The organism is Paenibacillus sp. ALE2, from assembly GCF_054113385.1.
The window spans coordinates 3,905,926-4,136,611 of sequence record NZ_CM134213.1 but is presented as its reverse complement, the minus strand read 5'-3'; the positions used below and the strand labels follow the sequence as shown (position 1 = coordinate 4,136,611).

Annotated in this window: 229 protein-coding genes, 1 riboswitch and 1 other annotated feature (2 of these 231 running past the window's edge); of the genes, 32 read left to right on the top strand and 197 right to left on the bottom strand. The window is 46.4% G+C overall.

The features are described from left to right. The 9 genes from ACXHJ1_RS18085 to ACXHJ1_RS18045 form a co-directional block, all read right to left on the bottom strand. Positions 1-630, bottom strand: the 5' end (the start) of a protein-coding gene (locus tag ACXHJ1_RS18085; RefSeq protein WP_025365078.1) for an STM4012 family radical SAM protein. 798 nt of this gene lie to the left of the window's left edge; 630 of the gene's 1,428 nt are visible here — the first part of the coding sequence; it begins with the start codon at positions 628-630; the stop codon falls past the left edge of the window. 68 nt (positions 631-698) lie between these two features. After that, on the bottom strand, positions 699-1,481 hold the full coding sequence (locus ACXHJ1_RS18080; RefSeq protein WP_016822113.1) for an STM4013/SEN3800 family hydrolase: 783 nt from the start codon (positions 1,479-1,481) through the stop codon (positions 699-701). Beyond that, positions 1,481-2,815, bottom strand: a complete 1,335-nt coding sequence (locus ACXHJ1_RS18075) for an STM4014 family protein (protein ID WP_457905000.1) — start codon at positions 2,813-2,815, stop codon at positions 1,481-1,483. The genes ACXHJ1_RS18080 and ACXHJ1_RS18075 overlap by 1 nt, the downstream gene beginning before the upstream one ends. 67 nt (positions 2,816-2,882) lie before the next feature. Continuing rightward, positions 2,883-3,725: an STM4015 family protein gene (locus ACXHJ1_RS18070; protein ID WP_457904999.1), complete on the bottom strand. Its 843-nt coding sequence runs from the start codon at positions 3,723-3,725 to the stop codon at positions 2,883-2,885. Positions 3,726-3,948: 223 nt separating this feature from the next. Next, the gene (locus ACXHJ1_RS18065) at positions 3,949-5,415 is read right to left on the bottom strand and encodes an efflux RND transporter periplasmic adaptor subunit (RefSeq protein WP_107733467.1); all 1,467 of its coding nucleotides are present in this window, start codon (positions 5,413-5,415) and stop codon (positions 3,949-3,951) included. A 71-nt stretch (positions 5,416-5,486) separates the two neighbouring features. Continuing rightward, positions 5,487-7,004 carry a DHA2 family efflux MFS transporter permease subunit gene (locus ACXHJ1_RS18060; protein ID WP_016822117.1) on the bottom strand — a complete coding sequence of 506 codons (1,518 nt, stop codon included), beginning with the start codon at positions 7,002-7,004 and terminating at the stop codon, positions 5,487-5,489. A gap of 15 nt (positions 7,005-7,019) precedes the next feature. Further along, on the bottom strand, positions 7,020-7,673 hold the full coding sequence (locus ACXHJ1_RS18055; protein ID WP_013371571.1) for an HlyD family secretion protein: 654 nt from the start codon (positions 7,671-7,673) through the stop codon (positions 7,020-7,022). Positions 7,674-8,032: 359 nt separating this feature from the next. Beyond that, positions 8,033-8,845 carry a hypothetical protein gene (locus ACXHJ1_RS18050; protein WP_017427599.1) on the bottom strand — a complete coding sequence of 271 codons (813 nt, stop codon included), beginning with the start codon at positions 8,843-8,845 and terminating at the stop codon, positions 8,033-8,035. A 20-nt stretch (positions 8,846-8,865) separates the two neighbouring features. Further along, positions 8,866-9,324 (bottom strand): flavodoxin, encoded by a 459-nt coding sequence (locus ACXHJ1_RS18045; RefSeq protein ID WP_016822119.1) that lies wholly within the window; start codon positions 9,322-9,324, stop codon positions 8,866-8,868. A 449-nt stretch (positions 9,325-9,773) separates the two neighbouring features. Between ACXHJ1_RS18045 and ACXHJ1_RS18040 the strand changes: the two genes are divergently transcribed. Both ACXHJ1_RS18040 and ACXHJ1_RS18035 read left to right on the top strand, forming a co-directional pair. Then, complete coding sequence (locus ACXHJ1_RS18040; protein ID WP_457904998.1) at positions 9,774-10,637, top strand: class I SAM-dependent methyltransferase; 864 nt, start codon at positions 9,774-9,776, stop codon at positions 10,635-10,637. 8 nt (positions 10,638-10,645) lie between these two features. After that, complete coding sequence (locus ACXHJ1_RS18035) at positions 10,646-11,392, top strand: RluA family pseudouridine synthase (protein WP_430100683.1); 747 nt, start codon at positions 10,646-10,648, stop codon at positions 11,390-11,392. 94 nt (positions 11,393-11,486) lie between these two features. Here ACXHJ1_RS18035 and ACXHJ1_RS18030 read toward each other — a convergent pair whose 3' ends face one another. The 24 genes from ACXHJ1_RS18030 to ACXHJ1_RS17915 all read right to left on the bottom strand — a co-directional run bounded on the left by ACXHJ1_RS18030 (position 11,487) and on the right by ACXHJ1_RS17915 (position 45,072). Beyond that, positions 11,487-12,989 (bottom strand): DHA2 family efflux MFS transporter permease subunit, encoded by a 1,503-nt coding sequence (locus tag ACXHJ1_RS18030; RefSeq protein ID WP_107733463.1) that lies wholly within the window; start codon positions 12,987-12,989, stop codon positions 11,487-11,489. After that, entirely contained in the window at positions 12,973-13,458 is a 486-nt protein-coding gene (locus ACXHJ1_RS18025; RefSeq protein ID WP_016822122.1) for a MarR family winged helix-turn-helix transcriptional regulator, read from the bottom strand. The genes ACXHJ1_RS18030 and ACXHJ1_RS18025 overlap by 17 nt, the downstream gene beginning before the upstream one ends. Before the next feature lie 260 nt (positions 13,459-13,718). Further along, positions 13,719-14,189: a MarR family winged helix-turn-helix transcriptional regulator gene (locus ACXHJ1_RS18020; protein WP_457904997.1), complete on the bottom strand. Its 471-nt coding sequence runs from the start codon at positions 14,187-14,189 to the stop codon at positions 13,719-13,721. A 275-nt stretch (positions 14,190-14,464) separates the two neighbouring features. Further along, complete coding sequence (gyrA, locus tag ACXHJ1_RS18015; protein ID WP_017427593.1) at positions 14,465-16,927, bottom strand: DNA gyrase subunit A; 2,463 nt, start codon at positions 16,925-16,927, stop codon at positions 14,465-14,467. A gap of 22 nt (positions 16,928-16,949) precedes the next feature. Beyond that, positions 16,950-18,929 carry a DNA topoisomerase IV subunit B gene (parE, locus tag ACXHJ1_RS18010; RefSeq protein WP_013371580.1) on the bottom strand — a complete coding sequence of 660 codons (1,980 nt, stop codon included), beginning with the start codon at positions 18,927-18,929 and terminating at the stop codon, positions 16,950-16,952. A gap of 98 nt (positions 18,930-19,027) precedes the next feature. Then, a complete protein-coding gene (locus ACXHJ1_RS18005; protein WP_107733462.1) occupies positions 19,028-20,017 on the bottom strand; it encodes an ABC transporter permease in 990 nt (329 codons plus the stop codon). Continuing rightward, positions 20,010-21,086: an ABC transporter ATP-binding protein gene (locus ACXHJ1_RS18000; RefSeq protein ID WP_107733461.1), complete on the bottom strand. Its 1,077-nt coding sequence runs from the start codon at positions 21,084-21,086 to the stop codon at positions 20,010-20,012. Before ACXHJ1_RS18000 ends, ACXHJ1_RS18005 begins: the two co-directional genes overlap by 8 nt. Continuing rightward, the gene (locus tag ACXHJ1_RS17995) at positions 21,086-22,033 is read right to left on the bottom strand and encodes a GDSL-type esterase/lipase family protein (RefSeq protein ID WP_016822127.1); all 948 of its coding nucleotides are present in this window, start codon (positions 22,031-22,033) and stop codon (positions 21,086-21,088) included. Before ACXHJ1_RS17995 ends, ACXHJ1_RS18000 begins: the two co-directional genes overlap by 1 nt. A gap of 174 nt (positions 22,034-22,207) precedes the next feature. Further along, positions 22,208-22,888, bottom strand: coding sequence for a TIGR00266 family protein (locus ACXHJ1_RS17990; protein WP_016822128.1), 681 nt, complete (start codon positions 22,886-22,888; stop codon positions 22,208-22,210). 226 nt (positions 22,889-23,114) lie between these two features. Then, positions 23,115-23,852: a CAP domain-containing protein gene (locus ACXHJ1_RS17985; protein WP_457904996.1), complete on the bottom strand. Its 738-nt coding sequence runs from the start codon at positions 23,850-23,852 to the stop codon at positions 23,115-23,117. A 205-nt stretch (positions 23,853-24,057) separates the two neighbouring features. Then, entirely contained in the window at positions 24,058-24,519 is a 462-nt protein-coding gene (locus ACXHJ1_RS17980) for a GNAT family N-acetyltransferase (RefSeq protein ID WP_016822130.1), read from the bottom strand. After that, a complete protein-coding gene (gene purT, locus ACXHJ1_RS17975) occupies positions 24,512-25,696 on the bottom strand; it encodes a formate-dependent phosphoribosylglycinamide formyltransferase (protein WP_019687815.1) in 1,185 nt (394 codons plus the stop codon). The genes ACXHJ1_RS17980 and purT overlap by 8 nt, the downstream gene beginning before the upstream one ends. Positions 25,697-25,825: 129 nt before the next feature. Continuing rightward, complete coding sequence (locus tag ACXHJ1_RS17970; protein WP_017427589.1) at positions 25,826-27,664, bottom strand: ABC transporter ATP-binding protein; 1,839 nt, start codon at positions 27,662-27,664, stop codon at positions 25,826-25,828. After that, complete coding sequence (locus ACXHJ1_RS17965) at positions 27,661-29,436, bottom strand: ABC transporter ATP-binding protein (RefSeq protein WP_457904995.1); 1,776 nt, start codon at positions 29,434-29,436, stop codon at positions 27,661-27,663. Before ACXHJ1_RS17965 ends, ACXHJ1_RS17970 begins: the two co-directional genes overlap by 4 nt. 256 nt (positions 29,437-29,692) lie before the next feature. Further along, positions 29,693-33,361 carry a dynamin family protein gene (locus ACXHJ1_RS17960; RefSeq protein WP_457904994.1) on the bottom strand — a complete coding sequence of 1,223 codons (3,669 nt, stop codon included), beginning with the start codon at positions 33,359-33,361 and terminating at the stop codon, positions 29,693-29,695. 184 nt (positions 33,362-33,545) lie between these two features. Next, the gene (locus ACXHJ1_RS17955; RefSeq protein WP_019687820.1) at positions 33,546-34,091 is read right to left on the bottom strand and encodes a glutathione peroxidase; all 546 of its coding nucleotides are present in this window, start codon (positions 34,089-34,091) and stop codon (positions 33,546-33,548) included. A gap of 177 nt (positions 34,092-34,268) precedes the next feature. Then, a complete protein-coding gene (locus tag ACXHJ1_RS17950) occupies positions 34,269-34,541 on the bottom strand; it encodes a hypothetical protein (RefSeq protein WP_013310628.1) in 273 nt (90 codons plus the stop codon). A gap of 67 nt (positions 34,542-34,608) precedes the next feature. Further along, positions 34,609-35,283, bottom strand: a complete 675-nt coding sequence (gene nth / locus ACXHJ1_RS17945; RefSeq protein WP_025365090.1) for an endonuclease III — start codon at positions 35,281-35,283, stop codon at positions 34,609-34,611. A 213-nt stretch (positions 35,284-35,496) separates the two neighbouring features. After that, positions 35,497-36,147, bottom strand: a complete 651-nt coding sequence (locus tag ACXHJ1_RS17940; RefSeq protein ID WP_457904993.1) for a GerMN domain-containing protein — start codon at positions 36,145-36,147, stop codon at positions 35,497-35,499. Between the two features lie 49 nt (positions 36,148-36,196). After that, positions 36,197-37,696 carry an N-acetylmuramoyl-L-alanine amidase family protein gene (locus ACXHJ1_RS17935; protein WP_017427585.1) on the bottom strand — a complete coding sequence of 500 codons (1,500 nt, stop codon included), beginning with the start codon at positions 37,694-37,696 and terminating at the stop codon, positions 36,197-36,199. Between the two features lie 294 nt (positions 37,697-37,990). Further along, a complete protein-coding gene (locus ACXHJ1_RS17930; protein ID WP_107733456.1) occupies positions 37,991-39,565 on the bottom strand; it encodes an N-acetylmuramoyl-L-alanine amidase in 1,575 nt (524 codons plus the stop codon). A gap of 232 nt (positions 39,566-39,797) precedes the next feature. Then, complete coding sequence (gene leuD, locus ACXHJ1_RS17925; RefSeq protein ID WP_019687822.1) at positions 39,798-40,400, bottom strand: 3-isopropylmalate dehydratase small subunit; 603 nt, start codon at positions 40,398-40,400, stop codon at positions 39,798-39,800. A 21-nt stretch (positions 40,401-40,421) separates the two neighbouring features. Beyond that, the gene (gene leuC, locus ACXHJ1_RS17920; RefSeq protein ID WP_016822141.1) at positions 40,422-41,846 is read right to left on the bottom strand and encodes a 3-isopropylmalate dehydratase large subunit; all 1,425 of its coding nucleotides are present in this window, start codon (positions 41,844-41,846) and stop codon (positions 40,422-40,424) included. Between the two features lie 382 nt (positions 41,847-42,228). Continuing rightward, positions 42,229-45,072, bottom strand: a complete 2,844-nt coding sequence (locus ACXHJ1_RS17915; protein WP_107733455.1) for an alpha-amylase family glycosyl hydrolase — start codon at positions 45,070-45,072, stop codon at positions 42,229-42,231. A 338-nt stretch (positions 45,073-45,410) separates the two neighbouring features. Between ACXHJ1_RS17915 and ACXHJ1_RS17910 the strand changes: the two genes are divergently transcribed. The 7 genes from ACXHJ1_RS17910 (at position 45,411) to hydF (ending at position 53,750) form a co-directional block, all read left to right on the top strand. Next, positions 45,411-45,947, top strand: coding sequence for a hypothetical protein (locus tag ACXHJ1_RS17910; protein ID WP_225164765.1), 537 nt, complete (start codon positions 45,411-45,413; stop codon positions 45,945-45,947). A gap of 129 nt (positions 45,948-46,076) precedes the next feature. After that, positions 46,077-48,239, top strand: coding sequence for a formate dehydrogenase subunit alpha (gene fdhF, locus ACXHJ1_RS17905; protein ID WP_016822143.1), 2,163 nt, complete (start codon positions 46,077-46,079; stop codon positions 48,237-48,239). Continuing rightward, entirely contained in the window at positions 48,236-48,865 is a 630-nt protein-coding gene (locus ACXHJ1_RS17900) for a 4Fe-4S dicluster domain-containing protein (protein WP_457904992.1), read from the top strand. The genes fdhF and ACXHJ1_RS17900 overlap by 4 nt, the downstream gene beginning before the upstream one ends. Before the next feature lie 32 nt (positions 48,866-48,897). Next, a complete protein-coding gene (locus ACXHJ1_RS17895) occupies positions 48,898-50,400 on the top strand; it encodes a [FeFe] hydrogenase, group A (RefSeq protein WP_457904991.1) in 1,503 nt (500 codons plus the stop codon). A 69-nt stretch (positions 50,401-50,469) separates the two neighbouring features. Further along, positions 50,470-51,060: a 4Fe-4S dicluster domain-containing protein gene (locus tag ACXHJ1_RS17890; protein ID WP_016822146.1), complete on the top strand. Its 591-nt coding sequence runs from the start codon at positions 50,470-50,472 to the stop codon at positions 51,058-51,060. 1 nt (position 51,061) lies between these two features. Then, on the top strand, positions 51,062-52,510 hold the full coding sequence (locus ACXHJ1_RS17885; RefSeq protein ID WP_457904990.1) for an aspartate ammonia-lyase: 1,449 nt from the start codon (positions 51,062-51,064) through the stop codon (positions 52,508-52,510). Continuing rightward, the gene (hydF, locus tag ACXHJ1_RS17880) at positions 52,497-53,750 is read left to right on the top strand and encodes a [FeFe] hydrogenase H-cluster maturation GTPase HydF (protein WP_250247572.1); all 1,254 of its coding nucleotides are present in this window, start codon (positions 52,497-52,499) and stop codon (positions 53,748-53,750) included. The genes ACXHJ1_RS17885 and hydF overlap by 14 nt, the downstream gene beginning before the upstream one ends. 99 nt (positions 53,751-53,849) lie before the next feature. Here the strand turns inward: hydF and hydG are convergent, their stop codons facing one another. The 3 genes from hydG to ACXHJ1_RS17865 all read right to left on the bottom strand — a co-directional run bounded on the left by hydG (position 53,850) and on the right by ACXHJ1_RS17865 (position 58,235). Then, positions 53,850-55,262: a [FeFe] hydrogenase H-cluster radical SAM maturase HydG gene (gene hydG, locus ACXHJ1_RS17875; RefSeq protein ID WP_031461643.1), complete on the bottom strand. Its 1,413-nt coding sequence runs from the start codon at positions 55,260-55,262 to the stop codon at positions 53,850-53,852. Positions 55,263-55,311: 49 nt separating this feature from the next. Then, on the bottom strand, positions 55,312-56,331 hold the full coding sequence (hydE, locus tag ACXHJ1_RS17870; protein ID WP_107733451.1) for a [FeFe] hydrogenase H-cluster radical SAM maturase HydE: 1,020 nt from the start codon (positions 56,329-56,331) through the stop codon (positions 55,312-55,314). Positions 56,332-56,618: 287 nt separating this feature from the next. Further along, positions 56,619-58,235 carry an alkaline phosphatase gene (locus ACXHJ1_RS17865; protein ID WP_457904989.1) on the bottom strand — a complete coding sequence of 539 codons (1,617 nt, stop codon included), beginning with the start codon at positions 58,233-58,235 and terminating at the stop codon, positions 56,619-56,621. A 241-nt stretch (positions 58,236-58,476) separates the two neighbouring features. Here ACXHJ1_RS17865 and ACXHJ1_RS17860 point away from each other — a divergent pair, with 241 nt between their 5' ends. Continuing rightward, the gene (locus tag ACXHJ1_RS17860) at positions 58,477-59,394 is read left to right on the top strand and encodes a LysR family transcriptional regulator (protein WP_017427573.1); all 918 of its coding nucleotides are present in this window, start codon (positions 58,477-58,479) and stop codon (positions 59,392-59,394) included. Between the two features lie 336 nt (positions 59,395-59,730). Here the strand turns inward: ACXHJ1_RS17860 and ACXHJ1_RS17855 are convergent, their stop codons facing one another. From ACXHJ1_RS17855 to ACXHJ1_RS17835, 5 genes are all read right to left on the bottom strand, one after another. Beyond that, positions 59,731-59,871, bottom strand: a complete 141-nt coding sequence (locus ACXHJ1_RS17855) for a hypothetical protein (RefSeq protein ID WP_016822153.1) — start codon at positions 59,869-59,871, stop codon at positions 59,731-59,733. Positions 59,872-59,947: 76 nt separating this feature from the next. After that, the gene (locus ACXHJ1_RS17850; protein WP_025365098.1) at positions 59,948-60,748 is read right to left on the bottom strand and encodes a hypothetical protein; all 801 of its coding nucleotides are present in this window, start codon (positions 60,746-60,748) and stop codon (positions 59,948-59,950) included. A 74-nt stretch (positions 60,749-60,822) separates the two neighbouring features. After that, the gene (locus ACXHJ1_RS17845) at positions 60,823-61,242 is read right to left on the bottom strand and encodes a hypothetical protein (protein ID WP_016822155.1); all 420 of its coding nucleotides are present in this window, start codon (positions 61,240-61,242) and stop codon (positions 60,823-60,825) included. Between the two features lie 235 nt (positions 61,243-61,477). Further along, entirely contained in the window at positions 61,478-62,758 is a 1,281-nt protein-coding gene (locus ACXHJ1_RS17840) for an XRE family transcriptional regulator (RefSeq protein WP_457904988.1), read from the bottom strand. Between the two features lie 21 nt (positions 62,759-62,779). Continuing rightward, complete coding sequence (locus ACXHJ1_RS17835) at positions 62,780-63,598, bottom strand: carbon-nitrogen family hydrolase (RefSeq protein ID WP_016822157.1); 819 nt, start codon at positions 63,596-63,598, stop codon at positions 62,780-62,782. Positions 63,599-63,776: 178 nt separating this feature from the next. Here ACXHJ1_RS17835 and ACXHJ1_RS17830 point away from each other — a divergent pair, with 178 nt between their 5' ends. The 8 genes from ACXHJ1_RS17830 (at position 63,777) to ACXHJ1_RS17795 (ending at position 71,705) form a co-directional block, all read left to right on the top strand. Continuing rightward, positions 63,777-64,958, top strand: a complete 1,182-nt coding sequence (locus ACXHJ1_RS17830) for an aminotransferase class I/II-fold pyridoxal phosphate-dependent enzyme (protein ID WP_457904987.1) — start codon at positions 63,777-63,779, stop codon at positions 64,956-64,958. Positions 64,959-65,199: 241 nt separating this feature from the next. Then, entirely contained in the window at positions 65,200-66,405 is a 1,206-nt protein-coding gene (gene proB / locus ACXHJ1_RS17825; RefSeq protein ID WP_016822160.1) for a glutamate 5-kinase, read from the top strand. Between the two features lie 12 nt (positions 66,406-66,417). Next, the gene (locus tag ACXHJ1_RS17820; protein WP_090890214.1) at positions 66,418-67,710 is read left to right on the top strand and encodes a glutamate-5-semialdehyde dehydrogenase; all 1,293 of its coding nucleotides are present in this window, start codon (positions 66,418-66,420) and stop codon (positions 67,708-67,710) included. A 38-nt stretch (positions 67,711-67,748) separates the two neighbouring features. After that, complete coding sequence (gene proC / locus ACXHJ1_RS17815) at positions 67,749-68,615, top strand: pyrroline-5-carboxylate reductase (RefSeq protein WP_404301907.1); 867 nt, start codon at positions 67,749-67,751, stop codon at positions 68,613-68,615. Beyond that, positions 68,612-69,823 (top strand): 2,3-diketo-5-methylthiopentyl-1-phosphate enolase, encoded by a 1,212-nt coding sequence (locus ACXHJ1_RS17810; protein ID WP_457904986.1) that lies wholly within the window; start codon positions 68,612-68,614, stop codon positions 69,821-69,823. Before proC ends, ACXHJ1_RS17810 begins: the two co-directional genes overlap by 4 nt. Beyond that, on the top strand, positions 69,820-70,497 hold the full coding sequence (locus tag ACXHJ1_RS17805) for a 2-hydroxy-3-keto-5-methylthiopentenyl-1-phosphate phosphatase (protein ID WP_016822164.1): 678 nt from the start codon (positions 69,820-69,822) through the stop codon (positions 70,495-70,497). The genes ACXHJ1_RS17810 and ACXHJ1_RS17805 overlap by 4 nt, the downstream gene beginning before the upstream one ends. Further along, a complete protein-coding gene (locus ACXHJ1_RS17800; protein ID WP_016822165.1) occupies positions 70,497-71,153 on the top strand; it encodes a methylthioribulose 1-phosphate dehydratase in 657 nt (218 codons plus the stop codon). Before ACXHJ1_RS17805 ends, ACXHJ1_RS17800 begins: the two co-directional genes overlap by 1 nt. 222 nt (positions 71,154-71,375) lie before the next feature. Then, on the top strand, positions 71,376-71,705 hold the full coding sequence (locus ACXHJ1_RS17795; RefSeq protein ID WP_080942674.1) for a nuclear transport factor 2 family protein: 330 nt from the start codon (positions 71,376-71,378) through the stop codon (positions 71,703-71,705). Positions 71,706-71,722: 17 nt separating this feature from the next. Here the strand turns inward: ACXHJ1_RS17795 and ACXHJ1_RS17790 are convergent, their stop codons facing one another. The 27 genes from ACXHJ1_RS17790 to ACXHJ1_RS17660 all read right to left on the bottom strand — a co-directional run bounded on the left by ACXHJ1_RS17790 (position 71,723) and on the right by ACXHJ1_RS17660 (position 98,118). Then, positions 71,723-72,334, bottom strand: a complete 612-nt coding sequence (locus ACXHJ1_RS17790; RefSeq protein WP_025365106.1) for a flavin reductase family protein — start codon at positions 72,332-72,334, stop codon at positions 71,723-71,725. Positions 72,335-72,495: 161 nt separating this feature from the next. Then, the gene (locus tag ACXHJ1_RS17785) at positions 72,496-73,278 is read right to left on the bottom strand and encodes a hypothetical protein (RefSeq protein WP_016822168.1); all 783 of its coding nucleotides are present in this window, start codon (positions 73,276-73,278) and stop codon (positions 72,496-72,498) included. 1 nt (position 73,279) lies between these two features. Continuing rightward, positions 73,280-74,539 (bottom strand): multi-tm2 domain protein, encoded by a 1,260-nt coding sequence (locus tag ACXHJ1_RS17780; protein ID WP_457904985.1) that lies wholly within the window; start codon positions 74,537-74,539, stop codon positions 73,280-73,282. A gap of 88 nt (positions 74,540-74,627) precedes the next feature. Continuing rightward, a complete protein-coding gene (locus tag ACXHJ1_RS17775) occupies positions 74,628-75,098 on the bottom strand; it encodes a hypothetical protein (protein ID WP_340864927.1) in 471 nt (156 codons plus the stop codon). Next, positions 75,095-75,778 (bottom strand): RNA polymerase sigma factor, encoded by a 684-nt coding sequence (locus tag ACXHJ1_RS17770; RefSeq protein ID WP_457904984.1) that lies wholly within the window; start codon positions 75,776-75,778, stop codon positions 75,095-75,097. Before ACXHJ1_RS17770 ends, ACXHJ1_RS17775 begins: the two co-directional genes overlap by 4 nt. A gap of 116 nt (positions 75,779-75,894) precedes the next feature. Further along, the gene (locus ACXHJ1_RS17765) at positions 75,895-76,623 is read right to left on the bottom strand and encodes a DnaD domain-containing protein (RefSeq protein ID WP_016822172.1); all 729 of its coding nucleotides are present in this window, start codon (positions 76,621-76,623) and stop codon (positions 75,895-75,897) included. A gap of 3 nt (positions 76,624-76,626) precedes the next feature. Beyond that, the gene (asnS, locus tag ACXHJ1_RS17760) at positions 76,627-77,922 is read right to left on the bottom strand and encodes an asparagine--tRNA ligase (protein ID WP_016822173.1); all 1,296 of its coding nucleotides are present in this window, start codon (positions 77,920-77,922) and stop codon (positions 76,627-76,629) included. A gap of 132 nt (positions 77,923-78,054) precedes the next feature. Beyond that, positions 78,055-79,251, bottom strand: a complete 1,197-nt coding sequence (locus ACXHJ1_RS17755; protein WP_013371630.1) for an acetate/propionate family kinase — start codon at positions 79,249-79,251, stop codon at positions 78,055-78,057. Further along, a complete protein-coding gene (locus ACXHJ1_RS17750; protein WP_013371631.1) occupies positions 79,248-80,120 on the bottom strand; it encodes a 3-hydroxyacyl-CoA dehydrogenase family protein in 873 nt (290 codons plus the stop codon). The genes ACXHJ1_RS17755 and ACXHJ1_RS17750 overlap by 4 nt, the downstream gene beginning before the upstream one ends. Before the next feature lie 136 nt (positions 80,121-80,256). After that, positions 80,257-81,759: an AAA family ATPase gene (locus tag ACXHJ1_RS17745; RefSeq protein ID WP_031461654.1), complete on the bottom strand. Its 1,503-nt coding sequence runs from the start codon at positions 81,757-81,759 to the stop codon at positions 80,257-80,259. Beyond that, entirely contained in the window at positions 81,752-82,285 is a 534-nt protein-coding gene (locus tag ACXHJ1_RS17740) for a hypothetical protein (RefSeq protein WP_016822175.1), read from the bottom strand. The genes ACXHJ1_RS17745 and ACXHJ1_RS17740 overlap by 8 nt, the downstream gene beginning before the upstream one ends. A gap of 472 nt (positions 82,286-82,757) precedes the next feature. Beyond that, positions 82,758-83,282, bottom strand: coding sequence for a cell wall elongation regulator TseB-like domain-containing protein (locus ACXHJ1_RS17735; RefSeq protein WP_019687843.1), 525 nt, complete (start codon positions 83,280-83,282; stop codon positions 82,758-82,760). 37 nt (positions 83,283-83,319) lie between these two features. After that, the gene (locus tag ACXHJ1_RS17730) at positions 83,320-84,621 is read right to left on the bottom strand and encodes an amidohydrolase (RefSeq protein ID WP_016822177.1); all 1,302 of its coding nucleotides are present in this window, start codon (positions 84,619-84,621) and stop codon (positions 83,320-83,322) included. Then, entirely contained in the window at positions 84,608-85,261 is a 654-nt protein-coding gene (locus ACXHJ1_RS17725) for a redox-sensing transcriptional repressor Rex (protein WP_016822178.1), read from the bottom strand. Before ACXHJ1_RS17725 ends, ACXHJ1_RS17730 begins: the two co-directional genes overlap by 14 nt. Before the next feature lie 27 nt (positions 85,262-85,288). Then, positions 85,289-88,171, bottom strand: coding sequence for an ATP-dependent DNA helicase DinG (dinG, locus tag ACXHJ1_RS17720; protein WP_457904983.1), 2,883 nt, complete (start codon positions 88,169-88,171; stop codon positions 85,289-85,291). A 157-nt stretch (positions 88,172-88,328) separates the two neighbouring features. Beyond that, positions 88,329-88,961 carry a tetratricopeptide repeat protein gene (locus ACXHJ1_RS17715; protein WP_016822180.1) on the bottom strand — a complete coding sequence of 211 codons (633 nt, stop codon included), beginning with the start codon at positions 88,959-88,961 and terminating at the stop codon, positions 88,329-88,331. A gap of 82 nt (positions 88,962-89,043) precedes the next feature. Continuing rightward, entirely contained in the window at positions 89,044-89,427 is a 384-nt protein-coding gene (gene panD / locus ACXHJ1_RS17710; RefSeq protein ID WP_013371641.1) for an aspartate 1-decarboxylase, read from the bottom strand. Then, the gene (gene panC, locus ACXHJ1_RS17705) at positions 89,420-90,358 is read right to left on the bottom strand and encodes a pantoate--beta-alanine ligase (RefSeq protein ID WP_025365113.1); all 939 of its coding nucleotides are present in this window, start codon (positions 90,356-90,358) and stop codon (positions 89,420-89,422) included. Before panC ends, panD begins: the two co-directional genes overlap by 8 nt. Beyond that, on the bottom strand, positions 90,355-91,263 hold the full coding sequence (gene panB / locus ACXHJ1_RS17700) for a 3-methyl-2-oxobutanoate hydroxymethyltransferase (protein WP_340864930.1): 909 nt from the start codon (positions 91,261-91,263) through the stop codon (positions 90,355-90,357). Before panB ends, panC begins: the two co-directional genes overlap by 4 nt. A 345-nt stretch (positions 91,264-91,608) precedes the next feature. Beyond that, positions 91,609-92,583 (bottom strand): biotin--[acetyl-CoA-carboxylase] ligase, encoded by a 975-nt coding sequence (locus tag ACXHJ1_RS17695; protein WP_457904982.1) that lies wholly within the window; start codon positions 92,581-92,583, stop codon positions 91,609-91,611. Then, positions 92,576-93,898 (bottom strand): CCA tRNA nucleotidyltransferase, encoded by a 1,323-nt coding sequence (locus ACXHJ1_RS17690; RefSeq protein ID WP_457904981.1) that lies wholly within the window; start codon positions 93,896-93,898, stop codon positions 92,576-92,578. Before ACXHJ1_RS17690 ends, ACXHJ1_RS17695 begins: the two co-directional genes overlap by 8 nt. A 54-nt stretch (positions 93,899-93,952) precedes the next feature. After that, positions 93,953-95,116 carry an N-acetyl-alpha-D-glucosaminyl L-malate synthase BshA gene (gene bshA / locus ACXHJ1_RS17685; RefSeq protein WP_016822185.1) on the bottom strand — a complete coding sequence of 388 codons (1,164 nt, stop codon included), beginning with the start codon at positions 95,114-95,116 and terminating at the stop codon, positions 93,953-93,955. 85 nt (positions 95,117-95,201) lie between these two features. Then, positions 95,202-95,894 carry a bacillithiol biosynthesis deacetylase BshB1 gene (gene bshB1, locus ACXHJ1_RS17680; RefSeq protein WP_017427558.1) on the bottom strand — a complete coding sequence of 231 codons (693 nt, stop codon included), beginning with the start codon at positions 95,892-95,894 and terminating at the stop codon, positions 95,202-95,204. After that, entirely contained in the window at positions 95,891-96,328 is a 438-nt protein-coding gene (gene mgsA, locus ACXHJ1_RS17675) for a methylglyoxal synthase (protein ID WP_013371648.1), read from the bottom strand. Before mgsA ends, bshB1 begins: the two co-directional genes overlap by 4 nt. A 56-nt stretch (positions 96,329-96,384) precedes the next feature. Continuing rightward, positions 96,385-97,188, bottom strand: a complete 804-nt coding sequence (gene dapB / locus ACXHJ1_RS17670) for a 4-hydroxy-tetrahydrodipicolinate reductase (RefSeq protein ID WP_126666183.1) — start codon at positions 97,186-97,188, stop codon at positions 96,385-96,387. Between the two features lie 31 nt (positions 97,189-97,219). Next, positions 97,220-97,738 (bottom strand): tetratricopeptide repeat protein, encoded by a 519-nt coding sequence (locus tag ACXHJ1_RS17665; RefSeq protein WP_016822188.1) that lies wholly within the window; start codon positions 97,736-97,738, stop codon positions 97,220-97,222. 50 nt (positions 97,739-97,788) lie between these two features. Continuing rightward, positions 97,789-98,118 carry a nucleotide pyrophosphohydrolase gene (locus tag ACXHJ1_RS17660; protein WP_007430805.1) on the bottom strand — a complete coding sequence of 110 codons (330 nt, stop codon included), beginning with the start codon at positions 98,116-98,118 and terminating at the stop codon, positions 97,789-97,791. Positions 98,119-98,331: 213 nt separating this feature from the next. Between ACXHJ1_RS17660 and ACXHJ1_RS17655 the strand changes: the two genes are divergently transcribed. After that, positions 98,332-99,201: a YitT family protein gene (locus ACXHJ1_RS17655; protein WP_016822189.1), complete on the top strand. Its 870-nt coding sequence runs from the start codon at positions 98,332-98,334 to the stop codon at positions 99,199-99,201. A gap of 76 nt (positions 99,202-99,277) precedes the next feature. Here the strand turns inward: ACXHJ1_RS17655 and ACXHJ1_RS17650 are convergent, their stop codons facing one another. The 30 genes from ACXHJ1_RS17650 to mtrB form a co-directional block, all read right to left on the bottom strand. Beyond that, positions 99,278-100,123 (bottom strand): sporulation protein YpjB, encoded by an 846-nt coding sequence (locus ACXHJ1_RS17650; protein ID WP_457904980.1) that lies wholly within the window; start codon positions 100,121-100,123, stop codon positions 99,278-99,280. A gap of 18 nt (positions 100,124-100,141) precedes the next feature. Further along, positions 100,142-100,750: a GNAT family N-acetyltransferase gene (locus ACXHJ1_RS17645; protein ID WP_457904979.1), complete on the bottom strand. Its 609-nt coding sequence runs from the start codon at positions 100,748-100,750 to the stop codon at positions 100,142-100,144. 129 nt (positions 100,751-100,879) lie between these two features. Then, positions 100,880-101,530: a DUF1405 domain-containing protein gene (locus ACXHJ1_RS17640; protein ID WP_457904978.1), complete on the bottom strand. Its 651-nt coding sequence runs from the start codon at positions 101,528-101,530 to the stop codon at positions 100,880-100,882. Positions 101,531-101,703: 173 nt separating this feature from the next. Next, positions 101,704-101,883, bottom strand: coding sequence for an IDEAL domain-containing protein (locus ACXHJ1_RS17635; protein WP_013371655.1), 180 nt, complete (start codon positions 101,881-101,883; stop codon positions 101,704-101,706). 22 nt (positions 101,884-101,905) lie between these two features. Next, entirely contained in the window at positions 101,906-102,412 is a 507-nt protein-coding gene (locus ACXHJ1_RS17630; protein ID WP_457904977.1) for a gamma carbonic anhydrase family protein, read from the bottom strand. 54 nt (positions 102,413-102,466) lie between these two features. Next, a complete protein-coding gene (locus ACXHJ1_RS17625) occupies positions 102,467-103,576 on the bottom strand; it encodes a hypothetical protein (protein ID WP_016822195.1) in 1,110 nt (369 codons plus the stop codon). A gap of 183 nt (positions 103,577-103,759) precedes the next feature. Beyond that, complete coding sequence (locus ACXHJ1_RS17620; RefSeq protein WP_025365124.1) at positions 103,760-104,344, bottom strand: histidine phosphatase family protein; 585 nt, start codon at positions 104,342-104,344, stop codon at positions 103,760-103,762. Between the two features lie 67 nt (positions 104,345-104,411). Beyond that, on the bottom strand, positions 104,412-105,038 hold the full coding sequence (locus tag ACXHJ1_RS17615; protein ID WP_457904976.1) for an anti-sigma factor: 627 nt from the start codon (positions 105,036-105,038) through the stop codon (positions 104,412-104,414). Continuing rightward, a complete protein-coding gene (locus tag ACXHJ1_RS17610) occupies positions 105,035-105,631 on the bottom strand; it encodes an RNA polymerase sigma factor (RefSeq protein ID WP_013310707.1) in 597 nt (198 codons plus the stop codon). The genes ACXHJ1_RS17615 and ACXHJ1_RS17610 overlap by 4 nt, the downstream gene beginning before the upstream one ends. Before the next feature lie 833 nt (positions 105,632-106,464). Further along, on the bottom strand, positions 106,465-107,553 hold the full coding sequence (locus tag ACXHJ1_RS17605; protein ID WP_019687857.1) for a prephenate dehydrogenase: 1,089 nt from the start codon (positions 107,551-107,553) through the stop codon (positions 106,465-106,467). A gap of 26 nt (positions 107,554-107,579) precedes the next feature. Then, entirely contained in the window at positions 107,580-108,683 is a 1,104-nt protein-coding gene (hisC, locus tag ACXHJ1_RS17600) for a histidinol-phosphate transaminase (RefSeq protein ID WP_457904975.1), read from the bottom strand. 57 nt (positions 108,684-108,740) lie between these two features. Continuing rightward, entirely contained in the window at positions 108,741-109,547 is an 807-nt protein-coding gene (trpA, locus tag ACXHJ1_RS17595) for a tryptophan synthase subunit alpha (RefSeq protein ID WP_457904974.1), read from the bottom strand. Then, on the bottom strand, positions 109,544-110,740 hold the full coding sequence (gene trpB, locus ACXHJ1_RS17590) for a tryptophan synthase subunit beta (RefSeq protein ID WP_457904973.1): 1,197 nt from the start codon (positions 110,738-110,740) through the stop codon (positions 109,544-109,546). The genes trpA and trpB overlap by 4 nt, the downstream gene beginning before the upstream one ends. After that, positions 110,737-111,423 carry a phosphoribosylanthranilate isomerase gene (locus ACXHJ1_RS17585; RefSeq protein ID WP_457904972.1) on the bottom strand — a complete coding sequence of 229 codons (687 nt, stop codon included), beginning with the start codon at positions 111,421-111,423 and terminating at the stop codon, positions 110,737-110,739. The genes trpB and ACXHJ1_RS17585 overlap by 4 nt, the downstream gene beginning before the upstream one ends. Continuing rightward, positions 111,420-112,214, bottom strand: coding sequence for an indole-3-glycerol phosphate synthase TrpC (gene trpC, locus ACXHJ1_RS17580; RefSeq protein WP_025365128.1), 795 nt, complete (start codon positions 112,212-112,214; stop codon positions 111,420-111,422). Before trpC ends, ACXHJ1_RS17585 begins: the two co-directional genes overlap by 4 nt. Continuing rightward, positions 112,204-113,250, bottom strand: a complete 1,047-nt coding sequence (trpD, locus tag ACXHJ1_RS17575) for an anthranilate phosphoribosyltransferase (protein WP_126666179.1) — start codon at positions 113,248-113,250, stop codon at positions 112,204-112,206. The genes trpC and trpD overlap by 11 nt, the downstream gene beginning before the upstream one ends. A 34-nt stretch (positions 113,251-113,284) precedes the next feature. Further along, a complete protein-coding gene (gene trpE / locus ACXHJ1_RS17570) occupies positions 113,285-114,835 on the bottom strand; it encodes an anthranilate synthase component I (protein WP_457904971.1) in 1,551 nt (516 codons plus the stop codon). 384 nt (positions 114,836-115,219) lie between these two features. Beyond that, positions 115,220-115,594 (bottom strand): chorismate mutase, encoded by a 375-nt coding sequence (aroH, locus tag ACXHJ1_RS17565; RefSeq protein ID WP_457904970.1) that lies wholly within the window; start codon positions 115,592-115,594, stop codon positions 115,220-115,222. 2 nt (positions 115,595-115,596) lie between these two features. Continuing rightward, a complete protein-coding gene (gene aroB, locus ACXHJ1_RS17560; protein ID WP_457904969.1) occupies positions 115,597-116,691 on the bottom strand; it encodes a 3-dehydroquinate synthase in 1,095 nt (364 codons plus the stop codon). 1 nt (position 116,692) lies between these two features. Beyond that, the gene (gene aroC, locus ACXHJ1_RS17555; protein WP_019687864.1) at positions 116,693-117,862 is read right to left on the bottom strand and encodes a chorismate synthase; all 1,170 of its coding nucleotides are present in this window, start codon (positions 117,860-117,862) and stop codon (positions 116,693-116,695) included. Positions 117,863-118,094: 232 nt separating this feature from the next. Next, on the bottom strand, positions 118,095-118,895 hold the full coding sequence (locus tag ACXHJ1_RS17550) for a CheR family methyltransferase (RefSeq protein ID WP_013371673.1): 801 nt from the start codon (positions 118,893-118,895) through the stop codon (positions 118,095-118,097). 29 nt (positions 118,896-118,924) lie between these two features. Beyond that, positions 118,925-119,368, bottom strand: coding sequence for a nucleoside-diphosphate kinase (gene ndk / locus ACXHJ1_RS17545; protein WP_013371674.1), 444 nt, complete (start codon positions 119,366-119,368; stop codon positions 118,925-118,927). Positions 119,369-119,478: 110 nt separating this feature from the next. Next, on the bottom strand, positions 119,479-120,453 hold the full coding sequence (locus tag ACXHJ1_RS17540; protein WP_457904968.1) for a polyprenyl synthetase family protein: 975 nt from the start codon (positions 120,451-120,453) through the stop codon (positions 119,479-119,481). Next, positions 120,450-121,316 (bottom strand): menaquinone biosynthetic enzyme MqnA/MqnD family protein, encoded by an 867-nt coding sequence (locus ACXHJ1_RS17535; RefSeq protein ID WP_457904967.1) that lies wholly within the window; start codon positions 121,314-121,316, stop codon positions 120,450-120,452. Before ACXHJ1_RS17535 ends, ACXHJ1_RS17540 begins: the two co-directional genes overlap by 4 nt. Then, the gene (locus ACXHJ1_RS17530; protein ID WP_016822210.1) at positions 121,273-121,932 is read right to left on the bottom strand and encodes a UbiX family flavin prenyltransferase; all 660 of its coding nucleotides are present in this window, start codon (positions 121,930-121,932) and stop codon (positions 121,273-121,275) included. The genes ACXHJ1_RS17535 and ACXHJ1_RS17530 overlap by 44 nt, the downstream gene beginning before the upstream one ends. Further along, the gene (locus ACXHJ1_RS17525) at positions 121,932-122,804 is read right to left on the bottom strand and encodes a UbiA-like polyprenyltransferase (RefSeq protein WP_016822211.1); all 873 of its coding nucleotides are present in this window, start codon (positions 122,802-122,804) and stop codon (positions 121,932-121,934) included. The genes ACXHJ1_RS17530 and ACXHJ1_RS17525 overlap by 1 nt, the downstream gene beginning before the upstream one ends. After that, positions 122,797-123,525, bottom strand: a complete 729-nt coding sequence (locus ACXHJ1_RS17520; protein ID WP_017427546.1) for a demethylmenaquinone methyltransferase — start codon at positions 123,523-123,525, stop codon at positions 122,797-122,799. The genes ACXHJ1_RS17525 and ACXHJ1_RS17520 overlap by 8 nt, the downstream gene beginning before the upstream one ends. Positions 123,526-123,534: 9 nt before the next feature. Then, positions 123,535-124,404, bottom strand: coding sequence for a heptaprenyl diphosphate synthase component 1 (locus tag ACXHJ1_RS17515; RefSeq protein WP_107733424.1), 870 nt, complete (start codon positions 124,402-124,404; stop codon positions 123,535-123,537). Between the two features lie 116 nt (positions 124,405-124,520). Next, on the bottom strand, positions 124,521-125,072 hold the full coding sequence (locus ACXHJ1_RS17510; protein ID WP_017427544.1) for a hypothetical protein: 552 nt from the start codon (positions 125,070-125,072) through the stop codon (positions 124,521-124,523). A gap of 98 nt (positions 125,073-125,170) precedes the next feature. Next, entirely contained in the window at positions 125,171-125,401 is a 231-nt protein-coding gene (gene mtrB / locus ACXHJ1_RS17505) for a trp RNA-binding attenuation protein MtrB (protein WP_025365133.1), read from the bottom strand. A gap of 155 nt (positions 125,402-125,556) precedes the next feature. On the opposite strand from mtrB, the gene ACXHJ1_RS17500 reads away from it, so the two are divergent. After that, entirely contained in the window at positions 125,557-125,730 is a 174-nt protein-coding gene (locus ACXHJ1_RS17500) for a hypothetical protein (RefSeq protein ID WP_016822215.1), read from the top strand. Between the two features lie 71 nt (positions 125,731-125,801). Here ACXHJ1_RS17500 and ACXHJ1_RS17495 read toward each other — a convergent pair whose 3' ends face one another. The 19 genes from ACXHJ1_RS17495 to ACXHJ1_RS17405 form a co-directional block, all read right to left on the bottom strand. Next, a complete protein-coding gene (locus ACXHJ1_RS17495; protein ID WP_014599981.1) occupies positions 125,802-126,074 on the bottom strand; it encodes an HU family DNA-binding protein in 273 nt (90 codons plus the stop codon). Positions 126,075-126,322: 248 nt separating this feature from the next. Further along, positions 126,323-127,309, bottom strand: coding sequence for an ABC transporter permease (locus ACXHJ1_RS17490; protein WP_016822216.1), 987 nt, complete (start codon positions 127,307-127,309; stop codon positions 126,323-126,325). After that, on the bottom strand, positions 127,306-128,823 hold the full coding sequence (locus ACXHJ1_RS17485) for a sugar ABC transporter ATP-binding protein (RefSeq protein WP_457904966.1): 1,518 nt from the start codon (positions 128,821-128,823) through the stop codon (positions 127,306-127,308). The genes ACXHJ1_RS17490 and ACXHJ1_RS17485 overlap by 4 nt, the downstream gene beginning before the upstream one ends. Before the next feature lie 72 nt (positions 128,824-128,895). Further along, positions 128,896-130,011 (bottom strand): sugar ABC transporter substrate-binding protein, encoded by a 1,116-nt coding sequence (locus ACXHJ1_RS17480; RefSeq protein WP_457904965.1) that lies wholly within the window; start codon positions 130,009-130,011, stop codon positions 128,896-128,898. Positions 130,012-130,179: 168 nt separating this feature from the next. Further along, positions 130,180-131,658 (bottom strand): stage IV sporulation protein A, encoded by a 1,479-nt coding sequence (gene spoIVA, locus ACXHJ1_RS17475; protein ID WP_017427540.1) that lies wholly within the window; start codon positions 131,656-131,658, stop codon positions 130,180-130,182. Positions 131,659-132,082: 424 nt separating this feature from the next. Beyond that, the gene (locus ACXHJ1_RS17470) at positions 132,083-132,433 is read right to left on the bottom strand and encodes a 2Fe-2S iron-sulfur cluster-binding protein (protein WP_107733421.1); all 351 of its coding nucleotides are present in this window, start codon (positions 132,431-132,433) and stop codon (positions 132,083-132,085) included. Positions 132,434-132,475: 42 nt separating this feature from the next. After that, the gene (locus ACXHJ1_RS17465; RefSeq protein WP_102999117.1) at positions 132,476-133,126 is read right to left on the bottom strand and encodes a hypothetical protein; all 651 of its coding nucleotides are present in this window, start codon (positions 133,124-133,126) and stop codon (positions 132,476-132,478) included. A gap of 178 nt (positions 133,127-133,304) precedes the next feature. Further along, entirely contained in the window at positions 133,305-133,580 is a 276-nt protein-coding gene (locus tag ACXHJ1_RS17460; protein WP_016822222.1) for a stage VI sporulation protein F, read from the bottom strand. A gap of 166 nt (positions 133,581-133,746) precedes the next feature. Continuing rightward, positions 133,747-134,787, bottom strand: coding sequence for an NAD(P)H-dependent glycerol-3-phosphate dehydrogenase (locus ACXHJ1_RS17455; protein WP_457904964.1), 1,041 nt, complete (start codon positions 134,785-134,787; stop codon positions 133,747-133,749). Further along, complete coding sequence (gene plsY / locus ACXHJ1_RS17450; protein WP_013371697.1) at positions 134,780-135,388, bottom strand: glycerol-3-phosphate 1-O-acyltransferase PlsY; 609 nt, start codon at positions 135,386-135,388, stop codon at positions 134,780-134,782. Before plsY ends, ACXHJ1_RS17455 begins: the two co-directional genes overlap by 8 nt. A gap of 11 nt (positions 135,389-135,399) precedes the next feature. Next, positions 135,400-136,722 (bottom strand): ribosome biogenesis GTPase Der, encoded by a 1,323-nt coding sequence (der, locus tag ACXHJ1_RS17445; RefSeq protein ID WP_013371698.1) that lies wholly within the window; start codon positions 136,720-136,722, stop codon positions 135,400-135,402. A 147-nt stretch (positions 136,723-136,869) separates the two neighbouring features. Then, positions 136,870-138,096, bottom strand: coding sequence for a 30S ribosomal protein S1 (gene rpsA, locus ACXHJ1_RS17440; protein ID WP_013371699.1), 1,227 nt, complete (start codon positions 138,094-138,096; stop codon positions 136,870-136,872). A 118-nt stretch (positions 138,097-138,214) separates the two neighbouring features. Further along, the gene (locus ACXHJ1_RS17435; protein WP_016822224.1) at positions 138,215-138,808 is read right to left on the bottom strand and encodes a lysophospholipid acyltransferase family protein; all 594 of its coding nucleotides are present in this window, start codon (positions 138,806-138,808) and stop codon (positions 138,215-138,217) included. Then, positions 138,805-139,512, bottom strand: coding sequence for a (d)CMP kinase (cmk, locus tag ACXHJ1_RS17430; protein ID WP_457904963.1), 708 nt, complete (start codon positions 139,510-139,512; stop codon positions 138,805-138,807). The genes ACXHJ1_RS17435 and cmk overlap by 4 nt, the downstream gene beginning before the upstream one ends. Positions 139,513-139,641: 129 nt before the next feature. Next, positions 139,642-140,301 (bottom strand): flagellar brake protein, encoded by a 660-nt coding sequence (locus ACXHJ1_RS17425; RefSeq protein ID WP_016822226.1) that lies wholly within the window; start codon positions 140,299-140,301, stop codon positions 139,642-139,644. A 165-nt stretch (positions 140,302-140,466) separates the two neighbouring features. Next, positions 140,467-141,852, bottom strand: a complete 1,386-nt coding sequence (gene ypeB / locus ACXHJ1_RS17420; RefSeq protein ID WP_457904962.1) for a germination protein YpeB — start codon at positions 141,850-141,852, stop codon at positions 140,467-140,469. Between the two features lie 263 nt (positions 141,853-142,115). After that, entirely contained in the window at positions 142,116-142,811 is a 696-nt protein-coding gene (prsW, locus tag ACXHJ1_RS17415) for a glutamic-type intramembrane protease PrsW (RefSeq protein WP_016822228.1), read from the bottom strand. 84 nt (positions 142,812-142,895) lie between these two features. Beyond that, positions 142,896-143,510 (bottom strand): genetic competence negative regulator, encoded by a 615-nt coding sequence (locus ACXHJ1_RS17410; RefSeq protein WP_016822229.1) that lies wholly within the window; start codon positions 143,508-143,510, stop codon positions 142,896-142,898. Positions 143,511-143,706: 196 nt separating this feature from the next. Continuing rightward, on the bottom strand, positions 143,707-144,084 hold the full coding sequence (locus ACXHJ1_RS17405) for a hypothetical protein (protein ID WP_013371707.1): 378 nt from the start codon (positions 144,082-144,084) through the stop codon (positions 143,707-143,709). A 93-nt stretch (positions 144,085-144,177) separates the two neighbouring features. Between ACXHJ1_RS17405 and ACXHJ1_RS17400 the strand changes: the two genes are divergently transcribed. After that, entirely contained in the window at positions 144,178-145,104 is a 927-nt protein-coding gene (locus ACXHJ1_RS17400) for a polysaccharide deacetylase family protein (RefSeq protein ID WP_318300543.1), read from the top strand. Positions 145,105-145,252: 148 nt separating this feature from the next. Here the strand turns inward: ACXHJ1_RS17400 and ACXHJ1_RS17395 are convergent, their stop codons facing one another. Next, the gene (locus ACXHJ1_RS17395) at positions 145,253-145,594 is read right to left on the bottom strand and encodes a hypothetical protein (RefSeq protein WP_017427534.1); all 342 of its coding nucleotides are present in this window, start codon (positions 145,592-145,594) and stop codon (positions 145,253-145,255) included. Next, the gene (locus ACXHJ1_RS17390) at positions 145,591-146,178 is read right to left on the bottom strand and encodes a type II CAAX endopeptidase family protein (protein ID WP_017427533.1); all 588 of its coding nucleotides are present in this window, start codon (positions 146,176-146,178) and stop codon (positions 145,591-145,593) included. The genes ACXHJ1_RS17395 and ACXHJ1_RS17390 overlap by 4 nt, the downstream gene beginning before the upstream one ends. A 186-nt stretch (positions 146,179-146,364) precedes the next feature. Then, positions 146,365-146,615 (top strand) — a binding site (T-box leader). A gap of 263 nt (positions 146,616-146,878) precedes the next feature. On the opposite strand from ACXHJ1_RS17390, the gene serA reads away from it, so the two are divergent. Then, positions 146,879-148,471, top strand: coding sequence for a phosphoglycerate dehydrogenase (serA, locus tag ACXHJ1_RS17385; RefSeq protein ID WP_013371711.1), 1,593 nt, complete (start codon positions 146,879-146,881; stop codon positions 148,469-148,471). Positions 148,472-148,674: 203 nt separating this feature from the next. Here serA and ACXHJ1_RS17380 read toward each other — a convergent pair whose 3' ends face one another. From ACXHJ1_RS17380 to ACXHJ1_RS17355, 6 genes are all read right to left on the bottom strand, one after another. Further along, positions 148,675-150,129: an ATP-binding protein gene (locus ACXHJ1_RS17380; protein WP_016822235.1), complete on the bottom strand. Its 1,455-nt coding sequence runs from the start codon at positions 150,127-150,129 to the stop codon at positions 148,675-148,677. 1 nt (position 150,130) lies between these two features. Then, the gene (locus ACXHJ1_RS17375; RefSeq protein ID WP_013371713.1) at positions 150,131-150,847 is read right to left on the bottom strand and encodes a response regulator transcription factor; all 717 of its coding nucleotides are present in this window, start codon (positions 150,845-150,847) and stop codon (positions 150,131-150,133) included. 109 nt (positions 150,848-150,956) lie between these two features. Then, positions 150,957-151,715 (bottom strand): pseudouridine synthase, encoded by a 759-nt coding sequence (locus ACXHJ1_RS17370; RefSeq protein WP_013371714.1) that lies wholly within the window; start codon positions 151,713-151,715, stop codon positions 150,957-150,959. A gap of 78 nt (positions 151,716-151,793) precedes the next feature. Continuing rightward, positions 151,794-152,324, bottom strand: a complete 531-nt coding sequence (locus ACXHJ1_RS17365; RefSeq protein WP_014599983.1) for a spore maturation protein — start codon at positions 152,322-152,324, stop codon at positions 151,794-151,796. A 7-nt stretch (positions 152,325-152,331) separates the two neighbouring features. Beyond that, entirely contained in the window at positions 152,332-153,075 is a 744-nt protein-coding gene (locus ACXHJ1_RS17360) for a nucleoside recognition domain-containing protein (RefSeq protein ID WP_044785216.1), read from the bottom strand. A gap of 63 nt (positions 153,076-153,138) precedes the next feature. Further along, positions 153,139-154,401 carry a D-alanyl-D-alanine carboxypeptidase family protein gene (locus ACXHJ1_RS17355; RefSeq protein ID WP_457904961.1) on the bottom strand — a complete coding sequence of 421 codons (1,263 nt, stop codon included), beginning with the start codon at positions 154,399-154,401 and terminating at the stop codon, positions 153,139-153,141. 212 nt (positions 154,402-154,613) lie between these two features. Between ACXHJ1_RS17355 and ACXHJ1_RS17350 the strand changes: the two genes are divergently transcribed. Further along, a complete protein-coding gene (locus ACXHJ1_RS17350) occupies positions 154,614-155,336 on the top strand; it encodes a hypothetical protein (RefSeq protein ID WP_044785218.1) in 723 nt (240 codons plus the stop codon). Positions 155,337-155,427: 91 nt separating this feature from the next. Here the strand turns inward: ACXHJ1_RS17350 and ytfJ are convergent, their stop codons facing one another. The 20 genes from ytfJ to ACXHJ1_RS17250 all read right to left on the bottom strand — a co-directional run bounded on the left by ytfJ (position 155,428) and on the right by ACXHJ1_RS17250 (position 174,912). Beyond that, positions 155,428-155,916, bottom strand: a complete 489-nt coding sequence (gene ytfJ, locus ACXHJ1_RS17345; RefSeq protein WP_016822238.1) for a GerW family sporulation protein — start codon at positions 155,914-155,916, stop codon at positions 155,428-155,430. A gap of 99 nt (positions 155,917-156,015) precedes the next feature. Next, entirely contained in the window at positions 156,016-156,729 is a 714-nt protein-coding gene (locus ACXHJ1_RS17340; protein ID WP_102999122.1) for a DUF2953 domain-containing protein, read from the bottom strand. 142 nt (positions 156,730-156,871) lie between these two features. Beyond that, positions 156,872-157,480: an SMC-Scp complex subunit ScpB gene (gene scpB / locus ACXHJ1_RS17335; protein ID WP_457904960.1), complete on the bottom strand. Its 609-nt coding sequence runs from the start codon at positions 157,478-157,480 to the stop codon at positions 156,872-156,874. After that, positions 157,449-158,243: a segregation and condensation protein A gene (locus ACXHJ1_RS17330; protein WP_017427525.1), complete on the bottom strand. Its 795-nt coding sequence runs from the start codon at positions 158,241-158,243 to the stop codon at positions 157,449-157,451. Before ACXHJ1_RS17330 ends, scpB begins: the two co-directional genes overlap by 32 nt. Positions 158,244-158,416: 173 nt before the next feature. Next, a complete protein-coding gene (gene ribH / locus ACXHJ1_RS17325) occupies positions 158,417-158,881 on the bottom strand; it encodes a 6,7-dimethyl-8-ribityllumazine synthase (RefSeq protein WP_017427524.1) in 465 nt (154 codons plus the stop codon). Positions 158,882-158,911: 30 nt separating this feature from the next. Continuing rightward, a complete protein-coding gene (gene ribB, locus ACXHJ1_RS17320) occupies positions 158,912-159,595 on the bottom strand; it encodes a 3,4-dihydroxy-2-butanone-4-phosphate synthase (protein WP_185094028.1) in 684 nt (227 codons plus the stop codon). Positions 159,596-159,669: 74 nt separating this feature from the next. Next, the gene (ribE, locus tag ACXHJ1_RS17315) at positions 159,670-160,335 is read right to left on the bottom strand and encodes a riboflavin synthase (RefSeq protein WP_457904959.1); all 666 of its coding nucleotides are present in this window, start codon (positions 160,333-160,335) and stop codon (positions 159,670-159,672) included. Positions 160,336-160,665: 330 nt separating this feature from the next. Then, a riboswitch (FMN riboswitch) is annotated at positions 160,666-160,838 on the bottom strand. A gap of 68 nt (positions 160,839-160,906) precedes the next feature. Continuing rightward, on the bottom strand, positions 160,907-161,374 hold the full coding sequence (locus ACXHJ1_RS17310; protein ID WP_016822245.1) for an IDEAL domain-containing protein: 468 nt from the start codon (positions 161,372-161,374) through the stop codon (positions 160,907-160,909). 219 nt (positions 161,375-161,593) lie between these two features. Then, positions 161,594-163,882 (bottom strand): thiamine pyrophosphate-dependent enzyme, encoded by a 2,289-nt coding sequence (locus ACXHJ1_RS17305; RefSeq protein WP_457904958.1) that lies wholly within the window; start codon positions 163,880-163,882, stop codon positions 161,594-161,596. Then, complete coding sequence (locus ACXHJ1_RS17300; RefSeq protein ID WP_457904957.1) at positions 163,882-164,895, bottom strand: 2-oxoacid:acceptor oxidoreductase family protein; 1,014 nt, start codon at positions 164,893-164,895, stop codon at positions 163,882-163,884. The genes ACXHJ1_RS17305 and ACXHJ1_RS17300 overlap by 1 nt, the downstream gene beginning before the upstream one ends. 255 nt (positions 164,896-165,150) lie before the next feature. Then, positions 165,151-165,585 carry a peptidylprolyl isomerase gene (locus ACXHJ1_RS17295; RefSeq protein WP_013310775.1) on the bottom strand — a complete coding sequence of 145 codons (435 nt, stop codon included), beginning with the start codon at positions 165,583-165,585 and terminating at the stop codon, positions 165,151-165,153. 162 nt (positions 165,586-165,747) lie between these two features. Then, complete coding sequence (gene lysA, locus ACXHJ1_RS17290; protein WP_016822250.1) at positions 165,748-167,115, bottom strand: diaminopimelate decarboxylase; 1,368 nt, start codon at positions 167,113-167,115, stop codon at positions 165,748-165,750. Positions 167,116-167,225: 110 nt separating this feature from the next. Further along, complete coding sequence (locus tag ACXHJ1_RS17285) at positions 167,226-168,920, bottom strand: spore germination protein (protein ID WP_107733410.1); 1,695 nt, start codon at positions 168,918-168,920, stop codon at positions 167,226-167,228. A gap of 26 nt (positions 168,921-168,946) precedes the next feature. Beyond that, positions 168,947-169,369, bottom strand: coding sequence for a stage V sporulation protein AB (locus tag ACXHJ1_RS17280; RefSeq protein WP_107733409.1), 423 nt, complete (start codon positions 169,367-169,369; stop codon positions 168,947-168,949). After that, the gene (locus ACXHJ1_RS17275) at positions 169,366-170,007 is read right to left on the bottom strand and encodes a stage V sporulation protein AA (protein ID WP_016822253.1); all 642 of its coding nucleotides are present in this window, start codon (positions 170,005-170,007) and stop codon (positions 169,366-169,368) included. The genes ACXHJ1_RS17280 and ACXHJ1_RS17275 overlap by 4 nt, the downstream gene beginning before the upstream one ends. Positions 170,008-170,185: 178 nt before the next feature. Next, entirely contained in the window at positions 170,186-170,941 is a 756-nt protein-coding gene (gene sigF, locus ACXHJ1_RS17270) for an RNA polymerase sporulation sigma factor SigF (protein WP_107733408.1), read from the bottom strand. A gap of 11 nt (positions 170,942-170,952) precedes the next feature. Then, complete coding sequence (gene spoIIAB / locus ACXHJ1_RS17265) at positions 170,953-171,408, bottom strand: anti-sigma F factor (protein WP_013310781.1); 456 nt, start codon at positions 171,406-171,408, stop codon at positions 170,953-170,955. Further along, positions 171,405-171,758, bottom strand: coding sequence for an anti-sigma F factor antagonist (spoIIAA, locus tag ACXHJ1_RS17260; protein WP_016822255.1), 354 nt, complete (start codon positions 171,756-171,758; stop codon positions 171,405-171,407). The genes spoIIAB and spoIIAA overlap by 4 nt, the downstream gene beginning before the upstream one ends. 96 nt (positions 171,759-171,854) lie before the next feature. Continuing rightward, entirely contained in the window at positions 171,855-173,048 is a 1,194-nt protein-coding gene (locus ACXHJ1_RS17255; RefSeq protein WP_457904956.1) for a D-alanyl-D-alanine carboxypeptidase family protein, read from the bottom strand. A 223-nt stretch (positions 173,049-173,271) separates the two neighbouring features. Continuing rightward, the gene (locus ACXHJ1_RS17250; protein ID WP_457904955.1) at positions 173,272-174,912 is read right to left on the bottom strand and encodes a glycosyl hydrolase family 28-related protein; all 1,641 of its coding nucleotides are present in this window, start codon (positions 174,910-174,912) and stop codon (positions 173,272-173,274) included. Positions 174,913-175,113: 201 nt separating this feature from the next. Here ACXHJ1_RS17250 and ACXHJ1_RS17245 point away from each other — a divergent pair, with 201 nt between their 5' ends. Beyond that, the gene (locus tag ACXHJ1_RS17245) at positions 175,114-176,325 is read left to right on the top strand and encodes an O-antigen ligase family protein (protein ID WP_025365148.1); all 1,212 of its coding nucleotides are present in this window, start codon (positions 175,114-175,116) and stop codon (positions 176,323-176,325) included. Between the two features lie 123 nt (positions 176,326-176,448). On the opposite strand, the gene ACXHJ1_RS17240 is transcribed toward ACXHJ1_RS17245, so the two are convergent. From ACXHJ1_RS17240 to ACXHJ1_RS17210, 7 genes are all read right to left on the bottom strand, one after another. Beyond that, positions 176,449-177,273 (bottom strand): purine-nucleoside phosphorylase, encoded by an 825-nt coding sequence (locus ACXHJ1_RS17240; protein ID WP_457904954.1) that lies wholly within the window; start codon positions 177,271-177,273, stop codon positions 176,449-176,451. Between the two features lie 78 nt (positions 177,274-177,351). Further along, entirely contained in the window at positions 177,352-178,290 is a 939-nt protein-coding gene (xerD, locus tag ACXHJ1_RS17235) for a site-specific tyrosine recombinase XerD (protein ID WP_107733405.1), read from the bottom strand. 104 nt (positions 178,291-178,394) lie between these two features. Then, complete coding sequence (locus ACXHJ1_RS17230) at positions 178,395-178,637, bottom strand: YqzK family protein (RefSeq protein WP_017427515.1); 243 nt, start codon at positions 178,635-178,637, stop codon at positions 178,395-178,397. A 167-nt stretch (positions 178,638-178,804) separates the two neighbouring features. Next, a complete protein-coding gene (fur, locus tag ACXHJ1_RS17225; RefSeq protein WP_016822262.1) occupies positions 178,805-179,302 on the bottom strand; it encodes a ferric iron uptake transcriptional regulator in 498 nt (165 codons plus the stop codon). A 101-nt stretch (positions 179,303-179,403) separates the two neighbouring features. Next, on the bottom strand, positions 179,404-180,057 hold the full coding sequence (gene spoIIM / locus ACXHJ1_RS17220; RefSeq protein ID WP_016822263.1) for a stage II sporulation protein M: 654 nt from the start codon (positions 180,055-180,057) through the stop codon (positions 179,404-179,406). Positions 180,058-180,258: 201 nt separating this feature from the next. After that, positions 180,259-181,455: an endonuclease Q family protein gene (locus ACXHJ1_RS17215; protein WP_031461684.1), complete on the bottom strand. Its 1,197-nt coding sequence runs from the start codon at positions 181,453-181,455 to the stop codon at positions 180,259-180,261. A gap of 4 nt (positions 181,456-181,459) precedes the next feature. After that, positions 181,460-182,071, bottom strand: coding sequence for an NUDIX domain-containing protein (locus ACXHJ1_RS17210; RefSeq protein ID WP_016822265.1), 612 nt, complete (start codon positions 182,069-182,071; stop codon positions 181,460-181,462). Between the two features lie 133 nt (positions 182,072-182,204). On the opposite strand from ACXHJ1_RS17210, the gene mciZ reads away from it, so the two are divergent. Then, positions 182,205-182,348 carry a Z-ring formation inhibitor MciZ gene (gene mciZ / locus ACXHJ1_RS17205; protein WP_016822266.1) on the top strand — a complete coding sequence of 48 codons (144 nt, stop codon included), beginning with the start codon at positions 182,205-182,207 and terminating at the stop codon, positions 182,346-182,348. Between the two features lie 68 nt (positions 182,349-182,416). On the opposite strand, the gene ACXHJ1_RS17200 is transcribed toward mciZ, so the two are convergent. Then, positions 182,417-183,550, bottom strand: coding sequence for a tripeptidase T (locus tag ACXHJ1_RS17200; protein WP_457904953.1), 1,134 nt, complete (start codon positions 183,548-183,550; stop codon positions 182,417-182,419). 85 nt (positions 183,551-183,635) lie between these two features. Between ACXHJ1_RS17200 and prli42 the strand changes: the two genes are divergently transcribed. Further along, positions 183,636-183,740 carry a stressosome-associated protein Prli42 gene (prli42, locus tag ACXHJ1_RS17195; protein ID WP_016822268.1) on the top strand — a complete coding sequence of 35 codons (105 nt, stop codon included), beginning with the start codon at positions 183,636-183,638 and terminating at the stop codon, positions 183,738-183,740. A 123-nt stretch (positions 183,741-183,863) separates the two neighbouring features. Here the strand turns inward: prli42 and lipB are convergent, their stop codons facing one another. The 6 genes from lipB to ACXHJ1_RS17165 form a co-directional block, all read right to left on the bottom strand. Next, on the bottom strand, positions 183,864-184,562 hold the full coding sequence (gene lipB, locus ACXHJ1_RS17190) for a lipoyl(octanoyl) transferase LipB (RefSeq protein WP_016822269.1): 699 nt from the start codon (positions 184,560-184,562) through the stop codon (positions 183,864-183,866). Positions 184,563-184,607: 45 nt separating this feature from the next. Beyond that, a complete protein-coding gene (locus ACXHJ1_RS17185; protein ID WP_457904952.1) occupies positions 184,608-186,002 on the bottom strand; it encodes a dihydrolipoamide acetyltransferase family protein in 1,395 nt (464 codons plus the stop codon). An 89-nt stretch (positions 186,003-186,091) separates the two neighbouring features. Further along, the gene (locus ACXHJ1_RS17180) at positions 186,092-187,078 is read right to left on the bottom strand and encodes an alpha-ketoacid dehydrogenase subunit beta (protein ID WP_107733399.1); all 987 of its coding nucleotides are present in this window, start codon (positions 187,076-187,078) and stop codon (positions 186,092-186,094) included. A gap of 2 nt (positions 187,079-187,080) precedes the next feature. Continuing rightward, complete coding sequence (locus ACXHJ1_RS17175) at positions 187,081-188,109, bottom strand: thiamine pyrophosphate-dependent dehydrogenase E1 component subunit alpha (RefSeq protein ID WP_013371751.1); 1,029 nt, start codon at positions 188,107-188,109, stop codon at positions 187,081-187,083. A 140-nt stretch (positions 188,110-188,249) separates the two neighbouring features. Then, positions 188,250-189,671, bottom strand: coding sequence for a dihydrolipoyl dehydrogenase (lpdA, locus tag ACXHJ1_RS17170; protein ID WP_457904951.1), 1,422 nt, complete (start codon positions 189,669-189,671; stop codon positions 188,250-188,252). Positions 189,672-189,792: 121 nt separating this feature from the next. Further along, positions 189,793-190,026 carry a hypothetical protein gene (locus ACXHJ1_RS17165; protein ID WP_017427510.1) on the bottom strand — a complete coding sequence of 78 codons (234 nt, stop codon included), beginning with the start codon at positions 190,024-190,026 and terminating at the stop codon, positions 189,793-189,795. Between the two features lie 207 nt (positions 190,027-190,233). Between ACXHJ1_RS17165 and ACXHJ1_RS17160 the strand changes: the two genes are divergently transcribed. Together ACXHJ1_RS17160 and ACXHJ1_RS17155 are read left to right on the top strand one after the other, a co-directional pair. Further along, positions 190,234-190,830, top strand: a complete 597-nt coding sequence (locus ACXHJ1_RS17160) for a thymidine kinase (protein ID WP_026065459.1) — start codon at positions 190,234-190,236, stop codon at positions 190,828-190,830. Between the two features lie 169 nt (positions 190,831-190,999). Continuing rightward, the gene (locus ACXHJ1_RS17155) at positions 191,000-191,776 is read left to right on the top strand and encodes a sporulation protein (protein ID WP_031461691.1); all 777 of its coding nucleotides are present in this window, start codon (positions 191,000-191,002) and stop codon (positions 191,774-191,776) included. A gap of 121 nt (positions 191,777-191,897) precedes the next feature. On the opposite strand, the gene ACXHJ1_RS17150 is transcribed toward ACXHJ1_RS17155, so the two are convergent. The 33 genes from ACXHJ1_RS17150 to ACXHJ1_RS16990 form a co-directional block, all read right to left on the bottom strand. After that, entirely contained in the window at positions 191,898-192,302 is a 405-nt protein-coding gene (locus ACXHJ1_RS17150; RefSeq protein ID WP_457904950.1) for a hypothetical protein, read from the bottom strand. A gap of 359 nt (positions 192,303-192,661) precedes the next feature. Further along, a complete protein-coding gene (locus tag ACXHJ1_RS17145; protein WP_290402720.1) occupies positions 192,662-193,165 on the bottom strand; it encodes a hypothetical protein in 504 nt (167 codons plus the stop codon). Between the two features lie 169 nt (positions 193,166-193,334). Then, positions 193,335-195,035, bottom strand: coding sequence for a methyl-accepting chemotaxis protein (locus ACXHJ1_RS17140; RefSeq protein WP_016822278.1), 1,701 nt, complete (start codon positions 195,033-195,035; stop codon positions 193,335-193,337). Between the two features lie 249 nt (positions 195,036-195,284). Next, positions 195,285-196,034, bottom strand: coding sequence for a class I SAM-dependent methyltransferase (locus tag ACXHJ1_RS17135; RefSeq protein ID WP_457904949.1), 750 nt, complete (start codon positions 196,032-196,034; stop codon positions 195,285-195,287). A gap of 561 nt (positions 196,035-196,595) precedes the next feature. Beyond that, positions 196,596-197,399, bottom strand: a complete 804-nt coding sequence (gene spo0A / locus ACXHJ1_RS17130) for a sporulation transcription factor Spo0A (protein WP_013371763.1) — start codon at positions 197,397-197,399, stop codon at positions 196,596-196,598. A 216-nt stretch (positions 197,400-197,615) separates the two neighbouring features. After that, positions 197,616-198,776, bottom strand: a complete 1,161-nt coding sequence (gene spoIVB / locus ACXHJ1_RS17125) for a SpoIVB peptidase (RefSeq protein WP_164964871.1) — start codon at positions 198,774-198,776, stop codon at positions 197,616-197,618. Between the two features lie 123 nt (positions 198,777-198,899). Further along, entirely contained in the window at positions 198,900-200,618 is a 1,719-nt protein-coding gene (recN, locus tag ACXHJ1_RS17120) for a DNA repair protein RecN (protein WP_249506764.1), read from the bottom strand. 58 nt (positions 200,619-200,676) lie between these two features. After that, positions 200,677-201,126 carry a transcriptional regulator AhrC/ArgR gene (gene ahrC / locus ACXHJ1_RS17115; protein ID WP_013371768.1) on the bottom strand — a complete coding sequence of 150 codons (450 nt, stop codon included), beginning with the start codon at positions 201,124-201,126 and terminating at the stop codon, positions 200,677-200,679. Between the two features lie 16 nt (positions 201,127-201,142). Beyond that, positions 201,143-201,619, bottom strand: coding sequence for a hypothetical protein (locus ACXHJ1_RS17110; RefSeq protein WP_107733393.1), 477 nt, complete (start codon positions 201,617-201,619; stop codon positions 201,143-201,145). Between the two features lie 154 nt (positions 201,620-201,773). Beyond that, positions 201,774-202,625: a TlyA family RNA methyltransferase gene (locus ACXHJ1_RS17105; protein ID WP_016822283.1), complete on the bottom strand. Its 852-nt coding sequence runs from the start codon at positions 202,623-202,625 to the stop codon at positions 201,774-201,776. Positions 202,626-202,700: 75 nt separating this feature from the next. After that, entirely contained in the window at positions 202,701-204,599 is a 1,899-nt protein-coding gene (dxs, locus tag ACXHJ1_RS17100; protein WP_016822284.1) for a 1-deoxy-D-xylulose-5-phosphate synthase, read from the bottom strand. A gap of 107 nt (positions 204,600-204,706) precedes the next feature. Beyond that, on the bottom strand, positions 204,707-205,630 hold the full coding sequence (locus ACXHJ1_RS17095; protein ID WP_153794810.1) for a polyprenyl synthetase family protein: 924 nt from the start codon (positions 205,628-205,630) through the stop codon (positions 204,707-204,709). Then, positions 205,602-205,862 (bottom strand): exodeoxyribonuclease VII small subunit, encoded by a 261-nt coding sequence (gene xseB / locus ACXHJ1_RS17090; RefSeq protein ID WP_013371773.1) that lies wholly within the window; start codon positions 205,860-205,862, stop codon positions 205,602-205,604. Before xseB ends, ACXHJ1_RS17095 begins: the two co-directional genes overlap by 29 nt. Further along, a complete protein-coding gene (gene xseA, locus ACXHJ1_RS17085) occupies positions 205,852-207,165 on the bottom strand; it encodes an exodeoxyribonuclease VII large subunit (protein ID WP_049800037.1) in 1,314 nt (437 codons plus the stop codon). The genes xseB and xseA overlap by 11 nt, the downstream gene beginning before the upstream one ends. A 66-nt stretch (positions 207,166-207,231) precedes the next feature. Beyond that, positions 207,232-208,089, bottom strand: a complete 858-nt coding sequence (gene folD, locus ACXHJ1_RS17080) for a bifunctional methylenetetrahydrofolate dehydrogenase/methenyltetrahydrofolate cyclohydrolase FolD (protein WP_016822287.1) — start codon at positions 208,087-208,089, stop codon at positions 207,232-207,234. A gap of 37 nt (positions 208,090-208,126) precedes the next feature. Then, entirely contained in the window at positions 208,127-208,576 is a 450-nt protein-coding gene (gene nusB, locus ACXHJ1_RS17075; RefSeq protein ID WP_019687905.1) for a transcription antitermination factor NusB, read from the bottom strand. A 136-nt stretch (positions 208,577-208,712) separates the two neighbouring features. Beyond that, on the bottom strand, positions 208,713-208,946 hold the full coding sequence (locus ACXHJ1_RS17070; protein WP_016822290.1) for a DUF2273 domain-containing protein: 234 nt from the start codon (positions 208,944-208,946) through the stop codon (positions 208,713-208,715). Between the two features lie 15 nt (positions 208,947-208,961). Further along, on the bottom strand, positions 208,962-209,501 hold the full coding sequence (amaP, locus tag ACXHJ1_RS17065) for an alkaline shock response membrane anchor protein AmaP (protein WP_013371778.1): 540 nt from the start codon (positions 209,499-209,501) through the stop codon (positions 208,962-208,964). A gap of 73 nt (positions 209,502-209,574) precedes the next feature. Beyond that, positions 209,575-209,988: an Asp23/Gls24 family envelope stress response protein gene (locus ACXHJ1_RS17060; protein WP_013310820.1), complete on the bottom strand. Its 414-nt coding sequence runs from the start codon at positions 209,986-209,988 to the stop codon at positions 209,575-209,577. Between the two features lie 125 nt (positions 209,989-210,113). Continuing rightward, a complete protein-coding gene (accC, locus tag ACXHJ1_RS17055; RefSeq protein WP_013371779.1) occupies positions 210,114-211,457 on the bottom strand; it encodes an acetyl-CoA carboxylase biotin carboxylase subunit in 1,344 nt (447 codons plus the stop codon). Between the two features lie 60 nt (positions 211,458-211,517). Continuing rightward, a complete protein-coding gene (gene accB / locus ACXHJ1_RS17050; protein WP_016822291.1) occupies positions 211,518-212,009 on the bottom strand; it encodes an acetyl-CoA carboxylase biotin carboxyl carrier protein in 492 nt (163 codons plus the stop codon). Positions 212,010-212,147: 138 nt separating this feature from the next. Then, entirely contained in the window at positions 212,148-212,972 is an 825-nt protein-coding gene (locus ACXHJ1_RS17045; protein WP_290402724.1) for a SpoIIIAH-like family protein, read from the bottom strand. A gap of 62 nt (positions 212,973-213,034) precedes the next feature. After that, positions 213,035-213,676 carry a stage III sporulation protein AG gene (gene spoIIIAG / locus ACXHJ1_RS17040; RefSeq protein ID WP_016822293.1) on the bottom strand — a complete coding sequence of 214 codons (642 nt, stop codon included), beginning with the start codon at positions 213,674-213,676 and terminating at the stop codon, positions 213,035-213,037. A gap of 16 nt (positions 213,677-213,692) precedes the next feature. Further along, complete coding sequence (locus ACXHJ1_RS17035; protein WP_107733390.1) at positions 213,693-214,451, bottom strand: stage III sporulation protein AF; 759 nt, start codon at positions 214,449-214,451, stop codon at positions 213,693-213,695. A 38-nt stretch (positions 214,452-214,489) separates the two neighbouring features. Continuing rightward, complete coding sequence (gene spoIIIAE / locus ACXHJ1_RS17030) at positions 214,490-215,680, bottom strand: stage III sporulation protein AE (protein ID WP_017427498.1); 1,191 nt, start codon at positions 215,678-215,680, stop codon at positions 214,490-214,492. Between the two features lie 12 nt (positions 215,681-215,692). Further along, positions 215,693-216,082, bottom strand: coding sequence for a stage III sporulation protein AD (gene spoIIIAD / locus ACXHJ1_RS17025; protein WP_013371785.1), 390 nt, complete (start codon positions 216,080-216,082; stop codon positions 215,693-215,695). Between the two features lie 8 nt (positions 216,083-216,090). Further along, entirely contained in the window at positions 216,091-216,294 is a 204-nt protein-coding gene (spoIIIAC, locus tag ACXHJ1_RS17020) for a stage III sporulation protein AC (RefSeq protein WP_010345636.1), read from the bottom strand. A gap of 12 nt (positions 216,295-216,306) precedes the next feature. Continuing rightward, entirely contained in the window at positions 216,307-216,825 is a 519-nt protein-coding gene (spoIIIAB, locus tag ACXHJ1_RS17015; protein ID WP_457904948.1) for a stage III sporulation protein SpoIIIAB, read from the bottom strand. Then, positions 216,818-217,813 carry a stage III sporulation protein AA gene (spoIIIAA, locus tag ACXHJ1_RS17010; protein ID WP_457904947.1) on the bottom strand — a complete coding sequence of 332 codons (996 nt, stop codon included), beginning with the start codon at positions 217,811-217,813 and terminating at the stop codon, positions 216,818-216,820. The genes spoIIIAB and spoIIIAA overlap by 8 nt, the downstream gene beginning before the upstream one ends. Positions 217,814-218,203: 390 nt before the next feature. Further along, positions 218,204-219,457 (bottom strand): aspartate kinase, encoded by a 1,254-nt coding sequence (locus ACXHJ1_RS17005; RefSeq protein ID WP_025365165.1) that lies wholly within the window; start codon positions 219,455-219,457, stop codon positions 218,204-218,206. A 196-nt stretch (positions 219,458-219,653) separates the two neighbouring features. After that, entirely contained in the window at positions 219,654-220,211 is a 558-nt protein-coding gene (efp, locus tag ACXHJ1_RS17000; RefSeq protein WP_013371789.1) for an elongation factor P, read from the bottom strand. A 33-nt stretch (positions 220,212-220,244) separates the two neighbouring features. Then, complete coding sequence (locus tag ACXHJ1_RS16995) at positions 220,245-221,318, bottom strand: M24 family metallopeptidase (RefSeq protein ID WP_340866109.1); 1,074 nt, start codon at positions 221,316-221,318, stop codon at positions 220,245-220,247. 74 nt (positions 221,319-221,392) lie between these two features. Further along, positions 221,393-221,983 (bottom strand): YqhR family membrane protein, encoded by a 591-nt coding sequence (locus ACXHJ1_RS16990; protein WP_045244446.1) that lies wholly within the window; start codon positions 221,981-221,983, stop codon positions 221,393-221,395. A gap of 265 nt (positions 221,984-222,248) precedes the next feature. On the opposite strand from ACXHJ1_RS16990, the gene ACXHJ1_RS16985 reads away from it, so the two are divergent. The 3 genes from ACXHJ1_RS16985 (at position 222,249) to ACXHJ1_RS16975 (ending at position 224,839) form a co-directional block, all read left to right on the top strand. After that, the gene (locus tag ACXHJ1_RS16985) at positions 222,249-223,250 is read left to right on the top strand and encodes an ABC transporter substrate-binding protein (protein ID WP_016822300.1); all 1,002 of its coding nucleotides are present in this window, start codon (positions 222,249-222,251) and stop codon (positions 223,248-223,250) included. Positions 223,251-223,518: 268 nt separating this feature from the next. Next, the gene (locus ACXHJ1_RS16980; protein WP_016822301.1) at positions 223,519-224,511 is read left to right on the top strand and encodes a DUF1385 domain-containing protein; all 993 of its coding nucleotides are present in this window, start codon (positions 223,519-223,521) and stop codon (positions 224,509-224,511) included. A gap of 7 nt (positions 224,512-224,518) precedes the next feature. Next, positions 224,519-224,839 carry a hypothetical protein gene (locus tag ACXHJ1_RS16975; RefSeq protein ID WP_263560995.1) on the top strand — a complete coding sequence of 107 codons (321 nt, stop codon included), beginning with the start codon at positions 224,519-224,521 and terminating at the stop codon, positions 224,837-224,839. Between the two features lie 119 nt (positions 224,840-224,958). Here the strand turns inward: ACXHJ1_RS16975 and ACXHJ1_RS16970 are convergent, their stop codons facing one another. The 3 genes from ACXHJ1_RS16970 to mntR form a co-directional block, all read right to left on the bottom strand. After that, on the bottom strand, positions 224,959-225,948 hold the full coding sequence (locus ACXHJ1_RS16970) for a patatin-like phospholipase family protein (RefSeq protein ID WP_016822303.1): 990 nt from the start codon (positions 225,946-225,948) through the stop codon (positions 224,959-224,961). Between the two features lie 95 nt (positions 225,949-226,043). Then, on the bottom strand, positions 226,044-227,786 hold the full coding sequence (locus tag ACXHJ1_RS16965; protein WP_123797349.1) for a family 10 glycosylhydrolase: 1,743 nt from the start codon (positions 227,784-227,786) through the stop codon (positions 226,044-226,046). A 137-nt stretch (positions 227,787-227,923) separates the two neighbouring features. Next, positions 227,924-228,349 (bottom strand): transcriptional regulator MntR, encoded by a 426-nt coding sequence (mntR, locus tag ACXHJ1_RS16960; protein WP_007430946.1) that lies wholly within the window; start codon positions 228,347-228,349, stop codon positions 227,924-227,926. 252 nt (positions 228,350-228,601) lie between these two features. Between mntR and splB the strand changes: the two genes are divergently transcribed. Further along, positions 228,602-229,666, top strand: coding sequence for a spore photoproduct lyase (gene splB / locus ACXHJ1_RS16955; protein WP_457904946.1), 1,065 nt, complete (start codon positions 228,602-228,604; stop codon positions 229,664-229,666). Here splB and ACXHJ1_RS16950 read toward each other — a convergent pair. After that, a complete protein-coding gene (locus ACXHJ1_RS16950) occupies positions 229,659-230,375 on the bottom strand; it encodes a cytochrome c biogenesis CcdA family protein (protein ID WP_025365168.1) in 717 nt (238 codons plus the stop codon). The genes splB and ACXHJ1_RS16950 overlap by 8 nt on opposite strands. 168 nt (positions 230,376-230,543) lie before the next feature. Next, positions 230,544-230,686 carry the 3' end of a methionine--tRNA ligase gene (metG, locus tag ACXHJ1_RS16945; protein ID WP_457904945.1) on the bottom strand. The gene runs 1,876 nt beyond the window's last position, so the window shows 143 of its 2,019 coding nt (coding positions 1,877-2,019); its start codon lies beyond the right edge, outside the window; its stop codon occupies positions 230,544-230,546.

The following is a 230,686-nucleotide window of genomic DNA, read 5'->3' as shown; positions in this document are numbered from 1 at the left end:
ACTTTCTGATTCCACAAAGCTCTGGATTCCCATGCTGACACGATCTGTACCGCGGCGCTTGAGCACTTCCAGCCTATCCTCAGTTACAGTGTCTGGAGAGGTTTCAACTGAAATAGAAGCTCGCTTGGGGTCCAATCCCATAATATTTTCCGCAATGTCAAATAAACGCTCCACCAAAGGAGCCTCCAATAAGGTCGGTGTACCACCGCCAATCGCAAAACGCGAAAAAGGCCGACCCCCCATAATTGGAGCCCATTGCCGAGCTTGTCTTTCTAGCGCATCCACATACTCCTTATGCACATCCTGACGCTTGTCCGGCAAAGTGAACAGGTTACAAAATCCACAGCGAGCTGCGCAAAACGGTATATGCATATACAAAAAATAGCTTTCCAACTCTTCTTTCTCCCACAATTCCTGCAATGGGAGCGGTGTATCGAACGAACGATAGGCCGTTTTATGCGGGTAAGAATACAGATAGGAGCGATAGGGAGCTTCTCGGATCGTACGTGCCCATTCTACAGGAGTATCCGGCCACTGAAATCTAGACGTTACTAAATTAGTGTCCATTCCCGGAGAAGTCTGGGTTGCTGGGCCCATTGGATGCAGGTGATTCAGATTCATGGCTTTCATTTCTGCTCCTTCCTCGCGCTGGATTGGATTGTTGATCATTTACCAGTGCAACTACGTTTCTTTTTGTCCTACAGTATAAATTCGCGGTAAGGCACATTCCACACTACCTCATGCGCCAGGCGATGCCCTTCGTAGCCGTCTTCCCCATAAGCTGTACCATGATCGGAAAAAGCCATGCAAAACGTCTTGCCACGCTTCCGCAAAGCATCAAACAAGCGTCCAAGTTCACCATCCACATACCGCAAAGCTGCTCGTTGAGACTCTACTGAATCTTTTGAAGAGCCCTTTACAAAATAATGATTAGGCCCATGGATGGCTGATACATTCATAAACAAAAACAAACGCTGTGCAGGGTCTGCCTTTTCCAACAGCTTCAAGGCATGATTCACCTGATGCTCTGTTGAACGAGGGTTGGTAACGCCAAAGTTCATGCGCCAGTAGCTCTCTTGAAAATATCCGGGCAGCACCTTGGCCAGCTTGTTCTTCTTCGTAAAAAATATAACGCCGCCGATACAGATGGTCCGATAGCCCTCGTTCTCCAGTCCGGACACAATGTCCGAAGCATCGAACAGCCAGGTATGTGGATGCGTACGCAGTCCCGTATCTTTTGTGTGAAACAGCCTGACATGTGAAGCCTTATCCGTATTGGCCGGAGTCGGTAAAAATCCGCCAAAAAAAGCATGGTGTGCAGCATATGTAAAGCTCCCTGGTGTATGGCGCTTTTCCCATGACCCGGAGCCGCATAAATTCGGACAGTTTTCTTCCTCCAGCTTGGCTACATCATAACGCAGGGTATCCAGCGTAATCATGACAATATCATGAGAGCCAACAATTTGATTCATATCAGTCATTATCTGTCTTTCCTTTCCAAAACTACGCTCCTATTAGCAAGGTGCAACATTTCCCATTCATATGGATTCCAACCCTGATGTTCAACCCGGTACAGTAAATCACCGAACGGATTAACATCCAATACGTAGGGACGACCACCGTGAGCCGGAACAAGCACATCCAGTCCAGCAACCATCGACGCCGGAAAGACCCTCATGGCGGCTTTTGCAGTATGCTGAACCGATTCCACCGTACTTTGTGGTAGTCCGGCTTCCTCCAGCAAGAGTCGCTCATTACGCAAATGTAGATTTGTAATAGGGCTGTAGCTCAAACGTAAAACCGCATGACAAGCCTCTGATTCACACACGAGTTGACGCACATCATAGACACGTCCGTTCAAGGTCGCTTTGGGAATCCAGCGTTCCACATGTACCCCTTCCGAACATAGCCAGTTAAGGATGGCATGAATATCCTGCTTGTCTGTATAACGACGCAATCGTCCGGCATTATAGTACACTCGCTGTCCGTGTATGATCTCTGTTCCAATCGTAGTTACCGCCAGCTCTGCATGCGTTTTGGGATGTACCTGATAAGCCATGACACCAGAAGCGCCTGACCCGCAAAATATTTTCACAAATACGCGGTGAAACCCACTCTCTTTCATAGCTGCATGCAGATCAACAGCATCACGAAAAGCACCGCCTGAAGCTGTAAGCACAGGCGGGACCCTGATGTCTGCCTGGTCTAATACGGCGCTACAACGCCGTTTGTCAAACATCACGGCTACTTCCGCAGGATCGTTCATCCAGCGCGACGAAGGCCAGAGCCGATCTACTTCATGCCGCAGCCAAGCCAGCAGTCGGCAATAGCCCCGGAACCATTGTGCCGGGTGCCAAATGCGACCACGCTGTTCCTGCAAACGGCGCGCTTCTGCCGCTAGTATACCTGTGCCATGTGCCCATTCCGGCCATGGCAACAGAGAATCATCTCCCTCGGCATCCGGGGCGCCCAGAGCAATCAACTCCCGCTCTACCTCAAAGTTTTCGCCCGGTGCATCCAGACGTAGCAGCGGGCCTCTGTCCACCCGACCTTTCAATAATTGATCAATGCTCTCTTGCAATTGGACACTGCCATTCACGCTATCTTGCGCAGCTTGTGCAGCTATCCTGACCATCAGTTCGCTCAGACTTTGCTTCTCTCGAATGGCCCCCAACACATCTGTATAGGAGACCTCCAGAGCTGACGGAAGCATTAATCTGCTTCGTGCTTCCTGCAGCCCCGTAGTTCGACGATTCCCCGAATTACCGAACAAGATAAACGGCTCGTTGACATTAATATCCCACATCTTCATCATAGAGCCGCCTCACTTTTATTCTTTTTAATTTTAAAGTCAATCCGTTTTAGAAATCCATTGGAGCAAATTACTCTGTCAGTGATGGATAGCGCCAATCATCTTCTTCATCTGCTTCTTGTTGATCTTCTACGTTCACAGATAAACCTGAGTTTTTCCAGCGCCCCATCATTTCACTAGACATATAATGATAGCTCAAATCCAGATGTTTCAGTCCTTTTATACTTTCACTAGCCAGCAACGCTTCTGCACCTTGATCAGACAAAGTACCTTGTGAGAGATCCAGCACTTCCAGTTGTCCAATCACAGGGGCATTAGCAGCAGCAATGGCAATTTCATCCTGTATTTCACTGTCTTTGAGTCCCAAGTATGTAAGTTTTGGAAAAGGATTGCTGTCCAAAAACGGTAAAATATCTTCCAGTTTACCGTCAAAACCATAATCCTCGACACCCAAATACAGCTCCAGCTTGCGCAGTTCAGGCAGTTCGGCATTACGGATTTGCTGAAGGACGCTCACAGGTAGACCGCCACAAATAATAACCAATTCTTGAAGATGATTATGGCGAAGGGGTTCCAAGCTCAGATCCTGGCTTCCTTTAATATGTAAGGATTCAAGCTTTGGAAACGCTTCTAACAGCGGGGACAAATTCGTTTGGTTAATCCATGATACCTCACACTCATCATATTCCATATCACCAATAAACAGCTTGCGCACCTTAGGAAATTGATCTTTTAGCCTCACTAACACGGGTATAAAATCATCTGGTGAGTTTTCATAGGCGCCGCCCCAATCTCCAATGATCAGATCCGTAACTTGGGCACTCTCCGGCTTGGCTGCCAGTTCCTCAATAGATTTAGCCATCGTTTGGCCATTCTCATAAGCTTCATAATCTACAACCAATTTCACTTCCATCTCACAATTCCTCCGATCGCTTGTCTGAGATCTCGTAAACTATCTATTTCCAATTTAGTCTATCCTATTCTACCAATGTTCGTCAAAAAAAGTCCCAGATCGACATTAACCCTATGTAAAATGTGCAAATGAAATAAAAACAAGACAGCCCAATTGCGGGCTGCCTTGGAATGTATCCATAATAAATTTCTACTATTATAAAGAACGCAAGTTTAGAACCAGGTTATTGGGTAATTGTAATCGGTGAGTTATCGGACAGTAATGCCAGATTATTCACGATCACATTCTCTTCCTTGCTCAAGCCACTGGTAATGAGTGTTTGTGAGCCTGTCGTTTGAACAGTTTTCACTTCCTTGCGTTTCGCATGGTCGCCGCTTACTACATATACATATTCTTTACCTTGATCCTTTTGAACTGCCGCAGTAGGAACAACAATGCCTTCTTGCGCATTGGCAGCGACAAAGCTGATATCAGCCAACATGCCGGATTTCAGTTTCATGTCTGGATTGGCTACTGAGATTTTTACAGGATAACCTTTTCCGCTTGCATCCAACGGGCTTACATTTTTTACTGTACCTGTTGTTACAATGTTGGAAGCTGCAACACGAACCTGTACCTTGTCACCTGCTTTTACATTGTTGATCTGTTCCGCAGGGACATAAATCAATGTATTGACCGTACTCAGGTTAGCAATGACTAGCGCAGGAGACTGAGCGGATACCATTTCACCCACTTCTGCATTTTTCGTACCCACAATACCGTTGATCGGTGATGTAACAACGGTGTCATCCAATGCATCCTGAGCAATGTTTACATTCAGTTGTGCCTGCTTAAGAGATTGTTGGCTAGACTGGATGCCAGCCGTATTTTGAGATACTTTAAGCTGATTCTGCGCATTGCTGTAGCCGCTGTTAGCATTACTGTAGCTATTTTTTGCTGTATCATAGCTGTTACGGGCTGTAGTTAGAGCCTTTTGAGCAGCTATCAATTGGTCTTTTGCATTAGCCTGCGCATTTTGTGCATTATTATAAGCCGCTTCCGCATTCACAACTGCGGTTTTTGCTTGTTCTAATTGTGCTTGGGTGCTCGCACCAGCATCAAACAGACTTTGTGTACGCGTTACATTCTTTTGTGCATCTGCCAAAGCTTGCTGTGTTTGTTTCACCGTATTGGCTGCCGAGGAAACACCATGTGTCGCTTGTTCTACGGCTGTAGTTGCTTGATTAATAGCCCCCTGAGCCTGATTGATTGCGCTTTGGGATTGGATCACACCGCTCTTGGACTGCACTAAGCCCGAAGTTGCTTGAACCATCGTTGATTCATGGGATGCTTGAGCGGTACTTACGCCAGCTGCTGCGGCTGCTGCTGCGGCGCGAGCTTTTGCAACATTGTTACGCATATCCTTATCGTCAAGCTTGAAGAGGACTTGGCCCTTTTTAACCTCAGAACCAATATCCACAGGCAGCTCAACCACTTTACCACCTACTTTAGGCACAATATTGACGGTTTCCGAAGGTGTTACCGTACCTGTATAAATATTTCCCTGTCCGATAATCCCCTGCTGTGCTTGACTAATTTTAACTGGAACGACCATATCCTGAGCCGCTCCGCTATTACTGGAGCAGCCTGCCAGCACTGCGCCGCCGAGGACTAAAGCCGCTAATGTACTTTCTACTCTCAATATTTTCATGATAATTCCCTTTCTTTCTGTCCGTGGAAATAATGTAAGCCATCCAGTCGATATTTTTGTGTTTCTCTTTATTAAGCTTCCGGCTGTGTCTTTGCTTTCTTCCTCTGAATAAACAAAAAGATGAGTGGAATCGTGCAAAACAGCGGTATAGATGAAATGAGGAACGTATCCCCAATTCCTCTCGATGTAGCATCCAGTGTGATTAAACTACTTATGGATGACATCCATGAGCTACCCAATGTTGCTTGTAGCGTATGAGCCGAGTCCTGCGTAATGGACTCCGAAATTTGCTGGGCATGAGCAGCTGAACGGCTTTGCATAATGGCGGTCAGTACCGCAATCGCCATAGATGCAGCCACAGTACGTACAAGATTGGACGCTGTAGACGCATTGGCTACCTTGCTCGGATGAACAGCATTCATGCCGACCGTGGACAATGGCATCATGCAAATACCAATTCCCAGACCTCGTAATGCCATTACGGTTTCCAACCAGGCATGCGAAGTATCTGGCGTAAGCTGATGAAGATGATAGGTCATAAAGCTGGTTAGTGTAAGGCCTACAAGTCCCAAAGGCACAATGCCGAACTTATCAAACAGCTTCCCGGCGATAGGCATCATGGCCGCCATGGCAATGGCCTGTGGAATGAGGATAATACCAGTATCAATCGGTGACACGCGCTGAATATTTTGCAAAAACAACGGTGTAAGGAACGTTCCTCCGTACATCCCCATCATGACCAGACTGGAGGCGATAACACTAATCGTATATTTTGAATTTTTGAATAATGAAATTTCAATTACAGCATTATCCTTGCCGCTTTCTACATAGATGAGAAAGACAAGTGCCCAGAAAGAAATAAACAGCAGAGATACAATCCCAAAAGAAGTCCAGCCATCACGCTGGCCGTTTGTCAGTGCGTACAAGAGTGTTCCTGCACAGGTTGCCGCTAGTAAAAATCCTGGCAGATCAAACGGTTTCGGCGTTACCTTAGGCGGCTCCTTGATGAGAAGGATGACCATTAAAATGGCAAATAAAGCAACCGGCAGACTGACAATAAACAAGAAGCGCCAGTTAAACCATTCAATTAAGTAGCCACTCAGCGTAGGCCCTACAGCTGGTGCGGCCATTGCGGCGATCCCCCATATACCAAGGGACATCCCGATTTGTTCACGCGGCATGATTTTGTAAATAATCGTCATACTCAGCGGCATAATGACACCGCCGCCCAGACCAGCCAGTACACGCGCTGCAATCAGGGAAGAATCACTCCATGCAAAAATACATATTCCTGTTCCCAGCGAGAACACGCTGAGCGCAAGAATCAAAAACTTTTTGTACCCGATACGCTGCTCCATATATCCGGTAATCGGGACGATTACGCCGGATGCAAGCGTGTAACCTGTAATAACCCACTGAATACGTGTCGTCGTTGACCCTAAATCCGTCGTCAATCGTGGAATGGCGACGTTGATCAGACTGTTGTTCAGAATGGCGACAAAGGCGCCTAAAACGATAGCAAAAAAGGCAAGCCAGCGTTCTTTGGAAGAATCTGTCGAAGGAGCAGCAGCAGTTTCATTGGCAGCCACATGGACCCCTCCTTTTTAAGATGTATGAATTTTCACTTCCACGTTCGTCCCAGGGATAAGCTTCATGTCCTTCGGCTTGTTCACAGCAATTTCTACAGGTACACGTTGAGTCACCTTATTAAAGTTACCACTTGTGTTCACAGCAGGAACGAGCGAAAACACTGCATTGGAAGCTTCGCCCACTTTACGAACCTTACCCTGAATGACCTGATCGCCTGCTGCATCAAGCGTAATGTCAACAAGCTGTCCTGGTTTAATACGGTTAATATCGGTTTCTTCAATATTCGTGGATACATACAGGTTGTTCATATCAACCATAGTCGCTACAGCACTACCCGGTGTTCCAATTTCATGCTCTTTCGAATAAATCTTAATAACAGTTCCGTTAATCGGCGCACGCAGTACAGACTTGCTGATCATGCTTGCATCCAGTCCTGATACATCTTGCTCGGCAATCGGTTCATTGCGTTGCAGCACATCGCCTTCTTCAACATCAATGTGGCTAATCTCACCGGAGATTTGCGGCATTACCTTATACTGATCGGCTTGAATGCGCGCATCGTCACTTTTAACAAAGTGTGTTGCCTGATACCAATAATAGTAGCCAATAGCTCCACCACTCAGAATGAGCAGCACGATGAGAATCGGCAATACAGTTTTCTTACTCACTTGTTCCACCCCTGTTGTCCAAAAAATTTTTATTATTCAACGCTAATATTTTAAAATTGAAATATTAGGCCATTAAACCAAATGTAGAGCATAAATAAACACATGGCAGCGAGCCATGCACAAGACAGGACTTGTTTATGTACGTAAGACAAAGCTGATCCATAGTCCACAAACCGTCTTCATTATATTTAAATATTTTCATATAACTATTGTACATTGAAATATTATAGATATATTTATCTATTCAGGCAATATAAATTTTCAGTTTTTTCAGAATTTTTTTTCACAAAAAAGAACCTTGTTTCCAAGGCTCTTTCATGAAAAGGGATAGTTTACATTTAAAGGTTCACACAATAATCCTAAGAGAAAAGCGTAGATCCAACTGACCGATCCCTACAGTTTTTCGCCTCCCGCTCTTCCTTTTTATCCTTATTCGCTCTGTTCTGCTGAGAAGCTTGCTGCCCCATACATCCCCTGCAACGACAGCGTTCTGCCATACCATGCATATCCTCTCTGGAGTCTTTTAGTAGTCGTACGTAATCCAAAGATTGCTGTAAAGAAGCCGAACCAGGAAGAAAACGAACCTTCTTCCCTTCTAGCAGACAGTATACTTCGATAAGCTGAGGAAGAGCTCCAAATGCATAATAACAAAATACATTTGTTAAATGATGAAATGTACTAATAACGTTAGGGTTGTAGTCCACCATATACTTTTGAATCAGCAATGAATCCGCTTGTTCTGATTGTTGCCAGGCTGCCTGAATAATCAGCGAAATATCGACCTCCAACTCAGGTACCGCTGTACAAAATTGTTCATACAACATCACAGGCACCAATAAGTCATTATTTAAGGCACATATTTTTGACAACTCGCCTGACACTTTATTTTTGACATCCCAGTAATGGAACAAAGATTCAAAACTGTTCGACTGCTTAGGCCACCACTTCTCCAGCACATACTGAACAGGGACTTCTCGCCGTACCTCTACTTCCATTCCAAAGTATTCGTTCAGCGCATGCCCTATCGCATATTGAACCCTTTGCCGCCAATTCCAACCCTCACGCCCTCGTTTTCTCTGTGATTGATGGATTGACTGCGGAGTTCTCCACATCTCTTCAAGCTGATAGTCGTGCAGAAGAGGAAAGCCGCTTAAGCTATCGCTATTGCGCATACCTATCCCTCACTCTCTTCTCAGGACACTCCAATGCCAGCCTGCGCAAATTGTCTTCCGTAAGCTCGGCAATTCTCTTTCTCATCATCGAGTGGATTGAATTCAATCTTCAAACTCTCCTGAATGACTGATGCGCCGCGTTCTTTGACTTTTTCCTCTACCAAGTCCACTGCGCCACAGAATTGTGTATAAGATGTATCTCCACTGCCAAATACAGCAGTCTTTTTACCAGACAGATCAAGCTCGTCTAGTTCCTCGTAAAAATCTAAAAATTCATCAGGAAGCTCACCATCTCCCCATGTATATACACCCAACAGGAATCCGTCATATGCGAGCAATTCTTGCGCGCTGCAATCATACGAAGCCTTCAACTCTGCCTCATGCCCTGCCTGACGAACACCCTCGGCGATCAATTCCGCGATTTCCTCTGTATTACCGGTCATGCTAGCATAAGCAATCATGATTTTACCCAAGTTCATCCCTCACCTTTATTTGAAATATGGGATGCTTTCACTCCCTATTAATCAAATAATATTTGATAATGATTCTCATTGTCAAATAAAAATTTTAAGCATGAAGTGTATTTTGGTAAACATATACGTAAAAAAGTCGCATTATATGCGACTGTTCACTATTAAAAAACTATGGATTGTTGTAAAATATTATGTACGTACAACCAATTCTTCTTTTCATAAATAGAATGAAAATCGGGATAGTTGTACGTACAAGTGGGATTGATTTCATTTTAATATGGAAGCGCTCTAATTACAAGTGTATTCGAAAAAATATTTTTGCTCCTTCTAACTACTTACTTATTCATGGAATCATTCGATTGTTGCTAAGGTTTGTTGTACAATAGACTCCATGTGGGGATTTTGCGCAGCTTGCTGCCTAAATCCCGAATTGACTGCTGAAGGATGGATTGTACATGTATGTAGCACAAGAGTGGAAAGACTATGAAGTAATGGATACAGGCGGTGGTGAAAAGCTGGAACGTTGGGGTAATATTGTCCTGCGTCGTCCCGATCCGCAAATCATATGGCCTTTGCCCCAGGAAACAGCCGAATGGCGTAATGTTCATGGGCATTATCACCGCAGCTCTTCCGGGGGGGGCCAATGGGATATGAAAAAGCCTATCCCCGAGCGTTGGACGATTAGCTATGGACCGCTTAAATTCCACATTAAACCGACCAGCTTTAAGCATACTGGTCTTTTCCCAGAGCAAGCCGCCAACTGGAGCTGGATGATGGATAAAATTAAAGGCGCAGGTAGACCTATTTCCGTATTGAACCTGTTTGCATACACGGGAGGAGCCACTACTGCCGCAGCGTATGCCGGAGCCAGTGTAGTTCACGTGGATGCAGCCAAAGGTATGGTGCAGTGGGCAAAGGAAAACGTTCAATTGTCCGGTCTGGCTGACCGACCGGTACGCTTCATTACAGACGACGTGTTCAAGTTCGTGCAACGGGAACAACGTCGGGGCAACCGTTATGATGCCATTATTATGGACCCTCCTTCTTATGGACGTGGACCTAACGGAGAAACCTGGAAGCTGGAAGAAAGCTTGTATCCGTTTCTCGAATCCTGCATGAGCATCATTTCGGACCAACCCTTGTTTATGCTGATCAACTCCTACACGACAGGTATTTCACCTACTGTATTGCGTAACATGCTGAGCATGACGATGCAACAAAAGTATGGCGGACAAATTAGCGCCGGTGAAATCGGATTGCCGATCACACGCTCTGGATTGAATTTGCCTTGTGGTATTCTCGGACGCTGGGAGGCTTAATTCCTCTTATGAATCAAGATGAACTTACTCGGCAAGAGCATGCACAGCCGAATATTCCCGTCCTATATGAGGACAATCATGTCCTGGCAGTTGTAAAGCCTGTCAATGTTCCGACACAGGAGGATGCCAGCGGCGATCCTGATCTGCTGTCTTTACTCAAGGAAGATCTGAAAATCAGACACAATAAGCCTGGTAACGTCTTTTTGGGTTTAGTGCACAGGCTGGATCGACCTGTAGGTGGAGCCATGATTTTTGCTAAAACGTCCAAAGCAGCTTCTCGTTTGTCAGAATCGGTTCGAAGCCGTCATTTTCACAAGCTGTATACAGCCGTTCTGAATGGCGTTCCTGAGGCCCTCCAAGGCCGTCTAACCCATTACCTGCTTAAGGACAGCCGTACCAACACGGTCAAAACGGTTCGACCCGGCACGGCTGGTGCCAAGGAAGCCATTTTGGAATACCAGGTTGTCGGACAAGCTGCTGGACTCAGTCTTGTGAAAATTAAGCTGCACACCGGACGCTCGCATCAAATTCGTGTACAGATGCAGGCAATCGGCTGTCCCCTCTATGGGGACCAAAAATATGGCGGTAATCTGAGCCGCCCCGGTCAACAACTGGCCCTCTGGTCCTTGCTCGCTGGAGCACCGCATCCGGTCAGCAAGGAAGCAATGAGCTTCCATTCACTGCCTCCTGTCCAATTTCCTTGGAGTGAGTGGCCCTTGTCGCTTTATGATAAAATGATTACTTCGGATAATTGAGTAGACTTACCACAAAGAACCCGCACTGCATGTAAACAAACATGCAATGCGGGTTCTCTTTTTGCACAGAAATCAAATGAAAATGTATCCATGCTTATGATGAGGAAGCCATGGTCTTCCCCTTCTCGCTGTTCACCAGCTGTTGACGGGCACGAGCGTTTTGTGCATTCGTATTTTTGATAAAAAACGCCAATACCAAAGCTGTCACGCTCAATAGTGTTGCAATGATAAATGCCGAGTTAATACCGTAGATCGTAGCTTGATTGCTAGCAGCCAGCATTCCCGCTTTGTCCGTAACGCTTAGTCCTTCGGATGCAACCATCGTGGTCAAACGATTGCTGGTTTGAGTAGACATCACCGTCACTAGAATTGCTGTCCCAATCGAGCCCGAAATCATACGCAGCGTATTGCCCATCGCCGTACCATGAGCATTTAATCGTTGCGGAAGCTGATTCAGTCCGGCCGTTTGGATCGGCATCATCAGCAATGACATCCCAAACATTCGTGCCGTATAATTGATTAACAGTGTCATATAGGTGGTTGATTCGGTTAAACGTGTAAATTCCCAAGTCGTTACAGTCATGATCAACAACCCAATTACAGACAGCCAGCGCGCTCCAATTCGGTCAAAAATAGCCCCCGTCACAGGAGACATGACCCCCATCAGAATCGCTCCTGGTAACATTAGCATACCAGACTGGAGCGGTGTAAATCCGCGAATATTTTGCAAATAAATTGGAAGCAATATCATACCGGCGTACAGAGCCATCGTCACAATAACATTAATGATTGTCGTCAAGCTGTACACATCGTATTTAAAGATACGAAACTCCAGCATAGGCTCATCTACCTTCAGTTGTCGGACAATAAATAAAATAAGCGCAATCGTCCCGACGATGAGTGTAGACAGGACTGGAATACTCCCCCAACCCGATGTTCCAGCATCACTAAAGCCGTATAACAGCCCGCCGAAACCGAGTGTAGACAAAATAACACTGAGAATGTCCAGCTTAGGCTTGGACTGCTCGGTTACATTTTTCAGAAAAATAAATCCGATCACAATCGAAATCACGGAAATCGGCAGGATGATCCAGAACAATACTCGCCAGTCATAATGCTGGACTATATAACCAGATAAGGTTGGTCCAATGGCTGGAGCAAACCCCATCGCAAGCCCCAGTGTTCCCATTGCACGGCCACGACGCTCTATTGGGTAGATGTTCAAGATAACGACCATCATTAATGGCATCATAATCCCTGCACCCGCAGCCTGAATAAGCCGACCGATCAGCAATATACTAAAACTCGGCGCTATTGCACATAACAGCGTGCCGATTGAAAAAATAGTCATTGCACTAATAAACAATTTACGAGTAGAGAAACGGGCAATCAGGAATGCTGTCACCGGGATCAATACCCCGTTCACGAGCATAAAGCCTGTGCTAAGCCACTGAGCTATATTGGCATCTACATTCAGATCACTCATCATTTTCGGTAAAGCCACACTTATCAATGTCTGGTTTAAAATTGCAACAATTGCGCCAATCAACAGAGCGGCCACAATGGGTGCTCTGCGGACATTACCTGGTGGTGTCATTTGAGGACTGCTCAAGTTGATTCATTCCCTTCGGTGTTAATTTCATGATCATTTGTTTATGAACATCCAAGAGCAACTCTAGCTGCTCCTTCGGGATATCCAGAATTGGCAAGACGCGCTCCATCCACATGGAGTCTACCTTTTGCATTATATCTTTTCCTTCTGGCGTAAGCGTCAGTACTAAAGATCTGCGATCATGCTCATGCCGTCCGCGAGCGATATATCCCGCCTTGGTCAAGCGGTCAACCACCCCGCTCATAGAGCTGCTTCCCACATGAGCTATCTCTGCCAGCTCGGATAACCCAATATTGGGGCGTTTATTCAGAATGGCCAAAGCCATGTGCTGAATGGCCGTTAGATCCAAATGCTGCTCCTCGTTCCAGAAAGCATAAAATATCGTCTTGTTAACCTCCCTTACCGATTGAATAATCCGATACACCTCTAGTCTGTCTTCCTCTCTGTCGCTCACTAGAACCATCCTTCTTCCCCATACATATTCATTACCCATATACATAAACTAGTAACTATTTGTATACGAATTGTTATTTATTTATAACTATTATTTTATCATCTCTTATGTAAATGTCAACATTCCCCCAAACACTACCTATACTTGGGACACAAAAAAGCGCGGAAATGATACCAGGATCGGCATCTATCCGCGCATTTCTATTCCCTTAGAAAGCTAATCTGCTGTGTACAGCTACATTCCATGTATCCACTAATTAGCTATTCTGCTCGCTCTATTTGTTCCTTTATTCCCTCATCTTCACTGGCTGATACAGCCGCTTTCGTCTTCGTTGTAATTTTACCCAACAAATAAACCAGCAAATTCTGATTGTGCTGAGATATTCGGTTAAGCGCAGAACCCAGAAAATCGTCGCGAATTTGCAAACCGCGCTCCACTTCTTCTCTGCCTTGATCTGAAATAACAATCCATACAATTCTACGGTCCTTTACGTCTCTGAACCGGGTGACCAGTCGATTCCGCTCCATCCGGTCCAATAGCATCGTAACTGCCGCAGGTGTGGTGGAGAGATATGGGATTAGTTGAGACGGCTTCATACGTCCGTATTCGTTCAGAACCTCCAGCACCGTGAGTTGAGCCTCCGTTAGTGATGGAGCTAGTTGCTGCTCCATATGAACCTTGTAATCCTTAGCCATTCTGGACCAGATTTTTGCAAATTCGGTCGTTTGCATTTTGCCTCACTCCTTTGAATAACAGGGTCAGTAAAAGCATCAAAGTTACCATATGGGCCACCGTCCGGATTGTATTTCATCACATTAAATTTTCGCCATTTCCCCTCAGTTTCCTGCCGTTTTTGGAGCATCAAATGAAAAGGGGAAGGAAGTCTCACTTCGGATTTGGAGACAGGTCAAGGTTCGACAGCATGACGGCAAAAAGGTCCTCATTCGTGCTGGAATGGCACGTGAGGACCCCTCTTTTTCGAGCTAAAAAACGCTTGACTTTACAATTATTCTACTGTCTGCGAACTCTGAGGCTCACTACGCGGCAGCACATTTACAATTTCGTCCTTCTTCTCCACCGGAGCCAGCAGTTTGCCTGTATCCTTGCGATCGGTTAAAGGAGCTTTTTCCGAAAGGAAGGACATCGTCTGTCCCTCTGATGTGATGACAAATAATTGAACAGCTTCACGACAGTAGAAGGCAGCCACAATTCGAGTTCCGTTCGAACGCACCCGCTTGCCTTCCTTGAATTCGAAGGTGCTGATTCCTTTACCGCCTCTTCCCTGAGAAGGATAATCCAGCAGAAGCGTACGCTTACCATAACCGGATTCGGTTAGTACCAGCACCTCTCCTTCGTCTTCTTCTACCCATAGTGCTGCGACAATTTCATCGCCTTCCGCCAGTTGTATACCTTTGACCCCCGCTGAAACGCGGCCCATGGCATTAACCTCTTGCTCCTTGAAGCGTATGCTCATCCCCGCACGGGTAATCAACATAATATCTTTGCTATTGTCGCTTAATGTTACTGATAATATCTCATCGTCGCCAGCCACCTTGCAGGCTGCTACAGCACTGGAACGCTTTGTGGCATATTCTGTAAGTTCCGTTCGTTTGACTTGCCCTTTCTTTGTTACAAACACCAGGCTTTTGCCGATTTCCTCTATATTTTTGATCGGAATAACACTTACGATTCGATCTTCCTTCGATAGCGAAATGACATTGACGATTGGAGTGCCCGGCTCTTTCCACTTATACTCCGGTATCTGATGCACAGGCAGCAAAAAGTATTGTCCACGCTGGGTGAAGACGAGCAGCACATCGAGTGTATTCACGTCAAGGAACTGAGTAATGTAGTCCCCTTCTTTAACTCCGGAATTTGAACGATCCCCGCCAGAACGAGTGAACGACAGCATACTCGTACGTTTCACATAGCCATCTTTCGAGAGAGTTAGCAATACATCCTCTGCCGCAACCATGACCTCCAGATTTACCTTAATCTCTTCTACTTCACCCTGTATTTCCGAACGACGGTCAATGCCGTACTTTTCACGAATTTCCAGCAACTCTTTGCGGATCAGACTGATCAGCTTGCGGTCACTTTCCAGAATAGAACGGTATTGAGTAATTTTCTTCTGAATGTCAGCAAGTTCTTTTTCGAGGGTGGTAATTTCAAGATTCGTAAGACGGTACAATTGCAGAGTCAAAATGGAATCCGCCTGCCGTTCACTAAAGCCAAACATCCATTGCAAATTATTTTGTGCATCCTGACGATTTTTGGAAGCTTTAATAGCCGCAATGACTTCATCCAGAATGTTCAGCGCCTTGACCAAACCTTCCAGTACATGTGCTCGGTCCTCCGCCTTTTCCAGCTCAAACTTAATGCGATTTGTGACAACTTCACGCTGGTGAGCAATATACGCTTCTAAAATGGATTTTAGTCCAAGCTGATGAGGCGCTTTGTTTACGATGGCTACCATATTGAAGTTATAAGCCACCTGGAGATCGGTTTTTTTCAGCAGATATGCCAAAATACCTTCCGCATCTGCTTCCTTCTTCAGCTCGACAACAATACGCAGGCCATTTCGTCCACTCTCGTCACGAACTTCGGCAATCCCTTCTACCTTTTTCTCCAGACGGATGTTCTCCATAGCGGTTACGAGCCTGGATTTAACAACCTGGTATGGAATCTCTGTAATAACCAGTTGCTGCTTGCCTCCACGCAAAGACTGAATTTCCGTTTTGGAACGGATATAAATGCGTCCTTTGCCTGTTCTGTATGCATCCTTGATGCCTTCGCCACCCATAATGAGTCCGCCAGTCGGAAAATCTGGGCCTTTTATAAAGGTCATAATCTCTTCCAGTTCGATCTGCGGCTTTTCCATCACTGCGATGGTGGCGTCAATCACCTCACGCAAGCTATGAGTTGGAATTTCCGTTGCAAACCCCGCTGAAATCCCGCTAGATCCGTTTACCAACAGATTAGGATAACGGGAGGGCAGCACGACGGGTTCCTTTGCCGAGTTATCAAAGTTATCCTTGAACAAAACCGTACGTTTTTCGATATCACGTAGCATTTCCATTGCAATCGGAGACAAACGTGCCTCCGTGTAACGCATAGCTGCCGCAGGATCGTCGTCCTGAGAACCCCAGTTGCCGTGGCCATCCACCAGTACGTGGCTCATTTTCCAAGGCTGCGCCATCCGTACCATCCCATCGTAAATAGATGAATCACCGTGAGGATGGTAATTACCCATAACGTCCCCAACGGTTTTGGCGGATTTGCGATACGCTTTTTCCGGGGTATTACCCGAATCGTACATCGCGTACAGAATCCGGCGTTGTACGGGCTTTAATCCATCCCGTACATCAGGTATCGCCCGATCCTGAATTATATATTTGGAATATCGGCCAAAGCGGTCACCGACCATTTCCTCCAGATAAGCTGGCAAAAATTGCTCCGATAAGCTCATGTCTACACCTCATTTAATAGCACTACTCTACGTATTCCGTGAAATCCACGTTTTCCACGATCCAGCGCTTACGCGGATCCACCTTATCACCCATCAATGTGGACACACGGCGTTCAGCTTTGGCAGCATCCTCAATCTGAACGCGCAACAGGGTGCGTGACTCGGGATTCATTGTCGTTTCCCATAACTGATCAGGGTTCATCTCCCCGAGTCCTTTATAACGTTGAAGCTCGAAATTCCGTCCAAACTCTTTTAAGTAATTATCAAGCTGCTCGTCAGTCCAGGCATAACGAACCGTTTCGAGCTTACCCGACTTGCGGGTTATTTTATACAATGGCGGCTGAGCAATAAATATGCGTCCTGCATCAATGAGTTCTTTCATATACCGATAAAAGAACGTCAACAACAGTACTTGAATGTGCGCGCCATCCGTATCTGCATCGGTCATAATGATGATTTTGGAATAATTGCTGTCTTCCAGCGTGAACTCTGTTCCTACCCCCGCGCCAATCGCTGCCGTAATAGCACGGTACTCATCATTTTTCATAATATCCGCCAACTTTGATTTTTCCGGATTCATCGGCTTGCCCTTTAGTGGCAAAATCGCCTGAATTTTGGAATCCCGTCCCTGTTTGGCCGATCCTCCAGCCGAATCGCCTTCCACGATAAATAACTCATTACGTGTAAAATCTTTAGACTGCGCAGGCGACAGTTTGCCATTCAAATTAGAACTTTCACTACGTTTCTTGCCAGAACGCATTTCGTCCCGAGCCTTACGTGCAGCTTCACGCGCTTTGGATGCTTGAACTGCCTTTCTGATCAAGGTTTGCGCTATCTGTGGATTTTCCTCCAAAAAGCGCTGCATTTGTTCAGACACGATGGCATCCACTGTACTCCGCGCCGAAGCACTACCCAGCTGATCTTTTGTCTGACCGACAAATTCAACCTCGGCCATCTTGACACTGATTACAGCCATCATACCTTCACGTAGATCGTTGCCCTCCAGGTTTTTATCCTTTTCCTTCAACATCGCTGTTTTGCGTGCATAGTCGTTCATGATACGAGTGTAAGCGGTTTTGAAGCCTGTTTCATGCGTACCCCCGCCACGTGTCGGAATGGAGTTAACGAACGAAGCAATCGTCTCTGTGTAGCCGGCATTGTATTGGATGGCAATCTCCACTTCAATGTCTTCTTTCTCGGCATTAAAATGAATGACATCATGCAGTACATCCTTGCCCTCATTCAAAAAAGAAACAAACTGACTTGCTCCACCCTCATAAAAATATTCATCTGACTTTCCGCTGCGTTCGTCTTTAAGCTGAATACGAAGGCCGGAATTCAGAAAAGCAATTTCCTGAAGACGCTCAGCCAGCGTATCATAGTTAAAATGAATTCCTGACTGAAAAACGCGAATATCCGGTTTAAATGTAATTTTCGAACCCGTCTTGTTAGTATTGCCCAGCACTTCAAGGCCTGTGGTCGGTTCACCGACATGCTCCACGCCCTTCTTGTCCTGCCAATATTCAAACCGCTGACGGTGAATCTTGCCGTCCCGGTAGATTTCCACTTCAAGCCATTCCGAAAGAGCGTTCGTTACAGACGCACCTACCCCATGCAGACCCCCGGACTTTTTATATCCCGAACCGCCAAACTTACCTCCGGCGTGCAAAATGGTGAATACAACTTGAGGCGTAGGGATTCCCATTTTGTGCATTCCCGTAGGAATACCGCGCCCGTTGTCTGATACTGTTACAGAACCGTCCTTATGCATTGTGATATCAATGCGAGAGCAAAACTTGGCAAGATGTTCATCCACCGCGTTGTCTACAATTTCCCATACCAAATGATGCAGTCCCGAAGAACTGGTGCTCCCGATGTACATGCCCGGCCGTTTGCGAACTGCCACAAGCCCTTCGAGCACTTGAATGTCGTCCGCGCCATATTCTGAAGCTCCGTTCTGTGTACCGGAAGCTCCCGCAGACAAGTCGATTTTGTCGACCATTCATGCTCCCCCTTTGTCTAATCATAACCGTGTTTTGCCTTATTCTTGATGGTTTTCACCAAAAATGCAAACAGATGTTTTCTTTTACCTTGTCCATTTTAATTCAATATATCCCGTTTCGTAAAGACGGCGAATGAAACAATCAACGCCACAGCCCCCCAAATGCCCAGTACAACTAAAGAAAATGGCAGGGTCATTCCCTCAATCGGGGCAGGGCTTCCAGATAAATAATCGGTTAATCCGAGGTTAACCATAAATAAATATTTGGCGCTTTGCCATGATGAAGCCATGTTGGTCAGTATAGTGCCCGAAATAAGCGCAGCCATCATGACCACAATACTTGCTGCTGTACTACGTACCAGAACAGATACCATAAAGGCTAATGAAGCAACCACAAGACTGACAAACCAAATCAATCCGGCTTGCAGCATCAGGTAATGCCATTGTGGAATGGCATGTACAGCAGACAAATCCACCGTCGATCCAACAATTTGAAAGCCGGTAAATACCGGGACATTAAAACCACGAAAACCAAAAAACAAGCCTGATATGAGATAACTTATGACAAATACGGCCAAAATGATGAGCGAAACGAACATATACAGTGTCAGCAGCTTGCTCAGCAGTATTTTCCACCGCCTGACCGGCCGAGTTAGCAACATTTTTATCGTGCCTGTTGTCCGTTCTCCTGAAACCAGGTCCGAAGCAATAGCCATGATCAACAACGGAACGAACAGATTTATGGAATTATCCATAAACTCTCTGGTAAAAGTGACGCCACTCGGCTCATTAGGATTCACGTCATTTTCCAGATAATATTGCATCTGTTGCACAAAGACGCGGCGGTAGGTCTTCCATTCCTCGGGAACCCTATCGCTGCCGAGCGAGTTTTGGTTATCAGTAATGGCCTGACGCAGTTCCAGACGCCAATCGTTACCGAATTTTTCGCGATTGTTTTCTGCCACTTTCATCTGAGCGTACGTAAAAATCGGCACAAGCACAAGCAAAACAAGTAAAATGACATAAAATCGTTTCTTCTTGATAATTTTCAGGGTTTCATTTTGTACGAGCGGTAAAATATTATTCAAGTATCTCACCTTCCGTCATTTTCAGGAATAGTTGCTCCAGTGTAGGATTGATTTTGGTTACACCTTTAACGGAAATACCGGAAGCTGTCATGTGTGCGACCAGCTCCGCAATATGCTCTTCGTCCATTTCTGTAAAAATAGCTTCGACTCCGCTACCTGCAACAATGCTGTCATCAATTAATTCATCGGCGTTCGTAATGATTTGCACATACGGAGAATTTTGCAATAGGGCAAGGCCCTGATCGCGGGGCTCCAGCTGCCAGACAGCCATGCGCGAGTGAGTCTCAACCAGTTCCCGTACCCCACCAACAGCTAGCACCTTGCCCCGACTTATAATTGCCACACGATCACATAGCAGCTGGATCTCGCTAAGCAAATGGCTGGAAACAAATACAGCCATGCCTTCGGCCGCTAACAAACGGATAAAAGCTCTCATCTCTTTGATTCCCTTGGGGTCTAGTCCGTTCGTCGGCTCATCCAAAATGAGTAGCTTCGGTCTGCCGAGCAAGGCTTGAGCTATACCAAGACGCTGACGCATCCCCAGTGAATATGTACTTACCTTATCATGGATGCGACGATCGAGCCGAACCAACTCAACCACCTCGCGAATGCGCTGTTCATCTACACCAGGCTGCATCCGGGCAAAATGCTCTAAATTTTCCCATCCTGTCAGGTAGCTGTACACCTCTGGATTTTCCACAATAGAACCAACATGCCGTAAAGCCTGCTCAGGGTCACGATTTACATTATGACCGCATACGGTTATTGTCCCTTCAGTAGGCTTAATTAAATCGACCAGCATACGAATAGTCGTCGTTTTTCCAGCTCCATTGGGGCCGAGAAATCCGAAAATTTCACCTGCGCGAACGTCGAATGTTACATCATGAATGATCATTTTGCGTTTAATACGTTTCTTAACATGCTGAACAGAGAGCACGATTTCATTATTGCTGCTGTCTCTGTCTGCGCTACCAACCTGATTGGAGGAGTGAAGACTGGACACTGCATCTGTGGATGTCGAATCTTGGGTCACGCCAGCCTCGGTCTTGTCAGCAGATTGGATGCTCATTACTTGTTCCCTCCCTTTTTCGCTTCTGCAGGTTGGCTATTTGTAGACTGTTGTTTAGGATTTACATGATCGGTATCCTTCGTCGCGGTAACAGCAAACCCTTGTGCGATACGTTCAGCGATGGCCTGATAGCCCTGTCCGTTGGGATGAAAATGATCGGATGATAAATAGACGGGCAAATTTTGCTCGAATAAATCGAAAGTTGGAACCAGCGTCATGTTACTGTTTTGGTTGGTAATTGCCATGGCCGCCATATTCCATTCGGTTACCACAAGATTACCGGGAATTTTCATTTCCTGCAGATCACTGAATGGATTATACAATCCAACATAGACAATTTTAGCATTCGGATTGATTTTTCCTACCTTTGTCAGCACCTTTTGCAAACGTTTGGCTGCATCAGGCAGAGCTTTGCGCAAACCACTGAGTGTAGGTGGCTCTTTGCCGGTTTGAGCCGCCTGCGCGCCCTGAAATAAATCATTACCGCCAATCGAAACTATAATCACATTAGCCTTCTTCAGTACATAAGACACACCAGGCTCATCCAGCTTGGTTAATAGTCCTTGAGTCGTCAGTCCATTAATCCCCAGATTATTTATGAGCTGAGCTTTATGTCCTTCCTGATTATTTAACAAAGTCACCGACCGGCGCACAAAACCACTTCCGGAGTCATCCCCCGTTCCTTTGGCTAGCGAATCGCCAATGGCAGCTACGCGCAACTCTCCCGTCTGAGCAGTAGCCGATGGTGCAGTTTGTGTCTGCGATGAACCGGATTGTACAGGTTGAGTACTTACCAATGGCTCTGGAGCCGTGATACTTCGTACTGCTGCAATAAATCCGTACAATAATAGCAGTGTGGCGGCAATGGAAACGGAACCGACAGACCGCCAAATCCATTTTGATGAATTCACTCGTGTTCCCTCCTGATAGCTTAGTGAAATAAACATAAAGCTTCTCCTGTCATTTTGCAAATAAACCGTTCTGGTTCAGGTGAAAATCGAGGTTTAGTATCCCTTATAAATTTCCATAAACATACTAAAAAAGGATGGAAAACTCCCATCCTTTTATCATACTTTTTGTGCGAATATCCCTTCTTATCATCAGCAGTCAGACGAAAGAAACTATTTGCTATCAGGGATGAAACTTCTAATCCATTGTCCAAAACTACCCGGATTTCGGCTTTGAATCAGTACCGTTCCTTCACCGCGAAAACGACATACAAGAGCTTCCCCACTCGTTACGCTGGACAACCAGCCTTTAGATGCCTTTTCAATTCTATAATCCATATAATCCGGCCATGCCACTAGATGAGCATTATCAATAATACGCTCCTCTCCTGGCGCGATATAAATGGGGTGAATGGCTCCATACGAGGATAGGAATACTGTGCCGCGGCCACTGATTTCTACAATAAAAAAACCTTCACCGGAGAATAAACCTTTCATCAGGTTTTGCATTTTGGTACTAACCTCAATCCCTTCCGTACAGGCCAAAAAACCGTCCTTTTGCACCAACAACCTGTACGTGCCATCCAGTTCCACTGCTTGTACATCACCTATGCTTGCGGGGGCTAGCAGTACTTCAGCGGGTCCCCGGGCTGCTCTCAGCTCTTGAAAAAAGAATTTTTCTCCGCTCAGCATTCTGCCTAAACCACGTAACAGCCCACCGTCTACCGTCCCCTTTATATCTACACTGGAAGACATGGAAACCATCGCTCCCATTTCTGCTTTAATGGTTTCTCCGGGGTTCAACTGCACCTTAAGCATAGCAAAAGCACCTTCATGCACGATTTCGTAGCTCATTTGTTCACCTAGCTTTCCAAAAGTAGTCTGTTATCCATTCAGCTTACTGTCATCATACTATAAGCACGTCCCTTATGTCTTTTCTGGTATAGAGCAATGGTTTATGCCTGAAGTGACATGAGCGACATAAAAAGACCCGCTGAACGTAGTCAGCGGGTCTTTACATTACGTACGTCACTATCTTTTTATAAACAGAAATGACGTTTAGAACGTTTTCTCTATCAACTTAGTTACGTGTGAACTCTTGTACCCAATATCCATTGTAGTAAGCCACACCGATTTGTGTATATTCTGCCTTCAAGATATTTTCACGATGTCCCTGGCTATTCATCCAGGCCTTCATCACTTCTTGTGGTGTTTTTTGTCCCATTGCAATATTCTCACCCGCATACGTATAAGTTACACCGAATTTTTTCATCATATCAAAGGGTGAACCGTAAGTCGGAGATGTATGGGAAAAGTAATTGTTCGTGCTCATGTCCTTCGCCTTCGCTAAGGCTACTTCTGTAAGCTTCGCATTAGATGTGAGGGGCTTCAGACCTTTTTGACTGCGCTCGTTGTTTACAAGCTTTACAACCTCAGCTGCAAATTGAGGCTTGCTGAGTTGTGCATTAGAATCTGTAGACTGACCTGCACCTGAGTTGGTGTTTTGTGTTTGGGTCTGTTGCTTGTTAACAGACTTTGAAGCCTTTTGGTTACCCTGATTCGTCGTTTGCTTGCCAGAAGAAGGATTTGCTGTTTTTGTTTTAGCCTTGTCCTTTTCAGAATAATCCTTAATGACCGTCTTTGTTATTGTCGTCGTCCCGTTGGACATATTGACTGTGTATCCGTTATTTTGAAACCACTGTTGTAATTGAGCAGATAAATCGTCAGCTGGTGAAGCTGATGCCGGAACGATGAATCCTGCGGATAAAATGGCGCTTAGGCTTCCCATCACCAGTGTTTTTTTCAACATATTCTTCATTTCGTCATCTCCTTGTTGTATAAGTGCCTTGGTGTGAACGTCTCAGGTTACAACTTTGTAATCTTTACTCTAGCAGTATATCATGTTTTATAGCATCATCAATGGTATAAAAGTTGGAAAAAAAATAGTCCTGCTCGGCAATGGCGAACAGGACGAAGTTAAAAATAGTGAGGCTTTAAGTATTAGATTGTTTGTTGCAAGCTGATTATCTAAGCTTTTTGCTGAAACGGTAGCCTTGCTTCTCAAAGCCGATTCGGTTGTAGAAAGCACGGGCCTCTACTTGTTTGATGCGGTTATTCGCTCCAGTAATGAATAAATGATAGCATCCTTGCGCACGCCCCCACTCCTCACCACAAGCAACCAACCGCTTGCCAATGCCTTCGCCGCGATACTCCCCGCTCACGACCAGCATGGTGATTTGTACAGCAGGATCAGGATAGGCCAGGCTTTGAGCCGTATGCATGCCGATTACTCCGACTACACGACCATCCATTTCTGCAACCATCATATTCGCTTGACTGTCCTCCTGCGCTGTTCCCATAACTTCTTTCATAACACCACAAGTCATCGGGTATCCGACTTCTCTGAGTAGTCCAGTTACGGCTTCACAATCGCCAAGCTCTACGGAACGAATTGTCAGTACTGGAATCATCACACTGTTAGACATGATTTACCTCCACTTTCAGCATATTGGCAGCTTCTTTGGCTGTCTTCCGTGCTGTTTCCACATCTTCTGCAGCGCTAAGCGCTACAGCCATCCGGCGTCCCGGCTTGGTTTCAGGCTTCCCGAACACTCGCACCTGTGTCCGGGGTAGCAATAGTGCATCATGCAGACCGCTTATTGCGAAATCGCGCGTAGCCACTTCTGCCTTTAAGGTAGCTGAAGCTCCTGGTGTAAGCAGCGTGACGGATGGCACCGGGAATCCGAGAATTGCCCGTACATGAAGCGCAAATTCAGACAAATCCTGCGTAATCATGGTCACCATACCTGTATCATGCGGACGCGGGGATACTTCACTGAATATGACGCTATCAGCCGTTAAAAACAGCTCTACGCCAAACAATCCGTAACCACCCAGTTCATCCGTAATCGTACGGGCAATGTCCTGCGCCTCCGAAAGCTGCTTGTCCGTCATGCCATGAGGCTGCCAGGATTCGACATAATCCCCATCTTTTTGAATGTGGCCAATCGGTGGGCAAAAAGTCGTGCCTGATTCCGATCTGACGGTCAATAAGGTGATTTCACTCTCAAACGGGACAAAAGCTTCAACAATGACACGTGTCGTTTTGGCACGTGCGCCTTCCAGCGCCGTATTCCAGCAGGATTCTGCGTCTTCGAGTGTCCGGCATACAGACTGCCCTTTACCCGATGAACTCATTAAGGGTTTGACCACGCATGGCGTGCCCAGCTCTTGAACCGCCGACCGTAACTGCTCAAAATGATCTGCAAAACGGTAGGCAGCAGTCGGAAGCTGTAATTTCTCGGCAGCCAACCTGCGGATACCCTCACGGTCCATCGTAAGACGAGCGGCCCGTGCCGTTGGTACTACGTGAAATCCCTCTTGCTCTAATTCTTCCAAAGCACCCGTAGCAATAGCTTCGATTTCAGGTACAATTATGTCGGGCTGTTCCTTGCGAATTAGTGCCTTCAACGCCTCAGCATCCTGCATATCCAGACAGTGAGAGCGATGGGCCACCTGCATTGCTGGAGCCAGCTCATAGCGATCTACAGCAATACATTCCACGCCAAGCCGCTGAGCTTCAATAATGACTTCTTTTCCCAATTCGCCGCTACCCAGCAGTAGCATCTTCTTAGCCTTGGCAGAAAAAGGAGCACCCCACATCTTGAACTCTTCCCCCTCTGACGATATTGCTCTGATCTCTTTTCATCTTTATTTTCAGGGTTTAGCTCCAAGAATGCAATAGTGCTCGGCATTTTAATTTACAAAAAACGCGATTTTTTGATCTTTTTTTTACAAAAATCTGAACTGTGCTTCCACCAGCCCCCGATATATTCCATGTTTTTTCATCAATTGTTCATGATTACCACTTTCTTGGATCTCCCCATGGTCCAGTACAACGATATGATCAGCATTCCGGATGGTGGACAAACGGTGAGCGACCATAAAAGAAGTTCTGCCTTCCAATAGAACCTGAAGGGCCTCCTGAATTTTCAACTCCGTTTCTGTATCAATGCTGGCTGTGGCCTCATCCAGAATAAGAATTCGCGGATTAGCCAGTAAGGCACGGGCAAAGGATAAGAGCTGGCGCTGACCCATGGACAGCATCCCCCCACGCTCCTCTACCTCTGTTTCATAGCCATCTGGCAAATGAACAATAAATTCATGAGCATTGACCGCCTTCGCAGCCGCTTCAATCTCCTCATCCGTTGCATCCAAACGGCCAAATCGGATATTATCACGTATCGTTCCCGAAAAAATAAATGTATCCTGAAGCACGATGCTAATCTGGCTGCGTAAGCTCTCCACTGTGACATCTCGCACATCATAACCGTCAATAGTAAGTCGCCCTGACGTAATGTCATAAAAACGGCTGAGCAAATTAATAATTGTACTTTTACCTGATCCAGTATGACCTACAAGCGCTATAGATTGACCTGCCTTGACAGAAAGATTAATACCTTTAAGCGCCTGACGTCCCTTTTCATATTCAAAAATGACTTTATCAAATTGAATATCACCCCGAATAGGCGGCAAGGCTTTTGCTCCTGGTTTGTTTGCAATATTCGGCTGTTCATCCATGAATTCAAAAATTCTTTCTGACGAAGCCATCGCAACCAGTAGCTGATTATACATTTGACCTAGCCGATTAATCGGCTCCCAAAAGTTCCCTACATAGTTGGCAAATGCAACCAGCAAACCCACCGTCAGCTGATCTGTCTGAATTAAATGCGCTCCAAACCAGAACAGCACAAGCGTACCTAATCCTCCGGTAATATCAATAAGTGGGCCAAAGACCTGATTCATGGCAGAAGCCTTATCCCACGATTTTTTACTGGAGCTGTTCATATCGTCGAAATAAGCCATGTTTTCCTGCTCCTGCGTATACGCTTGTGTCACACGAATTCCCTGAATAGATTCATTCAAATGAGAATTGATACGCGAGTTCTTCATGCGTACTTCTTGCCAGGCGCGACGGATGCGTACTCGCAGCTTGGTCGAAATCAAAAACATGATCGGAACAGTCACAATCACTGCCAAACCGAGCTTCCAGTTAATAAGCAGCAAAATGACAATAATTCCGAAAAGCTGTACGCAGTCAATCAGGACGTTCACTGCACCATTCGTAAATAAATCCTGTAGCGAGTTAATGTCATTCGTTACACGTACTAATACAGAACCTGCTGGTCTTTTATCAAAAAAGTTGAAGGAAAGCTTCTGAATATGCTTGAACAAATCTTCACGCAAATCGTAAATAACCCGCTGACCAATAATATTGGTGAATTTAATACGGTACGTGCTGGCTGCCCATTGGATTAAATATAACAAGAGCACGGCACCCGTGATGAGCAACAATAACTTTACGCTAGGTAGTGCAGGCGATGCAGGAGCAATGGCCTTGTCAATAGCCAGACTGATCAAATATGGAACCGTCAGCTTAGTAATCGTGCCTAGAATCATCATGACCAGAAGAATCGGTAGAATCTGACGGGCATAAGGTTTCATGTATGCTAGCAAACGTTTGAATTCCGCCCAGTTAAACGGTTTATCAATAACCTCATCATCTTGATAGACAAAGCGCTCATTGGTCGGCTTCTTTAACGGTTTGGCTTTTTCTACTGGAATATTCATGGTCTCACCTGCCCTTCGGATACACCGTCTGGAGCCTCCGCTATGTAATCGGCGTATTGAATATGATACACATCTTGGTATGGACCTGGAGTAGCAATGAGCTGTTCATGTGTTCCACGTTGGACGATTCGTCCTTCCTCAAGCACCACAATTTCATTGGCATGACGAAGCGAGGAGATTCGGTGAGCTATAATAAACGTTGTGCGTCCACGCATAACCTCTTGAAAACCGGACTGAATTTCATGCTCCGTCTCCATGTCGACCGCACTGGTAGCATCATCCAGAACCAGAATTTTTGGATTTTTGAGTAGTGCGCGTGCGATGGCAATCCGTTGTTTCTGCCCTCCGGACAGTCCCAATCCACGTTCACCGACGACAGTGTCGTAGCCCAGCGGTAATTCAGTGATGAATTCATGCGCCTGAGCCAGCTTGGAAACGCGTATGATGTCATCCATACTGACATGACTTAATCCATATGCAATATTGTTGCGTATGGAGGACGAGAACAGAAACGTCTCCTGAAACACGGAAGAAATTTGAGCACGTAAATCACGAATTTTCAAATGACGTATATCCATACCATCCAGTTTGATGCTGCCTGCATTCACATTATAGGCTCGCATGAGTAGTTGAATTATGGTCGACTTCCCGGACCCTGTTCCTCCTAAAATCCCAATGACCGATCCCGGTGGCGCATCCAGATTGATGTCAACAACAGCAGGTAGCTTATTTCCGTAAGCAAAGGTAACATGTTCAAACGTCACATGTCCCTTCACCTGATCGGCGTTGAGTGTAAGTGCATTAGCTTCATCAGTTACATCTACAGACTGGTTTAGCAACTCCAAAACCCTTTCACCGGAAGCTTTGGACTGCGTATAGTTATTGATATGAAAGCCAATGCTCCAGATGGGACCGATAATATACCAAATTAAGCTAAAGAAGGCGACGAGTTGCCCCAAGGTCATTGACTTCTGTATAACTAGATATCCACCCATCCCCAGGAGAAGAACCACACTGACCGAGGCAATCAGTTCCATCGCGGGGAAAAATCGACTCCATAAGGAAGCAGCCTGAATCTGGTTGCTCTTGTACTGCTCATTACGTACGGAGAATTTTTCAACTTCATAGGATTCGCGAGCAAAAGATTTAACGGTTCGCACACCTGTAATATTTTCTTGTACCGCTGTTGTCAGGGCGCTGAGAGCAATTCGCATTTCCTGAAAGGTGGGATGAATCCGTGATTCAAATTTGAATGTGACGAAGAGTAGCAATGGCATGCTGATCATCGTAAAGAGGGTGAGCTGCCAATTAATATACAGCATCATGATAGAGCCGAATACGACCATCAGTAGCACATTGAGGAGCTGGGCAAAACCAAACCCGATAAAGTTGCGGATCGCCTCCAAATCCCCCGTCAGACGGGACATAAGATCCCCCGTTTTGGCAGTGTCATAATATCTGAAGGATAGAAATTGCAGCTTTTCGTAACAGGCATTGCGAAGTCGATACGCCAAGTAGTTACCTAGCCGTCCACCAAAAAAACCATGTAAAAATTGCATAAACCCTTTGATGATCACGACTCCCAGTACAGTCAGAGCCAGAACTGGAACTTTCTCAAACTCACCGGGAATGATAGCGTTATCAATGAGCCGTTGGAGCAGGTTCGGATACACCAGTCCCAAGGCCGTCGCTATCGCAAGGCATAGAATGGAAAGAAATAGATAATGTCTCCTCTCTCGAAAAAAAACTTGCAGTTGCCTGAGCACTTCCATGTCAAGTCCCTCCATTAGTTGCACGACGTTGTTATATGGCTTAGTGAAGTTTACCATCCGTGTTCCAAGGCGGCAAAGAGGATAATGGGCCGTTTTCAGGCAGGTTCCCAATTGGTAGGTGATTAGACAAATTAAATCGCTTTCTTATCATTGAATATGGCTATTTCCTCAGTTTTCCTTTCTTTTTGAAGTATGCTTAAAACACCGGATTGTCCCGCAACCCGGTGTCCTGACCTTAAAGCAATCGTGAACATATTTATATGGACTCTAAATTCGCGAGCTGACCAGCAAGCTCTTCCCAAACTTGTGGCTCCTCACCGCCCTTAAGTGCATGCTCCATGCCACGAGTAGTCTCCAGCATTTGCTCTCGTAGCTGTGCTTTCTGCCACGTTTGTTCCTCTTGCATCATAGCAATGTAAAAAGAAGACAATCGTTCTCGCTGCTGATCCACAGCTTCCCCGATTAGCTGGCGTAATATGGGCTCCAGTCTAGTTTGTAAATTCGCACGACCCGTCCCTTCGAAAAATAGCTTTGGATTTTTAAAGCTATTCCAATAATCCTTCCACTGAATGGACTCCTGCAAGGAAATACCCATCAGTTCGGGAACAGCCCATTCTCTGAATTCAGGAACTGTACAATCTAATCCATTCAGCTGATGGTTCATATGATGTACGCACTGTTGTATAGCCTTACGCACTAAAGCTTGCCCGGTTTTTTCCAGTCTGAGTGTGGTTGCTAGCAATTCCTGAGACAGCTCCAGTTCGATCAATCGCATCAGTTCACGACCACAAGATGCAAAAGCCGAACGAAGATCACCTACTCCTTCACGCAGAACAGAAGGATGAAACGCTTCTGCCATAAATTCACCCGTTCGGTAGGCTAACCTTTGACGTACATGATACAGCAGTTCATCGGTTTCGTCCGACAACACAGATCCACCATTGCTACCAGTCGAACCAAGGAGCACCTCCTCCAGATCCCTACGGATTCGAGTTAATTGCTCTATTCGGATCTCTCGCTCTTCAGCGCTGTACCGAGCATCAGCAGCATGTTGTTCTATTCGGTTCCGCAGCCGTCCCAGCTCCTGCATAGCAGCTGCAATGGACAAACCTGCCAGCTCTTCGGCTGCAAATGCCGAAAAATCATCTTCAAACGCATCAAACCGTGAAACTGAACGCAGCGAAACCTCTCCCCGCTCGGCTGCTTCCAACGCCAGCATGCTGGAAAGCGGATAAATACGCGGCTTGCGGATTCCGTTCGCTTGAAGTTGTCCCTGTACATGCTGAGTCACAGAATGTAATTCTTCTTCAGAAGAAGCCAAATCAGATGCGTTGACAATAAAAAATGTCTGATCCAGCGCCAGTGTCTCTTTGACTCGGCCCAATTGATTCAAGAACTGTCGGTCCCCTTGTGTAAACGCATGATTATAATATGTCACAAATACAAGGGCGTCTGCATGCTTCATATAATTGAAGGTCACGCCTGTGTGCCGTGCATTCACAGAATCGGCACCTGGCGTATCTACTAGCACGATGCCCTGACGAGTCAAAGCGCAATCATAATAAAGGTCGATATGCTCGACGAAGCATGACTTGCGCTCGGATGCAACAAAATCTCGATATTGCTCTAGATTCACCTCAAGCTCTTTTCCCAGCAAGCTTTCAGCTTCTTCCCATCCAGCTGCTGCAGCCTTCAAAAAACTGTAATGAGGCCTTCCCGCAGGATGAATGCCTTCCGGTGATAACGCATTTACGGCTTCTTGCCAGCCCACGGACGCTGGCTCTCCCAATCCTAATAACCGAAAAGAGTATTTAAGATCTTCCCGTAATGCGTCCACTGATTTCATGTAGACGTCAGCCGTGGCATGGCGTTCATGACTTGTAGGCGCCATAATGCGGTTAATCGCTGCTGTCGTCGGATGCGGCGATACGGGCAACACCGCTTCGCCCAACAAAGCGTTGGCAAAGCTGGACTTCCCGGCGCTGAACGCTCCGAATAGCGCCAATGTAAAGCGCCCGCCCTCCAGTGCAGCGGCACGCGCATGTAAATCCCGAACAGCCGCTTGCATGGCAGGGTACGGGCTTATTAATGCAGCGGCGGCCTTCAATCGTGTCGCTGCTGCATCCAGTCGCGTAAGGCGGCCCCCGGCGGCAGACCGCGCTGTCGTCGTACTTGCTTGTGACTGCACCGATCCGTTGCGCGAGCCAGCAATGTCTGGACGCACGGCACCTGTTGATGCCGTATCTGTCGGGGCAGCAGCGGTGGTCTCAGCCGCAGGAGCAGGCGTGCCCACCCGGGGCAACCCGCCAGGCGCGGAAGCCTGCGGCAGCAAGCTACGCAGCAGGTTGGCGTGCGAAGCTGAGGCTTGCACGCGAGTGCTGTAGCGGCTCGCCGCGTCCGCCTGCGCCAGCAACGCTGTGCGCGCATCCGCGAGAGCCTCGCGGTGGGAGTTGACCCGAGCCGCAAGCTGGGCCAGCAGGCGGTCTACCAGCGCCAACGCCTTACGGCGGCAATCAGCGGTCACCGCAGCGCGTAGGTCCTTGCAATAGTTCAACGTGTACTCAGGAGACAAAGCATTTTCCTTTACTGTCTGCTCTACCAGTTGCCGATCCATTACAGGGCGGATGTCATCCAGCTCCTGCTCCATCGCAGCGGTCCACAAACCTTGGCCTTCTCCCCATGACCTCAGTAACTCACGCACATGAGGCAACAGCTGTCCCTCCACCTGATCAGCCAGCATCTCTGCCAGCCGATCCAAACGGCGCTCCTTTTCTCGCTCTGTCTTGCCTCCGGCAAACCATAACCCTGTTTTAAAGCCCGGCTTACGGCTCTCTAAATATTCGCCAGCCGCTTCACGTAGCACCGCAGGCGTGAGGTGAGCGTGTTCTAATAGATGATCCAGCTCTTGACGCAGCCGTTTATGCTCCTGTTCTGGAAGCATCATCCAGTGTTCATCTTCTTGCTGCAAGGTTTTCTGCTCTATGTCCAGGCGCAAAATGGCTTCTTCTCCACCTGCTTCTTTGAGCAGTACGTTCAGTTCCTCTTCTTCAGCAGCCTGCACTGTCTCCACATGCTGATCTACCAAATGGTGCATAGAGGACACTAAACTATAAGCCAAAAGCTCAGCTTTGCGCTCCAGCAGTTTCGGAATTAAGCACGTCAACTGTTCCCACTGGTTCCAGGGGTGATTTTGCTCCTTCAAGGAAGTAAACAGGATGTCCGTGTAATGTACCTGCCAGGCATGAAAGCTGCTTTCCACCTCATTACGATAACGTGAAAATGATAGCTCCCGCTCTCGGTGCTTATCGATTTGATTGATGATCAAATATAACGGCTTGCCCCAATCCGACAAACTTTTGGCAAAGGACAAATTATTTTCAGATTGGACATGATTGTAGTCCATCACATAAAAAACAATATCAGCCCAATGTAAAGCTGAATGCGTCGCCATCGCGTGTCCGTGGTCTGTGGAATCTACGCCGGGGGTATCCAGCAACACTCCTCCGCCAGATAATATCGGGATATCCTCCCATACTTCAACGGATTCATAGGCCCCACCATTTTTACAATACTCAGCAAGCTCAGATAGGGAAGCTTCCACGATTTCCGGCTCCGGGTTTTCTGCCGATCGGGCTGGATGAATAAGCGCTCTCGAACGTCCATGACGGATGGACACTACATTAGCACTCGTAGGTACCGGTCCAGATGGCAGCACGGTTTTACCGCACAGGCTGTTAATCAAGCTCGATTTACCTGCTGAAAAGTGTCCGCAAAAGGCAATGGTCAGCTCTTGTGCATGCGCTTTTTCCAGCAAATCCCCTACTGCCTTCGCTCCCGTTTCATCCCCCGCTTTACGCAAGGTATCCTGTATCTGTTCTATCGTATTCAACCACTTTTCTGCGTCTCCTGTAATCGTTTGCATCATAAGCTACGGTTTCACTCCTTGTCTTATCTGCACCAAATAGCTATATTGTAGCATTCCTAAGCCACTGTGAGAATCATCACATTAAAAAAACTAAAAAAGCGCTCCCTGCCTGTACCTGGCTTTCGGGAACGCTGTTCTTGTAAATGGAAACCATAAGTTTATTAATAATATCCAAAACAGATCATTACAGTAATGCTTCAATATATTCTTCCATATCCAGAGGGTCAGTCGTTGCTTCAAATCGTTTGATCACTTTCCCGTTCCGATCAATCAGGAATTTCGTGAAATTCCATTTGATCGAATCTCCTGGTAAGTACTCAGGATGACGCTCATGAATTAAAGGAATAAGTATTTTGGCAACCGAATGCGTTTCATCAAAGCCCTCAAAGGGCAACGACGAAGCAAGATATGTAAACAACGGGTGAGCCTGCTCATCACGTACATTCACCTTTTGAAACATAGGGAACGCGACACCATAATTCAGAGTACAAAATGTTTGCACACTTTCATTGGAATCCGGCTCTTGATCGGCAAATTGATTGCATGGAAAACCGAGAATCACCAAGCCTCTATCCTTAAATTGATCATATAGACGCTGCAAATCCTGATATTGAAATGTAAATCCGCACTGGCTGGCCGTATTTACAATCAACACTACTTTATCTTTATAATCACTAAGGACAATCTCCTTGCCGTTCATCGCAATGGCTGAATAATCATAAATGCTCATTTAAGAAACTCCTCTGAAAATGTAATTGAAGATTTCATATTTAAACATGTGAAATTGTCCATATCCAGCGTTTTATGACGTTCTTCAAGGTTTGTGTTAATATGCGCCTACAGGCTGGTTAGACCAGCCGAGCCGCCTACACCGGAACATGCAACGCATGTCGTCCGCAAATTGCACTTAATTAGCTGCAGTCTCAAGCACTGGCAGCAAAATTTCAAATACTTGACCATGCTGTAAAATCGTAATCCCACGGGATTTATCCTTCATTACAACCACTTCTGGCTTTTGTGACATACGCTCCAAGTAATGCTCGGGTACATCACCAGAATGACTAACTGTGATTCCCTCTAGCTCGCGCTCTTCGTTTTCAGCAAACTCTGTTGTTACAATTTGCTCAAAAATATCGGAGAACGCCTCAAAATTGTCTGTATATACCGAAATGCACTTCATTACTCTTCATCCTTTTCTACACATAAATGGTTAAACCCTCTATTACCTTTATAGGTCATTCGGGTCTTTAAGCTCTACGTTTCTTATCTTTTCTGATAAGAGACGTTTTCATACGTTTCTTGCCTTCCCTGCACACATCAAGCAATGGACATACCTGACATTGAGGGTTTTGAGCTTTGCAATGGTAGCGTCCGAAAAAAATGAGTCGGTGATGGGTCACAGACCATTCATCCCTAGGTACCCTTTTCATCAGCTTTTTTTCCACCTCAAGCACTGAATCATCCCAACCTGCAAAGCCGAGCCGTTTGGAAACGCGCTCTACATGCGTATCTACCGCAATAGCTGGTACATCAAAGGCAGTAGATACTACGACATTAGCCGTCTTGCGGCCAACACCAGGTAGCTTGACCAGTTGATCATGCTCCGAAGGTATCTCTCCCCCGTACTGGTCTATCAAAATCCGGCAGAGGTTATGAATATGCTTAGCCTTGTTTCGGTACAAGCCGATTCTACGAATATCCTGCTCCAGTTCCTCAAGAGGAACTGCCAAATAATCCTCAGGTGACTTGTATTTTTGAAACAGGTCTGCCGTTACTTTATTGACCATCTGATCGGAGCATTGAGCAGACAATAACACGGCAATCGTTAATTCAAAAGCATTGTCATGGTTCAGCTCACAATGGGCATCCGGAAACATCGTACCGATGGTGTCCAATATATGACGTGCGGTTGCTGCATTCACGGAAATCCTACCTCCTAGCAAAAAAAACGTCTTGATACGGGATAGCCCGCATCAAGACGGTCACTCTAAATAATCATCCGGAAAGAAACGAATACTATTTGTGCATGACTGCCTGCATAGGCGAGAAATACACTCCTATATTATCATTATCTGTCACAGATTGCACGTGAAAAGTGTGTAAATTCCCAAGAAATTTTCATACAGTCTGATCGATTAGCGACTCATAGGATGCTCCAAATCTACATGTCCCATTAAGGACTCTAGAGATTGACCATCTACAAGCAAATCCAGCGTTTTGACTTCCTTGAATTGGAACATCGTTTGCTTCAAGGCATCGATAGCCAATTCCTCACCGCCAGCTCCCAATCGAGCCTCATCCGGAAGGGAAATATCAAAGGTCAATGCACCGTTATCCAATTTGATCTTATGCACGGTAATTTTCTCGGACCACAACGGAACCAGAGCAGAATCACCGCTCTTTTGTAGAGCTTCAAACGATTTTTGGAATTTTTCCAGCTCGCTTGGATAGGTAATTTCCTTTTTCTGTTCTTTTAAGCCGTTCTCTTGTGTATCCGTGTAGTACACCGTGATCCGCTGTGTTTGACGATCTCCTGACTTTTCCGTGTCTGTCTTGGTCTTTGTAGGCTCCGTCGACGGAGATGCAGGTGTTTGACTCGCTCCATTATTTTCAGCAGACTGAGCTGATGGATCAGGGGTCGTCTGTTCGGGTGTACTATTTTGTGCAGCTGAAGTTTGTGTTTCCTGAGATGGAGTCGCAGGAGCCGATGTTTGCTTAGAGGCACACCCTGCACCTGCAATGGCAAACAGTGCCAGCAGACCTGCAATTACGATTTTTTTGTTCATATGTCTGTCCCCCTCCTTACTTGACGTTGGCAAGCGATTTGTTGAAGATTTATTTTACGTCGAGATACTCTGTGATTCCATCTGCAATCCCTTGAGCTACCCGGTTTTGAAAATCTTCATCAAACAGTGTTGCTTCCTCTTTTGCATTACTCAGATATCCTACTTCAAGCAAAACAGCTGGCATCGTCGTTTCCCGAATTACATGGAAATTCCCATAACGAATGCCTCGGTCTGTCAGACCCGTCGCAGGAGCAAAGTACTTATGCATAACGTTGGCGAACGCTTTGCTTGCACTACGCTGGTAATACGTCTCTGTGCCGTTGGAAGCTGAGCTACCGCTACTGTTAGCATGAATGGACACAAACACGTTGGCTTTAAGATTTTCAGCCACTTTTACGCGCTGTTTAAGCTCCAAAAATGTATCATCGCTACGTGTTAACACAACCTCAAGTTTGGGGTTTTGTTTTAATATGCTTTCTACTTTCAGGGCCATCGCCAGGTTGAAGGTCTTTTCATAATTTTTTCTCGAAATACCAACTGCCCCGGAATCTTTTGCTCCATGTCCAGCATCAATAACAACGACCTTTTTACCATTGCTGTTAACCGGGGATGTCTGTGTGTCATCAGGCTGTGACCCATCCGGTAACGTTGCATCTGGCGTTGTATTCACTGAATCCTTGGAAGCCAGATCGACGATAACACGATTCGATCCATCATTATATGCGGTATAATTCATGGCATGTTTCAAATCAATAACAACGCGCACCGTTGATGGTTCCTTTTGGAATAAAGCATATCGGATACCGGACACATCCGCTTCATTCTCAATGTCCAACGAACCATTTAAGTTGCTATCCAGCTTCTGCTGATCTCCGAAATTGTCTGCAAACGCAGTCGCTGGCAAATCTACCACTACCCGATCGGGGCCTGTCATCGTAAACGCTTTCGGCTTGACGGCACTTGCTGTTGTGATCGTTAAACGGTTTTGGCTGAAACTGACTCCCTGCACCTGTGTCACACCTGAACTGGCATTATTGGTTGGCGCAGTTACACTTCCTGTACCTGTACTGTTATTTCCGGACTTGGGAGGTGTAAATTCCCCGTTTCCAGACCCACTACTGCGGGTATATAATTTTACGGACTTGGAGCTGCTGTCCCATTTTACGTCCAGTCCCATTTGCTCGCCGATAAAACGAAGCGGTACAAGGGCATAATTGGAACGCAGCAGAGGCGAAGCATCCAGACTAATGTCGCTTCCATTGACAGTCGCCGTCTTACTTCCGATTATCATTCGGATCGAGGTACTGTCCTTCTCAATCGTTATGGTTCGCGCCTGCTGCTTCCATGTCACGTCATATCCCAAATTTTCAGAAATTACGCGTAGCGGAACCATCGTACTTCCGCCAATTACTTGTGCCTTAGCACCACTAGGGACACTTAACTGTTGATCGTCGAGATAGATTTGTGTTCCACTCGAAGCCGCATGTCCATAACCCGGAACCGCCCACATGAAGACAAATAATAACAACAAAAAACCAAATTTCTTCATTCGTCACCCTTCCATTCATAATTTTTTTGCCACATGCTCCGGTGCGGCGACCTGATATACGCGCTTATGTAATATCAGACAACCTTATAGACGTTATCTCACACCAAAAGTTGCGAATATATTCCATCATAACAGAAATATACGTGCCAAAGAACTATTTTTGTCGAATTTTGACTAAAAATATGGACCATTCGCTTCCCGTCAAAAGTCACAGTCCGAAAAATGAAAAAAGCTACTTTTCACCCTTATGAATTTCCATCAAAAGGTAAAAATAGCTTATATCACAAGCCTTCTTTAGTTGAGTGTTTCAGTTATTCCTGTGCCTGTTCCAAGGTACTCCTTCAGGCCATCGACAATCCCTTCGGCAATCTTCTGCTGTGTTTCTTCTGTGAACATGGCCGCTTCATTAGACGGATTACTAAGGTAGCCACATTCCAACAGTACAGCAGGCATTTGTGATTTTCTTGTCACCACATGGTTTGCCACCTTAATGCCGTTATCCTTAAACTCAGTTGCTGCTACAAGATGCTTATGCATGATCGTGGCCAGGCTTAAACTTTCCTGACGTGCATAATAGGTTTCAGACCCATTGGCTTTTCCGTTATTGGAGGTCGGCATACTGTTACCATGAATGGAAACAAACACGCTGGCCTGTTGATTATTAGCGAGCTGTGGGCGCTCATCCAGTGTAGGATACGTATCTCCATTGCGAGTCAATACAATTTGAATGTCAGGATCATTTTGGGCAAGCTGCTGGACCTTTAACGCTACAGCCAATGTAAATTCCTTCTCATGTCGTCCAGTCACGCTGCCTGCTCCAGGGTCCTTACCACCATGTCCTGGATCTATTACGACGATTCGCCGTCCTTCGACATTCGTTGGTGCTACCATCTCTGCATTCGTACTACGTTCACGCAACTGAAGGATGATATCGCCTACGCCATTAGTCGAAAGATCGTAATCACGTGTCTGATTCAAAGCAATGACAATACGTGCTCCTCCTTTTGTTCCATCTGCAGGAGCAAATCTGATTTCCTGTACATCCTCACTGTCACTAATTGTCAACGCCCGCGTGCCATCCTTGCGAACCGGGAACGAATGGAGAAGATCTGCCGACAGTGAAGCCTCTGCTAAATCTACAACTATACGGTCAGGTCCCGTCATTTTGGATACTTTAGGAGTTAGATCTTTGTTCAGAGAAATCTTTAGCGTTTCACTCTCAAAAGAAATGTTTTGTACAAGCACCGCATTTGCAGTGGTCTGTTCTACATTTTGCTCCTTGGATGTTGATGGTACGACTTCCGTATGCTTGTCTGCTTCAATTGGAGTTATTGTCGTCGCTGTGGCTGTAGACGTTTTATTTGTGCTTTTTGGACTCTGTGTTGACGTTTGCGACGGTTGTTGGGATTGAGACTGTTTATTCGCTTGTTGAGTTGCAGTCTTCTGACTGAGATTTACGGATTTATTTTCATTATTCCAATCCACCTTTAACCCCATTTGCTCCCCAACAAAACGCAATGGAACCATGGTCGAGCTGCCTCGCAGCACAGGTGGTGCATCCAAACTAACTGTTTTTCCGTTCACATCAGCCGATGTACGGCCTACATACATAGACATATCGGTACTGTTTTTTTGTATTGAAATTTTATAGGCTTGAGGTTCCCACTTAAACTGATATCCAAGCTGCTCCCCAACCACCCTGAGCGGTACCATGACTTTACCATTGACCATTTCAGGCTTGGCATCTGCAGGCGCTTCCACCCTTTTGCCATCCAAAAACAATTCTGCTCCAGCCGCATTCACATGAGGGGAGGACGGCCACAACCAAATCAAAATAGCCGCTAGTATCACCCAACCATATTTCTTCATCCTCATTCCCCTAACTTATATATGTATTTTTTGTGCTACTTACAGACATAGTCCTTCAACCATTTTACATTTACAATACCATGATGAGTTGAACCGTCAACCCCTTATTTACCAATTTATTTTCTAAACATGATAAAAGCCCGCAGGCAAAAGAGTTGCCAGTACGGGCTGTCTGTCTATCAAATAAATCAACTATATTTCTTCATATTGGAGCTAGGCTGGAAATGAACATTTATGCGCCTTGTTTCGCAGCACGTTTTTGCTCATAAGCCAGAATTTCAGACTCATGCTGGAGGGTCAAGCCAATATCATCCAAGCCTTGCAGCAGGAATTGACGGCGATGTTCATCCAGATCAAATTCAATACTCAGGCCGTAATCGTCAGTGATCGTTTTTTCATTCAGGTCTACGTTTAGTTGGTAGTTATCATGCTTCGCCGTGCGCTGGAACAATTCCTCTACTTGCTCTTCAGACAGTTTGATCGGCAAAATACCGTTTTTAAAACAGTTATTATAGAAGATATCTGCAAAAGACGGTGCGATTACACAACGAAACCCATAGTCCATGATTGCCCACGGCGCATGCTCACGGGAGGAGCCGCAACCAAAGTTGGCGCGAGAGATCAGAACAGATGCCCCTGCATAACGAGGCTTGTTCGGTTCAAATTCAGGATTAATATTGCCCGCTTCATCAAACCGCCACTCGTAGAACAAAAACTGCCCAAAGCCTGTGCGCTCGATTCGTTTCAAAAATTGCTTAGGAATAATAGCATCCGTATCCACGTTCACCCGATCCACAGGCGCTACAATTCCTTTTAAAGTTGTGAAAGCTTCCATCGTTAATTCCTCCTCCGTATCCTAGCGGACAACTTCTTCCTGCTTGAATTTCCAATCCCGTACATCGACAAAATGTCCATGAATCGCCGCAGCGGCTGCCATTGCTGGAGATACAAGGTGAGTACGTCCTCCGCGTCCCTGACGACCTTCAAAGTTGCGATTAGAAGTTGACGCACAACGCTGTCCCGGTTGAAGCACATCTGGATTCATCGCAAGACACATGCTGCAACCCGCTTCGCGCCATTCAAATCCTGCTTCTTGAAAAATGACGTCCAGTCCTTCTTCTTCAGCCTGAATCTTCACACGACCCGAACCTGGTACGACGATTGCCGTGACTTTGTCAGAAACCTTGTAGCCTTTAGCTACCTCGGCCGCAGCGCGCAAATCTTCAATCCGGCCGTTGGTACAGGAGCCGATAAACACGTAGTCAATCGCAATATCCGTGATCGGTGTACCTGGCTTCAAATCCATATATTCAAGCGCTTTTTCAGCTGCTTTACGTTCGTTTTCTGTCGGCAATTCTGCCGGAGTCGGTACGGTTGAGGAAATATCTGTTCCCATACCCGGACTGGTGCCCCAGGTTACTTGTGGTATCAAAGCATCGACGTCAAACTCCAGTACGACATCAAACTCGGCGCCTTCATCGGTGACAAGTGCTTTCCACTCAGCAACTGCTTGCTCAAAAGCAGCTCCTTGCGGCACATGCTCGCGTCCACGCAAGTAGTTGAAGGTTGTTTCGTCCGGTGCAATCATACCTGCTCTGGCTCCGCCTTCAATGGACATGTTACACACTGTCATGCGCTCTTCCATGCTCAACTCGCGGATGGACTCACCTGTGTACTCAATAACATAGCCTGTAGCGAAATCTGTACCGTATTTGGCGATGACACCCAAAATCATGTCCTTTGCCGTCACACCAGGTTTGCGACGCCCTACGAAACGAACTTCCATCGTTTTTGCTTTTGCTTGCTGGAGACATTGCGTTGCCAATACGTGCTCTACCTCACTGGTTCCGATACCAAAAGCGAGCGCTCCGAACGCCCCGTGTGTGGAGGTATGGCTATCACCACAAACAATCGTTTTTCCCGGATGAGTCAGACCCAGTTCAGGCCCCATAACGTGAACGACACCTTGATCCACCGTATCCAGATCATATAGTGTGACACCGAAATCGCGGCAATTTTGAGTTAATGTATCAATCTGCTGCTTGGAAATCGGGTCCGTAATGTTGTAACGATCTTTTGTCGGTACATTATGATCCATTGTGGCAAACGTGAGCTCTGGACGACGCACCTTGCGCCCGCTAAGACGTAGTCCTTCAAACGCCTGCGGCGAAGTTACCTCATGTACGAGGTGAAGATCAATGTACAAAATACTCGGCTTGCCCGCTTCCTGATAGATGACATGGTTATCCCAAATTTTCTCGAACATGGTCTTTTTACTCATCAATATTCACCCCTGTGTTTTTCGAACCTAGTGGAGAGAAGCTGTACGGCTCTCTCTTGGATGTCAACAATATACCACGACGTGTCTGATTGGTCTAAGATATGATATCTATAGAAGTGATAGTCTTGACCTATAAGCGTGCTAGAGAAAATATTGAGGCAGGGAGTGAAGTTGGTAGGATAGAAAAATATATCCCTCTAGTTTTCTAACCAACATTTGCCCCGAGAGCTATGTATCTTGGAAGATTAACACACCAAAGGCCGAAGGTTATTTTTCCTTTCGACCTTTGGTATGACTCTATTTTTATATCATTATAGTTTTCTGTTAAACCTTGAGATTCAGTGTTTCTCCATATCGTACAGCGTCAACCTCCGCTGACAGTTTACTTCAAATAGGTTCCCGTTTCTCCAATTCCACCCCTGCCATTCAATACATATACCCTTGCATTTCCTTTACCGGAGCAAGTCAAGGTGATTTTGCCATCCGTAACGGTTTTGGAATCACCGGTCACTGCATCCACATAGATTCCGTTCGGAATCCCGGAAAATGTTGCATTTCCTGAAATGGTGACCAACGCAAAACTGTCAATGCCTTTGGCGCTGTCAGTATATCTTCTCTTAAACGCAAGATTGCCCGTTACATTCTCTGTAGAATACTGGCCTTTTTGCAAGGCAGGAACAGCTCTTCTAATTAAATTTAGCTGTCTGATATGTTTCGCCAGAGGATGGTTGAGTGATTCCGCAAGCGTGCCAGTAGCGTTTGTGTATTTGCCATAATCTTGTACCATAACACTGCCTTCTATGTGATCCCCGTAATAAGCCCGTCCCGTTTTGCTTAGCGGTGCGTTTGGACCCGGATCAATGGCTGCCCCCTTTTGAAATTCAATTTCGGAGCCATAGAAGATGGCGGGTATTCCGCGGAAGGTGAACATCAGATCGAGATTCTCGGCCCAAGTATCTTGTGTGCCCGCAAATCTTTGATTTTCCGGAGCCTGGTCAGGCGCATAGTCATGGGAGTCGACATAGGTCACATTCCACGTAGCATCATTATAGTATTGGTCGCCACTTCTCATATTAAAGGCTTCATGCGCGGTCTTGAATGCCCAATGCATCGGGAAATCAATCACATCCATGCCCGATTTCCTCGAATAGTCAGGTGTATGATAGGTATTGCCGATTAAGAAAGCATTGTTCGAGGTTGGCTGTCCTGCTGTAGTAGAGTTATCCGCCCACTCTTGTTCAACCGACATTTTATTAGAGGCATAGTCATTTTTCCCATCGCCCGGATACGATTTTGAAGCCTTCCAAGTATAGAATGGTGTTGAGATCGCTGGAATTCCGCTGTTCCAAACATCTCTGTACCGGGTGGCTACTTCTCCAAAAACATAGAAATCCGAGCCGCCTCTTGTCTTCCAGGCAGGAATATAGTATTTATTGAAAATATACCGGCTCACATGCTTCACTGTATCGACACGGAAAGCGTCCACACCCATGTCTATATAGTGATTGTAAGTATCAATTAAATATTTGTTAACTGCAGGGTTTTCTGTATTCAAATCCACGCAATCTCCCGCTATCTGACCAGTCTGAACAGTATAGGATTCCCAGGAAAGACTTTTCTCTGTATGGTAAATGTTATTGTTCGTTTCCGTATTCTTCATTAGAGCGAGCCTTGCCTGATACTGCTGATCGGGTGTCATGGAATCATAGTTTGGCGGCAGCTTATCCGTAGTTTTCACCAAGTTGTTACCGGTATCCGGTTTAGCCGGATCTTTCTTAAACATGGGGTACAGATTCTCTTCACCAAAATTGCCGGTATGATTGACGACGATGTCCTGAATGACCTTCAGCCCTTTGGCATGGGCCGCATTGATCAAATCCTGATAAGAAGCTCCCGCCGATTCATACCTTGGGTCTACTTTGGCAAAATTTATAGCATGGTAACCATGATAATCATAACCGCTGGCATTCTGCACAACAGGTGTAATCCAGATGGCACTAAATCCGAGGGCTTTGATATAATCGAGTTTCTGAATCAGCCCCTTAAAATCTCCTCTCCAAGCAGGGTCTGAATCTGGATTACGCGCCTTGGCATCATCCCATGCGTGCACATTGTTGCTTGGATCACCGTCATAGAACCGGGAAGTAATCACGAAGTAAATAGTGTCTTCCCGAAAATCACCTTTGTCTCCAATATTATAAACAAAGCTCTGTTTGGTTTGATTTCCAGCACCGTCTATAACAAGAAATTTTAATGTCGTGGTCTTGGAGATAAGGATGGATGGTCCGGTCAATCCGGCCAATGCGTTACCGAGGATGTAGACTTTTGAGCTTGTGGTCGGTTCCGTACCATCCTCCGTGTAGTATGCCTTGGTCGTTGCCGCCTTGTTATCTTTCAGGTTGAAGGATACAGTCACAGAGGAACCGGAATGCCCGGCAGGCAAATTCGCTGTGATTGTCGGAGCTTGCAAATCGGCATTCAGGTCAATTACATAATCGAAAGAGGATGCATTTCCGGTTTGACCGATTGAATTGACGGCGATGGCCTTGATAGTCAAAGAGGAAGCAACCTGAATTGGAGTGGTATACAAGGTCGAGGAGGTCGTAGGTGTCGAACCGTCTACCGTATAATAAATCTTGTCGCTACTGTTGGTGCTGGAAAGCGTTACCGTTTGAGCCGAATCGTATGTTTTCGGCACGGGAGAGATGGAAACCGCCGGAATTTTTGGAGTTTCCGGGTTGGCATCATACCATACATTATCCGTGTAATACCAACCCTCTTTCACACTGCGAGACAAGTCGGCCGTCTGTTTGCCACTACTGTCATTAAAAATGAGACTTGAGCCTGTCGCCTCGGCAATGGTATAGCTATACCAGTCGTTTCCGTCCGACTTCATCAGAATTCCTGGCCACGCCCCACTAATCGGAACAGTTGACGGATTCAAATTCCAGTAATGGATTCGAATTGTTGAATTCCAGTTTGAAGGCTTCTTAAAGTGAACCGTTAATCCGTTTTGAGTTGCTGTAGGTGTTGCTAAAGGTGCATATGTTGCACTAACGGTAGAAGTAGCAGCCGATGATGGAAGAGCATTCACTGTAGAATTCATATAGGTTGCTGTATAATCGGTATAACTGGCCGAAGCACCACTAGGTAAACCGAAGAAGTTCAAGCAAAGCGACAATATAATCAACCAAGAAATAAAACTCCCTGTTTTTTTTCTTAGCAAGTTAACACCCTCCTGATAAAATTTAGTGGGTAAATCGTGCAACCGGTTGCATAAAAACAAAAAAAAAAGAAAGACACTTATTTGGATAAAATGAATCTATTGATCGCCTCCTCCGTGTTATGTAGGGAAAATAATCATTGTACGCGCTTACAAAACTAGCACTTAGAAAAGCCCATTTAAATACGGCTCAATAATACCCAATGATTTTTCCTTTTTTGATTATATCATCCATACTTTTCCTCGGTCAATGTATTTGCTAGTGTGTAGATTTCCTCGCTCGCTAAATTCCCAGCACACCTATCTCCAATCTAAACTATGTAAAATTTTGGTTAGGTGTAATGAATTTCACATCTTTCCGGGTCAACCTGTTCTACCATAGAAGAGTGATACGCCGTGCTGGGCAGACCATTTTGGTTGGGACGTCTACTTCCTTTTCTAAATTAGCTACAGAGGCTGTCTGGCATGTGCGGCAAGTACGCCTTTATTTTGATTCGAAGCGGAGTGTCCAGATGTTGAATACCGAATTGGAATACCGTGAGCGCATCAGGAAGCTGGCCGTATGTATTGTCAAGCATTACCGAGGAAAAGGACCGGACAACGTTAAGGTTTCTCTCAACTCACCACTCCGAGTTACAGTAGAGATCCAGGGTACTTTGTCTAATCTGTCCGAAATTCTCGTTCATGAAGGCGCTGTGGAAAAGGTCAGTGATTACTGGAACGTCCTTCGTCCTTATCTGGAAAAGGAGTTTATGAGGGAAGCCGAAAAAACACTTGGCAGTCCCTTCACTTACACTTGGGAGGTCTGCCCCTCCGTCCATGGAGACGGACATATTATCATTACTCTTGAACTACAACACATACCCCGGTTGGATTAGCGGGAAGGAGATCATCTCCTCGCTCGCGGATAAGCCAGTACAGGATGCAGCGTGAAGCGGCATTTTTGTATTGGCTTTTTTTCATGTTACGAGTTTCATCTATTTCATATAAAAAGAGGTGCTGCACTCATGGCAGACAAGGTATTAACAGTATGTCCCTACTGCGGAAGCGGTTGTCAGCTTCATTTGCTAGTGGACAAAGGACAGGTAATTGGCGCAGAGCCGGCTAATGGTCGTACAAATGAAGGAACATTGTGTTTGAAAGGACATTATGGGTGGGATTTTCTGAATGATCCACAGATTCTGACTGCACGCTTGCGCAAGCCCATGATTCGCAAAAATGGAGTCATGGAGGAAGTGGAGTGGAATGAAGCCATTCAGTATACTGCCGAACGACTGTCAGCAATTAAGGAAAAGTATGGTCCTGACTCTATCATGGGGACGGGCTCCGCACGCGGTCCGGGAAATGAAGCCAATTATGTTATGCAAAAATTCATGCGGGCAGTCATTGGCACCAACAATATTGATCATTGCGCTCGTGTATGCCACGGCCCTTCTGTAGCAGGTTTGACTTACTCGCTCGGGGACGGGGCTATGTCCAACTCTATTCCTGAAATTGAACACTCTGATCTCATATTCGTATTTGGATACAACGCGCCCGAAACGCATCCAATCGTCGCAAGACGCATCGTAGCAGCCAAGCAACGAGGTGCCAAAATTATTGTATGTGATCCACGCATGACTGAAACTGGACGCATTTCAGATATGTGGCTACCTCTAAAAGGCGGCTCGAACATGGCTTTGGTGAACGCTTTTGGTCATGTGCTAGTGCATGAAGGGCTGTACGACAAAAGATATGTGGAAGCAAACACAGAAGGCTTTGCCGAATACGTAGATAGCATTAAAAAATATACGCCCGAATATGCAGAAGGCATCACAGGTGTCAAGGCGGCTGACATTCGGGCGGCTATGAGGGAATATGCCAAGGCTCCTACCGCTACAATTCTGTACGGAATGGGCGTATGTCAATTTTCACAGGCTGTTGATGTGGTAAAAGGGCTCGCTTCCCTTGCCCTACTGACCGGAAATCTGGGCAAGCCAAATGTAGGTATTGGACCTGTACGTGGACAAAACAATGTTCAGGGCTCCTGCGACATGGGTGCATTACCTAATGTGTATCCTGGTTACCAGGATGTCATTGACACCGCAGTTCGCAAAAAGTTTGAAAAAGCATGGGGTGTTGAGCTACCGCGTAAAAAAGGATATTCACTTACAGAAGTACCGCATCTCATTCTGAAAGAGAACAAGCTGAAGGCTTATTATATTTTCGGCGAAGACCCTGTACAGAGTGATCCGAACGCTGCCGAGCTGCGTGAAGCGCTAGAACAATTGGAATTTGTCGTGGTGCAGGATATTTTCATGAACAAAACGGCGCTGCATGCGGATGTCATCCTCCCTTCTACCTCTTGGGGCGAGCATGACGGGGTGTATTCTTCGGCAGATCGGGGCTTTCAGCGTATCCGTAAGGCCGTCGAGCCGCAAGGTGATGTAAAGCCTGACTGGGCCATCATTAGTGAGGTTGCTACCGCCATGGGCTACCCTATGTCCTATGCGAACACAGAGGAAATTTGGGATGAAATGCGAAGCCTCAGTCCTTTATTCGCTGGTGCCAGCTACCAGAAAATGGAGGAACAAGGCGGCGTGCAATGGCCCTGCCCTACAGAGGATCATCCAGGTACACCGTATTTGTACAAAGGCAATCAATTTTCCACACCTAGTGGTAAAGGACGATTATTCGCCTGCGAATGGCGTCCGCCGCAAGAACAGCCGGATGCAAAATTCCCGCTTGTCTTATCTACAGTCCGTGAGGTAGGCCATTATTCGGTGCGTACGATGACTGGGAATTGCCGTGCATTACGCCAGTTGTCTGATGAGCCTGGATTTATTCAGATTAGCCCAGAAGACGGAGCAGATCTGAATATTCTGGATGGCGAAATTGTTGCCATCTCCTCCCGTCGGGGACGCATCATGGCGCGGGCACAAATTAGCGACCGTGTGCAACAAGGTGCGACCTACATGACCTATCACTGGTGGGTCGGAGCATGTAACGAGTTAACCGCCGATTTTCTCGATCCGGTATCCAAAACTCCAGAATTGAAATACTGCGCCATCCGGTTGGAACGGATTGCCGACCAAGCGCAGGCTGAACGGGATGTGCATGAATCGTACCAAAAGATTCGCAGACAGATGAACGTCCAGGAAGCCGTTCTAGCTGACAAGGTGACAAGATGAGCGGCGTACGAAACACGTTAAACCATTCGACGAGCAGAATGGGTTCAGCCAATAGAACAAGTGCTGTTGCCTCCTCTTTCGTCGTTGCGGATGGCGGGCAATGTATTGGCTGCAAAGCCTGCGAACTGGCGTGCTTTGCCGTTCACGGTCAGGCGAGTGGCATAGGCGCTTCGATCGGAACCGTCAGCGTGCCTGTGGTGCCCAAGGTGTATGTGGTGCGAGCTGGGGATACGTACGTGCCAGTGCAATGCCGGCATTGTGAGAATGCCCCCTGTGCACATGCCTGCCCGGTGCAGGCCATTCGTCAGGAGGACGGCGTAGTCATGATTGATGAGGAACGATGCATCGGCTGCACCTCCTGTGTTTTGGCCTGCCCCTTCGGGGCAATCGAGGTGTCTCCGGTCTATCGAGCCGGGCACGTTATCACGCAGCCCGGCCTGACTCACCGTGCAAATCGAACCGCGCTTCCCCGCACTGCGGCAAGCAAATGCGATTTGTGCGCGGAAACAGAGAACGGACAGCCTGCTTGTGTAGAAGCCTGTCCAAATCATGTGCTACGGCTGGCCAATGGTATATCCGACTCGCCTCCAGAGCCTCGGCGGGAAGTCTTTTTCCCACGCCTGTAAGGTCAAAATCAGCCGCAGAAAGGTAGAAAAACATGTCAACAACAGACAAGATCTCTTCGCCTCCTTGTATGAGGACGTCTGATTCTACAGACCCCGTCATTCATATTGACCCAACGCTCTGCACTGGATGCAGACGCTGTGCGGGTGTTTGTCCGGTAGATGCCATAGAGGGACTGCCTGGAGAACCTCAAACCGTGAACGCAGACCGCTGTGTTATTTGCGGTCAATGTGTGCAAATATGCAGCGTGTACGCCTCAGATTGGGCAGATTCATCTCCACAGGCAGCCGCCATCAGACGACAGGAACGTATACGTGAACGCGATATGCCTGCCGACATCGGCGAACCGCTATTTGCTGCCTATTATAGCTATAACCTGAATAAGGTAGCTGACATGATGAAGAAGCCAGGACAGCTTCGAATCGTGCAGTGCGCCCCAGCCATTCGCGTGTCACTCGCGGAGGAATTTGGTATGCCGTTTGGTACCCTGACGCCCGGCAAAATGGCCGCTGCCCTTCGTCGTCTCGGCTTCGATCGAGTATATGATACGAATTTCGGAGCTGACGTAACCATCATGGAAGAAGGCACTGAGCTGATTCGCCGCGTAACCGAGGGTGGACCGTTACCGATGTTCACATCCTGCTGTCCAGCTTGGGTCCGTTTTGCCGAGATTGAATACCCCGATCTGCTAGACCATCTATCCAGTTGCAAATCGCCAATGCAAATGGTGGGAGCGCTGATCAAGACCTATGGTGCACAGCTGGATGAGGTGGAACCTGCGAATATTTACAGCGTCGCGATCATGCCATGTACCTGCAAACAATTTGAATGCGATCGTCCCGAAATGGAATCCGACGGTTATCGTGATGTGGATGAGGTGCTGACCACGCGTGAGCTGGCATACTGGATCAAGCAGCGCGGCATTGATTTTATGAACCTGCCTGATGAAGAATTTGATGCACCGCTAGGACAATATTCAGGCGCAGGCACTATTTTTGGGGTAACTGGAGGAGTTATGGAAGCTGCCATCCGCACAGGCTATGAGCTGCTGACGAATGAGAAGCTGCCCAAGCTCCAGCTGGATTTTGTCCGTGGCGAGGAAGGCATTCGAGTAGCAGAGGTACAGGTGGGCGAGCTGCAGCTCAAGGTGGCGGTCGTCGCTGGACTCCAGCATGCCTACCAACTCCTGGATCGTGTGCAGGCGGGTGAATGTGATTATCATTTTATTGAGGTCATGGGCTGTCCAGCCGGCTGTATCAGCGGAGGAGGGCAACCCAAGCTCATGTTGGAAAAACAAAAAATCGAGGCTTATCGTGCGCGTAAATCGTCCATCTACGGACATGATGCTGCATCTCAGGTGCGCAAATCGCATGAGAATCCTTTTATCATCAAGCTGTACGATGAATTTCTGGGTGAGCCGCTAGGTCATGTATCGCACCATCTGCTGCACACGACCTTCCAAAAGCGTGGACTCGGCAAGCAGAGCCGTAGCAATGATATGCCCGTCAAAGGGCATAACGATTATTCCATTCATTAGTACGCTCAACACATAAGTATGATCATTAGAAATTATATTTTGCTGTTAGTTAGAGAGGAGTCGAGTTGTATGAATCGCTTTGTTTTAGCTGATCCCGATCAGTGTATCGGCTGTCGCACCTGTGAAATCGCCTGTGTTATCGCACATTCGCCGGAGAACCCCTTTATCTCGCCAGATGACGAGTTTCATTTTCACCCTCGCCTACAGGTGATCAAATCATTCGGAGTCACTGCACCTGTTCAGTGTCGTCACTGTGAGGATGCTCCATGTGCTAATGCCTGTCCGAACGGCTCCATTACGAACGCAGACGGCTGCATTCTTATTAATAGCGAAAGCTGCATTGGCTGTAAAACCTGTATGATCGCCTGCCCTTACGGTGCGATTACCATGGTGCCTCAATACAGAGACGGGCAGCCGGTCGTGCAAGACGGACTGTACACCAATGTGTCGGGTCGTTTGCAACCTAAAGAACGCATGATTGCCAGCAAATGTGATTTGTGCGAAGGTGTGGACGGCGGACCGGCCTGTATTGGAAAATGTCCAACTCAAGCCCTCAAGCTGGTCGAGCCAGATCTGGTTCATGCCCGGGTTGAGGAAAAACGAGCTGCAAGTGCACGTCAGCTGCTGCATATGACACGCATTCCGGCGACGGGTCTATAACATGACTCCGTCTTCTCCTCTGGTCAAAGTTATGCGGACCGAACGGGATGCACTAGGAGACATGGAAATTCCTATGGATGCCTTGTACGGTATTCATACCGCACGTGCGATGAACAATTTTGCAGTCAGCGGCAGGCCCGTGAACAGAAATCTGATTCACGCTCTTGTGTTGGTAAAAAAAACCGCCGCTCAAGTGAATGGTGAGCAGACCCGGTTGTCTGCCCACCGGGTCTCTGCCATTGTAAATGCCTGCGATGAATTACTCGCAGGACGGCATCAAGATATGTTTACCGTGGATGCCATGCAAGGCGGCGCAGGCACCAGTACCCATATGAACGTAAATGAGGTCATTGCTAATTTGGCCATTGTACAGCTAGGGGGGCAGCCAGGACAATATGAGCTTGTACATCCGCTGGATGATGTGAACTGCTGTCAATCTACGAATGATGTATATCCGACGGCGCTACGAATTGCTGCGATACGCCTGCTGCGCCCTTTGTGTGACACGATGTCTTCGTTACAAAATGCTTTACAGCAAAAAGAAATAGAATATGCCGACCTGCTCAAGCTAGGTCGCACACAGCTAATGGATGCCCTGCCTATGATGGCCGGGCAAGGCTTTGGCGCCTACGCAAAAGCTATAGGGCGTGACCGTTGGCGCCTCTATAAAGCCGAAGAGCGGCTACGAGAAATCCCTATTGGAGGCACGGCGATTGGCACAGGTATGAATGCGCCTCGGGCTTACAGCTACCGGATGGTCGAAAAGCTGGCGGATGAGACTGGATTAGGGCTATGCCTTAGCGACCACCCCATGGACCCGATTCAAAATATGGATGTCTTCGTCGAGGTGTCAGGTCTACTTAAATCCGCCGCGGTAAATCTGCTCAAAATATCTAGCGATTTTCGTCTGCTAGCCTCTGGTCCTTTCGGTGGTATCGGTGAATACCTGCTGCCCCCAGTCCAAGCTGGTTCCTCTATTATGCCTGGCAAGGTCAATCCGGTGATGGCAGAAATGGCCGGATTGACAGCGATGCGTGTGATGGCCGAAGATGCGGCTATCACGATGGCTGCTGCCTCTGGACAGCTGGAGCTGAACGCGTTTCTGCCGTTGATTGCCGAATCGCTGCTGGAATCGCTGCATATTCTCACCAATGCCGTTCAACTGTTCGAGGAACGGTGTGTGCGCGGTCTGATCGTACAGGAGGAACGCTGCTCTGCTAATCTGCACAGCTCAGCTGTGATGGCCTCCGCGCTGGTCGCTGAGCTTGGCTATGATGAAGCTGCTTCCATTGCATCAGCAGCCATTGCACAGGGTCGCACACCAGAGGATATTGCAGAGGATCGCGGTCAGCTGACCCGTGCGCGGATTGACCAATTGTGCCATCCCTATACCGTAACCAAGCCCGGAATTCCGGGGCAGGAAGAAGGAACTCATCATGGGAATGAATGATACCCCAAGAAGTAACCGACCACATATCGTTCTGCTTGGTCGCCGAAATGCAGGCAAATCCAGCATTCTGAACGCCTTGACCGGCCAGCCCGCCGCTGTGGTATCACCTATAGGAGGAACGACTACGGACCCCGTTTTCAAGCCGATGGAGCTACTTCCTGCGGGTCCCATTGTTCTGGTGGATACCGCCGGACTGGACGATGAGGGTGAGATCGGGGAGTTGCGCCGCAACAAAACGCTAGAAATACTTAATAGTACAGACTTGGCTCTGCTGGTCATCGACGCCACTGTTGGAGTCGGACCATTCGAGTACGAGCTGCTCGAGAAGCTACGCACCAAAAAGATTCCTGTCATTGGTGTACTAAATAAAATAGATACCCTTGCTGAATCAGATCCAATGGCTGCAACGCTGGAGACCGAATTGAATCTCGCACTGATTCCTTTCAGTGCATCTGTGCTCCGAGGGGACGCAAAACTGAAAAAGGCCATCACAAATACACTCCCCCAAAACGAAGATCGCTTTCGTATCGTAGGTGACCTGTTGTCACCCGGCGATCTGGTCGTGCTGGTGGTTCCCATCGATAAAGCTGCGCCAAAGGGCCGATTGATTCTGCCGCAGCAGCAAACGATCCGTGATACGCTAGAGAGCGATGCCATCGCTGTCGTGACCAAAGAGCATGAGCTACGTTTGACGCTGGAGCGACTGGGACGCAAGCCCAGCCTGGTCATTACCGATTCACAGGTCTTTATGAAAGTTGCGGCCGACACGCCCAAGGATATACCACTTACCTCTTTCTCCATTCTGTTCGCCCGTCACAAAGGCGATCTGGACGAACTGGTGCGAGGAGCAAGAGCCATTGAACGCCTCAAGGACGGAGACCATGTGCTCATTGCGGAAGCCTGCACTCACCAATGTCAATCTGACGATATTGGTCGAGTAAAAATCCCTCGTTGGCTGCGTCAAACGATAGGCAAACGCCTCATTATCGAGCATGCATCTGGCTCCAGTTTCCCTGACGATTTGAGTGAATATGCGTTGGTTATTCATTGCGGTGCCTGTATGCTCAATCGGCGTACAATGCTTCACCGAATGTCTGAAACGAAAGCCGCCAGGGTGCCGATTGTGAACTATGGTGTGTTTATCGCTTATGTCCAGGGAGTCTTCCCCCGGGCTATTGAATGCTTTCCATCTGCTATGCTAGCCTGGGAGCAAGCCGCTAAAGCAGGAAGTTATTCTTAAAATCTCGTCATTAATATTCTTTTCTCTAGACATACAAAAGCAGCCGCGCTGATTCCAACGCGACTGCTTTTTATTTTCAAATGCTATTATTATCAATTGCTAAAAATACAAATCGCGCTCGCCTGCTTCCAATCGTTCAAGTCTGTCAAGCGTCAAACGGCGCGTTGATTCACGTGGTATACGCTCCAGATTTTCACGCAGAGCAGCAGCTCCCAATTCACGTGCTTCCTCATCCCCATAATCCAGTAGATATTCTTGGAAGGTCAGCAGCGAATTTGGCTGGCACACATTGTGAATTTGTCCGGATTTGGCAAGTTCCATGAAGCGATCTCCGGTTCGTCCCTCACGGTAGCAAGCTGTACAGTAGCTTGGCATATATCCGCCACGGCACAAACTTTTAATAATTTCCGATGGAGAGCGATGGTCTCCCACCTCAAATTGAGGCTTATCTTCCGTCTCCTGTTTTGCATAGGCGCCTACGCCTGTAGCTGATCCAGCACTAATCTGTGACACGCCTAAACCAATGACACGGTCTCTATATTCCGGCTCCTCGCGCGTAGACAGGATCATCCCAGCATAAGGGACAGCCAGTCGAAGAACGGATACAATTTTCATAAAATCATCATCGTTGACCAGGTACGGATACCGCTCCAGGTCTACATTTTCAGCCGGACGCAATCGTGGAACCGAGACCGTGTGAGGCCCGCAGCCAAAGGTTTCTTCCAAGTGTTCGGCATGTTTCAGCATGGCTACAGTTTCATAGCGGAAATCATACAAGCCATACAACACACCGATCCCCACATCATCTATTCCCGCACGCATGGCCCGATCCATTGCGGTGGTGTGCCAATCATAATCCCGTTTGGGTCCCTGCAGATGAAATTTGCGATAGCTCTCCCGATGATACGTTTCCTGAAATAAAATATACGTACCAATACCTACCTCTGCCAGCTTCCGATAGTCCTCCTCGGTTGTGGATGCAATATTCACATTAATCCGCCGAATGCTGCCGTTATCTACCTTGACCTCATAGATCTGGCGCAGACAATCGACAATATAGTCTATGGGACAATGGACTGGGTCTTCCCCCGCTTCTAATACAAGTCGCTTGTGTCCCAGTTCTTGAAGCACTCTAACCTCCTCCACCAATTCCTCCGGGGTCAGGCGGCTACGCGTAAAGCTATCATTGGTATGCTTATACCCACAATATTCGCAGTTATTAACGCAGTGGTTGCTTACATATAAAGGAGCGAACAGCACAATCCGGTTGCCATAAATCTGCTCTTTGACGGCCCGCGAAGATTTGAACATCTCTTCCAATAATTCAGGATCATCTACATGCAAAAGAGCCGCCGCTTCACTTGCATTCAGCCCGCGGCAGGCTCTACCCTTTTCTAAAATTTCCAAAATGCGTTGTCGATTTGTTGCCTCTTGTTTCCCCTGCTCCACTGCGGCCATTATCTCTGCTTCATTAATAAAATCTGCCGACACTTTCTCCCGTACTCCACTCACGTATACCCATCTCCTTATTTATGGTTACTGCAATGTTTCCGTCACGTTCTCACACGGTCCCCTGTCTCATAAGCTGTCGTTGCACTCTCAAACTATCGCCGCGCCCCATATCGACTTCAAATCCCGCTCCACGGATTCGCAGCTCCAAGCAATGTCTACATTGGGCAGACTCATCGCCCAAACATATTTTATTCTCATAAATCGCATACTTAGGCCTCACCGCCAGTGGCGACAAATTAGGCATCACCACATTCGCTCCCGCCTGAAGCGCCTTCTCCCTTCCCTGGGGATGAATCGTCCCCATGGCCGTGGATGCCGGAATAAGCGCATCTGGAACGACCAACCGGGATAATGAAATGATATCAAGTGCCTTTTCCATGCTCCCCTGGCTGGCCTCACGAAGCGGCGTATTGCTATGTGGTAAAAAGGGGCCAATCCCGATCATATCTGGCGACAGGCTATGCAAATAGACCAAATCATCTGCTAATTCACTGTTCGTTTGTCCCGGCAATCCCACCATACATCCAGCCCCGATCTGAAAGCCGATCCGTTGCAAAGCCAGTAGCCGGCTACGCCTGCTTTCGATCGTCATCGTCGGATGCAGCTTGGCGTACAAACTGGGTGAAGCTGTCTCATGCCGGAGCAAAAAACGGTCCGCGCCCGCCTCGTATAGTTGCTCATAAGTTTCGTCATCCCGTTCACCGATGGACAATGTAACCGCCACATCTGCAAAACGGCTTTTAATTTCCCGAATTAGTTTCGTCAGCCGGGCAGCCGTAAACCAGTAATCTTCCCCACTTTGCAAAACAAAGGTCCGATAACCCAGTTCATACCCCTCCGCGCAGCAGGCCAGAATTTCTTCCGGCTGCAAACGGTAACGGTCTGCCTGTTTATTCGAAGCACGCAGCCCACAGTACATGCAATTCTGACGACATATACTTGAGAATTCAATTAATCCTCGTAAAAAAACACCTTTGCCATAACGCTCCAATTTGGTGCGAGCTGCCAGTTGGCGCAGTTGTGCTCGTAGCGTCGGCTCACTATCCAGACGTGTCAGCAGCTCCGTCATTTCCGTATGCGTCCATTCCTTGCCATCAGCCAGACGCAGTAATAATTCGTCCGTGACTCATCCCTTCTTCCCTCGTCCATCCGGACTTTACATCATCAGTGGCTTATATCGTACATGTATTATTCTAGCAACATCAGAGAGAATATAACGTGACTAGTTTCACAAAAAATCCCATTTTCTGAAAACCAATTTCATTCTCACCTTAAAAACTACATATTCATCTCAACACACAAAAAAAGCTGTTCCTCCGTTATGGAAGAAGCAGCTTCTCTCGATAGGTCTATTTATCACTGAATCAAATCAATCGCCTGCTGGGGTACAAAATAATCAACGCCGTTAAATACGACTACACCGTTGAGCGTAGAATTTTTACCATTCAGTGTAGCAATATTTTTGTATACTGGAAGCTCCAGCTTGTTACTGCCTTTGGTCACCGTAATGACTTTCGTGTCCGCAGTAAACTTGGCTCCTTTAGCTTCAAAAGCGGCTTTTGCAGGAACAAACAGTTGCTTGCTGACTGTATCTAAATCCAGTCCAAGTACACGTGTCATATACTTATTTACATCTGTATTGTCGATGACACCGGATGGACGGTCTCCGTTCGGCGCATACGTGTACAACACGACATCGCCTCCTGTGTGTCCACCTGTAGTCCAGCCAATATTGGCGCGTTTGCTAATAATCGGTCCGACGGCATAGTTCATGCTGCCTTCTTTGGCATCTTTAATTGTTTTTACTTCTTCGTCTGTCAGATCGGTGATGCCAAAATACGTGGAAAGCACCTCTTTAATATTGCTGCGATCTGCATTCAGCTTGGCTTCCAAGCCTTCACCCGTCAGCTTTGCTTTTTTCAATGGGTCTATAAAAGAAGCTAAAGGCGTTTTGTCATAATTGCTAGTTGTATCACTGCTACCAATCGTCAATCCACCGTTTCCATGGTCTGTCACTGCTACGACGACAGTATTTTGGTTTTGCTTGGCGTAATCGAGAGCTACTTTCACTGCTTCGTCAAATGAAAGCACATCACTAATAATTCCCGTTGGATCATTAGCATGTGCAGCCCAATCCACTTTACTGCCTTCTACCATTAAGAAAAAGCCTTTATCATTTTTGGATAACACATCAATGGCTTTCGTTGTCATTTCTGCCAGACTAGGTTCCTTCGATGCATCGCGATCCAGGTCATATGCAAGGGCTTCGGGAGAAAAGCTGCCCCAGAGCTTGCTGGAGATCGAATTTTTCAGCCCTTCAGGTGTTGTGACAAAATCATAGCCCTGGTCTTTAATTTGAGCAATTAAATCTTGGCCGTCCTTACGCCCTGCTGGCTCCAAAAACTTGCCGCCTCCACCTAACACAACGTCAACTCCGTTGTAGGCTTGTTGCATGCTGAGTGCATCATAATTTTTGCGGTCAGGATAATGTGCGGTAAAATCAGCTGGTGTCGCATGCATAATCTCCGAAGTAGCAATAATTCCGGTTGATTTCCCTGCTAGCTTGGAAGCCTCCAGAATGGAAGCTACAGGCTTTTTGGCGTCACCTGCTGCAATCGGTTGCTGTCCGGGCATCGTTGCTTCATCTGGAAGAACGCCTACATACCCAGTATGTGATTTATGTCCTGTGGCAAAAGCTGTACCCGCCGGAGCAGAATCGGCAATCGGTGCATCCGCAGAATGTGTACGCACCATCCCGCTTGCCATGCTGTCTAACGTTAAGGATGATCCTTTGTACCATCTAGCCAATGCAGTAGCGTCATTAGCCATGCCGTCTGGAATCAGAATAATTACATTTTTAATTGTCGTGTCCTTCTCGACTGCCATCGCTGTCCCGCCGCTTACGGTTAGCATCATCGTCGCTAGGAGTGCAGCTACCGATTTTTTCGTATGTATCCCCCAACATTTTAGCATTCATTTTCCTCCCAGACCTTTTTTTTGTACAACCAGAACTAAGATTAATTATGTTTTATCAGGAGAATGTTAAGGGAATTAATTATCTATATTAAAAGACTCTATTTGTGAAAAAACGCTTCATCTTATATAAAACTTGTGACACATGAGATTCGTTAGGATTGGGCATTTAATTTTATTATTGTATAATCAGTCTATGATGTAATAGGAAAAGCTTATAAGATAAGGAGTATGAAATTCGATGGAATTCAGACAGCTTCAGTACACCCTGCAAATTGCAGCGGAAAAAAACTTCTCACGCGCAGCAGAAAAACTGCATATCGCTCAGCCTTCGTTGAGCCAGCAATTGTCCAAACTGGAAAAAGAGCTTGGTGTACTGTTATTTCAGCGCAACACCAGCACGGTGGAACTAACACATGCCGGAGCAAGCTTTGTGGAAAAGGCAAAAAAAATAGTCGACGCGGTGGAACAGCTCCGACAGGAAATGGACGATATCTCTCAGTTGAGAAAAGGGAAGGTCGTCGTTGGCAGTATGCCTATCACGGGCTCCCATTTGCTGCCACATGTGCTGCCTGTATTCAAGAGGGCTCATCCAGACATTGAAATCGTGTTAGTCGAAGATTCATCCATGAATCTGGAGAAAAAAACGGCAAGTGGCGATACCGATCTCAGCCTGCTCTCTCTTCCCCTAGTAGAACCTACACTTTCTTATGTACCCATCGGTGAAGAGTGGATTGATCTCGCTGTTCCTCCAGGTCATCCCCTAGCCCTGCGTAAAAACGGTAATCAGCCGCAACCAGTGCACATGGAAGAACTTAAAGACGAGCCTTTTGTCGTCCTGAAAAAAGGGCAAGGCTTTCGCAAGCTGACGATGGATCTGTGTCATCAGGCAGGCTTTGAACCTAATGTGGTGTTTGAAAGCACCAATATGGAGACACTCCAATCGCTCGTAGCGACAGGTATGGGAGTGACGCTCGTTCCCCGTTTTATCGCCCGCGCCGCCAGCAGCGAGTTTGTTCCAGCATTGCTGCCACTAGCCGAACCTACCCCCAGCCGTACCCTGGCGATTGCTTACCGGAACGGACGTTATTTGTCTAAAGCTGCCGAAGCTTTTATTGATACCTTCCGAGAAACGGTCAAGCAACTTTCTCAAAAGTAGCATCGAACGTGAAAAGGACCGTCTTCCTCCCCAGCCCAAGCCAGAGAGGAAGACGGTCCTGGGGCTTCGCCCCTATACTTTCAATACGGCATTTAGATCACGGGTTCGATTACACTGTTGCGATTGCTTCCCTCTGTCTTCAACGAACCACATTTCATGTTCATTTGAAATCCATGTCAGCCTCGCCTGATTACTCTACACTTGCTCGGAAACTCCACTTTATCCATCCCGCATCACTTCTTTCCTTAAGGTCTCTAGTCTTGGTATCCAAGAATGTCCTACCTCAGTTCCAATGTGCTGTGTGATCCCAAAGTGCCTGTCCTCGCCTTGTTGTGATCAGGGTCTCCCTACATGGGGGGGACTTTTATCCTGATCATAGCCCATTTCAAAGTTGTTTCCGACAACCTGTCTATTTAAGCCTCTCGGCCGTGACAGGCCATCCCTATTCGCCAGTTCGGATCTACTTTGGTTATCCATCGTTATCAACCTCCTGGTGTCGGGATACTATTATAATACACCTATGGGCTGTATCTGAAACAGATTCAACAATTTTTTATCGGGATGAACCAAATGCTTGCTGCACGTCGGATTCACTCACTTGTGTCTTAATAACCAGTTTCGAAGGATCTTGAGGCGAATATATCACCTCTATAATACTTCCCTGTTGCAGTTTGGATAGTTGGGAAGAAAAAACTTCCTTTTGCGTGGTTACATTAAATGTTTCGCCATTGCTTTTCGTCACCGCTAGTGTAAATTGAAGCTTAATTTTATCGGGTCCCGCTTCCCCCATGGGTGTAACATCCAGTATCTTCGCGTAAGCCTGCTCACCGGTTTTGGCGATTTCCATCAGCTCAGGCGATACGCCCTGCTTGACCATTTGCTCATTCATTAACGCTTGCAAATCCATTTGCGACACCTGACCTTTCAGGTCAAGACCTACCTTCATTTTGTCTTTCTCAGATACGATCAACGGAATAATCGAGCCTGGCTGAAATTGAGCCATGGAGGTCAAAGGAATAATCGTCGTCAAAGCAGTATCATATTTGTCTTCACCCTGTTTGGTTACGGTCAACCCGAGCTTTACCTGCGGCTGATTGTTTACATATGTCCCTGTTTGTTGAACACTTGTAATGATTCCAACCCCCGGAACACCCTTCTTGACTTTACCGCCACCAAAAAACAAACCTAAAATACCCGGTAGAAATATAAGCGCAAAGCCTGTATAAATTAACGGCCGATACCACGGGGCTTCCATAATTAAAAATGGATCATCCCATAAATATTCAGCCAGAAAAGGCGAAAATCCTACCCCAAACACCAGAAGTACCCCGATCAAACTCAAAAATCCTTTCATTCTCCAAAACCCCTTTTTCAATCATTTATTTAAAAAAATGTGCTCGCAAGAATGGTGAAACGCCCGCCAATCATTTACGCTGTCACCAGCCCCATATAAATCAGCTCTGATGGATTTGCCGGATTGCTACCCAGACCCACCACATCTCCAGGTCGCGGAATTTGCAGCTTAGATACGAGCGTTTCCAGCGTTTTTTGGTATCGATTGCCGCTAACTTCCGTCACATCTAGTACAAGCACCACAATCGGATCAAAATTCACGAGCTTCCCGGTATCTGTTACCGAAATCACAACCGCAGTTGCTGCCATCGCCAAGCCTCCGTTAGCCGCCGTTTGAGCTTGTCTTGCCGAGTTTAAGCTCTGGTTGATCTGTTCCCGATGCTCTTTGGGGACCAGACCTTTCATAAATAATCCGGACAAGCCCTTATTCATCAGTTGATCTGCATGTTCTATCGCATCCTGCTGTTTTTTCTTCTTACCGAAAAAGTTCATCATGTGGTTGCACCTCATATTTTGTATTGTTGTACCTTATGAATTCAGTATAGAAGACGGTATCCAACACCACAATACGTTTTGACGCATACAAAAAAACCGAAAAAACAGCAGCTTTAAACTGTTTTTTGTCGGTTTAGTTTTGAGCTTTGGGGCGGTTTGCACAAAATTTTGCGCACTTCAGAGCATTCTTTTGCACGATCATCTGAATGTTTTGTGAAAAACGAGTGCATTCAGCCTATTTTTTACGCAAAAGATAGACCAGCTTACGATAATACGCTGATGATTCTTTATAGCGACGACTGTCCTCGGATACTACAGCCAGCGTTTCATATAGTTGCTCAAGCCGCGCTGGATGCTGGAGAGTTTCAAAATAAGGCAAACATTGCAGAGCATGCATCCAAAAAGCATCCTGTTTTCCCTGGGCAAGCGCAAGCTGGCTTTCATAAAAATCAAGCCCCATTTGCTGATCCGTTGTCAGATTAGTTTTACGTAGCTGATCCAGATGCTGTGAGAGCAGTCCCCAGTTTTTTCGGGTAAATGCAATCTCACAACGGTATATCAGCGTAACGGGCAGCATCATTTGTTGCATTTCCTCTCTCTCCCGACTCACCAATGCTTCAAAACGCACTACTTCTTCCAAGGCCTTATCCAGCTCGCCAATCGATGTCAGCATAATAATCCGATTGTTCAGGATCGTCGTAAGCATATCTGCCGCATTTTCCAAATAGACCAAATTCGCCTCCGCCATAGACAACGTTAACAGTGCTTCCTGTACAGAACCCATAGCAAAGCAATATCCGCTATAAGTCACGTACAGGCCCGTCAGACGGTGAAAGAGCCGATCATCATATACCCTGCGCATTGTTTGCTCAAACACCTGTTTGGCCTGATCAAATTGCTTGACCTGAATACAGGCCTCCATCATAATGTTTTGCGCATTCAGCCAGTTTTCGGTTCCCTCATCCACCAGGCGGATGAGCTGCGTAACGTTATTTAGTACATCATAATAATGATTTTTAGAGCGGAAATATTGAATTTTATAAAATAAAATTGCTTTTTTTAGTGGTGCGGGCAACTCCACCTCATCCGAGCGACCAAACCTCTCCAAATAAAAATTCAAATAGGTTTGATGCAAATATTCATAGGCTGTTAGGTCATTTAGCTGCTGGAAATAAACAGCCTTCATCAAATAAGTCGTCATTTCCACCACGAGCGAATCGTTGCGATCCTCCAACTGATCCACATAGCTTTCCGTAGCGGGATTAGCCAGCTTGGACAGCTCTGTGAAAATCGTATCCGCTGTAGCCAGCGTCTCCTCATCCTCTGCCGATGCACGTAATAGGTAGGAAGATTGTACACCTAGACGTTCAGCAATTTGCTCAGCTAAATCCTCAGCCAGCGGGTAACGGTCAGCCAATATATTCGCAAAATGTGCAGGTGTAACTAATCCGTCTACTAACTCTTTACGGGATAGGTTTTTCTTTTTACACAAAAATTCAATGCGTTCCTTAAGCATGGATTATCCTTTCTATACTGACTATCGGTCATACAGCAGGGGACGCCGATCTTCAAACACTGGAATACGCCCACGCACGTCCTGAACCAAGGCAGACTCAATTGAGCCTGTGAGAATCTCCTCCTGCTCTCCGCCCTCGGCAATCATTTCTCCCCATGGATCAATGATGAGCGAATGCCCGAAGAAATCGGTATCTCCACTACGACCTACCCGGTTACAAGCAATGACATACATCTGATTTTCAATAGCCCGTGCGGTCAGCAGGGTACGCCAGTGGTGAAGCCGGGGATGAGGCCATTCTGCAGGTACGATCAGCAAATTTGCGCCAGACAGGGCCAGACTGCGAGCCAGCTCAGGAAAACGGATATCGTAACAAATTGACGCCCCAGCCTGTATTCCACCATCCAGTGCGAATACAACTTTCTCCTCGCCAGGCTGTAAATATTTCTCTTCATCCATAAGTCGGAACAGATGAATTTTAGAATACGACGCCACTTCTTTGCCTGTACGGTCAAAAACGAGCATCGTATTGTATACATGACCGTCGCTTTTTTTCTCTGCGATCGACCCTGCTACTACATTCACTTGATAAGTGGCGGCAAATGCCGCTATCCATGCCCGAGTCTCCGTGCCTTCTTCGTCCGCCAGCTCATGAATGCGATCCAAGGCATAACCTGTATTCCACATTTCCGGTAGAACAATCAGATCTGGCTTTTGTTCGGCCTTTACCGCTTGTTCCATTAAAGAACGGATATGATTGTGGTTTTCGGGAGGATTTCCTATCTCTATATGAGCTTGTATAAGTGCCACACCGAATGGCTGAGCTTCCTGATACGTCAAAGTTCTTCATCCTCTCTATGAGCCGGAACTTTTCCCGTGTCCCATTGTCCGGTATTTTCTCCCATCATAGCCCGATTAGTCTGGGTTACGCAACCATACAAGCTCAATTCCCCCTATACAACTCGGTAAAATCGTGATAGATTGTTTCTTAAACTATTCCAAAAGGTCGTGTACATTGATGACTCATTTTTCTATTCCCTCGGCTGACGTCATGAAACAGTTACCCACTCAATTTTTTGCCACACTTGTACAAAATGTAAACCGTGAAATTGCAGCAGGGCATGATGTCATTAATCTCGGACAGGGAAACCCGGACACTCCTACTCCATCTCATATTGTAAAAGCTTTGCAGGAATCAGCGGATAACCCGCTGTATCATAAATATTCTCCTTTCCGCGGCTACAGCTTTCTCAAAGAAGCCATCGTCCAGCGCTATCAGGAGGATTACGGTGTAACGCTTGACCCGGAAAGCGAGGTCGCCATCCTGTTTGGCGGAAAAACAGGCTTGGTTCAGCTACCGCAAGTTTTGCTCAATCCCGGCGATGTGTGTCTCGTCCCTGATCCCGGCTACCCGGATTACTGGTCTGGCGTAGCCTTGGCTAAAGCGGAAATGTCATTTCTCCCCTTAAAGGAAGAGAACCGTTTTCTGCCTGATTATGAAGCCATTTCCGAAGAAGATCGCCGCCGCGCCAAATTAATGTTCCTTAATTATCCGAATAATCCCACTGCGGCAACTGCCCCACTCTCCTTTTACGAGGATACGGTTGAATTTTCGCTACGTAACGGTATTGTGGTTGCCAGCGATTTTGCCTATGGCGCTATTGGATTCGATGGCAAGCGGCCTGTAAGCTTCCTACAGGCCGAGGGGGCTAAGGATGTGGGGATTGAGTTCCATACCTTGTCCAAAACATACAACATGGCCGGCTGGCGTGTTGGTTTCGCGCTCGGTAATGCCAAGATCATCTCGCTGATTAATTTGCTACAGGACCATATTTATGTAAGCCTGTTTGGAGGTATTCAGGCAGCAGCGGCTACAGCTCTGACGTCCTCACAGGAATGCGTAACCGAGCTGGTTGCTCGCTATGAATCACGCCGCAACACTTTTTATGATGCCCTTGGTCAAATAGGCTGGAAGGCGACGCGTCCAAGCGGCTCCTTCTTCAGCTGGTTGCCTGTGCCGCAGGGCTATACTTCGGCTTCTTTTGCCGATCTGCTACTGCGTGAAGTCAAGGTAGCTGTCGCTCCAGGGATTGGGTTCGGTAGCGGCGGCGAAGGATATGTGCGAGCAGGGCTTCTGAGCTCAGAAGCTCGACTGGCCGAGGCGGCTGATCGAATTGGCAAGCTAAACCTGTTTGGTTAAGCCGTATTTTCCAGCTACAACTTCTTTGCCAAACCTAGTCTTTTCGTGGTATTCTGTATCCAATATCATTTAGCGCGTTGAAGGGACTATTAAGAGAGACTCGGTCCTGTTCAGAGAGTAAATTCCGATAGGCTGCAAGAATTTACCTGGACTCTCTCCCAACTCCTATCCCCGAGCGCCCTGCGCAATCAGGCGGTCCCTGCCGTTAACAGGTTTTAAGTGGGATGATCATGAATCATCAATGAAGGTGGTACCGCGGAAGCACAAACTTTCGTCCTTTGCATACAAAGGATGGAAGTTTTTTTGCATTAAAAAGAGTAAAATTAAGGAAGTGGACGTCTTGTCAACACGTATCGTCATTAAAATCGGTAGTAGCTCCCTGACTGGAGTGGAAGGTGGCCTGAATCGGGAAGCCATCGCTTATTTTGCTAGGGAAATCAGCTTGCTTCGTGCAAAAGGCCATGAAGTGCTGCTGGTTACATCAGGTGCTGTAGCTGCCGGATTTCGGGAGATTGGGTATCCCTTTCGGCCCAAACTGCTGCATGAAAAGCAAGCAGCAGCTGCCGTCGGCCAAGCTCTTCTCATGCAAGCCTATGAGCAGGCTTTTAAAAATTTTGACCTCGTAATCGCGCAGGTTCTGCTGACCCGTAGTGACTTTCTGAGCCGCAAACGGATGAACAATGCCGGAATGACTGTAGAAGAATTGCTGCGCCAGCAGGTTATCCCGATTTTTAACGAAAATGACACCGTATCGATTGACGAATTGAAATTCGGCGATAATGATATGCTGTCTGCACTAGTTGCCAATCTGGTCAAAGCCCAGCATTTGATTATCATTACGGATACCGATGGCGTATATACGGCTGACCCGCGCAAGCATCCAAACGCTGTACGTTTTGAACGTATCGAGGAAATTACAGAGGAGATTTATGCATTAGCCGGAGGTTCTGGATCAGCAGTAGGAACTGGCGGCATGCGATCCAAAATCGAGGCTGCCAAAGTGGCTACACGCGGCGGTGTGCCTGTATATGTGGGACGGGTAAGCGAAAATGGTGATCTAGACGCAGCCGTCGAAGGACACGGACCAGGCACTTATTTTGATACTCACCTCTCCTCACTGCCGATGAAAAAACAATGGCTTGGATTTATGTCCACCCCTTTGGGCTCGGTGCATGTAGACCAAGGGGCCGAAGAAGCGTTAGTACACGGAGGACATAGTCTGCTTCCGGTTGGCGTACGACGTGTCGAGGGCAGCTTTCATGCTGGAGATGTCGTTGAGGTACTGGGACCGGAAAATAAGGTATTAGGACGTGGCATCGTCAATTATGATGATGAACAGCTTAAAATGGTACAAGGTTTACCTAGCGGTGAGGTTGTGGGCAAAATTGGTCCCATCCATCGGCTTGAGGTGATCCACAGGGATGAATGGATTACATTATGTATGTAGGGAGGCCATAATATGAGTGATTTAACGACAAAGACAGCGATAACAGAGGATAACCAGTTCAGCGAAGTACGAACCAAAGCAAGTCTCGCGAAAAAAAGTGCCGGGGTTATGAACCGACTGACTACAGCACAAAAAAACGAAGCATTGCTTGCTATGGCTGAAGCTCTAGTAAACCATGCAGAAGAGCTGATTGCAGCGAATCATATGGACTTAAAACGTGGTCGGGAGTTGGGAACGTCGGAATCGCTGCTCGACCGCCTCAAGCTGACCGAGGAACGAATTGGAGCTATTGCTGAAGGATTGCGGCAAATTGCGGCACTACCTGATCCGGTCGGCGACACACTTGAGCAAATTGAACGTCCGAACGGTCTGCGGATTGAGAAAATACGTGTACCGCTGGGTGTCATCGGCATCATATATGAAGCGCGTCCAAATGTGACCGTGGATGCTGCGGGTTTGTGCTTGAAAACAGGCAATCCGGTTGTGTTGCGTGGTGGTTCGGCTGCCCTTTCCTCCAACCGCAAGATTATTGAAGTGCTCCAGCAGGCGCTAGACGTAACAGCCGTGCCACGCGAGGCGCTTCAACTCATTGAAGATTCAGACCGTGCCTCCGTCAACGAAATGCTCACCTTGAACGGCTTGCTGGATGTGATTATTCCACGCGGCGGGCGTTCACTCATTCAAAATGTTGTTCAGAATGCTACCGTGCCTGTCATCGAAACCGGGGCTGGCGTATGCCATACGTTCTTGGACGCTACAGCGAATGTAGAAATGGCCGAAGCGATTACACTCAATGCGAAGGTACAAAGACCGTCCGTGTGCAACTCGATGGAAACACTGCTCGTACACTCGGATTATGCTCAAGCACATTTAACAGGATTGGCTGAACGTTTTCGTGATGCTGGGGTTGAGCTGCGCGGATGTGCACGGACACGAGAACTAGCTCCTTGGGCTGTCTCTGCCACGGAAGAGGATTATGGCACCGAGTACAATGATTACATTTTGAATGTAAAAGTCGTAAACAATTTGGACGAAGTGCTGGAGCATATTGCACGGTACGGCACGATGCATTCAGAGTGTATTGTTACTGAGAATAAAGCTCATGCTGAGCGTTTTCTGCAAGAAGTGGACGCGGCAGCCGTGTACCACAATGCATCCACCCGCTTCACGGATGGCTTCGAGTTTGGATTTGGTGCCGAGATCGGAATCAGCACACAAAAATTACATGCCCGCGGCCCTATGGGATTGCCTGCCTTGACTTCAACCAAATACCGCGTGTACGGTACTGGACAAATCAGGGAATAATATCATAAATCAATCCGTATCTTTGGAGGTATGAATCCATGTGTGAATCACAAACAAAGGTGTTAATTAACGAGCAAATTACGTTTTTCGGTGCAGGTTCAATGGCTGAGGCTATTATTCGTGGGATGACGAATCGTTCTGTCGTTAAACGTGGCGGTATTACCGTCATCAACCGCAGTAATCAGGCTCGTCTTGAAGAACTCCAACAGCAATACGGAGTATTGTTCCAAACTGAGGATGCAGCCAAAACGGAACTGCTGCGTCATTCTCCAGTGATCGTGCTTGCCATGAAGCCTAAAGATGCTGCCGGGGCACTTGGACAGCTCGGTCCCCTTCTGTCAGATGAACAGCTGATCATTTCGGTCATCGCCGGGTTGTCTATTCGTACCATGCAAACGTTGCTTGGTCGCAAACAGCCAATCGCACGGACGATGCCCAACACATCCAGTTCGATTGGACTGGGAGCCACAGGCATCAGTTTTTCCAAGGAGATCAGCGAAACTCAACGTAAAAACGTGCTTACGATGTTCGAATCCGTAGGTACAGTAACGGTTATAGAGGAAGAGAAAATGGATGTACTGACCGGCATTTCCGGAAGCGGCCCTGCCTATGTCTACTACTTAATGGAGGCCATGATTGCCGGGGGAATCCGCGGTGGCTTGACTCCTGAACAAGCGCATGAACTAACAGTGCAAACTGCGCTTGGCGCAGCACGCATGGTCCAGCAAACCGGAGAGGAGCCTTCTGCCCTTCGTCATAAAATCATGTCTCCTAATGGCTCCACGGTAGCTGCATTGGAAACACTGGACAAAGGTGACTTCTACGAAACGGTGATTTCGGCGGTGCAGCGCTGCGCTGAACGATCCCGCGAGATGGGAGCTGTACTTAAGGAGGGAATTGAGTGAGCTATTGCCTGGCGACCTACCGAATATACGATGACAAAGCTGATTTTAAGCAAAAGGCCCAATCTATTGCCATCGGCATGACGGTGGGCAGCTGGACTGAGCTCCCGCAGGCCAAGCGGGATGCGATGCAGAAGCATCTCGGCTCTGTTCAATCTGTGGATATTCACGATGGAGGTCCCGGTGAGCGGTACGCCGACTTAACGATCGCTTACCCGGATGTCAATTTCAGCCGTGATATTCCCGCATTGTTGGTTACGGTCTTCGGCAAAATTTCGATGGACGGCCGAATTAAGCTGATGAAGCTGGGTTTCTCGGAAGCATACCTCTCTGCTTTTTCAGGTCCGAAATTCGGTATCAGCGGCTTGCGTGAGCAGCTTGACGTGTATGACCGGCCTCTGCTCATGAGCATTTTCAAATCCGTAATTGGGCTCAATTTGGACGAACTGCGTGAACAGTTTACCCGTCAGGCTCTCGGCGGCGTTGATCTGATCAAAGATGACGAGATCTTGTTTGAAAATGGGCTGACGCCGATTGAAAAACGTGTCGAAGCCTGTATCCGAGCTGCCGAAGCGGCTGAACGTGAAACTGGTAAAAAGCTGCTGTATGCCGCTAATTTAACCGGTCCAACCTCGCAGCTCAAAGCGCAAGCCCTCAAGGCTATTGACGCAGGCGCGAACGCATTACTATTTAACGTGCTGGCCTATGGTTATGATGTGCTGCATGAGCTTAGCAGCGATCCCGCCGTTTCGGTACCGATTGCAGCCCATCCTTCATTAGCAGGTGCTGCATACCCATCACCTCATTATGGTATATCGGCGTCCGTCCTGCTTGGTCAGCTTATGCGGCTGGCTGGTGCTGATCTCGTTCTCTTCCCTTCCCCCTATGGCTCAGTGACAATGCCGCGTAAGGAAAACATGGCGATTCGCGACGAGCTTATCACCCCTGCTCTACCGCTGAAGACCAGCATGCCTGTCCCTTCCGCAGGGATACACCCCGGTCTGGTGCCACTCATTGTACGCGACTTTGGTACTGATGTGGTGGTTAACGCCGGGGGCGGTATTCACGGACATCCACTGGGTACGGAAGCTGGTGGGCGCGCTTTTGTGCAGGCGATTGAGGCGGTGCAGCAGAATGTCCCGCTGGCCCAATACGCCCGCACTCATCCTGAGTTGCAATCTGCGCTCGACACCTGGGGAGGCGAACGATGAGCACAGCCAAGAAGCCTGTCATTTTTTGTGATTTTGACGGGACCATTACGAACAGTGATAATATTGTCGCTATTATGAAGCATTTTAAGCCTGTGGGCTATGAGCCCATCATGCATCAAATCGTGAACGGGCATATGTCCATTCGTGAAGGCGTAGGTGCGATGTTCGCCTTGATGCCTTCGAAGCTTAAGGAAGACGTTATCTCATATGTACTTGGACAAGCGGGTATACGTCAGGGCTTTGCACGCTTTTTGGACTTTGTACGAGAGCAGCAGATTGAATTTTTCGTTACTAGCGGCGGCATTGATTTTTTTATTGATCCATTGCTAGAACCGTTCGGCATCCCGCAGGATCACATTTTTTGCAACGGAGCGGATTTTTCCGGGGCTCACATCCAGATCACGTGGCCGCATCGGTGTGAGGAGCCATGTAAGAATGACTGTGGCATGTGCAAAACGACCGTCATTCGTCAATACCCTCCCGAGCAATACGAACGGATTTTGATTGGCGACAGCCTGACAGATTTTGAAGGAGCCAAAATTGCCGACCTTGTGTACTCCCGCTCACATCTGACATTAAAGTGTCAAGAGCTTGGCGTACCGCATGTACCCTTTGAGACATTTGACGATATTATCGAGGATTTAAAGCAAAAACAGGAGCAGGGGGTACTGTAATGAGTTTTAACTTGGCAGACATTTCGTTTGAGGAAAAACGCCGTTCACTGGAAGAACTCGCTGATGTCAAGGAGCTATTCGCCTCTCGCAACTGGTTCCCAGGTACAAGCGGTAATCTGTCGATCCGAATTGGTAATTTTCACCCAGAACAATTTTATTTTGCAGTCACCGCTAGCGGCAAGGATAAGACCAAACGTACTCCTGAGGATTTTCTGTTCGTAGACCAATACGGAAAAGCGGCAGAAGCCACAAACCTCAAGCCAAGTGCAGAGACGCTCATCCATTGCGAAATTTACCGCCTGACAGGCTGTGGAGCAGTTTTTCATGTGCATACCGTGTTTAACAACCTGATTTCCGAATATTACGGTGAGCAGGGCTTTGTACCTGTGCAAGGCATCGAGCTCATTAAGGCTTTTAACATTTGGGAGGAAAATGCCGCCATTCAGATTCCCGTACTGCCAAATTATGCTGACATCGCCTCAATTGCCAAGCTGGTACCAGACGTGCTGAATGATCAGGTTCCAGGCATTTTATTGCGTAATCATGGCATTTATGCATGGGGTCGTGATGTGTTTGAAGCTAAAAAGCATCTGGAGGCGTTTGAATTTCTGTTTGAAACGACCTATCGCTCCTTGCTACTGAAAACTTCAAAATGAATAAATTATAAATATTAAAGATGCGTATCATTGAATGGTAAAAGTGGTCATTGAATGAATATTGAGAACGGTACCTAGCGAAAGCACGGAACGTTCTCTTTTTTATTTAAAAAAAGCAACCTATTCTACTGGCTACCTAAAAACTAACCTGTTTTTCTCAAATGGACTTTTTTAATCCAATGAAGGTATCACTGCAAATTAAAAGGCAACTGGGGTGATAAGTTGAGTAAAGAATTAAAAGATATAATATTAAGTTTAGAAAAGCAGTTAATGCATGCTCGAAGAGAGGATTTTGAAAAACTATTAGCTCATGACTATATTGAGTATGGTTCGTCGGGTAGAAAGTACGACAAGTCAATGCAATTAACCTTTTTAAAGAGTAGGTCTCCATTGAACCATATACCATTTATAATTACTGACTTTAACATAAGGTTGTTATCTTCAGAAATTATACATGCAACATACTGTACTGAGTCAAATGATACCGGAATTAAATCATTAAGAAGTTCAATTTGGAAATTAAATGAAGGGCAATGGCAATTTTCAATATAGTAAAAAAACAACGTCCCCTATTGGGGACGCTCCAGCGTGAATTGCTCACCTAGCTTTGCATAGTTGTTTCCAGCCAACCGACTCACCGGACGCAACTCCTTGGCAATCACATATGTATTTTGGTACGCTTCCTCTGATAAATGATACTGCACTACGCGCCCAATTAATAGGTCACAGGCAGGTGTGTCCTCCTTGCCTCCCAGCGGTATCACCTTCTCCAAAATACATTCCATACGTATTTTCGCTTCAGTCACACCGGGAACTGCAATTTTTGTACTCTTTATTGGGGTGAGACCTGCCAGTGTAACCTCACTCTCCTCCGGCGACAGACGAGAAGCTGTCACATTCACTGCCCCCACATTGTCTTCGTCTGTAATATGTACGACAAAAGCATTGTGCTCCATCGCATTACGCGCTGTATCTTTAGAAACTCCATCGACACGCTGTACGGATACAGACAGCAGTGGCGGCTCGGCAGCGACGATGGAAAAATAACTGAACGGAGCACCATTCAGCACCCCTTCGCTGCTCAAAGTCGTTACAAACGCTACCGGCCTTGGGATAATACTCCCGGTCAACAGCTTATAATTTTCACGCTCTGTAAGTGTGTCAGGATTTAAAGAAATCATTTTTTCCCTCTTTTCCGACTACATTCGCTTCGAATGTATATCATCAAGTTACGCCTGGTAAGCAACTACATCTTATAACCAGTCACATGGTGCAACTCAGGCTTCCCTAACAAGTATCGCGTGAATGATACAAAATGTAAAGCTGAAGCTAGAAGCCCTCTCTATTTTTCAATCACATTCCCCTGACTGTCACGCACAGTAACCGCTATTCCCTCAGGGACAGCAATGGTAACGTCAAGCTGATGATGTGTCTGCATAAAACGTGTGGGAACCTGGCTGAGAAGTACATATAGTGTGTCTCCAATTTGCTTTGTCTGATACAGCTCCGTTCCTTTGAAATCATCCTCATTGCCTGTATATATATAATTCCCGAACACATGCACCTCCGGTGAGGTGGTTGCGTCAATTTTGACCGCATAGGGATCTTCTCCCTGTACAATCACCTTGGTCACTCCGGCAGGGAGTTTTTCATGCCAGTCTGGGAGAGTCCTTGTTTCCTGAACCGAACTCATCATTTCTCTGACTTGCGGAGTGATGCCCAATGAGCTGACTAAGGCAAATCCGATACAACAAAAAACCAATATCGCCGTAATAAACATACTGAACAGATCATAGCGAATGCGCTCACGTGTCCCTTTCCAAGCGGTATACATTAAAATCTCCAGTCCCAGCAAAACAAACACGACAGGCCACCACGTCAACGCTTGATCCAGTATGCCCGCTCCCCAAAACTTAGACGCAAACGTTACGCCGCCCAGCAGTACCAGAAAAAGCCCCATGGACAGCCTTCCAACTTTCCACACACCTGTTGGAGCGTTTGAGCTCTTGGAGGTGCCATTCTTATGGGATGAAGTGCCCAATAAACCTATTGCCCCAGTCACGTCGCTCTGAGAGTGATGGGCTCCCTTAAAGGAAGCCTCACTCTTTGAAAATTCAGTATCCATTCTATCGTTTCTCCTTTGCTCGCTTCAATTTGGAATTACCGATCATCATCCAAACACCGCCGCCTATTAATAGAAGGGAGACAATAATGGTTCTTAAATACATATCAACTAAATTGTAAATTTGTCCATCCGGGAACAGACGGTCCAGTGTCGGAACAAGTACGTTAATCAGGATGTAGTATGCACCTAGCAGAAGCAGTCCCAAGCCTACCCAGCGATGATATTGAGCAAACATACCGATCACAGGCTTGTCGATCAGCTGCTCCTGCCCATAACGGCTTACCTGCTGCAATGCATCAAAAAAGCTGTAAAACCAGACCACCGGGATTAGAAACAAAAAGAGTGAAAGATGCAGCACGTCCAGTATATAGATAAATCCTAAAAACAGTAGCATGAGCTGTAGTCCACGTTTTTGCAACCCAATATACATATGTCCGGCACCGGGAAATACCGATAAAATGGTAGCCAGCATTTTACTACGACGTCCCTCAACTCTTCCATGCTCCAGTTCCTCAAACAAAGTCCGGTCCTGAAGAATGTCTCCAGCTTGTTTACGATGTACATGCTGCACCGCATCAAACATGCAATACAGCCAAATAATCGGCAACACGCCTGCAAACGCCAAAAATCCGGATTCGTTCGTTATGCTAGTAATAAAGATGAGGATCGCGCCAAAGCCAAAGAAGGATAACAGAAAAGACAAGCCACGCTGCATCAGCCCCAAATGAAGGTGCCCCAAACCCGGAATGAATGACAGCAAAATCGTAAAAAATCGTTCATTATCCGATCCTTTTTGAAAAGCACGTGATCCTGCCATACCATAGTATCCTTGTTGATAATACCCGGGACCAGATCCCATACCTCCCCCCGTGGTATTCGTGCCTGTGTCTGTTGCTCCCTCCGGCACCTCTCCTGTTAAACCAGCCTCTCCATAAGGTTCACTTTGCGAGTAAAAGCCATATGGATTGGGTCCTGCATGAGGGGGGTATGGAGCAGCGACTGCACGAGGATCATAACGTAATAAGCTAATCACGATATGTAGCATGCAGAGTCCCCATAAAAGGGCAGCAATAAACATACCCACCAAAAAAAACGCTCCGTCACTTGCTACCACTGACAAAAATATTCCCCCTGCCAGACATCCGAAAAACAAAATGGTATAGACAAACGCATTGGTTTTTCTGGTCCAGTAATAGTGTCCTACACCCGGAATGATGTTCAATAGAAATGCCAATAGCTTGCTTCGTTCCGTATAAGGCATCGCTACACTTCCTTTCTATTTATGGAATCTTGGTAAAATTCCCAACTGAAGGTTGATTTTAAACTTGTTCGTCTTACCCTTAACTTATTTAGGGCTTTAATTTATCGAGCCAGGTTGTCGTAGCTTGCATGACTTCTTCACTGTAAGAGACGCGTTCTTTTGAAGGAACCGGCTTATTGCCTGTTTGCGGCATCATTTTGTCAAAGGCTCCACTGGATAGCAAGATCAACGTCAGACTTGCGGCAATAACATAGTGGAACACAGGTTTCTCAAACCAGCGACGTTTTTTAAACATAATTTGACTCGGTTCAGCTTCTATATCGGGAAGAACGGCCATTACCTGATCTATGAAGCGCTCCGTATCCATCCAGGCAGAGTGTTCTTCCAATGTCGGCTCTAATTGCTCCAGTGCGACAAGATATAGCATCAGCGCTTGTTCATCTTCCAACAAGAGCTTTTCCAGTCGGGTAGATTCCTCTATCGAACAAGTTCCTGTAATGTATGCATGCCAGTCATTCGTTTGCCCTTCCATCCACGGTCTATCCTGTTGGTCAGTCATTGCCATTCCTCCTCCTTCCAGTGATTCCGAATCCATAGTCGTGCCCGATAGAGTCTGGACTCTACCGTTTTTAAAGCTACCTGCGTCTCTTCTGCTATTTGATCGTAGGTTTTGCCCTGCATATAGTAGGCTTGAATAATATCTCGATGCTGCTGGGGCAACTGGGCGATTTTTTGTAATAGTTCTACCGTTTGCTCTTCACGGATGAGTCGGGCCAATACATCTTCATCCGGGGAAGGGAGCTGCACAAGGGATTGTGCCACGTCTATAAGCTCTGCGGGTCGCCTGTCTTGTTTGCGCTTGATATCCAGCGCTTTATGGAGCGCAATTCGGCTCAGCCACGTTTTAAACCCTTCGTTCCGGTACTGGGGGAGAGACTTGTACACTTGAACGAACGCCTCCTGCGCGGCATCCTCCGCTTCCTTGCTGTCATGCAGTACCGAATAGGCCACATGAAATACATGCTTGCTGTACAGCTCTACGATCTCACGGAACGCCTGCCGATCACCGGACCGGATTCGTTCAATGATTCTCTCTATATCAATGACGCTCTCCCCCTTCCCAATACTATAGACGCCAGGAATTTTTCTTCCCCTGCATATTTCTAAAAAAAATTTAAAAAGGACACACCCTCCTAATCGGAAGGGTGTGTCCTCTATCCTTAAAGTCTGCTTACTCACTTTAATTTCTGCCCTTCATGTGCACAGGCGTTACTCCACGGTTGTCCATGTATCGCCATCTCACTGTGAAAGTCATAGTGCATCAAATTACTATCCACAAGGCTCAATTTGCTACTTTAATTGCGACCGCCACCACGGAATCGCTGAGCATATTCTTTCGCATCCTGTGCATTACGAACCCGGTTTCGGCTCCACTCTAGCAGAATGCGATCTATATACCGGAAATGTACCTTCCCAGCAAATACCGCTTCCTTCAGGGCCAGCAAAATAAGCTCCTCCGGATACCGATCCTGATCCACCCAACTGCTGATCGTCTCATATTCCATCGGTGATAATGGTCGGCCGAATTCTTTCTCAAAAATCGTGAATAAATTTCGTTCTTCTGTAAGTGGAGATTCCGATACTCCATTCAGTAAATCCGGCTTCCCGGCAAACAAAATGTCATCTTCATCGTGCTGCTCCGAACGCTCGGCGATCATACATTCAGCCAGCTTGCGATACAGGCCCGCCAAGTTATAACGTTCAAATTGGACGGATGAACTGCGGTCTTCCACGGAATCTATTCGCAAAAACCCTTCTTTCATGAGCTTACTGAAATAAAGCGCGATTTCGTTTGCAGTGCACCCAATTCGAGCCTGCAATTGCTCCCATGTAGGAAATTCATTACGTTCCGCTTGTTTAAATGCAAGTAACTGCATCAGTAGCAGCATTTCACCATCCGTCAGCCGAAGCGTCCGATAATGCTTGAGCAGAGCGTAGGGAATTTGAACCATTCCGGTTTCCATAGCATAGGCTACTCCCTCCGCCCAATCTGCCGCTGATGTCTTATCAAATGATCCTGTCATTGATTATGGATACAAACGATACAGCATACGTGGGAACGGAATCGTTTCACGTACATGATCGAGTCCACAAATCCATGCTACTGTACGCTCCAGTCCCAATCCAAAGCCAGAATGCGGAACGGTACCATAGGTGCGCAGATCCATATACCATTGGTAGGCTTCGCGTGCCAGGTTATGCTCGTTAAAACGTTCTTCCATCAATGCTGGATCGTCAATTCGTTGGGAACCCCCGATAATTTCGCCATAACCTTCAGGAGCGATCATATCGGCACACAGAACAACCTCTGGGCGGGATGGGTCAGGTTTCATATAGAATGCTTTAATGTGAGTCGGCCAATGCGTAATGAACACAGGCTTGTTATATCTTTCGGCAATAGCCGTTTCATGAGGAGCACCAAAGTCTTCCCCCCACGGGATGTCGAATCCTTCACCTTGAAGGAAGGCAATCGCCTCATCGTACGTAATCCGTGGGAACTCGCCTTGAATTTGCTCCAGCTTCGAAACATCGCGTCCGATAGCTTCAAGCTCCTTCGCGCAATTTTTCAGAACAGACTGCACGATATGGCTTACAAACTGCTCCTGAACGCGCAAGGATTCTTCGTGATCCACAAAAGCCATTTCAGGCTCGATCATCCAGAACTCAATCAGGTGACGACGTGTTTTGGACTTTTCCGCACGGAAGGTTGGACCAAAGGAATATACTTTACCCAACGCCATTGCCGCAGCTTCCATGTACAGCTGTCCGCTTTGTGTCAAATAAGCATCCTCGTCAAAATATTTGATGTGGAACAACTCAGTTGTACCTTCCGCAGAAGAAGGAGTCAAAATAGGCGGGTCTACCTTCGTAAAACCGTTGCCGTTGAAAAACTCCTGTACAGCACGGATAATTTCCGCCCGGATAATCAGTACTGCACGTTGCTTGGCGGAACGCAGCCACAAATGGCGATGATCCATCAGGAAATCTACACCGTGCTCTTTTGGGGTAATCGGGTAGTTTTCGGTCAAATGAATGATTTCAATACCTGTAACCGTTAATTCATAGCCCGATTGACTGCGCGGCTCCTCTCGCACGATTCCAGTTACATAAAGGGAGCTTTCTTGTGTCAGGGATTTGGCGTCATTCCAAATATCCTCAGACACTTCGCTTTTTACGATAACCCCTTGAATATACCCGCTACCATCACGTAGTTGCAGGAACTGAATTTTACCACTAGACCGCTTATTGTTTACCCAAGCACCAATTGTAACCGTTTCCCCTACATGGCGACCCACTTGGGCAATCGTACTTTTATTTGTCATGACCGTCTCTCTCCTTGAACCGAAAATCAAACAGCCCTTCCCCTTGGGTCAGGCTGTTTGCTCTCGCTGTTTGGTGCATGTGGTACTTAAACCATAGTTCCACATGTATAAAGTTTACACTTACGGACCGAACTACTGAACCAGACGGAACGTGTCACGGGCAATTACCAGTTCTTCGTTTGTTGGAATGATCAGTACTTCTACCTTTGAATTTGCAGTTGTAATCCGGCGAATCTCGCCAGAACGAATAGCGTTCAATGATTCATCCAGCTCGATACCGAGGAATGTCAGTTGTTCCAACACTCTCTTACGCAGAACGATGGAGTTCTCGCCTACGCCTGCTGTAAATACAATTACGTCTACTCCGTTCATTGCGGCAGCATACGAACCAATATACTTGCGCAGACGGTATTCATACATTTCAAATGCCAATGTAGAATTAGCTTCGCCTTTTTCCATACCTTCAGTGATTTCACGCATATCACTGCTGATACCAGAAATAGCTAGAAGTCCACTATGCTTGTTCAGCATGGAATTGACTTCATTGACAGTCAATTCTTCTTTGTTCATGACATAAGGCACGATTGCTGGGTCCAAATCACCACTACGAGTACCCATCATAAGTCCTTCCAGTGGAGTCATACCCATGGAAGTATCTACAGACAAACCGCCTTGAACTGCTGTTACACTACCACCATTACCGATATGGCAAGTGATGATCTTCAAGTCTTCCAAAGGACGGCCGACAAATTTGGCAGCTTCCTTACTTACAAAGTCATGGGAAGTGCCGTGTGCACCGTAACGACGAACCTTATACTTATTGTACAACACTCTCGGTATGGCGTACATATAAGCTTTTTCTGGCATGGTTTGATGGAATGAAGTATCAAATACCACAACTTGCGGTACTTCTGGCATATTCAATTCAGCCGCTTTAATCCCCATCATGGATGCTGGGTTATGCAGTGGAGCCAGGTCGAACAAGCGACGGATTTCACTCTTCGCTTCAGGAGTTACGAGCGCTGACTGCTTGAAAATTTCGCCTCCATGAACCACACGATGGCCCACAGCCTGAATTTCGCTAATGCTGGAGATAACACCATGCTCTGCATCTGTGAGTGCATTCAGTACTTTACGGATGGCAGTAGTATGCTCCAAAATTTCGCTAACTTCAGTGTATTCTTCCTTATTGGTTGGTTTATGCGTCAGAATCGAAGAGTCCATACCGATGCGCTCTACCAATCCTTTTGCCAAAACGGACTCATCCGTCATATCATACAATTGGTATTTCAGGGAAGAACTCCCTGCGTTGATTACGAGAATTTTCATATCCGGTCACCATCCTTGTCATACTTAAAGAAGCCTTCGCCCGATTTCACGCCCAGATTACCTGCACGTACCATTTTCTTCAGGACGATGGACGGACGGTATTTCAGTTCGCCAAATTCACGGAACATCCGCTCCAGAGCCGCCAAAACGGAATCCAGACCAAAGCGGTCAGCCATTTCCAAAGGACCGTTTTGGAAGTTGTAGCCGATACGCATAGCATCGTCGATATCTTCGGCAGAAGCTACGCCCTCTTGAAGTACATGAGCTGCTTCGTTAATCAGCAGACAGATAATCCGGCTAGTTACAAAGCCAGGAGATTCATAAATCATGACTCCTTTTTTCTCCACGATTTCTTCCACGAACATTTTCGTGTTTTCAAAGGTATCATCTGAAGTTTTCAAACCACGAATAATTTCTACAAGATCAATACGGGATACTGGATAAATAAAGTGCATACCAATAACACGCTCTGGATACTTGGTCGAGCTGGCAAGCTCGGTCAGGCTCAGCGTGGATGTATTACTTGCAAGGATGATGTTGCTTGGACATACATGATCCAACTCTTGGAAAACAACTTTCTTCTCATCCAGATTCTCTGTAATGGTTTCAATGACCATATCACAGCTAGCGAGCTCCGCCAGATGGGATACTTTTTCAATGCGAGATAAAATCAGTTTTTTCTCTGCTTGGGTAATTGCCCACTTTTCCAGTTGCTTATCTAGACTTGTTTCAATCATATTATAAGCGTAGTCTAGTTTTTCTGGTGTCTGCTCTACTAGCAGCACATCGATTCCTTTGGACGCAAGCATTTCAGAAATACCTTGTCCCATGGTGCCGCCGCCAATGACGCCGATTTTTTTAAATTGCATGGTTCTTAACTCCACCCTTTCCTGGTCACTCTCATATATTGTATCCTTCTTTGTCGAAAAATACATGTTTATGTCCCAATAGATAATAATATCTTAGCACGGACTAAAAGTAAAAAAAAATAACCAGCATAAAAAATTATGCTGGTAATAAAGCATTTTCACTAAATTGACATCTAAATTGATCTCCGGACAGCGTTTCTTCCTTCATCAAGATGTCAAGAGAATTGTCGAACACAGGACGATGCTTTTCCAACAACTCCAAAGTGCGGTTATGCAGGTCATTCATAATCTCGCCATTTTCCCGCATGAGTTCCTCTTTTGTAACCATTTCCATGTTAATAATCCCAAGAGAAGTCAAACCGGAAGTCATCATCGTATGAACGATGTTCAGTGCCTGCTCAAAATCATTACTTGAACCAGTACTTCGACCGCCGTAGTACATTTCTTCTGCTGTAGCCCCTGCGAGCGAGATCATAATTTGCTCCTCCAGGTACTGCTTGGTATATAAATAATGCTCTTGCTGTGGGTTGTGACGCACGTAACCGAGCGCTTTCCCACGCGGGCTGAGCGCTACTTGACTTACACTACCGGGACGGACGATTTCAGCCATAATAGCATGTCCCAGCTCGTGAATCGCTACACGTTTTTTCTCTTCGAATGTCGATTCTCGGTCTGTTTTCTCACCCATCATCACCTTGTCAATCGCCATGGACAGATGACTTTGCGCAATCATTTGCTGATCCTGTCTCATTGCATAGATGGCTGCTTCATTCATGACGCTCTCCAACTGTGCACCGGAAAAACCGTAAGACTCCTCTGCAATTTTGTCCAAATTAGCATCTTCCTGGATCGGTTTGTTTTTGGCATGAATTTTAAGGATATGAAGACGGCCCTTCTTATCAGGCAAGTCTACTTGAATATGACGGTCAAAACGTCCTGGACGCGTTAAGGCGCTGTCCAGCATTTCTTTACGGTTTGTTGCCGCAATGAGCAATATCCGCGGCGTATCTGCCGAATAAATGCCATCCATTTCTGTCAGCAACTGATTCAAAGTCTGATCATATTCTCGTTGCTGTCCACCCTCACGCTTACCGCCAATAACATCAATCTCGTCAATAAAAATGATTGCATTTTCTTTCTTTTCCTTGGCTGCACGAGTGCGAGCCTCCCTAAACAACTCACGGACACGACCTGCACCAACACCTACGTACATTTCAACAAATTCACTGCCTGAAGCTGCAACAAACACTGAATTGGTATAGTGTGCAGCTGCTTTCGCCATCAGCGTTTTCCCTGTTCCCGGAGGGCCTGTAAGCAAAACGCCTTTCAATGGACGAATGCCAAACTTGGAAATTTCATCATGACGATTCAAAAAATCCAAGGCTTCACGCAATTCCTGTTTAGCGCTTTCTTGTCCACCAATTTCCTCAAAAGTCAGCTTGTCCGGACCATTTTTTTTACGTTTGCGCTCTTGCCCGGCACCTACGGCCAAGCCGCCACGAGCATGCATGAGCATTAACAAGCCACTGAGCATCACGCCCGCAACAAGAAGAGGGATAATGTTCACCCCAATAAAAACGAGAAATATAATGGCCACCGGCACAATACCGATTAATATTTCCTTGATCCATCTAGGCATTAGGCCATACCCCCATTTGCTGAGATTGACGTGGCAAAACGATAAACTTCGTCGCATTGCCTTCGCTGAGTCGGATATAGACATTGTTCGAATCCATATCGGTATCAGCCTTGATACCTGTCTTTTTCTTTTTCATCTGCTCAACTGTAGATGAAATTTGAGTATACTTTTTATTTTCCATCGCTTCGGCTACAGGAAACATAGCCTCAGACCACCATTGATTCAGTGCTGAATTGGAACGATCTGCGATATCCAGCTTAATGGTGCGGCTGCCAATGATGGATTGCCCTTTTTGCTTAACCACATCGACTAATCCGGCCACATCCGCCTGCGGTTTGAGATCTAGTTTCAATACCACCTGATCCTGTTTAATATCTATTTGAGCGCTTGTCACGCCTGGATATTGAGATACCAGTTTTTCCAGAGGACTTTGCATTGTAACCTGACGGTAAATGAACCATCCTCCAAACATTAACAAGGCTGCCAAAACGGCCGCCACAACAATAGGAACTGCACGCAATTTCAAACAACATCCTCCTCTCAAAATGTAAAACCCAGAAGAAACGGGACGAATGTCAACAAACAACCAAATTGCATGATCTTATAATGATCAGCAACTCATTTTTCTATCATTTTTGTCTATCACTTATAAAATATAGTATATCATAACGTAAATCTAATATCGAAGGCAATGTGTGGAGGAGTTGTGATAAGGCAAAAAAATGCTTCCTGGCTTTTAGTCCAGCTTTGCGGAGCAATAAGTAAAAAGACGCAAATACGAATTAGATCGTATTTGCGTCTTTTTTTATTACTTTCAATCATTCCAAGCTATATAGACTGAGTATTAAAGTTATTTGGAGTGGCCCATGGTTGTCAGCCAGCGGAGTGGAACACTTGAATCTGCAGAAGCGAAGCGATCGTAAGATCAAATAGACTACGCAGCGCTCCTAACGCTCTTGGGTACTCCCAAGCCACCAATCCACACTCTTAACATGGTGCTAGTAATTAGGCAAAGTATACTTTATCCCCGTCGATGCTCCATCTGAGAAACGGTAAAAGGTATAGTTGTGATGGCTTTCATCATCGTAAAACAGTTGCCATACATATTCGCCATTGAACACACTCGGTTGGAGCCTTACAATTTTTGCATTTGGAAGTTGCTGCTGAATTATCGCTGTCATTTTTTGCTCGTCGACTCCGTTTTTCATCAGCTCGGTATGAACACCGCTTGGATCTGCGGCAGGTATGTTAGGTTTCCCCTCCATTTTTTGAAAAGGAACCCACACCATTATATTTTCATTCTGTGCGTTTTTTCCTTGAACTACCCAATATATCTGATCCCACACAGACTTCCATGTCTGAGTCGTGCTAACCAGACCACCTGATTGCTTGGCCTTCATGATAGCGGCATTTTTCTCAGCCACCTGGTCTTGAGTAACATACGAATAATACCAGAAAATGCTGACCAGGATCAGTATTACGGCCAAAATGGCGACCGCTATCCATTTCTTCTTATTTTTCAAACCTGTGCTTCCTCTCTAAGGGGATGTGACACCTAAATTAGCGCGACAGCAGCCCTTCAAAGGCGGCTTGTGCCTCATGTTTGATACGTTCCTCGTCCATCGTCAAGCATTCGCCATTTTTCACAACCTGACGGCCGTCTACCCACACATGAGCCACGTCTTTGGCACTTGCAGAGTATACGGCATGAGAAATAAGATCTGTACGCGGCAAGAAATGGGCCTGATCCAGATCTAGCGCGATAAAGTCAGCCTTATTGCCTGCTGCCAGCGCTCCTACCTCTTTTAAACCAATCGACTTTGCACCATACTCTGTTGCCAGACGTAGTGCTTCATTTGCAGGAACTGCCGTTGGGTCGCCAGATACTCCCTTGTGAATGAGTGCTGCCAGACGCATTTCCTCGAACATATCCAAGTTATTATTGCTGGCAGGACCATCTGTTCCGAGTGAAACAGTAACTCCTGCACGCAGCAATTCAGGCACTCTAGCTACACCACTTGCCAGCTTCAAGTTGCTGCCTGGATTATGCGATACCGCCACACCTCGTTCCGCTAACAAAGCTATTTCTTCGTCGTTCAAGTGAACGCCGTGGGCAACAAGTGAAGGACGGGAGAAAAAGCCAAGCTTATCTAAGTGTGCAACTGGACGCAAGCCGTAGTCGCGTACGTTTTGTTCAACTTCGGCGATCGTCTCGGACATGTGCGTATGCAATGGTAAATCGAGATCATGTGCTGCTTGAACAAATTTCTCAATAAACGCAGGCGGGCATGTGTATGGGGCATGAGGAGACATCATTGTTGTGATACGTCCGTCTGCTTTTCCATGCCAGTTACGCGCAAAAGTCACGGCCTCAGCTAGCTTGATCCGCTGTTCTTCTTCTGAACAGAGTCCAATGGCTCCACGCATCAAGCTTGCACGAATGCCCGACTCTTCAGCTACACGAGCCACCTCATCCATATGATCGTACATATCCAGGAAAGTCGTGGTTCCACCTTTCAGCATTTCCAGCACTGACAAAGAAGTTCCCCAGTACACATCCGTAGATGTAAACTTGGCTTCCATAGGCCACATTTTTTCCTGAAGCCACACTTGAAGTGCCAAATCATCTCCATACCCTCGCAGCAGAGACATCGCCGCATGACCATGAGTATTGATCAGACCAGGTAAAAACAATAACCCCTTGCCGTCGATTGCTTCTGTCTCTTCCTCACCCGCAGGCAAAGTCTCGCCAATGTAAGTAATACGGCTATCCTCCACAATCATAAAACCATGGATTACCCCAGCCTCGGGTCCATTCACGGCAAACGAGCCGTTTTTAATCATCCATTTATTCACTGTCATATTGTGCTTCTTCCTTTCCGTCCTCCAGATAATAAGCGAGGCTAAGCAAATCAGTTGTAAAGTCTGTGGCATGTATCCGAATGTTAGCCGGTGCCTTGAGAATGATAGGTGCAAAGTTCAAAATCGCTCCAATTCCACTCTCAATCAGCCTATCAGCTACGTGCTGTGCCTCAAAATCAGGTACAGTAATAATCCCGATTCGTATATTTTTTTCTTTCACAGTCGCTTCCAGTTCATCCATCGGCTGTACGACCAAAGTATTGATTCTGGTCCCAACCTTATCCGGGAACGCATCAAAAACCGCCACAATCTTCATATTGTCTTTTAAATAAGCATTATAGTTCGATAGGGCTTGACCCAGATTACCTGCTCCGACCAATACTACATTAATTTGCTGGTCGATTTTCAGGATATGGCGTATTTTCTCGATTAGATAAGAAACATCGTAACCGATGCCCTTCCGACCAAAATCGCCAAAATAGGCAAGATCTTTACGAATTTGGGCCGGATTCAAATCTAACCTCTGTCCCAGCTCTTGAGAAGAGACCGTAGCCACCTCCCGTTTGTGCAGTGCATTCAGATAACGTAAATATACGGGTAATCTCCGTACGACAGCCTCTGAAATTTTATCTGATTTCATACTTGCTCCCCCTAATTGTAACGGACTTTAAGTGTCCGTCCGTTGTGCCTCTGTCTCCGGGGCGGATTGGAGCCATTCAGCGATGCGGGGCACCATTTGCTCCGATGGCATATGCTCCATTTTTGGTCCCGGTAACGAGTACAAAAAGTGCTTTCCATAATAGGATTCGATCACACGCGTATCGTAAACGATGACGACTCCGTGGTCGCTCGCTGTACGTACCAATCGCCCAAATCCCTGTTTGAAGCGAATAACTGCTTGTGGTACAGACAGCTTCATAAATGGATTCTTCTTCTGCTGCTGGAGCAACTCGCTTTTAGCCTCCAGTAACGGGTGGTTGGGCGGTTGAAACGGCAAGCGAACGATAGCCAGACAAGTCAAAGCTTTCCCTGGAATATCGACGCCTTCCCAGAAGCTACTGGTTCCCAGCAATACAGAAGCTTTCGCTTCCTGAAAACGGCGGGTTAGCTTGCTGCGACTCCCACTGTCCACACCTTGTCCTAACACGGTAATATCGCTGGACGCTAACGCCTCTTTGAGCGGCTCATACACTTGCCGGAGCATCCGATAGGAAGTAAACAGAACGAGCATTCTCCCCCGCGTCGCCTGGGCAGTCGCTCCTAGAGAGCTAACGAGCATCTCTACAAAATGTGCATCTCCTACACTGCCCTTCACACTCGGAAAATCTCGCGGAATGACCAGCAACACCTGATCCCTATAATTAAAGGGTGATGGGAGCTGTGACGTCATTAATCGTCCTTGATCTGCGGCCTCCTGCAAACCGAGTTGATCGGTCATGTACTGAAACGATTTATCTACCGATAAAGTAGCAGATGTCAGAATAATACTTCTTTTTTTGTCAAAAAACATTTCTTTCAACTGGCGGCTCACATCGACGGGCACCGCATAAAATTGCAATGATTTACTACGGAATTGTCCACTCGCTTCAAGCCAATATACGGTTGTTTCATCATCGAGTCGTATAAAGAAGCGCAAATTTTCCCTAATCCCCGCCAAATCCTTAAGCAGACCCGTGATATCTGTAATGAGACTATCCGCCGCATAATCGTCATGTTCTTCCTTGACATCCAGCATCAGCTTGTCGCCCTTGCGCAAAATTTCGCTCAATGTTACATAAAGCTGATTTTCCAATGCCGCCGCCTGATCCCACTTTGCAGGCTTGGCTGACGGTTTGAGACGCGAAGAAAATTGCCCCGTTTCACCTGGTGTGGCATCAGTTCGCTCCGGCAACATGCCAAACAGCTTATCGCTTAGTAAGTCCCAAGTTTCCTTAACCTCTAACACAAGTGGGTACAACTGATCAATGACCGAGGCCCATTCCGTCGACTTCTCATGCCCCGACTTTGCCAACTGCTGACGTAACGAAGGCAATTGCCCATTCTTGCTGTCCTTGAACAATCGAGTCAGCGTATGCACGAGTGTGAAATATTTCATATGCATGCCCAGGTGCTTACCAGCTACTTCCTCTAGATGATGTGCCTCATCAATCACCAAGTGTTCATAGCTAGGCAGCAGCTGATGACTTGCTTTGACGTCGGTGAACAGCTTGGAGTGATTCGTTATAACCACATCCGCTGTTCCTGCTTCATGACGTGCACGATGATAGTAGCATTTGCGGAACCATGGACAAGAACGACCAAGACAGGACTCGGAATCACTAGCAACCGTTTCCCAAAAATCCCCTCCACGATTGCTCAGGTTTAGTTCCTCGTCATCACCGGTTTCTGTCAGAGTCAGCCAGACAATCATTTGAGCCGCTGTAATCAAGTCTTCCTTTGGTGTCGCGAAGTCTCTTCTGTTTATTTTATGTTCAAACTTACGCAGACACAAATAATGCCCCCGTCCCTTAAAGATGGCAGCCCGGAACGGGAAGGGAATCACTTTTGTCAGCATCGGAATATCACGCTCTCGCAATTGCTCCTGCAGATTAATGGTATGCGTGCTTACGGTGACCCTCTGCCCATATTTTACACTGTGATACAGTGACGGAAGCAAATAGCCCAGGGACTTCCCTGTTCCTGTACCCGCCTCAATCAACAAATGCTTATCTTGACTCAGGGCTTGATTTACACCCTCAATCATTTGTATCTGCGCCTCGCGCTCCTCATATTGGCTCAAGGATGAACGCAAATTGTCCCGTACATCATCCATATACTCCTCAAAGGAAACGCCTGACAGTGGATTCGGATCATCTTCTCTGCGTGGAGCAGTCAGTTCAGTCCAATCTTCCACTTTAAGCGCAAGCTGACGAAAAAACTGATGTTTCTCCAAATCCTGAATAGGATCTAGCTCTTTCTCTTCTCGTATGCCATCAAGAAACCAACCCAGGTCGCTGTCTTCCTCTGCGAACAAATCGCTAAGCCGCTGTATCGTTATCAGAGGCAGTGCTTGAAGCTCACCCAGACACTTTAAAAACACCTCAGCCGTAGCCAACGCGTCGCTGTCTGCTTGATGAGGGCGGTCATGCGCCAGACCAAACTCTGAGGAAACAAAACCTAGCTGATAAGAAGATAACGATGGAAACATAATTTTCAGAAAATCCATCGTATCCAAAATTCTACCGCTAAAGGGTAAATATCCACACCGGTCCAAAGCGCTTTGCAAAAAATTAAAATCAAACGCCACGTTATGACCGACGAGTACGACATCGTCCAGCATAGGCACGAGCTCCATCATCATTTCTTCGAGTGCAGGTGCATCCTTGACGTCATCGTCTGTAATTCCGGTCAATCCGGTGATAAAAGGTGGAATAGATCTGCCAGGGTTTACATAAGAGCCGTAAACACGGGAAATGCTGTTATCATGATCTATAATTGCAAGTCCGACTTGAATGATGTCATCCGCGGACTGGGTGCCTGTCGTTTCAAAATCCAATACCGCAAATTTCATTCGAGCTTAATCCTTTCTTATGACACATACAATAATAATAACTCTGTATAATAGCATAGCAGAAGATTGCCTGTTTGGAAATTAAGACAGCCAAAAAAGACGATGCACACGCCGCCTAAGGAGGTGGGCATGCATCGTCTTACTCGGTGTCTGACAACTACATCCAGGTCAACATGGAGCTGTCGTAGCGAAGCTTTTCGACACCGGACAAACAGGCTTGCATATTGTGCAGTGGCTCGGGCAACGTTGGATCGAACTGATGCGCGAGAGCAAAATATTTTTGCGCCTCTTTTACGTCAGCCTGCTTTGCCATCAAACAACCCAGCGCATTATAGATGACCGCTTTTAGCCCTGGCTGTTCAGTCAGGTGCAGCACCTTTTGAAACTGGCTTATAGCCTCTGCTGGATCATCCAGTTGAAAATGAGCCATTCCCATATACATGTGACTCTGCCAGCTGTTCGGAAAATGCTGTAGCACCTGCTCAAATTGCTGGATTGCCTCCGGGTACATAAGTAAGCGATAATACCCCTGCCCCCGGTTAAATGCCGGTAGCTCCTTTTCAGGCAGCTCAGCGTCAGACATGTCGGCCTCTGCAGAAAATCCTGCTGCACGCAGGTAAACCATTTTTTCCTCAAAGGCCAGCCACTCATCCATAATTCCGTCACTCATTCTCCGCAGCAGACTCCAGTGCTGTAGCAGCTCCTGTCTGCGGGGGCCCTGGGCTGATGGGTAATGCTTCACGATATCATCTAACATGCTGTTCATTTCTGCGAATACATGCTGGAACATGTGCATCCCGCCCTTACGAAAGATGGATTAATACACTCACATTTTTCGCTTAAAAGACGGGTTTCATCCGCATTCCCATTCATTACATGATCGTTGCATGTACTTCCTTGTTCATCGTTTGGGCTGGTTTATTATGTTCATCCACAAATACCACAGTTGGTTTGTATGTTTTGGCCTCTTCATTCGACATGGAAGCATAGGAAATAATAATGACTGTATCACCGGGCTGGACCAGACGGGCTGCCGCACCGTTGAGACAAATCACGCCGCTCCCACGCGGTCCGGGGATCACATAGGTTTCCAGTCGAGCTCCATTATTATTGTTTACAATTTGAACCTTTTCATTCTCCAGTAGATCCGATGTCTCCATTAAATCCTCATCTATGGTGATACTTCCCACGTAGTTCAGGTTAGCTTCGGTAACCGTCGCGCGGTGAATTTTTGATTTCATCATAGTTCTAAACATGGGAAAGTACCTCCACTTTCTGTATTCTTATATTATCAATCAGTCGGGTATTCCCAAATTTTACGGCTAGCGCAACAATGACATCTTCTTGCACATCACATAGGCGCTGCTCAGGGCGAAGGGGCTCCAGGCCAGGAAATGTTAATACTTCAATATAGTCAATATCTGCCAAAGGAGATGAGGCGATGGTCGACTCCACCATTTGATGCAACTGCTCAATCGTAATGGTGTTCTGTACAATATCTTCGCTCACTTCTTGCACCTTGCGCAGTGACTGGGACAGCACTAACGCCTGTTCTCGCTGTTCCGCACTTAAATAGACATTACGGGAGCTAAGGGCCAAACCATCGGCCTCTCTAACGATAGGACAAGGTATGAGGGTCACATTCATATTAAGATCAGTCACCATTTGTTGAAGCACAGCAACCTGTTGCGCATCCTTCATGCCAAAGAAAGCCAAATCAGGACCTACCATGTTAAACAGCTTGGCTACCACTGTAGTCACACCATCAAAATGGCCAGGACGGGAAGCGCCGCACAAGCGGTCTGTCAAAGCGGATACGCGAATTTTGGTTTGAGTTGGCTGTGGATACATTTCTGCTACAGTCGGCAAAAAGACAATATCCACGCCTTCGCGCCGTGCTACTTCCAGATCACGAGCTTCATCGCGAGGATAGCTGTCCAAATCCTCGGTAGGTCCAAATTGAATCGGATTAACGAAAATACTAAGCACGACCGTATCTGCCATTTCACGCGCCTTTTGCATCAAGCTCGCGTGTCCTTCGTGCAGGTATCCCATTGTTGGTACAAAGCCGACTTTATGTTGTTGTACAGAGGCAGAATCGTGTACCATTTTTGCTCCATTGGCCCCAAGCTGCCGACGCTCGGCAATAATCTTACGCAGTTGAGCCACTTCTCTTACGATGATCATGACTGTGATTCCACCTTTTCCTTAGCTTGTTCCTGCGCTTGTCCTTTTGCCTGACCGTACAAGGACTCCAGGGACTCCACAACGCGATCATCCGCGCTGAACACATGCTCTGCGGCCGGGAATGCCCGCCCTTTCACATCGCTCACATACTGCTCAATGCTGCTGCGGATCAAGCCGCCAACATCGGCATAGGTTTTAACAAAACGTTTGCTGAAATATGGCGATGCATATTGAATTAGATCGTGATAAACAAGTACCTGACCGTCACATCCACGTCCTGCACCAATTCCAATGGTTGGAATGGAAAGTTCTTTAGAGATCGCCGTTGCCACTTCCTCAGTCACCAATTCCAGTACAATACCAAAGGCACCCGCCTGCTCTAACGCCTTGGCATCAGCCATTAACCGGCGTGCGTCTGCTTCGTCCTTACCTTGAATGCGATAACCGCCAATCTGATTAACCGATTGCGGAGTAAGTCCGATATGTCCTAGCACAGGTACACCTGCCTGAACAGTCGCTTTTACGACATCGGCAATTTCAGCTCCGCCTTCCAGTTTAACAGCATGCGCATGCCCTTCCTGCATCAAACGACGGATGCCTTGAAGACTTTCAGATATGCTGCTGTGATATGTCATAAAAGGCATGTCCGCTACGATGAACGTATGCTCGGCGCCTCTTGCCACTGTCCGGGAATGGTACACCATATCATCCAGGGTCACTGGGATGGTCGAATCGTAACCAAGAACTACGTTACCCAGCGAGTCACCCACGAGAATGATATCAATTCCCGCCTCCTCGGCTATTTTAGCCGATGGATAATCATAGGCGGTCAGCATACTGAGCGGAATGCCCTCTTGCTTCATTTTTTTCATTTTTACGATATTCAGTGCTTGTTTTCCTGCCATTGTGAATGGCTCCCTTCCATCTTTTTTTGGCACAAAAAATAACCTTTTATGAACGCCTGTACATATGCGTCATCAAAAGGTCCGAACAGCCAAAAAAGACACTCATTTTGAGATCGTCCCTTCTGTCTCGGTCCTGTTCGGCTCAGAGCAGAATCCAACGTAACCTTCAAATGAAGTTATGATGGTCTTACAAACTTACTAAAGTAGAGCATGTGCCCTTGGAGTGCAGCTCGGACCGTCCGATGCCGCCTCCTGCACAGTATAACAAAAAATATCAGCTTTTTCACGTGAAGTTTTACACAGGAAACAGAAAGATTGTGGTCGTATGCTCAGCTAGGGTCGCTTCTACAAATGTATATCCCCTGAAATGACCTGGATTCGCTCACCGTGGTCCGTTTCAATTACAAGTGCTCCTGAAGGGTCCAAGCCAACCGCTGTACCTTCTACCGCCATCCCTTGTCCCGTATGTGCCCGTACGCTGCGGTTCATCGTCACGGATAATGCCTCCCACAGCATGGCTATGGGCTGGAACCCTTGCTCGGCATACAGCTTGCTTAGCTGCTCCATTTCTTCCAAAAGAGCAGCAATCAGCGCAGTACGGTCAATTTCAAGCCCTGCCTCTATTTTCAAAGATGTCCCTACCTGGGATAACTCTTCCGGGTAATCTTCTACATTCAAATTAACGTCAATGCCAATCCCTGCAATGCAGTACCGAACCCGTTGATCCTCTGTTGCAGATTCCAGCAGAATACCGGATACCTTGCGACCATGAATCAGCAGATCGTTGGGCCATTTGATGCCTGCCTCTACACCCGTCAGTCGGCGAATAGCCCTACACACCGCCACGCCTGTTAACAGCGTTAGCTGGGGGGTAAAGGCCAAGGGCTGGGTGGGGCGCAATACAATGCTCATCCAGATACCTTTGCCGCGAGGAGAATACCATTTGCGCCCCAGACGTCCCCGACCTGCCGTTTGTTCCTCCGCAAGCACTAACGTTCCCTCCGGCGCACCCTCTTCTGCCAAACGCATTGCATCCTGCTGAGTGGATACCGTTGAGTCCAGAACAACGATACGCTGACCAAACGATTGAGTGGTTAACATAGCTGCCAATTTGGAGACTTCCAGCCGGTCTGGCTGAGATATCAGCCGATAGCCCCGCCGTGAGGAGGCATCGATATTATAACCCAGCTCACGCAGTTTGTTGATCTGCTTCCATACCGCTGTACGACTAACCGACAGTCGTCGGCTAATCTCCTCCCCGGATACGTAATCGGATGAACCTTCCTCCAGTATGCCTAACAATCTTTCATGATTATTCACTACTCATCACCCGTTTCACTTCCTGAAGCAATGTTTCTGTTTCATTCGGGATATCTCCGCAAGCGACCGCTTGTAAAAGCCGTTCCATCATCTGTCCCAGCCAAGGTCCACCTGGTCGATTCATTGCCTGAACCAGTTCATTTCCAGTAATATTTAAATCCTTGATACGAACGACGACCGCCTGCTGTGTCCACGAGTTTGCCAGTTCGGCAATTTTCTTCACATGCTTTTCTACCCATGGCGGTAATCCGCGAAACGAAGAAGGCAGTGTCTTGTAAAGCTCCAGCCAGTCTGAAGCTGTGTCCTTTCCCAGCTTAATTAACAATCGAATCCAGCTACGACGTAATTCCTCATCGTTGATACGGTCAGGATCCCTCGAAACTGAGTTGCCAGCTATGGCAACAGCATGACCGATGAGCTCGTTTTCCCATTCCAATAAATGAACCAAACGCAGACGTACAGCATTGGAGAAGGTCCAAGCTCTTAATAGCTCGTCCGCTGCCTCTGAGCTAAGTCTACAAGACATAAGGAGCAAACCCCACCGCAGCTCTGCTGGCAGCTGCACGATCTCCTGGAGCGCCTGTGCGTCACATTGTTCCCAGGGAACCGGAACCTTCGTACAGCCCAGCAATCCGCTACGGCCCAGCATCTCCAGTCCACGTAATGGGTCAGGTCCCGCTAGCACCTTTTCTAACTCGACTCGCACCCGTTCCATGGCTATGTATTGAAGTCCCTCTCTGCGACGAATCATACCTTTCCAAGTATTGTAGGCCACTCGGAACCGAAATACAGAGGCAAAACGGATGCAGCGCAGCATTCGCAGCCCGTCCTCCTCAAAACGTTCCTCAGCTCGTCCCACACAACGAACGAGAGAGGCTCGCAAATCTGCTTCCCCTCCAAACGGGTCCACTCGCTCCCCCTGTTCAGCCATCGCGATCGCGTTCATCGTAAAATCGCGCCGCATCAGATCCTCACGGATGTCCTTCACAAAGGATACTTCCGTCGGACGGCGGTGATCGGTATAACCGCTTTCCGTACGAAAAGTGGTCACCTCGAACGCATGACCGTCCTGCATGACCGTTACCGTCCCATGCTGGATTCCTGTCGGAATAACATGAGGGAATAGTGCTAAGACCTCTTCAGGCTCAGCCGAGGTGGTCAGATCCATATCATGAATAGCACGTCCTAATAGCTCATCCCGCACACAGCCACCGACCCAATAAGCTTCGTGGCCTGCTGTGGTTAGTGTATGTATGACCTCTCTGCCGTGAAGAGCCATCTCTGGGTCAGCATGTTGCCAAGTATTTGTATTCACAGGGTTTCCCCCTTTGCAAGTATTCAATAAAAAAACGGACGCGAGTCCGCCCCCTTAAACGCTGATCGGTTTAAGATCCGGCACCTCGCGTCCCAACACACGGTAATAAATCTCTTCATATTGACGAGTAATCAGCTTATCACAGAATACGGTACGTGCGCGTGTCAGGCACGCTTCACGGAAACGTTCCGCCATTGCTTCATCGGACAACAGTTCTACTGCATATTCTGCCATCGCCTCTGTATTACCGATTTCAGCCAGATACCCCGTACTTCCATGTACAACGAGTTCAGGTACTCCTCCTGCCTGAGAACCGATTGTTGGCACTCCACAAGCCATGGCTTCCAGCGCAACTAGACCAAAACTTTCTTTCTCCGACGGAAGCAACAGCACATCTGCCATAGAAATCACTTCTGCGATTTGATCCTGCTTACCTAAAAAGAAGACTTTGTCCTGCAAGCCTAAACTTTCGATTTTACAACGAATTTTCGGAAGATCCGGTCCTTCTCCCACCAACAGTAGCTTCGCAGGTACCTTTTGTTGCACTCTGTCGAAAATATCCAGCACATCTCCCACCCTTTTGACAGGACGGAAATTGGAAATATGCATCATAATTTTTTCGTGCGGTTGGGCAAAATCTCTCCTAAGCGCAGCAGCATCTCGTGGATAATATACTCGTTTATCTACAAAGTTGTAAGTCAAATCAATAGGTCGTGTTATTTCCAACGCATCAATCGTCTCCCGAATCAAATCTTTGGAGACGGCTGTCACAGCGTCACTTTTGTTAATAGCCAGTCGAATCAGATCCTTTAATGATTCATCCTGTGCCAACACTGTAATATCTGTACCGTGCAGGGTGGTAACCACTTTCAAATGATCGCCCACCATTTCCTTCGCCAAATATGCGCATACTGCATGCGGAACAGCATAATGGACATGGAGTACATCCAAATTCTTCATTTGAGCCACCTGGGCCATTTTTGTCGCTAGCGACAAATCATATGGCGGATATCTAAACACGTAATAATCGTTAACCTCAACTTCATGATAAAAAATATTCTTCTGGAACGCCCCGCCTAATCTGAACGGAATGCTATTGGCAATAAAATGAACCTCATGCCCTTTTTCTGCCAGCAACTTGCCCAGCTCCGTAGCCACAACGCCAGAGCCACCCAGCGACGGATAACAGGTAATCCCAATTTTCAGTTTGTCATTCAAGCTAAGCTGCCTCCTTCCGTCCATCCATAATCACTCGTATGCCCATGTATTTCAGCATTCTACAACATGCGTAAGTATATAGTCCTTATTTGAATAGCTTAACCAGATATGGCGTTTTGGACGCAAATCCTTCTGCATATGAAATCAGTTTACGTTGACCCAACAACGAGTCCCGAGCTTTTACACGTTCCACATACCCCTGATTCAGTGGTGTGGATACCGTATCCTTCCCAGGCGCTGCCTGAAATTGCGAAGCATAACTCAACAACGACTGTTCCTTGGCTTCATAATGCTCGGTAATGTCCACGATCAAGTCCGTTCTACCGATATCATTAATAAAATAAAAATATAATTGCTCTACCTGTACCGCAGGACTTTCTGGCATAAAGCGTCTCAACTTGGCGTTAAACACAGCTTCCTCTACTAGCTTGCTGCACATGACATGATCCGGATGCCGATCCTCCCAATAAGGAGCAAATACAATTTTTGGTGCATGGCGTCTGATTTCTGCTGTAACTGCAGCTACATGTTCAGGAGTTACATATAACCCACGATCAGGCAGACCCAAATTCGTCCGCACAGCCAGCCCGAGCACTTTTGAAGCGTGTTCAGCTTCTGCCATACGAGTATCCACATCACCATTAGATGACATTTCAGCCCGTGTCAAATCGCACACCCCCACCTTTAACCCAGCGGCTGTATGCTTGGCAATCGTGCCTCCCATTCCTATTTCTGCATCGTCGGCATGGGCTCCGAAAATCAGGATGTCCAGCGTCATTTTACATCACCCTGCTGGTCAATGCCCGGTTTATATTTATGTACCAGCTCACGCCAAGCAAAATCGCCACGATCCAACGCTTTAACCAGTATTTCAGCAGTTGCAACGTTGGTTGCCAAAGGAATCCCCTGTACATCACACAGACGTAATAATGCGCTAATGTCCGGCTCATGCGGCTGTGCCATGAGTGGATCACGCAAAAATATAATCAAGTCCATGTCATTTTGCGCAACCATAGCCCCGATTTGCTGATCTCCACCAAGCGGCCCAGACATGAAGCGGTGAATTTGAAGCTTGGTTTGCTCCATAATGCGCTGACCTGTTGTACCTGTTGAATATAATTGGTGATCTGTAAAAACATGCTCATATGCCGTAATAAAATTAACCATTTCATCCTTTTTGCGATCATGCGCTATAAATGCAATCTTTAACATTCGAAATTCCTCCTGCCTCATTCTATAATTCCATTCATCAATTCATTCGTATATTCTTAATCAATGTAATGCTCAAAACCATATACAAGCCCCGGCTGCTCCATTACCTTCTGGATACCGATTTTAACACCAGGCATGTATCCAGCCCGTTCATATGAATCCTGACGAATTTTCAGAGATTGTCCAAATCCTCCAAATATGACTTCTTGCTGTGCGAACACACCGGGAAGACGGACACTGTGAATGCGGAAGCCTTGATAATAACCGCCACGCGATCCTTCTAGCGTTTCTTCCTCTTCCGGGTTGCCTTGTCGTAGCTCCTCACGCTGCTCGGCGATCAGTTCAGCAGTCTTAATGGCTGTACCTGAGGGCGCGTCCAATTTTTGGTCACCATGATATTCGATGATTTCCAGATGTGGGAAATACTTCGCTGCCTGAGCCGCAAACCGCATCATCAAAATGACGCCGATCGAAAAGTTGGGCGCAATCAGACCACCAATTTGTTGCTCACGACACTGCTTGTCCAGTTCATCAATTTGTTCAGGAGTAAACCCTGTCGTACCGATAACTGGACGAACTCCATGCTTAATAGCAAGCGCTGTATGTGCGTACGCAAAACGCGGCCCCGTAAAGTCAACCATGACATCGGCTCGACTCTCCAGTAAAGCCTGCTCTACATCCTCCATAATAGCGATACCAGCTTCCGGTAGTCCGACGAGAAGGCCGGCATCACTGCCGGCGTGTGTTCTGTTCACTGCGGCTACAAGCTGTAGTTCCTCATCCTGAAGAACCAATTTGACCACCTCACGGCCCATACGTCCTGCTGCTCCAACGACAGCCACTTTTATTGGTTCTGACATATCCCTACAACTCCTTATGCATCTATTTGTGCTAGATTTGTTCATTCATCTGCTGGCATAATTTCTTCATGAGGTTGGCAAGCTGCACATTATGAGGAAACAGCGCTGCAGCCTCACGAGCAGCCTGCACAGCCAGCTTATATTCATTCAATTCGTCATAAATCAAAGCGAGCAGTAAAAATGCGTCACCACATAACGGATCAAGGGAAATTGCCCGTTCGAGCAGCAAAATCGCATCCTGGCGCATCTGTGGCGTAGCTCTGTCGACCTCCAGCATTTTTCTGGCTTTTTCTGTATACTGCCTGGCTTCCTGCGCATGCAGATGGAGAACATATTCATCCTGCTGTGGAGCGAGACGGACCGCATGCTCTGCATATGCCAGGGCCTGCTCCAATCGTCCACTGCGAGCATAGGTAACCGAGCAACGGAAATAATGCTCCGCATGATCAGGCTGGGCTGAAATCGCTTTTTCAAACCATTCCACCGCCTGCTCAAAATCGTTCTGCAAAATGCACTGATAAGCTTTCTGAACGTATTCCTCCGCCTTCATGACACTGCACCTCCGGGTAACCGGTTTGATACAGCATATGTACAAAACGCCTAATCGGTGTCCTTTTTAGTCCATCGATTCGCGTCACGCGTGTTAAATTTATGCATAACCTTATCATGTGCCTCAGTCAAATTGATACCCAGTGAGTTCGCAAAGCAAACAGTGATGAACAAAATATCTCCCAGTTCCAGCTCAATGGAATTGTCCGCCTCATCCGTTTTTTTCGGCTTCTCACCAAAGGAGTGATTGACCTCCCTTGCCAGTTCGCCGACTTCCTCGGACATCCGGGCCAACATGGCCAAAGGACTGAAATACCCTTCCTTAAATTGAGAGATATACTGGTCTACCTCACGTTGAATTTCATCTAACGATTTTTCCATGAAACACGCAATCCCCCCATGTGCAGGTTTATTCATATGTTATCGTAAAGCACATTTTAAAACAAATTTTTTTTAATTGTGAACTAACGAACCCAATTTGCAGTCATCTGTCTTTTAAAGCTGTCGCAAAAAGGTATACTAAACATAAGGGGCTGCGATTTAGCAAAAATTGCATGTAGTCGCCATCCTTAAACTGCTACTGTGAGGGATCATATGAAAATATCCAAGTCTATGGAACAGCTTAAATTGATTTTGCCCATCGTATTTGGCACCGCCATCTATGCATTCGGTCTGCTTTATTTTATTATACCCAGTAAACTGATGGAAGGCGGTATTACAGGGATCACCCTGCTGCTAAATTATGCTTTTTCGATTTCACCTTCTCTCTCCACTTTGTTACTGAACATTCCATTATTTTTAATTGGATGGAAAATGCTTGGGGGCAAGCAGATTATATACACGGGGGTTGGTATCGGGTCGCTCACATTCTTTTTGTGGTTGTTTGAAAAAATGATTCATCTCGGATGGATGGGGACCTTTCAGACTGAACACGATTTTATACTTTCTTCATTATATGCAGGGGTTACGCTTGGGGCCGGGTTAGGTATTGTGTTTCGCTTTGGCGGCACTACTGGAGGCTCGGATATTATCGCTCGTATTTTAAACCGGAAGTTTGGCTGGAGTATGGGAAGGATTCTACTGGTCATTGATATTGTCATTATCGGCGCTTCATTACTTTACATACCCAAAGAAAAAATTCTATATACATTAGTGGCTGTGTTCATCGCGTCCAAGATTATTGATTTTATACAAGAAGGGGCCTACTCTGCCAGAGCCTTTATGATTATCAGCGACCACACGATGGACATTGCAGATATTATTACCAGGGACATGGATCGTGGAGTTACCATTATTCCGGCTGTAGGTGCATTTTCCAAACAGGCCAAGCATGTTGCCTATTGTGTCGTGTCCCGTCAGGAAATAAGACGACTGCACCAAATTGTTAAATCAGTTGATCCACGGGCGTTTATCATCATTCAGGATGTGCATGATGTACATGGCGAGGGGTTCAAAGAGGAATAGCCCGGTAATCCGGGCAATGGGCTGACATCTATGAATGGCTCCACAGCCAACGACGCGAATGTTCAAACTTTCATCATTACCCAGTGAAGCCAGCCCGATATTTACGATAACCTGCATAGGCCAGCGCCAACAGCACAATCATGCCGATAGCCAATTCAGCCCGGCGCTCACTCTCACGCGGAATAAATGGCGCCAGTGCGGTAGCATCTTTTTCACGTCCAAACAAGGCATTCAACGTCGGGTTGCCCTGGTCCAATGCTCCTCTAATCGCTGAGGCATCTGCATTTTGCTGATCCCCCAATCCTTTGACGTAGGAAATCCAGGAATCAGTCCGCACGACCTCAGTTGTTCTGCCATGGATCAATGCTGCTGTACGAATCGTTTCATAGTGGTCTTCCAGGACTTCGGTACCAGCTTTGAATCCCTTCATGTTCCCTTTAGCAAACTGGTTATTCAAACCGCTAACATCTTCTCTTAAAATCTTATAATACTGCTGCCATAAGGGCTGGCGTGGGTGTGCAATCGCATCTGTCGCAAGCCGTAAATTGGCCGCTGCCTTCACCCACTCATCCGGGGATGCTTGAACCGACTGTGTAGCTTGCTGCACCTCCAGGATGCTGCCGGATAGAGCATGAATGGCCTCTACAGATAGCGTGGCCTGTACCTGTCCAGTGCTGAACCATCTGCTCACCTCGGCTACATCCGCACGCGCTTTTTCAATATTCCCGTCCATTACGTCACGGTACAGTGTCGCAGCTGCATGATCCAGTTCTTCAATTTCCTTGCTATTACCTTCGGGTTTTGACTGATCGCGCGCTTCTGCCATACCTGGAGGGACGCAGACGGACAGCAGCAGGACCATGGATAACACAATACTCAAAACCACACGTAACGTAATACGAACCCCCCGACCCCTAATCATGGGACATCCCTCCTCACCTTACTGTATGGCAAGGTTAACGGGACTAGAACTGGCTTTAGGTGAATCATTCGAAACCGGCGATGCTCTGGACAAAATAGGAAACATAAGTGGATTTTCATTACATCTGTTTGGGTGCTTAGTCATATAAAACAGTGTAGTATAAGGAATGTCGCCCGCTCCAAAAATATCGTAACAGTTCATCGTATCTCCTTCGAAATCTGCAACAACAATCGTCTCGTATTGAGGTATGTGCCAAAACTTGTCTTTATAAAATAACGTACTATAAAATAAAACCAACCACTCATTGTTTTCCGCAGAAAAAAGTGAATACGGATTGAAGTCAGCACTCTTCATTTTCAACAACTGCAAATTCGGCATTTCTTCCATATTTAATTGATCAATCTTTATGTTTAGGTTGCTGGTAGGTGCCTTCCGACTACATTGATACTCAGGTGCCGAAACGAAGCCGAATCTAGGATAAAAATCCTTCACACTATCATTTCCAAACAGATAGATACCATCACAATTGCCATGCCAATCTTTCAGCGCTTGCTCTACTAAAAACCGACTCAAACCTTGATTCCTGTAGTTTGCAATCCCCCAATTGAAACCAGGTTTCAAAATCAAAACCAAAACTCTGTTTTGCTAAATAATTAAAACTTGCTTTTATTTTGTGATCATCACGGATGCCTTTTTGGAATACATATTCCTTCTGATTTATAACGATATGCATCTCTATCTCTCCATTCAAAAGACTCAAGCTAGTTCACGATAAGACGATACCTTTCGATTGCGTGCTAGCATGGCAAGCCATGCCGCTACAATACTAACAAGGGTCAGCATGTAGGTAAAAGTACGCACTTGCGTCACATCATCCGTTAGCGTCCTGGGAAGATAAGGGTATATGCCATAGGCATAATCCATCGTATCATTTAACAATGTCCAAAGTGCGGCTAAGCATAAAGCAATCCATTTGCAGCTAAAAAACCGTACAAACAGTAACGCTTCGACCGCCATTGCTGTGTGAGATGCTATCAGCATCCAATCCTGCCACACCATAGGCCCCCCCTGCGCAACTCCCCACAAAATAATAGCCGAAGCCCAAATGCCGTACTTTACACTCGTAACGACAGCCAACGCTTCCATGATCTGGCGAATGACCTTCAAGCTTTTGAAATGCGGAGGATAGAGCAAAAATGCTATAGAAATTGTAAAAAATAGGCTAGCCGTCGGACTATCAGGCACAAATACAATCTGCCACGCCGGGTGATAATTCAGTGTATATTCCAGCTGTCCCCCATACCATATGTACCCATACACCGTTCCAACTAAATTACACCAGAACAGCAGCCACAAAAAGGGCCGGCTCGTCAAGAACGACCGGCTCCACAAATAAGATAACGACACGTCCTTCATCCTCCGTTCATACGACAGTTGCCTTGTACAGGCACTATCCTACAATGACTATATCATATCCAAGCGTATCAAAAAAACCTGACCGCCGTTACAGTCAGGTTTGATGATATAATCTCGAACTGGCGCTTGGTCAAAATGACCACCTTAAGCTTACCAAAAGCGTTCTAACTCATTGCTTTCAGCTCATCCGTAAGATGACGAAAAGCTACTTCATCTCCGGAGGCTAACGCCTCATCAATATCCTTGTAGAGTTTTTCACTCCGGTGTTTACGTAATGCCTCGTCCAAAACCATCTCAGCAGACAGGCCCAACATTACCTCATAAGTAACCTTCATTTTATCCATAGGATGCACCTCCAACATGAGTTTAAGAGATCCTATATTCTTTTCCTTTCGCCACATAGCTGAGTGTCGTTCGTGACATCCGCTGTAAATCTGCATCTGTCAATTCGCGCACCACTTTGGCAGGTGTACCGATAGAAAGAGTATAGGGTGGTATTTTGGTATTTTCCGTAACGACCGACCCTGCTCCTATTAAAGCATATTCACCAAGCTCCGCTCCGTTGAGTACAATGGCCCCCATACCAATTAAAGTGCCTTTGCCTATCGTACAACCGTGGATAATGGCAGCATGTCCTACCGTAATATCATCCGCCAGCAACAGGGGCTGATTCGTGTTCACATGTCCCACGACACCGTCCTGAATATTGCAGCGTTCACCGATAATGATAGGCGCCATATCCCCGCGCAGTACGGCATTAAACCATACGGAGGAATCTTGGCCGATCGTTACTTTTCCGACAATTTTTGCTCCTTCTGCCACATAGACAGATGAATGGAGTTGTGGCAAGTTTCCGTTGTAGTGAATTAGCATCAACTTCACCCTCTCATATTTTGGGTGAAATTCTATCAATATGTGTACTGCTTGTCAATGGAGCTGTATACCCGAGTCGTTTCGCCCAAGACGGCACTCTCCCGCCAACTTCTGCCCCCAGGCCGTCATTTGTACAGAGGGTCCTGTCGGATGCTCACCTTGTCGAAGCATACCCAAGTGAAGCATCATTCGTATAATCCTCTGATCAAAGACCGAACGGGAGGTATCATAGTAAAACGGTCGGATCAGTGGGCCGATATGCACAAAAAGCGACTCTGAGGAAGTCCATGGCCTGGCACATTCTCCAATCCAGTAGACTAGTGAAAGCAGATTGGGTACGGCTCCTTTATACAATCTTAACCAAAACCTGAATAGCTGTATCATTTCATCTTCAATTGCGAGTTCCTGTTGTGCCTCCCCTTTTGCGGTCAGCTCAACCCGGTCTCCCTTCTCCTCAATATACTTGGAGTGCCGGGCGTAATCATACAGTAATGCCATTCGATCCGGATAAAACTTAAAAGAGGAACCATAGCCAAAACGCCATCCTCCTTTACCCAATAACGGCTCCGCAATGTGCAAATGCTCCATTAGTTGCTGCTGATTGCGACGGTACCAAGCTCCCTCAGGATTAAGGAGAACCTCATGCTGCCTCATATATTGAAGGAAAAGCCGTAAATCCTCCGCCAGTAGATGCCCTTCATCCCGGTACGACGACGGTTCGCTTACCCGGATCATTCCGTTTTGAAAGTCATGTACCATAACACGCCGAAAGCGCTCCTTCATATCCGAAGGAATTTGGTACAAATATCTCGTATTGTGCGTTGAACCATTGAACAACCAGCCGCTAGAACGTAGACGGGTCACAATATCTCGTGGTCGCTCACCAACATCTCCGTCCTGCTCGACAGACTGTTTGGCAATCGCAATCAATTCCTCCATACTGAAATAAGGTCGGTCATCGAACAATAGCGCATTCAAAAACCTTACCTCTGACAACCTCAGCTCCTTGACCTGCGTCTCAAAAAAACTACTACTGCCGAGCTTTGTCAAAATCCCTTGGATCAACTCATGCTTGGAATTAGGTTTGCAGTCACAATCGTAATACACTGCGATTCTGTTCAAATGCACAATATCCGCAAATGTCAGCATATCCGCCAGATTCATTGTTCCATCGCCTCGTCACTGGACTGTCATCCGGAAATGATTCTTACCTGTTGTACCCACAGCTTTGACGGAATCTTCAGACTCTAAACCTCTTTTTTTGCAAAGGTATAATTAAAAAACAAAAAGACCACGACTCTACGATGAGTAGAAGCCGTGGTCTTTCACAAAGTATTGGAGTTGCAGTCACTTTTTCTCTTGCAAATGCTTCGTGCAATTATATAAAAGCGGTTCCCAGTCCGCATCCTCACGCTGGAGTACACTTAGTGACAAATTGCCAATTCGTTCTGTAAATTTTTCCTGATACAGAGCCTTATACAAATTAGCCAAGAAACCCCCGTGGGAAACGATCAACAGATTCTTGTCCCGATTTTCCGTCCAAAGAGCCTCCATAAAAGCTAGCGCACGAAGCTGAAGATCTGCATCGCTTTCCTGCCCTAAATCCAGCAGATGCCAGTCAACTCCCCACTTCTCTTCACGTTCGGCCTGTGTCATCCCCTCGACCTGACCATAAGCACGTTCTCTTAGTCGATCATCAGGTTCCAGCAATGGCAAATGCAGGGCAGAGGCAATAATATCCCCCGTCTCTTTCGCTCTGGAGAGACTACTGGTAATAAGCCCGTCCCATTGATAAGGCTCTTCCTTCAATCGTTCTGCCAGCAAGCGTGCCTGCCGACGCCCTTCCTCATTCAACGGAATATCACTGTGCCCCTGGATTTTACCTACCGCATTCCAATCCGTCAATCCATGTCTGATCAAGCCAATAAGCATTGTGTCAGTCCTCCGCTGTTGTGTTATTCAGGCATATAATGAATTTTATATGGAGCCCATCTGCCAGCTAATTTCTAACTCTTCTCGTCCGATGGATCCAGCCCAGAGAAAATAAAGCAAGCGCAAGTGCCAATACAGACAACAACATCCAGTATTGCGGGTAAGTAGGAACAATGCTTGCAACCAGCGGATCCATAATGCCACTATTCACATCTTTAATGTGGTATTGATACTGTGGAGATGTACTTGTAGTTTCCAGCAGGCCTGTCGGTAAAATACCCGTGTCCATGACAGGAGCCGCTTGGGGGGGATTTTCCTGAGAGGAGCTTCCATTCCAGTTCAAAAACAAAAAGCTGCACAAAAATACGGCCAAGAAGCCGGCGATCCATACAGACATATACTTACGGGCTGCTGGGTTCACACGCGCACGTCGATGCTCGCCCGGAACAAGCCACGGTGATTCTTCATAAATTCGATCCATGACTCTACGATTCATTGCCTCTAGCTTATCTTCTGTTATTTCAAAGGAAATATCACGAATAGCCGATCGACTTTCTTTTGACAAATTCCAATCATTCTCTTCCGAACCATGCTCCCACCCGGCAGACGAGCTTTTGGCCCGTCTGCGCTCCGAGTCTTGTTTCGATACATTTTTGCCTGTAGCGAACAAATCCTCAGCGTCCCTGGATTTCATTGGCTGCTCATCCCTTCGTTTTCCTCATAGAGAGGCTCAAAAAAATAAGGCTCCAACTGCGTCTTCACACTGGTTCTTGCCCGGAAAAGCAATGACTTCACCGCACTGACCGTCTGTCCTAAAATAGTCGCAATCTCCTGATAATCTAATTGCTCATATTCACGCAAAATCAGCGCAGATCGCTGCTTCTCAGGCAATCTGTTGATTGCTTCACGAACCATCTCTACCTTCTCACCGCGAAGAACAGCCTGCTCCGGGATTACATCCGATGGAGCTACCGGTACATAACCGCTCTCTTCCAATGGAACCTGACCACTACGGTGCTTACGAAGCTCACTGAGCACCGTATTGCGTGCAATTGTATATAGCCAAGTGGAGAACGATGCATCTACCTCGCGAAAAGAATGCAGGCTCCGATACGCTTTATAAAACGTCTCCGAGCATAAGTCCTCAGCAATCATTTCCAGGTTCGAACTTTTCAGCATATGATAAACAAAAGCTAAAATTTTACGTTGGTGCCGCCTCATTAATTCTGAATAAACCTCAACATTACCTTGTTTGATTTCCTGAATCATCTGGGAATCTGTCATCATCCGAGTGAGACCCTCCTCGCCCATACATGTGCTGTTTTCCCGTCCGATTCTGTCTATATATACCGAACAGGCCAAAAAAAGTTGCGCCCTCTGCGCAAATGGATGAAACAGCATCATGGAACATTTGTTATTTTCTTACCCTATGTAGTGCCAACATTAACGGTGCTATCCCCAACAATATTCAATATCCAAAATGGACTTACCCATTGTACCACAAAATGGCCGCCAGTAAAAAAGTCCAAAATCCCCACGATTTCCATCAAAGGCTCCCTAACGCTGGCAGCTAATTCATTTAAACCGCTTTTCAATGGATTTTAAGTTTATTCAAGATAAATGACAAATCCAATCAAAGTGTTTCATTTAGAGCACCAATAAGGATAATTAAACAAAAAGAAAACGCTTTAAAAAAATATTGACAAAATGAAAACGTATACATATAATAAAAGTACAGTATGGTTTCTCTCCACTCCTATCCTACTCAGCTACTTTACTGAAAGTAGCTACCACCCGGGGCTTTACCCGGGTGGTCTTTTTTTCTTTATTAATAAGTAGAAAGGACTATTCCATCGGCTCTTCAAATAACAAAAAACGAGCGAAGAAACTCATCGCCCGCTTTAAATTTTTTCTTACTACTTCACTCCAGAAAGTATGATGCTTTTAAGACGGTCCGTAGCGGAGCGATTCATTTGAATCTGGAGAAGCGCAGCGTTCGCCTTTGCCTGCGGATTTTCCCCTTTGTACATATATTCAGAAAATCTGCAGGCAACAGCGATCGTAAGATCAAATGAATCGCGGAGCGGTCTACCTCCTTATTGAACACTCATACTTTCCTTCTATACAACCACTTTATAGCCCATCGAATCCAGTAAGGTTTTGGCACGCTCCCAGTCCTGCTCTTGACGGAAGGAAAGCCTCATGATGCCAGGAACATCCTCCCGACTTTCAATGATTCGCATATTGCTCAGATTAATGCTGTGATTTCCTAGTTCCATTGCAATTCTTCCGATAATCCCTGGGGTATCCGGTACATCAATATACAGATCAAACGTAGAGACAATAACTCCTTTACGACGCTCTGGCAGTTCACTGCGGAAATGCCCTGCTGTCAAAAATTCGTCAGCAATTCCCTCTCCGTCTTGTGTTCTCAGCAAGTGAGTAAAACGCTCAATCTGCCCATTCCATTCTTCCAACAGGCCCAGTAAAACATCACGATTACTAAGCAAAATGTCCCGCCACACAACCGGATCACTAGAGGCTATCCGTGTAATATCACGAAACCCACCAGCAGCCAATGTACGGTACAACGGATTTTCATCATTGTGCTTTCGTACCTGATTCACCAGCGCTGCTGCAATAATATGTGGAAGATGGCTAATCGCACCGACAATATCGTCATGCATATCAGGTTGGACACGCACAACATGAGCACCGGTATATTTCAACAAGCGCTCCAGCGAGCTGTAAGCTTCCTCAGGCACACCCTCTGCAGGGGAAAGCACATAATATGCATTTTCAAACAACAACGCAGAAGCGGCCTTGACACCGGAACGCTCCGAGCCAGCCATCGGATGACCCCCGATAAAGTAAGCATTGTGCAAAGATATTTCTGATGCCTTTTTGGCAATCGCCGATTTCGTGCTACCTACGTCGGTAATAATACACCCCGCTTTAAGCGGTAACTTGCTTAACAATTCGAGATAATGCTCCAGTAAACCAACCGGAACGCATAAAAAAATAAAATCGGCATCCTTGACCGCCTCTTCAACCGAAAGAGTCGCGGTGTCCACGACACCACGGCTTAGCATCGGTTCTATCAGTTCAGGAAGATGAGCATGACCGACCACAGTAATATCCGGCTTCCCTCTAAAACAAAGTGCGAGGGACCCGCCAATCAGTCCCACGCCGAAAATGGCAATCTTCATCTATTATCAAATCCCATCTGCGGAAATTATAGGCGTACTTTCGCCGCTTCCGCCCCCAGGACCTGTTCCAGCGCACGAATAAACAACTCATTTTGCGGCTGTGATCCAACCGACACCCTAATATATGTCGGATATTTGTGATGACCTGCGCGAATAATCACACCTTTACGAAGCAACTCCTGAAATACCTCACCGGATGGACGACGTACGTCCAGCATAATAAAATTACCATGTGCCGGGAAAGACTCCAGCCCCAAACGCTTCAGCTCATTTTGCAAATAAGCTCTACCCTCTGCATTACGATCCCGACATTCCTGAACAAATTCCTGATCTTCCAAGGCAGCAATGGCCGCAGCCTGTGCTACCCGTGAAGTATTAAACGGCTCACGAACCTGATTGATCAAGCGAATAGTTGCCTCGGCTCCCATACCATATCCGATACGTAGCGAAGCCAGACCATAGATTTTGGAGAAGGTACGCAGTACAACCAAATTTTCATAAGCTGACAACAAGCGAATACCGTCTGGATACGAACGATCTATTACAAACTCAGCGTAGGCTTCATCCAGCACCACCATGATATGCTTTGGCACTTGGTTCAGAAACGCAATCAGCTCAGCTTCGGGTACAATCGTTCCCGTCGGATTATTTGGATTACAGATCCAAATAATTTTTGTACGGTCATTGATATGAGACAGCATGGCATCCAAATCATGTACACCGTCACGCAAAGGCACCTCAACTGCAACTGCTCCCTCAATTTCCACGTTACTTTTATAGACGGAAAATGTCTGATCAGCCATGATGCTTTCTTCCCCTGGAAGGAGGAATGCACGTGTAATCAACGCAATAATTTCGTCAGAGCCACAGCCATAGATAAACTGATCTTCTTTTAAACCCGTCCGTTTAGCTAGTGCCTGTGTCAGAGCAACTGCACTTCCGTCAGGATATACACTGATGTTAGCAAACTCCTGCTGAATGGCCTGCAACACTTTGGGAGAGCTGCCATACGGATTCTCGTTTGAGGCGAGCTTGATTACTTCATCGAGTCCCAGCTCACGTTTCACATCCTCAATCGGTTTACCGGGCTGATATACTGGCAAATGTACAATATGCGGTTTAGGTTGCATGCCCCTTCCTCCTCTATCCAATCAGAACTAAATTAAATATTTTATATTTGACACCCATTACTGCTTTAATTGTGCCACAAAATCGCGAATTTGCAAAAGTCCTTCTTCTCTGCGTGCAGAATCCTCCAGCAATGGAATGGCTTCCTCCACCTGTCGCACAATGGCACTGCCAACCACAACTCCATCGCAAATGTCTGAAAACCGGACAACCTGCTCACGATTTGAAATACCAAAGCCTATCGCCACCGGAACATCCGTATGCCGTTTGACCTGCGCGATAAAGCCCTCTATACCTTCAAAAAAAGAAGCTCTTTCTCCGGTTACACCCAGCGAAGATACACAGTACACAAATCCTCGGGCCTGACGGGCAATTCGTTCGATCCGTTGTTCAGACGTTGGGGCTACCAGCGGAACCAGATGCACACCTACCTCTGCTGCCCGTCCTCCCAGCTCCTCTGCTTCTTCAAGCGGAAGATCCGGAATAATCAGACCACTGATACCGTGCTCCTGCAAGCCTGCAAAGAAAGCATCCATCCCCATCTGCAATACAGGATTATAATACGTGAACAGAATAAAAGGCAGGCTTGAACCTGCCGCCCTAGCCAGAGACGCTGTCTCCATACAGGTGCGGATTGAAATTTGCCGTTTCAGTGCACGTTCAGACGCACGCTGAATCACAGGGCCGTCAGCCAACGGGTCCGAATAAGGTACGCCTAGTTCCAATATATCGGCTCCGGCTGACTCTAACTGCCGAATGATCTCTATCGTGGTATCCACATCCGGGTCGCCTACCGTCAGAAAAGGAATTAATGCCGTTTTGCCTTCATGTTTAAGGCGTTCAAACGCCTGATCAATTAAATTCATGACGGATTTCCCCCTAAATACTTGATAATGGAGTCCACATCTTTATCCCCGCGCCCAGACAAACAAATAACGATAATATCATCTGAAGTCAACGTAGGTGCCAGCTTGGCGATCTGTGCAACGGCATGTGCCGACTCTAATGCAGGCAGTATTCCTTCGGTACGGCAAAGGAGCTGAAGTGCATCCAGCGCTTCCTGATCAGTAATCGGGACATATTGGGCCCGCTCAATATCTTTTAGGTATGAATGCTCCGGTCCAACACCTGGATAATCCAGTCCAGCCGAGATGGAATGCGCAGGTTGCACTTGTCCGTACTCATCCTGAAGCAGATAACTCATAGAGCCTTGGAAGACTCCTTGCGTCCCCTTGCTCATGGTAGCTGCATGGAATTCCGTCTCGACGCCTTTACCAGCAGCCTCCACGCCAATCAAAGCAACACCTTGATCCTCTATGAAAGGATAAAACATACCGATAGCATTGCTTCCGCCACCGATCGCTGCCACAACAACATCCGGAAGTCTGCCTTCCTTCTCCAAGATCTGACGGCGTGTTTCATCGCCTATCACACGCTGGAAATCCCGCACCATCATCGGATACGGATGCGGACCGACAGCCGAACCCAAAATATAGAACGTGTCATGAACATGGCTCACCCAATAACGTAAAGCTTCATTCCCGGCATCCTTAAGTGTACGCGTACCGGATGTCACCGGAATCACTTCTGCACCCAAAAGCTGCATCCGAAATACGTTCAACTGCTGGCGAACCGTATCCTCTTCGCCCATAAACACTTTGCATTCCAATCCGAGCAATGCAGCTACGGTAGCCGTTGCGACACCATGCTGTCCTGCACCTGTTTCGGCAATGACCTTCTGTTTACCCATACGCTTTGCCAGCAATCCCTGGGCCAATGCATTATTAATTTTGTGGGCGCCAGTATGGTTTAAATCTTCGCGCTTCAAGTAAATTTTTGCCCCGCCCAGATGTTGGCTCAGACGCTCCGCATGATAAAGCGGAGTTTCCCGACCCGAATAGTCTTTTAGAAGTCCGTTCAACTCTGCTTTAAATTCAGGATCATCCGCGTATTTTCGGTAGGATTCCTCCAATTCAATCAGTGCGTTCATCAACGTTTCCGGTACAAAACGTCCGCCAAATGTTCCAAAACGTCCGTTGTTATCAGGTAATTGTGTCATGCCTGCTTCACCCTTTCTACGAATGCTGTGATTTTTGCAATGTCCTTGACTCCGTTCGTCTCTACACCGCTGGAAACATCCAGCCCGTCGGGATGATACTCGCTAATCAGTTTTTCTGCGTTATCGGCAGTCAGCCCCCCAGCTACAAACAGAGGGATTCCGTGTTGATGAGTCCAAGCCTGATAGGCGGGAATTCGATCCCACGCAAACGTTTTTCCAGAACCGCCACCATACAGGGGATCATAGGTATCCAGCAGTAAAGCATCAATCGTCCCAACGTAGGCCTCCAGTTCGTCGGCCCGGCGTTCTGCCTGGCCCTTCACCGTCTGCTCTTGATTGTGCACAGACCAAGCCTTGAATACCTGTATGCCGAAATGTTCCTTAAGCTCCCGGCAACGCTGCGGACTCTCCTGTCCATGCAACTGAATGACATCCAATGGTGCTTTCTCCATCACATCGTTTAACAGTGCATCGTCAGGGTTCACAAATACGCCCACGCTGCGCGGTCTGCTGCCCGAGGCCCATTCATCCAATACGCGAAGCAACTCTCCAGCATGTGCGCCGTCAATCCGGCGCTTGCTGTCAACAAACACAAAACCTATATAATCGACCGGTAAGTTTACCATAGATTTTAGCACTTCAACGCTTTGAAGTCCACAAATTTTTACGCCCGTTTTGTTCATGCTTTAACCCCGTCCATCAATTCGACTACAGCCTGTCCTACATCTTCCTTACGCATCAGATGCTCCCCTACAAGAATGCCGTGCGCACCTACCGAATGCAGATATTTAACATCTTCCGGTCCTGCAATGCCGCTTTCGCTGATGAATGTAACCCCTTTTGGGATCAGTGAGATCAGCTCCTCTGTCGTCTGGAGACGGGTCTCAAATGTCCGAAGATTGCGATTGTTCACACCAACTAAGGTCGCTGTACCCAGATCCAGCACTGCTTTAAGTTCCTCACTGTCATGCACCTCTACCAACGCATCCAGCCCAAGATCCTTGGCGATTTGTAAGAATGAACCTAATACATTCTGTTCCAATATCGCGGCAATCAACAGTACCGCATCCGCTCCCAATAGACGAGCTTCATAGATTTGCCGTTCATCAATGATAAAATCTTTTCGCAGCAGCGGAATTTTCACTTGATCGCGAATTTGCTGTAAATATTCAGGACTCCCCTGAAAATACGTAACATCTGTCAGTACAGAAATGCAATCGGCTCCTGCTCCCTCATATGCACGCGCAATATCCACCGGATGGAAATTTGGTCGAATCAACCCTTTGGACGGAGAAGCCTTCTTTACTTCAGCAATCAGCCCGAGCGGACGGTTGCGTTCGCTGGCGATCGCATTTTCAAATCCTCTCGTCACAGGTAAATCTGCAATTAAGCGTTCGGCTTTATTAATCTCAAAATGCTGCTTAAGCTGCTCCACTTCTTGTCGCTTCGTCACCACAATTTTATCAAGATACATATTGATATTCCCCCGTTGCCTGTATTAATTGATCCAGCTTGGAAAGAGCCAATCCAGAGTCGATGGCTTCTGCCGCTCTCGCTACTCCGTCTGTCAAGGTAGCTGCTGCGCCTGAGACATAAATACACGCTCCTGCATTCGCTAGCACAACATCACGATAAGCTCCATGCTCTCCGTTCAAAATTCGCCGTATGATCTCTGCGTTAACCTGAGCATCGCCGCCCAACACCTGATCGAGAGAATGTGTCTGCAAGCCCAGATCGGACGGATGAAGCTCGAACGTGTGAACCTTGCCGTCCTTGAGCTCGGATACTCGTGTGGCGGCCGAAATACTAATTTCATCTAGCCCATCCAAACTGCTGACGACCATGGCTCGTTTGGAGCCAAGCTGGTTCAATACCTCGGCAATCACTTCCGTTTTGCCAGCGTCATAAATACCCAGCAACTGCCGATCCGCACCAGCCGGATTCGTCAATGGACCGAGCATATTGAATACCGTCCGCACACCTAGCTCGCGGCGCGGTGCTGCGGCATGCTTCATAGACGGATGATACAGCTGTGCGAATAAAAAGCAGATACCGATGCGGTCCAGACACGAGCGAGCCTGATCACTTGTCAAATGAATGTTGACTCCGAGTGCCTCCAGGACATCAGCGCTCCCGGCACGGCCACTTGCAGAGCGGTTGCCGTGCTTGGCTACCCGTACAGAAACCGAAGCCGCGATAATAGCGGAAATGGTGGAAATATTAAACTTGTGAATACCCGAACCCCCGGTGCCGCATGTATCCAATAGACGACTGTTCCCCTCTCCAGCTTGCACTGGACTAGCGTAATTGCGCATTGCTTCGGCAAAACCGGTGATTTCATCTACCGTCTCTCCCTTGAGGCGAAGAGCCGTCAGGAGCCCGCCGATTTGCGCCTGTGTAGCACTCCCACTCATAATCTGTTCCATCACGCTACGGGCCTCCGTACGCGAAAGATGCTGTCCCTCAATGATCCGGCTTAACCCTACTTGTATCATGTCATGTCGTTCCATTGTCGTCTCCTCCTCAGAATCAGATTTTTGTGTGTTACGGAGTGTACAAATAATCTTGGTTGATGACGCTGTTGTAAGGCTGTGTAGTTGCTGGAAACATCGCTTCCGCCGTGCGGATTGCTTTCAGCAGTGCCTTTGCTTTGTTCACCGTCTCCTGATACTCGCTTTCCGGTACCGAGTCCCACACAATTCCAGCCCCTGCCTGGACATAGGCCCGGTTCTTTTTAAACACAATTGTGCGAATCGTAATGCAAGCATCCATATTGCCTGAGAAGCCCAAATATCCAATTGCTCCTGCATAGGTTCCGCGTGCTTCCCGCTCCAGCTCAGCAATAATCTCCATCGCCCGTAGCTTTGGAGCTCCGGATACGGTGCCGGCAGGCAGGCAAGACAGGAAAGCATCGAAGAAATCTTTGTCCTCACGCAGTTCGCCCGACACATTCGATACAATGTGCATCACGTGGGAATAGCGTTCAATCTCCATGAATGTATCGCATTTTACGCTGCCAAACTGGGATACACGTCCCAGATCATTTCTTCCCAGATCTACCAACATCAGATGCTCTGCACGTTCTTTTTCATCCTTCAACAATTCTTCAGCAAGCGCCGCATCTTCGGTTTCCGTTACGCCACGCGGTCTCGTTCCTGCAATCGGTCGGGTCTCTACACGGCCGTTTTCCACCTTGACGAGTGCCTCCGGCGAAGTGCCTACGATGATCTCGTCATCCATTTTCAGATAATACATATATGGCGACGGGTTCATCGTGCGCAGCACGCGGTATACCTGTAGTGGAGAGGCCTCTGTATCGATGTGAAAACGCTGGGACAGTACAACCTGAAAAATATCACCGGAGCGGATATACTCCTTTGCCTGCTCCACGTTTGATATAAATTGTTCCTTTGTCACATTGGATTGGATCTCACCCAGTTCCACATCATCAGGAATGGAGGCAGAGCCTAATCGCTCCGGTGGGGACTGCTTGCGCAGATACTGCGCCGTGTTCTCCAACTTGCGTTCCACATCTGCATAAGCAGCACGAATGTCCTCCTCGCGGAACCCTTCACCTATATGAACATTGCCAACCAGCAAAATTTGCTGTTTCACATGATCAAAGACAATGACTTGATCGCAAAACATAAAACGAATATCATCCATATTCAAATCATCTACCGAGTGCTCTGGCAGCTTTTCGTAGTATTGAAGCAGGTCATATCCAAAAAATCCGATAGCCCCGCCTGTAAATGGAGGCATGTCTTTCAGTTTCGGACTACGGTATTTACGAAGTAATGCTTTGAGCGCTTCAATCGGCTTGTCGCTTAATATTTGCCGTTTACCGTGTTGTTCCAAAATCAATCGACCTTTTTTACCTGAGACCATCAGAAATGGGTCTGTTCCGATGAAGGAATGTCGCGCCCACTGCTCGCCTCCCTCTACACTCTCCAGCAGAAAGGCACGGTCCCGCTCAGCATACCGACGGAAAATCCGAATCGGCGTCTCCATATCAGCCAGCACTTTTTTGTACACAGGAATCAGGTTAAATTCATTCGCCATCGCTATCACTTGCTCCACATGCGGCGTTAACATGAGATCACTTCCTTTCCAAATTGGCGCAGAACCCAATGGAGAGAATAAAAAAGCCTCTACCCGTAAGGTAGAGGCTGTCAGTTATTGAAATTATAAGAATGCTCCATATGTACAATGATCACAGCAAATAGAAAAGCATACACTTATCCCTTTTGCATAACCGCGCAGGTTACCTCAAATAAGCTTCTCTTTATGAAGAAGGTCTCTTCACGGACAAAAGCTTACCCGCTACCGCTGGTCTCTGTAATCTCATATGGAATTGGCTAGACTACACTCTTCTCATCTCAACTCTGCTCTGGCTAACTCTACTCTACTCAACTCTGCTACACACACTATATCTCATGGAATGTTACTTTGGCAACCATCAACTTAAAAAATGGACGATTATTTCCCTTGGGAAGCCAGATCTGGTCTTAACATCTGTGCTCCGTTCAAATATACATGTTTCATTTCACGCTGAGTTTTATCGGTATTCACCTGTACCATCAAACGGATGCACTTGGGCAAGCTACCAGCTACAGGAATTTCTAATGCACACATGAGCGGAACCATGTCCCAGCCGTCAAGCTGACGGATGGCCATGGCTGGAAAGGCAGCATCCAGGTCATGGGTCACCGTTATCCATACATTACTAATATCCTCCGGCTGAATTTCATTGTAGGATACGATTTCCTCCAGTAGTTGGCTTGTTGCTTCCAAAATTTCGTTTGCTTCATTATTCGTCACGGTCGTCGCGCCACGAATTCCACGATTGTACATCGTTACGCCTCCTCTTTTAACTGTTCAATGACTTCCCGGATGTAAGAGACGGAAATATCCTTAACAACCTCCACACGCCCAATACTGCGTGGGACAACGAAAGTAATACTGCCTTCTTTGAATTTTTTGTCATGCATCATCGCTTCGAGCAGTTGATCTGTATCGAGATGTGACGGAAGAGAAGTCGGTAAGCGCAGCGATGACAGCATATCCTTCGTTTCGTTTACCAAAGAAGGATCTGCCCCTAGCTTCACACCCAGTAGTGCCGAGCCAACCATACCAATAGAAATGGCTTCCCCGTGTAAAAACTCACCATACCCCGCAATCGCTTCAATCGCATGCCCAATCGTATGGCCTAAGTTTAAAATAGCGCGCAAATCATTTTCTCGTTCATCGCGTGATACAACTTCGGCTTTAATGGAGCATCCCTTCTCCAGCCCGTACTCCAGTGCCGTCGCATCCAGTCCGAGCAAATCCGTCGAATGTTCACGGCACCACTGAGCAAAATCAGCATCCCAGATCAAGCCATGCTTGATCATTTCAGCAAGCCCCGCAGATACCTCGCGAGGAGGTAATGTTGACAACGTATCTACGTCATACAGTACGAGTTCCGGTTGATGAAAGGCTCCTATCATATTTTTCGCCAAAGGATGATTGATGCCGACCTTACCACCCACGCTGCTGTCATGGGCAAGGATAGTAGTTGGAACCTGTACGAACTTGATGCCTCTCATAAAAGATGCCGCCACAAATCCAGCCAAATCACCCACCACACCACCACCAAGAGCGATAACAGCTGAATTGCGATCCAAACCGCCCTCAATAGCTGCTGTTATACCCCGCTCAAATACAGCAAGCGACTTGGATGTTTCACCTGGCTTAACGACAAATGATACCGTTTTGTACCCCGCCTCTTGAAGATTGCTTTCCAATGTTGCCAAGTAGAATCCCGCTACATTTTCGTCTGAAACAATCAATAATGGGCTTTTTTGTGCAATTCCTCGTTCCTTCAACGACTCTCCGGCTTGATGCAACAACCCACGTCCGATAAGAATAGGATAAGAACGTTCGCTAAGCTGTACCGTCAGCGTACTCATCTTAGTATTGCTCCAGTTGTTGTTCATAGGATGCAATATTCGCACGGATTTCTTCAATTGAATCCCCGCCGAATTTCTCTAGTAAAGCTTTGGCTATCTCCCAAGCTACCACATGCTCCATGACTACGCTTGCCGCTGGTACCGCACATGCATCCGAACGCTCAACCTGTGCAGTGAACGCTTCTTTCGTATCAATGTCAACGCTTTGCAGTGGCTTATAAAGTGTGGGAATTGGCTTCATAACGCCACGAACCACCACTGGCATTCCGTTGGTCATGCCACCCTCAAAACCACCCAAACGATTCGTACGACGGTGATATCCACGTTCCTCATCATATAAAATCTCGTCATGCACCTGTGAACCGCGCAATTCTCCTGCTTCAAACCCAATGCCGATTTCCACACCTTTAAATGCATTGATCGACATGACGCCTTGTGCGATACGTGCATCCAACTTCCGATCATACTGTACATGACTGCCCAGACCAATCGGAACACCTTCCACGATACATTCCACTACACCACCGACGGAGTCACCTTCTTGCTTGATCAGGTCAATGTAGGCTTCCATTTTCTTCTCCGTTTCTGGATCGGTTACTCTTACCGAAGAAGCTTCTGTTACGGCAATCAGTTCATCAATCGGCAAATCGCGATAAGGAGCTTCGATTTCACCAATGCGGATGACCTGACCTGCCACCTTGATCCCGAACTCAGCCAGCAATTGACGAGCCAACCCGCCACATGCCACACGAATTGCTGTTTCCCGTGCACTGGAGCGTTCCAACACGTTACGAAGATCCTTCAGGTTGTATTTCATTCCGCCATTCAAATCCGCATGACCCGGACGCGGCCGATGAACCCGACGCTTTTCTTCATCACTGCCTTCAATAGGCTCAATATTCATAATATTCTGCCAGTGCTTCCAATCGTTATTTTCCACAACTAGTGCAATTGGTGCACCTGTGGTATATCCGTGACGTACGCCACCAGCAATCTTCGCCGTATCTTTTTCAATCTGCATACGCCGCCCCCGTCCATATCCTTTCTGACGACGGTGCAATTGAAAATTCAATTCTTCAAAATCCAATTTCAAATTACTCGGCATACCCTCTACAATGGCAGTTAGCTGGGGACCATGCGTTTCCCCCGCGGTTAAATAACGTAAACTCATGACGCGTTCCCCCTTTAAACTGTTAAACTGTGCATCGCTAAAATCTTTAACTGTGCTTCATTATAGTATACGCACCTTTCTTTGACAAGAAAAGCCACGTCTGAGGCAGATAAACAAAAAAACACGTCCCTCAGCCAGAAGAGCTAAAGGACGTGCGCTGTTGATAAGCCAGCCATCCATTACCTAAGAATAGAAATAAGTTCCTACGAAACGATGGATGATATGTACAGGCTTATGCTTTTTTGCGATAAAAAAAGGTTTCAGTCGATTCCAGCCCATATTGGTTAGGAGAAAAGATTTGCTCGGTACTGCCGACAAATAAAACACCGCCGGGACGAAGGCTGGCAGCAAACTTTTGATACAACGCATGTTTGGCCTCTTCTGTAAAATAAATCATAACATTTCGACAGATAATGAGATCATACCCATCCTCAAACCGATCCAGCAGCAAGTTTTGCTTTTGAAATTTCACAGCCTGTTTTAGACGGTCATCAATCCGATACATGGCACCATCTGGTTTAAAATATTTGCTAGCTACCTGCTCAGGCACATCCTTGAGCGAACGCTCCAAATATTTACCTTCCTTGGCTTTAGCCAATGCACCATCATCAATGTCGGAAGCTGTAATAGAGCAATTCCCTAAAATCCCTTTACCGTCGAGAACCATAGCCAGGCTATAGGGCTCTTCACCTGTCGAGCAGGCCGCACTCCACAGCTTAAGCTTCTGCTTTCCCACAAGCAGCTGTGGCAAAATGATATCCCGCAGCACTTCCCACCGATTGGGATTTCGCCAAAACTCGGAAACATTGATCGTCATACGATCCAAGAATTCATAGAATAGAGGTTTTTCCTTCATCATGGCATCATAAAAAGAAACAAAACTGGGAAACCCGTTTTTGTTGCGAAGCGTCGTTAACCGCCTTTTCATCTGTGCTTCTTTGTATTGTGCAAGATCAATACCTGTGCTGTCCTTGATTTTGCGGATAAACGCTGTGTAATCGGGGTCCGTCTGACCCAGTTCCAGATCCGTCATGCTACCATCCTTCTTCATACGTAATAAACTTACACCCAGGTCGCTACAGTTTTTTCATACCGAACCAATTCTTCCGGTGTGAAAAAATTTGCAATCTCGCGCTCTGCGCTCTCCGGTGAATCTGAACCATGAATGAGGTTAAACGGTGTATGTGCAGCAAAGTCTCCACGAATGGTGCCCGGAAGAGCCTCTGTTACTTGTGTTTTACCAATCAGCAAGCGGGAAAGCGTAACAATGTTATCCCCTTCCCAAACCATGGCAAATACAGGTCCTGATGTGATAAAGCCTACAAGCTCTTCAAAAAAAGGCTTGCCCACATGCTCCGCATAATGCCGCTCTGCTTGTTCTCTAGATACCTGCACAAGCTTGCCAGCCGCCATTTTGAAGCCCTTGTCTTCTAAACGACTGACAATACGTCCAATCAGTCCGCGTTGTACACCATCCGGTTTAACCATCAAAAACGTACGATCCATCGGCTCACTCCCAATCCAATCTAATGTATTTATACAGTACTAATCTGTATTGTAACAGAAAGATTGGAAACGGTTAAAGTATTTTGTCACAGCAAACCTAAAATACAACTTTAGTAGGAGCGGCGTGTCACAAAATGAGCAATATCGCGCAGCGTCTTTTTTGTTTTGACATCTGGTAGTAAGTCCAGCGCGTTCAGCGCTTTATTAATATATCGGTCAGCGAGAATTTCAGCTTTAGCGATTCCTTCACTTTTTTTGATCATATCCACCGCTTTACGTGCGTCTCCTTGCCCGTCCCCATCCTGAATTCGCCGGATTTCAGCCAGCAGATCATCTCGCAGTTCGGGTTGTTCAAGCGCATAAATGACCGGAAGCGTAATATTGCCCTGTCTCATATCGCTGCCTGGCGGCTTGCCGATCTTTTTTTCTGTTCCACACAGATCAAGCAAATCATCCTGAATTTGAAAAGCCATACCTACGTTATAGCCATAGCTGTACAACAGTGAGTTGACTCTTTCCCGTGCTCCTGCAGCCATAGCTCCCAACTGGCAACTGACCGCAATCAACAATGCCGTTTTGCGCCGAATGCGAAGCAAGTAATTGCGCACACTCTGATCCACATTAAAAAAATCACGTATTTGTTCCATTTCACCAATCGACATCTGCACCAACGCCTTAGACAGCACTCGGTGAATATCGGGATTCGGCAGTCCAGCAGCAATAGATAGTGCGCGTGCATATATGTAGTCTCCGGTGTACATAGCCACCCGATTGTCCCATTTGGACTTCACGGTGAGTTGGCCACGTCTCATTTCTGCATCGTCAATCACATCATCGTGAACGAGAGAGGCAGAATGAATCAGTTCCAGAGGTACCGCTATGCGCTTGAGCTTGTCCAGATCATATTCTCCAAACTTGCCTCCCAGCAATACAAACACGGGACGCAAACGCTTGCCCCCTGCTTTAAGCAGATGAAGCGACGTATCATTAATCAACGGCTCCCTACTGTCAATGCTGCGGTACAGCTCTTCTTCTATGAAGTTCATATCCTTTTTTAATAAACCGAACAAATCCAATCGTTTCATTCTTTCACCCGTGTCAGCGTATTGTCACTCCAGAGAAGCGGCTTCACTCGTCGGTCAAGCAGCCCCAGTTCATATGCATACTTAAAATAAAGCTCTAAACCTTGTTGTTGCTTCTCTCCAAAATCATAACACAGATTCGTAAAGTAGCGCTCCCAATAATCTTCTGAACCTCCAATTTCCTTGCAAGCTTCAGAAATAACAGGTGTCAGATCAGACAGACTACGCTGCTTGCTTACGCGGAACGCACTCGCAATTTCAGCCACTGCAGCGGGATTCTGAGCAGCAACAGCACGTCGAACTGCCCATACAGCAAAGGTCATACTATAGCCCGTCCAGCGTTTCCACTCTTCCCCGAGGTCGGTTACGTACAGGCCCTCACTTCGCCAGGAAGCCTTGATCGCGTGATCTCCAATCAGCAGCCCTGCATCTGCCTGTTCCAGCATCAAATCAAGATCCGGTTCACAATCAAAGTAAGTAGGCTGACCTTCCCATGCCTTTTGCATCAAAATTTTCAACAAGTTCACCGATGTGGCTGAAGTATTCGTCAGTGCAATGGTGCCGTTAATGATTTCATTTAGCGGCTTGCGTGAAAATAGTAAAATGGATTGGACTGGACCGTCTGCACTAACGGATAAATCGGGCAACAGCAGCATTTCCTCAGCACCTGATGCATACGCAAAGGAGGACATCGCACTCATATCCAAACTCCCGTTCAGCATGCCTCGATTCAATTCAGCCGGAACTTTGGAAACCATCTCCGCCGAATAGAGAAGCTCTGAAGGATTAAAGTAATGAAAAATAGGCCAGGCGTTTGTATATTTAATTTTTCCGATTGTGATTGTCTTGGTGTCCGGTATCGGCATCGGAATCCCCCCATCTCGTAAACAGTTGATGTTCTATACGCAAGCTGTCTAATACTTTGCCTACGAGGAACAGTACAATATCATCCAGCGTCTTTGGATGAAAATAAAAAGCTGGCATGGCCGGAATCATTTTGACGCCGAGTCTCGCAAGCTTAAGCATATTTTCCAAATGAATAGCATGTAGCGGTGTCTCACGAGGCACAAGGATTAGCGGACGACCTTCCTTCATCATCACATCTGCTGCACGTGCCATGAGATTATCAGACGAACCGTGCGCTACCGCTGACAACGTCCCCATCGAGCAGGGCATGATAATCATGGCATCTACTAAATAAGAGCCACTCGCTATTGAAGCTCCAATATCTGTGAACGGATGGTATACAAGAGAACCGGGACGGCCTCCGAATTGTTCATTCAAAGCTCCTTCCCGGTCGGTCACATTCCAGCCCAGCTCCTCTTTCAATACCCGCCAGCCAGCATTAGAAACAATCAGGTGAACTGTATACTGCAAGTCCAGCAGTGTCTCTACTAGTCGTACACCATAAATGCTTCCGCTCGCACCTGTAATGCCAATAACGATTCGTTTGCCTTGATGGTTGCTCACCTGATTATTCATTAGTATTGACGCACCACCAAATCAATCAGTGTAAAAGCAAATACGACAATGCTAAGTACACCGTTCATAGTAAAGAATGCCGTCTGCAAACGACTCAAATCTTTTGGAGATACGATATAGTGCTCATAAAATAAAATAATGTATGAAATAATCATGCCCGCCAGATACCACCAGCTTAAATCTGCGATAAAGAACAGCACAATAAATCCGATCGCCGTAATGACATGGAACACACGGGCGATGTTCAGAGCACCTGCTACACCAAAACGGGCAGGAATAGAATAAACCCCTTCGCTCTGGTCAAAATCAATATCCTGACAAGCATAAATAACATCAAATCCAGCGGTCCAAAATGCAATCGTGAGATAAAGTACGATAGCAGTTAAATCCATTTGTCCCGTCACTGCAACCCACGCGCCTAGCGGCGCCAAACCAATGGTCAAACCAAGTACAAAGTGGCACAGCCAAGTAAAACGCTTGGTGTAAGAGTAAAAAACAAGCATAAAAAAGGCCAGCGGGAACAGCTTGAACGCCAGCGGACTTAACTTGAATGAGGCCCAAAATAACAACAACAAGCTAACGATGATGAAAATCACCACTTCGCTCGATTTGAGCAGCCCTGCCGGAATAGCGCGTCCTGCTGTACGCGGATTTTTCCCGTCAATCACACGGTCAATCATACGATTGAAGCCGAAGGCTGCGCTACGTGCGCCAACCATAGCCAGCAAGATCCAACCGATCTGCGGCCATGAGGGAAGGTTGTCCGTCACGACAACTGACCCCAATACAGCCCCCATAAATGCAAATGGGAGCGCAAATAAAGTATGTTCAATTTTAATCATTTCCAAAAAAATAGCAATTTTCTTAAACATGCTGACTCTCCTTGATTCCAATATGCAATGCCGCAATGCCTCCGGTGAGAGAATGAGCCTGAACATCCTTCAATCCGACTTCACGAAAGATGTCAGCCAGTTCATCCCTTCCTGGAAAAAGCGCCAACGAATCAGGGAGCCATTTGTACTGCTCATAACGTTTGGCGAACAATTTGCCGAGCATGGGCAAGATGTGCTGAAAATATGCGTAGTAAATTCCCTTGAACGGCTGCCAAGTAGGTTTGGACAACTCTAGACATACAACCTGCCCACCAGGTTTGACGACTCGTTGCATTTCCTGCAACACGCGGCGCAGATCAGGTACATTGCGTAGACCGAAACCAATCGTCGCATAATCAAATGAATTGTCTTCAAAAGGTAGATCCATCGCGTTGCCTCGTACAAGCTTGATTTGCTTTTCACGGGATTCTGATGTAATCTTGCGCTCGCCAACATTTAGCATGTTCTGGCTAAAATCCAATCCTACGATGTGACCACTTTCACTTGCACGCGCCATCGCAAGCGTCCAGTCACATGTCCCACAACAAAGGTCGATTGCCGTATCGCCGTGATGCATGTTCATTTTTTTCATTGTAAATTTCCGCCAAGCCTTATGTCTGCGAAAGCTCAGTATATCGTTCATCAAATCGTATTTACCGGCTATACTTTCAAACACGCCATGAACGAATTGCTCTTTCGGCTTGGTGTCGCTTGATCCCATGACGTTCACCTAACCTTCCCTCACAACCGGGTGCGAACTGTTTAGCAGCTTCAGGAAAGGCTCAAGCATGCATTCAAATTCCTCAATCCCCGTGTTTTGTTCATCTGACAGGGTCTGCCGGATGTGTGTAACAGCCGTGCGAAGCTTGTCCAGTATCGCATCCTCGGCTTTGTATTTCAGCACAAGCTTACGCCAAACTGCTGTTTCAGTACCACCCTCTGAAAGCAGTGCCTGCTCATGCTGGTCTCCGTTACCGTAAATATGCCAGAACATATATCCGAAACGGGACTTGTCTGGTTCTGCCCGTTTCTCCCATTCCTCCACCAGCGTTTCACAGACAGCGAATTCATTAAGAAGCTGCTTCCAGACTTCCTGATCCTGTTCTGCAATAAGGGAAGTCAATGATAAAAAAAGCTCCTGCTTGAAGCAAACCATCTGAGTTAAATACTGAGCGGCATTCAATCGAAAATGCTTCATCTCCCAGTATAAGCTCATTTTCCCTGCGTTCACTTCACATACAGCATCACTCAGCTTCGAAATGGCCTCGATTCGACCTGCCAGTGCAAGTAGCTGATAAAAACGGCTGCTGAAGTAGTCACCGGCTAACACTTTCAGCTGTCTGGATCGCATCTCTTCCGGACTTCGTATACCGGATAAAGTATCAATCATATCATGCGTATCCAGTCCCATCTGCACAAGTGATGTAACCAAAGCGTACAGTTCATCCTCACTGGCATGCAGCCCTTGCGCATTCCGGTTCAAAAACTCAAACAGCAAACGGGTACGGCTGTCAGGAAAAGCCGGCATTTCCGTATGTTGTTGAATCATGTCGTATTCCACATATTTCCTTGCTAATTGAGGTACGCGATACGGTTTCATCCTAAGCCTCCGAGCCATGACTTTCTGGTATACTCAAATAATTGCAATGCCTTATATTATATCACAATTTAAAATGATTCGCGACTAAAGTACTGTAGGTCCAGCGGTAGAAACATCTAGTTTGTATATACACCGCTAAACCTGTTTTGCCACATGGGCGTTACTGTAATGCGGAAACGAGATTTCAAATCTTCTGGCAGTTCAGCGCCTTCCCGATTTCTAAGTTGTTCCAATGCCTCGTTCGTCCACTCGTTCCGGCGTATATCGGATGCCAGCAGCAAATGGCGTTCTCCTGACCATTCGTCCTGCGTCACCACCCGCAACAGCAATTGCCGTACATTCGTCGTTCCGTAAAAGCTAAAGGCGGCAAGCTCCGCCATGTTCTGATAAATCTCCAGAGGTGTGGTTTCTTCCTTGGACAGCTTAACATCCAGGGTCAGGACAGAATGTTCCCAGCTTGCACTTGCAATCGGTGTGGTCAATGGAAGCTCGTTCAGTGTATCTACCAGATTGTCATCCGTCAGCAACACTCGTTGCTGGGGCGAGATTGTTGCCTGTGTTTCACGAACTGCTGCGGTACCCGAGTCCAGCATCTGTAAGGACGGCAGCAATATTGCTGCTGCGGTGGTTATGAGAATGGAACCACCGAGTACAATCCAAGGTTTCATCAGAGCCTCCCCTGACCCCTACCCCATAATGTGGGTTTGCTACGGTAAAGGTCCTCACTCTCATTGTACAACAAAAAAAAGCAGGCTATGCCTGCATTTTACTCCTCCGTATCTACAACACCGTGCTTGGTCATCACCACGGCCTTGCCGCGAATTTTGATGGCAGAAGTATGATCCGTAAATTGGACGATCAGTATCTCACCCTTGTCCAATTTTTCTGAATGATGCAGGCGTGTATCCTGACCTCTGGTCAGACCAAAAACCTGACATCCGTTGCTTTTTGCTTTAATTACGACGTACTCACTGCTGCCCGTCACGTTATCTTCCATGTCCTTTTCCTCCCTGAGAGCCGAAGCTATATTTTTATGATGGAGATTTAAGATTGTTTTGTCAACTACATGCTTTCCTCGCGCCTGCAACAATTAGTGCTTCCTGTGCCATACTATCTGTGCAGTCCCATCTATTTACGAAAGGAACGGATCGGATGGAAAACTATCGTCCCGCCAATCTCAGTCCTGCTCAGATAGAGCAGCTTCAACGGCTGGAACATGAATTTGCCGAGCTGACAGGTGAACCCCTGGTGCTGATTGCTTATGCCTCGCGAAACGGCAAGACACCTTCCTCTTCTTCAGTCCATAGCACCTCTACCACAAAGTAAATAGGACAAAAAGAAAAGGCCGTGAATCAAATTCACGGTCCTTTCAGCGCATTGGGAATATGTAAGAAATCTTATTTAATTCCGTCTTTGAGCGCTTTACCCGGTTTGAATGCCGGAATTTTGCTCGCAGGGATTTCGATTTCTTCTCCTGTTTGCGGGTTACGTCCTTTACGTGCGGAACGTTCACGAACCTCAAAGTTCCCGAAACCTACCAGTTGTACCTTGTCTCCGTTTTGCAGTGCTCCAGCGATCGCTTCAAATACTGCATCGATTGCTTTGGTTACGTCCTTTTTGGACAATTCAGTGCTCTCAGAAACCTGATTGATCAAATCCGTTTTATTCAACATATTCACCTCCCAATTCAAGTGTAGTCCAGCATTAAGGTTATCGGTGTGCTCCACCGATAATGAAGTCGCCTGTATAAAATAACCCGGGCGGCATACTGCCTTCCATAATGTTATCATCTGTTTCCGTTTCGTCGTTAAATATACATAGAATATACCTAACCACCGCCATATAGGCCGAAACTGGCGTTTTATGGCACCCTTCTTGCGTGGAACAAGGTTTATAGTAATACAGTCGACAGACAATTTCAAGTACGACGACGGTTCAGTACGTAAAAAGTAACAGCCAGCGCAAGCACCAGCACTACTCCTTTGACAATGTCATGGGCAAAATATTGCACATTCATCATGGTCAGTCCATTAACTAATACGCCGATTAACACCGCACCAATAAATGTACCAATAACATTGGGTTTACCCGCACCAAACACTGAAAAACCGACGAATACTGCAGCTACTGCCTCCATAAGTAAGGGAGAGCCAGCGTCAATTTGACCCGAGCCTACACGCGAGGCATATAAAATACCGGCAATTGCCGCAAATACGCCTGAAGCAATATAGGCCAGTGTACGGACCTTTTTTACCCGTATTCCTGACAGACGAGCAGCCTCCTCATTCCCGCCAGTTACATACATTTGACGCCCGTGCTTTGTGTAGGTCAAGAAAACATGCACCGCTGCCACAGCTAGCAACAGTAAAATAACCGAAATCGGGATACCCAACCATTTACCCTGCCCCAGTAAAAGAAATGCTGGAGATATCTCGCCTGGCGCCTTGCTGCCATCAGGAAACTGCATATGATTGTAGATGGTATAGCCTTGTGCGTACGTTTGGTGAATCCCGCTAACGATATACATAATGGCTAGAGTTGCGAGCAAATCGGGGATACGCAGTTTAATAATCAAAAGTGAATTCAACAGCCCAACCAAAGCTCCAACAATCAGAGATACAATAATAACCACTGCAACAGGCTGTTCATACCAGACCATCAACGAAGCTGAGACGACCGTCGTCAAGGATACCGTTGCACCAACCGACAGGTCAAAACCGTCTACAATAAGTGATAAAGTCACACCAATGGCCACGAAAGTCACAATCGCAATGGAGCCAAGAATATCCATCAAATTATCATACGTCCAGAAATAAGGTAATGTGGCTGAGAAAAACGCCAACACACCTATAATGACAACTACAGCACCGTATCGAAACGAGACATTTAACCATTTTTCCTTCATGAATGCACCTCTTCACCACCGCTGGCGTACAACAGAAGCTGTTCCTGTTCGACTTCGCCTCGCGCAAATTCCCTTATTATTTTACCGTCATACATGACTGCTATCCGATCACCAATGCCTATACCTTCCGCAAATTCACAGGTAAGATAAATGATTGCTTTTCCTTGTGCAGCCAATTCTCCGATGATACGGAAAATATCGCTTTTTGCCCCTATATCCACACCCTTGGTTGGCTCGTCAAAAACGAATACATCCGCACCCGAATGAAGCCATTTTCCTATCGCAACCTTTTGCTGATTCCCACCGCTCAAATACTTAACGTTCTGGCGCAGTGAAGGCGTCTTAATACCAAGAGAGGCGACAACCCCATTACCGTTATTACGTTCTTTATGCCGACTGATGAAACCCAGGACACTCAGCTTGCCCAAGAGCGGAAGACTAAGGTTTCGTTCCACGCTCTCCTCAATCAAGACCCCCTGCTTACGCCGCTCCTCGGGTATGGACACAATTCCTTGAGCTACCGCGTCCGCTGGCTCACGCATACGAATGAAGCGCCCCTTGAAGGTCAGCTCCCCCACATCGGGCTTGTCTGCCCCTGTAAGTAGTCGTGACAACTCCGTCTTGCCCGCACCGACCAAACCCACAATAGAGAGAATTTCACCGCGTCTGACGTGCAAATCAACGCCGTGAACTCGCAATCCTTTACGGAGTCCTCTTGCTTCCAATACCGTTTCACCAATAGGTACCTCTGTTTTCGGAAATTCCTCATCAAATGTTTTCCCAAGCATATACGTGATAATGTCGCCTACATTTAAATCAGAAGCAGGTCCCGAGAACACGCGCTCACCATCACGCATCACCGTAATACGGTCACTGTGCGCGATGACCTCCGGCAATCGGTGCGTGATGAGAATACATGCTACTCCCTCATCCTTGAGGGTATGAATGGTGCGGAACAAACGCCTCGTTTCTTCCTCGCTCAGCGGTGCCGTTGGCTCGTCAAAAATGATAGTATTCGCCCGCTGTGTCAAAATCCGTGCGATGAGTACAAGTTGCTTTTCTGCCAACGTCAATTCTGACACGTATCGTCGTACATCTATATCAACCTCCAGACGCACTAATGCCTCACGTGCTCGCCTGCGCATGGACGCTGGTGCAGCCCACCATCGACCATCAGGTGCAGACAAATCGTCCATTACAATATTTTCAGCGACGGTTAACTGAGGCACAAGTGCCGAATCGACTTCTTGATACACGCAGTGAATTCCGGCTCTTTTGGCTTCCCACGGTGAACGAATAATCAGCTCCTTGCCATCCACAACGATCGCTCCCTGATCGAAACGATAAGCACCTGACAAAATTTTCATTAATGTGCTTTTCCCTGCTCCGTTGGCACCTAGCAGAGCGTGAATTTCGCCACCCTGCACCGTAAAATCCACGGCTCTCAGCGCATCTACACCAGCAAACCGTTTGCTGATCTTCTTCATCTCCAATGTATATACTTGTGTACTCATGAATGTCCCCTCACTCCCGCTTATGATAAAAGCGCGCCGAAGCGCGCCTTTGCATTTGCGTTTGCATCCATTTTATTTGGACGTTTCATATTCCTTCATCCAATCCTTGTAGCCCTGCACACTCTTGCCCCATCCTTTCACAAATTGAGACAACTCGGATGTGGAAATTTGCTTATCTGGCAACTCTTCGCGCTGTACATATACTGCCTTCAGCACAACTTTCTCCTCAGGGTTATCCCCATGCAACTTCTGGTATGCATAGCGCACTTGTACGCGCCCGATATCTGTTGGATCTACGGCTGCTGAAGCCACCCACGGGTTTTTCGGGTCCTGAATCATTTGCAAATCTTCATCACTCATATCAATCCCATAAACTTTAATTTCCGTACGCCCAGCTTGTTGTATCGCACGAGCTGCACCTTTGGCAAATTCATCCCAAGCCGCCCACACTGCTGTAATTTCACCCTTAGGATATTGCTTTAGCACAGCTTCCATTTTGGCTTGCGTATCCAAAGCAGGATTCTGAGCCGAACCAAAAGTTGCAATCTCTTTAATATCTGGATTGGCTTTCAAAAATGCGTCATAAGCAACCTGACGGCGCTCCATTGGCGCAAACCCAGCAACCCATACCTTCACAATGTTTCCTTTGCCACCGATGTCCTTTTTCATTTGCTCAAGCGTCAGCTCTGCCATGCTTTGATCATCCTGTGAAAGCACTACCGCACCCGGAACATTGACCGCGGCATCGAACACGATAACCGGAATATTGCGGGAAATTGCTTTTTTAAGTCCTGGCTCCAGCAATGCGTCACCGTGGTCAGTCAAAATAACATCAAACTGCTGGTTAATCGCACTATCTAGCAAAGAAGCCATTTTAGCCTTATCGTTATTTGCAACAAACTTGGTCAGCGTACCGCCAAATTTCTTAACCTCATCTTCCACACCTTGAACATACTGCTGCGAAAACGTACCTGTATTAAACTCCATGATCAAAGCAACCCGTTTACCCTTTAGATTCGAACTATCTGTTTTTCCGTCTCCTGTACTCGTTCCTGCAGTGCTTGTCCCTTGAGCGCCGTTCTCTGTTTTCGGCGCGCCACATGCTGTGACCAGTATAATCAGCACCAGTAGCATGATGGCTCCGAGCCCTAGCTTCTTGTTTTTTTGGAGCCCTTTTTGGATATACATGATTTGTTTCCCCCTCGTTCGATCCACTAATATGTTTCAAATTTGATACTTAATATATCGCGTTAAACCAAGTATGTAAATAGGTTTTATTAAATATAAAAAAAATACCGCAAAGAGCAGTCAGCTCTCTACGGTTTTCCCCTTACATATTTTGGTTATGGCTTAGCCTTAAAGAATGATAGCAATAAGACCACCAGAACCTTCGTTAATAATGCGACCCAGCGTTTCTTGAAGCTTGTAGCGTGCATTGTCCGGCATCATGGCAATCTTGCCTTGAATACCTTCACGCACAATAGAATGCAGCGAACGTCCGAAAATGTCAGATTCCCAGATTTTGATTGGATCATTCTCAAAATCTTGCATCAGGTAGCGTACGAGCTCCTCACTTTGCTTCTCTGTTCCGATAATCGGAGCAAATTCCGATTCCACATCGACACGAATCATGTGAATGGAAGGGGCTGTCGCTTTAAGCCTCACGCCAAATCTTGTACCTTGTCGAATCAACTGCGGTTCGTCCAGTGCCATCTCGGCCAGTGACGGAGCTGCAATACCATAACCTGTTGTCTTGACCATTTCCAGAGCCTCGGCAAAGCGGTCATATTCACGTTTAGCGTGGGCAAAATCCTGCATCATTTGTAGCAAATGATCCTTGCCACGAATCTCTACCCCAACGACTTCAACCAAAATCTGGTCATACAGCTCATCAGGCGCATACAAATCAATTTCCGCTACGCCCTGCCCCATATTCATACCGCTTAATCCGGCTCTATCGATGAACTCATACTCCATAAACTGGCTGACCACCCGATCTACATCACGCAGGCGTCGAATATCTTTAACCGTATCACGAACGGAATTTTCATAGTTGCTACGCAGCCAGTGATTTTCGTTCAATACCATAACCCAGCTCGGCAGGTTCACATTCACCTCATGCACCGGGAATTCATACAATACTTCACGAAGTACACCCGTAACATCATCTTCCGTCATGGTCGCCGCGCTGAGTGTCATGACTGGAATATCATACTTGGCAGCCAGTTCACTGCGAAGTTGGAGTGTTTCATCACTGCGTGGATGCGTGGAGTTGATAACCAGAACAAATGGCTTGCCAACTTCCTTCAACTCTTCAATGACGCGTTCCTCCGACTCTACATAAGAGCTACGCGGGATTTCAGCAATGGTGCCGTCTGTGGTGACTACCACACCGAGTGTCGAATGTTCTTGAATAACCTTACGTGTACCGATTTCTGCCGCTTCCTGAAAAGGAATGGGTTCTTCAAACCATGGTGTAGAGATCATCCTTGGGCCATTTTCATCCTCGTAGCCTTTTGCACCTTCTACTGCATATCCCACACAGTCAACCAGACGTACATTCACGTCCAGTCCTTCCGTTACTTTGATCTGGACGGCATTATTCGGTACGAATTTAGGTTCCGTCGTCATGATCGTCTTCCCTGCCGCACTTTGCGGCAACTCGTCTACGGCGCGGGCACGGTCCGCCTCACTCGTAATGTTGGGCAGTACAATCGTTTCCATAAACCGCTTGATAAATGTTGATTTTCCTGTTCGGACTGCGCCGACGACCCCAAGATAGATGTCTCCTCCGGTGCGTTCGGCAATGTCTTTAAAAATGTCCACTTTCTCCAATGAAATCCCCTCCTCAAAAGTCTCCGAAGGAAAAATGCTTAAAGAGCATCCGCTTCGTGTTCAACCAACTGCTTGATCCCAGATGCGGCAGAACAGCCTTTAAAATGCCCGGAAGTCGTCCGCCGCCGAGATTCAGGAGACTGATGGAATCGGCGAAACGGCGTAAACTCGTACATGCATTTGGACTGATACCATCATATGTATCCCCTCCGTAAAATATGTTTAGTTTTTTAAAAATAGATTACGTCACCGTGATCATTGCAGGAACGATATTTTACGTTTGGGTCCACTCACCTAATATATGCACAGCAAGATTTCCCCATGACTTTGTTGCTAGACTTAAATAAAAAAAGGATATGTCTCTGACCGGTTCTAGCCGTTGAGAAATATCCTTTGTTTTTTGTTCTAATTATTAAAATTGATATTACCACAGTTCGTCATCCAGTGCCTGACGCTCCAGTTGCCGCCTAATAGCTGCCTTAAGTCTATCCTCCGGTATGGTTACCTCTACATCACCTTGAGCGCGGGCCTGACAGGATAAACGTATTCCTTCATTCAGTAAAGGTCCCAGCTTACGCTGTTCTGCATCATTAGGGTGACCTGCGAGCTCAGCCCGTTCCGGTGCTATCTGCACTTTACACATCAGACAGGCTGCTTTTCCATCACAACGAGTGGGAATATACACACCTGCTTTACGGGCAGCCTGGAGCAATGACGTGCCCTGACCGACTTGTACGCGCTTGCCTGACGGCTTGAACGTAATCTGCACATTCATGAACGGTCCTCCATTCACCTTTCCTCTTAATACGCACGCAACCTATATTTCATTACTCATCCCGATTATGGAGTGAAGTTCTGGCCAAGGGAGAAGCTCTATAAGCTTGCCCAACTGCTCCTTATTCCAAATGTTACGGACCAATAGCTGTGTTAGTACCCCTATGTGTTGTTGCGGGTCTCGCTTCATGACATCTGCAATCGCTTGATAGCGGTCAGGACGATTTCGCAACAGATTGAATAGCAACTCGTGACTGAGAGGCATCAAACGCAATGAGGTATTTTCCAGATCAAGCTGAATCCCAGCCGACCAGAGTAGCCGCTCGACCTCTAAGCGATATAAAGCTCCATCACATAAAACCTCAAATCCTCCCACCAATTCGACTGGAAATCCCTCCAGTTCATAGTGGCTTAGCAAAGAAACGTAAGATCCGCTACGGTCAACCTGCTGTTGATCTATACTCACACCTGGCGAGTGCGCGTGTAATAGCTTTGCGGCATGAATATCCGCATAAATATCAATGTCCCGAGGAAGACGATCCAGTTCAACTTCTTGCACAAGTAGTGCACAGCTTCCCCCCAGCATCCACGGAACCGACACCGCTGACCAGCTCTCAGTCAAGCTACCCAGCGCAACTGCCAGATCGTGAGGAAGCCTGTCCACTAACACTGATGATATTGCCTCCTTCAACATCGTTTCCTCCTTTGCTATCTTTCCACCCGTTTCCTGATGGGCATCATTATAACATGTTCGACATGGCAGTTCGACATTTTGTGTACTGAAAAAGCACTTTACTGCCTCAAAATATAAAAAAAACCGCGAACCTTCCCGGTTCACGGTGAATAAAACGAACCATCATACGGCCAGTGTTTTATTTTTTCATCATCATTTTCATTAACGCTTCCATATTGGAAGGATTCATTCCACTCTTTTTGACGGCTCCGACAATATCCCTGACTGTATCTTCCGATACCGGAATGTTAGCCATCGCAGACACCTGTTTTATAAGCTGACGCAACTGCGCTTCACTTTGAAGCGTGTCCGGCTTTACCGTGCCTGCCAGCTTTTTCACTGCATTTTCGGATATGTTTTTGCCGCCTTTTTTGTTAATGGCCTTCAATGCATCTTTCGGAAAGTTTTTACTCACAATCTCCCCTCCTCCGCCATTGCTCAACTCAGTCTATGAGTGACGGAGACAAAAGGTGATTAAGCATACAAAAGACATGCCAAACGCCTAACTAAAAAAGGCTATCTCATCGTAGAAAGATCTACTCATGAGACAACCTTTATACTTTAGAAGCCCCTCTGTACTCTTATGAATGCCATTGCTCCCAAGTTTGAAGCGGCATGACTTCCATCTCGGTTTTCGGATCGCGACCCATTAATGCCTCAACGGCTTTGCGGACGTCACGTCCTTCAAACAGCACTCCATACAACACCTCTGTAATAGGCATTTGCACACCCAATTTTTGTGAGATAGCGTATGCTGCTTTTGTCGTACGAATCCCCTCTACGACCATTCCCATAGATTCCAGTACGGCATCAAGCTGTTGGCCCTGTCCCAATAATGAACCTGCACGCCAGTTGCGGCTGTGACGACTCGTTGCAGTCACCACTAAATCGCCTATACCAGCGAGTCCGGCAAAGGTTAATGGATTAGCCCCCATCTCAACTCCGGCACGGGTAATCTCAGCCAAGCCACGGGTCAACAAAGCCGCTTTGGCATTATCACCGAAGCCAAGTCCATCCGACATTCCCGCGCCCAGTGCAATAATATTTTTTAAAGCACCGGACAGTTCTACACCGAGTAAATCACGGTTTGTATAGACGCGGAAATAGGAGTTCATGAACAGCCCCTGAGCAGCCTGAGCAGCCTTCTCATTGGAAGAAGCTACAACAACCGTTGTAGGACATTTCTTCACCACTTCCTCCGCATGACTCGGGCCTGACAGCACGGCAATATCATTCTCCGCGATTTCCAGCTCTTCCGAGATCACCGTGGACATACGCTTGAGTGTCTCTGTTTCAAAACCCTTAATGGCATGTACTACCAGCATATCCTTGGTGAAATGAGCCTTCAGACTACGTGCAACCTGCCGAGCGGCAGACGAAGGAGATACGATGATCACCGCTTTAGCTCCAGATACCGCAGTCTGCATATCCGTTGTAGCTGAAATGCGATCAGACAAAATAGAGCCTGGTAAATAATGCTCATTCGTATGTTTCTCATTGATCTCAGCAGCTTGTTGTTCGCTTCTCGTCCAGACAGAGACATCGTTGTTATTGGTCGCAAGTACGGAAGCTAAGGCTGTTCCCCAACTCCCTGCCACCAGCACAGCTATTTTCTCAGACAAGACGATCTCCTCCTTTGGAGCCAAGCTTATTCTCATTTCCCCGTGCCAACTTGACTATGTTAGTACGGTGTCTCCACACAGCGAACAGGCAAATGATTAGAGCCGTCCAAAATAACGGCCAAGCATAACCAAGTACGAGTAATATCCAAGGGGTCAAAATGACAAAAATTAGTGATCCCAGGGATACATAACGCGTTATTACGATCGCAAGTATCGCAATGATTCCGGCATATAATGCCGGCAGCAAGGCAAGAGATGCCAATACACCAATGGCAGTCGCAATCCCTTTGCCTCCGCGAAAGTGAAAATATACCGGCCAGTTATGGCCCGCAATCGCCGCAATGCCACACAAACCCGGTAACCAGGATGATTCTCCACCCAACCAGTGCCCTATCAGCACCGCAATAACCCCTTTAAGTACGTCCAGCAGCAGTACCAGAATAGCTGGGCCTTTTCCAAGCACGCGCAGCGTATTCGTCGCACCGGCATTGCCGCTTCCATGCTGGCGAATGTCGATTCCTTTTAATTTTCCATACAGCAAACTAAAGCTGACAGAGCCAAGCAAGTAACTGAGTACGATGGCAACGATCTGTAAAATCAACCTATTCGCTCCTAACTTTCGTCAGACTTGCGCCGTGTAAATATTCGAATTGGAGTTCCTTCAAAATTAAAGGCGGCGCGAATTTTGTTCTCCAGATAACGCTCATAAGAGAAGTGCATTATCTCTGGATCATTTACGAATACAACCATCGTAGGCGGTTTAACAGCAACCTGAGTCACATAGTTAATACGCAGACGACGGCCCTTGTCTGTTGGCGGTGGATTGATGGCAACCGCATCGGAAATGACATCGTTCAGCAGATGTGTCTGAATACGCATGACATGCTGCTGTGCCACATGCTGTACAACTGGAAGCAACTTTTGCAGACGTTGCTTTGTCTTTGCAGACAAGAACACAATCGGAGCATAGGTCATGAACAGAAAGTGGTCACGGATTTTAGTCTCAAACTGATGCATCGTCTTATCGTCTTTATCTACGACATCCCATTTATTAACAACAAACAACGAGGCTTTACCCGCTTCATAAGCATAGCCAGCAATGTGTTTATCCTGCTCAATAATGCCTTCCTCGCCGTTAATAACGACCAGTACAACATCTGCACGCTCAATCGCACGCATCGCACGCATTACACTATATTTTTCTGTCGTTTCGTATACTTTACCACGTTTACGCATACCTGCCGTATCAATCAGTACATACTTTTGACCGTCTTTTTCAAAAGGCGTGTCAATTGCATCACGCGTTGTACCAGCAATGTCACTAACGATAACCCGTTCTTCTCCTAGAATGGCATTAACGAGTGAAGATTTACCTACATTCGGACGTCCGATCAAAGCGACACGTATAACGTCTTCATCATAATGATCTTCTTCTAGTTCAGGTAAATTGGACGTAATTGCATCCAACAGATCACCGATCCCTGTACCATGACTACCAGAAACAGCAATTGGATCACCAAATCCATAAGAATAAAACTCATAGATCAGATCAGCGCGACTGAGGTTGTCCACCTTGTTTACTGCTACGATGATCGGTTTACCCGAACGATACAGCATTTGAGCTACCTCTTCATCCGCTTGCGTTATTCCTGCTTTTGCATCGCTCATGAATACAATAACATCTGCTTCTTCTATTGCAAGTTCGGCCTGCATACGGATGGACTTCAAAATAACATCCTCACCATCAATCTCAATGCCGCCGGTGTCAATAATACTGAAGGATTTACCATTCCACTCCGATATACCGTAAATACGGTCACGAGTGATTCCCGGTTTATCTTCCACGATGGACAGACGATCCCCGATAATCCGATTAAAAATCGTGGACTTACCCACATTCGGACGACCAACGATAGCCACAACGGGTCTTGCCATAAATTCACTCCTCCTGTCAATTCTTCCGCTATCATCATAGCAAAAAACATACCTATTGGCGATATAGTGACGTAACAACAATCGGCGAACCCTCTGGGTCCGCCGATGGTGTACGTTATGCTTATTATAAAATGTATTGATTTAAACTCATTTAAATTTGTTCAGCTTATCACCAAAACGCTCGCCAAGCGTAATGCTCAGTCCGGAGTTGTTGAGGGAAACGTTAGGATTATTCAGTTCCTCACGAGGTGCGCGAGATGCACGTGGTGCTCTTTCTGCTTTTGGAGCAGCTTCCGGAGCTTCCTCAGTTTCTTTAATGCTCAGACTAACACGTTTTTCGGAAGGATTCATTTCAAGAATTTTAACTTTAACTTCTTGTCCTTCTTCCAGAACTTCTTGTGGAGTTCCAATGTGTTTGTGGGAAATTTGAGAAATATGAACCAAACCTTCCACACCAGGAGCGATTTCAACGAATGCACCGAAGTTAACCAGACGTTTAACAACACCAGTTACGATGTCATTGTTATTGAATTGTCCAGCAGCCGATTCCCAAGGACCAGGCTGTGCAGCTTTCATGCTCAGGCTGATTTTTCCTTTTTCAGGATCTACTTTCAAGACTTTCACTTTCACTTGATCTCCTTCGGAAACAGCATCAGAAGGCTTATCAACATGAGTCCAAGCAATTTCAGATACGTGAACCAGACCATCTACTCCGCCAACATCTACGAAAGCACCAAACTGAGTAAGACGTTGAACCGTACCAACGATTTCTTGTCCTTCTTTCAGCTCAGCCATTACTTTAAGCTTGTTAGCTTCAAATTCTGCTTCCAGAACGTCTTTTTGGGAAAGGATCACTTTGTTGTTTTCACGATCCAGTTCTTTTACAACAACACGCAATGTGCGACCTTTGTAATCACTGAAATCTTCAACAAAATGGCGTTCTACCATGGATGCAGGGATGAATCCGCGCAGACCCACGTCTACTACGATGCCGCCTTTAACAACATCATTCACAACAACTTCAAATACTTCTTTGCTTTCGAACAGTTGCTCCAACTTTTCCCAAGCATTTTCACTGTCGATTGCACGTTTGGACAGAACAAGTTTTTCCTTGCCGTCGTCGATGCTGATAATTCTAGCTTCAACTTCTTGGCCTACTTGTACTGCTTCTTCTGCATTGTCCAGACCAGAAGACAATTCGCGAATTGGAATAACTCCATCGTATTTATATCCAATGCTTACTACCGCTTGGTTATCTTCCAATTTCACAATTGTACCCTTAACGGTGTCACCTTTTTTCAGGGAAACGATTTGATCGAGCTCGTCTTGATTTGCCGCTTCAGCAGCTTCTTGATTTTTAATTTCTTCCGACATGTCAATACCCTCCTCAATTCAAAAAAACCATTTATTTAAACCTGCGCATAGCAGAGTTCAAAACAAAATACATTTTTGTTCTAGTTTTCCAAGCTTAGACACAATTCATGCAAGCCGTTCAATCATTCGTAGGCTTACCCGTTTCCTTCATTGTGCGAATACGTGACATAATTGCTTCTGTTGCCAGTTCAAGAGGATCTCCTTCGACATCGGTACCCTTTTGGTAAGCGTCCAAATTAACAGGTTTACCGTATATCACTTTCGTTTTACGGAAAAGCTTGTAATCACCAATAATGGCGACCGGAACGGCAGCCGCTCCACTACGCAGTGCAAAACTGGCAGCACCCTTTTTACCAATTCCCCCAGCTCCTCTGGAGCCTTCGGGAAAAATCCCCATAACCTTACCTTCACGCAAAATGTTCAATGCCAGCTTAATGGATTCCTTACTCACACCACCACGTTTGACTGGAAAAGCTCCCAGTTTGTCGATCAGTGGTCCCAGTACAGGAACATTAAACAGCTCTGCTTTGGCCATAAAGTGAACCTTGCGCTTCAGCAAAATGCCAACTGTAGGAGGGTCAAGATTACTAATATGATTAGAACACAACAGCACTCCACCCTCAGCAGGAACATTTTCCCTGCCTACCGCCTCAAGCCTAAACAGAACGCGGTAAATGAGACGCAAAATACTGGCGCATACAGTATATATCATTGGCTGATCTCTCCATCCTTCTCCGTTAAGCAATAAGATACGATCGTATCTACGACATCCTGGATGCCCATATGAGTCGTATCAAGCACGATGGCGTCCTCACTGCAACGAAGCGGGGATACCTCCCTCTCCTCATCAAACTTATCACGTGCCGCAATGTCACGTTCAAGCTGTTCCAGAGTGATATCATCAGTTTCGCTCAGTTCTTTAAAACGACGTGAGGCACGTTCCTGAACACTTGCGGTCATGAACACTTTGACTTCCGCATCGGGAAGCACAGTTGTTCCAATATCGCGTCCGTCCATGACGACACCTTTACGCGCAGCCATTTCACGCTGGTATTCGGTCAAGCGTGTACGTAAACCAGCAATACTCGAATACTGTGACACATTGCTAGTCACTTCCATCGAACGAATCACAGTGGTTACATCTTCCCCGTTACAATAAACCTTTTGGCCTGTGGGGTCCGGTACTAATTCAATCACCAGCTCAGGTACATGCTCAAGCACTTTTTGTACATTTTCTGCAGGAATTTCTTTGCACATCATGTACCATGTTGCTGCTCGATACATGGCTCCGGTATCTACATATACATAGGAAAGTGCTTTCGCCACCAAGCGGGCCACTGTACTTTTCCCTGCGCCAGCAGGTCCATCAATGGCTACATTTATTTTGTTAATTGAAGATGCATGTTGCCTTGCCAACAGGGAATTCCTCCTAACCTAACCTCAAGAAAAAAGCAGGCATTGCCTGCGACGTGAAAATTATACCACACATTTATAGGCGATGCAAAATAAGCGACAGGTTTACTAAAAAAGAAAAGCTTCGGATGTTTACGATTTCCCCCGGAACTCCAACTGTCTTTCAAAACAATATTTAATCAGTTTTTGGCGCTCCTGGTCAGCGATTTTCTCATATTTCAACATAATGAGTTTGCGGCCATTTTCCATCTGCTGAATGCGTACAATTTCGGATTGGAACGGAACATGTTCTTGAGTGCCGTTTTTATATGGAACCAAAATCCAGCAAGACAATGATTCTCCTTCTTCAAGATGATGTGAACCCTGAGTCTGAAAAGATACGCCTCCACCTCCTACATCATGCGTCTCTGCTACAAATCTAGATTCGTTTGCACCATGTTTAACCGCAATTTCCAAGTTGGCCTTTACCCTGAGAAAGTTTCGACGCTGAATTTTGCTGATGCTGTCGGGAGCAGGCTTGTGAATGCGAATCATCCGAAGGACGTCTTCTTTAAAGCCTGTAACGTGGGTATTAAAATAGTTTTTAATCCCACCCTCGCTCATAAAAAATATAGACAGTTCTTCCCCAAGAAACAGCTTTTTCAAATGCCCGCTTGTTTGTGACATGGGAATTTCGATTAGAAAGTTCTGTGGGTCCTCTTCCGCAATACGTGACTTATATTCAAAAGATTCCTCCTTCTGATCGGTACCAGCAACTTGTATGTATAACACATCGTTAATTTTCGGAAACAAACGATTCACCATCCTTGTCCATTCAAAACTATAATTAAGGTATATAATACCACGACTTTGTGCCTATATTAAGCATTATATTTGCTAGAACCATGACTAAAGCACAAAAAACCTCCTTAATAAAGGAGGTTTAGAGTGACTATAGATTCATTTTAGTGTAATCAACTAGGCATTACTTGCCGTAACTTGTGGTTCATCTGAATCTTTTACCTGTTCAATCGTTTCTTCCATTCCCGTGTTCGCGTTAATGTAAATTCGATAAATGGAACCGTTGATTTTACCGCCAAATTCATAGCACAGAACTTCATTTGACAGTTCATTTTCAATTAGTGCTTTGCGGTGGTAAGTTTCGCGAAACTCAGGATTCAACTTCGCTCGTGCTTCATTCAAATTCAATTTTGCCTGAGGAATGCGACGGAGGTGACTGTGCTCATAGACATAATCGCTGCATTGGAAACCAATCACTTGTCCGTTATCCAAGCCTGATCTGACTGTGATTTTTTCTGGATAGATAATCACATCCCCTTGTTGGCTTGCAAATGTAATGTTGGCTAAATTCCCGCTTTCATCATATGCTACGGGCTTCATTCCTTTGTAGCCCTTTTGTTCAAGATACTCCCTTGCATAGCGAACCGCTTCATTACGAGTTGCTTTTTTAGGACCTACTGTTCTCATGTCATGATAAGAAATGAGCTTGCCGCCCTTTTTCGTAAAATCCATCGTGGCTACAGGCTGTTGCTTATTTAACAGCGTAGCCGTATAAGACGCCCATTCTGTTCCTTTGCCATTTTCGTTCACACGAATCTGACTTTCTGGTTTTCCTGTAAATTCAGCGGCATTACGCTTAATTTGTCCAGCATCCACCGCCGGGAGACTCAACTTTTTCACTGAGCGCTTATCATAAATGCTCGCAACAGACGGTCCCCAATCCAATTCTTTGTAGTTCTCTACTTTTTTGTCCACGGTTTTGAAGCCATCAATAATGGTGTTGTCCTTCGGTCCAGTTTGAGAACCTGCCGCCATATCAACATCCATCCAGCGCAAGTTTTTGCTAATGACCTTTTGCTGCACCTCATGCATGTTTTTCGAAATTTCCTTGGAATTGTTATATAACGTTTTTAGATTCGAAATTTCTTTCTCGTTTAAAGGCTCGTGATCCAGATCACGAACAGCGGTCTGATACGAGAATGCAGATAGATGTGACAGCAAATCTTTAGCATGATTAAAAGGCATTACATTGAGAGGCAACTGATTAACCTCGTTTTGGGCTTCACTTGCAATCCTCCACACGTTCATCAAGCATTTGCGGTGCATCGCGTGTGAAGTAGTATGGACAGCAACCGCGTTACCGAGTTGGGAATGCAGCTGATCCATATGAAACGACAAATCATGAAATGCACGCTGGTATTGATTTTCCGCTTTAATCGACATGCTATTTGCCTGAGAAGACACCTCTTTTCTCATCTGGTTTTGCTGATAACCCCACACAAATGCTCCTATCATAATCAGGGTAACCACCGGGAACAATACGGCACTAAGTCGTTTATACATATTGGGAGTCTCCTTTCTTCAAATACACTACCGATAGTGTGACAAGAAGAAAGCTCTCTTATGCATGGTTTTCCATGACTTCAACAATAAACTCACAGTTATCGCAAATACAGCGTTTAAAGCCGGTCTGAATCTGTCCTTGCTCCATTCGCCCTCTCAGTACAAAGCGTTCTCCGCATCTTTTACAATGAATTCTTACTTTTATACGCAAAAAAGACACCTCTTTCTCTAACAGGTTTGTCAGATCAGTGTGTCCCATTTCGTTACATATTAACCTTTTCTTCCCGTTTTAACATTCGAAAAGGAGAACGGTTATTCGCTCGACTGATTTTTGCCATCCCTCCATACCATAGAAATGCCATCAGCGGAATGATAAACCAGATCCAGTCGTGTGAAAATTTCGTCAAAATTAAATCATACACTCCATGCCAAAACCATGGAAGCACTAATGACAGAAGCAGCATATATTTACTCTTCAGGTCTTTCGAAAACTTGGCTTTCCCCATATAGTAGCCCATCATAACGCCAAACATCGCATGACCGGATACCGGTAGCAACGATCTCATTAACATCATGCTGATCGAAGCATGCCCCGCCCAGGCATATAACAGATTTTCAACTGTGGCAAACCCGAGTGAGACTGCGGCCGCATACAATATACCATCATAAGGCTCGTCGAACTCCGTATGGTTATAGATGATGTGATACAGCAGGAACCATTTAAAAAACTCTTCCACTCCAGCGGAAATACCAAACACCTGAATTAAAGTGTCATCTCCTAGCCAAAGCAGCAACCCACGTTGAAAAATCATGACCGGAAGCACCACCAAAAAACCGAGCAAAAATACTTTAATAACCATGTGCAGAGGCTCCGAATCATATCGATCCTTTAAGTAAAAATACATCAATAAGGCGAGACCCGGCGCTGTAGCTGCCGCTAAAACAGAAAACAGAAGCACCGATCATCCCTCCATAAAAATGAGTCGGCTCTGCTTTCAGCGCAGAGCCGACAAATTAACTTCATTATCACTTTCTAAACCAAATCAAGAACGGCTGTCAAAATGGGTGCAGATGACAGCAACTGCCTGTTCAGGAATGATCAGCTTTCCATACTCTTCCAGCATAGCTGGTGTTACGGATGAACCTTCTCCAAATTCAGCCAGAATCGCGATTAAGGCCGCAAGCTTGGACTCTTCTACTTCTTCTGGCTCCAAATGCAAAATCCATTTTCCTCTATAATGATACAGCTTACCTGCTTCCGTAGTGTTGCTGCGGAGCATATGAGCCGCTTCTATGAGTACTTCGAAATCGCTAAACGCGTAAACGATGGAATCACTGTGCTCCATTGTGACTTCCATTTCGTAGACTTCCTCTGGAAGCTCCTCATCGGGACCCGAACCGTACTGCTGGTGATCGTATTTTCCCCGAGTGACGATAACAACCATTCCCTGAGCAGGAAGCGCAAAGACTTCAACAGCTAACGGTCCCGTGGCGTCGAAGCCCAGTTCGCTGTATGCCTGATCCATCATTTCAGTAAACAGCTCATGAACTCTTGGAATTTCTTGCCACATATCATCTTTTTGGATACCCCGTTCGCTCAAATCGTCAAAGGTAAGGAAAATCCGTATCTTGTCCTGACTTAATCTTTCTATTTTCATACTGGACCCTCCTCCTGGCAGCCGAGTGTTATTAGCAGATTATGATTCAAATATGATGCCTGTGATGAAAATGGTTCTATGTAATCATGTTATCATTTTATAATCGTAAATGCACGAATAAAAATGATAAAAAAAAGAATCATTTGAACGGCTTTAACAAAAAAGCCGCAAAATGATTCGGAATAGAGGTTTCGGGTTACAATCCCGGTACGGCTGTATGAGTTTCTTTCAGTATTTGCTCGACCTCACGTTTAACATCGGGACTTGTGCTAATAAACTCTTTAATCAACTTCATATTCTCTTCTTTGCTCTTGGCAGTTTGGGCGTTATGAACGGTTTTATCTGCTTGTGAACGATGATCATGATCCTTGTGGGTGTCTTGTGTATTCAGCGCAATATCACCCATGCCTGGAAATGCGGCGTCCATCATTTTTGTACGAGCTTTCTGTACCAAATTTCCGCCTTTTTTTCCGCCCATGTCCATGGATAAGCCCAACGCATTGCGGTTACGAGAGATCAGAGAGCTTGCGACAGCCCCCAAGACGATTCCCAGGAAAAATGAAGATGTTTTCACAATTAGAACCTCCCTTTGTGGTAGAATCAAGCATAGTGTTCGTCAGCAGAGACAAACTCATACGGTATAAATACAGGAAGGTGAGATGAATTAATGGGTACAAAAACAGCAGCCATTTTGCTAACAGCATGTCTGCTGCTTAGTGCTTGCACTGCGACGAAGCCGGAATCTGCGGATTCCAGTAACCATCAGGATTCAGTAACTTCTGATTTAAGTAACAGTGCCAAAGATCAGAGCAGTAAATCTTCCCCCAAAGGAAGCAGCAAGCAAGCAGACAGTGATGAGCAAAAATCAGTGAGTACAACAAATACACAAAATGACAAAACCGCCGTTAAGAGCAACGAGACTACAGTTCCAACAACTGCGGTTACCACTAACAAGATGTATCACTTGGACAAAGCTTACAATGTTATTCCTAATCAACAAGGTGTCGAAAAAAAAGTGGTATTGCTGACCTTTGATGATGGCCCGAAGGAAGCGGTCATGATTAACAAAATCATAGATATATTGGATAAGCACAAGGCAAAAGCGATTTTCTTCGTAAACGGTTATCGTGTAAAAGAACATCCTGAGTTACTCAAGCTTATCCATGACCGTGGACAGCCCATTGGCAACCATAGCTGGGACCACATCGTTCTCAAGAACAAGTCTGAGGCTGAGGTCAAAAAACAGATTGAAACAGTGCAAAAAATCGTTAAAGACACTACAGGCCAAGCCCCCGTATTCTTCCGTCCGCCTCATGGTGCTGGTGGAGACGTAGGTCGCAAGGTTGCTAAGGAAAATGGGCTCTTGTATATGACATGGTCCGTAGGCTCTCTGGACTGGACCATGAAAAAAAACCAACCTCATAAAACGGAAACTCTCCTCAAAAATGTAACAGAACAACTTCATCCAGGCAGCAATATTTTGATGCATGAACTGCCATGGACAGCGGAGGCACTGGACAGTCTATTGACGCGCCTTGAGCAGAAGGGCTATCAATTTGTCGATCCACAAAGCATTGAGATTCCTGCCAGTTAATTATCACTTGCTCATAGGTCAAATGTAGATGATGTAAAATTAAATGATGTAAAAAGCCCCCTCTCCGCATATTTTATGGGAGTTGGAGGCTTTTTTAGCATAATATTGCACGCACGTACTAGACGCAAGCTATCACAATGCTTTTATATCACCAAAGCATTTCACTAATGGGTGGTGCACCCTTAATTCCCCACCATAGTAGTGCTGCTGTAATGAGCACAAAAAGAGTGCTTAAAAAATTCAAAAACCACTTACTCACCCGAATACGGCGGGACGGAAACATCTCTGTCCGTGTTCGGTACTCACTGGCAGGAGTGTCCTCCTCCATTGTCACAGCAACTTCTGGTGCAGCGGCAACGTCTGCCAATTCTGGCATGGGCCGTGAAGCACGGGAGCGAACCGGTTTTGGCTTTGGCCTGTCCTCCTCCTTGCCTTTGCGGCCATTTCGGCGGCTACCATAGGTCTGCACTCTGCTAAGTTCCTGATTCATTCTTCATACCTCCGAAAACGTAACGCTAAGCCAGATATAAGGTCAATCACAAAATGACAAATGATCGGTGCCCACAGGCTGCCTGTCTGCACGTATATATATCCCAATCCATAACTGCTAAGGAAAACCCAGCCCGTGGGAATCCAGTGCCGTAAATATCGGATATGAATAACCGCAAACAAAATGCTTGTCCAATAAGGACCAAAGCTGTACTGAATCGCACCTCTAAACAAAAGTTCCTCACAGATGGAAACGATAGCAGCTATACAAATAATATGCCAAACCGGTCGATTTTGAAACAGCATTTGGTTAATACCACCGTCATCCATGGCATCCTCAGGCATGATCCGAGACAGCAGCAAATCCACTAATAGCATAGCGGCTGCCAAACCCAATCCCCACCATAAGACATGTAGCGTGTTGGGCAATGCAAACAGTTCAAACACATTTCTTTTCTGAAATATAATCCAGATTACGCCAATCAGCAGGGTCAGCCCCTGAGTTAGATACAAATTGTAAAGCAGCAAGCGGTCATTCAATTGATGAATTTGCGCTCTTTTCCATTTCACTTTAAGCTTTTTCATAGTTAGTTAGTCCTCTGCTTAGTCTTCTTTAGCATCATAGCCAAAAAGTCGGGCGGATTCAAGAAGACTTAAATCTTAATTTTTCCGCATTCTGTAGCTATGTTTCTAGTCGTCTATCCACACATGCCGCATGTCCTATTGACATGCCCATGTAAGCCATGATACATTATGAAAAAATTATTAGCGACAACAACAATGATGGAGAAAAGGTATTGATTTCGTCCTCAGAGAACCGGTGTTTGGGTGGAAGCCGGTGGCGAAGTAACTACTTTCAGCGCTCCTGAGTTATTGCATCGAGGTCTAGGTAATCATTTTCCGACATTAGATGCAATCGGCAGAAAACCGTTATCCTTTCGGTCATTATATGACCGCTGAAGGCAGTCCATTGCGAAATGGCTGCGAATTAGGGTGGTACCACGATAACTCTCGTCCCTTACTATGGAGATAGTATGTGATTCGGGAGTTTTTTTGATGCCCGAAAACCGTAAAGCAACTCCACATAAGGCCTTTGGTTGTCAGTTTGGTGCAAAATACTATTTTATTCCTTTTCTGCGTCAATGCGTTATCACACTAGTATTTAGACCGCTCTCCTATACTTTTTTAGAAGCATTTCAAGTTTTTTTCATGTTCTTTATGGAATGTATTTCAGTTCGAAGTACATCCTGTCCATAAAAGAAGTTAACTTTGAGGAGGAAACCAAATGTTTAAAGTGTTAGTATCCGATCCAATCAGTGACCTGGGCATTCAGCAACTGATGGATGCAGACGATGTCACGGTGGACAAGAACACAGGTCTCAGCGAGGATGAATTGGTTCAAATTATTGGTGACTATGACGCATTACTCGTCCGAAGTCAAACCCGGGTAACCGAACGCATCATGGCGGCAGGTAAAAACCTCAAGGTTGTCGGACGTGCCGGGGTCGGCGTGGACAACATCGACCTTGAAGCAGCAACACAACGCGGGATTATCGTTATTAATGCTCCTGACGGCAATACAATTACGACATGTGAACACACTTTTGCCATGATGATGGCACTGGCTCGCCATATTCCACAGGCTTACGCTAAAACTATCGGTGGTACATGGGATCGTAAAACATTTCTCGGTGTCGAACTACGTAACAAAACACTTGGAGTTCTCGGCATGGGACGTATCGGCAGTGAGGTGGCTAAACGCGCCAAAGCATTTGGCATGAGCATCCTTGGTTATGATCCGTTTCTGACTGAAGAACGTGCTGAGAAGCTGGGCATCAAGCTGGCCAGCGTGGACGAAATTATCCGCAACGCAGATTTCATGACCGTACACACGCCATTAACACCAGAAACCAAGCATATGATTGCTCGTCCGCAGTTTGAAGTGATGAAAAAAGGAATGCGCATCATCAACTGTGCCCGAGGCGGAGTTATCGATGAAATGGCTCTTGTTGAAGCCATCGATGAAGGTATCGTTGCCGGTGCAGCCTTTGACGTATTCGAGTCGGAACCACCAGCACAGGATCATCCGTTCCTGAGCCATCCAAAAATTATCGTTACACCACATCTGGGTGCATCGACCGTCGAAGCTCAGGAGAACGTGGCGATCGACGTATCTGAGCAGGTGCTGCATATTTTACGTGATGAGCCGTTTAAAAATGCGGTCAACATGCCTCCAGTACCATCCAATGTCATGACGCAATTGCAGCCATATTTCTCGCTTGGAGAGAAGCTGGGCAGCTTTGCCGCTCAAATCACCAATCAGGCTGTACGTGAAATTCAGGTAGATTATGCTGGCGATTTGTCTTCTGTGGATACACAGCCGCTCACACGTTATATTTTGAAAGGTGTACTTAGCCGTCATCTGGGCAGCGATGTGAACATCGTGAACTCTGTGCATCTTGCCAAAACACGTGACGTTCATCTCATCGTCTCTCAGGCGCCTGCCACCAAGGGTTTCACCAACCTGATTACCGTTACGCTCAAAACACAAAGCGGCGAAGAGCAACGTGTTTCCGGTACCCTGCTAGCAGGCTATGGTGAACGTATTGTTCGATTAAACCAGTTCCCGGTAGATGTCGCACCGGAGGCTCATTTCCTGCTTATCTCACACAATGATAAACCCGGCATTATCGGCCGTGTCGGCACCTTGCTTGGGGAGAACAGCGTCAACATTGCTTCTATGCAAGTAGGTCGTAAAATTGTTGGCGGTGAAGCCATCATGATCCTGACCGTTGACAAAGCTGTGCCTAAAGACGTGCTGATTCAACTCGTAGGCTTACCAGAACTGAATACTGCCCAAGAAGTAGTACTGGATTAATTCCAGTCAGTGTTGAAAAACTCCTTGGTTTTATTTATAAGAGAGGCGCCGGCTACCGAGGCGCCTTTTCTTATACCCTTATCTAACATAGAAGCATCCATCTTGAAACAGAATGTTCCACGTTGAACAAGATAAATGTTGATTTTTCAACAAAAAGCACCCTCTTCCGAGGATGCCTGCAAACTGGGGTATATGAGCCGTCGTTATAAGCTTGTTACAGAGCCCAGCCTTGTTTTATTGGAGATCGGCAACAAAATAGTAAATTCCGTCCCTTCTCCTAGTACGCTAGAAGCTGAGACAGAGCCTCCGTGAGCCTCTACGATGTTTCTAACAATAGCAAGCCCCAGCCCAGTCCCTTTGTCTTCACCACGTACTCTGGCTTTGTCTGCCTTGTAGAAGCGGTCAAAAATATAAGGTAGATCCTCACTGGCAATGCCCACACCTTCATCCTTAATCCGAATGCGGATTAACTCATTCCGTTCTCCCAGAATTTGATCCGCCGCAATGGTAACTTTTTTCCCAGAGGGCGTATGTCTGAACGCATTATCCAGTAAATTGGTCAACACCTGCTCCAGTCTGTCTTCATCTGCCTCAGGCAACACTAAGCGTTGACCTGGCTCATAATAATCGAGTGTCAGTCCTCGTTCCTTGGAACGAACCGTAAATTTCCGGTGAACACGCTCGATCAGTTCATTCACATCCACTTCCTGACGGTACATATCTGTATGACCTGCCTCCATTCGGGCCAAGTCGAGCAGATCCTTGACTAACCTTCCCATACGTAATGATTCGTCATGGATGACCTGTACTAGCTCCTCGGACTCTTCCGGTGAACCTGCCATGCCGTCCAGCAAAGCCTCACTGTATCCCTGCATCATAGATAAGGGTGTACGGATTTCATGGGATACGTTGGCTACAAAATCACTGCGCATCTTCTCAAGTTTTACTTCTTCCGTAATATCTCTAAGTACAGCTACTGCACCACGAATAGCGTTATCTGTATACAGCGGCGCCATTTGCACTGACCACGAGCCTTTCTTGACATGGATGTAGTCTCCGACATCCTCGCCTCTGTCCATAACCGTATGGAACAAAGGCAGCAAAGGCTCAGGAACAGAAGCTCCAAATTCCTCCAGATCACGTTCCTGCCACTCCAGCTTTTTCCAAATATCCAGCAAACTTTGTGCAGGCGGATTCGTCAAGATGATTTGTCCACTTCTGTCGAAGGTAATTACGGCATCAGACATACTTCGCAGTACACTGGATAAATGGTTTTTCTCCTCATTCAGACTGCGGATCGTCGCTTCCAGTTCCGTAGACATATGGTTAAAAGTTTTCGCCAGCTCTCCAATCTCATCGCTGGTCACCAGCGAAAGCCGAGTATCATACCTTCCCTCACGGATGGCATTCGCCGCCTGAATCAACAGCTGCATAGGCTGTGTGATTTTAGTAAAAAGAAATAGAGCAAAAAAGGTCGTCAATAAAAATCCGACGATACATGTATAGGTGAATAAATGCTTGATTTCCGTCGATTCATGCGCCGCAAAATTTCTATTGATATATGGCAATAAAAAAAGCCCCAGAAAAATAAGCACAGAACCTACAAGACAAATGATGGTGATCCACAGCTTGCCTACCAGCGATCTCCAGAAGTTCACGTTATTTTGGAACCTCCAGCTTATAACCTACGCCCCATACGGTCGTAATCATAGCCGCTGCCTCTGGCGATACCTTATTCAGCTTTTCACGAAGCCGTTTCACATGCGTATCCACAGTGCGGAGATCACCAAAGAATTCGTAATTCCAAACATCTTTCAGCAGTTCTTCGCGTGAGAAGACTTTATCTGGCGACACCGCCAAATAATGCAATAGCTCGTACTCTTTAGGCGTTAGACTGATTTCAATTCCGCCTGCAGTTACCCGGTGGGCATCATGCTCAATAATAAGATTTGGAAAAACAATACTATTGCTTGGCACAGCCTCTTTCGTTAAAAAAGCCGTCTCCGACGATCGTCTTAAAATTGCCTTTACCCGGTAAATGACCTCTCGCGGGCTGAAGGGCTTGACCACATAATCATCAGCTCCAACTTCGAAGCCTTGCACGCGGTTCACTTCCTCGCCTTTGGCTGTCAGCATAATCACAGGCGTAGATTTGGTTTGACGTAGACGTGTACACACTTCAATCCCGTCCATACCCGGAAGCATCACATCGAGCAAAATAATACTGTAATCGCTTGCAGTCGCTTTTTGGAGAGCAATCTCACCATCCTCAGCTTCTTCAATTTCGTATCCTTCTTTTTCCAGATACATCCGCAGAAGGCGGCGAATGCGTTCTTCATCATCTACAATTAATATGCGGTTGCTTTGTTCTGACATATTCCCAGCCCCTTCGCTAAAAAAAGCATTCTCTCTATTTTACTATTTTCCCGTGCTTGGTCAAACTTTACTCTCATCCAACAGCCTCTTTACACCAAAAAGGCCGGGGTTATGACCCCCGTCCTGTCCGTTTCTTTTTCGTGTTGTCTGATTTGGCAAGTTGAATGAGACGGTTGATTTCGTCCTTGGTTAGGGGTCTGGTGAGACCACGCTTCAAGTTTTGCAGCAATAGATCCCCAAAGGCAATCCGCTTGAGTCTGATGACTGGGTGCGAAATGGCCTCAAACATCCGTCTTACCTGGCGATTTCTGCCTTCATAAATGGTAATCTGGATCACAGATTCCTTACCGTCCGGATCTACATCCTTATATTCTACCTCGGCCGGTGCAGTAATGCCATCCTCCAGCACGATTCCTTTTTTCAGCTTATCCAGCTCAGTACCGTGCGGAACGCCTTTGACTGTAGCCACATACGTCTTCGGCACATGATGCTTGGGATGGGTGAGCAGATTGGCGAACTCTCCGTCATTGGTAAGCAACAGCAACCCTTCAGTGTCGTAATCGAGACGTCCGACCGGATATACGCGTTCCTTGACGCCTTTCAGATAGTCAGACACAATTTTGCGACCTTCCGGATCGGAAGCGCTTGTAATGACCCCTTTGGGTTTGTTCATCATCAAATAGATTTTTTTCTCAGTTTTGATCGGGCGTCCCTTTACTGTAATCATATCTTGATCAGGGTCTGCTTTCGTTCCCAGCTCAGTTACGGTAACCCCGTTAACTTCCACACTGCCCGCCTGAATAAGCTCCTCACATTTACGTCTGGAAGCTACACCGGCTTGGGCCAATATTTTCTGCAATCTTTCCATGTTCGCTAATTCACCTCATGCTAATGATACCCATCCATGAGCAAAATCACAACCCCCGTTCAAAAAACGATGCAAAATTCAAAATACAAGCAAACAAATGGCAATAGCCGCCACAAAACCAACCACATCTGAAAATAGTCCCACTTTCAACGCATATCGTCCATTGCGGATACCTACCGCACCAAAGTATACAGTTAATACATACAGCGTCGTATCTGTGCTGCCCTGAATCGTTGAAGCAATCCGACCGATCATGGAATCAGGACCATAAGTACGAATTAAATCCGTCGTGAACGCAAGTGAACCCGTACCCGTCAATGGACGGAGCAAACCTAAAGGCAGCACCTCGCCAGGTACGCCCCAGTTTTTAATCCACGGGGTTACCCAGGATATTACATAGTCCAAAGCGCCGGATGCTCGAAAAATACTAATCGCCACCATCATGCCTACAAGATGAGGAATAATGCTGATGGCGGTAGAAAAGCCGTCTTTGGCTCCATCTACAAAAGAATCGTAGACAGGCACCTTTTTGGCATATGCATATAAAGGAATAAAAGCGAGAATAACCGGGATGGCCCAAGTCGATACGAGGTTAATAAAATTCAGCATGCCTCCCTCATCCTTTCCAAGTGGTGTCCCTGCCCTTGGTAGCTGTGATTCCCGTTCGCGGTACGGCAGGTGAAGATACGGGCGGTACATGTGAAGAAACCACAGATGTTGGTGCAGGCGAGGTACGTGGCGCCAAGGAAGTCTGAGACGGCGGATTCGCTGGAGGACGGCGACGCAATTCTCGACTACGATACCAACGATCCGCCGCAATGGCGGCAAAGGTAGCTATTGCAGTCGCCACCAGTGTCGTTCCGACGATTTCAGCCGGGTGTGCGGAGTGAAAATTTAGCCGAATGGCGATCAACGTTGTAGGAATAAGCGTAATGCTGGCTGTATTCAGCGCGAGCAGCGTACACATGGCGGGTGTAGCGGTTTGCTTATCAGGATTGAGTGTTTGTAACTCTTGCATCGCCTTGATCCCCATTGGTGTTGCTGCATTCCCCAGTCCGAGTAGATTGGCGCTCATATTGGACAAAATGTAGCCCATAGCGGGATGATTACGAGGAACATCAGGAAAGAGAAAGGCGACCAAAGGAGAAAGCAGCTTAGATATTTTCTGTAAGAGCCCACCGTCTTCAGCCAGCCTCATCATACCCATCCAGAATACCAGCACACTTATCAGTCCAAAGCATACTGTAACACCCGTAGTTGCCCCGTCAAAAGCTGCCTTCGTCACCACCTCTATATTTCCCTGTGCGGCTGCAAATACAAATCCTATACAAATCAAAGCCACCCATATGAGATGAATCATGACTGATTCCCCCTTTTCCCAATGATGTGACACCGCAGCTTTATAACATCAAGCCTACTTGCCTTATGCTCCGAACAGATTTTCAAGAATTTCATTCCATTTGCTCGTCCAACCTCGTTGTTGAGTATGGTTTGCAGGAACTTGTGCAGTCGGAGCCTCCTGCTGTGGCTGCACAATAGTTTGAGCAGGCAGCTTACTACCTTTTTCATATACAGGAACGGAACCGATCAATTTACCTTCCAGTAAAAATTCGATCCGTCCTCGTAAACCAAAAGACACGTCAGCTCTATCTGCCGAAGCGGAATTTTTAAACAATACCAGTCTTTTGTGCAATTGAGTCTTCTCACCCTCATGTAAAGGATAAGAAAAACTCGCACCTGTCAAGAGGGGGTAACCCTCAATAGGCTGCTGTTTGTCCGTAATCGGAATGAGGGGATAATAGCGGAAGCCGTAATCAAGCATACGGGCATGATCATTCCAATCGTCCCCGTCATTCAAGGTAACAGCAGCCAGCTGACGCCCCTCACGTGTGGCCGAGCTGACTAGACAGCGAAACGCTTTTTTAGTATAGCCTGTTTTTACACCGTCAGCTCCCTCATACAGCCGCAGCATTTTGTTTTTATTATGCCATGAGTAGTCCCAGGAATCGTTGGGGTTCGGTGCTTTTTTCAGTTCTGTTTTTACGATACGGGCAAAAGTTGGATTATGCAGCGCATAAGCGGTGAGCCGGGCCATATCGTTGGCTGAGGAATAATGTCCGTCGGCATCCAGCCCATGAGGATTAGCAAAATGTGTATGGCTTAGCCCAAGCTGAACCGCTTTGTCATTCATTAAATGGACAAATCCCTCTTCTGTTCCACCCACATGCTCGGCAATGGCAGAAGCTGCATCATTACCAGAACGGAGCATTAAGCCATACAGCATATTTTCCAGCGTCATTTGTTCACCCATCTGCAAAAAAAGCGATGATCCTTCTTTGGCATACGCCGTTGAACTCACCTTTACTCGGTCCTGCAAGCGTCCATGTTCAATGGCTACAATTGCAGTCATAATTTTGGTTAGGCTAGCTATACGGAGCTCCCGGTCACCTTCGGCTGAATATATGATCCGTCCTGAAGTGACATCAATTAAAGAAGCAGCCTGGGCATGAGTTCCTAACGTGGGCGGTGTTGCTTCTGTTCTCATTGCTCCCAGAACAGGCTGTGGACTCAGCAATGTAAGCGACAATGACAAAATAAGCATAAGCGCTAGCGGCAAAACAAATGCGCGTGCCTTATTCCTATAATGGATGTGGTCCGCATGGATATGTTGTTTTTTTTTAAACATTTGGATTCCTCCGGTTTTGAGCAAGTCTTGTACCATTCTATGTCCAAGCTGTTCAAAGTATGTCCACCTTTATAACAGAAAATTCCTTATACAGGACAGTCATTAGCCGCTCCTGTTTTGCTTTCTTTCTACGTTAACCAAGCAACTTGCAATCCTGAACACATATAATATTAGTTACTAACGTTAAATATGAAATCGAGGGGGGGTACAACATGCAGCGATTACAGTTTGAAATGATTTTAAGATCGCGGATTGTAGAGTCCGCACAAGCATTACATCAAAGTGGTGTATCCTTTGCCACTTTTGCTACCGCGCGTTGCAACCCGCAATTTTGGGAGTTAACGGAAAAAGGCGGTTTTCGGATCAAAGCAGGCGTCACTCCGGCGCAGGGGATCAGAGATATCTTTATAAATGGTCAACAATACGCTTTTGAATGTGCAACAGCAATGGTTATTGTGTTGTACAAAGGAGTACTGGATTCCATTCTGGAAAGTGAGTTTAATCAGATTTTTGCAGATATGCTGTTGTATGATTGGCAATATGACAGTGATCTCAGGCTTATACAACAGCAAGGCAGCCATAAAGCAGTACCTGGGGACATCCTGTATTTCAACAATCCAGATGTGTCGTCCGATTCATTGGAATGGAAGGGAGAAAATGTCGTCAAATTGAAGGAAGATTCATTCTATGGCCATGGGATTGGCATCTTGCCAGCTCAAGGTATTATTGATTCTCTTAATCGACATCGTCGCCCCGATGCCACGGTATCTGCTTATTTGACAAATGAAGTGATCTACCCAGACTTCGTTTACCTATCACAGTTCGCACCCGAAGAAAACCGAGAAAATGAACTATCAGTGAATACATTTTATTACCAAGAATTCAGTCACTGTATACATGCTGTCATTGGCGGAAGGCAGTATATTCAGGAATAGGGCTGAGTGCATACTAAAAAGAAGGTATTCCTAGGCCATTCTTTGGCTTGGGGATACCTTCTTAAGAGGACACTTTTAATTTCAATAACTTTTACAAGTAAGCCGGTCCAGATTGACTTTGATCCGTATTAGCATTTGCAGGTACCTGTGGAGGTGGAGTCTGCATGTTGCTGCCTGAATTCTGGAAGATAGACTGAACCTTATCGATCAGGTATGGTGTGGAGTCGATGATTTTCTCAAACAGATGCGTTTGATTGTCCAACGGAACGATTTGTGCTCCCTGTTTGCCGACAACTAGAAAGGCAATGGGATGAATAGATACACCACCACCGCTACCGCCACCAAAAGGATGTACTTCCTTCCCACTATGATTACCCGATGAGGAAGTATGAAGCGACTCTTCATCTACGTTAAAATCACTTCCGCCGGCTGCGAAGCCAAATCCTACCTTACTGATTGGCAAAATAACGGAACCATCTGGTGTTTCCACTGCGTCTCCCACAATCGTATTGACGTCCACCATGGCCTTGATGTTCTCCATCGCGGTTTGCATGAGCCCTTGAATCGGATGATCTGACATGCTTTATTCCTCCTCTGCTTATCTCAAGCGTAGACTGCTTTTCTTTCGCTATTGTGCGCAAAGGTTCAGGAAATATGTATGTCAAATCCTCTACACTGTTTATTCTTTACTGTTGGCTTGATGATTCTCAGGAGCTTTAGAAATAACCCGCTTCCATGCCTCTAGGCCTCCCGGAACGCGCCATATGCGGAAAGCTAATCTGAGCATGGAAAAGATTAAATAACCGAACGATATTTTTGCTTCACAATTCAAAATGGTAGTAAAACGTAGCCGGTCCACCCAATAAGGCACCACAAACACCTTTGGGGTACATTCCATGCGCACAATGCTGGAGGCAAAACCGATCAAGCTCGTTTTTAATCCCCACAACATACCAGTTGAGGTCGCTGTATAAGCTGCGTCAGCCAGACTAATATTGGTAGACCACTCCATTTTCGACACTGTTACATGGGCCAATGTATGTCTCAGCCATCGCTGTAAGGATTGTGTACCCTTGAGCAAAACCCGTATATCATGTATAAATTGCTTGATTTTTTCGGTGTCAATATTTCCGCTATCCACAGAAGCATCCGTTTTATGTATATTTTTATTGCGGTCAAGCCGATAGAGAAGCCCTTTTTTCAAACCTGTAATGAGAATGGCTGGAATATCGTAATCCATTTTGATCAACCCGTATAGAAATCTGATCTCTAAATGCGCCCGATCATCATTGTCATGCTTGGCAATTTCCAGCTTCAATCGAATACGAGAGAGCAGAATAGCCAGTACAATGAATATAACGATGATGATGGCGATACTGATCCATTTCCACACTGGCGAGTCCTCCCTACCTTTTTGCTATAGAATATCATGGCAAAAATAGTATGACCTTTCAGCGGGAAATCATGCATCTTAAAATGCCAAACAGCCAGCCCTCAACGACGTAAGGACTGGCTGTCTTTTGAATTTTTTGAATTTAAGATTCCGGATCCGAATCGTTCTCCGTAGGCTTGCTACTCTCCAGACGCTCGAACAATAGCTGTGTCTCTTCTTCTAAATTGTCTGAATCCTCGAACTGCTCCGGTTGCGGTAGATCTTCAAGAGAGCCTAGACCGAAATAATCCAAAAATGATTTCGTCGTTCCGTACAATATTGGTCGTCCGATGGCCTCAGCTCGACCTTTCTCTTCAATGAGCTCCTTGTTGACCAGTGTATGTATGGCCCGCTCGGATTTGACACCTCGAATCTCTTCGATTTCAACTCTTGTAATGGGCTGGCGGTAGGCCACAATGGCCAGTGTCTCCAAAGCAGCTTGAGACAATGAGGCACGTGCCGGAGAGTAGGCGAGCTTTTCAAAATAAGGTGCATGTTCGGATAAAGTTGCAAGCTGATAATGACCAGCAATACGGACAAGCTGCAGGCCTCTTCCTCCTTGCTCCATATCCTGTTTCATATCCTCCAGACACTTTTCAACCAGCTCTTGCTGCTGTTCTACAATGTCGGCGATCTGCTTGGTGGACAACCCTTCCTCTCCCGCGAGAAACAGCAGCCCCTCAATAATTGATTTCAGCTTCAGATAATCCATTAACCCGTAAATCCCCTCTCCACTCCATTACAATATCATCGAAAAGCTTCTCCTGATAACAGAAGATTTGCTTCATTTTCATCAATTCAAGGATAGCCAAAAAGGTTACAACCACCTCATGCCGATACATATCCTCATGCATCAGCTTGGAGAACAGCAGCCGTCCTCCATTCCCCACCTTCTCTAACGCCCCGATAACTTGCCGGATACGGTCCTTGACTGAAATTTCGTCCCGATGAACACGGGTTACCGTCGTACGTCGTTCAGCTTTGCGCAATGCACGCTGAAAGGCCGCGACCAAATCGCTCGCATGCAGCCCATGCACCGGATTTGCGGGTTCGGTTGGCAGGAATGCGCTCAAATCTTCCGGCTCCTTGCCATAAATCAGACTACGTTCCCACTCCCGTTCGCTGAGATGGCGAGCAATCCCTTTGTATTTACGATACTCCACCAGCTTGCGAACCAGTTCCTCGCGTGGATCATAGTCTTCTTCTTCATAAAAATCCAAATCGTCATATTCCATCACAGGTGGCTTGGGAAGCAACAATTTACTCTTAATGGATAAGAGCGTCGCCGCCATCACTAGAAACTCGCTTGTAATGTCCAGTTCCAGCTCCTGCATACTGTGCAAAAAAGCCATGTACTGATCAGTAATATCGCTAATCGGGATATCCTGAATGTCGATCTCGGCTTTATCAATCAGATGCAACAGTAGATCCAGCGGACCCTCGAATGTTTCCAGCTTGTAATTTACGACTGTCAATGTGCTTCCCCCTGCCTTACTCCAATCATCATTCAACAATACCTTTCCCCATTAGCACTTATGCTCTACGTTATCAATCCCTCTTTCTGTAGTATATACGTCATCGCCTTGCTTAACAATCTAATCCCTTTTCCACTTTGCAGTTTATGCCGTTCTTTCAGCCATTTATATCATTAGAACTGCTTACCGAGATTGGCCATTTCAATCGCAGCCAGCGCAGAATCCCAACCTTTATTACCAGCCTTTGTACCTGCCCGTTCTATGGCCTGCTCAATATTTTCCGTAGTCACTACACCAAAAATAATAGGGACACCCGTTTTCAGACTGCTTGCCGCCACACCCTTGGCCACTTCATTGCAGACGATATCATAGTGTGAAGTAGAACCACGGATAACCGTGCCAAGCGTAATGACAGCATCATACTTTCCACTTGCGGCCATTTTTTGTGCAATAAGCGAGATTTCAAATGCACCCGGCACCCACGCTACATCAATTTCACCTTCCTGTGCACCATGTCGTTGAAGTGCATCAAGTGCACCGCTCAACAGTTTGCTTGTAATAAATTCATTAAATCTGCCCACCACAATACCATACTTTAAACCATTCGATACGAGATTACCTTCCAGAAAACGTGCCATGCTTATCAACCTCTCTTTTTTTTGAATTATTTACAATGACAAACGACGACGGTAGTCGATTAAATGCTGAATGCTAATCAGCTTCAATTGATGTCGCTTGGCGATCACGACCAAATCAGGTAAGCGGGCCATCGAACCATCTTCCTTTATAATTTCGCAAATGACCCCGGCAGGCTTAAAGCCGCTGAGTCGGGCCAGATCGACAGCCGCTTCAGTATGACCGGCACGCTGCAAGACCCCACCATCGCGAGCAATTAGTGGGAACATGTGACCAGGTTTGCGAAAATCGCTTCCCGTGATTACTTCGTCGGCTAAGGCACGAACAGTCAAAGAGCGCTCAGCCGCTGAAATCCCCGTTGTTGTCTTCATATGATCTACCGATACCGTAAAGGCGGTACCGTGAAAATCTGTGTTTTGCTCTACCATAGGATGCAATTCCAATGCCTTGGCTCGGTGCTGTGTGATCGGCACACAGACCAATCCGCGACCTTCTGTAATCATGAAATTGATCACCTCGGGCGATGCTTTTTCAGCCAAAGCGATAAAGTCGCCTTCATTTTCCCGCTGTTCATCATCCACTACAATAACGACTTTGCCGTTCTTTAAATCCTCCAATGCTTCTTCGATGGAATCCAATCGAATCTCTTCGTCGTGGTGCAACTCATCCTGCTCCATGATGTTTGTCGTTGCACTTGTTTGGATGCCTCTATCCATAACCCTCTCCTCCTTATGTCTTGTGTCACGAATGCTCCTGAACCAATTTTTCTATTATTCTGTAACAGGCTGTATCAGGCAAAGCCGTGTTTCGCCAAATAGTCCAAACTAAGTGGGGCTTGATCGGCTCTCTCCATCGACGCTGAACCTCTGTAATGTAAAAGTTGCTCCACATATTTGCCCAATATATCGCATTCAATATTCACGGTATCTCCCTCACGTTTGGCTCGTAAGGCCGTTTCGGCTAAGGTGTGGGGGATAATAGATACAGCAAAGCTATTTCTCGTCCGCTGCGCGACTGTGAGGCTGATACCATCAATTGTAATTGACCCTTTGAGAAGAACATATTTAAATAATGCTTGATCAGAAGGCTCAACTTCGAACACTACCGCATTCTGCTCTGATGTCACTCCGCGAATCGTACCCGTCCCGTCCACATGTCCCTGTACGATATGTCCTCCGAATCTTCCACTCGCCGCCATCGCCCGCTCCAAATTGACTCGACTGCCGGATCTGAGTTCCCTTAGATTACTGCTGCGAAAAGTCTCAGGCATCACATCAACCTTAAAATCTTTAGTACCAATCTGTATTGCCGTCAGGCAAACACCATTCACCGAGACACTGTCGCCTATTTTCAAATCGTCCAATACCACAGAACCCGAAATACCCAGCACCATCGCTTCACCACTTTTGGAAATACTTTGAATGCGACCCACTTCCTCGACCAATCCGGTAAACATGCTTTCACTCCTTTCCACTACATTTCAGTTTATCCCTAATTCATCAGCTGTAAGCGCAAATAACCCCCAGTCAGGATTCAATCCGTCATGGGGGTGATGAGAGTCACATATGTAGTATACAAGCGCAGTTCATACATGTATTAAAATGACATGAAATCATAGGTCTGCCAAAAGAAAGCATGATGACAATACAGCCAATTACGCTCAGAACACTATCGAAAAGAAAGCTTAATAAAAGCTGTCGTCCGATGCTGTCCTACAACAAAATAAGCCGTACGTACTTTTACGTATGCTAAAAATTGGCACATGTCACGTCATGCACATGCGCTTCGTATCCTTCTCCCATCCAGACTATACTGTCGGTCCCGGAATTGCACCAGGTCCACCTTCTGCTGATTGTTCAGCATCCGGGTCACGGACTAAGCCATGCTGTGTTCTCAGAAGCGATTCACAAACATGTCATCACCGCCGGTGGGGAATTTCGCCCCGCCCCGAAGGATCTTGCTCTTATTTAATTGAATTAACATTAAACTTGTTACGTATATTAGCACCGACTTCTAAAAAAAGCAAGTTATCTAATCGAAGCTCCTGCTTTGCTTTTGACATATTGAGTGGAGAGTTCCTCAAACCAGGTTTTATCATTCATATGAAGCGCCAGGTCAATCAGATCGGCCAGTTCGTCGACTCCAAGCTGCGTATCATGATCAAAGGTAATGACAGCTGAAGCAACAGGTCCTCGCTCTCCCTCAGAACATGCTTCATAATCCAGTCTTACATCCACATGCCCATCAATAAACTCGCATTTTAGAAAATAAATAATTTCACACATTAAAATAGGGCGCACTTGTGTTTCTAACACGCAATCCATCACCTTGGCAGAATAATGCTGGTTCGTCAGCGTGAATTTGTGTTCTGTTGCCGCCAGCGATGCCCGTCCAAAATCATCCGTAAACTTGAGTTCCACTGGCGTGATGTTCATAACCTTGGGGATTTGCTTCTTTATAATTTCAATTATTTCAACTGTGTTCAGCTTAATCATTACCTGCACCTCATTGCATCTTAAAATTCAGAAGAAGACTTTATAACATACCTTCTATAGGCCTCCACTCCTATATCGGAAATCATTACCTGTTTTTTTATGCTTCAACCCATAAACGCAAAAAAAGATTCCTGGCGCAGCAAGCGCTAGGAATCTCAATCGAACCGGTGCCGAAACAGCGGCTAACAATGTTACACAATTATTATGCAAAAAACAGAATTACAACTCCGAAATTTCATGTTTCTTTTTCAGGATAGTCCAGCGACGCTCAATCTCCTGCTCAAAGGTAGCCAGCGTTGCTTCCTCTTTGAGAAGATGCTTCGTTTTACCCATTAATTTTAGCCATTCTGCGGCTGGAATCCGTTTTCCCTTGTCTTCCGGATTGTACGTAATCGTCGTGCTCCCGTGCTCTATTTCGTACAAAGGAAAGAAGCAAGACTCAACTGCGGCGCCCACAATGCTAGTACCCAATCTATCTTCGGATTTCCAGTTGAGTGGGCAGGCGCACAAAATTTTACCATATGCCGTACCCACGTTGTTGGCGTACCATTGAGCCTTGGCGGCTTTGCGCAGCATATCCTGCGGATGACTTTCGGCTGCTGTAAAGGCATACGGGATGTTACAGGCGGCCATAATTTGCACAGTATCCTTATGATGCCCTTGTTTCCCTTTTTGCATTTTCCCTACACCCGACGTACTCGTCATATGCCCCATTGGAGTGGAGTACGATTGCTGAGAGCCTGTATTCATGTATCCCTCGTTATCATATTCCAGCATGATCAGTTTATGGTTACGCAGAGCCGCACCAATCGCAGAACCCATACCAATATCCATACCGCCGTCACCACTGATCATGATAAAGGTCGGATCATCCGACATCTCAATTTCATTACGTCGCTTCATCTCCATGTAAGCTTCCAGCGCTCCTGAAAGGGTAGCGGCCCCGTTTTGAAAAAGATTATGGATCATCGGTTGCTTGTGTGATGTGTATGGGTACCCTGTCGTCACCACATATACGCAGCCAGTCTGGAACAGTACAACAATGTCGCCTTCAATCCCTTTAAAAAACAGTTCTAGTGCAGACAAGGCTCCACAACCAGGACAAGCCCCATGACCCGGAGTAAGACGGCGTGGTTTGGTTGTTAACGAACGCAGAGGTGGTACCTTGACTTTGAGCTTCCCGGTCGCCTCGTCCGGCGTAACCTGAATCAGACCCGTACGGTATGCATTGCCACGTGGTGGCTGCATGACTTGCGGCATCACCTTGTCCGCTGAACCCGGATTAATCCCGTAATAATCAAAGGGCTTCTCCGCTCGTCCAGCCTCTGCCGCCTCAATCGCAAGCTGGAAGAACGCCTCTGCATCTTCCGCATAAAAATCCTTTCCTCCCAAGCCAAAGATACGGCTCAATACGAGGGTTTGATTCAGTGGGTCCTCCTGCAACGCCGCCTTAATTTCGTGCGTCAAATTACCGCCATCTGATCCGTACGAATCTGCACGTTCACCCACCAACAACGCCTTGACATAACGCAACGCCTCCCGCAGTTGTGCGGCTGGGAACGGCCGGATAATATTCGGACGAATCACACCAGCTTTAATGCCACGCGCACGGAGTTGATCCGCCACATCCTTGGCCGATTCAGCCGCCGAATTCAGCAGAAATACCGCAACCTCAGCATCCTCCATATGATACAGGTCCAAAATCGGATATTCCCGACCGGATAAAGCAGCATATTCTGCTGCTACCTGCTCATATACTCCTTCTGAAAGCTTCAACGCTTCGGACAGTTGAACGTGATTATTCGTCAGGTCATCACCGTTCATATGCGCACCCACAGTGACAGGATGATCAAAATCCGTAATATTCGGATAATTCAGGTTCGGATTGGGGCCTACAAAATCGCGCACGGTCTCTGCATCGGCAAAATATTGCACTTTACGTTTTTGATGAGATGTATAAAAACCGTCGTATGCGACCATTACAGGCAACCGTACATCGCTATGCTCTGCGATTTTCAGGGCTATGATGTTCATATCATACACAGCCTGTGGCGTACTTGCCGCCAAAATGACCCAGCCTGTATTCAAACCATAATACAGGTCCGAATGATCCCCCCGAATATCCAAGGGACCACTGACAGCTCTTGTAACCAGGTTCATAACCATAGGGAAACGGGTACCTGACTGAACAGGCAACTGCTCCAGCATGTACAGGAAACCTTGCGAACTGGTGGCGTTCACAACCCGCGCTCCAGCTGCCGCAGCTCCATAACAAATCCCTGCCGATCCGTGTTCTCCATCGGCTGCAACCAGTTTAATATTATGCTGACCACGCGTTTTCATTTGATCCAGATACTGCGCTACCTCGGTCGATGGAGTGATCGGGAAATATCCCATCATATGATAATTGATCTGCGCAGCCGCCGTAGCTGCCATTTCATTACCGGATTCGAACGTTGTCACTTGTGCGGCGCCCGTCTGTTTGAGTTCCTCCTCCAGTTTTGCCATTACGCACGCCCTCCTTCATATACCGGAAATTGGTGGGCAATACGATGCTGCTCCGCCCAGCCCCATTGCTCGCGACGCGAGCTTAACGCCCCCGATGGGCAAATATCTACACATTTCAGACATCCTTTGCAATACTGGTAATCAATCCCTTGCAAAAACGGCATCATTCTTCCGCGTTTGTCTGCTTGCTCTTCCCATACAAAACAGTAATCCGGGCAGATCGAATCACACTTGGCACAATGGGTACATTTATCAGCTTCATATTCAGGCACATAACCCTGACGTGAACCACTAACATCTCTCGTCATACTGTTTCCCTGAGTCGCAATAACGCCCCCCAGTAATTGCGTTTCGTACCCCAGCATAGGCTGCGGACGTTCAAAAACCCGATCCTGCGCGTCATCCGTAACCGGATATACGTGTAGTTCCATTTCCTCAAATCCACGGTTAAACGTACGCAGATTAGGTTCTACCAACTGTGGATTTTTCTTTTCAAAGGTACTGCGTATAACCGATCTCATTGCTTCCGGGTCCAAGAAATCACAGACACGGAACAAGGCACCCAGCATGGACGTATTCAATTTGGTTCGCTCTTCCAGTGCGATCCCCATTGCATCGACCACTGCTAATGTACCAGATACCAGTCCCAAATCAGCCCGTATTTCTTCTGCCGGACGTGTGGAATTGACCACTACAATCCCATCCGCTGGCAGTCCGCTGATCACATTTACCGTTTTGTATAATGTTTCATGGAAAATGCCTACCACATGCGGTTGCTCAATCGGACTGTGATCCCGAATATCCACCTCCGGCTCACAAAAGCGAACAAAGCTTTTAACCGGACTTCCCTTCTTTTCCGAACCATAGGATGAGAAATTTGAAGCATTCAGCCCCAGACCAAGCACCCCGGTTTCAGCTAACATTTTGCCAGCCAGATTAGCGCCGAGTCCACCAATGGATTCCAGCCGGATTTCAAAAAATCCGAGTCGATTTGTGCGCATTAAAATAGACAATGTGATAAGCCCCCTTCTTTTCCAACTCTTACTGAGCTTGAATACTCATATAAAATAAATGGAAAATGCATTCTTATGAAAAGGCTATCACAACACTTACTTTTCGAATGTGATCTTACGCACTGTAATACCTACGTGATTGTAAAAATCAGCAAACCGTCAAACAAAAGACAACAAAAGCCGCTCTGTCCAAAGACAGAACGGCTTAGATGCAACGCTATTTAAAGGAATTCATATCATACATGTAATGGTAAATTACACGTCAAATACTTTAACCTCTTTCATTTTGTCGCCTTGTTTTACAGCATCAATGAATTCCATACCTTTGGTTACTTTACCAAATACAGTATGTACTCCATCTAAATGTGGCTGTGGAGCGTAGCAAATAAAGAATTGGCTGCCACCTGTGTTGCGACCTGCATGAGCCATGGACAGAACGCCTTTGGCATGCTTGGTTGTATTCGTAGCTGTTTCACAGTCAATGGTGTAGCCAGGACCGCCTGTACCATTACCGATCGGACAACCACCTTGAGCAACAAAGCCCGGGATGACGCGGTGGAAGCTCAATCCGTTGTAGTAACCGCTGTTTGCCAGCTTTTCAAAGTTAGCAACGGTGTTTGGAGCTTCTTCTGGGAAAAAGTCAATTTCGACGATACCGCCGTTTTCAAGATCTATTCTACCTTTTTTCATTGTTTGTATCTCCTTTTCAACCTGTTTTGAGAACTAAATAACATCAAGTTCCAGTTTACTATGAATTGGCGCGCTTAGCAAAGCCTTGTCCAAAAAAAGGGGCCATTGTCCCCGGTCTATGATTACCGACGCAATGGCCTGCTTGATTTTAGAATTCCACAATCAGGACGAAACCGTAATCTTGGCATTGGGCTGAACCACTGAGCTGGCTTGATCACGAACCAAGCGCTGTGGCAAAACATCGTTGCGAACAATATCCTCGTAGGTTTCCCGACGCACTACCAGCTCAGCCTCACCGTTGTTGACAAATACAACTGCTGGTCGGCGTATCCGGTTATAATTGCTCGCCATGGAGTAATTATAAGCTCCGGTTGAGGCTACAGCGAGCAAGTCTCCGCTATTCGGGCGAGGCAGTTCTACATCCCAAATAAGCATATCGCCGCTCTCACAGCATTTGCCTGCAATAGACACTGTTTCTTCGTTCGCATCTTGTGCTCGATTAGCCAGCATCGCTTCATACTTGGCCTGATACAGTGCAGGACGTGGATTATCTGTCATTCCGCCGTCTACGGAAACATATTTACGAACCTGCGGAATATCCTTGATGCTTCCTACCGTATACAAGGTTGTACCTGAATCACCTACAATACTTCGTCCCGGCTCTATCCAAATTTCTGGAAGCTCATCGTAAAGTCCTGAAAAATGAGTTTTCACCGCTTCGCCGATAGCCTGTACATAGGTGGATAGTTTCAGCGGTGTGTCCTCCTCTGTATAACGGATGCCAAATCCACCACCAAGATTAATCACCTTGAAGGAAAACTGAAGCTGCTCCTTAATCTCTCTGCAAAAAGCTGCGACCCGCTCGGCAGCCATTTGGAAGCCATTGACTTCGAAGATTTGCGAACCGATATGAGAATGTACTCCCAGCAGATTAAGATGATCCAGCTTGATAGCCTGTTCCACCGCTTGACGGGCTGTACCATTCGCAATGTCAAAGCCAAATTTTGAATCTTCTTGACCTGTGGCCATATATTCATGCGTATGCGCTTCAACCCCCGGCGTAACCCGCAGTAAAATATTGACCTGTTGTCCTTTTTCAGAGGCGAGAGCCTGTAACAAATGCAATTCCATCTTGCTATCAACGACGAAGCAGCCAATGTGCGCCTCTAACGCCATTTCAATTTCTTCCGGCGTCTTGTTATTGCCATGAAAATGGATTCGTTCTGCCGGGAATCCTGCTTGCAGCGCTGTGAACAGCTCTCCGCTGGAAACAACGTCAAGCGACATTCCTTCTTCAGCAGCTAAAGCGCACATGGCCATAACACAAAATGCTTTGCTTGCATAAGCCACTTGAAACTTTAAACCGGTCTCACGAAATGCTTCTATAAATTCCCGGCAACGCCGGCGGACTAACTGTTCGTCTACAATATATAGCGGCGTGCCAAAACGCTCTTTCAAAAGCGTGGTATCACATCCACCAATCTCCAAATGTCCATTGCTGTTAATTTTACTGCTTCCATGCAAATACATGTTCTGGCGCCTCTCTTTCTGGAACAAGCTAGTCATATTCCATCGAATGTTTACACCAGTATAGCAAAAAAAACATCAAGAACAATGGATTTTTATGCAGATCATTTATATTAATGCTCCTGTCCATTGCCTGAGTTCGAATCTGTGTTGGCATCCGTATGGGGCATACGCGTATTGTCCCTCGTTTTATTAAATGACGGGCGGTTAGGCGCATCAAGTACAGGCATACGGAACAAGATGGAAGCTAACGCTTTAGCATTAAAAGGAATGAACGGCCACAAATATGAAGAATTATATGACCGATGCAGCGTCAGCATCAAAATGATCAGTGTCGTGCCGACGACAAAGCCTGGTACGTGAAAAATAGCAACAGCAACCAGCAGGAATAGTCGAATCAGTCTATTCGCCAGTCCCAACTCATAGCTCGGTGTTGCGAACATCCCTATGGCAGCAACAGCCATGTACAAGACGACCTCATTTACGAACAGTCCTGTCTTAACCGCTATATCACCAACCAGAATGGCTGCAATCAATCCCATAGCGGAAGCCAGTGGTGTCGGGGTATGCACAGCTGCCATTCGCATAAGATCGACCCCTAGTTCCACAATGATAAATTGGGCAATCAGCGGAAGATGAGCTTCCTTCTGAGGACCAATAAAATCGAGAAACGCCGGTTTTAACTCGGGATTGATGACCATTAGCAGCCACATCGGAAGCAGAAACATTGAGGCGAATATGCCTAAAAAACGCACCCAGCGTAAATAGCTACCCATAAAAGCGGTTTGCCGATTCTCTTCTGCATGCTGGCACAGGTCAAAAAAAGTGGTAGGCAAAATCATTACGCTGGGTGAGGTATCAACGAAAATAACGAGCCTTCCTTCCATAATATGCGAAGCCACAACATCTGGTCGCTCTGAATATCGTACTAATGGATATGGATTCCAACCTTTATTGATAATTGTCTCCTCTAATTGCTTATCGGCCAGAGGAATACCATCCAGATTAACATTTTTAATTTTGTCTCGTACCGTATCCACCATGACCTTATCCACAATATCATCAATGTAGCCCAAGCATACATCTGTTCGGGTTCGGCGTCCGACCTGCATAGCCTCAAATTTAAGTCCGGGGTCTCGCAAACGCCGACGCACTAAACCTACATTCGTAAGCATCGTTTCCGTAAAACCATCGCGTGCACCGCGCACGACTCTCTCCAAGGAAGGTTCTTCTGGACTCCGTACCGGGTAATTACGAGTATCCAGAATAACAGAAAAACGCTCGCCTTCCATGAAGAGAGCACTCATTCCCGTCAACACCTTGTTTATGACGACGGACATCTTATCCGTCTTCTCCACCTGTATATGTGGAATAAAATTTTCAAAATACGCTTGGAGTCCAGCTGAAGTCATGTCATCCGGCGTCAGATAGGTAAGCCGCTTTAGCACCTCAAGCATGATCTGATCCTTGGCAAAGGTATTCAGGAACAGATACCCAATATGGCGGCCACCTGTTGTCATTTCTCTGAACACAACATCAAAGGTTTCTCCCAAACCCAATACCATTTTAAGAGTTTCACGATTTTCCTTCATCTTTGGCGAAATATCATCCTCAACCTGCCAATAACGAATGGATTCCTCTACATTATCAGAACGCTCGCTTTCTTTTTTGTGCTTAAGACGAGCGGCTTCCTGCTCCTGCTTTTGCTTCCAGGAGCCCGAACTTTCCCCATCAGTCTTATTTTCCCTTCCTATTGCTCCGTCTCCATGATAATGCTCCTGCTGATCCTGATCCGTTCTGTGATCCATATCTCTTGCCCCCTTCTTCTTCGCTATTAACGGTTGTATACAAACCAATCAAATAAGGAACCCGTTACCTTGCCAAGCACCATTGCCATTAACAGACCGAACATGTATACAGTCATATGGAGTCGCTTGGCCAGTATGGGCAGGAGATTCAGCACCTCTGTCAGAGCCGCGGCGAGCAAGCCAATAAACACTCCGCAAAATAGCCCGGGTATCCATGTAAACATGCCCGGTAATGGCAAGCAAATGTTCCAAAAATCGGCCACGGTTCCCACCACTGAACCTAAAATCATCGCCTTTTCGTATGCACGTGATTTTTTATACGTCCGGGTGAGTTGTGCTAATCGCGGCATGATATCCAGCACAATAAAAAAAGCAATCACACCGCTACCTACCGCCAGCCCCCCAGCGATACCCAAAATAATCTGAAGTGCACCCTGTACAAATATCATGGTTTCTTATCCTTTGTCTGCAAACGAGCCATCTTTTCATACTCCTCTGCAACAACATACTGATCCACATTTTCCTGATACAGATACATTTCCACCTCCAGGGGGGTCGGCTCCTCATTCCATTTTTTCTTGAACAAGTGATTAAAAAATACGATCATGCCAAAGCCGATGCCGATCGAGTAAGCAATTTGGAACAAGTACGGATGCTCATCCTTTTGTCCCGTAATCATCTCCACAATCCGAACCTGTACCTCCATCATGCTAACGTCAGCATGAAAGTTCATAATCGTCAGCGCAGAGCCAAAAAACAGCAGCAACCATACTAACACGAACAGTATTTTGGATGGCTTACGGGGTCTTTCCACGAGTTCCACAAGTACATGCGGTTTCCCGAGAGATTCAACTACGACTCCCGGAATATGATCTCTAATTTTTGATATGATTTGTAGCATGTCCACCAGTATCAGGTTACCGTCCTGCTTCTGCGGCCGCTTGAGAACAAGCTCAAGCAGATCCTTTTCCCATTCGGGCTCCGTCAGCAGGTGGGCTACATCGCCCAAATGTAAATCCTGCCCTTGGATCATACGCACACGGCTGCGGAGCCGCAAGTAGACAATAGGAGCCGGACTATGATTCATCCGATTCCCTCCTTATCCTCGTAATTACCGATTAGTATGGGGCGAAGCAAGCAAACCTATTCTGTGTATTGTCTTTTGTCACACGCAAAAAAGAGTACTCCTGGCCATTAAAATGGCTTTGGAATACTCTTTAGAATGCGTTAGTATAAGGATTTCACTCACTAAAATCCTGTCTTCATTATTGGGCAATCTGATCGCGGATCAGTTGTAAAATCTTTTTTTCCAATCGTGATACCTGCACCTGAGAAATGCCAAGACGACTTGCAACCTCTGACTGAGTCTGATCCCGGTAATAACGCAGGTACACAATCAATCGCTCCCGTTCAGATAATCCGTCAATGGCCTCATTCAGCGCCAGCTTGTCGAACCATCTTTCCTGCGATTCGTCGGCAATCTGATCCATAAGTGTAATCGGGTCTCCGTCATTTTCAAACACTGTTTCGTGAATGGAGGTAGGTGGCTTATTGGCCTCCTGCGCAAAAACAACATCCTCCGGTGTCACTCCCAGCTCATCAGCAACCTCCTTGACTGTAGGCAGGCGATTGAGCCGTTTGGACAGTTCGTCCTTCATTTTGCGGACCTTATTGGCTGTTTCCTTCAAGGAACGGCTAACCTTGAGTGTACCATCGTCTCGAAGGAAGCGTTGAATCTCACCAATAATCATTGGTACTGCATATGTTGAAAATTTGACTTCGTAGCTGAGATCGAATTTATCCACCGATTTTAACAATCCGATGCAACCAATTTGAAAAAGATCGTCAGGTTCATACCCCCGGTTCATAAAGCGCTGCACGACAGACCAGACGAGCCGGATATTACTATTGACCAGTGTCTCACGAGCCTCATTATCACCAGATTGACTCAGTGCGATAAGCCGCTTGACTTCTGTATCCTCCAAATAGCTGTGCGAAGTTTTTTTTCCTCCTGCTTCCATAGGATCAACTCCTAATTATATAAAGCTTTCTTGGATTCAATCCTTTTCTTCATCCGGACCGACGTGCCTCCGCCCGGCTCACTGACTGCTTCGAACTCATCCATGAAATTTTCCATAATCGTAAAGCCCATGCCGGAACGTTCCAATTCAGGCTTGGACGTATAGAGAGGCTGCTTGGCCAGCTCCAGATCCTCAATTCCCCGTCCTGCGTCCTCAACGACCAACGTGATCACGTCCGCTTCAATTCCGACTTTAATCGTTACGACACCTGACGGATCACTGTCATAGCCGTGAATAATACTGTTTGTCACCGCTTCAGACACAACGGTCTTCAAATCGCTAAGCTCATCCATTGTGGGATCAAGCCTGGAAATGAAGGCTGCCACAGCCACGCGGGCAAATGCTTCATTTTCCGATTTTGCGGCAAACTGCAAGCTCATGAAATTGTTCCCCGTGCCTTCTCTCATGACACAACCTCCAGTTCCGTGAGCGCATTTACCTCGTTGTCATAAATGGGCATGATTTTAAACAAGCCTGACATATCCAGCAGTCGATGTACCGGCGGATTGACATCACAGACTGCCATTTTCCCGCCCTTTTGCTTGATCAGTTTGTATCGTCCCAAGATAACGCCAAGGCCGGAACTATCCATAAACTGAAGATTCTTCAGACTGAGCACGATATGCTCGCATTGCCGGCGCTGAATCGCCTCATCCATTTGCATACGGACCATATCCGACGTATGGTGATCAAGTTCACCAGACAGCCTTACAATAAGTACTCCCCGGTGATGCTCCATTTCAATTTGCAGGTTCATGCTTACTCACTCTCCTCCCGGTCTTGGACAAGGATTTCTACGTAGTCGCAGACGATTCCTGCCCTCCGACAAAACTAGAAGAAAACCCCGTTAAATCTACAAAGAAAATAGGTTCGACATGGTACGTTTAAACAATTTCCACCAGCCGGCCTTCTCGATAGCCACAGGCGAAGTGATATTAAACTCCTTAAGACGTTGTCCATTCTGATAGACGACCAGCTTACCAACGGGGTCACCCACCCGGACAGGAGCTTTAAGGCTTGGGGTCAACTGTAGCTCGTGACGCAGCGTTTGTTTGTTGCCGCCTTTTTTCACCAGCACACTGTAAGAACGGTCAGCCTGAATTTCCAGCTCTGGCAATACACCTTTTTCAACTTTTACACTGCCCAGCTTTTCACCTGGCTTATATATGGATTTCATTGTATATTGAGAAAATGCGTAATCGAACATGGAAGAAACCTCATTATTGCGTATCTTCGTGTTCGGCTCACCAAGTACGACAGCTACGACACGTAAGCCATCACGCTTCGCCGTAGCGGAAAGACAGAACTTTGCTTCTGACGTATAGCCCGTTTTCAGACCATCTGCTCCGGTATAGAAGCGAACAAGCTTATTCGTATTCACCAGCCAAAAGGGCTTGACCGAGGATTTGCGCAAATAGTCCTGATAAGCTCCCGTATATTTCGTAATGTGCGGATATTTCAACAGTTCCCGGCTCATAACCGCAATATCATGCGCAGAGGAATAGTGATTTTCTACGGGTAAACCGTTGCAATTGGCAAAATGCGTATCTTTGAGTCCAAGCTGCTGCACCTTGGCGTTCATCATCTCGACAAAATCCTGTTCAGAACCTGCAATTTTCTCAGCCATCGCTACAGAGGCGTCGTTGCCCGAAGCCATCGCAATTCCCTTCAGCATCTCATCGACCGTCATTTCTTCTCCCGGCTCTAAGAAAATTTGCGAGCCTCCCATTGAAGACGCATACTCACTGGCCCGTACTTTATCGGTCAGCTTGAGCTTGCCATCATGAATGGCCTCCATTGTTAGCAGCATCGTCATGATCTTAGTGATGCTTGCTGGAGGAAGCTTTTCACGACTGTTTTTTTCATAGATGACTGTGCCTGTATCTGCATCCATCAAGATCGCCGAAAGGGCCTCGGGAGCCAGCTCAGCTGCTGAACCTACTTTGGTTTTGCTTTCAGGTCTGCTTTCTTCGGCCCAACCGCCGACAGGGACGGCAGTCAAGGCTACCAGACAAGCCAGGATGAACGCCACCACTTTTTTCTTCACAATCGGTCCCCTCCTCAACATATTGGCGTAAAGAGCCGGAGCCCATTTACTGATCTCTCCGGTCTATTCGCGTGCTGCTAACCATTGTCGTCAGAATGAAAGAAAAATATTCCATATGAATAAAAACATCAAATAGCACCAAGCTGAGCCAGCATGGTGCGTATTTCCCGATATATATACGACATAACATCTATCGTCTGTAAAAATGACCTATAAAAATCGTCTAAATCCGGCTAACGGTAAGATAGGTAATACCCCCACCCGGTAAAATATCCACTGCATTTTGACTAAACACCCGTATATCAATAAAAGAATTCGCTTCGAGTCTAAGTTCCATTGCTCCACTCAATGCACCATAGTTCAGTCCGCCAATCACCCTGTCATCGAGATAAGCATAGGCAGAACTTCCGGTTAGCTGCTCATCATTCAAGTGAAGTGCCAGCCGTGTCCGGTTACCATCTATTTGGGGATCGGTCGAAATGTAGACTTGTATTCTGTATTTCCCAGCTCGCTTGGCTCGCCATCGGCTATTCGAACCATCGAATTCGGTCAACTCATCATGATTGATTTGATTAAACCTTACTTTCTGCCAGTTACCTGCAGGGATATTTTGCCTTGAACCAAGATAGGCTTTGACAAAGGTTTCATTCAAATGTTCTATACCGTTATTCGAATATTTTTCTACGAGCAACAAAGCTTGCCCTGTCCCATGATTCTCGTCATAACGATGATTGCTATAGCTAAAATCCAAATGTGAGCGAAGTGTCACCTGTTGTGTGGAGGAGCTGCCAGAGAAACAAATAAGCTGTTTGAGATTACGGGGATATCCGCCCACCTCGTCCACCAAAACTTTTTTGCCAATGACCACATCCACAAAATAATTGCACACCGATTGGGTGTCATCGTATTTGTCTGCTATCGCCAAAATAGAGTCGCGCAGGGCAACATTTTTGGTTTCTTTTGTAGCACCAATTTGAATAAAAGAAGGTACTGTCATCTTGTGTTCTCTGCTTAGTCCTTCGAACCAGCAGCCTAAAAATTCTGCATTCATAAAATCATTTATTAAAATGGGAATATCACTGGAGCTCCCATCCTTAATGTGCTGACTAGCCATAAATCTCGCCCCGTTAGAACTATTCAGGTCCAGCGCCGTATCGTTCCCGAGCGTAAAAAGCGCAATGCTTGTAAACTGTGAACTTCTGTTCTGCAAGTGAATCCCTATTTTATTGTAATTTATCTCCGTGCATTTAAATAAGTTCACATCACTTTCATAGCCCCAAAAAGCCGTTTCAAAATGCTCAATCAACACGTTATCCAGGACAACGCCGCCGCCCTTCCAGTCCTGAATGCCCATAGTCCCTTTGCCATAATACCCGCGCTTCACTGACTGCGAAAACGGATTATTTAAGGTGGCTCTGTCGGTCCCTTCGTACCGGATCGATAAGTCATGGAACTGCACATTTTGAAAGCCACTAAACGATGGCAGACTTTCGTCTCCAATTTGGAAACAAGGACCCGTACCATAATATTCAATCGAAGTAACTCCCTTACCCTGTCGGTATCTGCCCTTATGAATCCCAAAAATGCGCACACCCTGCTTGCGAATCTGAAGGGTAGATGTTATTTTGTATCGACCACTGGGGATGTGAAGAATGGAGTAATCGGGAGTCTTGTTAATCAATTCTTGCAAAGCTGCCGTGTCGTCCTGAATACCATCACCAGCAGCTCCAAACCAGCTTACGTTTACACTGCGTTCCATGAATTCTTTTTCAATGGCTTTAAAATTGTCATTTAATTGCTGAGGCGTTAACTCTTTGCCCGTACCACTCAAATTCAACTTCAAACGGTCTGTAAAATCCGTCACCCAAACACCCCCATTGTTAAAAACGTGAAAATACTTTCAGACTATACCGAAGAATTCTTCATTTTCTTAGCATGGACTGAGTATATGCACAATAAGGCTTGCTCTAGGTCGCGAAAAATGAAAATAAATATTTTATTATGATTGTACAAGAAGATACATTTTGTATATTATAGATACATAACGTATCTAGGCGGTGAAACCGTGAAACACATACTCACAGTAGCCGGTTTACTGGCTTTCTCGATTCCCTTTGCCTGTCAGGGTTTGTCTCCCAGAGTGATCACGATTTCCCTGCTTATCTTGTTGTTCAGCTACACCATGCTTCTGCCTTCACTCAAGTCATTAATCGCAATCCTAGCTGATAATCCGTTGCTGACCTTACTTATGATGTACATCGCCGCTTCCTGTTTATGGGCTGAACAAGAGCAAACTTCTTCTGTACTAATGGTTGTTAAATTTCTTGCCTTCTCTACCTTTGGATTCTATCTGGTCACCCATTATACAGCACAGGGCTGCATACGCCTCTTAGTCGTTACATTAAGTATCCTGAGCGTACTCAATCTACTTGCCGTCGTACTCGTTCCTTCCTTTGCCATTCATGGCGGCGTAGAGCATACTGGACTGTGGAAGGGAATCTCTGGTCATAAAAATACACTTGGAACCCTCTCGCTGTTAAGTTTTGTTTCACATGTCATATATTTTTTCAGGGGCACACGCAAAGCCTTACATACTGGCTTCATCTTACTCAATGCCTTATTGCTCATCGAATGCCAGTCTACCACCTCATTGGTGCTGACATCTTCACTCTTCGTATTTATTTTATTTATATTGTTATTTAAAAGAATTCGAAGCATCGCGTTGCGGGGGTTCTTTGTTAGCTGTTCCTGCTTACTTGTTCTGTTGGGTTTGGCACTTACCTTTACCTATGGAGATGCGATTGCCTCGGAATTCGGAAAAACAACAACCTTAACCGGAAGAACGGAAATTTGGCAGGGAATTGATGGTGCTATTCAGAGCCACTACTGGTTCGGACATGGTTATGGCTCCTTCTGGGCAGCCCGGCCCAGCATTTATGCGAACGGCATCCGCTTTGATCTGACAAGCAGCCATAGCGGCTTTCGAGATCTGTGGATCGATGTGGGTCTTATAGGACTACTCGCAACGGTTATACTCGTCGTAACTACCTTATTTAAAATCAGAATCGGCAAAACAGATATGTATACATGGCTGACGGCAGCTGTTTTTTTCCTGTTCATCGTATTGAACAATATAACGGATAGCCGTTTTCTAAACTCATTAGCCATTTACTGGATTATTTTCATGGTCATTGTGATCAAGGTGCAAGAGCGACATAGACTAACTGTAGCAGAAAAAGCGAATACAGCTACTTGGAGCACGCGCCCTCTTCACTAGGCGATCATACTCAGCTCAACCATGGTATGTAAAAAGAACCCCGTATCCCACGCCATTAAAAGGCGCTCGGATATGGGGTTCTTTGGAGATGCCCACCGTTTCGAATGGAAAATTATACTCCATCTACATTTGTGGAATAATCGCCAGTACCAATTTCAAAAATTGTTCACGTACCTTCTCTGCTGTCTCCATCACTTCACCATGAGACAAAGGCTGGTCGAGAATGCCTGCAGCCATATTGGTGATACAGGAGAAGCCTAGTACCTCAATCCCCGCATGACGAGCTACAATAACCTCAGACACGGTCGACATCCCTACTGCGTCTGCTCCCAGTGTACGCAGCATAACGATTTCAGCAGGCGTCTCATAGTTGGGTCCCAGCAATCCGGCATATACACCTTCCTGCAGGCTGAAGCCTTGTCGGGTAGCCGTTTGTTTGGCAATTTCACGTAAGCGGCGGCTGTACGCCTCCGACATATCTGGGAAACGAACACCCAGAGCAGCATCGTTCGGGCCAATCAACGGATTTTGTCCGGTTAAATTCAGATGATCCGAGATGACCATCAGATCGCCTGCTTTGTAGGAAGTATTTACACCACCTGCGGCATTCGTCACCAGCAGGCTTTGAATCCCCAACTGCTTCATTACCCGAACAGGGAAAGCTGTCAGCTGTGGACCATAGCCCTCATACATATGAAAGCGCCCCTTCATCATGACAACGGCGCGACCTCCAATTGTGCCTAACAGTAACTCCCCCTCGTGGCCTTCTACCGTTGATACGGGAAAATGGGGAATATCCTGATAAGGAATACTAACTCCATCTTGAATCAAATCGGCCAAAATACCGAGGCCCGATCCCAGAATAAGACCAATCTCTGGGCTTATTCCGCTCTTAGCACGGATATAGTCTGCTGCTTCCTGAATTGTAGCTTGGTTGGCTGTTGACATTCATATCTCTCCTGACTTGTACAATCGTAAAGTTATAGTCATTATCACATTTTCTATGACAGCAAAGCGACGTTACGTTTAATCATTGCTTTCATGAGAAGTGCGGTTACCGCCGTGCGGGTGATGCAATTCATATACTTCCTTCATGTTCCGTCTAGCTGTCTGCGCATATACCTGCGTCGTTGACAGATCAGCATGACCCAGCATTTCCTGTACAGAGCGTAAGTCCGCTCCGCCCTCCAGCATATGTACCGCAAAGGAGTGTCGCAGCGTATGGGGCGTGATATCCTTGCTTATGCCTGCTTCCTGAGCGTACTTCTTAATTATTTTCCAAAAGCCCTGTCTACTGAGCCGCTGACCCGATACATTCAAGAACAAGGCTTCCTGCTCTGCTTGAGCCTCTTCACCCTGCCCGGGTCGCAGCAACGCTGGACGCTGCTCGTCCAAGTAGGCTTGTGCCCACTGTGATGCCTCACGACTGATCGGTACAACACGCTCCTTGCCCGCCTCGCCGCCACAGTGCACAAAGCGCAAATCGATGCGCACATCACAGACGTTCAGGGCAATCAGTTCTGATACGCGGATGCCCGTCGCGTACAGCAACTCTAGCATCGCCTTATCTCGTCCCCCTTGCGGGGCACTCACATCCGGCGCTGCCAGCAAACGATCTATTTCATCCTGCGATAACACCGAGGGCTTCTTTTTAGCGGCTTTGGGCAGTTCCACCAGAACGGAAGGATCATGGATCGCGATTCCCTCCCGAATGAGAAAATGAAAAAAGGAGCGTATAGAGGCGACGCTACGTGAAATTGTCGCCGCGGCTTTTCCCTGTTCCTTCAGACGCCCCAAATACAGCACTAGATGTGACCGCTGTACATTATCCGGCTGCTCAAGACCACAGCTTTCTGCAAACTCAGTAAACTGCTGTACGTCCCGTTGATACGCTTCCAATGTGCTGCGCGACAAACCCTTTTCCTCTTCCATATATTGAACGAAAGGTTGAATATACATTTTCATGAGTTCCAAAACTCTCCTTGTCCTGCATACAGCGATTCCGTTGTTGCGCCTGCTTCTTCATGTGCGACCTTCATATCATCATCTCATTAAGATGATTACATAAACTACTCACCATACCAATAAAAGAAACGTAAACGTTCCAACACCGCTACTCGTTGCTCGGACCCATCATTCACTGTTTGTCCGCCAAATACCTTAACTGCATGTCCTTCCGGTATTCGGTAATGATCTACAGGTGATATCCAATCTGTAAACAGCCTGAGGCTATAAAAGAACATACATGCCAACACCCCAAACAAGATCAGCAAGCGCAGCCATTGTAGTCCTCTCCGCAATGATAGTACCATGTGGATCAGCCGCCTTTTCCCAAAATGTAGTCCCTATTTAGGGCTCTCTATGGAAGGGTATGACAAGCTATTCTGTTTTATACCACATGATCCCATACAGCAAATTCCGAACCAAAAAAGCTCTCCCGAACGCATCTTCGTCGGTGAGAGCTTGGGTAGTCAGCTTATTAATCCTGTGATTTGTTTTTCTTGGTTTTACCCAAGGATTTTTGGGCGGTCGTATCGTTCTTCGCCTTACAACGATAACAAATACCGTGGAAGTCCAAACGATGGTCCACTACAGTAAAATTATATTCCCGTTCCAAACGCTCCTCTAACGGTCCAAGCCAATCTTCCAGTATTTCATCTACACTGCCGCACTGCACACATATCAAATGGTGGTGGTGATGTTTGGTTGTATCGCCGCGCAAATCATACCGCGCAACGCCATCACCAAAATTAATTTTCTCCACGACATGCAGTTCACTTAGCAGTTCTAGGGTACGGTATACGGTTGCCAGACCGATTTCGGGAGCTTTCTCTTTGACGAGCATAAATACATCTTCCGCACTCAGATGATCATCTTCGTTCTCAAGTAAAACTCTGACGGTGGCTTCCCGCTGAGGCGTTAGTTTGTAGCCCTGGGATTGCAGCTGCTGCTTAATTTTTTCGATCCGTGCTTCCATGTGTCTCCCTCCCCCTGCAAAGCTACTGCCTACTGCACTTTTTTTCACTCCTATTATTATAGGGGGTCTATACAAATAAAGTCAAACATTTTGAAATGAGATCAAGATGTCACGGAAGCCGTCAGCATAGGAGTGACCCATTGCATCATAACCGGGGTGACCCAAGTTTCAAAGGACGCGCTGCCGATAAGCAGCACCATCATCACAGCAGTCAATCCTGCGTAAGAAAGCAACGGACGCAACATCCCGTCTGATGGCCGAGTAGCAAGTATTTTGGTTTTGATCATATGGATGGAAAAAGTCATCGCAGCCACACTACAGACGAGCAGTATCGGAATCACGAGCAGGTTATGTGGGGCAACGGAAACCAATGAAAATAATAGTCCTTTCCACGAATATTGCCCTACCATATAACCTACAGAAAATCCGATCAGCACACCCTTGAGAAAATTCAGCACAAGAATACCTGGGAGTCCAATGACCGAAAGCCCGCATACCCAAATGAGGCCCACCCATTTAAGATGTAGAGATACGCTGTCCCAAAAGGTTGAGGCCGCCTGCGAATCAGCAAAGCCCTGCTTGTTTTGGTTGACCGTCACAAAAAAATCCTTCAGGTAACGGGACAAATCCTGTAACTGTTCTAGGGAGAGTGCATTTACCATGAGTGCGCCAAAGACAACTCCTACAAGAAACAGCACAGCCAAGAAAACGTAATATGACGTCTGGTCCTTTAACGTATGACGAAACCATTGCATCGAGTCCTGCCCCTTTCATCTGCTTGTTTGTCCAAAAAAACAACCGTAATCCGACGGCTGATGGCTAGAATGGGGCAGCTTCCGCTGCAAATCTAACATCACGAATGATGCGCCAAGCCAACGGCAGAGATATTTTATGGTTATGAACAAGCAGACGCTGATATGCCTTTTACGGAGACAAGACTTGACTAGGAAACTTTACTAGGATTTTGCTATTTTTCCGTATGTTCCACCACCACCGGATACAAGCGCCAGGCGTCCTTCGCGTGAAAGCACAATCTGCTCTGCCAACACTTTACCGACGACCCCTGACAGTTCCTCCTGCGTAACCTCATGTAAAATATTCATTTCTGTTCCGAAGGCTGCTAACAGCTGGTTCAGCTTGGCTTTACCCAAGCCTGGAATAAATTCCAGCGGGATCTGGTAAATGTACGGAGGACGGTGGGAGGGAATTACGGGCTGTTCACGGTCGGCGATGCTCCAGATTCGATCAAGCACACCCCGCACCAGCTTGGTATGGCCACAGTTAGGGCAGCGTTCGTCCGCCATCTGTTGCTCATCAATAATCGTACCGCAGCTCTGACAGTAAGAGCGATGGTATTTTCCAAGTTTGGGATTCAAACCGTAGTTGGCACACACCCGTCGTCCTTCACGTCGCTCCAAAGCCATCCTGAATTCATCAAAACTTGGCTTCGCCAGTGATAATTTGTTGTATTCTCGTCCAATTTTCCCAAGTGAATGGGCATCTGAATTCGTGAGGAAGCTGAAGCGATCCAGTTCCGAAATCAAGCCTGCCATAGATGAATCTGCGCTCAGCCCCAGTTCCACCCCACTAATGAACTCCATATCCAGCAGTTCCTCCATACGGGCTGCAGAACTGCCATAAATGCCCTTATGCGGAGTGAACACGTGCGCAGGCACCATAATGCCTCCACGTCCGTAAATTTGCTGCTGCAACTCACGTGGCGGTGCGTAGATCCGTTGTGAGCTGAGATTGACATTTTTCATATGCTTCGTCAGCCATTGGGTAAAATCCTCCATCGCCGCCAGATCAGGAAAATAGGCCAGTACGTGTGCTTCGGGACGACCTTCAGCCCGTATTTCCAGCTCCGTGCCAAGTAGAATCACTGTATCCCTGTATGCGATACCACCACCGCTGATTTCTTCCATTTCACCTGTATGCAAATATCGACGAATATCCTCCTGTACATTAGGCGCGTGGCAGTCAATAATCCCAATGAGCCCAATCCCTTTGCGACCGGAGGCTTCCTTGGCTATATTGGCAAACGTTAGGTCACGGCTACCACTAATTTTGACTGGAGCTCCTTTCTCCGTTCTGCCAATATGAATATGCAGGTCTGCAAAGTAGTTGTTAAGTTCTATTATATTGGTGTCCATCCGCTTAGAAGCTCCCTGTTTGTTGGCGAAGTTGCCACGCATAGACGGCCAGAATCGTTTTGGCATCACTAATGCGCCCTTCACGAATAAGTGTGTGTGCTTCTTCCAGCGTCACCTCAAATAGCTCCAGAAATTCATCCTCATCTGGTTCCATCTCACCTCGCTCCAGTTCTTCGGCCACATACAAATGTATGATTTCATCCGCAAAGCCAGGAGAAGTATAAAAAGAGTGAAGCAGCTTCAACGATTTGGCTGTATAGCCTGTTTCTTCTCTCAATTCACGTCCCGCTGCTTCCATCGGGTCTTCGCCTCGCTCCAGCTTGCCTGCGGGGATTTCAACCTCACAGCGCCCCATAGCTTGTCTGTACTGGTCCACCACCAGCATTTTCCCCTCGTGCAGAGCCAAAATTGCCACTGCACCTGGATGCTTGACGATTTCACGCTTTCCAGTTGAGCCGTCGGGAAGCTCTACCGTGTCTACCTGTACCGTAATGACCTTTCCTTCAAAGATAGGCTGTGTGGATACGGTCTTTTCCTCCAGCGCAGGATTGGAATAAGGCTTGCGAAGTGCATGGCTTGTTGGATTGTTCACTTGTTCGTTCGTTTGGTCGTTCATCAGGCATGTTTCCTCCTTCGTCTTCTATCTTTCTTTCATTATTAATTATCTCCAACTTTAGTCTAACTTGTCCACTTGGAACATATGCTGGGGGTAGTATATCAAAACTTCTGTTATAAGGAGATTTCAGAACATGAAAAGCTACCGGACTGAAACCACTCTCCATATCGTCGGCAAAGCCTGGCAGATTCAAGCCCTCCTGCGTCAATGGCAAAAGGAATATGGACCTACAGCTACTATTGCTTCGCTAATTGTTCCAAAAAAGGTTCAGATCTAAAGGAGGAACACCGTTCCTTTCTTTAGCCTGAACCCTTTTCGGTATATTGTAAATGTAAAAGGTAAGTCTTACTTTGTAGTTTCTTGAATCAGAGCTACAACTACTTCAGCAACCTTCACTAGATCATCGGCCTTGATCTTTTCCTCTGTTGTGTGGATGTTCTGGTAGCCCACCGCCAAATTCACAGTTGGAATTCCAAGCCCGTTGAATACATTGGCATCTGAGCCCCCACCGGAATGGAAGGTTGATGTTGCCAGTCCCAGCCCTTGAATAGCACGCTGAGCAACCTGTACAACTTCATCATGCTCCGTAAAGCTGAATGCTGGATAGATGACTTCACTACGGAACTCTCCCTGGGCACCAAATTCACGCGTAGTGGTTTCGAGCGCTTCACGCATATGCTGAATTTGATGATTAACCTTTTCCTGTACAATACTGCGAGCCTCCGCACGGATCAATACAAAATCGCAGACCACATTCGTCGCGCCGCCGCCTTCGAAACTGCCGATGTTAGCGGTCGTCTCCTTGTCAATGCGTCCCAATTTCATTTTAGAAATGGCTTTAGAAGCGACTTGAATGGCACTGATGCCGTCTTCAGGATTGACTCCCGCATGTGCAGACTTCCCAGTAATTCTCATCTCAATACGTGCCTGTGTGGGAGCAGCTATACAAATAGAACCCACCTCACCGTTCGAATCCAAAGCGTATCCGAAGTCAGAATCCAGCACTTCCGGCTTCATCGCCCGTGCACCCATTAAACCAGATTCCTCTCCAGCCGTAATCACGAACTGAATTTGACCATGGGGAATGTTCTGCTCGCGCACGACACGAATCGCCTCGAACAAAGCAGCAATCCCAGCCTTGTCGTCCGAACCCAAAATTGTTGAACCATCACTGCGAATCCAGCCATCCTCACCCAACTTCGGCTTGATACCCTTACCTGGAGTTACGGTATCCATGTGACAGGTAAAAAATATTTTGGGTGCTTGCTCCACACCTTCCGCTTTCCAGGTAACAATCAAATTACCCGAACCATGTCCCGTTCTTTCACGGGAATCGTCTTCTACGACTTCCAGTCCAAGTGCATTAAACTTTTCTTTCAGAACACGTGATATTTCCTGTTCATGCTTTGTTTCACTGTCCACCTGTACGAGTTCCATAAATTCCTGTACGATTCGATCTTTTACTATCTCTACTGTCATTAAACTTTCCTCTCTTTCCCGATTACGTTACAATACGGATAGATGTTCTTATCTATGACTTAAACCTATCCTAAAGGAGTTACACATGTCTAACAAAAAATGGGTTCGTTTTTTCGTCTACGTTATGCTCGCAGCTATGATTGGTTCTACGCTGTTCATGGTGATTGAGCCGTTTATTATGCCACTATAACAACTACACCGCTCAAGTTTGGGCTACCCAAGATCCGTTACAAGCTATGTGTGGACGAGCTGCTGCACAAGCAAACAAACAGGCGGGCTCCCGTGTCAATCACACAATTGCCCGCCTGACCTTTTATTGGAAGGAATGCGTCTGCCATTGCGCAGCAAATGAAAATTGCTGTTCAAAGTACGGCACAATTTCCCTCGCAATCTGCTCTACCGAAAAAGACTGCTGTGTACAGTCCTCTAATGATGTCACACCGTATTCCTGAATTCCGCATGGAACAATGCCTTCAAAACCTTCATGCTGTATTCCTGACTTGATGTTAAAGGCAAAGCCATGGCTGGTTACGAAGCCCCGACGGTGCTTACACTTGTTAAATTTGACACCAATGGCCGCAATTTTAAGATTCCCGATCCATACCCCCGTATATTCAGGCTTACGACTCCCTTCAATCCCATAAGATGCCAGCAACTGAATGATCACTTCTTCCAAACTTCGAAGGTATCCGTGCAGATTTAACGCCTCTCGGTTGCCAAGCACAAGTAAGGGATATCCGACAAGTTGCCCTGGTCCATGATATGTAATGTCTCCCCCACGATCAATTTGAAAGACGCTGATGCCCTGCTCTTTCAGTTGCTCTGGTGTGAGGAGCAGATGCTCAGGATGCCTCTGGGAACCAATGGTGTAGGTTGGCGGATGCTGGAGAAGCATAAGCGTTTCTCTCGCCTCCCCCGCATCCAGCTTTCCCACAATCTCCTTCTGAACATCCCAAGCATGGGCATATTCCATCCTATTCGTATAGGTTACATCAAGCGGTCGTCTGTTCACGGCCTGTCACTTCCTCTCCGTCCATTTACCTAACTGTTCGGATGATTAGTACAGCTTCGTATCCAAGGTGTAGCCTTCTAGATTTTCTTTAACCCGTTGCAGGAATCGTCCGCAAATCACTCCGTCTAAAATACGATGATCCAGCGACAGACACAGATTAGCCATCGAGCGCACCGCAATCATATCATCAATGACCACTGGTCTTTTGACAATGGATTCAAAGGTAAGAATTGCAGCCTGCGGATAGTTAATCACCGGATAAGATAAAATGGAACCAAAGGAACCGGTGTTGTTGACGGTGAACGTTCCACCCTGCATGTCGTCCAGTTTGAGTGTACCTTCGCGAGTTTTACGTGCCAAATCGTCAATTTCACGAGCTAAACCAGCAATATTTTTTTGGTCGGCTTTTTTAATAACAGGAGTAAGAACAGAGTCCTCCGTGCCTACGGCCAACGAAATATTGATGTCTCTTTTGATGATAATTTTATCGACTGCCCACACCGAATTCATGATCGGATATTCTTTGATTGCATTCACGACTGCTTTCATGAGAAAAGCCAGATACGTAATATTGATGCCTTCTTTTTGCTTGAACTCGTTTTTGATCTTGTTGCGGAGCATCACCAGATTGGTCACATCCACTTCAATCGTCGTCCAGGCATGAGGAATTTCCGAAACACTTTGCCGCATATTACGGGCAATTGCACTACGAATAGGTGTAACATCAATAAAATACTCGGATCTGTTATTGTTGCCACCCTCAACTTCGATCATAGGAACTTTTGGTGCCTCTGTTAAATGAATACCACTGTTGCGCACCGGAATCGCAGGGTCCATATTTTGAACTGGTGGACTATGCTGAGCGGCGGACTGCTGTATTCCTGCAAAAGGAGATCCTTGACCTTGGGTCGTCCCAGTCGTTTGGTCAGTCACTCCAGTTGGAGCTGAGCCGCCCTGCTGAACAAAATTCAGCACGTCTTTGCGAGTAATTCTTCCCCCCATGCCTGTGCCTGGCACCCTGCTTAGGTCCACATTGTGCTCAGCAGCCAGAGTTTGAACTGCTGGAGAAAAACGTCCGCGCATGGACTGATCCGATCCAGCACTCTGCTGGGATTGTGCTTGTACGTTGCCTTGAGATGCTGATGCCGCTGGTGCCGCTCCTCCTGTTGATGCTGTAGGTGCAGCCGACTTCGTCTGAATACGGCAAATCAACTCGCCTACCGCTACCGTCTGACCTTCCTCCGCCAACAGGTCACCCATAATGCCATCCAATGTGGATGGGATTTCAGCGTTCACTTTATCTGTAATGACCTCGCAAATTGGCTCAAATTGCTCTACTGGGTCACCAGGTTGTTTCAGCCATTTGGCAATTGTTGCCGATACGAGTGATTCAGCCAATTGCGGCATGGTCACGTCGTTCCATTGTGTTTGGTCTGACATTTTTTTCAACTCCTTAACATCATAGAAGGGCGCGTTTTATCGCTGCCCCACTACTCTTTTGGAATACTTTCGCCCGAATCTGCTCTATATTAATACATGGCGAGACGGCGCATGGCTTCCTTCACTTTATCCTTGTTTAACATATAAAACTTCTCCATTGGTGGACTGATCGGCATGGCTGGCACATCAGGAGCGCACAGACGCTCAATCGGTGCATCCAGTTCGAACAGACACTCTTCATTAATAATAGCTGATACCTCGGCACCGATACCGCCCGTTTTGTTGTCCTCATGAACGATTAAGACCTTACCTGTATGTCGTGCAGCCTCGATAATGGCTTCGCGATCCAATGGCTGGAGTGTGCGCAAATCCACAACATGTGCGGTAATGCCCTCTTCCTTCTCCAATTCCTCAGCTGCCTGCATAACAAAATGCAATGGCTGGCTATAACCGATGACCGTAATATCGTCACCCTCACGCAGTAGATTAGCCTTGCCGATTGGAACGATATAATCATCCTCAGGCACTTCACCCTTAATCAGCTTGTAGGATTTTTTATTTTCAAAAAACAGCACTGGGTCAGGGTCACGAATGGCTGCTTTCAGCAATCCTTTGGCGTCATAAGGTGTAAATGGAGCAACAATTTTTAGACCCGGTGTACCAAAAAAGATAGATTCCGGACACTGAGAGTGATACAAACCACCAAAAATACCGCCACCGATAGGTGCGCGGATCACCACCGGACAATTCCAATCGTTGTTAGAGCGGTAGCGGATTTTAGCAGCTTCACTAATAATCTGATTCGTCGCTGGCAGCATGAAGTCCGAATATTGCATTTCGGCAATCGGCTTCATTCCGTACATTGCCGCACCAATTGCAACCCCTGCAATCGCCGACTCTGCCAATGGTGTATCCATGACACGTTGCTCACCAAATTGGTCCATGAGCCCCTTAGTCGTTGTAAAAACACCGCCTTTTACGCCGACGTCCTCACCTAATATAAAAACCGTTTCATCCTGCTCCATTTCTTCCTTCATAGCAAGACGTATCGCATCAATATATTCCATCATCGCCATAATTACCGACCCTCCCCATCGCTATCAGCATACACATGCAGTAGCGTATCTTCGGGCTTAGGAAAAGGCGCATTATCTGCATATTCAATGGCTTCCTTGACTTCGAGCAGCAGTTCGGCCGACAGATCTGCATCTTTGGCCTCATCCCAAATGCCGCATTCGATCAAGTAACTCTTCATGCGGGCTACGCCGTCCTTGGCCCAGTTCTCATCCACTTCCTCCTTGGTCCGGTAAGCCAGATCATTATCCGAAGTGGAGTGAGGGGACAGACGGTACATCATCGCTTCAATTAGCGTAGGACCTTCACCGCGGACAGCACGTTCACGTGCTTCCTTCACCGCGGCATATACGGCTAGCGCATCATTACCATCGACACGAATACCAGGGAATCCGTAACCCAATGCTCGGTCGCTTACCTTGCCTGCCAACTGCTTATGAATCGGAACCGATATCGCATATTGATTGTTCTCGCACATAATGATGACTGGCAGCTTCTGTACACCCGCAAAGTTACAGCCTTCGTGAAAATCCCCCTGATTGCTGGAGCCTTCCCCAAACGTAACAAACGATACAAAATCCTTTTTCTGCATCTTGGCGGCCAGCGCTACACCGACTGCATGTGGAACCTGTGTGGTCACTGGGCTGGAGCCTGTCACAATACGCAGTCGTTTACTACCAAAATGCCCCGGCATCTGGCGACCGCCGCTATTAGGGTCATCTGCCTTGGCAAATGCCGACAACATCAATTCGCGCGGTGTCATACCAACTGCAAGCACGAATCCGTAATCCCGGTAATAGGGAAGGAAATAGTCCTTTTCCCGATCTAAAGCGAAAGCTGCACCAACTTGTGCCGCCTCCTGGCCAATGCCGGAAACGTGGAAGTTAATTTTTCCTGCCCGTTGCAGGAGCATGTTGCGCTCGTCAAATCTTCTTGCGAGCAACATATATCTGTACATATCAATTACTTGTCCGTGAGTAAGTCCCAGCTGTTCATGTCTGAAGCCAGCGTCTACAGCGCCTTTAGAACTCATTGAGGCACCTCCTTAAATGTCAAACATCCTACTTTCAGCACCTAGTACCATCTTGTCTTAAAACCTGGTACTAAACTCTGACTAACCCCATTATAATCCTTTTCGCCCCAAAAAGAAAAGTACCGATTTATTTGAAACGTTTATATGCCTATCGCTTGTCCATCAACGGCCAGCATCGCTTCTCCCAAAATCTCCGACAACGTTGGATGCGGATGAATAAGCTGTCCGACTTCCCACGGCGTAGCATCCAGCAATTGCGCAAGAGCGGCCTCGCTGATCAGATCCGTTACATGCGTACCGATCATATGTACACCGAGAATATCATTAGTTGTCTGGTCCGCCACCACTTTAACGAAGCCGTCCCGACTACCGTATACTAGCGATTTCCCGATCGCTTGGAAAGGGAACTTCCCTGTTTTCACCTGGTGTCCACGTTCACGGGCTTCTTGCTCCGTCAAGCCGACGCTTGCGGCTTCAGGACGTGTGTAAATACACCGCGGAATCATATAGTTGGGTACGCTGTGAAACTCTTCGCCCGCCAAATGATGAACTGCCTGCAAACCTTCATGACTTGCTGCATGGGCCAGTTGTAAGCCGCCGATGCAATCCCCGATGGCGTAGATATGTGGCTCATTTGTCTGCAAATGCTCATTAACCGAGATAAAGCCACGCTCCACGCGGATATCTGTATTTTCCAGCCCGATATTCTCCACATTCGCCTGACGACCTACAGAAATGAGCAGTTTGGAAGCACTGAGAGTTTCGGTTTCTTCTCCTTTTTGCACGTCAATCTGTACGCCTTCCTCATCCTTGCCATAGGTTTCGACCAACACTTGTGCCCCCGTCAGCACCTTGACACCACGCTTGGTTAACAAGCGCTGCATTTCACGCGAAACGTCCTCGTCCTCCGTAGGAATAAGTCGATTTGCGGCCTCAACCACTGTAACCTCCACGCCAAAATCATTCAGCATGGAAGCCCATTCCACGCCAATGACACCACCACCTACGATAATCAGAGATGCTGGCAGCTTCTCCATAGTCAATGCTTCGTCACTGCTCAGAATAAATTCGCCATCTGGCTCCAATCCAGGCAGCACACGCGGACGTGATCCTGTTGCAATAATGAGATGTGCAGGAACAATCGTCTCCATCTCGCCATCTTCTAATTCCACAGCCACTGCTCCGCTTTTAGGAGAAAATATAGACGGTCCAATCACGCGTCCCTTACCGCTCAGCACCGTAATTTTATTTTTACGCATCAAAAATTGAACGCCCTGGTGTAACTGCTCCACAACGGCTTCCTTACGTTCCTGAACCTTGGGAAATACAAGCTGTGCTCCCGATGTCTCGATACCATATTGCGCACTTTCTTTAATCGTTGCATATACTTCCGCACTGCGCAGCAAAGCCTTGCTTGGTATACAACCTCGGTGCAGACAGGTTCCGCCAAGCTTGTCCTTTTCGATGATAACCACTTCCTTGCCGAGCTGAGCTGCGCGAATTGCTGCTACATACCCTCCGGTTCCTCCACCCAAAATAGCGACATCACAATGTATAGTCATGTTTCTCCTCCATTAACATTGATTATATATAGCTTATTGTACTCTCTTTATTTCACTGTACAAAATATAGCGTTTAGGCATAGGCTGCAAATCATCTACCTAATCTAGATATCTCTCCATATCATTCATACAGCGCATCTCGTAATTTGGTAGACATTCTTGGACTTTGTGCTGATTTGGCTCGTAACGCCTTGCGGAACGATTCATTTTGCTTGTTCAGAAGATCTAGCTCTGTCTCCAGCTCAATGATTAGCTCCAGAGCTTGCGGGCTAATCAGTCCTTGTTCCAGTAATGCTCTTCTTTTGGCACTATAATCCGTGTTTTTTTCGTCCATGCCTTCCACTCTTCCCTTCATTCCACTACGCTTCACCATATCATGCCCGCGGCGGCAGAGCAATGACGACCACATTTACGTTTTAAGAATAGACATACAAAAACATGTCGAAAAACAATATATTTTCTCTAGTCTGTATGTGGCTCGTTATGGTAATCTATAATGGCGTTTTCTTTCGGAGATGAAGATTTACAGCATAATGTACATGTTAAGAGAGGGGAATTCGCTTTGCCTACAGGACGAATTACGATAATTACAGGCCCCATGTTCAGTGAAAAATCCGGCGAATTAATTCGCCGTTGTCAGAAACTAATCCAATACGGGCATCGCAAGGTGGTCGCTTACAAACCAGCTGAAGATAACCGTTATGCCGAGGACGAAATTGTAAGTCGGATCGGATATCGGCTACCCGCTATCTCTATTCCAAGAAAACTTACGGATGAGCTCGTTCAGCATATTTTGCAAGAAACGAAAGATGCCGATGTGGTTGCCTTTGACGAAGTCCAGTTTTTCAGTCGACATATTATGTCGCTCATACAAGAGTTAGCTTATTGCGGAAAGCATGTCATTGCCGATGGGCTGAATCTGGATTACCGAGGCAAGGAGTTTGGCTATGTCGGTGGTCTGCTCGCTATGGCGGATGACATCGAAAAGCTGACTTCCTTCTGCGCTGTATGCGGCAGTTCGGAAGCAGTATTTACACAGCGTATGGTCAATGGAAAACCTTCCACTGTAGGACCTATCGTGATGATCGGTGACTCTGAGGCTTATGAGCCTCGTTGTCGTAAATGTTTTATACCTCCCCATAAAGTGAACTGCGATTAGTAAGCTACATGGGTCAGCAAACTCTATGAGCCTACTTGTTTTCCATTACTTTTTTCTTGCATTTTTTTGGAACGGTTTAAGCTATTTCCCCGTATATCCGGTTAAGCTGTACAGGTTTTTAGTTTTCGTGTGTTTACCATAACCATAAGATTATCGGGGGGACGGAATGATGAGTTTCTTTAACAAGATCTTAGCAAGTGCAGGAATCGGTTCAGCCAAAGTCGATACGTTAGTGGACCAAACTGTATATGTGCCTGGAGAAGAACTTAGTGGCATCATACGTATCAAGGGCGGTAAAATTGATCAGGAAATCGGCAAAATTGATATTGAGCTCAAGACTGAATATATCGTAGAGCACGATGATAAAAAAACCGTCACCACCTGCTGCATTGCGCGGATCAAGGTATCTGATGGCTTTCATCTAAAGCAAGGACAGGAGCTTGAAATCCCCTTTTCCTTCAGATTGCCTTTGGAAACCCCTGTTACTCATGCCAAACAGCCTGTCTGGCTGGAAACAGCATTGGATATTGGCATGGCTTTGGACCCGACCGATCGTGATTCACTTAAAATCGAGCCGCATCCTTATATGAGTACGGTGTTTGAGGCGGTTCACCTGTTAGGCTTCCGATTCCGTTCCTCCACCTGCGAACGTCACCCCAAGCTTGGACGCGGTGTTCCATTTGTGCAGGAGTTTGAGTTTACGCCTGGCTCGGAGTATGCACGGGATATCGAGGAGCTAGAGCTGATTATGCAGTTGGAACCCGAGGGAGTACATGTGCTTGTAGAAGTAGATCGTAGAGGCAGAGGCTTGTCCGGTTGGCTTGAGACTGCCTTCGATATGGATGAGCGTCATGCCTGGTTGAGCTTAAGCAGGGAAGAACTATCCTATGGACCAGATCATATAGCTGATGCGCTAGAGGAATTGATTGACAGGCAACTTCGCTAACAATGTAGTAAATATAGCAAAATACTAACAAAAAACTCCTAACCAATTTATTTACATATGGTTGGGAGTTTTTATGAATTATAAGAATTCTTTAATGATGGTCCTCAATAGTTTGCATAGACTAAAGTGGCAGCATATCCTGTCTTTCCGCCTTATGCTTACACTCTTTACATACTCCATATAGCGAACCATTATCATCAGCATAAAAGGTTAATTTTTCTTCTTTTTTACAAAAGGAGCATTTTTGCTTGCCTGTGCTCTGGATTGAGTCAGACAGTCCAAACCCAGCTTGAGTCTTAATATCTGCCACTTTTGTATTTGTGCGTGTTTCAGAAGACATTTTAGACTTCATTTCATTTGCGGTGCGGGATTGTCGGGCAGGCTTACGAGGACGAAGTTCAATGACATTATTGCCCCGATGTTCATTCGCTTGTTTATTGCTGCTACGTCCACGCCATGCCATAACAATCCAACCCAACGCCACTAACAACACGCCGACGATCACCCAAGTCAGACTATTCCACATGCTCTCATCCCCGCCTTTGCTTTAGAATCTTTTGCATCCATACCACTAGCCCGTTCAATACGATGACTTAGCCTATAACATATGATTGTATATATCCGTGTATACAGCCTCTATGTTGGTCATTCGATTGCTACCCATGTAAAAATCTACCCTCCAGTGAAACATCCGACTCGCCTCTTAACGAGACATTGATCATGTTAGGTAAAACATGTTATGCCGAGGAGTAGTTTGAGCCTTTTTACAAATTGTACATCATCCTTTTGAAAAACGATAATATCCACTCTATGGACATCGTGCTCCTTATCATAATGCTTATCTACTTCCCGATGATGAGCACAAAAATGTCTCAGATGGCTACATTACTCCCCTTGATAATAAAAATCAATGAATCTTTTCGTCAACGGATTAAATTTATCAAAACGTTTGCGATGTGGTAAAAAGCCTGACTTATGTACTTGTTCTGCTAGTGTTTCTACATGTTCAAATCGCTTGAAAAAGGGCAGCGCAAAAGTGTAGATATCTTCAGTAATCTCTTGGATCACTCGTTCTCTTTCTGCTTCTGTGGACACAAGGTAATCCCTGTTGCCCGTATATTTCTTGGTTAAAGCGATCAACTCACTGTGAAAACAAGCCCCTGTACTATACTTCTTTTTTATACTTTTAGATTCCACGTTAATGTAAACTTTTAATGCACTATATTTGGTCGCGCCAAAACAAATTTCAAATAAAAATTCCTTGTTTTCTTTTTTCAAAACTTTTCTGCTTTTCAGATATTTAAAATCATTCAAAAATGGTACAGCTATGATTTTGTCTATCGCTAACTGACGCAGGTCACTTGCTTTAAGTTCAGTCTTATTGTCCATGATATCACTCCAACTCAAAGAATTTCCCACCATTATATCATATCTTTCCAATTACAGACCCCGCATATCTCCACGGTAAAATCGCAATATATTAATTAAAAATGAATAGGAAAAAAGCCCCTCACAATAGAGCGGCTTTTTCCCCTGAAATATAGAAACGGTATACGATTTATACCTTGAATTTACCAATTTGTCCTTGTAGATCTTCTGCCATTTTGGACAGATTTCTTGCAGAGGAAGCAATTTCCTCCATCGATGCCAGTTGTTCTTGAGTCGCGGCAGATACGTGCTGTGTCCCGGCTGCAGCTTCTTCAGCAATCGCTGAAATTTGTTTAACAAAGCCAACAATCTCATCGGTACTTGCAGACATTTGCTCCGATCCAGCAGAGACCTCTTCAATTTCACTGGCCACTTTATTAACAGTTTCCTGAATAAGCTCAAAGGATGCACCTGCATTTTGCACGACTTCCCGACCTGTCATGACATCTCGCCCATTGGATGCTACCGCCTCAATAGCATGCGAGGTGTCCTTCTGTATCAATCCCACCAGCTCCGTAATTTGTTGAGCAGAATGAGCCGATTGTTCAGCCAGCTTACGCACTTCACCTGCAACTACAGCAAAGCCGCTACCGTGGTCTCCTGCGCGGGCTGCTTCAATGGCAGCGTTCAGGGCAAGAAGATTGGTCTGACTTGAAATATTGGTGATGACATCAATAATCTTCCCAATTTCATCTGAACGCTCTCCCAATCCAGCCATAAGATCAGCCAAGCTATTCATAGAGTCATTCACACTATTCATCTGGACAACAGCCTGCTGGATCAACTGATTGCCTTCAGCTGATTTGTGAGCTGCATCCTGAGCTGATGCAAAAACATTTTGCGCACGGATTGCAATTTGTTCCACACCAATGGACATTTCCTCAATAGCCTGGGATGACTTGGTCACCATATCTACTTGATCGCCCGTCCCTGTAGCTACTTCTTGCACTGTTTCGGTGATTTGTGCAGTTGCTTGGCTATTTTGCTCTGCGCTGGCCGTCAATTCTTCCGAGGAAGTGGTAACCAACTCAGTCGTATTACTTACAGACTGAATCAGTTGACGAAGGTTTTCAACCATAGTATTAAAGGAATGCGTCAGCGTGCTAATCTCATCCTTGCCCTTCACGACAATAGCTTCCCCAGTAAGGTCACCGGACGCAATGCTTTCAGCAGCACGACTGATGCGCAAAATAGGCTTAGAAATAATTTGGGCTATAATGATCGCCATGATCAATGCTAGGATAACGGCTGCAATGCTCAAAACAATTACTAATTGTCTACCTAAAATAAAGTTATCAACAGCTTCTTTTGTAGTCAGTTTTGATCCATCTGCATTCAACTTAATAAGCTGAGCGATCATATCGTTTGAACTATACCATAACTTATAGGATTCCTGGTGAAGGATGCTTGACTGAGTGTAATCATTAGCTCTCCCGGCTGCAATCACTTCTGGCAACTTATCCAAATACTCTGTATACGCTTTGGAGAATTTTTCATACATTTCACGTTCCTTAGGGGTAGCAATTAATTTTTCGTAAGTTTTTCGGCCTTCTTCAACTTTTTTTAAAACCTTATCATATTCGGCCTGAACCTTCTCCATTTCCTCCGGGTCACGTTCTACAATAATATTTAATGAAAGCCGCTCTACATCAGATACATCACCATTTAGTGTTCCGAGGATGGTCACACTTGGCATCCAATGGCTATCAATTTCCATTGAAGTATCGCCTAATTTTTTCATTCTCGAGATCGATACTGTACTAATCACAACCAACAGGATTATTACCGCAAGGAAACCCAATAACAATTTTGTTCGAATGTTAAATTTCATATATTCGCTCCTTAGTTCTCTATATAATAGATATTATATCGACAAGAATCGACACATTGTTTATATCAAAATTAAAGAGAATTTCAGAACTGTTTACAAAAGGAAAACTTTTCTTCGTGATTGTTATATAACTGATTGAGGCATATAATAAGCCGCGTGAGAGTATTATTTTTCAACCATCTAATTCATCTGTTGAAGCATTGCAAGCAAAAAAGAGACACCCCAAAAAAGCGGGTATCCCTTTACGTTTTACTTCCTAGCCACAATCATAAATCGCTCTGCATTTGTCCTAATTCCTTTTGGAGTTTGGTTGTCCAGAATGAATTGTTGGAGTATTTCAAAATCATTTTGTTTTTGTCCAAAGTCAGGAATAATGGGAGTGTGTTTTAAAAGGAAAACTAAGTCTGTAGGAGTCTGATAATATTCGGTTGCATTAAATTCGAATGACTGAATGTCGTTAAAACCCGCTTCATTTAGTTCTGTAATACATTGAGTTTTCAACGAATCTTTCTTATTACCCAATGCCTGCCCTCTTCCAAACGCTTCTTTAATGTTTAATTTGTCATTTTCGCTTACTTGCTGTGTTAAAAATATACCACCCTTAACTAACACCTTAACTATTTCTTTTGCACAGAAGCACGAATGTCGAGAAGAGACTACATTAAAGAATTCCCTGGGAAAATTCAGATTTTCAGCATCCATCTGTAGAAAACGAACATTCGCTATATCAGATTTGATAGAATTCTTTGTTGCCGTTTCAATCATTCCAGTAGATTGGTCAATCCCGACTAAAAGTAATGCAGAATTCGCCATTGCTAAAATAGCTTCCCCACCACCAGTGCCGATATCAAGCAATATGTCCGACTTCTCACACGTCTTTGATACTTCATTGTAGAAGTCCCATTTTACTCCTTCAGAGATACATTTCACATTACTGAAATCCCATCCGTTGGTTTTTCCAACCTTATCATAAAACTCTTTATATTCAATTGATTTCATTTTTATCCACCTTCAAATAAGATAATAAACTACAGAATGGCAAACCGAATTTATTCAAAATTTTAGTTTTGTAGTCAATAGGGTAGACTTCCCCCTTAACAGCTGGTACGCGTTTTTTTCCAGCCCGGAAACTAAATACTTCGAACAATACGGAAAGACATCCGATTCACCTCATTTGAAAGTTTGCTTTTATTATATTTCTAATCAGGCATACCAATCAAGAATGGTTAGTCGCTAAACTTCTTTGCCCCCTTCTCCCTATAGGGAAAGCGTATATCCACTTGAATTAAAGCCCTCCTTAGTGTTAGAGATTTAGTTTAAGGGTAGCAGACAGCAGCACATGTAGAGGCAAAAGATTGTTAGGTTAAAATTCAAAATTGTCCGTAAAAAAATACCGCTTATTTATCGGTCATGGATGAACCAATAAATAAGCGGTATTTGCTGGTTTTACAATTCAAAAGTTTATTCGTTAAGGACAGTTGTTTTGGAGATGACTAACCATCCCTTCATTTTAACATTGACAAATGTCAAAGTCGGAATCCATTAATCATCCTGATCCTTTCAGGACACCTTATTCTCAATCCGCAATTTGTCTGCGACCATCGCGATAAATTCTGAATTGGTTGGTTTGGACTTGCTGATATTAATAGTGTAGCCGAACAGGTGAGAGATGCTGTCGATATTTCCACGGGTCCATGCTACCTCGATGGCATGACGAATGGCGCGTTCTACGCGGGATGCCGTCGTTTTGAACTTTTCGGCAATTGCCGGATATAGGGTTTTGGTGATGGCTCCCAAAATTTCGATATTATTGTACACCATCGTAATGGCTTCACGTAGATATTGATAGCCCTTGATGTGAGCTGGTACGCCAATCTCATGAATGATAGCCGTGATGCTGGCATCCAGGTTTTTCGTCTTACCCATAGGCACAACGTTGGACCGCATAGATGAAACGGTTACCGGACTGTTGCTGACTAATTGCGGTCCTACCAATTGGCGTATACGGTTCGCAAGCACTTCCATATCAAACGGCTTCAAAATATAATAAGATGCCCCGAGTTGAACGGCCCTTTGTGTAATATTTTCTTGACCGAATGCAGTCAGCATAATGATTTTCGGTTGTGGAGTCAGGTTCATTTCTCTCAAACGCTCCAATACACCGAGACCATCCAGATGAGGCATAATAATATCTAAAATAAGTACATCAGGTATGTTGCGGGATTCTGCGATGCGTTGGAGTACTTCTTCACCATTGAAGGCGATTCCTGTAACTTCCATATCCTCCTGATCGGAAATATATTCAGCAAGCAAATTCGTAAATTCCCGGTTGTCATCAGCCAACAATACCTCAATTTTTTGCAATGTACTTCCTCCTTAGTGAGTGTTATTCCATTGGGACATCTGTTTGCATTAAATAAATATTTCTTGTCGGAGTATATGATTTCGACATCGAATTATGAATTCCTTCTGTCGAAAATTATTTTTATTTATTTTTTTTATAAATTCAATTATAATTGAATTTTTATCTTGCAAATCTGAGTTATTCCTCTCCTTTTCGACAAAAAAATCTTAAGGCCACTAGCTCGCCTTAAGATTAGAGGATGACTTCAAGCTCAGTTTATTATGCATGATTCCTGCGTCACGCAACATCCATTCGATAAAACATCCGTAACCTGATTTAGGATCATTAACAAATACATGCGTTACAGCTCCGATCAGCTTACCATTTTGGATAATCGGACTCCCACTCATCCCTTGCACGATTCCGCCGGTCTTATCTAATAGCTTTGGATCTACAACCCGAATCACAAGCCCTTTGGTTGCTGGTTTATCCTGCTGAGAAATGTGTACAATTTCTGCCTGAAAACGCTGAATTTGTTGACCTTCCAGTACAGTCAAAATTTCTGCTGGTCCTTCTTTTACTTCATTCGCAAGTCCCACCGGAATGGGCGTCGAATACAATCCATTTTGCGGCTCATCTGACATTTTCCCAAATATTCCAAAGTTCGTATTTCGTTCAATATTTCCTAAGATCCGATGATCCTTGAGAAAATGAGCACGTTTCTCTCCGGGTTCCCCACTCTGGCTTTTCGCAATTGACGTCACATTGGATTGCACAATCTCTCCGCTGCCCACGACAATGGGAGTTTGAGTATTCATATCAGTAATTACATGACCCAAGGCCCCGTAAACCCCCTGATCCGGTGCATAAAACGTTAATGTACCTACGCCTGCAGCCGAGTCTCTAATATATAACCCGAGCCGCCACGCTTTATCCTCTTGATCATATGCTGGGGTTAACTTGGTGGAGATCGTCTGTTCGCCTCGACAAAGCGTGATGTCAAGCGGCTTTTTGTTTTTACCTGCCTCGTCCACGGCTTCCGCTACCCTGGCGAGACTATTGAGGGGTTTGCCGTTCATGTGTGTAATACGGTCCCCTAGGCGAATACCAGCTGTCTCACCAGGTGACACCTTACGATCATTGCTTTCCTGAATGATATGGTGACCAACGACAAGCACTCCTGAAGATTTTACTTTGACCCCGATCGTCTGGCCCCCTGGGTATACTTTCAAATCGGGAACCACGCTTTCCTGGGTTGTTTTCATGCTTTTAGAGCCGAATAAATCCAAAGAAGCTTGTAGAGGCAGCGCTGCTTGCACATGCTGAGCGTTACCGAGAGAACACATAAGAAAAACAAGCAAAAGACCGAGCAATTTGATCCTGGAGAAAAAATTCAATGGCTGTCACGCTCCCTTTGCTTCTTTCGCTTGACGAGTAAAGGTGGTCGCCAATTGCGTACCTATAAGGTAACCTTGCCCCCAGGCTTTTATAACTGTTAATCATTACGCCAGCCGCTCTTTTCAGGCTTTCTTTCCTTCCGCCAAATTCAGCATTTCCTGTGCGTGATGCAATGTTTTTTCGGTAATTTCTACGCCGCCCAGCATCCGTGCCAATTCCTTAACCCGACCTTCCTCCGTTAGTCCCTCAATTTGAGTCATGGTTCGTCCGTCATGCACATTTTTTTCAATCAGGTACTGATGATCTGCCATACACGCCACCTGCGGCAAATGAGTAATGGAAAACACCTGACAAACGGAAGACAAACGATACAGCTTCTCGGCTATAGACTGAGCTGCACGACCACTTACCCCAGTATCCACCTCGTCAAAAATGAGCACCGGTATTTGATCATGACGCGCAAAAATACTTTTCATTGCCAACATGATACGTGATAACTCACCACCAGAAGCGATTTTACCGAGTGGGCGAAGTGGCTCACCTGGATTGGGCGAAATCAGAAATTCCGTATTATCTATCCCTTGCTTGGTAGGCCGTACCTTTAGACCCTTATATTCATATCCCCGTGGATCTTCAATTGGATCAATGCGTACCTTGAGTGACGTTCTTCCCATTTGAAGATCTTTTAATTCCTGCTCTACTTGCTCTGCAAGCTCTTCGGCACAAATTTCACGCGCTTCTGTAAGCTCTTCAGCAATCTCCAGCAAATCCGAAAGCAACTCATCCCGCTTTGCAATGAGCTGCTCCAGCCGCTCATCTTTATTTTCCAACAGATCGGTTTCCTGCTCAATACGGCTATAGTATTCCAAAATCTGTTCTATACTATCACCATATTTTCGCTGTAGTCCGGTAATTTGATTCAAACGTTGCTCCACCTCATGCAGCTTGCCCGGATTAAATTCAATATCCTCACGATAAGAACGTAATTGAAACGCTGCATCCTCCAACTGATAGAAAGCAGACTGAATCTGCTCCGCAATGGGCTGAAGACTTTTACTATCATAGCTCTGAACATCATTTAATCTGGACAACACGTTATTGACCGTATCCAGCCCGCCTCTGCCACTTAACAGCTCATATGCTCCTGATATTCCATCCATCATTTTCTCACTATGGGATAGCTTGACCCGTTCCTCTGCCAATAATTCATCTTCACCCAATTTTAATTCTGCCGCAGCGATCTCTTCCAATTGGAAACGATACATGTCCAACAGCTGATAAGCCTTTTGACTGGAGCTTTGCAATTCCCTTACTTCTTTTTCCGCTTTGACAAAAGCATTGTAGCGCTCCCTGTAAAGCGCTTTGACTGGACCGATGACTGAATCACCGAACGTATCCAGCAGCGCCAGATGGCGATCTGCACGCAGCAAGCTTTGATGCTCATGCTGCCCATGAATATTAACGAGTTGCTCACCTACCTCACGCAACATCGTTAAATTAACCATCTGACCGTTAATTCGAGATGAACTTTTCCCTTGAACTGTAAGTTCTCGACGAATCAGTAAATGCTCTTCTGGGTTAGCCTTAATCCCTTGTTCCTCCAACGTACTCCAAACGGGATGTTTGACCGGCAGTTCAAACAAGGCCTCCATTTCTGCTTTATCACAACCGTAACGCACAAGATCAGCAGAGCCCCTGCCGCCCGCAATCAGCCCAAGTGCGTCAATAATAATGGATTTACCAGCACCAGTTTCCCCGCTCAATACATGAAATCCTTTATAAAAATGAACATCGACAGCCTCTACGACTGCCAAATTCCGTATAGACAAAGTGACCAGCATCGTTCTTTCACCTCTATGATGTACAAATTAAAACGCCTAATATGCGTAGCCTTTATAATTAGGAAATGTAGCCCATAAGACGATTCACGATAGTTTCACTGTTTTCTTCCGATCGGCAAATAATCAAAATGGTGTCATCCCCGCTAATCGTACCCATGACCTCAGACCATTCGATATTGTCTAATAAAGCAGCAATCGAGTTAGCTGTTCCTGGCAGGCACTTCATCACAATCAGATTGGTTGTGTAGTCAATATGCAAAAAGTTGTCAACCAATGTACGTTTCAGTTTCTGCGTCGGATTGTAACGCTGGTCTGAAGGCATCGAATATTTATATCTGCCGTCGTCCATTGGAACCTTTATGAGCAGCAGTTCTTTGATATCCCGGGATACAGTGGCCTGGGTGACCTGAAAACCAGCCTCACGCAATGCTTCAACTAGATCATCCTGCGTTTCAATCTCATGTTGTGAAATAATTTCCCTGATTTTAATATGTCGTTGACCCTTCATATAATCCTCCTATGGATTAACCTTCATATTCCTCTTCTTCGAGGTCTTCCACTATTGTAATAAGACGAATACTTTTCTCGTCCGTATCAACGTACAATACCCCCGCACAGCCTGGATAGAGCAGCAAATAAGGCATAAGCCTGTCCCGTAAATCAGGACCGTTCCACTCCATAGGTTTCTTGCGGCGTGACGTTTTGACCATATATGTCGAACCGTTACGTACAGCTACGTAGTCAATAAACAAACGGCTATACACGGTATGTCCATTCACTTTAAAAGCAAGCGGTATTTTCATTTTCCCGCCCACCACCTCATATCCTGCTTCCTCCAGTTGGTCCACAGCAGGTCCTTCGTTTAAATCCTCATTAATCGGTATCGTTTTTAGCACAAGCGGTCCCGGCTCCTTTAACCAGGCACGCAGGCTATAAAAAGCCCATATCCCTAATATCACCCCGATCACAGTGATGATAACCGTATCGTATTGCGTGTCCATGAACCGATCACCTCATGGACATATTCTAGGACATGACGCAAAATTCCTTTTCATCTGTACATCCATTATAGGCGAACGTGAGTTCTACAAGCAATCCCTCACACCAAAAAGAGGTTCTCTTAAGTTCACAGAACTCATGGAGAACCCCTGAATGTCACTTACGCGATGGGCCATTATTAAAAGTCTGACCTGCTTCCTGAACAGTTCGTTCAATCAGTGGACTGTAATCCATCTTTTCCAGCTGCGATTCTGCGGCCGGGAGCCCATCCAAACGCCAATGCGCTAAAAATTCAATATTTCCTTCGCCGCCTGTAATCGGGGAAAAGGCCAAGCCTTGCAACGTAAGTCCAAGCTCATGTGCAAACATTAAGATGGTCTGCAATACTTCTTTATGCGTAGCAGGTTCTCGAACCACGCCAGATTTCCCAACCTTTTCGCGACCAGCTTCGAATTGAGGCTTGATTAGAGCTACAATATCAGCAGGTTGATGCAGCAATGCAAGCAATGGCGGCAAAATAATTCGTAACGAAATAAAAGAAACATCAATACTTGCGAAATTAGGCACAGGACCGCTCAAATCCGCAGGTGTCATATATCTGAAATTCGTTTTCTCCATAACGCATACACGCTCATCATTACGAAGTGACCAATCCAGCTGATTATACCCCACGTCAATGGCATACACGTACTGAGCTCCATGTTGAAGCGCACAATCCGTAAAGCCTCCGGTTGATGAACCGATATCTAGCATCGTCCTGCCCTTCATGTCCAGCTCGAATTGACGGATGGCCTTTTCGAGCTTCAACCCTCCACGGCTTACATACGGATGCACCGAACCTTTAACTTTAAGCTCACTGGAACGGGGTACCTTCATTCCCGCTTTCTCGATCCGTTCACTGTCCGCCAACACTAAACCTGCCATGATCGCGGCTTTAGCTTTTTCGCGGCTTTCAAAAAAACCTTGTTCTACAAGCAATACATCAATGCGTTCCTTCGGAACAGACATGTTAATCTCCCTTTAGGCAGCCAGGCTGCTCTTGTCATACTTTTTATAAAATCATGTTGTTTACTTTAAGTTATCCTATACAGATTGCCCCATGCCATATGCTGGCTCAGCGGACCACTTACGCAGCTTTAAGCACACAGCTTCAACGGTAAGTCCCACTTCAGCGCGTTGCTCTTTGATGGAGCCGTGCTCCACAAACAGATCGGGAATCCCCATTAACCGCACCTGTGCATCTTGTATTTCTTCTTTGGCGTAAAATTCCAGTACGGCACTACCCAAACTTCCTGCTTCAGAAGCTTCTTCCAATACAATCAGCTTCGTATGCTGGCGGGCCAGCTCACGCAACATCTCCTCATCCAAAGGCTTGAGGAAGCGAGCATTCACAACGCCCACTTGCATACCCTCACGTTTCATCGCCTCCGCAGCCTCTGTCGCCACTTGGAGCATCGGTCCTGAAGCGATTACAGCGAAGCCCTCACCTTTACGCAGAAGCTCCCAACTGCCGATAGGAATAACCCGCAATTCTTTATCCAACGGCACGCCAACCACATTAACACGTGGGTAACGATAAGCAATTGGACCGTCTTCGTAGTCAAGTGCTGTTTTCATCATATGGCGGAGCTCATTTTCATCCTTTGGCATCATAAGCACAAGATTCGGGATATGACGCAAGAATGCTACATCAAACACGCCATGATGAGTTTCACCGTCTGCACCAACAAAACCAGCACGATCAATCGCGAACATCACATTGGCATTATGACGACAAATATCGTGCACAATTTGGTCATATGCACGCTGCATAAAAGTGGAATACACCGCAAATACCGGCTTCATCCCTTCCATTGCTAACGCTGCACACATGGTTGCAGCATGCTGCTCAGCAATGCCGACGTCGATCATACGTGTAGGAAACTCTTTACTAAAAGGTACTAGTCCTGATCCACCAGGCATTGCAGGGGTGACCGCAATGATGCGCTCATCCTGTTCAGCCAGCTCAATCAGCGTTCTACCGAAAATTTCCGTATACATCGGATTGCCTACAGCTTTGAGTACCTGACCTGATTCAATTTTGTATGGACTGATGCCGTGCCACTTGTGTGAATCGGCCTCCGCAGGCTTATAGCCTTTACCCTTGGTGGTTACGACATGCACTAATACAGGGCCAGTCACGTTATCAGCCTGCTGAAAAGTCTCAATTAGCTTGGACAAATCATGTCCGTCCACCGGACCAAGATACGTAAATCCCAGCTCTTCAAACAGCACACCTGGAACCATCATATATTTAAGACTGTCCTTGACGCGGCCAGCCGATTTGGCAAGTTTACCGCCTATAGCGGGTATTTTTTTCAGCAAAACTTCCAGCTCATCCTTTGCCCGCAAATAGTGACGGTCCGAGCGAATTTTGCTCAAATAATTATGCATGGCCCCTACATTCGGGGCGATGGACATTTCATTATCATTCAGAATGACCATTAAATTTTTACGTTCATGACCAATATGGTTTAATGCTTCGAAGGCCATGCCCCCAGTCAACGCGCCGTCCCCGATCATTGCAATAACTTTATTGTCCTCGCCCTTCAAATCACGTGCCAAGGCCATCCCCATTGCAGCCGAAAGGGAAGTGCTGCTATGTCCAGCTTCCCAAACATCATGCTCGCTCTCACTTCTTTTTACAAAACCACAAAGTCCATCACGCTGACGAAGTGTATCAAAACGATCCATTCGCCCTGTCAATATTTTGTGCACGTAGGCTTGGTGCCCAACGTCATAAATCATCTTGTCCTTTGGACTGTTATAGCAATAATGCAGGGCGATCGTGAGCTCAACCACTCCCAGATTCGATGCCAGATGCCCCCCAGTCACGGACAGCTTCTCAATCAAAAAGCTCCTGATTTCCTCGGCTAGAGAAGCCAACTCCTCAACCGACAGTGATTTCAGATCGCCTGGTTGCTTTATGTGTGGAAGCAGCACGCATATCTCCCCGCTTTCCTTCAAGTTTGTGTGTAAAGTTAACAAGTATTATATCACACTTTTGGACTGTGCTTAAACGCAGACAAGTCAAACCAGTTTTAACACTACTAATGATCACGCTTCATCAGGTAGTCCGCTATCTCCAGCAAGCGCGAAGAATCGGGAATACCACCTTCTGCAATCACTTTTTTGGCGGACGCTGTGAGTTCCTCCACTTGCCGCAGAGATTCGTCCATACCGATGAAATACGGATAGGTAACCTTCTCCTGTTCAACATCACTCTGCGTTTTTTTCCCCATTTTGCTTTCATCGCCTACGAGATCCAATATATCGTCCTGAATTTGAAAGGCCAAGCCCAGATCTCGTCCAAAGCGGCGAAGCGCCTCTAGTTGACTCTTGTCTGCCCCACCAATCCGTCCACCTGCTAAGAGTGAGAAAATGATCAAATCAGCCGTTTTATGAAGGTGGATATATTCCAATTCCTCGATCCCCGTCATTCCCTGCTCGCCCGACATATCTGCGACCTGTCCACCTACCATGCCTCTGGCACCGCTCATTTCGGATAAATCCTCAACTATGGACAATAGCGCATCGGAAGAAACCCCGTGACGACGACCCGCCTGCACGATGCTATAAAATGCATGGGTCAGCAAAGCATCGCCCGCAAGAACAGCAACCGCCTCGCCGTATACCTTATGATTCGTCAGCTTTCCTCGCCGATAATCATCATCATCCATCGCCGGCAAGTCGTCGTGAATGAGGGAATACGTATGTACCATTTCTACCGCACATGCTACTGGCAACGCCGCTTCCCTGCTTCCACCAAATGCTTCCGCAGCGGCGATCACAAGCAGAGGCCGCAGCCGTTTACCGCCTGCGGTCAGTGAATAGTTCATAGATTCTCGAAGAACATCTGGAATGTCCCAATGCGCCGGAAACTGCTCGGTCAATGCAGACGAAACTGCATCCGCCGTCACAGTCAAATATTCCTTGAACGACAGTCTATTCAAGCCCTTCACCGCCGTTTTCATCCAATCCGCCGCCGAAAGGCTTCTTGCGCAAATCTCCATCCTCTTCCACGATCATTTCAATTTTACGTTCGACCTGTTCCAGCTTCTGACTGCAAAGCTGAGACAGCTTCATCCCCCGCTGGAACAAATCAATGGCTTGCTCCAGAGGAACGTCTCCATGCTCCAGTTGTCCGACAATTTCTTCAAGAGCGGCCATGGCCGCTTCAAAATTCAATTCCGCTTCATTCGCCACCGTGCTTCGCGTCCTCCTTCATTCCCCATACTTGACAGTCTAACTGTCCGTCACTCACTTTTATCTTGATAGAATCTCCCGGTTGTACATCTTTGAGCGACTTGATTAGCCGTTTCTCCTGCTCATCGTATACCAAGCTGTAGCCTCGGGCCATGACTTTGAGCGGACTCAGCGCGTCCAGCTGACGAATTCCGGTATGCAGCTGCTGCCGCCCCGTTTTTGTGATCGCACGCATCGCAGACTCCAGCTGACGTTGTGCCATATCCGTCTGCTTGCGCGCCGAACGAATTTGTTCACGCGGATTAAACCGCTCTAGTACCTGACGCATACGCGCGTTTTTCTCTGCGTTTAAGCGTGAACGGTTAGCCGCTGCGCGGATCAGACGCTGATGCAGCATGTCCATCCGCTCTGCATGCTGGAGCATGTAGCGGCGCGGATGCAGCAGCACTGGCGAACGCCGAAGCCTCATCAAGCGTTCACGGCTGGCTTCCAACCGCTGCCTAAGGGCATTACGCAACCGCTGCTCCCGCTGAAGCAGCTGATCCCGAAGCTCTCCCTGATGAGGCACAGCCAGCTCAGCTGCTGCGGTCGGCGTCGCTGCGCGTAAGTCAGCCACAAAATCGGCAATGGTAAAATCCGTTTCGTGTCCAACGGCCGAAATCACAGGAATGACCGATGCGTAAATGGCACGCGCAACCGCTTCCTCATTAAACGCCCACAGTTCTTCTAAGGAGCCACCACCCCGTCCGACGATCATCACCTGAACCTCCTGCATACGATTCATGGCTTCAATTGCCTTAACGATCGAGGGGGCAGCACCTTTTCCTTGCACAAGAACTGGATACAACACGATTCCAGCCTGCGGGTATCGCCGTTGAAGTGTAGTGATAATATCACGCACAGCCGCTCCGGTCGGTGACGTAATTACGCCAATGGTCGCAGGGTGAGCAGGGAGATTCCGTTTGCGAGTGGTATCAAACAGCCCTTCTGCATCAAGCTTTTGTTTGAGTTGTTCATAAGCCAAATAAAGGCTGCCAATACCGTCAGGCTGCATTTGAGTCGCATAAAATTGATATTGACCATCCCGTTCATACACGGATACGTTTCCCCGGGCGATAACACGCGTACCTTCTTTCGGTACGAAAGGGAGCCGTCTATTATGAGTTGCAAACATAATCGAACGTATGCGGCTCCCCTCATCCTTGAGCGTAAAATACATGTGACCACTCGAATGATGCGTAAAGTTAGAAATTTCCCCGCGTATCCATACATCAGACAGCACCTGATCGGATTCCAGTTTCATCCGGATATAGCGATTCAGGTCCTGTATAGAATAAATACGTTGTTGTTCAGCCACAGGCAGCTGCCTTTATGCCAAACCGTGCGACCGCTTGGCCGCTACGAGCGTATTTTGCATCAGCATTGTAATCGTCATTGGGCCTACTCCGCCGGGAACAGGCGTAATCGGACCGGACACTTGCTTTACGCTCTCAAAATCAACGTCACCCGCCAGCTTTCCGTTCTCCAGACGATTCATTCCCACATCGATAACTACTGCACCCGGCTTTACATACGAAGCATCGATGAAATTGGCTTTGCCGATGGCAACGACCAAAATATCCGCTTGTTTACTGAGCTCGGCAATATTCGCTGTACGAGAGTGACACATCGTAACCGTAGCATTTTCACGCTGCAGCAATAATGATACCGGCTTGCCCACGATATTACTGCGACCAATAACAACTGCATGTTTACCAGCTATTTCTACTCCAGCGCGTTTGATTAACTCAATGACTCCAGCGGGAGTGCAAGGCAATAGGCTATCATCGCCGATGACCAGATTCCCTACGTTTACCGGATGAAATCCGTCAACATCTTTCTCCACTGCAATCGCGTCAATGACAGCTTTTTCCTGAATATGCTTTGGCAATGGCAGTTGCACCAAAATCCCATGGATATTACTTTGATGATTCAGCTTATCCACCAGTTTCAGTAATGCTTCTTGCGAAGTATCTGCCGCCAATCGATGAACCTCAGAGTAATAGCCGAGATCATGACACGCCTTTTCCTTATTTTTAACATACACCTGAGAAGCAGGATCTTCGCCTACCAGTACAACAGCCAGTCCGGGTTGAAAGCTGTGTTCTTTCAAACGAATGACCTCTTGCTGAATGCTTGCCCGAATATCCTGAGAGATTTGTTTACCATCAATGATCGGTGCTGACATGTTTAACCACTCCCCAACCTGATTCAGTAGTCTCTAATTAAAAACGTGCTTTCAATTGCTCCAGCTCTTGTATCACTCGTCCCAGCACACCATTAACAAATTTACCCGATTCCTCGGTACCAAAGTGCTTCGACAACTCAATTGCTTCATTGACTGCTACCTTGGCTGGAACATCCTCGCGGAAAATCATTTCATATACCGCAAGCCTCAAAATTTGACGATCTACACGCGAAAGTCGGCTGATCTGCCAGCCTTTCAGGTAATCCGCCAACAGCCCGTCAATCGCTTCCTTGTGCTCCCATGTGCCACGCACATGCTCCAAAACATACGCTCTTAACACTGCCGCGTTTTTAATTACGACTTCGGCTTCGTTTTCCTCGGCCGCTTCCTGAAGCAGCATGTCCACAGCTGCCGCCGCTTCCACTTCATTCATTTCCATATGGTACATACTCTGTACCGCTAATTCCCTCGCCAGACGTCTTTTCATGCCCTGCCTCCTACGCTTGCCTATATCTATTTTTCATTCTAACCAATTTCCATAAAAAAACCTGTGAACGCATCCTCCAAAACCGTTGGGCGCAAATAAGCTACAGCTGTATTTTGGAGAACACGTATCACAGGGTTCATTTAAAAGGACGCCAACGCTGCGACAACCATTCGCTCCATTCTTTCCAAGGGAAGAATGGACCAAGCGCTGAATCGCTACGTCTTCCTAGCGTATATCCGATGAACACCATCAATGCAAAGAACAACATATTCCAAAAGCCTGCCCACAAGTAAATAAAACCGAAAAAAATACCAGCCGTGATCCCCATGATCCGGCCCTTGTAACTTCCCCATATTTCTTTCCAGGGCATCAGGGAAAATCACCTCTATTCCACACGACTCTTAAAGCTTGGTGACTGAGAAACATTAGCGATGTACACCGACACATTGGATACTGGAATTCCTGTAATCTCTTCCACATGGTCGTGTACCCCCTTTTGTACCTCGGAGGTTAACACCGGAATGGAGCTTTCCCCGTCAACAATCGCCCGAATCGTAATATCAAGTCCCGATTCCAACACACGAACGCGTGCTTTCAGATCCTGCATCCCGCGAAATCGGGAAGCCGCTTTGAGGCACAGATTTTCGATGGTATCCACCGAAATCTGAATATCACCGTATTCGGTTCGCTGATCAATAGAATGCTGTACGGTTTGGTTCCGTCGAATAGAGATATAAAAAACCCGAAGACTCAATAACAACAGAACTCCTGCAATAATCAAGCTGGTAAACCACACCACTCGCTCATCCTCAATACTTAAAACATACGGAATGGCCCCGCTCAGGAGGAGGATGGCGAGAATGGAGATAATTCCGATACTTAAGCTGTACAAAAACAGCAGAAGTCTGTCCATAACTTTAGCCACGAAACGCACAGCCTCCTTAAATTAGAGTAAACCCTCGACCCATAAGGGTCGGGGGTTTGTACAAAGTATCGCTCTATTTAACCCGTCCGGCGCCCAGCACTTCCGGCTCTTCTACTTTTTCAGCATTTTTGAATTGAACATCGTGAATTTGCACGTTCACTTCTACCACGTTAAGACCTGTCATGTTTTCAATGGAACGCTTAACATTATGCTGAATAGCAGCAGCCACCTCGGGCAGACGGTTACCATACTCAATAATGACGGAGACGTCTACAGCAGCTTCACGCTGTCCGACTTCCACTTTTACACCTTTAGATAAATTTTTGCGGCCTAGCAGTTCGGCAAATCCGCCAGCAAATCCGCCACTCATTCCCGCAACGCCCGGCACCTCAACGGTAGCCAGTCCGGCAATGACTTCAATAACTTCCGGGGCAATTTGAATCTCCCCAATTTCTGTACGTTCGAATTCGGTTGGCACTGTGCTCATACCTTCAACACCTTTCGGTCAAAATAAGTTTCATTCCAGCTTTGGATATCAAAGCAGACATGCTCACTTATTATCCATACTATATCATTTGGCGTTCATTATGACAAACTGAGGAAATATACCGATTAAACTTCGTTTTCCTCCAAAAATTTAATATCAAAATCGCCTTCAATAAAGGTCGGATGCTCTAGTAAGCGCTGGTGAAAAGAAATCGTTGTGGGTATGCCCTCAATAGCAAACTCAGCTAAAGCCCGCTTCATTTTGGCAATCGCCTCCTGCCGTGTAGGCGCCCATACAATCAGCTTGGCAATCATAGAGTCATAATAAGGAGGAATGCTATAACCTGGATAAGCAGCGCTGTCTACCCGCACTCCAGGACCGCCCGGAGGCAGATAAAATCCAATTTTACCCGGTGCAGGCATAAAATTACGATCCGGGTCCTCAGCGTTAATACGGCATTCGATTGCCCACCCATTAATCGTGACTTCTTCCTGCGTAAAGGAAAGCGGATGCCCTTCAGCAACCGAAATCATTTCTTTAATCAGGTCTACACCGGTAATCATTTCTGTTACTGGGTGCTCCACCTGAATACGTGTGTTCATTTCCATGAAATAGAATTTATTGTCCGGACCAAGCAAAAATTCAAGCGTACCTGCGCCAGAGTATTGAACGGCCAAAGCTGCACGAACAGCTGCCTGTCCCATTTCTTCACGAACATCCTGCGAAAGTACTGGACATGGTGCTTCCTCCAACAACTTCTGACGACGACGCTGAACAGAGCAGTCCCGTTCACCCAAGTAGGCAACATTACCATGCTTGTCCGCTATGATCTGTATTTCCACGTGTTTCATACCGGTCAGATATTTTTCCAGATACACGCCCGCATTACCAAAGGCCTTCTGCGCTTCCTGCTGAGCAGTCGTGATTTGCTGGATAAGATTATCCTCATCTTCAGCGATACGAATACCTTTACCACCACCACCTGCTGTGGCCTTGATAATGACCGGATATCCGATATCACGTGCGATACTGATTGCATCCTGTACATCCTCAACCAGTCCGTCTGAACCTGGAATAACTGGAACCCCGGCATCCTTCATGGTCTGCTTGGCTACAGCCTTATCTCCCATTTTGTTAATTGCTTCAGGAGAAGGTCCAATAAACGTAATATTGCATGATTCGCAAATTTCAGCGAAGTCTGCATTTTCCGCCAAAAATCCGTAACCTGGATGAATGGCATCACATTCAGTCAATGTAGCAACACTCATCAGGTTCGTAAAATTAAGATAGCTGTCCTTAGACAACGTCGGTCCGATACAGTAAGCCTCATCTGCGAGACGCACATGTAACGAATCCTTGTCAGCTTCCGAATAGACGGCAACTGTCGAAATATTCATTTCGCGGCAAGCGCGAATGATACGAACTGCAATTTCTCCACGGTTCGCGATTAATACTTTTTGAAATGTCATGACTTTATCCTCCCTGGGAGCAGTCTTGCCGAACCCTCAAAAAGGGGTCAAACAAGCTTTTTACTCCGGTTTCACAAGGAACAATGGCTGGCCATACTCAACCAACTGTCCGTTTTCGGCCAAAATTTCCACAATTTCGCCCTTCACTTCAGCTTCCAACTCGTTCATCAACTTCATCGCTTCAATGATACATACCGTTGTTTTATCGCCTACTTTACTGCCGATACTCACATACGGAGCCGTATCCGGGGATGAAGAACTATAGAAAGTGCCTACCATCGGAGATACGATTTTATGTAGATTGCTTGCATATTCCTTTGGTTCCCCAGCAGTTGCATGTCCAACATCGGACTGTACTTGTGGATTCGGAATTGCAGCTTGTGGCGCCACTGTATAAGCAGGTGCTGTTACAGGAGCCTGTACGGTAACGATCTCGCTTTTACCCGGTTTACGGATCATGAGGCGAGTTCCTTCATTTTCAATTTCAAGCTCATGCACAGACGTTTCATCCACCAGCTTGATCAATTCCTTAATCTCGCTTAATTTAAACATCTCTATTAATCACTCCTTCAGCATTTTGCCGGTTGCTGATAACATTTTTGAAACAGCTTTATGTATTATATCACAATCATTAAAAATAGAAAGAGCCCGGGATTGTGCAGAAATCCGGGCTTTTTCGCGTTTTTTGTCTTATTGTGTAACATACTGGACACTGATCTTGTCCTGCGTTACGTTTAATTCCTTCATGACTTTATCGACAATCGTTACCGCTTGCTTAGCATCCAATTTTTCACTCAGAACCACTACTTTGTATTTATCAGCATCTTCCTCGCGGACAACTGCATTGGCGAATTGCTGCTGTAGTTCTTCTTCGATACCGGTAATTTTGGCTTGTTTATCTTCAAGTACATGCAATTCCTTTTGCGCCTCTGCGGCTTTCTGAGGTGTACTATCATTCATTGCCGTAGTCAGCTCATCATTTTTCTTTTGATTTTCCACATCCCGCTCCAGCAAATAGTTGTCAATCACAGCTGCCGCTGTTGGTTGGGCTGCTTGTTCGCTTGCCACTTGATCAAGTACCTGCTTGTCGGTTTTAGCGCTAGAAGCTGCTTTGTCATCACTTTTAGCTGTTGTGTCTGTCTTAGCTGTAGTTGTGTTTTGATCGGATGCAGTCGATTCAGTAGCAGGGGGGGCGGCGGCTGTGTCTTTATCACCTTTTGATGGTTCTGTTGCTGGATCAGTTGTAGAAGCTGTGTCCTTTGTGGAAGTCTCTGCCGTTCCGTCAGTTACTTCTCCATTAGTTACTACTTCATTTACTTTCAGTTCGTTCATTTGTTCTTCTGCCTTTGTCGTTGCTTCCTGTGCAGCATCCTGTTTAACCTTGCTCACCTGCTCGCTGTCCGCTACTGGCGGATTCGCCGGACTTGAGTCCTCCGTAAACAAATAATATGCAGACAGTACCACCATTAAACTCAGCATGGACACCAGCCAAACGGTTTGTCTTTTATTATTCATGTTCTGTCCTCCATATTCATAAGTGGTTTGCAATATTAACTTCTTTGTTCCCCAATTCCATATTATCCCTGCTTACGCGGAACGACTGATATTTTGTATGAAGGTACGTTTAGTCCCTTCTGCACAGCATCCACAATGAGCTGCTTCACCGTAGGGTTTTCTGCCCCCATAGCCACAACAAGCACTCCCCTTACCTGTGGTTTTACTTTTTTGGTAACAATCGGGGTGTGCTGACCGCCCGATGATTCATAGGTGACAATCTCACCATCGCGTGTATATTGAGTAGTGTGCCTTTGTCCACCATTGGCGTCCGACTCGTTATTTTCTTCCTGCATGTCCTTCACATTCCGTTGAACGATCACTTCTTCGGTAGAATCTACCGTAACCATGACATCGACGGTTCCTACGCCAACAATCTGCTCCAGCATCTGTTTCATATTATCCTCAAAAGCCTTCTCGATTCCGGCGAAGGAACTGTCCTCACCTACCGTTGTTTCTAACGCAGGCTCATTTTTCATTACGCCAGGCGGTTCTCTCCCTACGTTTTCCGGGTCGACTTTTTTCACATTAACGAATGAATTAAAGAGCATGATCGCTACACCGATAAGGCCAAGAATAAGTAGCCAACGAAATGAATTGAACCTTTTCGCTCCGTCCCCCCCTCCACCCATCCATTGCTCCAGCTTTTTCCTCCATTTGCCCATTTCGGTTCACCTCCTGTTACCATTCATGTGTTCCATCCTGCGAATTAATCACCTGAACATGTGTGCTGTCGATCCCCCATTTTTCACGTAGAATTCCTGTGATTAAACCAAAAGCTTTCTGATCCGCATATTTGCCATTCTCTGTGGTTTCGTCAGGACTACGATCATCTTCTCGCGTTCCTTCATTATGATTAGAGGGTTTTGACTGTGTCGGCTCCACACGAATATTCACTGTCTTTTCAGCTACAGGCTCCACCACAACCGGCTTGATATCTGTACCCTTTGTGTTTTTTTCTTTTTCTGCCTTCTGCTCCGCCAATTTGACCACTACTGACTGAACACCCGTTCCTGCCTCTAGCCCCGATTCTTTCTGCTGAATCTGCGCAAGGGTCACCTGGACCGACTGAATTGCTAACCCAGTGTACTGCTCCAATTGCCCTTTCATTTCCTTAGCTACCTCTTTGCCTGCCCATTGCATGGAGCTTTGTTCCTGCTGTTGCTTTAGCTTGTTGCCTTTGGCTAAGATCTCTTCCAATGTCGGTTCCCTATTACCTGTCTCTGCCTGGCGTTGCAGATCCAATGCTCGCCCCAGAACCTCTGAGGGACTACTGCTCAGCAAGCGCACAATCGGAGACAGCAATGTCAGCAAAACAAGCAGGCTGAGTACGAGTTTGACATACCTTTCCATAGATCGGCTCGGTAAGATCATATCGACAAAAGAAGCCAGCAGCACGATTAGCACTAGTTCCTTGAGCCAGCCTCCCAGCCAGGTCACGTCACTCGCCTCCCTCTCGTTGGATTATGTGCATGTATTCACCTCATCATGACTGTCATGTTGCCTGCTGCGAGCATGACGGTAATCGCAAGGAAGGACATTAATCCCACTGCCGCCAGTGCCGCAAAAACATAAATCATACTCTTGCCGATGGCATCCAAACATTCCACAATAGGCGTATCTCCCAAAGGCTGCATGATTGCTGCGGTCACTTTATAAATGAGGGCTAGTGTCAGAATTTTGAGAGCAGGAAAAGCACACAGGAACAAAATAATGATGACTCCCACAAGGCCGATGGCATTTTTAACGAGCAGTGATGCCGAAATGACCGTATCCGTCGCATCTGCCAGCGCCTTGCCTACCACCGGAACAAAGCTACCTGTAATATATTTAGCTGTACGGATTGTTAATCCGTCAGTAACCGAAGAGGTTAATCCCTGTACCGAAATGACTCCTAGAAAAATAGTCAGAAGCACTCCCAGCACGGCAACACCCGCGTTCCGCAGTAGATCAGCTAACTGGGTCAGCTTGTATTTGCCCGTGAGCGAGTTGACCAAGTACAGCACAGCCGAGAAGAACAGCAGCGGGAAAACAAGCGTATGAATAACTGTTCCGACCGTGTTGATCATAAATACAATCAGCGGGTGGGTCACCGAAACGGTGACAACGTTACCCATCGAGGCCAACATGGTAAACAGCAAGGGCAACATCGCCATCATGAAATGAATCATGCTGTCAATTGCTTCTTTGGCATAACCAATCGCTACACTAAAGCTATTAATCGCCAAAATGATAATGACCATGTACACGATAGCGTAGGCAACTTTGCTGACCTGCTTGCTTTCAAAAGCGCTTTGCAGCGTTTCCAGCACCATACTCATAATGCTGAGCATGACGATGGTGACGAGCAGCTTGGCATTCACCCGGATTTCATGGATGAAAAAATCAGCTATGGCCATCAACACACCTTTTATACTGAATCCTTCACCACCCGGAAGCAGCATGTCCATGAAAGAAGGCGTTTTCTGGTCAGGGAAAAATCCGCCGTATTGCTTCATGAGTCCGTCCCAATAATGTTCAACATCATCTTTGGGCATTTGCTCCGCCTGTTGTCTGATCCATTCGTTTGTAGGTGTATCTGCGAAGAGGACCGCAGCCGAGGCACACCAGAGACATAGCAGCAAAATCACAATAACTTTGAGATTCGGCATGCCCCCCAGCCTTTTCATGGCATCACCCCCTCAGGCGGGCATTAGCTTCAGAATGGTATCAATAATAATGCTGATAATCGGGATTGCGAGTACCATGATGAGTACCTTTCCAGTAAGCTCTATTTTGGAAGCTATGCCATCTTGTCCCGCATCCCGTACGATCTGTGCTCCGAATTCGGCAATATAAGCGATACCGATTATTTTTAATACGGTTTTAAAATAAATCATGTCCATCCCTGAAGACCTGGCCAGTCGCTCCAGCACGGCAACCACAGATCCGATCTTGCCAATCAGCAGCAAAAAAATGACGATTCCCGCAGCTGTTGCAATCAAAAAGGCAAACATCGGCTTCTGTTCCTTGATAACTAAGATGAGGACTGTGGCAACGAGGGCGAAGCCCACCACTTGAATGATTTCCATGTGTTCACCTACTGAAAAAGAAAAATAGATTTGATCTCTTGCAGAAGGTTATCCAACATTCGCACCACCATGAACAGCACGACAACGAAACCGATGACCGTCACCCAGTGGGCCATGTCTTCCTTGCCCATTTGCTTTAGTACGGTATGAATCATAGCGATAATAATGCCAATTCCGGCAATCTGGAAAATTGCGTTCACTTCTAAATTCATTCGAGCACCCCGCTAATAGATCAAAATGACGATCAATGCTCCGATCAGCAGTCCCAGGCTTCTGCTCATACGCTCGTATCTCACCTGATCTGCCTGCGCCTGCGCTTCTTCATGGGATAACTGCTGGATGGTCAGCGCAATGTGCTTGATCTGGTCTTCACGGTCGCTGGTTCCAAGGCTGTAAGCAAGCTGACGCATCGCTTCCTTCTCGGCCTGCTTCATAGAGGAACGGCTCCACGAGACTTCAATCGCTTTATGCAAGCTTTCTCTGGCGGTCAGGCCAAAAGAGGGGTGCATCCAGCGTGAGGCTTGCTGAAACAGAGAGCGCAGCGGCTCTCGCAAGGGCTCTCCAGTCTTGGCGAATGCATCTGGTAACGGAGACACCCCGTAAGAAACCTCGGTGGTCAGTCTTTGCAGTGCGAGAATTAACTCTCTGATTTGCCGCGGCCTCATGGCAAATTGTTTTGCCCGCTGCCAGCCTGCCAGTGTGGTGGCTAGTATAACCAAGACAGCTCCCAGCAGCTTAAGCATAGGAGATGCCCCCGTTCTGCCCTTCTCCAGGCAGTGTCAGCCTGCGCTGCTTGGCATCTGCCAGCCGAAAAGAGACGCCCCGGCTCGTCCGCTCCAGCATGACATAGAGCTGGAACAGCTCCTGTCCTGTAGCTAATCCGGCAAAGGCAGATCGGCTCGCCATTTCAGCCACATCACGACCATGTGCGGAAGCAATGACTGCGATGCCTGCATGAAGCGCTTCACGTACCGCTTCCGCATCTTCTGGCCGCCCGATTTCATCCACAATCAGGACATCCGGTGACATCGAGCGAATCATCATCATCATACCCTCCGCTTTCGGACATCCGTCCAATACATCGGTGCGAGGTCCGACATCAAAGCCGGGGATGCCCTTATGACTACCGGCGATCTCAGAACGTTCATCTATAATGCCCACCTTAAGTCCATTTCGTCGCCCTCCGTTGCTTTGCATCCCTCCGTAACTCAGTTGTCGAGCCAAGTCCCTAAGCAACGTCGTCTTGCCATGCTGAGGCGGTGACAAGATGAGCGTATGCCGTATCGTCCCGGATTTTTGATCCGTTACATAAGGTAATATCCGATCAGCTATGCCAGGAATGGCCCGGGCAATTCGTACATTAAAGCTGCTTATATCCCTCAAATGCTCTACTCGCCCTCGATTAAGCACAGTTCTCCCTGCCAAGCCAACACGATGACCGCCAGGGATGGTAATAAACCCTTTGCGAAGCTCCTCTTCCATGGTGTACAGGGAATGATTACTGATAAAATCCAGCAATCGGTGGGCATCCTCGCGGTTAGGCTTATAGGCTTCAACAGGATTCAAAGTCAGCCGACCAGCAGTCGTTACAAAATGATGATCACCATTCGCATTAACTTCCAGCGGCCTTCCTTCCCGGACCCGAATTTCTTCCAGTTGCTTAAATACCGTTTCTGGAAGCCTTCCGAGTATACCGTGCAACGGTTCCGGAAATAACTCCAGCCATTCCATACCAGTGCCGCCTCCTCACAGTTGTCCTTTTTCTTTAAGACAAGTCTATGGCTGACTCTCGCTTTTTATGCCGAAAATATATTGAAAATCCAGTCGAACCTTTGATCACTCCTATCCATGCTCAGCGGACCTTTCCCCGCTCATTCAAGCACCTTTCCCTGCTTTGTATAATAAAAAAAGGCTCCCTCGATGCCTTGGTGGCTAAGGGATACTCTTAAATAAAAAAGCTAGATTTACAGCAAAAAGAGGCTGTTCCACAGTCTATCTCTCACTGATGGAACAACCTCTTAACCTACTGCTGTATTCTATGATTTATCAATCTATAAATAGGGAACGTATAATTTATCGACCTTTCCCCGTCATAGCATTTCTCTATATCAATTGATGTTATTAACGACGGTCTTTAGGGCCGCCTACAAACGCTTGCTCCTCGGTATCCAGATTATAAGCTGTATGCAACGCTTGGATAACCTCATGAAGCTTTCCAGCTTCAATTACACACGATACCTTGATTTCGGATGTGCTTACCATTTTAATGCTAACGCCTTGCTCGGCCAGCACGGCAAACATTTGTGCTGCAACACCCGGGTGGCTAACCATTCCTGCACCTACAATGGAGACCTTCACCAAATTTTCCTCAGACGTTACTTCACGGTATGGAAGCTCTCCGCGAATACCTTCCAGCGTCTTAAGTGCAGCTTCACGATCCGTTAGAGCTACCGTAAAGGAGAAATCTGCTTTTCCTGCCTCAACCCCGCTCTGTACAATAATGTCTACATCAATTTTGGCTGCTGCCAGTGTTCCGAAAACTTTCGCCAGTACACCAGGGATATCTGCAACGCCCAAAATACTGATTCTTGCTACATTTTTATCATATGCAATTCCACTGACTACAACGCCTTGCTCCATTACTGCATCCTCCTTTACGACTGTTCCTTCATTATGGTTAAAACTAGACCGTACAATCAACGGTACCCGGTTATGTTTGGCATACTCTACCGCACGGGGATGTAAAACAGCCGCACCTAAATTGGCTAATTCCAGCATCTCATCATAAGAAATTTCTTTTAGCTTACGTGCCACCTTCACAATCCGTGGATCTGTTGAATATATGCCGTCCACATCTGTGTAAATTTCACAGGCATCCGCTTGAATTGCCGCCGCCAGCGCAACGGCCGTCGTATCAGAACCACCACGTCCCAGCGTCGTAATATCTCCATCTGCAGACATCCCCTGGAAACCAGCTACAACAACAATCTTGTTGTTGCTCAGTGCATCCAGCACACGCTGAGGTTGAATATCCGTAATCCGTGCCCGACCAAAGTCAGATTCAGTACGGAAGCCTGCCTGCCATCCCGTAAACGATACCGCTTCATGACCCAGTTGCTGAATAGCCATCGACAACAATGCGATTGAAATTTGCTCGCCTGTCGTCATCAACATATCCAACTCACGTGCAGGCAACTGCTCATTTAATAATTTGGCCTGGTCAATCAATTCGTCTGTTGTGTCTCCCATTGCGGAAACGACCACTACACATTGATGCCCTTCACTCTGTTTCTCAACGACGCGTTTTGCCACGCGTTTCATGCGCTCCGTGTCACCGACGGAACTGCCTCCGAATTTCATGACATACAAAGACAACGATATTCACTCCCTCAGACTCAACAGTATGTAACCTTGAGATGGCACCAAACGATTTGAACGTGACATCCTGCGGCATAACTTTAGTACAGTATAATACGAAAGTGCTGTGTGGAGCCAATGTTTTTTAATATTCGTACATATAAAAATATCCTCTGCCCTTAATAAGGACAGAGGATACCTGAAAATGTAAATTCTATGCGCGAGACATGTATTTGCCGTCACGAGTATCAATTAACAATACGTCATCTTGGTTAATAAACAGAGGAACTTGAACATTCAAGCCTGTTTCCAGTTTGGCATTTTTGGTTGCACCTGTAGCTGTATTCCCTTTAATACCTGGTTCTGTTTCAATTACTTTGAGTTCCACGCTAGTAGGCAGGTTGATACCCAGGATTTCTCCGTTGTAGCTTATGATATTTACATTCATGTTTTCTTTCAGGAAGTTAAGCTCCCATTTCAGCTGATCGCTGGACAATGTAAATTGATCATATGTTTCGTTGTCCATGAATGTATGATCGTCTGCACTAGCATACAGATAAGATACACCACGATTTTCGATTTGCGCCCGGCCGATTGTTTCACCCGCACGGAATGTACGTTCAACCGTATTACCATTACGCAGGTTTTTCAACTTGGAGCGTACGAATGCTGCGCCTTTACCTGGTTTTACGTGTTGAAAATCCAGAACTGTAAAAATATCTCCGTCTACCTCGACGGTCAAACCTGTTTTAAAATCATTAACGTTAATCACTAAAATACCCCTCCTACAGGACTGTTATCGTTATTAAACGACTGTAAATTCTTTGCTCGAATGCGTTAATACTTTGATGCCGCTATCTGTAATAACGATATCATCCTCGATCCGTACACCGCCCAATCCAGGCACATAGATACCTGGTTCGACCGTTACAACCATACCCGGCTCCAGAATATCATCACTTGCCTTCGACAGACGTGTAGATTCATGCACTTCAAGACCCAGACCATGACCTGTACTGTGTCCGAAATTGTCTCCATACCCATGGCTAGCAATAATATCCCGGGTCAGCGCATCCGCTTCACGGCCTGTCATGCCCGGCTTAATATGTTCGAGTGCGTGAAGCTGCGCCTTAAGTACAATATCGTAGATCTCGCGCAACTGAGGCGCCAAATCCCCTTGTGTAGCCACTGTACGGGTCAAATCGGAGCAGTAGCCATCCAGCAACGCACCAAAATCAAACGTAATCAGCTCACCTGCTTGTACTAACTTTGCACTAGCTACTCCATGAGGCAATGCCGAACGAACTCCGGATGCCACAATCGTGTCAAATGAAGAAGAAGTAGCTCCCTGCTTGCGCATGAAGAATTCCATTTCCAGATCCAGCTCACGCTCGCTGACTCCTGGTTTGATGTAAGGTAAAATGTGTGCAAATGTAGCATCTGCCAAATCCGCTGCCCGTTGCATCACTTCGAGCTCTTCCGCATCCTTGTACACCCGCAGCTTTTCCACAATGCCCGATACCGGAACCAGCTTAATAGGTGACAGATCTTCGCTATAAGCTTTATGTGTCGCAACAGTTACATCATCCTGCTCAAAGCCTGTTTCGCTAATCTGATGGGAAGACAGCAATTCTCTTACTGTTTCCATGACCTGCGCAGCGTGCTGCACTACCGTAAAGCCTTGGGCTTGTTCGGTCGCTTGTGTCATATAACGAAAGTCAGTCAGCAAATAGCTATGGGATTCTGTAATCAGCACATAGCCCGCTGAACCTGTGAAGCCTGTCAAATATCGACGATTGACAGGGCTGGTAATCAGCATAGCCCGCAGGTTATGCTCGCCCAGCGCCTGCCGCAACTTTAGCACCCGGTCATTCTTCATCTTCATTCCGCTCCCCTCTGTCAAATAACCAAATGCTATTTTAACACAGGGGATAGGCGCTTGAGAAGTTTTTGTTACGTTCTGTCCCCAGCCTTCTCAGGCTCGCGCATTCTTTCATCCGTATACTCGACAGCAACGGTATATCCGATAAATAGTCCCCACAGTATAAATACGCAAACTTCCGTATATATGGAATTCCATGTTAATCGATAAGGAGGGTTCATCATCCCTAACTTAGGGCCTGTTAACACAAATAAAATAACCCACCAAATCAGACCGTATATAATACCGGGGATTGGGCCATTAAACCTGCGCAAAATCAGGGTGTACACCAATGACGCTACCACGGACAATCCAATAAAAAACAGCAACCCCACCAAATGCCCCGCCATGGTGTTCATGAACGAATGCTTGAAAAACGGCTCTGCCAGAAAGCCAGGCGCCACTACTGTAAAGTGCAGCGTATAAAACAGCCAGCGCAGCAACCCCCAGAGCAAACCCGCAAAAAAACCCAGCTCAAGTGCAAAGGGAATGAGCGGTGTATGTAATTTGCCTGACTGTTGTCTGCCTCTGTTACTGTTGTCATTATGATTACGTTGATTTTGAGATTCACGGGACTGTTCCTGATCACGACCTATTTTCGGTATAGAGTAAGTTTCACTCATGTGCTTGGATCTCCTTTCAAAATGAATAAATTTTCTCATGGTGAGGACTCATTGTTATAAGGAAAAGCATGTGTACTTCCACCAAATTCGTGCCTATCCATTTTGAGAGGTAGTATGCTCCAATGGGGAGCAGTTTAACAATGAAGTCGAAGAGTGGATTTAATAATCTTTGCATTGACAAAATTTCAATCCTGTTTCATAATATATTGATGAAAATGATAATCATTATCATTTTATAATACGTTTATACAGGAGAACGCAATCTATGAAAAAGGGATTTATCGGATTCTTATTGTTACTGACTTTTATGCTCACACTGGCAGGTTGTGGAGCAACTGACAATGCAGCAGATAAAGGTCAGACAACTACGTCGGGCAGCAAACCCACTGAAGCAGCGACCGGTCCTGTGACAGTAAAGCATAATCGTGGTGAACTCACGCTTGACAAGCCCGCGCAGCGTGTCGTGGTGCTTGAATGGACATTTACGGAGGATTTGATTGCATTGGGCGTTCAGCCAGTTGGTAATGCGGACAATGCCAACTATAAGGTGTATGTGACTCCAGAGGCGGCTCTGGACAGTAACGTGGTCGATGTCGGTACACGCAACGAGCCTAATTTGGAGGCGATTGCTTCATTAAAGCCGGATCTCATCATATCCAATTTTGATGGGAATGAAGCAATCTATGAGCAGCTCAAGGCCATCGCACCGACGATTGAATATAATCTGAACGATGGTAACGGCTACGACTATGATAAGATGGTGAAGATTTTTAATAGTATCGCAGTCGCTCTTGGAAAAGAGGATAAAGCTAAGCAGGTGCTTGCCGATCTGGACCAGCATTATGCCGAAGCCAAACAAAAGCTCGCCGCTGCAAACAAATCGGATTTCCATTTTATACTGACACAAGCTTTTACTTCGCAAAATGCAGCCAGTCTGCGTATGTTTTCAGATAATTCAGTCGTTGTGGGAACACTGGCGAAGATCGGTTTGGTTAACGATTGGAAACCGAGCAAGGTTGAATCGTATGGCTTTTCAACGGTTGGCATTGAAGCTCTGTCAGCCGTTCAGGACAGCAACTTTATCTATATTGTACAGCCAGACGATAATGTTTTCGGCTCATCTATGAAAAACAATTCTGTTTGGAACGGTTTGAAATTCGTCAAAGAAAAACGTACTTATCCGTTGGCCAGTACAACATGGACGTTTGGCGGCCCGGTCTCGTCAAAAGGACTGGTGGATGAGACTGTCGGGGCAATTACGCAATGAATTTGATCTGGCGATTCCGTCTGATTTTATAACTGGCGATAATAAGCATTTATGGGGGCAGTCTGACCGCTCTCATAAATGCTTTTTTAAACCTATGGCATGATATCTCCCCACACTACAAGGATTTCCATCTTCTCCGTTATGATTAAATTTCCTTTTCGAATGATAAAATTAGCAGGTCACTACATCCCATTTTCGTCTAACTAGATATTCCCTTCCAAATTCGATACAATATACAAAAAAGCATGTATTAAGAGAGGTGAGACGGTTGTCACAAGCATCCAAGCCTGTGAGCTACGGCGGTCAGGCAGTCATTGAAGGTGTCATGTTCGGCGGCAAGCGTGTCAATGTCACGGCAGTTCGCCGCAAATCTGGCGAAATCACATATTTGGAAGTACCACGTAAGGAGCAATCCTGGGTGTCCAAATTCCGCAGAATTCCGTTATTGCGGGGGATTGTCAGCATCATCGACTCCAGTGCCAAGGGTACCAAGCATTTGAACTATTCAGCCGATGCGTATGCTGATGATGAAGTAGATCCGGAAGAACGCGCTGAACAAAAGAAAAAAGAGGAATCCCGTTGGAGCCTGAGCATGATGATCGGCGTGGCTGCGGTCGGTATATTGTCCTTCCTCTTTGGCAAAATTGTATTAACCCTGGTTCCGGTTGTTGTGGAGAGTTTCCTGTTTGGCGGCTTGTTTCACAACCAGATTTTGCATAATCTCGCTGAAGGAGCTATTAAGCTGATTTTGCTGCTCGCTTATTTATGGGGTATTTCCCAAACTCCGTTAATTAAGCGACTGTTTCAATATCACGGCGCGGAGCATAAAGTGATTACTGCATTTGAAGCAGGGGAAGAACTGACTCCAGCCAACGTACAAAAATATAGCCGACTGCATTATCGCTGCGGTAGCAGCTTTATTATGCTCACCGTGATTATCGGGGTACTCGTCTACTCCCTGTTTACCTACGATAATCTGTGGGAGCGCATGGGGCAACGTCTTTTACTACTTCCGATCGTATTGGGTCTTTCTTTTGAATTTCTCAAGCTGACCAATGCACTTCGGGAAATTCCAGTGCTTCGTTATCTAGGTTACCCCGGCTTATGGCTGCAGTTGCTTACCACCAAAGAACCGACCGATGATCAAGTGGAGGTATCGATTGCCTCATTTAAGCGTATGCTTGAATTGGATGCTGAGTTAGAAAATGTACCTGTAAAGGAGACTCTCAACAGTCCGGTCCTTGATCCTGTGAAAGGATGAGTGAATGATGTACAGACATGCCGTTATTTTCTGGCTTACCCTTGCTTTGGGCGCATATGGAATTGTAGATATGCTATGGAAAGGTAGCTGGGGCTTTCTCATTAGTTTACTAATCCCCGTCTTTATTTTTGCAGTTATATTTCTGCTGTACAAATACCAGCCAGGACAACGCAAGCGAACTCCCAAAGTTAAGCCCTCTGTGCGCACCATGGCCAAAACAGCCAGTGCACGTAAACAGCAGACTACAAGCAAACGCAAAGCGTATCCTTTTCATGTCATTGAGGGTTCCAAGGGCAAAAATGAAGAGGAACAACCTAAATATCATTAATCATTATCAACCTTTAAAATGTAACACAAAGGAGCCATCACCCGTGTTTTGCAATATGACCGGGAAGAGGCTCCTTTTTTACTTTATTTAAAATTACTTCAGCTGCCAGTAAGTGGTGCTTATTTCATGGCGTACATGGTATCTTTCATCAATTGATACTTACTATACTGCTGCTGGTAAGAAGTGATGCTCCATTTGTGGAAAAAAGCTTCTCCTGCCTGCACACCGGAAGCATACAACAAATCACTTTGCTCTGGTGAAATGCTGAATTGGGCAGTGCGGATACCCAATGTTGGAATTTTAATGGTCCGATACCGATTCTCCTGCTCAATGTACCGTTCATCATGTGCCGATAGCATGGTATCAAAAATAGCCTGCAGCATGGTCAATGGGCCTCGTATATAAGAAACCTTGGTCTCCGTCCCAGTTTTGCCCACCATTTGAAATCCTACCGTTGGAATCGTTTTGGCCTCACGTTCATTGACAGGCTCGTCGAAAAGCCATAGAGGCAGATTGCTGAGTAAGGCCCCATCAACAACAAATACAAATTGCTGGGAAAAGGTTTTTCCCTTGGCAAGTGCAGAATCAAGTCTTAACATAACAGGATCAAAAAAATAAGGGATACTCGTGCTCATCCGAATGGCCTTGGCTACCTCTAGTGAAGAGGGGTTTATACCAAAACGTTTGATATCCTCAGGAAGCACCAAAATGCGTCCATTCGTAATATCTGATGCAATAATGCGCAGCTTGCCAGGAGGTAGATCCGCGAATGTACGCACTCCTTTAGCTAGTAACAGCTCGCGTACCCAATGCTCCAGTGCCTCCCCTGAGTAGAGCCCTTTTTTAAGAAAGATACGTGCTGCTGGCCCAACCCACTTAATATTGAACACTGGAGAACGTCTTAACAACTTGACCAAGGGAGTTTTCTCAATTACGGCTTTCATTTCATCCGCCGTATATCCCGCAGCCAATAAAGCAGCTACAATAGCACCTGATGATGTACCAGCCAAACGATTGAATACAATATCATGCTCCTCCGCAGCCTTAACTGCACCCGCCAGCGATATTCCCTTAACCCCTCCACCCTGGAACACAGCATTGATCAGCATAGATCAAAAAACCTCCGTTCTCTTGGGAGTAAGCAGTTCTACTGCTTATGTATGAGAACGGAGGTTCATATAGAACCTAAATGATCCAATTTATATCATAATTGATAATAATTTTGAAGAAGTTGAATGAGTCCGTATGGATTTTTCCGCAAATGCTGTGCACTAAAATAAATATCCCCTTTGACCTGCTTATAATTCTCGTTCAGTTCAAGCTGCTTAATTAACTCTTGAGCGGATTGCCATCCTTTTTCAGGGGTGCCGATTTTATAAGGTGAATGGCCAATATACAGCTTAACATCTGAATTTTTGACCTCATTGGACCACCATGCGACAAGCTTGTCATATCCAGCCGCTGGGAAACCGATACTCCAGTAAATTTGTGGAGCTACATAATCAATCCATTCTTTGTTAATCCAGGTTCTTACATCTGCAAATGTCGTGTCATACGCAGTAACGCCTGCCTTGGTGTCTGAACCCGTTAAGTCCTGAGACTTGTTGCGCCACACGCCAAAAGGACTAATCCCGAATTGAACTTTCGACTTGCTGGCATGAATGCTTTTGCCCAAATCGCGAACAAAACTATTTACATTATCTCTCCGCCAGTCACCTTTGTTAGAGATTTTGTTGGCGTTATATGCTTTGAATGTCGCGTCATCATCAAAAGTCCCGCTGTAAGGATAAAAATAATCATCCAAATGGACACCGTCAATATCGTATCCGTTTACGACCTCCATAATCGCAGCAATGACATGCTGACGTGCAGCTGGAATTCCTGGATTGATGTACAACTGGCTACCATTCTTAACAATCCAATCCGGATGTTGATTAGCCACATGGTTTGCTGCCAAACCGCTAGTTGTTCCTGTAGAATTAGCACGGAACGGATTAAACCAGGCATGGAATTCCATCCCCCGCTTATGTGATTCACTAATCATAAATTTCAACGGATCATAGCCTGGATTTTTACCCTGGGTATTCGTTAAATACTTGCTCCATGGCACAAGATCAGACGGATAAAGCGCATCCCCGCTGGCACGAACCTGAACAAATACCGCGTTAATGCCCATACCCTGCAAATCATCGAGCATTTTTGTAAACTCCTGCTTTTGCTTCTCGGAACTGCTTCGTGCAGATGAAGAAGGCCAGTCTCCATTAATGGTGGAAATCCATGCTCCACGCATAGAGGTTGTAGCCTTCACCTGAGCCACATTTCCCTGTGAGGAACCTGAACCTTCCTCATTAGTAGAGGTTGACGGTGAGGTAACAGCGTCCTGTCCATCCTCCTTGGCTCCCTGATCGGTACTAACACTCTCCTGATTGCCAGATGCTGAGTTATTTGATGTTGAGCTGCTGTCTCCCACAGAAGTACTCCCAGCAGTAGAGGTACCTTCTTTACCACTGCTTAACGTAATGACCCGCTCTGAGGCTTGCCAGTCTACTTTTAACCCCAACTCTTCCCCAACAAAACGCAGTGGTACCATGACTCTCCCACTTGACATACGCGCAGATGCGTCCAATCGAACCGACTTGCCATTCACAGTAGCGCTTTGTGCACCATTATCCATAGATATATTTTTGTTCTGTGCTGTAATCGTTACCGTACCAGACGATGCCGACCAGTTGACCTGTGCGCCTAATCCCTCACTAATCACTCGCAAAGGAACCATCGTGACATTCGCGCCCTGTACAATGTACGGTGACGCATCACTTTGCAGGGACTGTCCGTCCAATATAATCTCAATCTCACCAGTTGATGCCGCTTGAACTCCAGGCACAATGGCAGTCTGTACTGCTAAGAGTAGACCCGCAGCCATGAGCCCTATTTTCTTCCGATTCATATCTTTATAATCCTCCGCTACCCCTGTTAATTTTAACCCCTATCTTGTCCTGCTATATAATGGATAGACGCTAATAACCAGATATTTGTTGCGGTCAGGAAAATAAAAAAAAGCATTGTCCGTAAGGACAGATGCTTTTAGGAATCCCCACTCAATTCCTTGTGTATGTCATGAAGCTGGCGCAAGCGATCTTCATCTCGGCGGAAATATTCAACCAATGTCTCGATACGTGTGATGGAATCCCAGCTCAAATGGTGTTCAATACCTTCCACATCTTTATATATTAGGTCCTTGTCAACCCCAATCATATCCAGAAATTGCTCTAGTAACTGGTGGCGGTCAACCAACCGTTTGCCGACCTTTTTCCCTTTCGGTGTCAAAATCAGTCCCCGATACTTCTCATATACAAGATAATCGTCCTTATCCAACTTCTGAATCATCTTGGTGACGGACGAAGGATGCACCTCCAAACCCTCTGCGATATCCGAGACACGAGCATATCCCTTCTCATCGATCAGTTGGTAAATGCGCTCCAAATAATCTTCCATGCTTGGCGTTGGCACTTGTTTCCCTCTTTTCTGTTATTGAACGGGCGCTTACCGCCTTCATTTCCTGCATTAAACCTACTATGTAATGATACATGTTATCATCGCTCATTGGCAAGTCTCGTCCCTCCACTCACATCTATTGCCACGATTTGTTCAATTTAAGCAGGGTACACTAATGTTGTCGCCCCTGTATCGTTACTTTCTGCGGAGATGCTTTAGAGTTGGACACCAGAGCACAGAGGATTTATTTCGAAAGGAGCGTTAGCCATGTCTACGCTTGAGCGTACTCCTGTCCAAATCAGAGGAACCAAGCCATTCATGCCTGATCTGGTGTTTTTTGAACCAGACGCACTAAATTATCCCAAAGGCCAGCGTATTATGGATTGGGTCAAAGCCAAGGATATTCCGTATCGTATGACGACCTCTCACAACCGAATTACCAATTTACCAGGTGAAACTGAAGTTGAAAAATACCGAATGGCAAAAAAGACACTGGTTGTCGGCATCCGTAAAACATTAACTTTTGACCAATCCAAGCCCTCTGCCGAATATGCCATCCCTATTTCGACCGGTTGCATGGGGCACTGTCACTACTGTTATTTACAAACAACCTTGGGAGCAAAGCCGTATATTCGCATCTATGTCAACACTGACGATATCATATCAGCAGCTAAAGCCTATATCGAGGAGCGGGCGCCTGAAATTACTCGTTTTGAAGCAGCTTGTACCTCTGATCCGGTTGGTTTGGAGCATATTACTGGATCACTTGGAGACTTGATTCGTTTCATGGCAGATGAGGAATTTGGCCGACTTCGTTTTGTTACAAAATATCATCATGTTGATCCATTGCTGGATATTAAACATAATGGCCATACTCGCATCCGCTTTAGCATTAATTCCGATTATGTTATTAAACAGTTTGAACCTGCAACTTCGCGCTTTGAGGAACGTATTGAAGCAGCAAGCAAAATCGCACGGGCCGGTTATCCGCTGGGGTTCATCATCGCACCCATCATTTGGTATGACGGCTGGGAAGAAGGATACGGAGAGCTGCTGCGTAGATTGGGAGAAACCTTACCCCAGCATGCTACGAAGGATCTGACATTCGAATTAATTCAGCATCGCTTTACCAAAACATCCAAAGCTGTTATCGAGAAGCGTTACCCGAAAACCAAACTGGAAATGGACATAGAAAAACGTAAGAAAAAATGGGGCCGCTGGGGCCAGAATAAATATGTTTATCCCGATGAACAACAAAATGCACTACGGGAGTTTATCACAGAACGCATTTTTGAACATTTTCCTTTAAGTCGTATCGAATATTTCACATAACCAGCATCCAATCCGGGGTAATCCGTTGTAAAAAAAGCGTAACATCTGTCATATGATCCGTTACCAGCAGACCGCCAGTGATCACAAGCAGCATGCCACCTATTTGGATAAGGATGGAAGTATAACGGGACGATAACTTAACAGAGCCTGCCAGCAAAGCCAATACAAAAAACGGAATCGCAAAACCAAGTGCGTAGCCAGTAATCAGCTTGAACCAAATGTGATGCTCTACTGCCGCCAAAGCGATAATAGCTGTTAGCATAGGACCGATACAGGGTGACCAGCCTGCCGCAAACCCAATTCCGATTACAAAGGAACCGGCGTAACCGGCAGGCTTCCATGTCCAGCGCAGCTTATGCTCTCTCATTAGAAATAATGGACGCACGAAACCAAGAGATACCAGGCCCATGAGTATAATAAGTAGTCCCGCTACGACTCTTAGCGTATCCCCATAATTGGCAAACCATTCTCCAAGCAACCCGACACTTGCCCCCAGTGAATAAAAAACAACCGAAAAGCCTAATACAAAAGCAAGCGTGTGTCCCATCGTACGATAGCGAACCTCTGCCCTGTGCCGTCCTTCAGCCAGTTCACGTGCCGACATTCCTGTTATATACGATAAATAGGATGGATATAGTGGCAAGCAGCACGGTGAAAAAAAAGAAACCAGTCCAGCAACGATGGCCAACCCGGCGTTGACATCTGACATCATCATTTCCTCCCACCTGTCTTAGTGAACACGCAGAGCAAATACAAGCCCTACCTACTAAAACATACGTATAGACAGAGAAAAATATGATGCAAGCCAAAAAGCGTATGCCTGGGAGAATAATATCCAAGCATACGCTTTTTACGTTCTTTTATTTTATATAGCCTCTTATTTTACAATCGCACCATTTGGCATACCATCCGGTACAGTGGCCAATGTAAGCTGATCCCCATGTGATGCTGCCAAAATCATACCCTGCGACAGCTCACCCCGAAGTTTTACTGGCTTAAGATTGGTCACACAGATCACCT

Bases quoted from the DNA above. Each gene is read 5' to 3' on its own strand.
- ACXHJ1_RS18080 (WP_016822113.1), bottom strand. From the start codon at position 1,481: ATGACTGATATGAATCAAATTGTTGGCTCTCATGATATTGTCATGATT.
- ACXHJ1_RS18075 (WP_457905000.1), bottom strand. From the start codon at position 2,815: ATGATGAAGATGTGGGATATTAATGTCAACGAGCCGTTTATCTTGTTC.
- ACXHJ1_RS18070 (WP_457904999.1), bottom strand. From the start codon at position 3,725: ATGGAAGTGAAATTGGTTGTAGATTATGAAGCTTATGAGAATGGCCAA.
- ACXHJ1_RS18065 (WP_107733467.1), bottom strand. From the start codon at position 5,415: ATGAAAATATTGAGAGTAGAAAGTACATTAGCGGCTTTAGTCCTCGGC.
- ACXHJ1_RS18050 (WP_017427599.1), bottom strand. From the start codon at position 8,845: ATGCGCAATAGCGATAGCTTAAGCGGCTTTCCTCTTCTGCACGACTAT.
- ACXHJ1_RS18045 (WP_016822119.1), bottom strand. From the start codon at position 9,324: ATGAACTTGGGTAAAATCATGATTGCTTATGCTAGCATGACCGGTAAT.
- ACXHJ1_RS18040 (WP_457904998.1), top strand. From the start codon at position 9,774: ATGTATGTAGCACAAGAGTGGAAAGACTATGAAGTAATGGATACAGGC.
- ACXHJ1_RS18035 (WP_430100683.1), top strand. From the start codon at position 10,646: ATGAATCAAGATGAACTTACTCGGCAAGAGCATGCACAGCCGAATATT.
- ACXHJ1_RS18030 (WP_107733463.1), bottom strand. From the start codon at position 12,989: ATGACACCACCAGGTAATGTCCGCAGAGCACCCATTGTGGCCGCTCTG.
- ACXHJ1_RS18020 (WP_457904997.1), bottom strand. From the start codon at position 14,189: ATGCAAACGACCGAATTTGCAAAAATCTGGTCCAGAATGGCTAAGGAT.
- gyrA (WP_017427593.1), bottom strand. From the start codon at position 16,927: ATGAGCTTATCGGAGCAATTTTTGCCAGCTTATCTGGAGGAAATGGTC.
- parE (WP_013371580.1), bottom strand. From the start codon at position 18,929: ATGGTCGACAAAATCGACTTGTCTGCGGGAGCTTCCGGTACACAGAAC.
- ACXHJ1_RS18000 (WP_107733461.1), bottom strand. From the start codon at position 21,086: ATGAGCATCCAATCTGCTGACAAGACCGAGGCTGGCGTGACCCAAGAT.
- ACXHJ1_RS17995 (WP_016822127.1), bottom strand. From the start codon at position 22,033: ATGTTTATTTCACTAAGCTATCAGGAGGGAACACGAGTGAATTCATCA.
- ACXHJ1_RS17990 (WP_016822128.1), bottom strand. From the start codon at position 22,888: ATGAGCTACGAAATCGTGCATGAAGGTGCTTTTGCTATGCTTAAGGTG.
- ACXHJ1_RS17985 (WP_457904996.1), bottom strand. From the start codon at position 23,852: ATGAAGAATATGTTGAAAAAAACACTGGTGATGGGAAGCCTAAGCGCC.
- ACXHJ1_RS17980 (WP_016822130.1), bottom strand. From the start codon at position 24,519: ATGTCTAACAGTGTGATGATTCCAGTACTGACAATTCGTTCCGTAGAG.
- purT (WP_019687815.1), bottom strand. From the start codon at position 25,696: ATGTGGGGTGCTCCTTTTTCTGCCAAGGCTAAGAAGATGCTACTGCTG.
- ACXHJ1_RS17970 (WP_017427589.1), bottom strand. From the start codon at position 27,664: ATGAATATTCCAGTAGAAAAAGCCAAACCGTTAAAGAAGCCGACCAAT.
- ACXHJ1_RS17965 (WP_457904995.1), bottom strand. From the start codon at position 29,436: ATGGAAGTGCTCAGGCAACTGCAAGTTTTTTTTCGAGAGAGGAGACAT.
- ACXHJ1_RS17960 (WP_457904994.1), bottom strand. From the start codon at position 33,361: ATGATGCAAACGATTACAGGAGACGCAGAAAAGTGGTTGAATACGATA.
- ACXHJ1_RS17955 (WP_019687820.1), bottom strand. From the start codon at position 34,091: ATGAGCATTTATGATTATTCAGCCATTGCGATGAACGGCAAGGAGATT.
- ACXHJ1_RS17950 (WP_013310628.1), bottom strand. From the start codon at position 34,541: ATGAAGTGCATTTCGGTATATACAGACAATTTTGAGGCGTTCTCCGAT.
- ACXHJ1_RS17940 (WP_457904993.1), bottom strand. From the start codon at position 36,147: ATGAACAAAAAAATCGTAATTGCAGGTCTGCTGGCACTGTTTGCCATT.
- ACXHJ1_RS17935 (WP_017427585.1), bottom strand. From the start codon at position 37,696: ATGAAGAAATTTGGTTTTTTGTTGTTATTATTTGTCTTCATGTGGGCG.
- ACXHJ1_RS17930 (WP_107733456.1), bottom strand. From the start codon at position 39,565: ATGAAGAAATATGGTTGGGTGATACTAGCGGCTATTTTGATTTGGTTG.
- leuD (WP_019687822.1), bottom strand. From the start codon at position 40,400: ATGGAAGCTTTCACAACTTTAAAAGGAATTGTAGCGCCTGTGGATCGG.
- leuC (WP_016822141.1), bottom strand. From the start codon at position 41,846: ATGAGTAAAAAGACCATGTTCGAGAAAATTTGGGATAACCATGTCATC.
- ACXHJ1_RS17910 (WP_225164765.1), top strand. From the start codon at position 45,411: ATGAATTTCACATCTTTCCGGGTCAACCTGTTCTACCATAGAAGAGTG.
- fdhF (WP_016822143.1), top strand. From the start codon at position 46,077: ATGGCAGACAAGGTATTAACAGTATGTCCCTACTGCGGAAGCGGTTGT.
- ACXHJ1_RS17900 (WP_457904992.1), top strand. From the start codon at position 48,236: ATGAGCGGCGTACGAAACACGTTAAACCATTCGACGAGCAGAATGGGT.
- ACXHJ1_RS17895 (WP_457904991.1), top strand. From the start codon at position 48,898: ATGTCAACAACAGACAAGATCTCTTCGCCTCCTTGTATGAGGACGTCT.
- ACXHJ1_RS17890 (WP_016822146.1), top strand. From the start codon at position 50,470: ATGAATCGCTTTGTTTTAGCTGATCCCGATCAGTGTATCGGCTGTCGC.
- ACXHJ1_RS17885 (WP_457904990.1), top strand. From the start codon at position 51,062: ATGACTCCGTCTTCTCCTCTGGTCAAAGTTATGCGGACCGAACGGGAT.
- hydF (WP_250247572.1), top strand. From the start codon at position 52,497: ATGGGAATGAATGATACCCCAAGAAGTAACCGACCACATATCGTTCTG.
- hydE (WP_107733451.1), bottom strand. From the start codon at position 56,331: ATGACGGAGCTGCTGACACGTCTGGATAGTGAGCCGACGCTACGAGCA.
- ACXHJ1_RS17865 (WP_457904989.1), bottom strand. From the start codon at position 58,235: ATGCTAAAATGTTGGGGGATACATACGAAAAAATCGGTAGCTGCACTC.
- ACXHJ1_RS17860 (WP_017427573.1), top strand. From the start codon at position 58,477: ATGGAATTCAGACAGCTTCAGTACACCCTGCAAATTGCAGCGGAAAAA.
- ACXHJ1_RS17855 (WP_016822153.1), bottom strand. From the start codon at position 59,871: ATGGATAACCAAAGTAGATCCGAACTGGCGAATAGGGATGGCCTGTCA.
- ACXHJ1_RS17850 (WP_025365098.1), bottom strand. From the start codon at position 60,748: ATGAAAGGATTTTTGAGTTTGATCGGGGTACTTCTGGTGTTTGGGGTA.
- ACXHJ1_RS17845 (WP_016822155.1), bottom strand. From the start codon at position 61,242: ATGATGAACTTTTTCGGTAAGAAGAAAAAACAGCAGGATGCGATAGAA.
- ACXHJ1_RS17840 (WP_457904988.1), bottom strand. From the start codon at position 62,758: ATGCTTAAGGAACGCATTGAATTTTTGTGTAAAAAGAAAAACCTATCC.
- ACXHJ1_RS17830 (WP_457904987.1), top strand. From the start codon at position 63,777: ATGACTCATTTTTCTATTCCCTCGGCTGACGTCATGAAACAGTTACCC.
- proB (WP_016822160.1), top strand. From the start codon at position 65,200: ATGAAGGTGGTACCGCGGAAGCACAAACTTTCGTCCTTTGCATACAAA.
- ACXHJ1_RS17820 (WP_090890214.1), top strand. From the start codon at position 66,418: ATGAGTGATTTAACGACAAAGACAGCGATAACAGAGGATAACCAGTTC.
- proC (WP_404301907.1), top strand. From the start codon at position 67,749: ATGTGTGAATCACAAACAAAGGTGTTAATTAACGAGCAAATTACGTTT.
- ACXHJ1_RS17805 (WP_016822164.1), top strand. From the start codon at position 69,820: ATGAGCACAGCCAAGAAGCCTGTCATTTTTTGTGATTTTGACGGGACC.
- ACXHJ1_RS17800 (WP_016822165.1), top strand. From the start codon at position 70,497: ATGAGTTTTAACTTGGCAGACATTTCGTTTGAGGAAAAACGCCGTTCA.
- ACXHJ1_RS17790 (WP_025365106.1), bottom strand. From the start codon at position 72,334: ATGATTTCTTTAAATCCTGACACACTTACAGAGCGTGAAAATTATAAG.
- ACXHJ1_RS17785 (WP_016822168.1), bottom strand. From the start codon at position 73,278: ATGGATACTGAATTTTCAAAGAGTGAGGCTTCCTTTAAGGGAGCCCAT.
- ACXHJ1_RS17780 (WP_457904985.1), bottom strand. From the start codon at position 74,539: ATGCCTTATACGGAACGAAGCAAGCTATTGGCATTTCTATTGAACATC.
- ACXHJ1_RS17775 (WP_340864927.1), bottom strand. From the start codon at position 75,098: ATGACTGACCAACAGGATAGACCGTGGATGGAAGGGCAAACGAATGAC.
- ACXHJ1_RS17765 (WP_016822172.1), bottom strand. From the start codon at position 76,623: ATGACAGGATCATTTGATAAGACATCAGCGGCAGATTGGGCGGAGGGA.
- asnS (WP_016822173.1), bottom strand. From the start codon at position 77,922: ATGACAAATAAAAGTACGATTGCCCAAGTGGGTCGCCATGTAGGGGAA.
- ACXHJ1_RS17755 (WP_013371630.1), bottom strand. From the start codon at position 79,251: ATGAAAATTCTCGTAATCAACGCAGGGAGTTCTTCCCTGAAATACCAA.
- ACXHJ1_RS17750 (WP_013371631.1), bottom strand. From the start codon at position 80,120: ATGCAATTTAAAAAAATCGGCGTCATTGGCGGCGGCACCATGGGACAA.
- ACXHJ1_RS17745 (WP_031461654.1), bottom strand. From the start codon at position 81,759: ATGCCTAGATGGATCAAGGAAATATTAATCGGTATTGTGCCGGTGGCC.
- ACXHJ1_RS17730 (WP_016822177.1), bottom strand. From the start codon at position 84,621: ATGACAGTGAATAAATGGATGATTAAAAACGGCTCGTTTGCCGTGAAT.
- ACXHJ1_RS17725 (WP_016822178.1), bottom strand. From the start codon at position 85,261: ATGAAATCAGATAAAATTTCAGAGGCTGTCGTACGGAGATTACCCGTA.
- dinG (WP_457904983.1), bottom strand. From the start codon at position 88,171: ATGAAATTTGCGGTATTGGATTTTGAAACGACAGGCACCCAGTCCGCG.
- ACXHJ1_RS17715 (WP_016822180.1), bottom strand. From the start codon at position 88,961: ATGTTCCAGCATGTATTCGCAGAAATGAACAGCATGTTAGATGATATC.
- panD (WP_013371641.1), bottom strand. From the start codon at position 89,427: ATGTTTAGAACTATGATGAAATCAAAAATTCACCGCGCGACGGTTACC.
- panC (WP_025365113.1), bottom strand. From the start codon at position 90,358: ATGATCATCGTAAGAGAAGTGGCTCAACTGCGTAAGATTATTGCCGAG.
- panB (WP_340864930.1), bottom strand. From the start codon at position 91,263: ATGGCAGGAAAACAAGCACTGAATATCGTAAAAATGAAAAAAATGAAG.
- bshB1 (WP_017427558.1), bottom strand. From the start codon at position 95,894: ATGACGCTGGACATCCTGATTTTCGGAGCCCATGCCGACGATGCAGAA.
- mgsA (WP_013371648.1), bottom strand. From the start codon at position 96,328: ATGTTAAAGATTGCATTTATAGCGCATGATCGCAAAAAGGATGAAATG.
- dapB (WP_126666183.1), bottom strand. From the start codon at position 97,188: ATGTCAGAACCAATAAAAGTGGCTGTCGTTGGAGCAGCAGGACGTATG.
- ACXHJ1_RS17665 (WP_016822188.1), bottom strand. From the start codon at position 97,738: ATGAAGGCGGAGGAATACGTTCAGAAAGCTTATCAGTGCATTTTGCAG.
- ACXHJ1_RS17660 (WP_007430805.1), bottom strand. From the start codon at position 98,118: ATGGAAAAATCGTTAGATGAAATTCAACGTGAGGTAGACCAGTATATC.
- ACXHJ1_RS17655 (WP_016822189.1), top strand. From the start codon at position 98,332: ATGAAAATATCCAAGTCTATGGAACAGCTTAAATTGATTTTGCCCATC.
- ACXHJ1_RS17650 (WP_457904980.1), bottom strand. From the start codon at position 100,123: ATGATTAGGGGTCGGGGGGTTCGTATTACGTTACGTGTGGTTTTGAGT.
- ACXHJ1_RS17635 (WP_013371655.1), bottom strand. From the start codon at position 101,883: ATGGATAAAATGAAGGTTACTTATGAGGTAATGTTGGGCCTGTCTGCT.
- ACXHJ1_RS17630 (WP_457904977.1), bottom strand. From the start codon at position 102,412: ATGCTAATTCACTACAACGGAAACTTGCCACAACTCCATTCATCTGTC.
- ACXHJ1_RS17625 (WP_016822195.1), bottom strand. From the start codon at position 103,576: ATGAATCTGGCGGATATGCTGACATTTGCGGATATTGTGCATTTGAAC.
- ACXHJ1_RS17620 (WP_025365124.1), bottom strand. From the start codon at position 104,344: ATGCTTATTGGCTTGATCAGACATGGATTGACGGATTGGAATGCGGTA.
- ACXHJ1_RS17615 (WP_457904976.1), bottom strand. From the start codon at position 105,038: ATGAAATCCAGGGACGCTGAGGATTTGTTCGCTACAGGCAAAAATGTA.
- ACXHJ1_RS17610 (WP_013310707.1), bottom strand. From the start codon at position 105,631: ATGATGACAGATTCCCAGATGATTCAGGAAATCAAACAAGGTAATGTT.
- ACXHJ1_RS17605 (WP_019687857.1), bottom strand. From the start codon at position 107,553: ATGAAGATTGCCATTTTCGGCGTGGGACTGATTGGCGGGTCCCTCGCA.
- hisC (WP_457904975.1), bottom strand. From the start codon at position 108,683: ATGCAACCTAAACCGCATATTGTACATTTGCCAGTATATCAGCCCGGT.
- trpA (WP_457904974.1), bottom strand. From the start codon at position 109,547: ATGAATTTAATTGATCAGGCGTTTGAACGCCTTAAACATGAAGGCAAA.
- trpB (WP_457904973.1), bottom strand. From the start codon at position 110,740: ATGACACAATTACCTGATAACAACGGACGTTTTGGAACATTTGGCGGA.
- ACXHJ1_RS17585 (WP_457904972.1), bottom strand. From the start codon at position 111,423: ATGAACAAAACGGGCGTAAAAATTTGTGGACTTCAAAGCGTTGAAGTG.
- trpC (WP_025365128.1), bottom strand. From the start codon at position 112,214: ATGTATCTTGATAAAATTGTGGTGACGAAGCGACAAGAAGTGGAGCAG.
- trpD (WP_126666179.1), bottom strand. From the start codon at position 113,250: ATGGAACGACATGACATGATACAAGTAGGGTTAAGCCGGATCATTGAG.
- trpE (WP_457904971.1), bottom strand. From the start codon at position 114,835: ATGTTAACGCCGCATGTGGAGCAAGTGATAGCGATGGCGAATGAATTT.
- aroH (WP_457904970.1), bottom strand. From the start codon at position 115,594: ATGTACAATCGTGGAATTCGTGGCGCGACGACCGTGACGAATAATGAA.
- aroB (WP_457904969.1), bottom strand. From the start codon at position 116,691: ATGAGTACGCTGACGGTACAGCTTAGCGAACGTTCTTATCCTATTCTT.
- aroC (WP_019687864.1), bottom strand. From the start codon at position 117,862: ATGAGTTTACGTTATTTAACCGCGGGGGAAACGCATGGTCCCCAGCTA.
- ACXHJ1_RS17550 (WP_013371673.1), bottom strand. From the start codon at position 118,895: ATGACGGATCTGGAACTGGGTCAGACGGACCCCGATTACACAGCGTTT.
- ndk (WP_013371674.1), bottom strand. From the start codon at position 119,368: ATGGATCGTACGTTTTTGATGGTTAAACCGGATGGTGTACAACGCGGA.
- ACXHJ1_RS17540 (WP_457904968.1), bottom strand. From the start codon at position 120,453: ATGAAACGATTGGATTTGTTCGGTTTATTAAAAAAGGATATGAACTTC.
- ACXHJ1_RS17535 (WP_457904967.1), bottom strand. From the start codon at position 121,316: ATGCCGATACCGGACACCAAGACAATCACAATCGGAAAAATTAAATAT.
- ACXHJ1_RS17530 (WP_016822210.1), bottom strand. From the start codon at position 121,932: ATGAATAATCAGGTGAGCAACCATCAAGGCAAACGAATCGTTATTGGC.
- ACXHJ1_RS17525 (WP_016822211.1), bottom strand. From the start codon at position 122,804: ATGTTTAAGAAAATTGCTATTTTTTTGGAAATGATTAAAATTGAACAT.
- ACXHJ1_RS17520 (WP_017427546.1), bottom strand. From the start codon at position 123,525: ATGGGATCAAGCGACACCAAGCCGAAAGAGCAATTCGTTCATGGCGTG.
- ACXHJ1_RS17515 (WP_107733424.1), bottom strand. From the start codon at position 124,404: ATGAAACCGTATCGCGTACCTCAATTAGCAAGGAAATATGTGGAATAC.
- ACXHJ1_RS17510 (WP_017427544.1), bottom strand. From the start codon at position 125,072: ATGAAACCTTGGATTGTACTCGGTGGTTCCATTCTCATAACCACCGCA.
- mtrB (WP_025365133.1), bottom strand. From the start codon at position 125,401: ATGGAAGATAACGTGACGGGCAGCAGTGAGTACGTCGTAATTAAAGCA.
- ACXHJ1_RS17500 (WP_016822215.1), top strand. From the start codon at position 125,557: ATGGAAAACTATCGTCCCGCCAATCTCAGTCCTGCTCAGATAGAGCAG.
- ACXHJ1_RS17490 (WP_016822216.1), bottom strand. From the start codon at position 127,309: ATGAAGGAAAAATGGTTAAATGTCTCGTTTCGATACGGTGCTGTAGTT.
- ACXHJ1_RS17485 (WP_457904966.1), bottom strand. From the start codon at position 128,823: ATGAGTACACAAGTATATACATTGGAGATGAAGAAGATCAGCAAACGG.
- ACXHJ1_RS17480 (WP_457904965.1), bottom strand. From the start codon at position 130,011: ATGTATATCCAAAAAGGGCTCCAAAAAAACAAGAAGCTAGGGCTCGGA.
- ACXHJ1_RS17470 (WP_107733421.1), bottom strand. From the start codon at position 132,433: ATGAATGTGCAGATTACGTTCAAGCCGTCAGGCAAGCGCGTACAAGTC.
- ACXHJ1_RS17465 (WP_102999117.1), bottom strand. From the start codon at position 133,126: ATGTTGAAGGAGGCAATATCATCAGTGTTAGTGGACAGGCTTCCTCAC.
- der (WP_013371698.1), bottom strand. From the start codon at position 136,722: ATGGCAAGACCCGTTGTGGCTATCGTTGGTCGTCCGAATGTGGGTAAG.
- rpsA (WP_013371699.1), bottom strand. From the start codon at position 138,096: ATGTCGGAAGAAATTAAAAATCAAGAAGCTGCTGAAGCGGCAAATCAA.
- ACXHJ1_RS17435 (WP_016822224.1), bottom strand. From the start codon at position 138,808: ATGATATATACTGTATGCGCCAGTATTTTGCGTCTCATTTACCGCGTT.
- ypeB (WP_457904962.1), bottom strand. From the start codon at position 141,852: ATGTATAAACGACTTAGTGCCGTATTGTTCCCGGTGGTTACCCTGATT.
- ACXHJ1_RS17410 (WP_016822229.1), bottom strand. From the start codon at position 143,510: ATGAAAATAGAAAGATTAAGTCAGGACAAGATACGGATTTTCCTTACC.
- ACXHJ1_RS17400 (WP_318300543.1), top strand. From the start codon at position 144,178: ATGGGTACAAAAACAGCAGCCATTTTGCTAACAGCATGTCTGCTGCTT.
- ACXHJ1_RS17395 (WP_017427534.1), bottom strand. From the start codon at position 145,594: ATGAATCAGGAACTTAGCAGAGTGCAGACCTATGGTAGCCGCCGAAAT.
- ACXHJ1_RS17390 (WP_017427533.1), bottom strand. From the start codon at position 146,178: ATGAAAAAGCTTAAAGTGAAATGGAAAAGAGCGCAAATTCATCAATTG.
- serA (WP_013371711.1), top strand. From the start codon at position 146,879: ATGTTTAAAGTGTTAGTATCCGATCCAATCAGTGACCTGGGCATTCAG.
- ACXHJ1_RS17375 (WP_013371713.1), bottom strand. From the start codon at position 150,847: ATGTCAGAACAAAGCAACCGCATATTAATTGTAGATGATGAAGAACGC.
- ACXHJ1_RS17370 (WP_013371714.1), bottom strand. From the start codon at position 151,715: ATGGAAAGATTGCAGAAAATATTGGCCCAAGCCGGTGTAGCTTCCAGA.
- ACXHJ1_RS17365 (WP_014599983.1), bottom strand. From the start codon at position 152,324: ATGCTGAATTTTATTAACCTCGTATCGACTTGGGCCATCCCGGTTATT.
- ACXHJ1_RS17360 (WP_044785216.1), bottom strand. From the start codon at position 153,075: ATGATTCATCTCATATGGGTGGCTTTGATTTGTATAGGATTTGTATTT.
- ACXHJ1_RS17355 (WP_457904961.1), bottom strand. From the start codon at position 154,401: ATGTTTAAAAAAAAACAACATATCCATGCGGACCACATCCATTATAGG.
- ACXHJ1_RS17350 (WP_044785218.1), top strand. From the start codon at position 154,614: ATGCAGCGATTACAGTTTGAAATGATTTTAAGATCGCGGATTGTAGAG.
- ytfJ (WP_016822238.1), bottom strand. From the start codon at position 155,916: ATGTCAGATCATCCGATTCAAGGGCTCATGCAAACCGCGATGGAGAAC.
- scpB (WP_457904960.1), bottom strand. From the start codon at position 157,480: ATGGATTATCTGAAGCTGAAATCAATTATTGAGGGGCTGCTGTTTCTC.
- ribH (WP_017427524.1), bottom strand. From the start codon at position 158,881: ATGGCACGTTTTCTGGAAGGTAATCTCGTATCGAATGGTTTAAAGTAT.
- ribB (WP_185094028.1), bottom strand. From the start codon at position 159,595: ATGGATAGAGGCATCCAAACAAGTGCAACGACAAACATCATGGAGCAG.
- ribE (WP_457904959.1), bottom strand. From the start codon at position 160,335: ATGTTTACCGGATTGGTCGAGGAAGTGGGTCGCATTCAAAGTATTTCC.
- ACXHJ1_RS17310 (WP_016822245.1), bottom strand. From the start codon at position 161,374: ATGATTAAGCTGAACACAGTTGAAATAATTGAAATTATAAAGAAGCAA.
- ACXHJ1_RS17305 (WP_457904958.1), bottom strand. From the start codon at position 163,882: ATGGCAAAACTGGAGGAGGAACTCAAACAGACGGGCGCCGCACAAGTG.
- ACXHJ1_RS17295 (WP_013310775.1), bottom strand. From the start codon at position 165,585: ATGAAAAAAGGTAGAATAGATCTTGAAAACGGCGGTATCGTCGAAATT.
- lysA (WP_016822250.1), bottom strand. From the start codon at position 167,115: ATGTATTTGCATGGAAGCAGTAAAATTAACAGCAATGGACATTTGGAG.
- ACXHJ1_RS17285 (WP_107733410.1), bottom strand. From the start codon at position 168,920: ATGGATCACAGAACGGATCAGGATCAGCAGGAGCATTATCATGGAGAC.
- ACXHJ1_RS17280 (WP_107733409.1), bottom strand. From the start codon at position 169,369: ATGATATTTGTACAGGGTGCACTTCAGATTATTTTGGGTATCGCTGGG.
- ACXHJ1_RS17275 (WP_016822253.1), bottom strand. From the start codon at position 170,007: ATGAATCATAGTCCGGCTCCTATTGTCTACTTGCGGCTCCGCAGCCGT.
- sigF (WP_107733408.1), bottom strand. From the start codon at position 170,941: ATGGAAGCAGGAGGAAAAAAAACTTCGCACAGCTATTTGGAGGATACA.
- spoIIAB (WP_013310781.1), bottom strand. From the start codon at position 171,408: ATGAGAGAAGGCACGGGGAACAATTTCATGAGCTTGCAGTTTGCCGCA.
- spoIIAA (WP_016822255.1), bottom strand. From the start codon at position 171,758: ATGAACCTGCAAATTGAAATGGAGCATCACCGGGGAGTACTTATTGTA.
- ACXHJ1_RS17240 (WP_457904954.1), bottom strand. From the start codon at position 177,273: ATGTCAACAGCCAACCAAGCTACAATTCAGGAAGCAGCAGACTATATC.
- xerD (WP_107733405.1), bottom strand. From the start codon at position 178,290: ATGAAAATGTATATTCAACCTTTCGTTCAATATATGGAAGAGGAAAAG.
- ACXHJ1_RS17230 (WP_017427515.1), bottom strand. From the start codon at position 178,637: ATGGTACTATCATTGCGGAGAGGACTACAATGGCTGCGCTTGCTGATC.
- fur (WP_016822262.1), bottom strand. From the start codon at position 179,302: ATGGAAGCACGGATCGAAAAAATTAAGCAGCAGCTGCAATCCCAGGGC.
- spoIIM (WP_016822263.1), bottom strand. From the start codon at position 180,057: ATGCAATGGTTTCGTCATACGTTAAAGGACCAGACGTCATATTACGTT.
- ACXHJ1_RS17215 (WP_031461684.1), bottom strand. From the start codon at position 181,455: ATGGACACCAATATAATAGAACTTAACAACTACTTTGCAGACCTGCAT.
- ACXHJ1_RS17210 (WP_016822265.1), bottom strand. From the start codon at position 182,071: ATGAACGACCAAACGAACGAACAAGTGAACAATCCAACAAGCCATGCA.
- mciZ (WP_016822266.1), top strand. From the start codon at position 182,205: ATGAAAAGCTACCGGACTGAAACCACTCTCCATATCGTCGGCAAAGCC.
- ACXHJ1_RS17200 (WP_457904953.1), bottom strand. From the start codon at position 183,550: ATGACAGTAGAGATAGTAAAAGATCGAATCGTACAGGAATTTATGGAA.
- prli42 (WP_016822268.1), top strand. From the start codon at position 183,636: ATGTCTAACAAAAAATGGGTTCGTTTTTTCGTCTACGTTATGCTCGCA.
- ACXHJ1_RS17185 (WP_457904952.1), bottom strand. From the start codon at position 186,002: ATGTCAGACCAAACACAATGGAACGACGTGACCATGCCGCAATTGGCT.
- ACXHJ1_RS17180 (WP_107733399.1), bottom strand. From the start codon at position 187,078: ATGGCGATGATGGAATATATTGATGCGATACGTCTTGCTATGAAGGAA.
- ACXHJ1_RS17175 (WP_013371751.1), bottom strand. From the start codon at position 188,109: ATGAGTTCTAAAGGCGCTGTAGACGCTGGCTTCAGACATGAACAGCTG.
- lpdA (WP_457904951.1), bottom strand. From the start codon at position 189,671: ATGACTATACATTGTGATGTCGCTATTTTGGGTGGAGGAACCGGAGGG.
- ACXHJ1_RS17165 (WP_017427510.1), bottom strand. From the start codon at position 190,026: ATGAAGGGAAGAGTGGAAGGCATGGACGAAAAAAACACGGATTATAGT.
- ACXHJ1_RS17155 (WP_031461691.1), top strand. From the start codon at position 191,000: ATGAGTTTCTTTAACAAGATCTTAGCAAGTGCAGGAATCGGTTCAGCC.
- ACXHJ1_RS17150 (WP_457904950.1), bottom strand. From the start codon at position 192,302: ATGTGGAATAGTCTGACTTGGGTGATCGTCGGCGTGTTGTTAGTGGCG.
- ACXHJ1_RS17145 (WP_290402720.1), bottom strand. From the start codon at position 193,165: ATGGACAATAAGACTGAACTTAAAGCAAGTGACCTGCGTCAGTTAGCG.
- ACXHJ1_RS17140 (WP_016822278.1), bottom strand. From the start codon at position 195,035: ATGAAATTTAACATTCGAACAAAATTGTTATTGGGTTTCCTTGCGGTA.
- ACXHJ1_RS17135 (WP_457904949.1), bottom strand. From the start codon at position 196,034: ATGAAATCAATTGAATATAAAGAGTTTTATGATAAGGTTGGAAAAACC.
- recN (WP_249506764.1), bottom strand. From the start codon at position 200,618: ATGCTGGTCACTTTGTCTATACGGAATTTGGCAGTCGTAGAGGCTGTC.
- ahrC (WP_013371768.1), bottom strand. From the start codon at position 201,126: ATGAAGGGTCAACGACATATTAAAATCAGGGAAATTATTTCACAACAT.
- ACXHJ1_RS17110 (WP_107733393.1), bottom strand. From the start codon at position 201,619: ATGGACACGCAATACGATACGGTTATCATCACTGTGATCGGGGTGATA.
- ACXHJ1_RS17105 (WP_016822283.1), bottom strand. From the start codon at position 202,625: ATGTCTGTTCCGAAGGAACGCATTGATGTATTGCTTGTAGAACAAGGT.
- ACXHJ1_RS17095 (WP_153794810.1), bottom strand. From the start codon at position 205,630: ATGAAAACGGCGGTGAAGGGCTTGAATAGACTGTCGTTCAAGGAATAT.
- xseA (WP_049800037.1), bottom strand. From the start codon at position 207,165: ATGAAACTGGAATCCGATCAGGTGCTGTCTGATGTATGGATACGCGGG.
- folD (WP_016822287.1), bottom strand. From the start codon at position 208,089: ATGTCAGCACCGATCATTGATGGTAAACAAATCTCTCAGGATATTCGG.
- nusB (WP_019687905.1), bottom strand. From the start codon at position 208,576: ATGAAAAGACGTCTGGCGAGGGAATTAGCGGTACAGAGTATGTACCAT.
- ACXHJ1_RS17070 (WP_016822290.1), bottom strand. From the start codon at position 208,946: ATGCCCTGGAAAGAAATATGGGGAAGTTACAAGGGCCGGATCATGGGG.
- ACXHJ1_RS17060 (WP_013310820.1), bottom strand. From the start codon at position 209,988: ATGAGCACAGTGCCAACCGAATTCGAACGTACAGAAATTGGGGAGATT.
- accC (WP_013371779.1), bottom strand. From the start codon at position 211,457: ATGACATTTCAAAAAGTATTAATCGCGAACCGTGGAGAAATTGCAGTT.
- accB (WP_016822291.1), bottom strand. From the start codon at position 212,009: ATGTTTAAATTAAGCGAGATTAAGGAATTGATCAAGCTGGTGGATGAA.
- ACXHJ1_RS17045 (WP_290402724.1), bottom strand. From the start codon at position 212,972: ATGAATAATAAAAGACAAACCGTTTGGCTGGTGTCCATGCTGAGTTTA.
- spoIIIAG (WP_016822293.1), bottom strand. From the start codon at position 213,676: ATGGGCAAATGGAGGAAAAAGCTGGAGCAATGGATGGGTGGAGGGGGG.
- spoIIIAE (WP_017427498.1), bottom strand. From the start codon at position 215,680: ATGAAAAGGCTGGGGGGCATGCCGAATCTCAAAGTTATTGTGATTTTG.
- spoIIIAD (WP_013371785.1), bottom strand. From the start codon at position 216,082: ATGGAAATCATTCAAGTGGTGGGCTTCGCCCTCGTTGCCACAGTCCTC.
- spoIIIAC (WP_010345636.1), bottom strand. From the start codon at position 216,294: ATGAATTTAGAAGTGAACGCAATTTTCCAGATTGCCGGAATTGGCATT.
- spoIIIAB (WP_457904948.1), bottom strand. From the start codon at position 216,825: ATGCTTAAGCTGCTGGGAGCTGTCTTGGTTATACTAGCCACCACACTG.
- spoIIIAA (WP_457904947.1), bottom strand. From the start codon at position 217,813: ATGGAATGGCTGGAGTTATTTCCGGAACCGTTGCACGGTATACTCGGA.
- ACXHJ1_RS16995 (WP_340866109.1), bottom strand. From the start codon at position 221,318: ATGAAGAATGACCGGGTGCTAAAGTTGCGGCAGGCGCTGGGCGAGCAT.
- ACXHJ1_RS16990 (WP_045244446.1), bottom strand. From the start codon at position 221,983: ATGAGTGAAACTTACTCTATACCGAAAATAGGTCGTGATCAGGAACAG.
- ACXHJ1_RS16985 (WP_016822300.1), top strand. From the start codon at position 222,249: ATGAAAAAGGGATTTATCGGATTCTTATTGTTACTGACTTTTATGCTC.
- ACXHJ1_RS16975 (WP_263560995.1), top strand. From the start codon at position 224,519: ATGTACAGACATGCCGTTATTTTCTGGCTTACCCTTGCTTTGGGCGCA.
- ACXHJ1_RS16970 (WP_016822303.1), bottom strand. From the start codon at position 225,948: ATGCTGATCAATGCTGTGTTCCAGGGTGGAGGGGTTAAGGGAATATCG.
- ACXHJ1_RS16965 (WP_123797349.1), bottom strand. From the start codon at position 227,786: ATGAATCGGAAGAAAATAGGGCTCATGGCTGCGGGTCTACTCTTAGCA.
- splB (WP_457904946.1), top strand. From the start codon at position 228,602: ATGTCTACGCTTGAGCGTACTCCTGTCCAAATCAGAGGAACCAAGCCA.
- ACXHJ1_RS16950 (WP_025365168.1), bottom strand. From the start codon at position 230,375: ATGTCAGATGTCAACGCCGGGTTGGCCATCGTTGCTGGACTGGTTTCT.